Source organism: Candidatus Sulfuricurvum sp. RIFRC-1, from assembly GCF_000310245.1.
Lineage (GTDB): Bacteria > Campylobacterota > Campylobacteria > Campylobacterales > Sulfurimonadaceae > Sulfuricurvum.
Genome location: NC_020505.1, coordinates 574,306 through 804,991, shown reverse-complemented (window position 1 = coordinate 804,991; position 230,686 = coordinate 574,306). Strand labels below are relative to the sequence as shown.

210 protein-coding genes, 4 tRNA genes and 3 rRNA genes (2 of these 217 running past the window's edge) are annotated in these 230,686 nt (G+C 43.5%); 102 read left to right on the top strand and 115 right to left on the bottom strand.

The window, feature by feature from the left end; genetic code table 11:
• The 8 genes from ppa to B649_RS04135 all read left to right on the top strand — a co-directional run.
• On the top strand, positions 1-298 hold the 3' portion of the coding sequence (gene ppa, locus B649_RS04170; RefSeq protein WP_015653254.1) for an inorganic diphosphatase. The gene continues 224 nt to the left of window position 1, outside the view; the window shows 298 of its 522 coding nt (coding positions 225-522); its start codon lies off the left edge, out of view; it ends in the stop codon at positions 296-298.
• A 6-nt stretch (positions 299-304) separates the two neighbouring features.
• Entirely contained in the window at positions 305-598 is a 294-nt protein-coding gene (locus B649_RS04165) for a hypothetical protein (protein ID WP_015653253.1), read from the top strand.
• 347 nt (positions 599-945) lie between these two features.
• Entirely contained in the window at positions 946-1,419 is a 474-nt protein-coding gene (locus tag B649_RS04160) for a transglycosylase SLT domain-containing protein (RefSeq protein ID WP_015653252.1), read from the top strand.
• Between the two features lie 45 nt (positions 1,420-1,464).
• Entirely contained in the window at positions 1,465-1,659 is a 195-nt protein-coding gene (locus tag B649_RS04155) for a hypothetical protein (RefSeq protein WP_015653251.1), read from the top strand.
• An 89-nt stretch (positions 1,660-1,748) separates the two neighbouring features.
• Positions 1,749-2,696, top strand: coding sequence for a DUF523 and DUF1722 domain-containing protein (locus B649_RS04150; RefSeq protein ID WP_015653250.1), 948 nt, complete (start codon positions 1,749-1,751; stop codon positions 2,694-2,696).
• Positions 2,697-2,698: 2 nt separating this feature from the next.
• Positions 2,699-4,069 (top strand): deoxyribodipyrimidine photo-lyase, encoded by a 1,371-nt coding sequence (locus B649_RS04145; RefSeq protein ID WP_015653249.1) that lies wholly within the window; start codon positions 2,699-2,701, stop codon positions 4,067-4,069.
• Between the two features lie 63 nt (positions 4,070-4,132).
• The gene (locus B649_RS04140) at positions 4,133-6,220 is read left to right on the top strand and encodes a GGDEF and EAL domain-containing protein (protein ID WP_015653248.1); all 2,088 of its coding nucleotides are present in this window, start codon (positions 4,133-4,135) and stop codon (positions 6,218-6,220) included.
• Positions 6,221-6,288: 68 nt separating this feature from the next.
• Positions 6,289-7,893: a HAMP domain-containing methyl-accepting chemotaxis protein gene (locus B649_RS04135; RefSeq protein ID WP_015653247.1), complete on the top strand. Its 1,605-nt coding sequence runs from the start codon at positions 6,289-6,291 to the stop codon at positions 7,891-7,893.
• A gap of 47 nt (positions 7,894-7,940) precedes the next feature.
• On the opposite strand, the gene B649_RS04130 is transcribed toward B649_RS04135, so the two are convergent.
• From B649_RS04130 to B649_RS04085, 10 genes are all read right to left on the bottom strand, one after another.
• The gene (locus B649_RS04130; protein WP_015653246.1) at positions 7,941-10,208 is read right to left on the bottom strand and encodes a diguanylate cyclase; all 2,268 of its coding nucleotides are present in this window, start codon (positions 10,206-10,208) and stop codon (positions 7,941-7,943) included.
• An 84-nt stretch (positions 10,209-10,292) separates the two neighbouring features.
• Positions 10,293-11,582, bottom strand: coding sequence for a DEAD/DEAH box helicase (locus tag B649_RS04125; RefSeq protein WP_015653245.1), 1,290 nt, complete (start codon positions 11,580-11,582; stop codon positions 10,293-10,295).
• Positions 11,583-11,778: 196 nt separating this feature from the next.
• Complete coding sequence (locus B649_RS12110; protein WP_015653244.1) at positions 11,779-12,801, bottom strand: HD domain-containing phosphohydrolase; 1,023 nt, start codon at positions 12,799-12,801, stop codon at positions 11,779-11,781.
• A gap of 47 nt (positions 12,802-12,848) precedes the next feature.
• Entirely contained in the window at positions 12,849-14,660 is a 1,812-nt protein-coding gene (locus B649_RS12105) for a diguanylate cyclase (protein WP_015653243.1), read from the bottom strand.
• Positions 14,657-18,217: an EAL domain-containing protein gene (locus B649_RS12100; protein WP_291750937.1), complete on the bottom strand. Its 3,561-nt coding sequence runs from the start codon at positions 18,215-18,217 to the stop codon at positions 14,657-14,659. Before B649_RS12100 ends, B649_RS12105 begins: the two co-directional genes overlap by 4 nt.
• Before the next feature lie 131 nt (positions 18,218-18,348).
• Positions 18,349-18,645: a DUF2018 family protein gene (locus B649_RS04105; protein ID WP_015653241.1), complete on the bottom strand. Its 297-nt coding sequence runs from the start codon at positions 18,643-18,645 to the stop codon at positions 18,349-18,351.
• A 116-nt stretch (positions 18,646-18,761) separates the two neighbouring features.
• Complete coding sequence (locus B649_RS04100; protein ID WP_015653240.1) at positions 18,762-20,243, bottom strand: AarF/UbiB family protein; 1,482 nt, start codon at positions 20,241-20,243, stop codon at positions 18,762-18,764.
• Between the two features lie 47 nt (positions 20,244-20,290).
• Positions 20,291-20,545 carry a hypothetical protein gene (locus tag B649_RS04095; RefSeq protein ID WP_015653239.1) on the bottom strand — a complete coding sequence of 85 codons (255 nt, stop codon included), beginning with the start codon at positions 20,543-20,545 and terminating at the stop codon, positions 20,291-20,293.
• Positions 20,546-20,667: 122 nt separating this feature from the next.
• Positions 20,668-21,432 carry an MBL fold metallo-hydrolase gene (locus tag B649_RS04090; RefSeq protein ID WP_015653238.1) on the bottom strand — a complete coding sequence of 255 codons (765 nt, stop codon included), beginning with the start codon at positions 21,430-21,432 and terminating at the stop codon, positions 20,668-20,670.
• Complete coding sequence (locus B649_RS04085) at positions 21,429-22,940, bottom strand: response regulator (protein WP_015653237.1); 1,512 nt, start codon at positions 22,938-22,940, stop codon at positions 21,429-21,431. The genes B649_RS04090 and B649_RS04085 overlap by 4 nt, the downstream gene beginning before the upstream one ends.
• Before the next feature lie 100 nt (positions 22,941-23,040).
• Between B649_RS04085 and B649_RS04080 the strand changes: the two genes are divergently transcribed.
• From B649_RS04080 to B649_RS04070, 3 genes are read left to right on the top strand one after another with little or no spacing between them, the layout of a single operon-like run.
• On the top strand, positions 23,041-23,799 hold the full coding sequence (locus B649_RS04080; RefSeq protein ID WP_291750936.1) for a class I SAM-dependent methyltransferase: 759 nt from the start codon (positions 23,041-23,043) through the stop codon (positions 23,797-23,799).
• A 21-nt stretch (positions 23,800-23,820) separates the two neighbouring features.
• On the top strand, positions 23,821-25,290 hold the full coding sequence (locus tag B649_RS04075) for a flagellar hook-length control protein FliK (RefSeq protein WP_015653235.1): 1,470 nt from the start codon (positions 23,821-23,823) through the stop codon (positions 25,288-25,290).
• Positions 25,287-25,538, top strand: a complete 252-nt coding sequence (locus tag B649_RS04070; protein WP_015653234.1) for an EscU/YscU/HrcU family type III secretion system export apparatus switch protein — start codon at positions 25,287-25,289, stop codon at positions 25,536-25,538. Before B649_RS04075 ends, B649_RS04070 begins: the two co-directional genes overlap by 4 nt.
• Here B649_RS04070 and B649_RS04065 read toward each other — a convergent pair.
• Entirely contained in the window at positions 25,525-25,980 is a 456-nt protein-coding gene (locus B649_RS04065; protein WP_015653233.1) for a YcgN family cysteine cluster protein, read from the bottom strand. The two genes, B649_RS04070 and B649_RS04065, sit on opposite strands and share 14 nt — an antisense overlap.
• A gap of 145 nt (positions 25,981-26,125) precedes the next feature.
• Here B649_RS04065 and B649_RS04060 point away from each other — a divergent pair, with 145 nt between their 5' ends.
• The 9 genes from B649_RS04060 to B649_RS04020 all read left to right on the top strand — a co-directional run bounded on the left by B649_RS04060 (position 26,126) and on the right by B649_RS04020 (position 38,020).
• On the top strand, positions 26,126-26,623 hold the full coding sequence (locus tag B649_RS04060) for a hypothetical protein (RefSeq protein ID WP_291750935.1): 498 nt from the start codon (positions 26,126-26,128) through the stop codon (positions 26,621-26,623).
• 2 nt (positions 26,624-26,625) lie between these two features.
• Positions 26,626-28,713 (top strand): hypothetical protein, encoded by a 2,088-nt coding sequence (locus B649_RS04055; RefSeq protein ID WP_015653231.1) that lies wholly within the window; start codon positions 26,626-26,628, stop codon positions 28,711-28,713.
• Between the two features lie 41 nt (positions 28,714-28,754).
• A complete protein-coding gene (locus B649_RS04050; protein WP_015653230.1) occupies positions 28,755-29,210 on the top strand; it encodes a hypothetical protein in 456 nt (151 codons plus the stop codon).
• A gap of 81 nt (positions 29,211-29,291) precedes the next feature.
• Positions 29,292-30,572 carry a TolC family outer membrane protein gene (locus B649_RS04045; RefSeq protein WP_015653229.1) on the top strand — a complete coding sequence of 427 codons (1,281 nt, stop codon included), beginning with the start codon at positions 29,292-29,294 and terminating at the stop codon, positions 30,570-30,572.
• 22 nt (positions 30,573-30,594) lie between these two features.
• Positions 30,595-31,248 (top strand): transglutaminase-like cysteine peptidase, encoded by a 654-nt coding sequence (locus tag B649_RS04040; RefSeq protein WP_041192396.1) that lies wholly within the window; start codon positions 30,595-30,597, stop codon positions 31,246-31,248.
• Between the two features lie 14 nt (positions 31,249-31,262).
• A complete protein-coding gene (locus B649_RS04035) occupies positions 31,263-33,431 on the top strand; it encodes a type I secretion system permease/ATPase (RefSeq protein WP_015653227.1) in 2,169 nt (722 codons plus the stop codon).
• Positions 33,424-34,788 carry an HlyD family type I secretion periplasmic adaptor subunit gene (locus B649_RS04030; protein ID WP_015653226.1) on the top strand — a complete coding sequence of 455 codons (1,365 nt, stop codon included), beginning with the start codon at positions 33,424-33,426 and terminating at the stop codon, positions 34,786-34,788. Before B649_RS04035 ends, B649_RS04030 begins: the two co-directional genes overlap by 8 nt.
• A gap of 1 nt (position 34,789) precedes the next feature.
• Positions 34,790-35,407, top strand: coding sequence for a response regulator transcription factor (locus B649_RS04025; protein ID WP_015653225.1), 618 nt, complete (start codon positions 34,790-34,792; stop codon positions 35,405-35,407).
• 132 nt (positions 35,408-35,539) lie between these two features.
• Positions 35,540-38,020, top strand: a complete 2,481-nt coding sequence (locus B649_RS04020) for a cadherin-like domain-containing protein (RefSeq protein WP_015653224.1) — start codon at positions 35,540-35,542, stop codon at positions 38,018-38,020.
• Positions 38,021-38,107: 87 nt separating this feature from the next.
• Here the strand turns inward: B649_RS04020 and B649_RS04015 are convergent.
• The 3 genes from B649_RS04015 to B649_RS04005 form a co-directional block, all read right to left on the bottom strand.
• Positions 38,108-38,184 (bottom strand) — tRNA-Gly (locus B649_RS04015).
• A 48-nt stretch (positions 38,185-38,232) separates the two neighbouring features.
• On the bottom strand, positions 38,233-38,946 hold the full coding sequence (locus tag B649_RS04010; RefSeq protein ID WP_015653223.1) for a DUF3108 domain-containing protein: 714 nt from the start codon (positions 38,944-38,946) through the stop codon (positions 38,233-38,235).
• Positions 38,947-38,963: 17 nt separating this feature from the next.
• Positions 38,964-39,839: an aldo/keto reductase gene (locus B649_RS04005; RefSeq protein ID WP_015653222.1), complete on the bottom strand. Its 876-nt coding sequence runs from the start codon at positions 39,837-39,839 to the stop codon at positions 38,964-38,966.
• Positions 39,840-40,112: 273 nt separating this feature from the next.
• Between B649_RS04005 and B649_RS04000 the strand changes: the two genes are divergently transcribed.
• The 4 genes from B649_RS04000 (at position 40,113) to B649_RS03985 (ending at position 42,616) form a co-directional block, all read left to right on the top strand.
• Positions 40,113-40,685 carry an NUDIX hydrolase gene (locus B649_RS04000; RefSeq protein WP_015653221.1) on the top strand — a complete coding sequence of 191 codons (573 nt, stop codon included), beginning with the start codon at positions 40,113-40,115 and terminating at the stop codon, positions 40,683-40,685.
• Between the two features lie 50 nt (positions 40,686-40,735).
• On the top strand, positions 40,736-41,230 hold the full coding sequence (locus B649_RS03995) for a histidine phosphatase family protein (protein ID WP_015653220.1): 495 nt from the start codon (positions 40,736-40,738) through the stop codon (positions 41,228-41,230).
• Between the two features lie 70 nt (positions 41,231-41,300).
• Positions 41,301-41,909 carry a hypothetical protein gene (locus B649_RS03990; protein ID WP_015653219.1) on the top strand — a complete coding sequence of 203 codons (609 nt, stop codon included), beginning with the start codon at positions 41,301-41,303 and terminating at the stop codon, positions 41,907-41,909.
• Entirely contained in the window at positions 41,906-42,616 is a 711-nt protein-coding gene (locus B649_RS03985; RefSeq protein WP_015653218.1) for a nucleotidyl transferase AbiEii/AbiGii toxin family protein, read from the top strand. The genes B649_RS03990 and B649_RS03985 overlap by 4 nt, the downstream gene beginning before the upstream one ends.
• Positions 42,617-42,663: 47 nt before the next feature.
• Here B649_RS03985 and B649_RS03980 read toward each other — a convergent pair whose 3' ends face one another.
• The 3 genes from B649_RS03980 to B649_RS03970 form a co-directional block, all read right to left on the bottom strand.
• Positions 42,664-43,554, bottom strand: coding sequence for a hypothetical protein (locus tag B649_RS03980; RefSeq protein ID WP_015653217.1), 891 nt, complete (start codon positions 43,552-43,554; stop codon positions 42,664-42,666).
• Positions 43,555-43,885: 331 nt separating this feature from the next.
• Positions 43,886-43,961, bottom strand: a tRNA-Ile gene (locus tag B649_RS03975).
• Positions 43,962-43,996: 35 nt separating this feature from the next.
• The gene (locus B649_RS03970; protein WP_015653216.1) at positions 43,997-45,106 is read right to left on the bottom strand and encodes an FtsW/RodA/SpoVE family cell cycle protein; all 1,110 of its coding nucleotides are present in this window, start codon (positions 45,104-45,106) and stop codon (positions 43,997-43,999) included.
• A 90-nt stretch (positions 45,107-45,196) separates the two neighbouring features.
• Here B649_RS03970 and B649_RS03965 point away from each other — a divergent pair, with 90 nt between their 5' ends.
• From B649_RS03965 to B649_RS03940, 6 genes are read left to right on the top strand one after another with little or no spacing between them, the layout of a single operon-like run.
• Positions 45,197-46,174 carry an RluA family pseudouridine synthase gene (locus B649_RS03965; RefSeq protein WP_015653215.1) on the top strand — a complete coding sequence of 326 codons (978 nt, stop codon included), beginning with the start codon at positions 45,197-45,199 and terminating at the stop codon, positions 46,172-46,174.
• Positions 46,119-47,372 (top strand): fibronectin type III domain-containing protein, encoded by a 1,254-nt coding sequence (locus tag B649_RS03960; protein ID WP_015653214.1) that lies wholly within the window; start codon positions 46,119-46,121, stop codon positions 47,370-47,372. Before B649_RS03965 ends, B649_RS03960 begins: the two co-directional genes overlap by 56 nt.
• A gap of 3 nt (positions 47,373-47,375) precedes the next feature.
• Positions 47,376-48,551, top strand: a complete 1,176-nt coding sequence (gene trmB, locus B649_RS03955; protein ID WP_015653213.1) for a tRNA (guanosine(46)-N7)-methyltransferase TrmB — start codon at positions 47,376-47,378, stop codon at positions 48,549-48,551.
• The gene (locus tag B649_RS03950; RefSeq protein ID WP_015653212.1) at positions 48,544-49,215 is read left to right on the top strand and encodes an ABC transporter ATP-binding protein; all 672 of its coding nucleotides are present in this window, start codon (positions 48,544-48,546) and stop codon (positions 49,213-49,215) included. Before trmB ends, B649_RS03950 begins: the two co-directional genes overlap by 8 nt.
• On the top strand, positions 49,202-50,014 hold the full coding sequence (locus B649_RS03945; protein ID WP_015653211.1) for a hypothetical protein: 813 nt from the start codon (positions 49,202-49,204) through the stop codon (positions 50,012-50,014). The genes B649_RS03950 and B649_RS03945 overlap by 14 nt, the downstream gene beginning before the upstream one ends.
• The gene (locus tag B649_RS03940) at positions 50,015-51,229 is read left to right on the top strand and encodes a peptidoglycan DD-metalloendopeptidase family protein (RefSeq protein ID WP_015653210.1); all 1,215 of its coding nucleotides are present in this window, start codon (positions 50,015-50,017) and stop codon (positions 51,227-51,229) included. It abuts the gene before it with no gap.
• 142 nt (positions 51,230-51,371) lie between these two features.
• On the opposite strand, the gene flgH is transcribed toward B649_RS03940, so the two are convergent.
• On the bottom strand, positions 51,372-52,088 hold the full coding sequence (flgH, locus tag B649_RS03935) for a flagellar basal body L-ring protein FlgH (protein ID WP_015653209.1): 717 nt from the start codon (positions 52,086-52,088) through the stop codon (positions 51,372-51,374).
• A gap of 58 nt (positions 52,089-52,146) precedes the next feature.
• On the opposite strand from flgH, the gene B649_RS03930 reads away from it, so the two are divergent.
• A complete protein-coding gene (locus B649_RS03930; RefSeq protein ID WP_015653208.1) occupies positions 52,147-52,590 on the top strand; it encodes a GatB/YqeY domain-containing protein in 444 nt (147 codons plus the stop codon).
• Positions 52,591-52,593: 3 nt separating this feature from the next.
• A complete protein-coding gene (locus tag B649_RS03925; RefSeq protein WP_015653207.1) occupies positions 52,594-53,883 on the top strand; it encodes a sensor domain-containing diguanylate cyclase in 1,290 nt (429 codons plus the stop codon).
• Between the two features lie 2 nt (positions 53,884-53,885).
• Here B649_RS03925 and B649_RS03920 read toward each other — a convergent pair whose 3' ends face one another.
• The 11 genes from B649_RS03920 to B649_RS03870 form a co-directional block, all read right to left on the bottom strand.
• Positions 53,886-55,907 carry a diguanylate cyclase gene (locus B649_RS03920; protein WP_015653206.1) on the bottom strand — a complete coding sequence of 674 codons (2,022 nt, stop codon included), beginning with the start codon at positions 55,905-55,907 and terminating at the stop codon, positions 53,886-53,888.
• A 77-nt stretch (positions 55,908-55,984) separates the two neighbouring features.
• A complete protein-coding gene (locus B649_RS03915) occupies positions 55,985-56,914 on the bottom strand; it encodes a M14 family metallopeptidase (protein WP_015653205.1) in 930 nt (309 codons plus the stop codon).
• Positions 56,911-57,849 carry a M14 family metallopeptidase gene (locus B649_RS03910; protein ID WP_041192557.1) on the bottom strand — a complete coding sequence of 313 codons (939 nt, stop codon included), beginning with the start codon at positions 57,847-57,849 and terminating at the stop codon, positions 56,911-56,913. The genes B649_RS03915 and B649_RS03910 overlap by 4 nt, the downstream gene beginning before the upstream one ends.
• Before the next feature lie 11 nt (positions 57,850-57,860).
• The gene (locus tag B649_RS03905; RefSeq protein WP_291750934.1) at positions 57,861-58,544 is read right to left on the bottom strand and encodes an alpha-E domain-containing protein; all 684 of its coding nucleotides are present in this window, start codon (positions 58,542-58,544) and stop codon (positions 57,861-57,863) included.
• 11 nt (positions 58,545-58,555) lie between these two features.
• Complete coding sequence (locus tag B649_RS03900) at positions 58,556-59,920, bottom strand: circularly permuted type 2 ATP-grasp protein (RefSeq protein ID WP_015653202.1); 1,365 nt, start codon at positions 59,918-59,920, stop codon at positions 58,556-58,558.
• A gap of 84 nt (positions 59,921-60,004) precedes the next feature.
• The gene (gene trpC / locus B649_RS03895) at positions 60,005-60,790 is read right to left on the bottom strand and encodes an indole-3-glycerol phosphate synthase TrpC (RefSeq protein ID WP_015653201.1); all 786 of its coding nucleotides are present in this window, start codon (positions 60,788-60,790) and stop codon (positions 60,005-60,007) included.
• Positions 60,790-62,046, bottom strand: coding sequence for a hypothetical protein (locus tag B649_RS03890; protein WP_015653200.1), 1,257 nt, complete (start codon positions 62,044-62,046; stop codon positions 60,790-60,792). The genes trpC and B649_RS03890 overlap by 1 nt, the downstream gene beginning before the upstream one ends.
• Positions 62,039-62,419 carry a YkgJ family cysteine cluster protein gene (locus tag B649_RS03885; protein WP_015653199.1) on the bottom strand — a complete coding sequence of 127 codons (381 nt, stop codon included), beginning with the start codon at positions 62,417-62,419 and terminating at the stop codon, positions 62,039-62,041. The genes B649_RS03890 and B649_RS03885 overlap by 8 nt, the downstream gene beginning before the upstream one ends.
• Positions 62,404-63,102, bottom strand: a complete 699-nt coding sequence (locus B649_RS03880) for a methyltransferase (RefSeq protein WP_015653198.1) — start codon at positions 63,100-63,102, stop codon at positions 62,404-62,406. Before B649_RS03880 ends, B649_RS03885 begins: the two co-directional genes overlap by 16 nt.
• Positions 63,103-63,211: 109 nt before the next feature.
• A complete protein-coding gene (locus tag B649_RS03875; RefSeq protein ID WP_015653197.1) occupies positions 63,212-64,279 on the bottom strand; it encodes a Fic family protein in 1,068 nt (355 codons plus the stop codon).
• Positions 64,276-65,067: a hypothetical protein gene (locus B649_RS03870; protein ID WP_015653196.1), complete on the bottom strand. Its 792-nt coding sequence runs from the start codon at positions 65,065-65,067 to the stop codon at positions 64,276-64,278. Before B649_RS03870 ends, B649_RS03875 begins: the two co-directional genes overlap by 4 nt.
• Positions 65,068-65,156: 89 nt before the next feature.
• Between B649_RS03870 and kdsB the strand changes: the two genes are divergently transcribed.
• Both kdsB and B649_RS03860 read left to right on the top strand, forming a co-directional pair.
• On the top strand, positions 65,157-65,876 hold the full coding sequence (gene kdsB / locus B649_RS03865; protein WP_015653195.1) for a 3-deoxy-manno-octulosonate cytidylyltransferase: 720 nt from the start codon (positions 65,157-65,159) through the stop codon (positions 65,874-65,876).
• Positions 65,877-65,950: 74 nt separating this feature from the next.
• Entirely contained in the window at positions 65,951-66,292 is a 342-nt protein-coding gene (locus B649_RS03860; protein WP_015653194.1) for a hypothetical protein, read from the top strand.
• A 24-nt stretch (positions 66,293-66,316) separates the two neighbouring features.
• On the opposite strand, the gene B649_RS03855 is transcribed toward B649_RS03860, so the two are convergent.
• A complete protein-coding gene (locus B649_RS03855; protein WP_015653193.1) occupies positions 66,317-66,781 on the bottom strand; it encodes a hypothetical protein in 465 nt (154 codons plus the stop codon).
• Between the two features lie 190 nt (positions 66,782-66,971).
• The gene (rpsO, locus tag B649_RS03850; RefSeq protein WP_015653192.1) at positions 66,972-67,247 is read right to left on the bottom strand and encodes a 30S ribosomal protein S15; all 276 of its coding nucleotides are present in this window, start codon (positions 67,245-67,247) and stop codon (positions 66,972-66,974) included.
• A 159-nt stretch (positions 67,248-67,406) separates the two neighbouring features.
• Between rpsO and B649_RS03845 the strand changes: the two genes are divergently transcribed.
• From B649_RS03845 to B649_RS03825, 5 genes are all read left to right on the top strand, one after another.
• Positions 67,407-67,811: an Rrf2 family transcriptional regulator gene (locus B649_RS03845; protein WP_015653191.1), complete on the top strand. Its 405-nt coding sequence runs from the start codon at positions 67,407-67,409 to the stop codon at positions 67,809-67,811.
• Positions 67,812-67,904: 93 nt separating this feature from the next.
• Positions 67,905-70,010 carry a flagellar biosynthesis protein FlhA gene (gene flhA, locus B649_RS03840; protein WP_291750964.1) on the top strand — a complete coding sequence of 702 codons (2,106 nt, stop codon included), beginning with the start codon at positions 67,905-67,907 and terminating at the stop codon, positions 70,008-70,010.
• A 7-nt stretch (positions 70,011-70,017) separates the two neighbouring features.
• Positions 70,018-71,094, top strand: a complete 1,077-nt coding sequence (locus B649_RS03835; protein ID WP_015653189.1) for a hypothetical protein — start codon at positions 70,018-70,020, stop codon at positions 71,092-71,094.
• Positions 71,095-71,103: 9 nt separating this feature from the next.
• Positions 71,104-72,936 carry an ABC-F family ATP-binding cassette domain-containing protein gene (locus B649_RS03830; RefSeq protein WP_015653188.1) on the top strand — a complete coding sequence of 611 codons (1,833 nt, stop codon included), beginning with the start codon at positions 71,104-71,106 and terminating at the stop codon, positions 72,934-72,936.
• On the top strand, positions 72,914-73,639 hold the full coding sequence (locus B649_RS03825) for a 16S rRNA pseudouridine(516) synthase (RefSeq protein WP_015653187.1): 726 nt from the start codon (positions 72,914-72,916) through the stop codon (positions 73,637-73,639). The genes B649_RS03830 and B649_RS03825 overlap by 23 nt, the downstream gene beginning before the upstream one ends.
• Here B649_RS03825 and B649_RS03820 read toward each other — a convergent pair.
• From B649_RS03820 to B649_RS03795, 6 genes are read right to left on the bottom strand one after another with little or no spacing between them, the layout of a single operon-like run.
• Positions 73,605-74,075, bottom strand: coding sequence for an efflux RND transporter permease subunit (locus tag B649_RS03820; RefSeq protein WP_015653186.1), 471 nt, complete (start codon positions 74,073-74,075; stop codon positions 73,605-73,607). The genes B649_RS03825 and B649_RS03820 overlap by 35 nt on opposite strands.
• Positions 74,076-74,459, bottom strand: coding sequence for a VanZ family protein (locus B649_RS03815; RefSeq protein WP_015653185.1), 384 nt, complete (start codon positions 74,457-74,459; stop codon positions 74,076-74,078).
• A 4-nt stretch (positions 74,460-74,463) separates the two neighbouring features.
• Positions 74,464-74,826, bottom strand: coding sequence for a hypothetical protein (locus B649_RS03810; RefSeq protein WP_015653184.1), 363 nt, complete (start codon positions 74,824-74,826; stop codon positions 74,464-74,466).
• Positions 74,813-76,306, bottom strand: a complete 1,494-nt coding sequence (locus tag B649_RS03805) for a DUF4153 domain-containing protein (RefSeq protein ID WP_015653183.1) — start codon at positions 76,304-76,306, stop codon at positions 74,813-74,815. Before B649_RS03805 ends, B649_RS03810 begins: the two co-directional genes overlap by 14 nt.
• Complete coding sequence (locus tag B649_RS03800; RefSeq protein WP_015653182.1) at positions 76,299-77,627, bottom strand: AarF/ABC1/UbiB kinase family protein; 1,329 nt, start codon at positions 77,625-77,627, stop codon at positions 76,299-76,301. The genes B649_RS03805 and B649_RS03800 overlap by 8 nt, the downstream gene beginning before the upstream one ends.
• Positions 77,620-78,357, bottom strand: a complete 738-nt coding sequence (locus B649_RS03795; protein WP_015653181.1) for a TetR family transcriptional regulator — start codon at positions 78,355-78,357, stop codon at positions 77,620-77,622. The genes B649_RS03800 and B649_RS03795 overlap by 8 nt, the downstream gene beginning before the upstream one ends.
• A 170-nt stretch (positions 78,358-78,527) precedes the next feature.
• Between B649_RS03795 and B649_RS12095 the strand changes: the two genes are divergently transcribed.
• Complete coding sequence (locus B649_RS12095) at positions 78,528-79,295, top strand: hypothetical protein (RefSeq protein ID WP_015653180.1); 768 nt, start codon at positions 78,528-78,530, stop codon at positions 79,293-79,295.
• A gap of 46 nt (positions 79,296-79,341) precedes the next feature.
• On the opposite strand, the gene B649_RS03785 is transcribed toward B649_RS12095, so the two are convergent.
• Genes B649_RS03785 through B649_RS03775 form a run of 3 tightly spaced genes read right to left on the bottom strand, consistent with a single transcriptional unit; the run spans position 79,342 to position 82,210 of the window.
• The gene (locus B649_RS03785) at positions 79,342-79,599 is read right to left on the bottom strand and encodes a BrnA antitoxin family protein (protein ID WP_041192393.1); all 258 of its coding nucleotides are present in this window, start codon (positions 79,597-79,599) and stop codon (positions 79,342-79,344) included.
• Between the two features lie 42 nt (positions 79,600-79,641).
• Complete coding sequence (locus B649_RS03780) at positions 79,642-81,939, bottom strand: heavy metal translocating P-type ATPase (protein ID WP_015653178.1); 2,298 nt, start codon at positions 81,937-81,939, stop codon at positions 79,642-79,644.
• A gap of 13 nt (positions 81,940-81,952) precedes the next feature.
• Positions 81,953-82,210, bottom strand: coding sequence for a hypothetical protein (locus B649_RS03775; RefSeq protein ID WP_291750933.1), 258 nt, complete (start codon positions 82,208-82,210; stop codon positions 81,953-81,955).
• Positions 82,211-82,301: 91 nt separating this feature from the next.
• On the opposite strand from B649_RS03775, the gene B649_RS03770 reads away from it, so the two are divergent.
• Both B649_RS03770 and B649_RS03765 read left to right on the top strand, forming a co-directional pair.
• Positions 82,302-82,982 (top strand): TIGR01621 family pseudouridine synthase, encoded by a 681-nt coding sequence (locus B649_RS03770; RefSeq protein ID WP_015653176.1) that lies wholly within the window; start codon positions 82,302-82,304, stop codon positions 82,980-82,982.
• Entirely contained in the window at positions 82,967-83,905 is a 939-nt protein-coding gene (locus B649_RS03765; protein ID WP_015653175.1) for a methyltransferase domain-containing protein, read from the top strand. The genes B649_RS03770 and B649_RS03765 overlap by 16 nt, the downstream gene beginning before the upstream one ends.
• 1 nt (position 83,906) lies before the next feature.
• On the opposite strand, the gene B649_RS03760 is transcribed toward B649_RS03765, so the two are convergent.
• Complete coding sequence (locus B649_RS03760) at positions 83,907-84,227, bottom strand: hypothetical protein (RefSeq protein ID WP_015653174.1); 321 nt, start codon at positions 84,225-84,227, stop codon at positions 83,907-83,909.
• A gap of 106 nt (positions 84,228-84,333) precedes the next feature.
• Here B649_RS03760 and B649_RS03755 point away from each other — a divergent pair, with 106 nt between their 5' ends.
• The 3 genes from B649_RS03755 to B649_RS12090 all read left to right on the top strand — a co-directional run bounded on the left by B649_RS03755 (position 84,334) and on the right by B649_RS12090 (position 87,765).
• Positions 84,334-86,487 (top strand): WD40 repeat domain-containing protein, encoded by a 2,154-nt coding sequence (locus tag B649_RS03755; RefSeq protein ID WP_041192392.1) that lies wholly within the window; start codon positions 84,334-84,336, stop codon positions 86,485-86,487.
• Positions 86,488-86,798: 311 nt separating this feature from the next.
• On the top strand, positions 86,799-86,942 hold the full coding sequence (locus B649_RS12445) for a hypothetical protein (protein WP_291750932.1): 144 nt from the start codon (positions 86,799-86,801) through the stop codon (positions 86,940-86,942).
• A 136-nt stretch (positions 86,943-87,078) separates the two neighbouring features.
• A complete protein-coding gene (locus B649_RS12090) occupies positions 87,079-87,765 on the top strand; it encodes a lytic transglycosylase domain-containing protein (protein WP_015653172.1) in 687 nt (228 codons plus the stop codon).
• A gap of 56 nt (positions 87,766-87,821) precedes the next feature.
• Here B649_RS12090 and B649_RS03745 read toward each other — a convergent pair whose 3' ends face one another.
• On the bottom strand, positions 87,822-88,529 hold the full coding sequence (locus B649_RS03745; protein ID WP_015653171.1) for a YebC/PmpR family DNA-binding transcriptional regulator: 708 nt from the start codon (positions 88,527-88,529) through the stop codon (positions 87,822-87,824).
• A 157-nt stretch (positions 88,530-88,686) separates the two neighbouring features.
• Between B649_RS03745 and B649_RS03740 the strand changes: the two genes are divergently transcribed.
• Positions 88,687-91,800 carry an EAL domain-containing protein gene (locus B649_RS03740; RefSeq protein WP_015653170.1) on the top strand — a complete coding sequence of 1,038 codons (3,114 nt, stop codon included), beginning with the start codon at positions 88,687-88,689 and terminating at the stop codon, positions 91,798-91,800.
• A gap of 49 nt (positions 91,801-91,849) precedes the next feature.
• Here the strand turns inward: B649_RS03740 and B649_RS03735 are convergent, their stop codons facing one another.
• Both B649_RS03735 and B649_RS03730 read right to left on the bottom strand, forming a co-directional pair.
• The gene (locus B649_RS03735) at positions 91,850-92,572 is read right to left on the bottom strand and encodes an ATP-binding protein (protein ID WP_015653169.1); all 723 of its coding nucleotides are present in this window, start codon (positions 92,570-92,572) and stop codon (positions 91,850-91,852) included.
• A 98-nt stretch (positions 92,573-92,670) separates the two neighbouring features.
• Positions 92,671-93,198, bottom strand: coding sequence for a YaeQ family protein (locus tag B649_RS03730; protein WP_015653168.1), 528 nt, complete (start codon positions 93,196-93,198; stop codon positions 92,671-92,673).
• A gap of 81 nt (positions 93,199-93,279) precedes the next feature.
• Here B649_RS03730 and mnmH point away from each other — a divergent pair, with 81 nt between their 5' ends.
• The 5 genes from mnmH (at position 93,280) to B649_RS03700 (ending at position 97,344) form a co-directional block, all read left to right on the top strand.
• Positions 93,280-94,290: a tRNA 2-selenouridine(34) synthase MnmH gene (gene mnmH, locus B649_RS03725; protein WP_051013695.1), complete on the top strand. Its 1,011-nt coding sequence runs from the start codon at positions 93,280-93,282 to the stop codon at positions 94,288-94,290.
• Positions 94,274-95,308: a selenide, water dikinase SelD gene (gene selD, locus B649_RS03720; protein ID WP_015653166.1), complete on the top strand. Its 1,035-nt coding sequence runs from the start codon at positions 94,274-94,276 to the stop codon at positions 95,306-95,308. The genes mnmH and selD overlap by 17 nt, the downstream gene beginning before the upstream one ends.
• 85 nt (positions 95,309-95,393) lie before the next feature.
• The gene (locus tag B649_RS03715) at positions 95,394-96,485 is read left to right on the top strand and encodes a transglutaminase-like domain-containing protein (protein WP_015653165.1); all 1,092 of its coding nucleotides are present in this window, start codon (positions 95,394-95,396) and stop codon (positions 96,483-96,485) included.
• Positions 96,482-97,090: a sulfurtransferase TusA family protein gene (locus tag B649_RS12085; RefSeq protein WP_015653164.1), complete on the top strand. Its 609-nt coding sequence runs from the start codon at positions 96,482-96,484 to the stop codon at positions 97,088-97,090. The genes B649_RS03715 and B649_RS12085 overlap by 4 nt, the downstream gene beginning before the upstream one ends.
• On the top strand, positions 97,078-97,344 hold the full coding sequence (locus tag B649_RS03700) for a heavy metal-associated domain-containing protein (RefSeq protein ID WP_015653163.1): 267 nt from the start codon (positions 97,078-97,080) through the stop codon (positions 97,342-97,344). The genes B649_RS12085 and B649_RS03700 overlap by 13 nt, the downstream gene beginning before the upstream one ends.
• A gap of 90 nt (positions 97,345-97,434) precedes the next feature.
• Here the strand turns inward: B649_RS03700 and B649_RS03695 are convergent, their stop codons facing one another.
• From B649_RS03695 to B649_RS03680, 4 genes are all read right to left on the bottom strand, one after another.
• Complete coding sequence (locus B649_RS03695; protein WP_015653162.1) at positions 97,435-98,118, bottom strand: response regulator; 684 nt, start codon at positions 98,116-98,118, stop codon at positions 97,435-97,437.
• A complete protein-coding gene (locus tag B649_RS12080) occupies positions 98,115-99,431 on the bottom strand; it encodes a HAMP domain-containing sensor histidine kinase (RefSeq protein ID WP_291750931.1) in 1,317 nt (438 codons plus the stop codon). The genes B649_RS03695 and B649_RS12080 overlap by 4 nt, the downstream gene beginning before the upstream one ends.
• 59 nt (positions 99,432-99,490) lie before the next feature.
• The gene (locus tag B649_RS03685; RefSeq protein ID WP_015653160.1) at positions 99,491-99,943 is read right to left on the bottom strand and encodes a hypothetical protein; all 453 of its coding nucleotides are present in this window, start codon (positions 99,941-99,943) and stop codon (positions 99,491-99,493) included.
• A 186-nt stretch (positions 99,944-100,129) separates the two neighbouring features.
• A complete protein-coding gene (locus tag B649_RS03680; RefSeq protein ID WP_015653159.1) occupies positions 100,130-102,211 on the bottom strand; it encodes a TonB-dependent receptor in 2,082 nt (693 codons plus the stop codon).
• A 212-nt stretch (positions 102,212-102,423) separates the two neighbouring features.
• Between B649_RS03680 and B649_RS03675 the strand changes: the two genes are divergently transcribed.
• Positions 102,424-106,584, top strand: a complete 4,161-nt coding sequence (locus tag B649_RS03675) for a filamentous hemagglutinin N-terminal domain-containing protein (protein WP_015653158.1) — start codon at positions 102,424-102,426, stop codon at positions 106,582-106,584.
• Positions 106,584-108,266: a ShlB/FhaC/HecB family hemolysin secretion/activation protein gene (locus B649_RS03670; protein WP_015653157.1), complete on the top strand. Its 1,683-nt coding sequence runs from the start codon at positions 106,584-106,586 to the stop codon at positions 108,264-108,266. The genes B649_RS03675 and B649_RS03670 overlap by 1 nt, the downstream gene beginning before the upstream one ends.
• 195 nt (positions 108,267-108,461) lie before the next feature.
• Here the strand turns inward: B649_RS03670 and acs are convergent, their stop codons facing one another.
• From acs to B649_RS03630, 8 genes are all read right to left on the bottom strand, one after another.
• Positions 108,462-110,420 (bottom strand): acetate--CoA ligase, encoded by a 1,959-nt coding sequence (gene acs / locus B649_RS03665; RefSeq protein ID WP_015653156.1) that lies wholly within the window; start codon positions 110,418-110,420, stop codon positions 108,462-108,464.
• Between the two features lie 12 nt (positions 110,421-110,432).
• On the bottom strand, positions 110,433-111,047 hold the full coding sequence (locus tag B649_RS03660; protein ID WP_015653155.1) for a 3'-5' exonuclease: 615 nt from the start codon (positions 111,045-111,047) through the stop codon (positions 110,433-110,435).
• Positions 111,047-112,870 carry a putative nucleotidyltransferase substrate binding domain-containing protein gene (locus B649_RS03655; protein WP_015653154.1) on the bottom strand — a complete coding sequence of 608 codons (1,824 nt, stop codon included), beginning with the start codon at positions 112,868-112,870 and terminating at the stop codon, positions 111,047-111,049. The genes B649_RS03660 and B649_RS03655 overlap by 1 nt, the downstream gene beginning before the upstream one ends.
• 90 nt (positions 112,871-112,960) lie before the next feature.
• Positions 112,961-114,622, bottom strand: a complete 1,662-nt coding sequence (locus B649_RS03650) for a cation acetate symporter (protein WP_015653153.1) — start codon at positions 114,620-114,622, stop codon at positions 112,961-112,963.
• Positions 114,622-114,936, bottom strand: a complete 315-nt coding sequence (locus B649_RS03645) for a DUF485 domain-containing protein (RefSeq protein ID WP_015653152.1) — start codon at positions 114,934-114,936, stop codon at positions 114,622-114,624. The genes B649_RS03650 and B649_RS03645 overlap by 1 nt, the downstream gene beginning before the upstream one ends.
• 12 nt (positions 114,937-114,948) lie before the next feature.
• Positions 114,949-116,286: an OprD family outer membrane porin gene (locus tag B649_RS03640; RefSeq protein WP_015653151.1), complete on the bottom strand. Its 1,338-nt coding sequence runs from the start codon at positions 116,284-116,286 to the stop codon at positions 114,949-114,951.
• Positions 116,287-116,423: 137 nt separating this feature from the next.
• A complete protein-coding gene (locus B649_RS03635; protein WP_015653150.1) occupies positions 116,424-117,086 on the bottom strand; it encodes a response regulator transcription factor in 663 nt (220 codons plus the stop codon).
• On the bottom strand, positions 117,067-118,275 hold the full coding sequence (locus B649_RS03630) for a HAMP domain-containing sensor histidine kinase (protein WP_015653149.1): 1,209 nt from the start codon (positions 118,273-118,275) through the stop codon (positions 117,067-117,069). Before B649_RS03630 ends, B649_RS03635 begins: the two co-directional genes overlap by 20 nt.
• Positions 118,276-118,380: 105 nt before the next feature.
• Here B649_RS03630 and B649_RS03625 point away from each other — a divergent pair, with 105 nt between their 5' ends.
• The 12 genes from B649_RS03625 (at position 118,381) to B649_RS03570 (ending at position 131,498) form a co-directional block, all read left to right on the top strand.
• Positions 118,381-118,887 (top strand): peptidylprolyl isomerase, encoded by a 507-nt coding sequence (locus B649_RS03625; RefSeq protein WP_015653148.1) that lies wholly within the window; start codon positions 118,381-118,383, stop codon positions 118,885-118,887.
• A gap of 2 nt (positions 118,888-118,889) precedes the next feature.
• The gene (locus B649_RS03620) at positions 118,890-119,969 is read left to right on the top strand and encodes an epoxyqueuosine reductase QueH (protein WP_041192391.1); all 1,080 of its coding nucleotides are present in this window, start codon (positions 118,890-118,892) and stop codon (positions 119,967-119,969) included.
• Positions 119,970-120,022: 53 nt separating this feature from the next.
• Positions 120,023-121,627, top strand: coding sequence for a cation:proton antiporter (locus B649_RS03615; protein ID WP_015653146.1), 1,605 nt, complete (start codon positions 120,023-120,025; stop codon positions 121,625-121,627).
• 81 nt (positions 121,628-121,708) lie between these two features.
• Entirely contained in the window at positions 121,709-122,152 is a 444-nt protein-coding gene (gene fabZ, locus B649_RS03610; RefSeq protein WP_015653145.1) for a 3-hydroxyacyl-ACP dehydratase FabZ, read from the top strand.
• Positions 122,153-122,157: 5 nt separating this feature from the next.
• Positions 122,158-122,943: an acyl-ACP--UDP-N-acetylglucosamine O-acyltransferase gene (gene lpxA / locus B649_RS03605; RefSeq protein ID WP_015653144.1), complete on the top strand. Its 786-nt coding sequence runs from the start codon at positions 122,158-122,160 to the stop codon at positions 122,941-122,943.
• A complete protein-coding gene (gene clpX / locus B649_RS03600; RefSeq protein WP_015653143.1) occupies positions 122,940-124,172 on the top strand; it encodes an ATP-dependent Clp protease ATP-binding subunit ClpX in 1,233 nt (410 codons plus the stop codon). Before lpxA ends, clpX begins: the two co-directional genes overlap by 4 nt.
• An 8-nt stretch (positions 124,173-124,180) precedes the next feature.
• The gene (locus B649_RS03595) at positions 124,181-125,218 is read left to right on the top strand and encodes a rod shape-determining protein (RefSeq protein ID WP_015653142.1); all 1,038 of its coding nucleotides are present in this window, start codon (positions 124,181-124,183) and stop codon (positions 125,216-125,218) included.
• Positions 125,211-125,972, top strand: a complete 762-nt coding sequence (mreC, locus tag B649_RS03590) for a rod shape-determining protein MreC (protein ID WP_015653141.1) — start codon at positions 125,211-125,213, stop codon at positions 125,970-125,972. Before B649_RS03595 ends, mreC begins: the two co-directional genes overlap by 8 nt.
• A 66-nt stretch (positions 125,973-126,038) precedes the next feature.
• Positions 126,039-129,296 (top strand): carbamoyl-phosphate synthase large subunit, encoded by a 3,258-nt coding sequence (gene carB / locus B649_RS03585; RefSeq protein WP_015653140.1) that lies wholly within the window; start codon positions 126,039-126,041, stop codon positions 129,294-129,296.
• Between the two features lie 3 nt (positions 129,297-129,299).
• Positions 129,300-129,731 carry a hypothetical protein gene (locus tag B649_RS03580; RefSeq protein ID WP_015653139.1) on the top strand — a complete coding sequence of 144 codons (432 nt, stop codon included), beginning with the start codon at positions 129,300-129,302 and terminating at the stop codon, positions 129,729-129,731.
• A gap of 10 nt (positions 129,732-129,741) precedes the next feature.
• Complete coding sequence (locus tag B649_RS03575; protein ID WP_015653138.1) at positions 129,742-130,317, top strand: hypothetical protein; 576 nt, start codon at positions 129,742-129,744, stop codon at positions 130,315-130,317.
• Between the two features lie 2 nt (positions 130,318-130,319).
• Positions 130,320-131,498 carry a glutathionylspermidine synthase family protein gene (locus B649_RS03570; RefSeq protein ID WP_015653137.1) on the top strand — a complete coding sequence of 393 codons (1,179 nt, stop codon included), beginning with the start codon at positions 130,320-130,322 and terminating at the stop codon, positions 131,496-131,498.
• On the opposite strand, the gene B649_RS12075 is transcribed toward B649_RS03570, so the two are convergent.
• Positions 131,490-133,409 carry an EAL domain-containing protein gene (locus tag B649_RS12075; protein WP_015653136.1) on the bottom strand — a complete coding sequence of 640 codons (1,920 nt, stop codon included), beginning with the start codon at positions 133,407-133,409 and terminating at the stop codon, positions 131,490-131,492. The genes B649_RS03570 and B649_RS12075 overlap by 9 nt on opposite strands.
• A gap of 205 nt (positions 133,410-133,614) precedes the next feature.
• Here B649_RS12075 and B649_RS03560 point away from each other — a divergent pair, with 205 nt between their 5' ends.
• From B649_RS03560 to B649_RS03550, 3 genes are read left to right on the top strand one after another with little or no spacing between them, the layout of a single operon-like run.
• Positions 133,615-134,172, top strand: a complete 558-nt coding sequence (locus tag B649_RS03560; RefSeq protein ID WP_015653135.1) for a GNAT family N-acyltransferase — start codon at positions 133,615-133,617, stop codon at positions 134,170-134,172.
• A complete protein-coding gene (locus tag B649_RS03555; protein ID WP_015653134.1) occupies positions 134,169-136,226 on the top strand; it encodes a TonB-dependent receptor in 2,058 nt (685 codons plus the stop codon). Before B649_RS03560 ends, B649_RS03555 begins: the two co-directional genes overlap by 4 nt.
• The gene (locus tag B649_RS03550; protein WP_015653133.1) at positions 136,223-136,759 is read left to right on the top strand and encodes a hypothetical protein; all 537 of its coding nucleotides are present in this window, start codon (positions 136,223-136,225) and stop codon (positions 136,757-136,759) included. Before B649_RS03555 ends, B649_RS03550 begins: the two co-directional genes overlap by 4 nt.
• A 10-nt stretch (positions 136,760-136,769) precedes the next feature.
• Here B649_RS03550 and B649_RS03545 read toward each other — a convergent pair whose 3' ends face one another.
• From B649_RS03545 to B649_RS03500, 10 genes are all read right to left on the bottom strand, one after another.
• Positions 136,770-137,564, bottom strand: a complete 795-nt coding sequence (locus tag B649_RS03545) for an ABC transporter permease (protein WP_015653132.1) — start codon at positions 137,562-137,564, stop codon at positions 136,770-136,772.
• Entirely contained in the window at positions 137,564-139,405 is a 1,842-nt protein-coding gene (gene flgK / locus B649_RS03540) for a flagellar hook-associated protein FlgK (protein WP_015653131.1), read from the bottom strand. Before flgK ends, B649_RS03545 begins: the two co-directional genes overlap by 1 nt.
• A 1-nt stretch (position 139,406) precedes the next feature.
• Positions 139,407-139,835, bottom strand: coding sequence for a hypothetical protein (locus B649_RS03535; RefSeq protein WP_015653130.1), 429 nt, complete (start codon positions 139,833-139,835; stop codon positions 139,407-139,409).
• A 17-nt stretch (positions 139,836-139,852) separates the two neighbouring features.
• On the bottom strand, positions 139,853-140,059 hold the full coding sequence (locus B649_RS03530; protein ID WP_015653129.1) for a flagellar biosynthesis anti-sigma factor FlgM: 207 nt from the start codon (positions 140,057-140,059) through the stop codon (positions 139,853-139,855).
• Positions 140,060-140,128: 69 nt separating this feature from the next.
• Positions 140,129-140,422, bottom strand: a complete 294-nt coding sequence (locus B649_RS03525; protein WP_015653128.1) for a rod-binding protein — start codon at positions 140,420-140,422, stop codon at positions 140,129-140,131.
• Positions 140,422-141,468, bottom strand: coding sequence for a flagellar basal body P-ring protein FlgI (locus tag B649_RS03520; RefSeq protein WP_015653127.1), 1,047 nt, complete (start codon positions 141,466-141,468; stop codon positions 140,422-140,424). The genes B649_RS03525 and B649_RS03520 overlap by 1 nt, the downstream gene beginning before the upstream one ends.
• Before the next feature lie 50 nt (positions 141,469-141,518).
• On the bottom strand, positions 141,519-142,106 hold the full coding sequence (gene rsmD / locus B649_RS03515) for a 16S rRNA (guanine(966)-N(2))-methyltransferase RsmD (protein ID WP_015653126.1): 588 nt from the start codon (positions 142,104-142,106) through the stop codon (positions 141,519-141,521).
• Positions 142,096-142,479 (bottom strand): hypothetical protein, encoded by a 384-nt coding sequence (locus B649_RS03510; RefSeq protein WP_041192390.1) that lies wholly within the window; start codon positions 142,477-142,479, stop codon positions 142,096-142,098. Before B649_RS03510 ends, rsmD begins: the two co-directional genes overlap by 11 nt.
• A gap of 1 nt (position 142,480) precedes the next feature.
• Complete coding sequence (locus B649_RS03505; RefSeq protein ID WP_015653124.1) at positions 142,481-143,185, bottom strand: exonuclease domain-containing protein; 705 nt, start codon at positions 143,183-143,185, stop codon at positions 142,481-142,483.
• A complete protein-coding gene (locus B649_RS03500) occupies positions 143,185-143,619 on the bottom strand; it encodes a hypothetical protein (protein ID WP_015653123.1) in 435 nt (144 codons plus the stop codon). Before B649_RS03500 ends, B649_RS03505 begins: the two co-directional genes overlap by 1 nt.
• Positions 143,620-143,704: 85 nt before the next feature.
• Here B649_RS03500 and murA point away from each other — a divergent pair, with 85 nt between their 5' ends.
• Complete coding sequence (gene murA, locus B649_RS03495) at positions 143,705-144,967, top strand: UDP-N-acetylglucosamine 1-carboxyvinyltransferase (RefSeq protein WP_015653122.1); 1,263 nt, start codon at positions 143,705-143,707, stop codon at positions 144,965-144,967.
• A 223-nt stretch (positions 144,968-145,190) separates the two neighbouring features.
• Here the strand turns inward: murA and purL are convergent, their stop codons facing one another.
• The 3 genes from purL to B649_RS03480 form a co-directional block, all read right to left on the bottom strand.
• The gene (gene purL, locus B649_RS03490) at positions 145,191-147,350 is read right to left on the bottom strand and encodes a phosphoribosylformylglycinamidine synthase subunit PurL (RefSeq protein ID WP_291750963.1); all 2,160 of its coding nucleotides are present in this window, start codon (positions 147,348-147,350) and stop codon (positions 145,191-145,193) included.
• 126 nt (positions 147,351-147,476) lie between these two features.
• Positions 147,477-148,004, bottom strand: coding sequence for a transcription elongation factor GreA (gene greA, locus B649_RS03485; protein WP_015653120.1), 528 nt, complete (start codon positions 148,002-148,004; stop codon positions 147,477-147,479).
• Positions 148,005-148,331 (bottom strand): hypothetical protein, encoded by a 327-nt coding sequence (locus B649_RS03480; protein ID WP_015653119.1) that lies wholly within the window; start codon positions 148,329-148,331, stop codon positions 148,005-148,007. It lies immediately after the preceding gene.
• Positions 148,332-148,401: 70 nt separating this feature from the next.
• Between B649_RS03480 and B649_RS03475 the strand changes: the two genes are divergently transcribed.
• The 3 genes from B649_RS03475 (at position 148,402) to B649_RS03465 (ending at position 153,041) form a co-directional block, all read left to right on the top strand.
• The gene (locus B649_RS03475; protein ID WP_015653118.1) at positions 148,402-150,387 is read left to right on the top strand and encodes a ribonuclease R family protein; all 1,986 of its coding nucleotides are present in this window, start codon (positions 148,402-148,404) and stop codon (positions 150,385-150,387) included.
• Positions 150,380-151,345, top strand: coding sequence for a DNA polymerase III subunit delta (gene holA / locus B649_RS03470; protein WP_015653117.1), 966 nt, complete (start codon positions 150,380-150,382; stop codon positions 151,343-151,345). The genes B649_RS03475 and holA overlap by 8 nt, the downstream gene beginning before the upstream one ends.
• A 118-nt stretch (positions 151,346-151,463) precedes the next feature.
• Positions 151,464-153,041: a tetratricopeptide repeat protein gene (locus B649_RS03465; protein ID WP_015653116.1), complete on the top strand. Its 1,578-nt coding sequence runs from the start codon at positions 151,464-151,466 to the stop codon at positions 153,039-153,041.
• A gap of 12 nt (positions 153,042-153,053) precedes the next feature.
• Here the strand turns inward: B649_RS03465 and B649_RS03460 are convergent, their stop codons facing one another.
• The gene (locus B649_RS03460; RefSeq protein WP_015653115.1) at positions 153,054-153,287 is read right to left on the bottom strand and encodes a type II toxin-antitoxin system MqsA family antitoxin; all 234 of its coding nucleotides are present in this window, start codon (positions 153,285-153,287) and stop codon (positions 153,054-153,056) included.
• Positions 153,284-153,565 carry a DUF4258 domain-containing protein gene (locus tag B649_RS03455; protein WP_015653114.1) on the bottom strand — a complete coding sequence of 94 codons (282 nt, stop codon included), beginning with the start codon at positions 153,563-153,565 and terminating at the stop codon, positions 153,284-153,286. Before B649_RS03455 ends, B649_RS03460 begins: the two co-directional genes overlap by 4 nt.
• Before the next feature lie 176 nt (positions 153,566-153,741).
• Between B649_RS03455 and rpsF the strand changes: the two genes are divergently transcribed.
• From rpsF to B649_RS03430, 5 genes are all read left to right on the top strand, one after another.
• A complete protein-coding gene (rpsF, locus tag B649_RS03450; protein WP_015653113.1) occupies positions 153,742-154,125 on the top strand; it encodes a 30S ribosomal protein S6 in 384 nt (127 codons plus the stop codon).
• A 19-nt stretch (positions 154,126-154,144) separates the two neighbouring features.
• Entirely contained in the window at positions 154,145-154,651 is a 507-nt protein-coding gene (locus B649_RS03445) for a single-stranded DNA-binding protein (protein ID WP_015653112.1), read from the top strand.
• Positions 154,652-154,672: 21 nt separating this feature from the next.
• Complete coding sequence (gene rpsR, locus B649_RS03440) at positions 154,673-154,924, top strand: 30S ribosomal protein S18 (RefSeq protein WP_015653111.1); 252 nt, start codon at positions 154,673-154,675, stop codon at positions 154,922-154,924.
• A 107-nt stretch (positions 154,925-155,031) separates the two neighbouring features.
• Entirely contained in the window at positions 155,032-155,493 is a 462-nt protein-coding gene (locus B649_RS03435; protein ID WP_015653110.1) for a DUF420 domain-containing protein, read from the top strand.
• A 99-nt stretch (positions 155,494-155,592) separates the two neighbouring features.
• A complete protein-coding gene (locus tag B649_RS03430) occupies positions 155,593-156,783 on the top strand; it encodes a trypsin-like peptidase domain-containing protein (protein WP_291750930.1) in 1,191 nt (396 codons plus the stop codon).
• Here the strand turns inward: B649_RS03430 and B649_RS03425 are convergent.
• The 18 genes from B649_RS03425 to B649_RS03340 all read right to left on the bottom strand — a co-directional run bounded on the left by B649_RS03425 (position 156,780) and on the right by B649_RS03340 (position 173,005).
• Positions 156,780-157,280 (bottom strand): GNAT family N-acetyltransferase, encoded by a 501-nt coding sequence (locus tag B649_RS03425; RefSeq protein WP_041192547.1) that lies wholly within the window; start codon positions 157,278-157,280, stop codon positions 156,780-156,782. The two genes, B649_RS03430 and B649_RS03425, sit on opposite strands and share 4 nt — an antisense overlap.
• A 162-nt stretch (positions 157,281-157,442) precedes the next feature.
• A 5S ribosomal RNA gene (gene rrf / locus B649_RS03420) occupies positions 157,443-157,558 on the bottom strand.
• 143 nt (positions 157,559-157,701) lie between these two features.
• Positions 157,702-160,620 (bottom strand): 23S ribosomal RNA (locus tag B649_RS03415).
• A gap of 230 nt (positions 160,621-160,850) precedes the next feature.
• A tRNA-Ala gene (locus B649_RS03410) sits at positions 160,851-160,926 on the bottom strand.
• 97 nt (positions 160,927-161,023) lie between these two features.
• Positions 161,024-161,100: transfer RNA gene (locus B649_RS03405), tRNA-Ile, on the bottom strand.
• A 121-nt stretch (positions 161,101-161,221) separates the two neighbouring features.
• Positions 161,222-162,731, bottom strand: a 16S ribosomal RNA gene (locus B649_RS03400).
• The 16S, 23S and 5S rRNA genes sit together here with 2 tRNA genes alongside, the layout of an rRNA operon.
• A gap of 324 nt (positions 162,732-163,055) precedes the next feature.
• Complete coding sequence (locus B649_RS12070) at positions 163,056-163,691, bottom strand: hypothetical protein (RefSeq protein WP_015653106.1); 636 nt, start codon at positions 163,689-163,691, stop codon at positions 163,056-163,058.
• 117 nt (positions 163,692-163,808) lie between these two features.
• The gene (locus B649_RS03390) at positions 163,809-165,626 is read right to left on the bottom strand and encodes a citrate/2-methylcitrate synthase (protein WP_015653105.1); all 1,818 of its coding nucleotides are present in this window, start codon (positions 165,624-165,626) and stop codon (positions 163,809-163,811) included.
• 10 nt (positions 165,627-165,636) lie between these two features.
• Positions 165,637-166,953, bottom strand: coding sequence for an ATP citrate lyase citrate-binding domain-containing protein (locus B649_RS03385; RefSeq protein WP_015653104.1), 1,317 nt, complete (start codon positions 166,951-166,953; stop codon positions 165,637-165,639).
• Positions 166,954-167,042: 89 nt separating this feature from the next.
• Positions 167,043-168,227, bottom strand: coding sequence for a hypothetical protein (locus B649_RS03380; RefSeq protein WP_015653103.1), 1,185 nt, complete (start codon positions 168,225-168,227; stop codon positions 167,043-167,045).
• A complete protein-coding gene (locus B649_RS03375) occupies positions 168,224-168,793 on the bottom strand; it encodes an aminodeoxychorismate/anthranilate synthase component II (RefSeq protein ID WP_015653102.1) in 570 nt (189 codons plus the stop codon). Before B649_RS03375 ends, B649_RS03380 begins: the two co-directional genes overlap by 4 nt.
• A gap of 9 nt (positions 168,794-168,802) precedes the next feature.
• A complete protein-coding gene (gene mqnE / locus B649_RS03370) occupies positions 168,803-169,864 on the bottom strand; it encodes an aminofutalosine synthase MqnE (RefSeq protein WP_015653101.1) in 1,062 nt (353 codons plus the stop codon).
• A gap of 284 nt (positions 169,865-170,148) precedes the next feature.
• On the bottom strand, positions 170,149-170,688 hold the full coding sequence (locus tag B649_RS03365) for a DUF5625 family protein (protein WP_291750929.1): 540 nt from the start codon (positions 170,686-170,688) through the stop codon (positions 170,149-170,151).
• 26 nt (positions 170,689-170,714) lie between these two features.
• Entirely contained in the window at positions 170,715-171,026 is a 312-nt protein-coding gene (locus tag B649_RS03360; protein WP_015653099.1) for a hypothetical protein, read from the bottom strand.
• 59 nt (positions 171,027-171,085) lie between these two features.
• On the bottom strand, positions 171,086-171,400 hold the full coding sequence (locus B649_RS12065) for a hypothetical protein (RefSeq protein WP_015653098.1): 315 nt from the start codon (positions 171,398-171,400) through the stop codon (positions 171,086-171,088).
• 99 nt (positions 171,401-171,499) lie between these two features.
• Complete coding sequence (locus B649_RS03350; RefSeq protein ID WP_015653097.1) at positions 171,500-171,772, bottom strand: type II toxin-antitoxin system mRNA interferase toxin, RelE/StbE family; 273 nt, start codon at positions 171,770-171,772, stop codon at positions 171,500-171,502.
• Positions 171,773-171,976 (bottom strand): hypothetical protein, encoded by a 204-nt coding sequence (locus tag B649_RS03345; protein WP_015653096.1) that lies wholly within the window; start codon positions 171,974-171,976, stop codon positions 171,773-171,775.
• 90 nt (positions 171,977-172,066) lie between these two features.
• Positions 172,067-173,005, bottom strand: a complete 939-nt coding sequence (locus B649_RS03340) for a GGDEF domain-containing protein (RefSeq protein ID WP_015653095.1) — start codon at positions 173,003-173,005, stop codon at positions 172,067-172,069.
• A 152-nt stretch (positions 173,006-173,157) separates the two neighbouring features.
• Between B649_RS03340 and B649_RS03335 the strand changes: the two genes are divergently transcribed.
• The 3 genes from B649_RS03335 (at position 173,158) to B649_RS03325 (ending at position 179,426) form a co-directional block, all read left to right on the top strand.
• Positions 173,158-175,665 (top strand): DUF294 nucleotidyltransferase-like domain-containing protein, encoded by a 2,508-nt coding sequence (locus tag B649_RS03335; protein ID WP_041192388.1) that lies wholly within the window; start codon positions 173,158-173,160, stop codon positions 175,663-175,665.
• A gap of 3 nt (positions 175,666-175,668) precedes the next feature.
• The gene (glmS, locus tag B649_RS03330; RefSeq protein ID WP_015653093.1) at positions 175,669-177,483 is read left to right on the top strand and encodes a glutamine--fructose-6-phosphate transaminase (isomerizing); all 1,815 of its coding nucleotides are present in this window, start codon (positions 175,669-175,671) and stop codon (positions 177,481-177,483) included.
• A 107-nt stretch (positions 177,484-177,590) separates the two neighbouring features.
• On the top strand, positions 177,591-179,426 hold the full coding sequence (locus B649_RS03325; RefSeq protein ID WP_015653092.1) for a GGDEF domain-containing protein: 1,836 nt from the start codon (positions 177,591-177,593) through the stop codon (positions 179,424-179,426).
• A 182-nt stretch (positions 179,427-179,608) separates the two neighbouring features.
• Here the strand turns inward: B649_RS03325 and B649_RS03320 are convergent, their stop codons facing one another.
• The 3 genes from B649_RS03320 to thiC form a co-directional block, all read right to left on the bottom strand.
• Positions 179,609-181,405: a GGDEF domain-containing protein gene (locus tag B649_RS03320; RefSeq protein ID WP_015653091.1), complete on the bottom strand. Its 1,797-nt coding sequence runs from the start codon at positions 181,403-181,405 to the stop codon at positions 179,609-179,611.
• 104 nt (positions 181,406-181,509) lie between these two features.
• On the bottom strand, positions 181,510-182,679 hold the full coding sequence (locus B649_RS03315) for an Mrp/NBP35 family ATP-binding protein (RefSeq protein WP_015653090.1): 1,170 nt from the start codon (positions 182,677-182,679) through the stop codon (positions 181,510-181,512).
• A gap of 89 nt (positions 182,680-182,768) precedes the next feature.
• Positions 182,769-184,145 carry a phosphomethylpyrimidine synthase ThiC gene (gene thiC / locus B649_RS03310; protein WP_015653089.1) on the bottom strand — a complete coding sequence of 459 codons (1,377 nt, stop codon included), beginning with the start codon at positions 184,143-184,145 and terminating at the stop codon, positions 182,769-182,771.
• A 218-nt stretch (positions 184,146-184,363) separates the two neighbouring features.
• Between thiC and B649_RS03305 the strand changes: the two genes are divergently transcribed.
• The 9 genes from B649_RS03305 to B649_RS03265 all read left to right on the top strand — a co-directional run bounded on the left by B649_RS03305 (position 184,364) and on the right by B649_RS03265 (position 194,580).
• Complete coding sequence (locus B649_RS03305) at positions 184,364-185,485, top strand: bifunctional 2-C-methyl-D-erythritol 4-phosphate cytidylyltransferase/2-C-methyl-D-erythritol 2,4-cyclodiphosphate synthase (protein WP_015653088.1); 1,122 nt, start codon at positions 184,364-184,366, stop codon at positions 185,483-185,485.
• Positions 185,482-186,369, top strand: coding sequence for a response regulator (locus B649_RS03300; protein WP_015653087.1), 888 nt, complete (start codon positions 185,482-185,484; stop codon positions 186,367-186,369). The genes B649_RS03305 and B649_RS03300 overlap by 4 nt, the downstream gene beginning before the upstream one ends.
• Positions 186,347-187,537, top strand: a complete 1,191-nt coding sequence (locus B649_RS03295) for a hypothetical protein (protein WP_015653086.1) — start codon at positions 186,347-186,349, stop codon at positions 187,535-187,537. The genes B649_RS03300 and B649_RS03295 overlap by 23 nt, the downstream gene beginning before the upstream one ends.
• 108 nt (positions 187,538-187,645) lie before the next feature.
• Positions 187,646-188,152 (top strand): phosphatidylglycerophosphatase A, encoded by a 507-nt coding sequence (locus B649_RS03290; protein WP_015653085.1) that lies wholly within the window; start codon positions 187,646-187,648, stop codon positions 188,150-188,152.
• A 129-nt stretch (positions 188,153-188,281) separates the two neighbouring features.
• On the top strand, positions 188,282-190,102 hold the full coding sequence (locus B649_RS03285; RefSeq protein ID WP_015653084.1) for a KUP/HAK/KT family potassium transporter: 1,821 nt from the start codon (positions 188,282-188,284) through the stop codon (positions 190,100-190,102).
• A 22-nt stretch (positions 190,103-190,124) separates the two neighbouring features.
• Positions 190,125-191,114, top strand: coding sequence for a DUF4118 domain-containing protein (locus B649_RS03280; RefSeq protein ID WP_015653083.1), 990 nt, complete (start codon positions 190,125-190,127; stop codon positions 191,112-191,114).
• Entirely contained in the window at positions 191,111-191,794 is a 684-nt protein-coding gene (locus B649_RS03275; protein WP_015653082.1) for a response regulator transcription factor, read from the top strand. The genes B649_RS03280 and B649_RS03275 overlap by 4 nt, the downstream gene beginning before the upstream one ends.
• Before the next feature lie 45 nt (positions 191,795-191,839).
• Entirely contained in the window at positions 191,840-193,903 is a 2,064-nt protein-coding gene (locus B649_RS03270; RefSeq protein WP_015653081.1) for a cation:proton antiporter, read from the top strand.
• Positions 193,900-194,580, top strand: coding sequence for a response regulator transcription factor (locus B649_RS03265; RefSeq protein WP_015653080.1), 681 nt, complete (start codon positions 193,900-193,902; stop codon positions 194,578-194,580). The genes B649_RS03270 and B649_RS03265 overlap by 4 nt, the downstream gene beginning before the upstream one ends.
• A 6-nt stretch (positions 194,581-194,586) precedes the next feature.
• Here B649_RS03265 and B649_RS03260 read toward each other — a convergent pair whose 3' ends face one another.
• From B649_RS03260 to B649_RS03210, 11 genes are all read right to left on the bottom strand, one after another.
• Positions 194,587-196,395 (bottom strand): diguanylate cyclase, encoded by a 1,809-nt coding sequence (locus B649_RS03260; RefSeq protein WP_015653079.1) that lies wholly within the window; start codon positions 196,393-196,395, stop codon positions 194,587-194,589.
• A 25-nt stretch (positions 196,396-196,420) separates the two neighbouring features.
• Positions 196,421-196,915, bottom strand: coding sequence for a hypothetical protein (locus tag B649_RS03255; RefSeq protein ID WP_015653078.1), 495 nt, complete (start codon positions 196,913-196,915; stop codon positions 196,421-196,423).
• A 1-nt stretch (position 196,916) separates the two neighbouring features.
• Positions 196,917-197,354: a hypothetical protein gene (locus B649_RS03250; protein WP_015653077.1), complete on the bottom strand. Its 438-nt coding sequence runs from the start codon at positions 197,352-197,354 to the stop codon at positions 196,917-196,919.
• The gene (locus B649_RS03245; RefSeq protein WP_291750928.1) at positions 197,351-198,448 is read right to left on the bottom strand and encodes a 4Fe-4S binding protein; all 1,098 of its coding nucleotides are present in this window, start codon (positions 198,446-198,448) and stop codon (positions 197,351-197,353) included. The genes B649_RS03250 and B649_RS03245 overlap by 4 nt, the downstream gene beginning before the upstream one ends.
• Positions 198,445-199,062, bottom strand: a complete 618-nt coding sequence (locus tag B649_RS03240) for a molecular chaperone TorD family protein (protein ID WP_015653075.1) — start codon at positions 199,060-199,062, stop codon at positions 198,445-198,447. Before B649_RS03240 ends, B649_RS03245 begins: the two co-directional genes overlap by 4 nt.
• 88 nt (positions 199,063-199,150) lie before the next feature.
• Positions 199,151-202,540: a molybdopterin-dependent oxidoreductase gene (locus B649_RS03235; RefSeq protein ID WP_015653074.1), complete on the bottom strand. Its 3,390-nt coding sequence runs from the start codon at positions 202,538-202,540 to the stop codon at positions 199,151-199,153.
• A gap of 13 nt (positions 202,541-202,553) precedes the next feature.
• Positions 202,554-203,453, bottom strand: a complete 900-nt coding sequence (gene nrfD, locus B649_RS03230) for an NrfD/PsrC family molybdoenzyme membrane anchor subunit (protein ID WP_015653073.1) — start codon at positions 203,451-203,453, stop codon at positions 202,554-202,556.
• Complete coding sequence (locus tag B649_RS03225; protein ID WP_015653072.1) at positions 203,453-204,088, bottom strand: 4Fe-4S dicluster domain-containing protein; 636 nt, start codon at positions 204,086-204,088, stop codon at positions 203,453-203,455. The genes nrfD and B649_RS03225 overlap by 1 nt, the downstream gene beginning before the upstream one ends.
• Positions 204,089-204,317: 229 nt before the next feature.
• Positions 204,318-205,610: a histidinol dehydrogenase gene (gene hisD, locus B649_RS03220; RefSeq protein WP_015653071.1), complete on the bottom strand. Its 1,293-nt coding sequence runs from the start codon at positions 205,608-205,610 to the stop codon at positions 204,318-204,320.
• A gap of 12 nt (positions 205,611-205,622) precedes the next feature.
• A complete protein-coding gene (locus B649_RS03215) occupies positions 205,623-206,042 on the bottom strand; it encodes a thioredoxin family protein (RefSeq protein ID WP_015653070.1) in 420 nt (139 codons plus the stop codon).
• Position 206,043: 1 nt separating this feature from the next.
• On the bottom strand, positions 206,044-206,550 hold the full coding sequence (locus tag B649_RS03210; RefSeq protein ID WP_015653069.1) for a shikimate kinase: 507 nt from the start codon (positions 206,548-206,550) through the stop codon (positions 206,044-206,046).
• Between the two features lie 62 nt (positions 206,551-206,612).
• On the opposite strand from B649_RS03210, the gene B649_RS03205 reads away from it, so the two are divergent.
• A complete protein-coding gene (locus B649_RS03205; RefSeq protein ID WP_015653068.1) occupies positions 206,613-206,921 on the top strand; it encodes a cupin domain-containing protein in 309 nt (102 codons plus the stop codon).
• On the opposite strand, the gene B649_RS03200 is transcribed toward B649_RS03205, so the two are convergent.
• Together B649_RS03200 and B649_RS12060 are read right to left on the bottom strand one after the other, a co-directional pair.
• Positions 206,911-208,497, bottom strand: a complete 1,587-nt coding sequence (locus tag B649_RS03200; protein WP_015653067.1) for a methyl-accepting chemotaxis protein — start codon at positions 208,495-208,497, stop codon at positions 206,911-206,913. The two genes, B649_RS03205 and B649_RS03200, sit on opposite strands and share 11 nt — an antisense overlap.
• A gap of 30 nt (positions 208,498-208,527) precedes the next feature.
• Positions 208,528-209,901, bottom strand: coding sequence for a M23 family metallopeptidase (locus tag B649_RS12060; RefSeq protein WP_015653066.1), 1,374 nt, complete (start codon positions 209,899-209,901; stop codon positions 208,528-208,530).
• 79 nt (positions 209,902-209,980) lie between these two features.
• Between B649_RS12060 and fbaA the strand changes: the two genes are divergently transcribed.
• A complete protein-coding gene (gene fbaA / locus B649_RS03190; RefSeq protein WP_015653065.1) occupies positions 209,981-211,063 on the top strand; it encodes a class II fructose-bisphosphate aldolase in 1,083 nt (360 codons plus the stop codon).
• A gap of 121 nt (positions 211,064-211,184) precedes the next feature.
• Here fbaA and B649_RS03185 read toward each other — a convergent pair whose 3' ends face one another.
• The 4 genes from B649_RS03185 to B649_RS03170 form a co-directional block, all read right to left on the bottom strand.
• Positions 211,185-212,270, bottom strand: coding sequence for a hypothetical protein (locus B649_RS03185; RefSeq protein ID WP_015653064.1), 1,086 nt, complete (start codon positions 212,268-212,270; stop codon positions 211,185-211,187).
• A 336-nt stretch (positions 212,271-212,606) separates the two neighbouring features.
• Positions 212,607-213,449, bottom strand: a complete 843-nt coding sequence (locus B649_RS03180; protein ID WP_015653063.1) for a peptidylprolyl isomerase — start codon at positions 213,447-213,449, stop codon at positions 212,607-212,609.
• A gap of 91 nt (positions 213,450-213,540) precedes the next feature.
• A complete protein-coding gene (locus B649_RS03175) occupies positions 213,541-215,457 on the bottom strand; it encodes a response regulator (protein WP_015653062.1) in 1,917 nt (638 codons plus the stop codon).
• Between the two features lie 12 nt (positions 215,458-215,469).
• On the bottom strand, positions 215,470-217,431 hold the full coding sequence (locus B649_RS03170) for a response regulator (protein WP_291750927.1): 1,962 nt from the start codon (positions 217,429-217,431) through the stop codon (positions 215,470-215,472).
• A gap of 99 nt (positions 217,432-217,530) precedes the next feature.
• Here B649_RS03170 and nth point away from each other — a divergent pair, with 99 nt between their 5' ends.
• The gene (gene nth, locus B649_RS03165) at positions 217,531-218,178 is read left to right on the top strand and encodes an endonuclease III (RefSeq protein WP_015653060.1); all 648 of its coding nucleotides are present in this window, start codon (positions 217,531-217,533) and stop codon (positions 218,176-218,178) included.
• A 14-nt stretch (positions 218,179-218,192) separates the two neighbouring features.
• Entirely contained in the window at positions 218,193-218,408 is a 216-nt protein-coding gene (locus B649_RS03160; RefSeq protein WP_041192387.1) for a hypothetical protein, read from the top strand.
• 3 nt (positions 218,409-218,411) lie between these two features.
• Here B649_RS03160 and cmoA read toward each other — a convergent pair whose 3' ends face one another.
• Both cmoA and pyk read right to left on the bottom strand, forming a co-directional pair.
• Positions 218,412-219,128: a carboxy-S-adenosyl-L-methionine synthase CmoA gene (cmoA, locus tag B649_RS03155; protein ID WP_015653058.1), complete on the bottom strand. Its 717-nt coding sequence runs from the start codon at positions 219,126-219,128 to the stop codon at positions 218,412-218,414.
• A gap of 124 nt (positions 219,129-219,252) precedes the next feature.
• Complete coding sequence (gene pyk, locus B649_RS03150) at positions 219,253-220,749, bottom strand: pyruvate kinase (RefSeq protein ID WP_015653057.1); 1,497 nt, start codon at positions 220,747-220,749, stop codon at positions 219,253-219,255.
• A 134-nt stretch (positions 220,750-220,883) separates the two neighbouring features.
• Between pyk and B649_RS03145 the strand changes: the two genes are divergently transcribed.
• The 9 genes from B649_RS03145 to B649_RS03105 all read left to right on the top strand — a co-directional run bounded on the left by B649_RS03145 (position 220,884) and on the right by B649_RS03105 (position 227,786).
• Positions 220,884-221,537, top strand: a complete 654-nt coding sequence (locus tag B649_RS03145) for a hypothetical protein (protein WP_015653056.1) — start codon at positions 220,884-220,886, stop codon at positions 221,535-221,537.
• A 161-nt stretch (positions 221,538-221,698) separates the two neighbouring features.
• Positions 221,699-222,352, top strand: a complete 654-nt coding sequence (locus B649_RS03140; protein ID WP_015653055.1) for a hypothetical protein — start codon at positions 221,699-221,701, stop codon at positions 222,350-222,352.
• A gap of 372 nt (positions 222,353-222,724) precedes the next feature.
• Positions 222,725-222,970: a DNA-binding protein gene (locus B649_RS03135; protein WP_041192386.1), complete on the top strand. Its 246-nt coding sequence runs from the start codon at positions 222,725-222,727 to the stop codon at positions 222,968-222,970.
• The gene (locus tag B649_RS03130; protein WP_015653053.1) at positions 222,967-223,212 is read left to right on the top strand and encodes a hypothetical protein; all 246 of its coding nucleotides are present in this window, start codon (positions 222,967-222,969) and stop codon (positions 223,210-223,212) included. Before B649_RS03135 ends, B649_RS03130 begins: the two co-directional genes overlap by 4 nt.
• Before the next feature lie 105 nt (positions 223,213-223,317).
• A complete protein-coding gene (locus B649_RS03125; RefSeq protein ID WP_015653052.1) occupies positions 223,318-223,602 on the top strand; it encodes an HU family DNA-binding protein in 285 nt (94 codons plus the stop codon).
• Positions 223,603-223,752: 150 nt separating this feature from the next.
• On the top strand, positions 223,753-225,168 hold the full coding sequence (locus B649_RS03120) for a hypothetical protein (RefSeq protein WP_015653051.1): 1,416 nt from the start codon (positions 223,753-223,755) through the stop codon (positions 225,166-225,168).
• Positions 225,169-225,181: 13 nt separating this feature from the next.
• A complete protein-coding gene (gene msrB, locus B649_RS03115) occupies positions 225,182-225,586 on the top strand; it encodes a peptide-methionine (R)-S-oxide reductase MsrB (RefSeq protein WP_015653050.1) in 405 nt (134 codons plus the stop codon).
• Entirely contained in the window at positions 225,586-226,119 is a 534-nt protein-coding gene (locus tag B649_RS03110) for a peptidylprolyl isomerase (protein ID WP_015653049.1), read from the top strand. Before msrB ends, B649_RS03110 begins: the two co-directional genes overlap by 1 nt.
• 185 nt (positions 226,120-226,304) lie before the next feature.
• A complete protein-coding gene (locus B649_RS03105) occupies positions 226,305-227,786 on the top strand; it encodes an inorganic phosphate transporter (protein WP_015653048.1) in 1,482 nt (493 codons plus the stop codon).
• A 222-nt stretch (positions 227,787-228,008) separates the two neighbouring features.
• Here B649_RS03105 and motB read toward each other — a convergent pair whose 3' ends face one another.
• The 3 genes from motB to B649_RS03090 all read right to left on the bottom strand — a co-directional run.
• Positions 228,009-228,860, bottom strand: coding sequence for a flagellar motor protein MotB (gene motB, locus B649_RS03100; RefSeq protein WP_015653047.1), 852 nt, complete (start codon positions 228,858-228,860; stop codon positions 228,009-228,011).
• Positions 228,861-228,871: 11 nt separating this feature from the next.
• A complete protein-coding gene (gene motA / locus B649_RS03095) occupies positions 228,872-229,645 on the bottom strand; it encodes a flagellar motor stator protein MotA (RefSeq protein ID WP_015653046.1) in 774 nt (257 codons plus the stop codon).
• 103 nt (positions 229,646-229,748) lie between these two features.
• Positions 229,749-230,686, bottom strand: partial view of a cation:proton antiporter gene (locus B649_RS03090; RefSeq protein WP_015653045.1) — the 3' portion only. 214 nt of this gene lie beyond the right edge of the window; 938 of the gene's 1,152 nt are visible here — the last part of the coding sequence; the start codon falls outside the window, past its right edge; the stop codon is at positions 229,749-229,751.

The window sequence follows — 230,686 nt, the reverse complement described above, 5'->3', positions numbered from 1 at the left end:
GTATCCTATGGTTGAGGGGTGTGTGACTAATTGTCGTTTAGTCGGTGTTCTTATTATGGAAGACGAAAGCGGTATCGATGAAAAATTGCTTGCCGTTCCAACCTCAAAAATCGACCCGACATTCGAAGAGATTCAAGACCTCGGTGATATTCCAAAACACACCTTAGCTAAAATCAAAAACTTCTTTGAAACCTATAAAATGCTTGAACCGGGTAAATGGGTAAAAGTAAAAGGGTTTGAAGACAAAGCATCCGCAACTAAAATCTTAGAAGATGCTATCAAAAATTACAAAGAGTAAACAAAGATGATCGATTTCGGCTCTAGCGATTTTTTTGCCTATGCGATTTTTGGACTGATACTTAATTTTATCTTTTCGATTGCGTTTGGTCTTTATCTCAGCAACAATATCGGAGTCGAAGAGATGATGCACTCCAAAGGAGATCGCGAGCAACCATGGTGGCTCTCTCTCTCACTCGCTATCCCCTACGCTAAAATGGTCATTACCCTTTATCGGGTTGCCATTTTACAGCTCTACTTTCTCGATCAGGGAAAAAGTCACAAAGAGTATTGGATCTATTTAACCAGCGAAGAGTCGTAAACCTTTGGAAAAAAATGTTTCATTTTTACTCATGAGCTATTTTTTTAACCTTTTTTTTACAGCTTTTAGAAAACTTTTTAGCTTGAAACTTAAAGTAACAGCAATATAGTTAACATTTTAACACGCAATACAACCATATCGTTGCCTAAACTTAAACACAGCTTTCCCTCTGTACGGTAGCGTACCCCCCTTTTCTATTACTTTTTCTTAACTGATTCATTTAGAAAGGACACACCATTGTTATAATCCTCCCAGTACCCTAAAATTTCATATTCCATAATCGAGGTGCAAATTTGAGATTTCTTTCCCTAATACTACTGCTTGCTTTATCACTTTTTGGTGATTCCATGACCCCTAAACAACTCCATGTATTACAAACCGTACGCGATGTCGCAAAATCGATTCCCGATAGAAACGGCAACACGTATGAAAATACAGTCAGTGCGATTTGTTTAACGGAGAGCAGTGCCGGGAAAAATACCATAGGCGACTTCAGACATAAAAAATCATTTACCAAAGCTTCTCTGGGTCCGATGCAGATTCAAGTTGCTACCGCACGCCACGTCTCACAAAACGTTAAAAAACTCCGCTGGCTTAATAAGCTTAGCGACGTACAGTTGGCTGGACGATTGTTGGGAGATATTAAACTCTCTGCTCAAGTCGCTACCCACTATCTGGTTTTGCTCCAAAATAAACGATTGGATAATTTTTATGCCATTAGCGGCTACAACGGCGGTTTTTCAAATCGTCCCTATTACAATCGTGTCATGAAGAATATGAACCTGGTCAACCATCTCGTCTCTTCGGGTAAGCTATCATAATTTTTAAGCTATAATATCCTATCTACTGCGCAGGGGAGGATGATTATGAATGATGATAAGCTCAAAGTAATGCTCGCTATTTTAAGCGGTGTCGTTTTTAGTCTCATCTTTATCCTCCTCGCTTTCATTCTCCCTATTCATCCTGATAAGGTGCCGCAAAAAACAATGGATTCTGAGTTGCAGAAGCTCTCCAAAGAGTACCAACGAAACAAATATACCCCTCCTCCTCCTGAACACTAATTGCACCTCATTTGAAGCAATACAATTAGGCTATGCAAAAAGCAACAGTTAATTACTCTATAATATTCTACTTAGCGTGAGGAAGAGTGATGAAAATTGCCGTATCTGCTTGTTTAGTGGGGGAAAAAATCCGTTTTGACGGTGGACATAAACAAGAATATTTTATTACCGATGAGCTTAGTCAATTTGCTGAGTTTATCTCATTTTGTCCTGAACATTTGGCATTCGGTACACCCCGACCTTCTGTACGGCTGGTACGCTTACAAGGTGGAACTCATATACAAACCAACAAAGACGGAAGTGATCTCACTGAAGCGCTTCTACAAACAAGCCATACTGAACTCGCAAAAATTTCGCTTCAACCGCTATGTGGAATTATTTTCAAATCCAAATCTCCAAGCTGCGGCATGTCAAGTGCCAAAATGTATCTGGACAATGGATTTTGCGAAGGGAAAGAAGATGGAGTATTTACAGCCCTTTGCAAAAAACACTATCCTCTCCTGCCAATGGAAGAGGAAGGACGGCTTCAGGATGCATGGTTGAGAGAAAATTTTATTATGCAGATTTTTGCCTTCGATGCGTTTGAACAGTTTAAAGCCTCTGATTCTGCGATAAAAGAGTTAGTTCAATTTCACACGAAATATAAGTTTATGCTTCAGGCCAAAGACGAAAAGCTGTACCGCTTTCTTGGAAATATCGTAGCCAACCGTGATAATATCAGTTTCGAGGCCCTTTTGAAACGCTATGAAGAGGGTTTTAAAACAGCTATTTCTAAAAAAAGCTCGATTAAAAAAACACGTAATGTTTTGGAACATTTAGCCGGATTTTTCAAAAATGAACTCACGAAAGATGAAAAAGAGGCCCTTCATACTCAGATCACTGATTATGCTCAAAAAATTATCCCTCTGATCGTCCCTCTCTCTACTATCTCCCTCTATGCACAAAAATACCGTACCGAGTATCTCTTGGGACAAACTTTTCTAAATCCCTATCCTAAAACGCTAGCATTGCGGTCTCATCTCACCGCAGGAAAATAACGATGAGACGGATATTATGGTTTCGCAGAGATTTACGGACGGAAGACAACCCCCTCCTTTCACAAGAGGGAAACGTTCTTCCTCTCTTTATTTTTGATCCTAATATTCTCTCATCACTTGACGCAGATGACCGTCGTATCTCATTTATTTACCACTCCCTCATCAATCTCAAAACCTCTTTGAAAAAAATGGGGCTTGATTTAGCTATTTTTTATGGCAAACCCAGTGAAGTGTTTCAATGGCTTCTTTTACATGACCACTATGACGAAGTATGTGCTTCGGGCGACTATGATCGCTATGCTCTCGAACGTGATCGGCAGATATCCCATTTACTGCCGTTTAACTATCTGCATGACACCTATATCTTTCGCAGTGATGAAGTGGTTAAAAATGACGGAACCCCCTATCAAGTTTTCACCCCATTTTATAACCGTGCCAAAATTCTCTTCACCCCTTTTCATATGCATGAATATCTACCGGTACAACAACAACTTCACTCATTTGATTATGAATCACTCCATCAAATCACGTGTATGGAGTACGCAAAAGCACCTATAGAGCTCGAATCAATCGGATTTGCCCATAATCCAATCCCTCAGCAAGAACGCTCTCCTGAGACAAAACTCGGATTGTTTGCGTCAAAACTTGAACATTATGCAAATAATCGCGATTTTATGGTTCAAGAGACAACGTCCGATTTGAGCAGTGACGTACGTTTTGGAACCATTTCCATTCGTGCGTTGCTACGATGGATGAGCATACAAAAAAAAGAAGGAATTGATACCGAACCGTTTTTTAGACAACTCATCTTTCGAGAATTTTACGCAATGCTTTTAGTCCATTTTCCCCATCTCAGCGAACGTAATTTTCGCTATCCGTTCAAAGGGATACCAAACACAGACTACTTTGAAGCCTTTTGCACAGCCCGAACGGGTGTCCCGATTGTTGACGCAGGAATAAGAGAGCTTTTGCAGACAGGCCGCATGCATAATCGTGTACGGATGATTACCGCATCTTTTTTTACCAAAAATCTCTTGTTGCCATGGCAATGGGGTGAGCATTTTTTTGCAAAATATCTGATAGATTACGATGCAAGTTCCAATATACTATCCTGGCAATGGAGTGCGGGTACGGGGGTTGATCCTCAACCTTATTTTAGGATTTTCAATCCCTATGCCCAAGCTGCAAAATTTGACATTAAAGGGGATTATATCCGCCGATGGGTTCCGGAATTTGGTGCCATTTCTCCTCAAATTCTCCATAATGAAGAGGCATTAAGCCTGTTGGATCTCAACAACTATCCGCCCCCCATCGTTAGCCATAAAGTCAGTTCAAAAAAAGCATTGGAATATTTTTATCACCATTCAAAATAAATCCCTCAAAAATGTGCTATCATATTTACTTACGATGTTTTTTGTTGAAAGGAGCGTTGAACCTTGGACAGCAATACTCTTATTCCGGCATTTGATTGTATGAGCGACGAGCAGTTAGAAGAATTTCGACGGCTGAAATTTGCCATCAGCTCTTCCGAAGACGGCATTTGGGAATACAATATCCAAAAAAAAACAACCTATGTCTCAAAACGATGGCTTGAAATTATCGGTTACGCTGAAAATGAGTATCACAGTTCCATCGAAGCATGGAAGTCGATGCTTCATCTCGATGATGTCGAAAAGGCCGTAGGGATTCTCTTTAACTCCATTGCGAACAAAATTGAAAGCGCACACGTACGCTATCGAATTCGTCATAAAAACGGTCACTGGCTCTGGATATACGACCGCGCTAAGATTCTCTTTGATGCGAACGGAGACCCCCTTATCGTTGCGGGATTTCGAACCGATATCACCCATCAAGTCGAGCTCGAAAACCACAAAAAGGAACTCGCCACCATCGTCCAACATGCTACGATGGAGGTTTATATCGCCGATGCCGAAACTCTCAAATACCTCTATGCTAATGACGGGGCATTAAAAGCACTGGGGTATACGCTGGAAGATCTCCAGCAACTCTCTATCAGCGATATCAATCCCGAACTGACGCAGGAGCAAATCGAAACGTTTCGGCAATATCTCAACACGATCAGCCCTGTACTCAGTAACATCTCTTATCATAAACGAAAAAATGGAACCATTTACCCCGTGCAGGCAAGCGTACATAGATTAAGCTATCTCGGACGACCCGCTGTGGTTATTTTTGATACCGATATTACAGAACTCAATGAAACCCAAAACAAGCTGCTTCATCTTGCAACACACGATTCACTGACCGGGCTGCCTAACCGTATTTTATTTAATGATCGCCTCCAAATGGCCCTAAAAAAGAATCAGCGCCATCATGAAAAAATAGCGGTACTTTTTATCGATCTCGACCACTTTAAACAGATCAATGATTCATTGGGACACCCAATGGGTGACAAACTCCTGATTCAAGTAGCCCTTCGGCTTCAATCGATTTTACGGGAATGCGATACCATAGCCCGTATGGGGGGAGATGAGTTTAATATCCTTATCGATTCGCTGAATCAAATCGAAAACCTTACCGACATCGTAGAGAAATTAATCCACGCTTTCAAAGAACCCTTCTCCGTCCAAGGACATATTTTATACACAACGCTCAGCATCGGTATCGCCCTCTCTCCTGATGATGGTATCTCAACCGAACTCCTCCTTAAAAATGCCGATACCGCGATGTACCGAGCCAAAAATGAGGGGAGAAATACCTACCGATTTTATGCCAATGAGATGGGGGACAAAGCTGTTGAGCGAGTTATGATGGAAAATTCGTTACGCATAGCCCTCAAAGAGAATCAATTTGCAGTCTATTATCAACCGCAAGTTGATCTACTCAGCCATAAGTGGGTCGGTATGGAAGCTCTGGTACGATGGATTCATCCAACTTTGGGAGTGGTCTCGCCTGCTAGTTTTATCCCTTTGTGTGAAGAGATGGGCTTGATTCAAGAGCTTGATTTTATGGTTTTGGAAAATGTTGTAAAGCAACATATCCTATGGCAAAACGAAGGGATATGCGCCCCAAAAACCGCTGTCAACTTCTCCGCCAAAACACTCGCCAATCGAAACATTGCCAAAGAGGTTTGGTCCATCTTGGAATTTTACCATTGCCCGTATCAGTGTATTGCAATCGAGGTAACGGAATCCCAAATTATGCGTAATCCGCAAGAAGCGATCGAAATTTTGGGTGAGTTTAAAGCATTAGGATTAGAGATATCGGTCGATGATTTTGGAACCGGATATTCCTCCCTCTCTTATCTCAAACGACTTCCCATCGATAAACTAAAAATCGATCAGAGTTTCATACATGATATTCCTGAGGATGAAGATGATATGGCGATTACAAAAACCATCATCGGCTTAGCCCGGAATCTCAAGCTCGATGTTATTGCCGAAGGGGTTGAAACGGCTGAACAAGAGAACTTTCTCCTCCAAAATGGTTGTACACTGGCGCAAGGTTATCTCTATGACAGGCCGCTGGACACACAAACAACAACCTTGCGCTTACACGAATAAGATATTAATGAGGTTTTCATACCTATTTAATGCTATAATTTTTTATTCTTACAGCACGGAGGCTGCTTATGTTCAATCTATCCACCATCAAAGGAAAACTGGCCGCCTTAATGGCACTTAGTTTCATTACCTATGCCACATTGGGCTATCTTGCCTACTCTAATAACAAAGACGCCCAAAAAACTGCCGAAAGAATGGTTCTTCTCGGAGACATTCGTGCGTATACCAATGGTGCGATGATGGAGCTCCGTGGCTACCAACTCCTCTACAGTGAAGATTTCCTAAATCGTTACAACGAACGTAATAGCAAGTTGGCTGAAGCCGTTCAGAAACTAAAAGATATAACCCGTTCAAAAGAAAATCAAGAGCGTTTGTCAAACATCGCCTCTCATCATGCAGAGTGGGTTAAGCTCAATGAACCTCGTATCACTATCATTAGCGAAAATGAAAATGAAATACACAGTCTTGACTTCTTAGCAACACAAGAGGGGAAAAATCTTCAACGAATTACGAAAGAATCGGCTTCCAGCTATGAAGGAATTGTCAAAGAAGAGAGCGATTTGGTACAATCCATGCAGCAAAAAAATCTCGATACTCTCGATTCGAACGCAATGCTTATGGAAACCATCATCGCGATCAGTGCCTCTGTTATGATGATTATTTTTTATTTTATCATCCAAAATATTACTCATTCTATCGCGCGTCTTGAAGAGACTATCCAAGCGGTCGCCCAAAATCGTGACTTTACCCGCAGCACAAAGGTAGAAGGGAACGATGAACTTTCTCAAATGAGCCACAAAGTAAATGATCTTGTCAGTGTACTTCGCCAAGCCTTTCAAGGGATCCGTTCCGCATCAAGCGAAAATCTTTCGGTTTCGGCCGACCTCTCAGCGACTACTCTCGCTATCGGCAAAGCGGCCGAAGAAGAGTCCAAAATCGTTGCCCAAACGACCAATGAATCCGATCGTATGAAAGAGGCAATGAAAGCCTCTGCTGCAGAAGCCAAGGTGGTACAAGAAAAAGCGATCGGTGCACGCGAAAACCTTCAAGAAGCGCAATCGGCTCTTCATAACACCATCGAACAGCTCTCGCTCACGGTTCAAATGGAAGGGGAAATTAATGATCGTCTCAACTCCCTCTCTCAAGAAGCATCCCAAGTCAAACAAGTCCTTACCGTTATCGCCGATATCGCCGATCAAACGAATCTCCTTGCCCTTAATGCCGCGATCGAAGCAGCGCGTGCAGGTGAACATGGACGCGGATTTGCCGTTGTGGCGGATGAAGTGCGAAAACTGGCTGAACGTACCCAGAAAAGCCTTGTCGAAACGAATGCTACGGTTAATGTTATCGTTCAATCGATCAATGATATCACCGATCAGATGAACCACAATACTAAACGGATTGAGAGCCTCGTGGATGCATCCGCAGAAGTAAACGATCATACGGAAACTGCCGTCAGTGCTTTAGCCGATACGGTCCAAGCCATCGAAAAACTCTCAAACGACACTCAAACCAATGCCGCAACAACCGAATCGATCATCCAAAAAATCGGAAACATTAACGATCTCTCGACTTCGAATGCCCGCAGTGTCGAAGAAATCGCTGCTGCTGCTGAACATCTACACCAAATGACCGAACAGCTTACCGCACAAATTTCCGTCTTTCGAACGTAATACGTTTACAGCTTCCCTAAAATCCTAGGGAAGTTTATTGAATGAATTCAGTCTGCACTGTAAATCTTGTTTCTGCCACGCTTTTTAGCTTCATAAAGAGCTTCATCAATATAACCGATCGTTTCATGTATATTTTGATTTTTTTTGAGTTTTCCAATACCTATACTGATCGTAATCGGTTGTTCCAACTCAAAAGGGTACACTTCTACCGTATGTCGAAGGTTTTCAGCCACAACAGCAACCTCTTCTATCGAAGTGTGAGGAAGAATAACGATAAATTCTTCACCGCCCCATCGCCCAATCACATCGGTTTGACGGAGAGTCGTTTTAAAAATATGAGCGAGTAACCGTAAAATCGTATCTCCCGTTTGATGGCCGTATCGATCATTCACTGTCTTGAAATAGTCCACATCGATTATCATAATAGTGCACATATACGTTGGATATCGATCCACTTTTAGCTGCTCAATGCCCAACATTTCATCGGTTTTTTGCCGATTATACAACCCTGTCAGCTTATCTGTTATCGAAAGTTCAAGCAGTTTTGCGTTGTATTGCTTAAGGATAAAATAACGCCATGCAAACGCAAGGATTCCCAATAATACTATCCCCAGTACCTTCCAAATGAGAGAACGTTCAATCCATGCTACCTGCTCGATCGTCGATGACCAACGGTTATAAATAGTCTGCATCGTAGACTCATCGAGATGGAGAACCAATTTTTGAAAAATAGTATGGAGTATCGTTTCATCATTACGTACCGCGACATGTAATTCATCTTTTTCTTCCAATCGCGATGAAACTTTTAAGCTACCGGTATACTCTTTTTGAATATACGATGAAACAACCATCAAGTTATCAATATATCCATATATTTCGCCGTTTTCGACTTTTGTTAATCCATCACTAATCGATTCAACTTCGACAATGGTAAGTGCAGGATAATAAAATTTTAATCGATTAACAATTTCATACCCTTTGACTACTCCGATTTTTTCCCCTTTAAGAAGGGCTATACTTTCACTAAAAGGTTTCTCCATCGTTGTCACCATGACATACGGCAAAGCCAAATAGGCCGATGTGAAATCCAAATATTTCTCACGTTCAGGAGTTTTGGCTGCTAAGGATAAAATATCGCATTGACGATTTTTAGCCTTCTGCAATGATTCACTCCATGTAGATGTTTGAACCAACTCGATAGGAATACCGATTTTAGATTCGAAGGTTTTCATAATATCCGAAGCTATTCCGATATGTTTCCCCTCTCTGATTGCTTCTAACGGATACCATTCCGGGTCAACACACATCGTGATTTTTTTCTTTTCTGAAAGATAGGCTTTTTCACTGGCGGTGAGTTGAAAGGTATTTTTCGAACTGGCTACAATATCTTGAAATAAAAACTGTCCCAATTTTTGATCTTCACGGATAATACCGGCTCGAAGCAGCTGTTTAAAGAGACGTTGAGTGAGTTCGATGTTTGTTTCTCCGATACCGTACAAGTCCGTCATCATCAGTTTTTTAATCACTTTAGCTTCATAGGAAAGCGCTTCATAGGACTTTTTAACACCGTATTTTTTTTTCAGAATATCGTTCATTTCTCCGGGATGCTCGAGTGCATACTCCCAACCTCGATTGGTCGCTTCGATCAGCTTTTCGCCCCGTTTAGAATGTTCAGTTGCTTCTTCATACGAAGTAAAAAGATTTCCGGCATTCATCACAAATCCGTATTCAACCGGATCGATGATATCGTAAGGGATTTTAAGCCGATCAAGTTCATAAAGCTGGTTGGAGCGATACACACTCATTGCATCTATCTCACGGCGAATAAAAGGGTCAATGCTGAACGTTTGATCGATTAGACGGCTATTTTGAGGAGTAATGCCGAAATGGGAGAGTAAAAGGGACAAAGAGCTGTGTTTAAGCTCATTTTTTGTCCCCATGAGGGTTTTACCAATGAGATCAGCAGGGTTTTCGAGCCCTTTTTGAGCTACAAATATCAAAGGAGAATGGTGCAAATAGGTTGCCAACAAAACGATAGGGCGAACACGACCGTTTTCTACAACGATACTGCTGTTATAGATACCGTACTGGGCTTTATGGTTCAATACATCGGAAACGACATCAATGCCCCTCTGATACTCACGCAGCTCGACATCCAAGCCTGCTTCTTGATAAAAGCCTTTTTCTTTTGCCGCGACATAACCGGCATACTCAAACTGATATTTCCAATCGAGCTGGATCGATACTTTTTCCAACGCTGCACCGTTTAAAAGCGAAACCAGTGCTATACAAACAATGAAAAAACGTATCACCATGCACCAACCAATTTTCTACTCTCACAAAAGCATATTCTTTATTCTACACTTGAAAATATAAATATTTTCCTTAAATCAAAAAACTTAGCGACGTCCGTCATAATTACGTTTTTTAGGCTCATGGCGTCCACCGTCACGTTTTTGTGCCGGTTTGCCGCTGCGATCACCGCCGCTATTCCCGCCACGGTTTCCGCCTCCGCCGCCACGGCCGCGTTGAATCGGTTCGGCTTTGATAGAAGGATCAGGTTCGTACCCTTCTACGATACGGGATGGAAGCTTTTTATTGATCAATTTTTCGATGCCGCGCAGATAATCGGATTCATCGACACATACCAGTGAAAGTGCTTCTCCCTCGCATCCTGCACGCCCTGTTCGTCCAATACGGTGAACGTAATCCTCGGCGATATTAGGAAGCTCAAAATTTACCACATGCGGGAGTGCATCGATATCGATACCGCGCGCGGCGATATCGGTGGCGACCAGGACTCTAACCGAGCTAAGTTTAAAATCATTCAACGCTTTTGTACGTGCGGCTTGACTTTTATTACCGTGGATCGCGGCGGCAGTAATACCGATCTTTTGAAGATACTCGGTGAGTTTGTTGGCTCCGTGTTTGGTGCGGGTAAAGACGAGAACCTGTTCCCATTTATTTTTGCCGATGAGCTCTCCCAAAAGGGCACTTTTACGTTTGCAATCGACTAAGATTACACTTTGGGTTACAAGCTCGCTGGAGGTGTTGCGGCGTGCTACTTCGACTTCAGCCGGATTGCGCAACAAGGTATTTGCCAATGTTTTAATCTCATCCGAATAGGTCGCAGAGAACATAAGGTTTTGACGCACTTTCGGCAGTATGGTGATAACACGGCGAATATCGCGAATAAATCCCATATCGAGCATACGATCCGCTTCATCAAGGACAAAAACTTCTACCGCGCTCAAATCAACTGTCCCCTGCCCTACGTGATCGAGTAAACGTCCCGGAGTAGCGATAAGAATGTCGATTCCGTTTCTGAGCATCGTAATTTGAGGATTAATCCCCACCCCGCCGAAAATAACGGCACTTTTGAGGGGGAGATATTTACCGTAGATTTTGACACTATCCGCCACTTGTGCCGCAAGCTCACGTGTTGGCGTAAGGATAAGAGCACGGATTTTACGATGATTTTTCGGCATTTTTTGCTCACTGAGGATTTGGAGCATCGGGAGGGTAAAGCCAGCGGTTTTGCCGGTACCGGTTTGAGCCCCTGCGAGCATATCACGCCCTTCTAAGATATAAGGGATCGCTTGTGCCTGAACGGGCGTAGGGGTAGTATAGCCTTGGTCATTGATTGCTTTGAGCAACGAGTCATTTAGTTTTAAATCGGTGAAAGTCATAAAGGGATTCCTTTGGTGGTTCGGCCCAACCAAAGTCGCAACTGTGGACGGTTTTAGGCAAGGGGGAAAATTAGGTGAAAAGTGCAGTTTAACGCAAGTTCGTCAAGAGCGCCAACCGTAGGCGCAAATAATAGTGGTATTTTACCACACTCTCCTCTCAAAATTCCTATGTACGATTAACAGACGGGAAAAAAAGTTACGACGAGGCTAGAAGCCGTATAAAGGTATCACTGTAATAGACATCAAACTGATCTTCCATCTCTTGCCTCATGAGCATCAGCGCTTCGTAACTGGTGTAGCTCATACGATAAGTGCGCCGTGTGGTCAATGCATCGAAGACATCACACATACCGATAATACGTGCAAATTTAGGAATACGCTTACCACGCAATTTGCCTGGATACCCTTTCCCGTCGAGTTTTTCATGATGATAGCGAACGCCATCCAGAATTTTTTGGTTTACGATACCGTTTTTTTGCAGAATCTCCACCCCATATTCTGAATGCGCTTGAATAAGGATATACTCTTCATCATCCAAGGTCGAAGATTTATTCAGTATGCTCTTATTTATCCGTATGTTTCCGATATCGTGCAGCAATCCTACAAACGCTAAATCCAGTAAATCTTGTTGAGACAAACCGATTGATTTAGCTAGAATAATTGAAAATATTGCAACATTTGTACTGTGATGATGCGTACTGTATTCATGTGGAATTAATCGTAACACCTTCGGCATAAGATCCGTATCAATCGAATTTATGCATTGAAGCATCGATTCTATGCAAAGATTTAGGGCTTCGAGCGGTAGTGTTTCACTCATTTCCTCAAAGATGGATTCCAATAACAGTGTCGTCGTTGTATAAAGTGTCTCTAATTTTTCTTCATCATTCCTCAGCGATTCAATTTTTTCCTTGAGATCCATCACACTCAGCGCGACCTGTTGCAGATTCTTTAAAGGAAGATGATAATCTTGTGTTCCATGCATTTTTTTATAGATTTGTACTTTCTCACTATCGAGTGTCAAAATATAGATTGTCTCATTTTGTTTAACTCGATGGGCCAATTCAACCGTAATAAAAGTTCCGCTTTCAATGATGATGACGTAATCATCAAATCGTTTGATGAAGCAGTCAAAATCAATAACACTCTCTTCTACTAAAAACGTCGGTTTTATCGCAGTATATCTGTGGTTAATAACTCTTTTAACAACTTTATGCAAACTTTCATATCCTTTTTTTTATGATGCGGTCTATAACGTTTTCATCATTATGACACAACTCTATTGCGTCCATTTGCTTTCGCTTCGTATAACAACTCATCGGCACGATTCAACAAATGTTCAGCATCTTCATTCCCCTCGAGTGCGGCAACTCCAAACGAACAGGTGATCTGTCCGACACTCTCAAAATCTTCTTCATCAATCACCTTTCTAAGCATCTGTGCAATTTTAATGGCTTCACCGAGTTCAGAATCCGGTAACAGAAGAACAAATTCTTCCCCTCCCCAACGGGCTATAATATCACTTTTACGTATACGCTGTCGTACCAGTGCCGCGATCTGTTTTAACACAGCATCTCCAATGAGATGACCATAACGATCATTCACATTTTTAAAATGGTCAATGTCAAAAAAGATAATACTCAGAGGTTTTTCTCCTCTTCGTGCCATATTGATGGTATGCTGATACACCATGCTGAAATGGAGCCGATTAGGAACTCCCGTCAACGCATCCGTCATGGTTTGCATCTGCATCGTCGAAATATCGTTGAAAATCACAACATAACGGGTCTCTTCATTCACTTTCAGAACCGAAATACGGACTTCAAAAATCGTGGTAAGTCCATTGAATGTTATTTTTGCTTTATGAACTTTGAGAGGATGATCAATCATATATTCGGTCCAACGCTGGTCATCATGCATCGGCATCAGATATTCATTCGTATCTCCCTCTTCGAACAATTCACAGACACAATTATGCTCTTTTTTGAATGCTTCGATATTTGGATACTGCAAATATCCCAAAAATGAATCATTAGCGGCAATAAGATATTCTCCGTTGGTGACGATCACAGGAGAAGGAACGGAGTCGAGAATCATCTGAGCATACCGTTCCTGAAAACTCATTTTTTGCGTCACAATCGTATAAATCCGATCCACAATGACCACGCTCATCAGTATCAGGATTATCACTATAAGGGAAGATGCAACAATCATGTGTCGGACATGTGCACTGAAATCACTGACCGGACGGATAAACATAATCGCTCCGACCGGCTCCTCACGGTAATCTCCAACAGTTAACACATTCACTTCATAGCTTTGGTTAGCATGATGAATAATAGCATTTTCGAGTTTTGAACGCTCCTGAGCATATTTTTGTATCAGAGGACGAAATCCAGTGGGGATGTCTACTCCGATATAATCGCCGATAGCGATCAATTGAGTGATCCGTCCAAACATCCCCAAAGCATTTTCATTCACAAAGAAAAAAGATTCATACCCCGCAAACCGGCGAATTTTATCGGTGAAATAAGGGGCTGAAATACCAAACTCAACGGAACCGACATAGACTCCTTTATCAAATGCCGGAACAAGAATACGAAACGCCAGCCCCTGACGTCCCTCTTCAAACCCTGAAACACTTTGAGCACTTTTGTGTGCATGCGCTACCATCGAACGCTGTGCAGCAATTTTATCCCCATACACGTTCGGTTGATGAAGTCTGAGAAGGGATGTCCCGTCCGCATTATGAAACTGCATGACAACCAACCAAGGATTTTCGCGCTGCATCACTTCCCAACGGGGACGAACAAGCTCGTAAAGTTTATCATGATCTCTTGCTTTAAATGCTTTTATGATGCCCGGAGAACGGAGGTTGGCTTCGGCTCTGGAAGAATAAAAACGGATGGTATCGTGAAGCGTTTCATGATAGGTACGATGGACTTGATTGTACGCTTCACTAAGCCGCCGCTGATCTTCTTGCTTCTCATGATAGAGGTTATAAATCGTAATGATCGATGAAACGATAACGATCAGGAAACTCAAGATGAGAATGATTTTATATTTTATATTTTTCATCTTTTGATCTCCTCTTGCAAATAGTCTAAAATAGTATTGCGCTGATACTCTTCAAATGCTTCCAATGTCAATGGCCGACTAAACCAATACCCTTGATACGCGTAACACCCAAATGAAAGAAGCATATCGAGCTGTTCTTGTGTTTCAACCCCCTCAGCAATAACCGATAACCCCATACTATCGGCTAAGGCTATGGTTGATTTGCAGAGAATAGCATCATTAGGATCTGTTAAAACATCCCGTACAAAACTTTGGTCGATTTTGAGCTGATCGAGCGGAAGCCGTTTAAGATAGGAGAGCGAGGAATACCCTGTCCCGAAATCATCGAGTGAGAAACGGACCCCTTTTGCTTTTAGGTGCTCCATTTTCATGATTGTCTCTTCGACATTCTGAATCAGCAGACTTTCGGTGAGTTCGAGTTTCAAACGATCCGGGGCAGCACCGCTCTCTTCCAAAATTTTCAGAACCTGTTCCACGAAATCATTCTGATTAAACTGGCGTGCGCTCACATTCACCGCTACACTTAAAGATTTGAAGATCTCCTGAGCTGCCCAACGCGTAATTTGAGAACAAGCTGTTTTTAAAATCCACTCTCCCAGCGGTAAAATAAGCCCCGTCTCTTCTGCAATCGGAATAAATTCCGCCGGTGATACGATCCCTCGCTGCGGATGGTTCCAGCGAACCAATACTTCGACTCCGTAAGCTCTCCCGTCTTGCCGTACCTGCGGCTGATAATAGAGAAGAAACTGCTCCTCTTCGATTCCTCTGCGGATCTCCTCTTCGAGCAATGCACGCTCTTTGAGAGAACTTTCCATTTTTGGATCAAAAAAGCTCAGAGCATTTCGCCCTCCCTCTTTGGATTTATACATTGCCAAATCGGCCTGCTTCATCAGTTCATCATCGCTCACTTCATCTCCGTTAAAGAGGGTAGCTCCGATACTGGCAGTCGATTGATACGTTGTCCCCTCCAGTTCATACGGTACATTCAAAACTGTCAAGATTTTTTTACCGATCATCTCACACGATGCTGCGGCATGTTGTTCTTCCCTTCCCAAGCCTGAGAGGAGAACAACAAACTCATCACCTCCCAACCGTGCAACGCTGTCTTCATCACGGACACAGCTCATAAGCCGCTGGGCCGATTGGCGCAGCAGATTGTCCCCCGTTGCATGCCCCAACGTATCGTTCAGTGTTTTAAAGTTATCCAAATCGATAAATAAAAGAGCGTAAAATTGTTTATTTCGATCACTCAATACACGCGCCTGATTGATTCGGTCAATTAGCAATGTACGGTTAGGCAGTGCCGTCAAAGAATCAAAAAATGCCAACCTGTTAATCGCCTCCTCCGCCGTTTTACGTTCACTGATATCCTGAACCGTCCCCATAGAACGTAATGGGGTCCCCTCTTCATCAAAATCATTCATTCCAACTTCATGAACCCATTTTATCCGCCCGTCTTCCATCAAAAGACGATGTACCACCTCATATGGCTGCTTGTTTTTGAGGGAATTAAGATAGGCACTGTTGACCAACTCTTGATCTTCGGGATGGATTCGGCTCAAGAAGGTTTCATACGTTGCCCCAAAACGTTCACTATCGACTTCAAATATCCGATAAACTTCATCCGACCACACAAGGGTATTTTCTCTCAAATCAAGAGACCAACTCCCCATACGTGCAAAATGCTGTGCTTCATTAAGCATTTTCGCAGTTAAAAGGAGTTTGAGCTGCATCTCTTTTTGCGCCGTAATATCTTCATACGTCCCTAAGATTCCGATAATTTCTCCCGAACTGTTTTTAAGCGGTACTTTTGAAGTACTCAGCCAAATACTCTCTCCATCTTGTGTCGTTTGTTCTTCTTCGTAAAAAAGTTTCGATTCCCCCGACTCCATTACGGCATGATCATCCTCACGGTAAAGATCAGCTTGCGGAGCCCATCGCATTTGATAATCGTCTTTTCCGATAAGTTCCTGCGGTAATTTCAATCCTGCATCGTGGGCAAAAAGGGTATTACACCCCAAATAGCGCAATGTTTTGCTTTTCCAAAAAACACGAATCGGAATCGTATCAATAATCGTATTCAGAAGATTACGCGATTCGATAATCGCATCTTCGGCTTTTTGCCACGCCGTAATATCGGTATGATTTCCACGATATCCGACTAATCGCCCATCAGGCGAAATGATCGGGATACCGTTCGTCATGAACCAAATATTGATTCCATCTTTAGTCACCGCTCTATTTTTAACATTGCTAAAGGGCTCTTTGCGTTCAAAAACCTCAAAAGCAGCTTTCATAAATGCTTCTCGTCCGCTGATGGGATGAAAATCATAAAAATACTTTCCTATCACTTCTTCACGCGTGTAACCTAAAACTTCATATGCGACATCACTCACAAAGGTATACATACCCTCAATATCCACTTCCCAAGCAATACTTCGGCTGTGTCGCGCCAGCTGTTCCAAACGCTGCTGACTCTCATACAAATAGTGCTGTTGATTTTTTATCCCCTTATCGGTTCGGCGAAGCAGCAAATAGACAAACGTGGTGACCAATCCAATCACTACCAATCCCAGCATCGCACCAATCATCGTCTCATCGAAAAACTCGACATTTTCATTGGTGATATTCCTCATGATAAAGAGATTGCCCACCTCTTTACCGGATACATCTTTGAGATTTACCATCGAGACGCGATAGGTATTCCCCTGCGCATAAACCTCTTCATCCTCCTCTTTGAGTACCTGTCGCATCTCTAATTGTTGATTCATCATCTCTACCAAAGGAGGAGAGAGCTTCTCGAGTGATGAGTAGATAAGAACATCATTTTTGAGAAGATTCCAATTCCCTTCCCGGGAGAGTAATCGCATCCCTTGTTCCCAATCGGAATGCTTTAACCCCTTTTTATGTAAAACGACTGCGACATGATTGTAAGATTGGAAATGGAGTTGTTGAAGTACATCTTCGATCTCTTTGCCCAGTTCAATGTATCCGATCAGTTCATTATCCACGATCACAGGTTGAACCACTCTAAGGGTTAATGTCCCCATAGGACCTATCTCAAGCCCCGATGAACTTTTATGTGTCCACTCCGCTTCCAATGCGGTAAAACGGTTAATCACATCCCCTTTTTTCCCGGGGTTATGAACTCTCAGCAAACAAACACGATTTTTATCCAAAAAATAAAAATGGGTAAGGCTGTTTTCCTCTTTCATTTTTTCAAAAACATCTTGCCAGCGTATCAAAAGGGTATTACTGTCTCCTTCACGCAACGCTTTTAGGACTACGGGATCGTTTGCGATCGGTTTGATGGCGAGAGAGAGTGCTGAAGATTGTTCATTCAGCAATACTTCCATGTCGTGATTGAGTTCAGCAATATTATTATGAAATGTGTCATGCAGATAGTGGAAATGCAGTTGGTAAAGTAATAGACCTGCTCCAAATGTACACACAAAGATGAGCAGTGTCAGGGGGATCATTAAACGTCGCGTCAAAGGCTTGGGTTGAATCCACTTACAGTCATGCAATTGCCATAGAAACGTATTGTATTCTTTCAATTTTTCTGCTTTGTCTAAAAATGTTATTGTTTTAATTCGTTATAAGAATACCGCTTTGATCCTTTGGGGTTACTTATGTATGCAGAAGCAAAAGAGGGCAAAGAATAGATGTTGGGAACCTCTTTAGAGGTTCAATCTGAAAGTTTATAGATAAGACGTCCTGCGTATTCCATGTAAAGACTTTTTTTTCGGTTTTCGATGGCACTCTCATTCGAGCAAATATGCCGATCAATCACTTTATCAAGTGATTCTTCATCGTATTTTTCCATCAGCATCTGTTCCATGGCCGCCATTTTAGCGATCATCGTATCAAACTCATAACGTGCGATATCGGTGCTGACCTGTTTTACAATATCCCAATATTTCGATTCGGGAGTCCCTCCGAAAATATCGTCTTCATCTTCAAAAAGTGCGTCATACGATGCCATTGAGAGTTCCTTTGTATTTAATCATGCCATTGTAATGAAATTCTTGAAATATTCGTACCCTTTTTAGGGTTATTTGTGAGGATTAAGAGAAAAAGAACCTATCTCCTCAATCTTCTTTATCTAAACCACAGCTTCAGAATTGCTCCGCCTAAAAGTGCGTAGGCGAGTTCTTCTACTCCTCCCATCCATGCACCGAACGCTCCCAATGCGAGAATCAGTGCGCCATAGAGTGGAGCTGTCGCTTCACGCAGCTCTTTTTTCATCATTCCATACTGCAGTGCTGAGAGATGTACGTTGAGTTCCCCTTTGCTGGCACGTTCGATGACATGTCGAAACGCCGCGATATCAGTAGGAATACGCTTTATCTCATCGATTAATGTCTCGATGATCGACTCTTTCATCCCTAGCGCTCTTGGGATATTATTCTGCAAGATCGGGAGAATGTCTTTAATCCCGTTAAAATTTTCAATGTAGGTGGTTCCAAGCCCCTCGATAATCGCACTCACCCGGAGAATGTAAATCGCCTCTTGCGGAAGTTTAAAAGGGAGATTACGGGTCTGTTCCAACACTTCGAATGCCAGCTTTTGCATACTGCCGCTATCTAATGCATCATTACCGAAAATATCAAACATCCGTTCCGTAAATTCAGCCAGTTCTGCGGCAGGTGCATCGTATGCTACCGTTCCCAGCCGTTTGGCCGCACTCACATACGCATCAAAATCACGCTCATTCGCTGCTTTGATCAACTCGATGATGGCGATACGGGTCTCATTAGGAACCCGTTTTACCATTCCAAAATCAAGAAGTACCAATTTTCCCTGCGAATTGACCAAAAGATTTCCGGGATGAGGATCGGCATGAAAATACCCTTTTACCAACATTTGATCGGTATAAAAACGGACCAGTTGATTGATGAGTGATTTGATATCCAATCCGTGTGAAAGGATAGCGTCACGATCATCAAACCGCCACCCCTCCTCGAAACTCATTACCAGTGCGTCATCACAGCTAAGAGAGGGATAACAACTAGGAAAAATAATCCCTGAGCCTTTATACATCGCTGAAAATTTTTCCAGATTGCTTCGTTCATGGTTAAGACTGCACTCTTGGACGATCATCGAAGCAAATTCGGCAATAACCGATTCGATCGAGTGCGCGGTGGTATGAGAAAAGAGGGGTCTAAACAGTCCGTTAAAGAGAATGAGTATCCGTATATCGGCACGCACCTGTTTTTCGATCCCCTCTCGTCGCAGTTTCACTGCTACTTTCGTACTCTCATCGATCCATGCCGCATGCACCTGTCCGATCGATGCCGAAGCAATCGGCTGGGGATCAAAACGGATAAACGGCGAAGAGGGAAAAGCCTTTGCCATTACCCGCTCATAAGCCGCTTGATGCATCGGGGGGAGATCATCATGAAGGGTTTTGAGGGCATTTAGATATGATTCATCAAAAAAATCGTTTCGCGTTGCCAACACCTGTGCCAGCTTGATAAAACTCGCCCCCAAACGTGTGATCGTGAAAGCAAGTTTATCGGGTGAGAGAGGCGAAAAGCCTAAAAAACTCTCCCTCTTTTTAATCAGCAGATAAAAGGACAATAGAAGCCGAAAAACACTCCAAAGCCGTCGTGGCGAATAGAGAGAACTTACGATCGCAGCGATTCGATATCCTTTTTCGTCGCAATTCCAAGCTCTTCAATCACCTCTTTGATCGCAGTTTTAAGCTCCTCTTTGAGACGTTTCTCTTCGTCTTCCCCTTTGGTTTTCAGGCTCTCTAAAAAGCTTTTGGTATCGCTGGTGTTCAGTTTCCCTTTCTCTTCGAGTTTTTTTAGCTCCTCTTCAACGCGCTCTTTTAAAAGAAGCGCTCCACCCATTCCCGTATACAGTAATTCTTTTAACATGGTAATTCTCCACTGTTTAGATAATTGTAGTATAGGCTTAAATCATTAATATCAGTATCTTTTTTTTGTCACTTTATTTGAAAATCTTCAACTTAACGTGAATGAGCGGGTGATAGTCTATATCAGTTGCACCCGTAAAGCTTCTCGCACTGTTCCAAGCCACCTTCGACATTTTCAAACCATTCTAAAAAGTGTTGTGCCATTATCCCTTTGAACAAAGAGCCGTGTTGAGGAGCAATCATCTCAACCTCGTATTTTCGTACACATTGAACCCATGCTCGACAAAAACGGTTTGATGCCATGTAACGAGAGTGAAAACTCTCCAAAAACACACGGTGTTCTTCAAAATTATCAACGTTTTTATTGAGATTTTGAGGAGAGAGAACCGCTGCTCCGATATCACCGGAAAAAAGGATTTTTGAGCGGCTGTCATAGAGCGAAAAATTTCCCGGAGAGTGGAGGAAATGAGCCGGAATGAATTGTAAAAAATCGTGCTCGAATTTAATACGTGCACCATGATCTTCAAGAGCCACAAGCCGCCCCATATCCATCAAACCGTAATGCCCCATAAAACGGGTCCACAGTTGTGACATCACCAGTTTAGCCGACGTGGCAACACTCCATTCGGCAATTGCCCCGGCAACGTCAGGGTCTTGGTGAGAGAAAAAGATAAATTTAATCTTTTGCGGGTCAATATGACGGGATACAGCATCGTATAACTCCCCAAAGATCCCTCCGCTTCCCGGATCGATCAACACCGCACTGTCATTTTGAATAATCAAAAACTGATTTACCGAGAGGGAGTATTCTTGATGTTCCTCATCTTCGAGACTGAACATCACACATTTATGCTTTTCATCTTGATACAGCAGAGTTTCATTATTCATAATTGCAGTCCTTTAAATTCGCGAATTAACACCATCTGTCGTTTTGCGATGTAATCGATCAGATTTTTTTGAGCTTGAGCATGAAGTTCATAGCTGCAAACCACCTCATAATGACGTTGATTCTCCTGTATCCGATACACTTCGGCTTCTGTGTTAATAATAACCGGACGTTGTACCGATTTTATAACAATGTCCAGCACAACGAACTGTTTCAGGGCCAAACCTGCGGGAAGCGAAGGAAAAGACAACCGTACGGCATTGATTGAAATGTCTAAAATATCTACGTCGGTTTCAAATTTTCTCCCCTCGTACAAAAAGGTAATCGTCAAATTATCATCGGGAATCACCCGAATTGCGGCCCTGCGCGTCGGAGAAGTTTTCACCATTTTATAATGGCTAAAATGGACACGCTGTGCCTCAAAATCAAACCGTTTGATTCCCTCACAAAAAATTGCCGTCGGAAACAGCTCAGACGTAAGATAAAACACCTCTTCGTATTGCATCGCCTTAAGCTGTACATACGGAGTTTGAAGGATAACTTCTGCATTAGCGACCCCGGTTATTAACGCATCATTGGTGATACTGAGACCTTTATACAGATTGTGTGCCCGTATTTTTGCTCCGCTTCGCATCGCCATATCGAGTAAGCCTCGAACGATTTTTTCATCTTTGGCCAAACGTTCTTGTTCTACTGCGGAAGCATCATAGAGTTTGAGAAGCCCAAGTTCACTCACATCATTCAGCGATAACACCCCATATCCTGCTTTATCGGGAATACTTTGAAATCTAAGGATGAAATGGTGATGAACATCATCGTTTCCCTCTATTTTGACGTTAAACAGTTTCCCTGGATTTTTAGAGATTTCATTAAACCAGTCGCACTCATCATGGTTATACAAAAAAGTGTTATGAGATAACAGCATCTCTCCAAAGGAGACAAACTTGTCTCGTAATTTCTCAACACTCTGTACATCAAAAAAATCCAAAGTAGGTTGGTTTGCCATCACCACTTTTTGATCTTGCAGTAAAAGAGTCAGGCTGTTTTGGTAGTTAAAAATAGAGTGCAAATTGGCGTTAAAAATTTTACGGTGAAGTTCTTCTTTTAGGATAATGGCACATCGGGTGAGCGTTTCAACCAAATTTTCAATATGCATCGGTTTGGCAAGATATTCAAACACACCGACACGAATCGCACGATGAAGCAGATCATGATCATCATGGGCTGTGGTAACGATTAGCTTTACATCGGGATCGATATGCAAAATCGCTTCCGCCATCTCTAAGCCATCCATTTTCGGCATGATAATATCGGTGATTACGATGGCAGGATGGTGTTCTTTAAACAGGGCTAATCCCTCTTCTCCATCATACGCGCTGTACACCGTCTCAAAAATTTTTTGGAATAGAATGGTTGCTTGGTTATTTAGCCCAACATTATCTTCTACGTACAATAGAGTATAAGGCTGCAAAGCAATCCGTAACTGTTTCAGCGCATTGGGATCAACCATGTTTCCTATCCTTAGTCATCTGAAAGAGAATAGCCAAACATCTCTTAAATTTGCTCAAAACAAAAGATTTGTGTTCTCTTTTTACGTCATACTTCCAAAGATGAATTTATATTTTGAGGAACTTTTTGTGAGTACTTCCAACCATTTCGATTCTATCGCAGATAGTTTTAACCGTCTATGGTATTTTTCCGACGATTACAAAGATTTTGTGATTCAACATATTATCGATGAGCTTACCTTGTCAGGGGAGGATATTCTCGTCGATATCGGAGGGGGAACAGGAACATTTACCAGCCGACTCGAACAGGAAAGCTGTCTGAAAAAAGCGTACTGCATCGAACCCGCATCTGCGATGTGCGAGGAGGCTTCAAAACTAACCAATATCACAGCAATCTGCGGTGATGCTCATACTTTTCTAGCCACAAAAACGCCATTTACCAAAATACTTCTCAAAGAGGTTATCCACCATATCCCTGAGAGAGAAGCTTTTTGGAAAACCGTGCATACGATGTTGCCTCATAGAGGAAAACTCCTGATCATTACCCGCCCGCAACATGTCGCTTTTCCATTTTTCAAAGCGGCTAAAGAAGCCTTTGCCCGAAACCAGCCTCCGCACGAACTTTTCGAATCCCAGTTGAGAGAGTGCGGATTTGAGGTTGAAACCACTTTACGAAGCCATACCTTCACCCTCTCAAAAGAGCGCTGGTACGAGATGCTTCGGCACCGTTTTATGTCAGATCTCGGAGTCTTTAGCGACGAAGAGATTGAAGAGGGGATTCGTGAAATAGAAGAAAATTATACCCGTGAGAGCATCGACATCATCGATAACCTCATCTTTATCACGGCAACGAAAAAATGATTTTGTGTTATTATTAAACTCATGATAAATCTAAATACCGAAGCACGGCTTAACATCATCCTCCCCAACATGAACAAAGCCCTCGGTGAAGCAATACAAAACGCTACCCCTGAACAACTCGAAACCCTCAAAGAGGGAAAAGACCTCAAAGGCCTCCTTACTTCGGTGTTTCAGGATAAAATCACTGCCTCCAAATCCGATACTGTTTTACTCGATATTTTAAAAAACTCGACCGCTTTTAAAACGATGGGGAGCCTGAGCGAGAACCTCGAATCGCTCCTCAAAGATCTCAAAACCTCTCCCGATCTCTCCCCTAAAACCGCCGTGTTGGAGAAATTTCTCAAAAATATCGCTCTCATAGATACCCAAACGCTGAAAAATCAAGTGGCTAACAGCGGGGTTTTTATGGAATCCAAATTTGCCGCTGCGTTACAAAAGCTCCCTGATCTCACCCAAACCCTCGAACAGCTTAAAAATGTTCTCGCTCAGGCTCCCCAAAACGAGGCAAAAGCACTTCAGACACAAATCACCAAACTGTTAGAAAACCCCATTCTCACCGCATCCTCACAAAATCTGCAAAGCGCCGTCACCCTCACCGAAAGCTTAAAAAAACTCTCTGAAAATCTCCACACCCTCCTCTCCAAAAGCGATCCTCTTTACTCCAAAGAGGTCTCAGAACTCGCCCAAAAACTCGACCAGCTCAGCGTCGCCCAAGAGATCAGAAGTACCCTCTCGCAGCTCTATGGCTCTTTATTGTCCAGTAACGCAACACAAACCAATGATCTGCTCGACTCCATCGAAAAACTCCTCAAAAATTTGCCCGATTCCCCAACCGATGAGTTAAAAGCTTTTACCCAGCAACTCAAAAACGCGATTAAAGAGGGAGATGTCACGAAAGAGCTCTCCACCCTGATGACGAAACTAGGAGAGTTTGCGAATCCTAAAGAGCTGGTCACCGAAACCTTTTTACGTGAATCGATGAGCAATGATCTAAAATCGAATCTCCTCTCACTGCACAATGAGCTCTCCCGTTCAAGTGATCCCAATGCACCGAAACTGTTGGAGCTAACGGACAAGCTCCTCACCCAAATCGATTATCATCAGCTCACCTCCTATCTGGGTGCTTCTAACTCTATTTACATCCCCTTTTCATGGGATCAACTCGAATCGGGTTCTATGGCGTTTAAAAAAACCGCCGACAAAAAGTTCTATTGTGAAATTAATCTCCAGCTAAAAGAGTACGGTGAGCTCAACCTCTTGATGGCATTGTACGAAGGGAACCAACTCGAAATCCAAGCTCACACCCAAAAGAGCGAGCTCAAAACCCTCATCCAAGAGAATATTGGGGAGCTGAGATCACTCCTGATCAACGCCGATCTCACACCACGCTCTATACGGGTCATGGAGATGCGTGAAATTTCCTCACTGCTTAGTGAAACTTATACAGGATATCAGCACGGGTCGGATTTAGGTTTTGAGGTAAAGGTATGAAAAAAGCGGTTGCGATGCGCTACGACAGCGAAAAAGAGAACGCTCCGCGCGTCATTGCTTCAGGCAAAGGAGCTACAGCGGAAAACATCATTAAAATCGCGGAACTCCACAATCTCCCAATCCATAAGGATGAAGATTTGGTCGAACTTCTGAGCAAAGTCGAAATTGATAAAGAGATCCCCGAAAAACTCTATGTCGCCGTTGCGGAAGTCTTCAAATTTATCTATAAAATGACTAATCCTCGATAAATTCATCCACAATATAATCTTCTAACTCGATATCCTCACTCTCTAAAACAGGGTCAAGTGCGTACATACCGTAAGGACGCACTGAATGAGGGTCTTTAGTAATCAACGGATGCCATAGTGGGAGCGTTTTGCCCTCATGTCGTAAACGATACGCGCAAGTTTCAGGAAGCCACGTATACTCTGCCGCCCGTTCTGGTGTGAGTCTCATGCATCCCTCCACTCTCGTAAAACGGTTAGCATAATCACTGCATTGTCCAGCGACAATATCGTAACAATGGCATGCAACACGGGTCAGATAGATGGGTGCTTGATCGTCATCCTCATCTTGTAGCCGGTTAAGACAGCACAGTCCGCATCCGTCACACAATGCTTCCCACTCTTGGGGGTTCAATTCTTCGAGCGTTTTCGTTTCCCAAAATGGGGCAGTTTCATGTTGTTTCATAGTCGAAAAATAACATATTTGCGGTTAAAACAATCTATTTATCCAATTTAGATGAACGTACAAAAAAACTAAATAAATAGAAATTGATCACTTTTTCATCACATTTGTAGCAAAATGGTAATAAAAGTTAATGTAGAATGACGTTATGATGTACATAACTAAAATTTTATCATCTGCCATTCATTTTATGATTCTACTGCACGGTGTATTTATCCTACAACTACATGCGGCCGAGAATACGAACAAACATCAAATTGCCTTAATTCAACCCATCGAACAACATGCTATCATTTATGGAGAGGGAGAACGAAAAGTATATGTATTTGTCGACCCGAAATGTCCTCATTCGCGCGATTTTATCACTATGATTAATGAGAATACAAAAATGCGAAGTATGTATCGGTACTATATCTTTTTTTATGAATTAAAACGTTTCCATTCGCATCATCTAATAGCAGCGATATATGCGTCATCTTCGCCCCTGCAACGAACACTCGAAGTGATGGTAGGCGCTAAAGTTATATCAACAGATCTCCGAAATGAACCCAAAATTGAAGCAAAAATAGATGATATAGCCAGCGTCGCTAATGCCTTAGGTATTTCAAAACGTCCTTATCTGATTATATTGAAAGAGAACCATTAGCCATGTATTACCACACCCCTGACACATCACGATACATCCGCCTGATTCGACGGTTTCGAATACTCATCCTAACGTTCTTCCTTATCATTTCATCGTTTGCCCTTAATTTTCTCAAACCTGAATTAATATCCTCAGATACGCTCCTTTGGCTTAGTGAATCCAAACAGCTTCAAAAAAATCAGGAGCAATTGTATGCGACTACGTATGTAGGACGTCTAAGCATCGATATTCCGATGTTTAATGATGCTTCAAAAAACACCCTTAAAGCAGTTCAAACGGAACTTGAGCATATGGAGGGTGTTGAGCAAGTAGAATCTCTTTTTTCAGCGTATATGATTTTCAACGATCAAACCTCTGAAGAATCTGCTTTGGTCAAGGCCTTGCCGATCACGCAAATGTCTTCGAAAAAAATCATTACTTTTGTCAAAACGCTCCCTGAGCCTTATCGCCGATTTGTGAATGATGATTTCCGCCGATTTCATTTCATTATCCATTCCAAAACGCCTATCCAACTCGATCAATTGAACATTCCCTTTGTATACGAATATTCCGAACCGCTTGTTGAAGCCAAATTATCTCATTATCTCTGGTATATAGGGATCATTTTATTGGTTGTTATGGCAATGTCACAAATTGTTTTCAAAAACATCATTGCCGCATTCGGAGCGATCATCGTCACGATCATTACCCTGATTTGGACTTTCTCATTAATTTATCTCTTAACCGGTAATAAGCAAATTCATATTGCCATGAGCCTCATGGTCGTCAGTATTGCCATCGGGCACTACCTCTATTTTTACTATCGATGGCATGTTTCACAGTTTAAAAGTGATCCGAATCGAGCCCTCGAAAAAAGTATTAATCGAAATCTTCACCCGGCGGTTTGGACATTGCCGGTACTGTTCATCAGTTTAGGATCGCTCCTTTTTGCCGACTCTCACATTGTCACAATGATGAGCCTGAGTTTAATGATTTCCTCGATCGTAGCGTATGTGGCAAGCATTGTATTTTTACCTGCTCTGCTCAGTTATTTTTCGGTTTCACATCCCAGAATTTCTCTTGCACGACTATGCTATTGGTTTGCCAATCAAGAAGTTCACTACAATCCGAAACTGCTTCAAAAATTTATGTTTTTCACACTGCTTATCCTCATCTTCGTCGGGATTCGTCTCTACCTCTCTCCGAGCATTTTCGAACGTGATGTTGCGGATGAGACGATGACGCTCAAAGTGCCGTTTCAAGAGATCGATTTAGGGATGCTCCAAAAAATAGAGACGTTCGAAAAAGATCTGCGCAATCATACCGGCGGGGTTGTCAAAGTCGATTCCGTTATCACAGTTCTTAGGCAGCTTGATCTGGCGAATACCCCGAAAAATCCTTTGGATGAACAGCGCCTTTTGCAAGCATTATTTTTTCTCGAACTGTATGATCTTGAAAAATCCTATATGGATCAAGACTCCCTCAATATCACCATCACGTTAAAAAATGCAGATCATTCTGCCGTTATACGCTTTTTGGAATCCTATAAAGCGTTACCGATCTATTTTACCGATACCGACAGTCTTTCCCAAAGTTCAAAAATGGAAAAAATGGTCTTGTTCGTCTCATCATTGATCTCAGCACTGCTCATCATTGCTCTGGTAATGGGGATTATTTTTCGCTCTGTCGCAATCGGATGGGTCGGATTTGCAGCCAATGCTATCCCCATCATTTGGTTCGTATTATTTATGATACTGTTTAAATTTGAACTCACGATTGAGGCATTGATCGCCATGACCATATCGGTGGGGTTGACCTCTGACACTATTATCCATTTCGGATACAAATATTTCAGAAGCCGTTATTTCGGGCGTACCCGAAAACATGCTTTGGAAATTATGTTTTTCTATGCCGCCGTTCCTGCAATCATCAGTGCCACCGTCTTAATGATCGTTTTTTCATTGTTGACGTTCACTCAACTCCAATCTCTGCAACTTATCGGTGCTTACGGAGCAGTTTTGATGTTCATTTCACTCCTCAGCGATCTGTTTATTTTGCCTGTTTTACTGCTGTCAGTCGATAAAGAGGAGAAAAAGGGAACCACTCATTAGGGTAAATTTGGATATCATGAGGATAAAGAAAAGGATACTTTATGACAACCGAACAACCATTGAATGAATTATTACGTGAATGCGCAGACTCGATCGGAGGCAAAAACTTTTTTCTCACCCTCGCCGAAACGATCCGAACGACCAGAGAAGGGATTATCGTCGGTGAAAAAAAACAGATCAACTACACAAACGGCACCATGACATGGAATAAAACTCTCCATGCCGATAACTGGAGACTTTTAATCGAATCGTCAAAAGTACGAACCAAAGACGGAAATATTCTCCTCCCCTCCGAAGACAAACGGCATAAAAACATCCTCAATATGATCCGCACCCTTAAACCGCTAAGCTTTACCGTGACTCCGACCAACACAACCGATGGAGAAGGATTTACCTTTAACGCATTGGAAGTAATCGATGAAAAAACGACGCGCGTATCTCCACTCTTTAAAGCACTCTTTGTAATGCCCATCGATCTTCTGCGCAAAGCGATGTAAACAATACATCTATACTTAAGTTTAATTTAATTTTTATAGGATTAAGATAACCGTATATGATCTATAAATGAGGAGTTTAAAATGACAAAAGGTTTATCAATCGGATTAGCTTCCATCTTGATTCCATTAAGCAGTTTTGGCTTGACGTTAGAGCAAGCGGTACAGCACGTAACATCAACCAATCCAATCATTCTCCAAAGTATCGAAAACTATAAAGCCACTGAGTATGACATTGAAATGGCACAGGCAGGTTATTTACCAAGTATAGATGTAATCGGCCGTTATGGCAATGAAAAAACAACCAATTCAACCTATAACGAGCTCTCCTTAACAAGGTACGATCGAGAAATCAAGTTGACGCAAAACCTTTTTGAAGGATTCGGTACTATCGAAGATGTCCGAAAACAAGAAGCGAGACTCGCGGCCGCCAAAGCCAATATACTGGAAAAAGCCAATCAGCTAAGCCTTCAAACAACAGAAGCCTATTTAGAATTGTTAAAACAATACGACATTTTGAAATTGGCCGAAACCAATCTTAAAACCCATGAAGATATTCATAAAAAAATCAAAGAGCGTACTGAAAGCGGATTCGGATCAAAATCAGAGATCGATCAATCTTCAGGACGGGTAGCACTTGCAAATTCAAATGTAATTATCCAAAAAAGCAATTACCGAGATGCAATGGCAAAATTCAAACGTTTTTACGGTGAAGATGTCGCTGCAGAAACTCTAGTAAAACCGGTATTCGGATATAAAGTCTCTTCGTCGTTTGATGATGCTTTGGCAGAAGCAAATACCAACTATCCATCTCTTTTGGTCCAAAGCCATAATATCAAAGCGGCTGAGCACGATGTCAATCTTGCTATGAAAACGTATTATCCGCGTGTCGATCTTGAACTGCGCAGAAGCGACAACGATAACGTTTCCGGACAACCTGGGCCGGATGAAACAAAATCGGGGATGCTGATAGCTACCTATAACCTCTTTTCCGGAGGATATTATCAGGCCAACCATAGAAAACAAAAAGTCAACGTCTTAAAAGAGAAACAAAGCAGTAACGACATTAAATTACGGGTCAAAGAGAATCTTGAATATGCGTGGATCGCCCACGAAGAGCTCCAAAAGCAGCTTCCTTATCTTAAAGCGCACAGGGATTACACCGTTAATACGCTCCAATCGTATCAACAAGAATTTGCACTCGGAAGACGTACCCTTCTGGATATGCTCAATACCGAAAATGAGCGCTTCACTGCCGAAAAAGAGGTGACAACAAGCGAATATGATCTCCTATTTTCAAATTACCGTATTCTTGAAGGAACCGGAACATTAGCCAAAGAACTTGGGGGAGTCCCCACTTTATGAGTTGGGCAGATAAAAAAGCAAGATGCCTAAAAAGCTAATACGTCGAACAGTTATCGTAAGTTTTTTAGTCTTTGGGGTAAAAGCATCTCTTTGTGCCAGACAGATTCAAATGTATAACTTTCAATCGATTGCGATACAGTATGATGAGAGTGCCAAAAAGCGCTTTATCTCTTTAAAAAACCTTTTGAAGGATGCACAGGGTCTATCTGAGAATGAGCGGTTATTCCGTGTCAATGATTTTTTTAATCAGGTCCCTTATTCCAGTGATGAAAAAGTGTGGGGGGATCGTGATTATTGGGCAACTCCCACAGAGATGCTCGGGAAAGGGAGAGCCGATTGTGAGGACTACGCAATCGCAAAATTTTTCACGTTGCTCGAGATGGGTATCCCCGAAGAGAAACTGTTTTTGACCTATGTTGTCACCGATAATCTCACAACACGTCATATGGTTTTAGCGTATTACGAATACAAAGGCGCCGTTCCATTGATTCTGGATAATCGTGCATTCACGATCGTACCGGAAACTTTATCCAAGAATTATATACCGCTCTATCGATTTAATCTCAATGATTTCATCGCGTATGAAAAAGGATTGGAACATAAAAGCTCCATCGCAACCAAAAAATTGCACCAATGGGAAGATCTTACCAAACGTTTTACGAAAGTAATGAGTTAGCCTAAAGGGATATCATGCTGAAATATTCTAAAATTGACCCTCTTTTGGTCAGTTTATCGATTTTTACCAAACGCTATGGGAAATCCTACAGCATCGAAGCATTGACGGCTGATCTCCCGATAGCGCCGGGGAAAGCCACGGCCGAAATGTTTTCCATTAACAATCCCAAAGCGGTTTTCTCACGTGCGGCATCTCGAGCAGGATTCAAAGCCAGACTCGTTGAACGCGCACTAAAGAACATTTCACCTCTTGTTCTCCCTGTTGTCTTGATCCTCAAGGATCAAAGTGCGTGTATTTTGGAAAAAATCGACCTTGTCAAAGAAGAAGCCTTTATCATCATCCCCGAAGATGAGGAAGGGGTTGAACAGTGGATCAGCCTCCAAACGCTTGAAGAACAATATTTAGGGTTTGCCTATTATCTTAAAAAAAGTCGCTCTTTTAACCAATTTATCGACCCGCTGATTCATACCAATAAAGAGTCATGGTTTTGGGGATCATTAAAACATTCGCGAAAAATCTATTCGGATGTTCTACTGGCCTCTTTGGTTATCAACCTTTTTGTGCTTGCCAGTCCGCTGTTCACCATGAATGTCTACGATAGAGTAGTCCCTAATGACGCAACCGAGACCCTTTATGTCCTTGCGTTAGGGGTAATTGTTGTTTATTTACTTGATATTGTCTTGAAATTTACCCGTTCGTACTTTTTAGAAACTGCCGCGAAAAAAAGTGACATCATTATCTCTTCCATCCTTTTTCAAAAAGTGATGAATCTAAAATTCGCCAATGTTCCCGAGTCCGTCGGTTCGTTCGCCAACAACCTCAAAGAGTTTGACAGCATACGCTCCTTTTTAGCCACCTCGACGTTAGCCTTGTTGATTGATCTGCCGTTTACCATCATCTTTTTGTTGGTTATCTACATTATCGGCGGAATTATCACGTGGGTGCCGCTTGTGTTTATCTTCTTAATTATCGGATACGCATTAAGCATCAAAAATTCATTGCAGCGAAGCGTTGAGAGTACCTATCATGCCAATGCAGCAAAAAATGCCGTGCTGGTAGAGAGTCTTAACACATTAGAAACGATCAAAACACTCGGAATAAACAGCCATTCACAGTACATTTGGGAAGAAGCAACCGGAAATGTAGCTTCCAAGGGGCTGACATCGCGGATTCTATCTAACTCGCTGGGAAGTGTCACCACATTTCTCATTCAGCTCAGTAACGTCATCATTTTGATTGTCGGTGTTTATCTGATCAAAGACCATGAGATGACAATGGGAGGGCTGATCGCAGTTGTCATCCTCTCTTCACGTGCTCTCGCTCCGATGGGACAAATAGCATCCTTATCGGCCAATTACGAGCATACTAAAACGGCCTATTTGACGTTGGATAATATCATGAATCTACCCGAAGAGCGTCCGGCGGAAAAAGAGTTTCTCAATCTCCCGAAATTTATGGGGTTGATCGAATTTCGGAATGTTACGTTCACCTATCCGAATGAAATTTCACCTATATTTGAAAACTTAAGCTTTACCGTTCATCCGGGCGAGCGCGTAGCATTTATCGGAAAGATCGGTTCCGGTAAAACAACGATTTTAAAACTTATTTTAGGGCTTTATGCACCGGACAAGGGTTCAGTTCTGATCGACAATATCGATATTAACCAAATCGATCCGGCAGACCTGCGTCAAAACATCGCTTACGTCGCGCAAGAAGTGACCTTGTTCAGAGGTACCGTCAAAACGAATATTATTGCCAAAGCCCCTTACGCGGATGATGGTGCAATACTTCGAGCCGCAAAAATCGGTGGAGTGGATGAATTTGTTCAGTATCATCCCAAAGGGTTTGATATGCCGGTTCGAGAGCGTGGGGACGGAATCTCAGGGGGACAACGGCAAAGTATCGGGATCGCACGGGCATTTTTACTCGATTCACCGATTCTTTTGCTGGATGAACCCGCGAATTCGATGGATGAAAACTTCGCATTACATCTGGTTCAAAATATCAATGAGAATACGAAAGAGAAAACGCTTTTGCTCTCAACCCATGATACAAAAATGTTGAATATGGTCAATCGTATTATTGTTCTCGATCGAGGGAAAGTAGTCATGGACGGAAGCAAACAAGAAATCTTGTCAGTACTTACGAAAAATAAACCGCAAACGAGACCGACCAATGATTAAGTTCCCGTTTTTCAATCCTAAATCTTTGGATTCCGATAGAGATTACTCACCTGAAGATATCGAGTACATGTCGAGCCTGAGCGCCGCTGTTTTAGAACAGCAAACTTCTCGTTCTCACATTGTCGTTTGGATTGCCTGTATCGGTATTCTGTGGCTTGTCCTCTGGAGCAGTTTTGCTGAGATTGATGAACGTACGCGCGGTTCAGGAAAAGTTATCCCTTCTCAAAGGATCCAAACGATACAGAACCTTGAAGGGGGTATCGTTTCGGAAATGTTTGTCAAAGAGGGGGATCGGGTTAAAAAAGGTCAACCTTTGATGAAAATACAAGATATCAGTTTTACCGGTTCATTTAATGAAAAGCAGCTCAAAATCAATGAGCTAAAAGCCAAATCCTATCGTCTTAACGCCGAAGCAAGCGGACAAGGATTTTCCGTTCCGGCCACCGATCATCAAGGGATGTCACAACTCATCTCCCAAGAGGCAAATCTGCATATGTCGCAACAAAGCCAACTTTCAAATGCTGTAGCGATCATTGACGCACAGATTTCTCAAAAAGGAAAAGAGCTTTTAGAGAACAGAGCCAAAAGAGAAGAGCTCAAAAATGCCTATGACCTTATATCTCAAGAAATGGCGATCACAGAACCGCTAACCAAAAACATGGTTGTCTCCGAAGTACAGTTTTTACAGATGAAGCGTCAAGCGGCGATGATCAAAGGTGACTATCAAGCAACGGCGCATGCCATTGCAAGAATTCAAGAAAACATCGGAGAGCTTCAAAAGAGACGGATGGAAATCGTCTACGAATTCCGTAATAAAGCCAAACAGGAGCTTAACAGTGTCACCGCTGAAATTCAGCAGATCAAAGAATCCGAATCCGTTTTCGCCGATCGGGTAGACCGCACGATCGTCCGCTCGCCCGTAAACGGAACTATTAACCAAATTTTGGTTAATACCATCGGGGGGGTTGTCAAACCGGGGATGGATATGCTCGAAATTGTCCCTGAGGATGATATGCTGATGGTAGAGGTAAAAATCAGACCTTCCGATATCGCCTATATCTATCCGGGGCAAAGTGCCAATGTTAAATTTACCGCCTACGATTTTTCGATTTACGGAGGACTTAAAGGGACAGTCAAACACGTCAGTGCCAATACTATCACGGATGAGAAAGATAACAGCTACTACTTGGTCCGCATTGCAACCGATAAAAGTTTTTTGGTTAAAGACGGAAAACCGCTCGATATTATGGCGGGGATGACCGTTGATGTGGATATCCTCACCGGCAAAAAAACGGTCATGGACTTTATCCTCAAACCAATCTTGAAAGTTAAACAAAACGCTTTAGGAGAACACTGAGATGAAACCAGTTTTAACCTATACAACACGTGAATCCATTTTACAAGAGTGGAAAGAAGCGCTCAGTAGCGAATACGATATGATCCACTGCCAAAGCGAAGATGCATGTTTGGAGATGTTAAAAATACACCCTCAAAGCACCCTTTTACTCCATAACAACTCCATGAAAGATGAAATCACAAAATTTTTAAAGATTCTTCATTACCAATTTCCTCAGGCCAATATCCTCCTTTTAAGCGATGTACCGAAGTTTCAAGAAGGGGTAGCGATGCTTAGAATGGGGGTAAAAGGGTATGGAAACAGTTACCTGAACAGTTCATATCTTACCCACGCCATGGATGTCGTAAGCGATGGAAATGTCTGGCTCACTCCACAGTTTTTGGATACGCTGATCAAAGAGACCTATGTCCCCACCGGTGAAAAAAAAGAGCCCCCTCGACTCAGTCTTCTCAGTAAACGGGAAAGAGAAGTGGCAGAGTATGTAGCACAAGGACTCAATAATACTGAGATTGCTGAACGGACACAAATCACCAAGCGAACGGTCAAAGCGCATATAACCTCTATCTTTGAAAAACTTCAAATTACCGATCGTCTCTCCCTCGCTTTGATACTTCGCTAACGATATATCCCTATAAATCGTATTTTATATTGGACCAAAGTACAAGGTAAATTGTAAAATTGGACCAAGGTACAATAGTTTCCCCTTCCTCTTTGTTCTACAATAGAAGTTACAAAAAAGAAGGAGTTTATCATGGCACGTACAGTCGGGACAGTTAAATCTATCAGTGGAAAAGCTGCAGTTAAAACACTCAATGATCAGTTACATGTATTAAATGTCGGTGAAGCACTTCATGAGAATGAGATGGTATATGCTTTGGGCACCGACTCAAAAGTTACCTTAACTTTAGAAGGGGGACGTGAACTGACCCTCAATGGAAATGATGAAATTTTACTCGACAAATCGGTATTTTCAGTCCTTGATGAAGGAGAAGCTCTCGATGTCAAAGCCCTTCAACAAGCATTAGCAGAAACATTAAATCCTGAGAATTTGGAAGAAACCGCTGCCGGACAAGAGGTTGTCGGTGATGCAAATGCAGGAGCTGAATTCGCAGATCGTAATGATGCACGCGGAGATCCAAGCAGTTATTTAACAGGAACCGAGAGTTCTCCATTAGCAGTCACCTTAGAACCGGATAATCCTCAGACTCAGAATACTGCACCTGACGCTACAGACGATAGCTACGACCCTGAAGCAGAAAATGATGCGTTGAGTACACCGGAGGATAGTTCTCTTACCATTCTTCCCGCTACGTTATTGAGCAATGATAGTGATATCGACGGAAATACCTTGAGTATCATCGGTGTTCAGGATGCGACGAATGGAACGGTTGCCTTAGTGGATGGCAATATTGTCTTCACTCCAAATACAAACTACAATGGGCCTGCAAGCTTTACTTATACTATCTCTGACGGACAAGGAGGTAGCGATACAGCAACAGTCAATATCAATGTCACCCCGGTTAACGATACTCCGACGATCGAAGTTACCGCCAATGACTTTACCGAAGACAGCGGCGTTCTTGCAGGTGCTACCGCAGGTACGTATGTGACATCCGATGAAGATACAGGTGACACCCTCACGGTGACTTTCAACACACCAAGCACTCACTACATACTCGAAGACGGTGTGGTCAAACTAACCCAAGCGGGTGTGGACGTAATCAACTTGGGTGGAACACTCGATACCATTGATCTTAAAGTAACCGATACGGACGGTGCATTTGATATTGACAGTGATACTCCTGTCGTTACTCCTACCAACGATACTCCGACGATCGAAGTTACCGCCAATGACTTTACCGAAGACAGCGGCGTTCTTGCAGGTGCTACCGCAGGTACGTATGTGACATCCGATGAAGATACAGGTGACACCCTCACGGTGACTTTCAACACACCAAGCACTCACTACATACTCGAAGACGGTGTGGTCAAACTAACCCAAGCGGGTGTGGACGTAATCAACTTGGGTGGAACACTCGATACCATTGATCTTAAAGTAACCGATACGGACGGTGCATTTGATATTGACAGTGATACCCCTGTCGTTACTCCTATCAACGATGCTCCAATAGCTGTCAATGACACAGGGAATACCGACGTCATCACCTATACATCGGCATGGAATTATGATCTCAATGCGGGAAATGACTATTCCAACGATAATGTTACTATCACCGCTCTCGGCGGAGAAGGTTTTTTAGTGGATGGCAGCGGACCGACTATGGGTGTTGATGGCCTATCCAGCGATTCGGGTCAACAAATCGATCCGGGAGAGGGGCTTCAATTTGTTTTTGACCAAGATATAAAATTGCTTTTGATTGATTTAGGAAATTTTAATTCAACTCATGACACGGTTACATTGATTCTCAAAGATGGTGACACTATCATAGATTCTTCTGAGTACACAGTTACCTTTAATATTTTGCAAAATGGTCATTATGGTGATATTCTCACCATTAACTCAGATGTCGCATTCGATACAATTCAAGTTCTCAATGATGAAACGAATGACAAATCATTTTCAATTGATCAGTTGCTCGCTTCAAACAGCGGAACAACGACACTAACAGAGGGTTCTCTCCTCTATTTTTCAGAAGCAGATTTGCTCTCAAATGATACAGATCCTGATGGAGATACTCTCAATATCATTAGTGTCGATGATAGTTTAACGTTAGGCAGTGTCACAATGGATTCAAACGGAAATATTCTTTATGATCCTACAGATGCATATGATACTATTATAGCTCCTGCTATCGACACGTTCAGTTATACCATCAGTGATGGAAATGGCGGAACAAGTACTGCAGTAGTAACCGTTACATTGCTTCCATCTGCAGGAACCACCTTTCTCGGTGACGTTCTGCTCATCGATGGCGAACAGACAATCGATCTCTCTAATATCAGCGCTCTTCTTTCAGACACCAACAGCACCATCAATCAAATCGACATGAAAAATGGAGATACAACCATATTGAACGTCTCTCCTGATCACGTCGATACAATCAGTGACGGAACGCTTTATGTGAATGGAGATGCGGGTGACACTATAGATCTTTCAGGCTCATGGTCTCTTGCCACAGATCAACTCACAGGATATGATAGTTACACCAGCTCAGTGAACGGTAATGATGTATTCTTACACGTCGATGAAGAGGTTACTATCATTCCATAACAAAAACGATGGAGCTTCGGCTCTGTCGATATAACCAAGGTGTAAAATAAAAGTAAGATTTTTTGTGGATTAGTTAAAAAGAGAGAGTGGAGCGGGAAACGAGACTCGAACTCGCGACATTCAGCTTGGAAGGCTGACGCTCTAGCCAACTGAGCTATTCCCGCATCACTGGCAGAATTATACCCTCTGAAGTCTAAAAATAAGATAAGAACTTATCGAATACGCTTACCGACAATATCCCCAAACAATAAAACATCTTCCAAAATCGCTTTTTCACATAATCCGTCTTGGTCCAAATTGATGAGCAACTCCCCATTCGCACTGCTAAAAATTCTATCATTTAAGACCACTTTGACAAAAATACCCTCTTCAATTTCAAGCTCTTTTTTTAACTTCTCAATCTCTTCTCCCTTAGGGAATACGACATCGATTCTGCCATTATTTTTATTGGCTCCAATCGCATACAATACTTGGTTTTGGCGTGATTTCATATATTGTTTGACATTAAAAAAGAGGCTCAAAATATCTTCGGAAGCATAATAATCATGTGTGACTTTTTCCCATTCATAGCCATCAACATTCTCTCGCCAAACGACTTTATTAGCGTGATCGAAGGTGTAGATTTTCGTCGTTTTTTTCGAATCGGTTCGTCGGATTTTGATGTATTTTTTGGGAACCAATTCTCCATTGATAATCGATCCGTGGCTTTCATAGATTTCAACACGGTTGTTGCTGAGTACTTGGGCGATTCCGGTTGTTCTTGCTTCGATTCGAATACTATACGTATCATCATCACGGGTCTCGAACCGCGCATCGGCAATCCCCATGGTTTGAAAAATCCCGTACGATACTGCATACGTAGCACTGATCACTTTTGCATTTGCAATCTGAGACAACAGGGCTAACACAAAGATAATTGTTTTCATGACTAAATCCTTTTGTGTTAGCGTACATCCGAATCGTGAAGGATTTGCGGATCAAATAAAAGCGAACTAATAGCTGTGATTTCGTCTGCTTTTAATTCAAAGCTGAAAATATCCAAATCTTCCGTAATGTGCTTCTGCGAAGTAGAGCCGATCAACGGCACGATACCGATATGATTCAAATAACGATAAAGTATCTGAGCTTCGGTTTTATTGTACTCTTGGGTCAGGGCAAAAAACTCTCGACTCGCTAAAATATGGGGATTGGCCGTGAGGCTCCAAAAACTCTGATAGAGGATTCCGACCTCATCACACCATGCCCGAAGTTCTATGTCGTATCCGCTCTGATCGTAAAACCGGTTTTGCACCACGGAGGGTTTCACTTCGGCATCACGGTACAAACGCTTCAGAAGTTCCACATCATAGCAATTGCTAATTCCCAGTTGTCGCGTACCGCCGCTGAGATAGATTTTTTCCATCGCTGACCATACTGTCGAGAGATTCGCGTACGGGAAAAGGGGAGAGTGAAGCACCAATGAATCAACATAGTCGGTTTTCAAATTTCGCTGTGACGTCTTAAATGACTGTTCAACCTGTACCTCCAAAGCCGCATTCGGATCATACGGTATCTGCTTAGGATCTTGCCCTGAGAGGGGGGTAAATTTGGTTTGGAGAAAGAGTTCTTCACGCCCTATCCCCCCAGCGGCCAATCGAACCAATGCTTCACCGACCAGCGGCTCTTCATAGTGTTTGGGCTGACACGCCGTATCGATCCCTCGAAATCCGCTCAATATCGCCATCTCCACCAAATCTGCGGTACGCTCTTTTTTCCATGCCGTCCCATAGATGAGAGCGGGCATTGTGATATTTTGGTTGGTTGTCAGCGTCGGCATCATGTGAAAATCCTCCGTAAAAATTATTAAAACAGTATAGTCTATGCAAATTCGAATCCAACTTTGTAAAATCATTAAATTCATAATTGAGTGCTATAATTTATCCATCTATAATCCAAAGAGGATAGTATGGATTCCTATTATATTTTATTCGGTGTACTTGCTCTTTTGTACCTATTTGTTAAATTCATCAATCGTAAAAGAGACAATTATAATGATGAAGATGACTGCGATATTTAACCGATAAAATTCTATACATAAATTAATGCGAGAACCATGACAACCCAAAGAGTACCGTTTGGATGGAGTGATCATCCGAAAAGAAATGCCGTTTTTTTAGCTATCTACGTCGAATCTATTTCCCCATGGAAATATTTTAAAGACAATATGCAGCACCTAAAATGTCCCGCCATGATTATGATCGATCGATGGGATGGACGGATGGGATTCCCCGGAGGCACGGTGAATGAAAATGAAACCCTCATGGAAGCTCTTGTACGGGAGATCAAAGAGGAGATCGGCATCACGATCAAACCTTCCCAAGTCCACCCTATCGTAAGCCACGAAACCCGTATTGTCACTCACCTCTACGGGCTAAAAGTACTTGAAGCGGAGTTCTTGCATATCTACTACCATATCCTCAACAACTTCTCCCGCTCTATTCTCCTGCATGCTTACGAAGAGGGAGATGAATCGCATTTTATGTCGGAGATCACAGGGATTAAGATTGTTCCGCTCCTCAAACACGATAACAAAGGGCTCAATCTCTTTATGCAAAATGCTTTCGCGGGTTCATCCCGCCAAGACCTTGATGTTCTTTTGTCCGAGATATTGGGGATATCTTTTTAGTCTTTATAAACAACAATCCATTACTCCCTCTTAAATAGGAGCTTATTACTATGAAAACACTCTACCTCATCCGTCACGCCAAATCGGATCGGAACGATCCCTCCTTGAGCGATTATGACCGCCCCCTAAACAAACGGGGCTCCAATGACGCTCCGTTTATGGGGTCGAAGCTTTTGGAGAGCGGTATCCATCCCGACCTCATCCTATCCAGCCCTGCTCTGCGCGCCAAAACCACCGCGATAGCCATTGCCGAAGCCCTCTCGTATCCATCGGAGTCGATCCGCTACGATCACGCCCTCTACGCCTCCGATGTCGAAACCATCCTCACCCTCATACGAGACATACCTGTGAGTGTCGATACCCTTTTTGTTTTCGGACATAATCCAGAATTCACCGAATGCGCCAACCTTATCACGGACGGCGATATCGATAACATTCCCACCTGCGGGGTTGTAGCGATGCGGTTGAAAAATGATAGCTGGGAGAGTATCGGGGCAAATTCGGCTGAAATAATCGGGTTTGATTTTCCGAAGAAATATCGGTGATTATGTAAAAATTGTGTAAATTCCGATATTCGGATATAATAACTGTATAAATTTCGAGGAGGAAGAGAATATGACAACTGCTGAAATCACTAAAATGTTTCAAATTGCTGATAGTACGCTCAGCGATTGGGAATCCAATCCAAAACGTCAAAAGCTCCTTACCCTCCTTCGTACTATTAGCCTTGATGAGGCTGAAGAGTATTTACAGCTTAAAAATATACCGTCAAAATTTAGCCCTAAAACCCGTTTCGTCAAACTTCGAAAAGAGTGGTTTAGTATTGATCTCTTATGGTCACGGCAAGATCATTTGCTTATAGAGATTAATAGTCTCATTTCCATTTATCTCTCAACACCAAATCAAGAGGATACCCAAACACTGATCCGTCTATTCGGGATCGAACGCGTCCGTTCCATCTTGATGAAACTCGAACATACCATGCCAATCGAAGATTATAATGAAGCTTCAGAGCAGATTGAATTCGCCATAGACTCGGAAACCTATTTTCAGAATCATCCGTTACCATCATTAGAGGAACTTCTACGCCATCCTAAAAAACGTTATATGACGTATCTGACCAAACACTATACTGCCGATGAGCTAGTAAAAATGGCTCAAGAGAAAAAAGTACCGTTTAACACCCTCTTTCAGATTAAAAAGATGACAGGACTTAGCGCATGACCGAAGCCATCAAACAGATTCTACCGATCATCCAAGATCATGAGATTTTTAGCAAGCATGATTTTAGATTGGTGGGTGGAACCGCCCTTTCCTATCATATCAATCACCGCATTTCCGAAGATTTGGATTTTTGCCTCACGCAAGAACTCCCCTTAGAAGATATTCAATCATTTATTGAGTTTTGTGTAGAGAAATTCGGTATGAGCAATATCGATTACATCCAACCTTCTCAAGCAATCAAGGAAGATTTCTTACTCGGTGGGGACAATGTCGAATACTATCTTCAAACATGGATGGTCAACGGTATAAAGATTCAATTTTTCGACGGTGGAAGTAATACCGGCACAAAAGAATTTCTTTCCGCTGATGTCTATACAACCATCGGAAATATCAAGATAGCTTCACTGGAGACGATCTTTAAAATGAAATCTTTGATGTTCTACAAACGAACCAAATCACGTGATCTCTACGATATGCTCCGATTCTACGAACTAAATGATTATCGCTTTACGCCAGAGACAACCAAATCGCTGATAATGCAACATGAACCGCTTTATTGCACAGAAGAATATTTCCAAACGATGTGGCTAGAGAGTTTTAAAACTAGAAAATATTTGGCAGAACGTGATGAAGGATTGGCGGGACTAGTCGGAAAGCCTCAAACATTTGAGGAAATGCGTATGAAGTTGGTAAAACTTTTTCAATAAAATTTCTATTGTAAAAAAGTAGTCTGTCCCGTTTTTTCTATAATCAACTAATCTTCATTTTTTTTATGTACAATTCGTGGAATCCGAGATTGAATAGAATCTAATCTCGAAAAATCAGGAAAAAGATTTTGTACATTTTCAGGCGCATCAAGCGCAGGATTAATCTCGGCTCCTTGATTTATTAGCTCAGCAATTGTTTTTATTGCTAACTTAACTCTTTCAAATTTTTCTTGATCAGCAGAACCACCTAAATGCTTATCTATGATAGCCCTTGTTTCCATATTTATAAGTTCATCTGTTAGCTCTTTTTGTGCTTGTAATAAATCTTCTAAACTTTCATTTTTTATATTAAGGCTTCTTACATATTGCTCATGAATTTTAACTTCTTGATATTTATTTGCTATGACAGCAGAAGCCCATACTGTTCCTGAAATTACCCCTACTGCAAGTGCTGATCCAGCATATAAATTTATCCAAAATGAACCATGTTCCCAATTTTCAATTGAAATAGCTGAATTAATAGCATCATCTGTGAGTAAGATTGAGAAAGCCTGTTCAAATGATTTAATAGAATGGTATAAAGCCCTCATGTCACTAGTTTCAGGTAATTTAATACTAATGGTATTTTCAGAAAGCGGAGGATATATCTCATTCGACAAATCCAATAGCAAAGAGGCTTTATTAATAACTTTTATTGCATCAGCATAAACATTATAAGCCCTACTTGTTGTAGTAAATGTTAAAGAATCTTGCGATGTTGAATACAATTCAGCTGCTAAAATCTCTTGAATTTCTTTGTGAAAAATCGGAATATTTTGAAGAAATGGAATAGCTACTTTAAAAGCCTGAATATTACCTATAGTAGTAGTTGAAAGTGATAATCTACATTCTTCGAACTTTACTTGATTGATATAATAAGCCATTTCTCTAATTCGCATAAAAATCCTTTTTTAATTAAAAAATACATTTTAGCATAAAAAATAAATGAAGAAATTTGAAGGCAAAAATAAAAAATAAATTTCTAGCAGTCTACTTATTCCTATTCAACCATCAACTCATTCTGATTGAAAATACCCAAAATAACAATATTCTCGCCAACAATCAAATACGAGATGGGGTAACCTTTGTGGATTAGTTCACGGTTGCCGTCTTCTGTAGATCTACCTTAGTGAGGGTTATCAATTAAGCTGTCAATTACTGTTTGTAATGCGCGGTTAAATTTTTTAGCGGCAGTTCGTTTGTCTTTTAATGAGAAAGTATTTGATGTGGTGGTGGGTCAACCAGGACTTGAACCTGGGACAACCCCGTTATGAGCGGGGGGCTCTAACCACTGAACTATTGACCCGTTTTTGAAAGAGCGCAATTATAAACGCTCTATCATTAGAGAAAGCTTTTTTTACCCGTATCCCCATAAAGATATCGGAACCGATAGGCAACGAGATTTTCCATAACGGCTAAAAGTACCATAAAGTTCACAAAACTGCTCCCCCCGTAGCTAAACATCGGCAGCGGAACCCCGACAACGGGGGCAAACCCGATCGTCATAGCGATATTGACCGACATATAGATGAAAAACAGCAGCGATAGACCTCCCGCGACCACTTTTATGTAGTAGTCCTCCGTCCAAAAGGCGATAATCATCAAATGGACGATCAATGCACCGTAAAGGGCAATCAGTAAAAACGCCCCGAAAAAACCGAATCTCTCCACCACATAGGCAAAAATAAAGTCACTCGATGCGATTGGGAGAAATTTCATCTGCGCTTGGGTAGCGTCCTCTTTGTTTTTACCGAAAAAGCCCCCTGATCCGACGGCAATAATCGACTGTTCGACCTGATAACTCGGTTTTTCACCCACAAAGTCCGTCAAACGCTGCTTTTGGTAATCGTGCAGCTGAGTGTAAATAAGCGGCAATGAGATCACGAACGTCACTGCCAATCCTATCCAGATTTTCCAATGTACCCCCGCGATAAACAAAATACCGAATCCCAGCAACGCCAAAACCGTAGCCGTCCCCAAATCGGGTTCTTTAGCAATCAGCAAAAACGGCAAAATGATAAAAAAGGAAAGTTTCAGAAAATCTTTCAGCCCATACCCCTCACGCGGAGGGGGATTACGACTAATGAGATAGGCGAGCATCAGCACAAATGCCGGTTTCAAGAGTTCAGAGGGTTGCAGGGTGAAATGGACAAAAGGGATCTCAATCCACCGTTTGGCCCCCAAACGGGAATGCCCGACGAACTCTACGGCGATCAGAAGTAAAATACTTCCCCAATACGCTATCGGAATCATCCACAACATTCGACGGATCGGGAGGAGGAAAAGGGAGATAAAGACACCGATGCCCACCGCAACGTAAACGAAGTGTTTTTGCCCTAGAACAGGATGTATCTCGTAAATCAGCCAACCTGAAGTAAATATGAGCGGAATCAATAAGATAATGGTTATGAAATCAAAGTGTGCTAAAATTCGGCGATCAATATTAAGCACTACGGTCCTTCGTTAATTTTTGCTAATTGTAGCATAGCGGACTTATAACATTTTAAACCATTCAGATACGATACCCAAAGGCACATTGTTTTGACACACGAAGAATCCCATTTTACGACCGACGAAGCGATCCGCTTAGACGTTTTTTTAACGCAGTCTCTCGGACAAACCCGCAACCAGATTGCCCAGCTCATCGAACAAAACTGTGTCACAGTGGATGGAAAACCGACCTCCAAATCGGGGCTTAAACTCAAACCTTCGCAAAACGTTCATATCCGCTTCCCCGAACAAAAATCGACTCCGGCATTGGAAGTCGATTTTGAGGTTGAAGTGTTGTTCGAAGATAACGACATCCTCGTCATAAATAAACCCAGTTCTCTCACCGTCCACCCTGCCCCAAGCGTCAAAGAGGCGACCCTCGTGGATTGGCTCAAACACAAAGGGATTGCCCTCTCAACCCTCAGCGGTGAAGAGCGCCACGGGATCGTCCACCGCCTCGATAGGGGGACCAGCGGCGCAATGGTGATCGCAAAAAACAACGAAGCGCACGAGGCTCTCTCCCTCCAGCTCCAGGACAAAACCATGGGTCGCTTTTATCTCGCGGTTGTAACTCCGCCGATGAAAGATGAGATCACCATCATCGACCGCCCGATCGGACGGAGTGCCCATAATCGTCTTAAAATGGCGATTAGTGAGACGGGTAAAAATGCCAAAACCGAATTTCGAAAACTTCTCCCCAGCCATGATGAGAGCGAAGAGCTGATTGCATGCAAACTCTACACCGGACGAACCCATCAGATTCGGGTTCATTTAGAGTCCATCAGCCGCCATATCATGGGGGATCACCTCTATGGAAGCTCAGCAAAAAGCGACAAAATGGAACGTATCTTGCTTCATGCATACAACCTCTATTTCACCCATCCCACGACCAAAGAGAGAGTCAGTTTCACCGCTCCTCTGGCCCCTGTGATGGAAGATTATTTACATAAACATTTTGATTCAAAGGAATTGCATGAACTCATCGATCCGATACGCATTGAGCGTCTCTTTAGCACTGAGTCTCTTTAGCGGTTGTGCTCCCCAGCCAGCTGTGCAAAAAACTGTCACGATTGACTCGACCCTTCCTACTCCGTCTATGAACGGTTTTATCGCCGATATCACTTCGGTAGCATTTGAGTGGAAACCGGTAAGCGACCCCAGAGTAACAGGCTATTACGTCTATCGTAACACTCCGGGTACCGACGATAAAAAGCTAGAGCGCATTGCAACCATCGACAGTCGCTTCGCAACCCATTATGTTGACAGCAATCTCAAACCCGGAAGCGAATACCAATACCGCTTTGCAACCATCACCAAAGAGGGAAGCGAGTCGGTGGCCAGTGAAACAACTCTCGTAGCCACACAGCCGATGATCGCTCCGATCAGTTTTTTCCAATCGGTCGGCAATATGCCACGCAGTGCCAAACTTCTTTGGCGTCCGCATCCGAACGGAAAAATCAACGGCTACATCATCGAACGCCAAAACGCGACCGACCAAAAATGGTCTGAAATCGCTACAATTACGGGCCGTTTGAACGCTGAATTTATTGATACGGAACTCAAAGACGGGCAAGTTTATTTTTACCGTATTAAAGCGACAACCTTTGATAAACTTGCAACCGAGCCGAGTGAAACGGCTAAAGTTGTAACCAAACCGCTTCCGCCGGAAATTAAAAACATCACCTCGACCAACAATCTTCCGCGTGCCATCACTCTCACATGGGCAGCAAGTGCCATCAGTGATTTAAGCCATTACAACATTTACCGCTCATCCAACCCGAACGGTTCGTTTGCGTATCATGTCAAACTCGAAACGACCAATTTTACCGATACGATTACCGAAGACGGGAAATTCTATTTTTATAAAATCACCGCTGTCGATAAAGATGGATTGGAAAGTGCCATCTCTTCGGTAGCAACCCAAGGTTCCACCCTCTCAAAACCGCAGACACCGATTGCCTATGAAGGGAAAATCGTGAATAAAGCGGCTGAGTTCCAATGGAAAAACAGCGATCCTCGAACGGTTTCCTATACCGTTGTCAAAACGACAAAAACGAGCTGGGTCAGCCGTGAGAGCATCGATATCAACAACATTACCGCACCAAGTTTTCGCGATACCGATATCAAAGAGGGTACAGGATACCTCTACGAAATCATGAGTGTCGATAAAGACGGTATCCGTTCTCTTCCGACGTCAGCGATCGAACTTAGCTACGAGGCCAAATAAAGTATGCCGCATTTACACATCGAATCGTTTAAACCGCTCACCTTGCCGACACGCTGCGGCGATGTAGAGTTTCTCTTTCAAGCCGACTATAAAGACGACAAAGAGGGAGCACTTATTGCAACACGCTATAAGGGAAGAGAATTCTTTTTAGTTCATAAAAAAGGGGATACGAAAGAGCTTCTCAAAAGCGATAAAATCACCCGCCCTTCTCCGAACTTTATCCTCAAACACGCACTCCTCGCTTACGCGGAGTGCTCAGGATCGGTTGTACTGGATTCAAATGTCGATAATGCCCCTGAAAATACCCATCTCAAAACCCATGATGCCCTAAAAACGATCCAGTTTTTTGCCGATAATTTTCCGCGTGAGCAAGAAGTCCGAATCGAAGTCGGATTCGGTTCTGCCCGCCATCTCCTCCACCAAGCGGCGGCAAATCCTGAGGTATTGTTTATCGGGTTGGAGATTCATAAACCCTCAATCGAACAGGCACTCAAACAAATCGTTATCCAAAACCTCACCAACATCATGATCCTCGATTACGATGCGCGACTTTTTCTAGAATTTGTCCCCTCAAATATCGTCGGTAAAATCTATGTCCATTTTCCGGTGCCATGGGACAAAAAACCCCACCGTCGTGTTATTTCCGAAGACTTTTTAAGAGAATCGGAGCGGGTACTCTGTGTCGATGGAACCTTAGAACTTCGCACCGACAGCGAAAACTATTACCGTTTTGCCCTAGAGACATTCAGTTCTCCGGCTATAAGCCGTTTCGATGTCCGTAAAAATCAAGAGATAGCCATTGTAAGCAAATACGAAGACCGCTGGAAGAAAATGGAGAAAAACATCTATGATGTCACCTTCACCTGTGAAACTGAATCTCCCGAACCCGACATGAGCGGAAATTTTGCATTTTCATCGACACCGATTGGTAGCGATGCACTGGGTCGCCTCTCCAAAGAGACCTACAAACAAGAATGGGGATTCATCCATGTTGAGAGAATCTTCCGTGTCGGTGAAGATGGCGGGATGCTCCGTTTGGCGATGGGAAGTTTCGATCGCCCTGAGAGTACCTATGTACTCATTGAAAACGGTTCTGCCCGCTATTTTCCATCCCTACCGGTTCGCACCAGTGCGAATCTCAAAGCCCATATCTTATTAGACGAGTTGCTGCATGGATAAAGTCATTATTGCCGAAAACCTCTCTCTCTCATACAAAGAGTTTGAAACCATCATCTCAAAGGCCAACTTCTCAATCGATGCGGGAAGTTTCGTATTTATAACCGGAGCAAGCGGAAGCGGTAAATCGACCCTTCTCAAATCGTTCTACGGTGCAATCGAACCTCGTGCAGGCCAGCTTATGGTTGGCGGTGTTAAGATGAGCCGTATCAGTACCTCAAAACTCAACTTCCTCCGTCGCCACATTGGGATCGTTTTCCAAGATTATAAACTGATCAAAGAGTGGACCATTGAGAAGAATGTCATGCTTCCCCTCATCATCTCAGGCTATACCAAAGATGTCAGCAGTACACAGGTACAAAAACTCCTCGGACATGTCAAACTGATTCACCAAAGCGGCAAATATCCCCCTGAACTGAGCGGCGGGGAGCAACAGCGAGTCGCGATGGCACGTGCGCTCGCCCATAATCCGATTTTGATCCTCGCGGATGAACCGACGGGTAATTTAGATGAATATTCGTCCCAAGTAATCTGGAATCTGCTGGAGGGGGCAAATACACAGCTCAAAACAACGGTCGTCGTTGTGACCCATAATATTCCAAACACCATAAACATTCCATACAAACACTACCATATCGAGATGGGGAATATCCATGAAGTCTCTTAAAAATCATATCTCTCTGATTATCGCCCTTTTTACCGTTTTGTTTTCGGTTCAGATTTATGTTGCGGTTGATCGCACCATCGCAGCCTACGAAACACGTCTGAAAAATGACTATTCAATCATCGTAGTTGCCAACAAAAGCCTCACCCCTACAGAATTTAAAGCAATGGATTCAATTATTGAACGCAGTGATGTTATCGCAACCGATCAGGTCTTAAAACGTCTCGAGGGAGAAATGAGCAAAAAAAATCTTGATTTGCTCAAACTCACTCTCCCGAAGTTCTACCGCATCTATCTAAGCCGTTTCCCGACCCCCTATGAGATTGAAAAACTTCAAAAGCGGCTTCAAAAACACTCGGCGATTGAGCGGGTAGAAGGGTATGCTCAAACCCATGACACAGTTTATAAACTGATGCTCCTCTTTAAAGATGTTGTTCAGATTTTTTCAATCGCTATCGCGGCCGTTACCTCGTTACTGATCCTCAAAGAGATGCGCTTGTGGCAATTTCAACATGCCGATCGAATGTCTATCATGGCCCTTTTCGGTGCTCCGGTATGGCTTCGTTCTGCAGTTCTCTTTCGTCTGGCGATCGTGGATGCGATTATCGCAACGATCGTGTTGTGTCTAGCATTTTTCATCATTGAACAATACGGCTGGATGGATCTATTGTTGCGAACTGTAGGAATCACTATCGAGCTTTTTGATTTTGTAAACGATGCCGTGCGTTCATTGTTGATCGCGTTAGGTGTATCGATTGTATTAACCCTTACGATCGTTATCGGCAACCGTGAAGAGGAATAGATGAAATTTTCCCTTTCGCTGTTATTGGTCTCTTTGTTAGCCCTCTCACTGCAGGGCGCTAAAATCGATGAAAAGATTCAAAACACCTCAAAAAAATTAACTGAAACCAAACAGACCTATTCAACTCTTACAGCGAAGCTCGAAGCAACCGCCTCAAAAATCCTGCAGCAAAAGCAGGTTATCGGTACACAGCAACAACAAATCAGTACCCTCGTCGAAGAACTTAAATCAAAAGAGACCGTGTATCAATCCAATAAATCAACCCTTAAAGGATTGGAGACACAACAAGGGCTTTTGATTAAAACCCAAAACGATATTGAGCAGCGTCTTGTTTTTGCCATCGCCCGCAATACCTCTATCTCATTGCTCATCAATGATGACCGAGCGAAAGAGGCCGATGCCATCATCACCGAAGAAGCCCTGAAACTCCATCTGAAACAGATCAACGAAGAGATTAAACAGCTCAATACCCTCTTTGTCGAAAACAATGCACGAATCGCCGGACTCTCTACCCAGACAACCGTGTTAAAAAAATCGATTGCCATAATCGATCAGGAGAAAAACAAGGTACTTGAAACCAAAAAAGAGAATGAAAAGGCGATTGCACTCCTCGAAAAAGAGAAGAGTCTGTATAAAAAATCGTTGGACAAAATTCTTAACCAACAGCGTTCACTCCAAAACACCCTTGCCAATCTCAATATTATCAAACGTGAATCACTCAAACCTAAAAAAGCTCCTCCACCGCTTGTAGCCGCTAAACCCGGTGCTAAACCGGTCCCGGAAAACGTCAAACAAGCGATTGCGGATTATCGTCCTTCCAGTGTTGCCGGTTACGCAGGGGAACATACCATTGCCCCACTCGATGGCTATGTAGTGACCAAACGTTTCGGACCCTATACCGATCCAATATATGGGATCAAAATCTTTAATGATTCCGTATCCCTTCGACCGACCGAAGCCGATGCCAAAGTCCGATCGGTCCTAAACGGCAAGGTAATCTTGGCAAAACCTACCGCAATGCTCGAAAATGTCATTATTATCGAACATGATAACGGTCTGCATACGATCTATGCCCACTTGGATAAAATCGCCCCTACGGTAGAGGTAGGCAAACGGCTCAAGCAAGGATCAATCATCGGACGCGTAGGACGGGAACTGATGTTCCAGGTCACGCAGCGTAACGCCCATATCGACCCGCTCCAGATGATCCGCTAATAATTTAATGTTGTTACACACTTTTCGGGCAATACCCAAAGGGCACGTGAGCCCGCAAAGTGGCGGGGACAAATGTCCCCTGCATCCCTCTAAAGCTACCCGCATATTTCTGATGCGGGAGAAAAATCTCCATATTCTGTTATTAAAACGGCCAGACGGCTCCGACTATTTTGCTTGCCCATCCTTGATTCACAGAACGGTCAATATCTCCCTCATTCGCATAAAGGATTTTTGCGTCCGAGATTTTTGATGAATTGATTTGATTGTTTTGATCGATATCATACGGACGAATTACCCCACTGAGCTGCATAACCTGTTTTTGTTCATCCACCATAATCTCACGTCGTCCGGTGATGAAATAGTTCCCGTTTGCCATCACTTTCACAATCCGTGCCGATACAGTCGTCGTAAAGGTAGCGTTTTTAGTCGATGATCCCGATCCTGAGTAATCCGAGCTTGATCCGGCACTAAATCCGATATTCGCAACACCGTTGAGTTTATTCACGGCGGAATTTACCGCAGAATTTTGCCCCGTTGAACTGAACAATCCTCCGTTTAGCCCCAATGTATCGGCTTCTGTGAGCGCTTTACTCGCCTTATTTGAGCTGGTTGCCGTTTCTGAAATCACAACCGTCACGATATCATTCACGTGCATTGCTTTGTGATCCGAAAACAATGGGCTATCACCCTGACCGAATAAACTTCCCCGCGCAACAAAGCTGTTCTCTTCTTCACGTGATGGCATCTCTTCAACATATTTAGGGGGAGTAAATGCAATTTCAGGCTCTGTAAGATGCGCTGTACACCCGCTTAACAACAACGATGCGGAAAGAATCGATAAATAAAGAGGTATGCGCATAATTCCATCCAAGTCATATTTAGCTATAATAAAGCAAAAATAGTTCCAAGGGATCCCGATGAGTTTAAAAGAACAAATCAGTAATGACATTAAAACCGCTATGAAAGAAAAAAATGCCCCTTTGCGTGATGCTTTGCGTCTTCTCAGTAGTGCAATGAAGCAAATCGAAGTTGATGAGCGTAAAGAACTCAGTGATGACGATATTATCAAAATCATCCAAAAGCAGGTTAAACAGCGCAACGATGCCATGAGCCAATACCGTGATGCCGGACGTGAAGATTTATACGAAAAAGAGGCTTCAGAAGCGGCTATTTTCGAAACCTATCTGCCGAAACAACTGAGTGATGAAGAGCTTGAGAATGCAATCCGCACGATTATTGCAGAAACAGGTGCAGCCTCCATGAAAGATATCGGCCGTGTTATGGGTGCCGCTTCTAAAACTTTGGGAGCTCAAGCCGACGGAAAACGGATCAACGAGTGTGCGAAAGCACTTTTGAGCTAATTAATGCTGAAATGGAAAGTCTATTTACCGGTTATTCGCTCAACATTAGAGCGTTTTACCCAAGAAGTACAAACCAGTGAATGCTTTGCAAAGCAAGATTCCTCTTATGCGCAAACCATCAATGAACAAAAAGAGAAACTTCTGAGTGTATTTAATCTCTTTGATACTCAAGATGAAAGCGAAGCGATTGAAGATTACCTAGAATTTTGTATTCACAATGACCTTCCCTACCTTTTTGTTCACAGTGAGCTCTCCAATGTCGCCAGAGCAATATTAAGCCTTTTGGCCTCGGAAGAGAAATGTTCCTTTATTAACGATACCAATGCCCATTTTACCGATCTGGAATCTCGTATTGCAGAAGCGTACTACCGCCATTTTTTACGTAAACTAGCAACGAAACATCACGTACGTCTTTCTCATCTCTCACACTTGATTGAAAAGCATCTGATGATCCATTATCAGCACCATTTGGAATGGATGCTGGTACTTATCGCAGAATTACAAGGGACTGCACGAGAAGGGAGTCAGTGCGAGCTTGATCATACCAAGTGTTCTTTTGGTCAATGGCTCCATAACCCCTCTATCCCCTATCTCTCCACAACAAGCCACTTCGCCGATATCCAACGGCTTCACATCAACCTGCATGAGTTAGCATCCAATATTTTTGCTCAAAATAGATCCAAAATCATCGAGCATAAAAATATGATTCAACTCTTACAGTACCTTGACTACACCTCACTTGAAATCGGCAATGAAATTGCGATTATCAATGATATGCTCATTATCGGTGAATACAGCAAAGACCCTTTAACCGGTCTTCTCGGACGACGACTCTTTGAAAAAATCGTTATGGGGCAAGTCGAAATAGCCAAAGCAACTGAAAGCGATTGCTCGATGATTATGTGTGATTTGGACCATTTCAAAGAGATAAACGACCGTTTCGGGCATCTCGCGGGGGATGAAGTAATCAAAAATTTTGCCGCAAATTTACAAAAAAATCTCCGTAAATCGGACTTTATTTTTAGATTCGGCGGCGAAGAGTTTTTAATCCTCCTCCCATCAACGAATTACAATGAAGCCCATATTCTCGCCGAAAAAATCTGTCTCGCGACTGCTGAGCAAGAGCTTACGTATGAAAATTCCGATATTTCGTATACTGTAAGTATCGGCGTATGTAAAATCGATACCAATGATCTATCGTTTGTTACCAAAGATACCATTCAAAAATATATCCATACCGTCGATGCACAGCTCTATCTTGCCAAACAAAATGGCCGTAATCGGGTAGAGTAAGATTACGCCAGCAGCTCAGGACGACCGTAATGGTATCCTTGAGCGTAATCGACTCCAATCTCTCTGAGGACCTCAAGGGTCTCTTCATCTTCCACATACTCTGCAATCGTCTGTTTGCCGAATTCTTTTGCAATTTGATGAATATGCTTGACAAAAATACGATCTTTTTCATTCACCGTAATATTTTTAACGAATTCACCATCGATTTTTACATACTCCGTATCAAAATATTTGAGATAAACAAACGATGAAAATCCTGATCCGAAATCATCCAGAGCAAAGCTGATCCCGATATTTTTCATCGATTCGATAATTTCCATCAAACCGTTAACATTATGGATCGCTTCACGCTCTAAAATTTCGATGGTTACGCCGCTGTTTAATGACGGCATCGGATTACTGCTGTAATGCGCTTGAATCAAATCTACATATTCCCCACCAAAGAGGCTGTTCGTAGAGAGGTTAAAGAAAAACCGCTTATCCCACCACCCTTTTTCTTCTCGGATACGGAGACCTTTGGTCAAAATAATCTGATCGATTTTCGAGGCGAACCCTAAGCTTTCCGCGACCTCGATAAATTGCCCTGCCGCCATGTAACGTTTACCGTCACGAATACGGGCTAATACTTCATATCCGAATAATTTGCCTGTTTCGACATGGTAAATCGACTGGATAAACGGCTCAACGCGATCTTCATCAATCGCACGACGGAGAAACTCCCCTTTTTTCTGAATCTCAGCGGCCATTTCCTGATCACTTTGATCGGCACGTGCAATCGTATTTTTTCCTGCACGCTTGGCTTTATACATTGCCAAATCCGATCCCGTAAGAAGAGATTCGATGTTTTCTCCCTGCTCAGGATACTCGGCAATTCCGAAACTTGCTGTCAAAGTAATCTGATCAAACATCAATGAAATAGGGGTTGCCTCAAGACGTGAACGAAGTTTTTCAACGACTGCATACCCATTTTCATACGGCGTTTCCGGGAGAAGTACCGCAAATTCATCGCCTCCCAAACGGGCCAATATATCCGCGTTTCGAAGATTTGTACCGAAAATATTGGTCACCTCTTTGAGAACCAAATCCCCTGAAGCATGCCCGTACGTGTCATTAATGTATTTAAAATTATCCAAATCGATCATCAAAATCGTAAACTTGTGACGGTGACGCACAGAGCGTTTAATCTCATAGGTCAAAAACTCTTCAAATTTTCGACGGTTGTAAAGTCCGGTGAGATAATCGCGATCGGAGAGTTCTTGAAGCTTTTCATAATAATCTTGGATCGAATCGAGCATTTTATTAAAATAATTCTCGATATTTTTTACTTCTAAAATTTTGGTCTTGAGACTCACCCGTTTGGCCATATCGTTTTTACTGATAATCTCTTGGATCATCACGATAAATTGGTTGATAGGCTGTACCAATAGGGCATTGAGTCTAAAATACAAAATGGCGAAAATCATAATCGTAAAGACGACGAAGAAAATAATAAAGGAATTAATCATCGTCGTCAATGAGATTTTGAGATTGGCTACCGGAAAACGGACGTCAATAACACCGTTAATGTCTCCAACTTTGGCATTCGTGTGGCATGAAAGACACTCTTGATTAACAACAATCGGATAGAGATAGCGGATCTCTTCATCTCCGGTGAGGATCTCTTCCCCTTTCATCGCCCGTAAAACCATCGGATCATGTTCGCGGATCTGCTTGTCTTGCGGACGCTCTCCGAACAACTCTGAAACGATAGGACTGCGATAAGCATTTACCCGCATATTGGGTTCAACTTTGTTCAAACGAAGAATAATCGCATCCAGTTCTTCTTTACTCCACCCTTTTTCCATCGCGGAGTAAAGAGCCTCAAATGCTAATCGGCTTGTTTTTCGAGCATCAACACGAGCAAGGTCATCAATAGCTCGTTTTTTGATAAAAACACCGTACACAAAGGCAACCGCCAAACTTGCTACTAGCGAAAGTATAACCGTTTTGGCGATGAGCCTTTTATAAGTTGTGTACGACTTCATTGAAAATTCCCATCTATTCTTTCATAATATAAAATCATTATAACACGAAACTTTTAAAATCCTAACGGAAGGCTTCTTTATTCTACGGAAGCAATCCTAAAGGCAATTGAATTTTGGAAAATCAGAGGATGAGAATACTGGCACGTCAATACTCCTCCGATCGGGGCAATAATTTTCTCTAGCTTCTCACCGCTGAGAGCATCGGTAATACGTCCTAATGTATCCCCTTTTTCAACCGTGGTGCCGCAGGATACCAATGAATCAAAAATACCGGCATAGGATGCTTTAAGAACCGTAATATTTTCAGGAAAAATAATGTTGCTTTGAAAGCCGTCAAATATCGGGACATTTAACATCCCCTGCTTTGACATTAAGCGTACCAATGAGTCTTGCACTTCACGGCTGGCGGTATGATCGATTGAACCGTTTTTACCAAAAACGATGGAGAGAGCTTTTGTCCCCCAAAGCTGCCAGTTGTACTGCAACATCACGGTCTCTAGCGGACTATAAGGACGATAATGGATAAAACGCATCCCTAAAGCATAGGCCGATTCCATATCTTCATAATCACTTTTAATGAGTTTGACATAGGGCATACACATCCCCTGATCACGGCGGCCTTCCAAAATGATCCCATAATCGTATCCCTGAAGCGATTCAAACAGCTTCGCGGCAATCCGCTGAGTGGTTTCACCCTGAGCATACCCCGGAAACATCATATTGATATCGGTTTTATCGAGAGGCCAAAAGGTTTGTCCCATATTCAAAGCGTACGTATTAACCGCCGGAATAACTAAAATCTTACCGCTTATTTTCCCCTCTTCCTCTTTTTGACGCAGATAATCCACCAAACGCGACGCAACATAGAGCTGATTGATATGATCACCGCTCATCGCACCGACAATGGCAATGGAGGGGCCTTTAGCATCTTCACCGAATACGAAGCCTTCCACGTTAAGAGGAGCACGATTCGGAGATTTAAAATTGAGTATTTCGATCCGTTTCATCCATTTTCTCCGAAAATTCGACCGACAAGCGATCCCTCATAAACAATTGGATACGCTCGAAGGGTAAAGAGTATCCCTCCGATCGGAGCGATCACTTCATCGAGCGTTACCCCGCTGAGAGGATCGACGATTTGTCCCACAACGGAACCTTTCTCGATCATTTGGCAGTGTTCGATCGAGGGGACAAATAATCCAGGGCACGAAGCATTCAGATACGCGACTTCTCCTACATGCGACTGTATCGGAAGGCGTACCTTCAGCGGTTCAATCGCTAAAAATCCCTCTTCCGCCATCAGGTTTAGCAGCCCATCCAAAAGCTGATGCCCATACCCTTTGCTTAAGCGCATCCCAACACCCATTTCTACGACAAGCGTCTTTGTTCCCAATGTATTCATCGCATGAGCAAAGGTCGATTCCAAAACCGTTACCGCATCATGCACCCAGACAAAATCGATATTGAGTTTATTGGCCAACGGCACAAGCATTTGGGCTTGGGATTTTGCGATACGCACTTGAGGAATCTCCCGTAAAAAAACGTTTGAGGAGTGGATATCGATGGCGATTTCGGAACCCTTCATGGCATTAACCACCCCATCGGCGATCTGGGCGGGGAGAAAATCGTTTTTACTGCCGGGAAAAATACGGTTCAAATCGACATCGTAAAAGGGAACGGAGCGGGTAATGCTGTCAATCCCAAGGCTGTTAATCGCAGGATAGATATCAACGGTCCCTTTAATCTTATCAGGATTGGCCCGAAGCCACTCGCCGAGGAGAAAACAGACATACTGCCCCTCCAGTTCATCCCCATGGATTCCGCTGACAATCGAAATCCGCTTTTTTGTTTCTCCATTCTCAGGTGTATATCGGCACCGCTGAATCCGAAACTGCTCCCCGACCGGAAGATCGATCGAAAAAACCTCTTCAATGATACCCATACCCTCACCGCTCATGATTGTGATTGCGAAACGGCTGAAGCACAGGTATCTTTATGGATCACTCGATCAACGACACTGTTGAGAAAAAGCAGGAATTTTGAAATATCCGACGTAGTGACATTGATAGGGCGATAATTACGGTTCAGCTGTCTCGCAATACTGTTAATCACTTCAATATCAGCCGTTACCATCTCAATTTCACCGTAAAGTCGTAGAATGAGATCAAACCGCTCGATCTGCTGTCCGAACCGGATCAATTGATACGCTCTGGTACGATCCAGTTCGGTTGAAAATATCCCTAATATCAAACTGCAATTATCGATAATCTCTTCGAGATTGGTAGGGCTCACGGCACGATCCCGCCCCGCAACCAATTGATTATGAATTTTATTGAGGGTGGCGAAACCCCTCTCATCAAGCAGATGACGTGTCTCAATGGCATTTTCGCGTGCCCAGCTGATAATCTGCTCAACACTTCCGCCGTACGTTCCATACACCCCTTGTTTCAAAAAATCGAGCGCATTTTTGTACTCGATCTCTACCCCCAGTTTTGTATAGAGTTTTCGCCCATCCTCGAAATCCCGGTCAATCACGTAATCGTAACTGTTGACCAGCTCTTTGAGCATTGTCTCTGCTCTTTGAACATAGCGCCCGAACCAATAAAGTCTTTGCGCGGTATTTACCGAAATTGCCATACCGTTGATTATCATAGTTCCACCACCCATGTATCTTTAAAGCCGCCTCCTTGAGACGAATTCACCAAATAATTCCCCTCTTCCATCGCATAACGGGTTAATCCTCCCATGCTGACCGTCACTTTTTCGCCATGAATCACATAAGCGCGTAGATCGGCTTTACGAGGGACGATACCCTCTTCCATCATGCACGGTAAATCGTAAAATTCGATTACCTCTTGAGCAATCCAGCGGCGCGGTTCTGCCAAAATCATTTCGATAATTTCGGCACGTTTTTCAGGAGTCAAGCGATTCCCGAACAATACACCGTATCCTCCCGCTTCAGCAACGTCCTTGATAACAAGTTTATCGATATTCTCCAGAACGTATTTTCGATCTTTTTCATAGTAGGGCAGATAGGTCGGAGCATTCGAGAGAATCGGTTCTTCATCCAGATAGTATTTGACCATTTGAGGGACGAAATAATAGATCCCTTTATCATCCGCAACACCGTTTCCGATACTGTTCATAATGGCAACATTTCCGGCACGATACGCTCGCGTGATCCCTTTTACTCCGATCAAGCTATCAGGCTCGAACTCTTCGGGATCGAGGAAATCATCATCGAGCCGCCGATAGATCGCTCCGATACGCTGACGTTCACCGTCATATGAGCATAAAAAAACCTCATCATTTTCAACCACCAAATCATCCCCCGAAGCGAGAGTCGCTCCGGTGATTTTAGCCAAATAGCTGTGTTCATAATACGCAGAGTTGTAGCGTCCCGGAGTGAGGACGACATTGAGCCCTCCGGTATTGACATAATCCATCGCTGCTTTGAGCTCATCACCGTAATGTTTAATTTTACTGATTTTCATCGATTCAAAAAATTCCGGATACGTATGACGAAACGCTCGACGGATAGTGAGGGGATAACTTACCCCGCTGGGGACACGAAGATTATCTTCCAAAATCACCCATTTGCCGCTCACCGCATCTTTGACCAGATCGATACCGCTGATGTGTGTACGAACCCCTTTGGGAGGATTCACACCCATAAACTCCGGCAAAAATGCTTTTGCCGAATCGACGTACTCACGTGGTACAACTCCATCGTTGACGATTTTTTGATCGTTATAAATATCATTTAAAAAAGCGTTGAGAGCTTTAACGCGCTGGATAATTCCTGCTTCTAAGGCGTCAAATTCTGCTTTGGGGATGATACGGGGGATCATGTCAAAAGGGAAAGAGCGTTCTATAAATGTTCCATCTTTAAAAAGATTGAAATTTACCGCATTGGCCTCTAGAAACTCTTTAAATTCGGAAACTTTACTTTGATCTACGCCATCAAAGATATCATAAAACTTTTGTAATTCTGGACACACAGGTTCAAGCATTCTCACCCCTTGAGTATTAGGACTAAGTCAATCATATCCTAAAGTAATCTCAAGGGTTGCTTAAAAAACAGTCAAATGTACTTTTTAGCCGTTTTTTAGAGTTTTCAGTGCTGTTTCGACATCATCTTGACGCATCAGTGATTCACCGACCAAAAAGGCATCTACACCCGCTTTGTTCAAATCTTCCAACTGACCGTGTTCATAGATTCCACTCTCAGCAACGATGATTTTCCCGTTCGGGATGAGAGGTATCAAATCGTAACTCAAATTCATATTCATCTCAAACGTCTGGAGGTTACGGTGGTTAATCCCGATAATGTCCGCACCCGCATAGATTGCTTTGGTCAGTTCGGCTTTATCGTGAATCTCAACGAGAGCCTCCATCCCCAAATGGCGAGTGTAGTTCAACAACTCTTTAAGCTCATCTTTGCTCAGTGCCGCCGCAATCAGGAGGACGAAATCGGCTCCGTACACAAGCGCTTCAAGAAGCTGATATTTGGAGATGATAAAGTCTTTGCGCAGAAGCGGAATACTCACATAACGGCGAATCTCCGCGAGATAATCGAGATTACCCTGAAAAAAGTGCGGCTCGGTAAGGATTGAAATCGCATTCGCTCCGCCGCGTTCATACGCCTGAGCAATCGCTACGGGATCGAAGTCTTCACGAATTACGCCACGCGAAGGGCTTGCTTTTTTCACTTCCGAAATAATGCGGTACGGTTCTTCGGGAGTAGAGGTGAGATAAGGTCTCACATCACGAGGTGCCCGTGCATTAAATGCCAATGAACGTCCGAGCCAATCCATACTGAATTTGGCTTCGCGTTCTATCAGATCTTCTTTGGTTTTTTTGATGATGTCGTCTAATATCATTAATTATTCTCCTTGGTTTTACACTTTTCAATCGCTTTGAGATGATCTTTCACCTCTTGCTCATCCGTTCCTATCATCGATTCGACTTGTTTGATCAAACGCAGTGCTTCAACACACTCATTTTGTTTGTAATGCCCCCACGCCAATGAATCGATGTAAAACGGTGAGTCAGGCTGTTTTTCGAGGGCGCGACGGACATATCCCATCCCCTCAGGGACATTGATCTCATGATCGATCATTAAATATCCCAAATAGTTCAGATAAAGAGGGTCTTCGATATCTTGCAGCGCTTTTTTAAGCCCTTCCATCACCTGTGAGAGCAAAACGGGATCTTTTCGATTGCTCGCACCTTCGTATTTAAAAACAGCACTCTGCGCAAGATAAAGAGGATTGTCTTCTCGTTCATACAACGTTTGGGCCAAGATTGAAGCTTTATCAAATACTTTTACTTTGACGTACAAATCGAGCAAAAGAGGATCGTTCAAATGTGATTTTTCGAGCAAAACGGTCATTTTTGAAATGTCTTGCTGATACAAATAAATTTTAAGGGCTTCGTCCGCAGCAGAAAGTTCTTTAAAAGCATCGTACGTTTGTTCATAAATCAGTGCCGCATCACCCAGCTGGCCGCTATCGGCATAAAAACTCCCCAAACGCTTACCGATAATTTGGCTGTTTCCATGAGTTCCGAGATGCTCTTTTAAAAACTTGATCGCTTCGGCTTTTTCACCTAACTGCGCATATTGAATCAAAGCGATCCGCTCTGCCGTCGTTTCATCATAATTTTGGGCGTACGCTTTTTTGAGGATCCCTACACCACCCGCATAATCTCCCAGTTTGAGCCGTGATTCGGCATAAAGGAGATAATCGGATGCTTTTTGGCTTATTTCACTCAAGCTCAAAGCTTTTTGCGACGCTTCTCCGAAACTTCCCGCTTTGAGCAAAGCGATAATCTCAAATCGTTTTAATGTTTGATCTTCAGGAGATTTTACCAGTTCTTCTGCCGTTTTTTGGGTAAGCGTTTTAATGTCGTTGGATTGTTCCAACATCCGTAATGACTGGTAAAGATACTCTTTTTTGGATGTTTGCTTGTAAAGTTCAGCAAAAAAAGCTGACGCTTGATGATGCTGTTGACGCATCTGCGCATCAAGCGCATAGAGTGAAAAGGTATCTTCTAATAGATTCCCATTATTGATGGCTTTGGGTGCGGCATTTGCCATTGAAACGATCAAGAAGGCTATCGATAGTAATTTAATCATGGATTATCCCCGGACACTCCGCTTTAAGTTCATCGATGCGGTGACGAAAATAATCCCAAAACGGGAAGGTTCGACACTGCAACGGTCTTGCAGTGTAAATACTACACCCATTTAGTGAACGATCAAAAAACGCACAGTCATATGAGCCCTTTACCAGCTTCTCTTTGAGGGAAAAGCGAAAGCCCTCTTTACGCAGATACGTACGGCGAAACTCCCCCTCATCCATCTCTAACAGCTTGGCAATCGCCGCAATCTCGGTGACGGAAACGAAAATATTGCCGCTCTCTCCGGTACAGCAGTTTCCCCCGCATTTAGCGCAAGCGGAGGGATCAAACGCAAAACTGAAACCTTCTTGTGTCATATACTCGGACATTTGATACTGTGCACCTTTGCTTTATCGTAAATCGCCTGCACCGCAGGGGTATAACACTCATCCGAAAACGTGATTAACGGAGGATAAATATTTAACATTGCTTTGCTGTTTTTTTTCAGATGGAGCATCACCAGTGTACTGGGACGATCCTCTTTTGAATGGACGAATTGTACATCAACGACTCTTAATCGTGAGCGTTCGCACGCAGTGCAAAGCTGAACAAATTGACGTGCATCGTAACAGATCACCGCTTCTCCGTTGGATTTGAGAAGTTTGGATATTTTGCTCATAAACGGCTCAATCGGCAAGTGGACGTTATAGCGTGCCTGATGGAGAATCGGGTTCTCAGAACGAGACACATTTTCATGATAAAACGGAGGGTTAGAGACGATCCAATCATAGCTTCCGTGAGCACCGAGTTCTAAGAAATCCCCCTCATGCAGGGTGTATCCGATATGGTTAATCGCCGCATTTCGACGGGCAAATTCGGCATACAAAGGCTGTTTTTCAACCGCTTCGACTCTCACGGCAGGAAAATCCCGCCCGATCAAAAGCCCTACGATTCCACTCCCCGCTCCGACATCGAGCATTTTCCCCTTTGGGGCAAAGCGGGAGATAAAGCCGTAGAGCAATATCGAATCGCTGTTGTAACAATAGCCTCCGTCGGGTTGATAAAGGAGCATTAAGAGACCTTTTTGTGTAATGTGTGAATTTTGCCGTTTTTTTAACATAGGTCTAAAGCTATGTTAACTTTTTTTAGTTTTTTTAACATAGCTCTTTGGATATGTCAAATTAAATGCCTTTTCTTAACATATCAAAAAGTTCGAGATTGACAAAAAATTTACTGTTTTTGATTTGAATATTTTTTACAATTCCCACAGTTTCAAGTTCATTGAGATATTTAGATGCTGTTTGTCTTGTAATACCTAATCTATCCACCAAGAACTCTATCTTCGTATACGGATGCATAAATAGCACCTCAACCAAATCTTTACTGTAAATCTTTGGCAGTTGCGTAGATATTTTATCTTGCGTTACAATCATCAAATCATTGATGCCGTTTATAAGTTCAACCGTTTCGAGCGACGTTTGTTCCACTCCATCGAGCATATACAAAATCCACTCTTCCCAATTATCCTTGGTTCTAACCTCTTGAAGAAGTCTATAATAATCCGCCTTATGAGTGATGATATAACGGCTCAGATAAAGGATAGGAATATCGAGTAAATCTTTTAAAATCAGATACAAGATATTGATAATCCGTCCCGTTCGCCCATTACCGTCATAAAACGGATGGATAGACTCAAACTGATAATGGATAATCGCCATATTGATGAGATCATCTATGTCGTTGGGTTCGTTGATATACGTTTCGAGATTATCCAAAAGTGCTTGTATGACCTCATACTCTTGCGGCGGAGTAAAGACAACCTCCCCCGTTTGTATATTTTTCAAAATCGTACCGCTTTGACGGCGCACACCTGCATTGTTCTGTTCCAATACCTGCTGAATCTCTATAATATACTTTTTTAACAACAAACGATTATCTTGTACGAGAGAAAAACCCTGTAGCAGTGCTTCACGATAGTTTTGTACTTCTTTGGCTTCATTCGTGACACTGGAAATATCCAATCCCGCACGATAGAGTTCATCATGCGTCGTGATGATATTTTCGATCTCAGAACTGTCTTTCGCCTCTTGTAGTAGCAAAGAGTTGATGAGGATCGCACTGTTAGGGATAATCTTCGCCACACCGTTTAGACGGGCTAATGCACGGTTAGCACTGATCGATTTTTTGAGAATTTTAGTGGTTTCGATGTTTTGGGGAAGAGGTAAGGTTTGCGGGGTGAATTGGGTCATTTTATTTTCTTCAATAGCTCTTTTGCTGGAGATTTTGAATACTCTTTATAAAAATGGTTAATATTTGAATCAAAAATATCAGACTTATCTCTGAGAAATTTTTTAAAACCTTTTAATGCTTTTTTCACATGAATATTTTTTTTAGCTATCGATTTTATTTTTTTTATATCAGCACCATTATTTAAAAATGCCAAATAGATATCAAATGAATCCCGTTCTCTCTTTTGTTTTTGACAGCTTTCCATCTTTGTGAGAAACATACCTGTAAAATCAACAAGATTAAATTCTAAACCGTCCAATGAATATTTATCAAATAAATCATTATTAAATAACAAAGCAGAATTAGGCAAGACGATTGACATCATTTTTACTGTATCTTCTTCTCTGTTTAAAGGTATATCTAAATCCAAATGATCAACAAACATACCTTTAATTTCACTAGCTTCAGTCATTTTAGGATGTAATAAATCAATATTAAAAATAAATTCTTTATCTTGTATTTGTTGCTTTTTCAGTAATTGAAATGGATGTTTAGCTGATGGAATAAACCCAGCTTCCATAAAAGCTTTTATAACTTTTTCGAGAGTTTTCGATTGATAACCTTCTCTGAACAGTATATCGACATCCAAAGTTCCAGGATGAGGAATCTCTTGAGTATTTCTTAAAAATGGACACCATCCACCAATGATAATATATTCTAATCCATCAAATTTCGATAATTCTGCAATTGTTTCTTTCAATAATTTTTTTGCGCCATCATTGATAGATTGTAGTGCTACTGAATTCACTATAAATTCCTCTCCAATTTCAAATCATCCAATCTTTCACCCTTTGGGATATAATTCAACAATTATATCACTTCATATCAGGTTTAACTATGATTATCATCCCTGCCCGTCTCGCTTCCACCCGCTTTCCCGAAAAAGTTTTAGCCGATATCGGCGGTTTGCCGATGGTGATCCGTACCGCAAAACGGGTCGAGTCCATCGATCGTGTCGTCGTCGCGTGTGACGATGAAAAAATCCTCGAAATCTGTGTGGCACACGGTGTCGAAGCGCGTCTCACCTCTACGACGCACAAAAGCGGAACCGACCGTATCAATGAGTGCGCTCAGATCATCGATGTACCTGATGATGAACTCATCATCAACGTCCAAGCCGATGAGCCGTTTATCGAAACGGAAGTACTTGAGCTACTCATCGAGCGTCTCAACGCCCTCAAAGCCATGAGCGCTCCGTTTATCATGGCTAGCTGCTACAACGCGATCAACACCGAGTCGGCACAAGATCCGAACCTCGTGAAAGTCATCACCGATGTAGATCATAACGCAATCTACTTCTCCCGTTCGCCGATCCCGTTCAACCGCAGCGGCGAGGCGAACTATTTCGGACATATCGGGATTTACGGCTTCACGAAAAAGTCCTTACATGATTTCTGCGCCCTCGGCGAAGCACCGCTCGAAGACATCGAAAAACTAGAGCAGCTCCGCGCACTCTATCACGGCAAAAAAATCTCGATGGTGAAAGTGGCCAGTAGCGGATTCGGGATCGATACGGTAGAGGATTTGGAGCGGGCGAAGAAAATTTTCGGAGTTTAATATAAACGTTTTTCACTGCTATACTGTTGCTATACTTAAAGCGTAAAATTATCAAAACGAATAAAGGTGTAGAAATGTCACTCATAGAACTGTTTACCGATTATGTCCTAAACCGTAAAAACTTAAAAGAATACGTTGAGCTTCGCAAAACGATCCATGAACGGGGTGAGTTTAACGATAGCAAGCTTATCCAAGCCGAAGAGAATCTCCAACGCCTTAAATCTGAAGAACCGGAAATTTACGAGGGGATGTACGAAACACTAACTAAAATTTACGCACGAAATGCAGGGTTGTCGATCGAATATCCTATCGATTTTATTCGTCAAATCCTAAAAATGTATGAAAGCTCACTCACGCCAAAACAGGTTTATGAAGAGTACAAGCGGGTATTAGAACATTATCATCACGATGTTTGATAGGTATTCTCTGCGCAAGAAAGGTTAAAACTTTTCCGCTTTTGATTTAGCGGCTTGAGCTTTTTCTAATTCTCCCGCACCTTGATAGATGAGTGATGCCCTTAAAAGAGAGTCGGGATCTTCACTCGGTTCACTGTCCAAAATAGCGACTGCGCTGTCAAACTCTTTATTTTTAGCAAAGCACTCTGCAATCTCTATCGCGTGTGCCTGCTTCGCGTGAGCATCAAGACTGTAATAAAGCCCTCTCTCCACAATGACATTGCGAGTCTCTTTTGCACGGTTATATTCAGAAGCCGCTTCGGTACAATTTCCCTCATTCAGATATTTTTCTATGCTCTTTATCTCCGAATGATATATCTCTTGGGTCTCTTTCCCCATTTTATTTTCCACTTCCGAGTAAATAAGCACACTCATAAAAACGGCTAACGAGAAGATACTTAGAACGATTAAAGCGGTTGATTTAGATTTTTTAGATTGGTTTTCTTCCATCGTTCGTCCCACCCTTTAATGAATAAATGATTGTTTATTGTATATCTTTTTGGAGGGTGTTGCAAGTGGGAATTTTATTTGCATCAATTGTTTCAGTTACGAGATGCGATTACAAAGATTTTAAAAGAAGTTGCTATGAAAGAAAAAGGGGGAAGAGTTTCCCCGAAAGGGGAAGATATCGAAGAAAAACTTAGATATTGTCGCGGATTCCGAGATCAGTAACTAATTTGTTGTAAACCGCACGGTTTGTACGTTTCAAATAACGCATCAAACGACGACGTTGACCAACAAGTTTCAAAAGACCAAGACGTGATGAATGGTCTTTTTTGAATGTTTTCAAATGCTCAGTAAGAGCTGCAATACGAGTTGAAAGAAGTGCAATTTGTACTTCACTTGAACCGGTATCACCTTCAGTTCTTTGGTATTGTTTGATAATTTGCGTTTTGTTTGCCGTATCTAAAGCCATAATAGCCTCCTGATGGGTATAAATTTTACTTGAAAGACAATTCGTTCAAGCAGGGTCGGAATTATAGCTAAAAAATTCCCGTTTTGCGCTAAATTTCCCTGCAAGTCACCTCTAATAATTTTTAGCTATAATAACTTTCCAATTACAGGAGGATCCGCTATGTTGATGACCCGCGCCAGCGAATATGCTCTATTGTCGCTTATCGTTTTGGCCAAAGCGGGTCGTCCTCTCGATGTAGACACCCTCTCTCGTGAACTCGACATCTCTAAAAGTTTTTTAGCCAAAATTCTCCAGTCACTTGCCAGACAAGGGATTCTCAACTCTTATAAAGGGGTTAACGGAGGATTTGAGCTTACCCGACATAGCCGCGACATTACGGTTTTAGAAGTGATGGAAACGGTTGAGGGGAAAAGCCCTGCCGTATTTAGTTGCTCCCCATCACAAGAGGATTGTCCTTCCAATAAAGCAATGAGTTGCGGTTTATGGCCATTTTTAAACCGATTACAAGGGAAAGTGGACACTTTTTTAGGTACATTGACCCTCGAAGCCATTTTAGAAGAGTAATGCTTGGCAAAAGCAAAAAATAAAACACCCGATATTAAAACGGTATTATCAGCACTTTTTGCCTCACGCGATCTCAGTGTCGTTTTTTTCGTTATGGCAATTTTGGCGATTATTATCGTGCCACTCCCGAGTGCGCTGCTGGATTTACTCCTGGCAGTTGTCATCGCCTTGTCAGTTCTCATATTATTAATCTCACTTTATATCCCTAAACCGACCGATTTAACCACATTTCCGACGCTGTTACTCGTCATTACCCTCTTTCGACTGGCCCTCAACATTGCAACCACCCGTATGATCTTGAGTCACGGTCACGAAGGGCCTGAAGCGGTCAGTGATATCGTTACCAGTTTCGGGAACTTCGTCGTCGGCGGCAATATGGTCATCGGGGTTATCGTCTTTACCATCTTGGTCTTGATCAATTTCATGGTTATCACCAAAGGTTCAGGCCGCGTTGCCGAAGTTGCGGCACGTTTCACCCTCGATGCAATGCCCGGTAAACAGATGGCGATTGATGCCGATCTCAACAGCGGATTGATTGACGAGAGCGAAGCAAAACGCCGCCGTGCGGAGATCTTGCAAGATGCCAATTTCTACGGAGCAATGGACGGTTCGAGCAAATTTATCAAAGGAGACGCCGTTGCGGGGATCATCATCACCCTCATCAACATCATCGGCGGCTTTTTAATCGGAATTTTTCAATTCGATCTTGATGTCGCCAGCAGTGCGCATACCTATACGATCCTCACGATCGGGGACGGACTCGTATCCCAAATACCCGCGCTCATCATCTCAACCGCAACCGGTATTATGATCACACGCGGTTCAAGCGATACCGGTGGGAACTTCGCCGAAGGAAGCATTAACCAACTCATGGGAAATGCTCGAGTTATGATCATCGTCGGATTCATCATGATCCTTTTCGCTATGGTTCCGGGGCTACCGACCCTCTCAATGGGCTTTGTAGGACTTGTTTTCGCCGGATTGGGATATGCCCTGTATAAATATGAAAAAGGGGATCTCGTACTCACCTCTGCCCCTGCCGTTGCAAAAAAAGGTGTTCTCTCCGGCTCTGACGGAGCTTCCGGCAGTGAGGGGGGAACATCCGCCGCTCCTCGCCGCAAAACAAATGAAGAGATTGCCAAAGAGGAAGAAGCTGCCTTAGAAGATATTCTCAAAATCGAAATGCTCGAACTCACCCTCGGATATCAACTCATTCGCCTCGCGGACAATACGCAGGGGGGAGATTTGCTGGAACGTATCCGATCCATGCGGCGTAAAATCGCCTCGGATTTCGGGTTTCTCATGCCGCAGGTCCGTATCCGCGATAATCTCCACCTCAAACCGACCCAATATGAAATTCTCCTCAAAGGGGTCAATATTGGGGATGGGCTGATTCAACCCGATCGTTATCTCGCTATGGACAGCGGAATGGTAATGGGCGAAATTCAAGGGGAACCTACAAAAGAGCCTGCATTCGGACTCGATGCGCTGTGGATTGACCCTGCTCTCAAAGAAGATGCCATCATTAACGGCTATACCGTTGTCGACCCGGCAACGGTCATCTCTACCCACATGAGTGAACTGGTGAAGCGACATGCTGAAGAGCTCCTCACTCGCCAAGAGACTCAGTCGCTTATCGAGAAAATCAAAAACGATTATCCGGTTGTCGTGGATGATCTCCTCAAAGTGGCGAATATCGGTCTTATTCAACGAGTTTTCAAAGCATTGTTGCATGAACGGATACCGCTCAAAGATATGATCACAATTTTAGAAACCATGGCCGATGTGGCGGAATACACCAAAAGTGTCGATACCATCACCGAGCATGTCCGTGCAAAACTTTCCCGTATTATTACTCAGCTCTATACGGGACCAGATGGGATTATCAAACTCCTCACGTTCGATACAATGAGTGAGCAAAAAATGTTGGAAAAATCACAAGAACGAGACGGAGCGAAACAGCTTCTTCTCAATGTCGGAGAGATCAACGGACTTATCCAAGCAACAAGTCTAAAAGCAACCGAACTTCTCCAGAAAGGGATATCTCCGATCATTATTATTGTTGATCCGAAACTTCGTCGTCCGTTGGCCGAAATCTATGAACGTTTCAGCCTCGATATTGTCACCCTCTCTCATGCCGAAATTGATTCGAACGCCAAATTCGAAGTACTCGGTTCCATCACTTTAGATACCAAATAGGATATTCATGCAAAAAACGTTTTATCACCTCTCTCATATAGACCTCGATGGCTACAGCTGCCAGCTTGTAATGGCCCAAACTGAACACACCATGATTAGTTTTAATGCCAATTACGGTGCCGAAGTCATGGATCGTCTAGAAGAGATAATCGAGCGAATCAAAAAAGCCAAACAAAGTGCCACTATCCTTATCAGTGACCTTAACCTCTATCCCGATGAAGCACGATGGCTTAACAATGAGGTCAATCGCCTCAATGAGGGCGGATGGAACATTACCATTACCCTTCTCGATCACCACGGCAGTGGTAAAGATACGGCGGCACAATATCCGTGGTATTTTTTGGATACCGAGCGTTGTGCGACCAAAATCGTCTACGAATATGCAATGGAGAACTACGGACTTGAGAGCGGCGGATGGCTCGAAGCATTTGTTAAAGTCGTTAATGCAGTCGATCTCTGGCATCAAGATGAAATTGAAGATTTTGAATACGGCAAAGTGTGCATGCGTCTCATCAGTGATGCGAAAGAGCTCAGCCGCGTCATGTTCGCCGATGAAGATCGCGAATATAAACTCGCCATGCTCGAACATGCCGCCACAATGCGCAATCTTCCCAATGCCAACATCATCCTTGACGAAGCACTCCATAAAATGAAAAAAGAGTTTTTCAAAGACGGTGTGGACAATACCCTCGATAATCTCTCGACGAAACACATTGTTGCACTGCTGGGAACTAAACGCTCGACTATGACCATCTATTACAAAGGATGGAGAGGATTTTTAAGCTACGGACTGGGAAATACCTCGATCATTGGAAACGGTTTTCTCACTGAATTCCCCGATTTTGATTTTATTGTCGATGTTGGAACACGCGGCACCATGAGTCTACGCGGTCATGACAAAGTCGATGTGGCAATGATGGCGGGAGAATGGGTCGGCGGCGGCGGACATCCTAATGCCGCAGGCGGGCGGATTCAAGGATTCAAAGAGCAATTCCGCTACGACAAAGTAAAACGCCAAATGGAAGACATGCTCGCAAACAAAGAGGCCATGCCCGGAAAACTTCCTCATAAAATAGAAGAGTAACCCAACCGTATGATTCAAATCAACAACCTCACCAAAAGCTACGGAACCCGGGTTCTCTTCGAGAACTTATCCCTCAAACTGAACGCCGGGAATAAAGTCGGTTTCGTCGGACGCAACGGAAGCGGAAAATCGACCCTCTTTAAAATCATTTTGGATGAAGAGCCTCATGATTCGGGAGAAATTATTATCCCGAAAAACTACCGCATCGGAACCCTTCGTCAACATCTTCACTTCACCCACAAAACCGTCCGTGAAGAGTGTGCATCGGTTCTCACAGGGGATATGGAGCACGAAGTCTATCGGGTCGAAAAAATCCTCTTCGGTCTGGGATTTACACAAGACGATTTGGAGAAAGACCCGCTCAGTTTTTCAGGGGGGTATCAAATCCGTCTCAACCTCGTCAAACTCCTCGTCACCGAACCCAATCTGTTATTGCTCGATGAGCCGACCAACTACCTCGACATCGTCTCTCTGCGCTGGCTGGCAAGCTTTATCCGAGCTTTTGAGGGTGAAGTGATCCTCATCACCCATGATCGCGATTTTATGGACTCGGTCAGTACCCATACGATGGGATTACGTCGTAGAACTGTCTCTATAATCAAAGGCAATAGCCATAAATATTATGAAATGATGGAGAGCGAAGACGAGCTCTACGTCAAAACTAAAATCAATCACGACAAAAAACGTGAAGAACTTATCGATTTTGTTGCCCGAAACAAAGCCCGTGCTTCCACGGCGGTCATGGCACAGTCCAAACAAAAAGAGCTGGACAAGATGGGAGTTATGGAATCACTCGAAGGGGAAAAAGATCTCTCTTTTTCGTTCTCGTATAAACCTACCCCCGCCAAAATCATTATGCAGGTGAAAGATCTCTCCTTCGGATACAGTGCCGATGAGCTCCTCTTCCATAATCTCTCATTTAATATGGAGAGTAAAAAATGCCTCGCTATCATCGGGAAAAACGGTAAAGGTAAATCAACCCTCCTCAACACCCTCGCAGGGGTTTTAACGCCCAACGGTGAAATCACTTCCCACCCTTCCACCGCCATCGCCCACTTCGGTCAAACGAACATCGACCGCCTCGATAAAAACCGCACCATCACTGAAGAGATCCAAAGTGCCGACAATACGCTTCAAAATGTCCGTATTAGAGGTATCTGCGGAACCATGATGTTCAGCGGCGACGATGCCGATAAAAAAATATCTATCCTCTCAGGGGGAGAGCGCAGCCGTGTCATGCTGGGGAAAATCATCGCCACCCCTGCCAACCTCCTCTTCCTCGATGAGCCAACCAACCACCTCGATATGCAGTCCATTGACTCACTGTGTGACGCACTCAAACGGTTCGAGGGTTCCGTCGTCATTGTCACCCACTCCGAAATGCTATTGCGTGAGTTAGCCGATCAACTTATCATCTTTCGTGAGGGAAATGCAGAGTTTTTCGATGGCGGATACGATGAGTTCTTGGAGAAGATCGGATGGGATGAAGAGATATCTGATGCTCCCAAACCAGTCAAAGTGACTGCGAATGTCAATAAGAAAGAGCAAAAACAGCAGCGTGCCGAACTGATCCAAGAGCGCTCCCGATTGCTGAACCCTCTCAAAAAAGAGATCGATTACTGTGAGAATACGATTATGACTCTGGAGGAGAAGGTGAAAACGGCTCATGAACAGCTGATCGTCTACTCCAATCAAGGAGAAAGCACTAAACTCATGGAACTCTCCAAACAGGTTGCTAGTGATGAGAAGCTGATCGAAGAGCTGTTCGAGCGGCTCGAAATCGCCAGTGATGACTTTGAACGGATCACCAAAGAGACCGATGAAAAACTCGAAGCCCTCTAAAGTCCGTCTGGACAAACTCCTCGGCTCATTGGGCTATTGCGTGCGCAAAGAGGTTGCCGCTCTTCTACGTGAGGGTATCATCACCCACACCGAAAATCTTCCCCTAAAAAGTGATACCAAAGTCTCACATAACGAAATCCTCTTTGAAAACGAGCCGCTCGATCCTCCTACTGGGATGGTGATTTTGATGCACAAACCTATAGGATTCATCTGCTCCCACGATGATGGTGAGGGAAAACTCGTTTATGATCTCCTCCCGCCGCGTTGGAGAATGCGCGATCCCAAAATCTCCACCATAGGGCGACTCGACAAAGAGACGAGTGGACTACTGCTCCTTACCGACGACGGGCAACTCCTCCACCGCCTCACCTCCCCGCGCCATCACGTCCCAAAACTCTACGAAGCGACACTCGATCGACCGTTAAAAGGGGATGAAGCAGAAATTTTCGCCTCGGGAACACTGATGCTCAACGGTGAAAAAAGCCCCTGTCTTCCGGCGAAGCTCACTATCATTGACGATATACACGCTACATTGGAGATCACCGAAGGACGCTATCATCAGGTACGGCGAATGTTTGCGGCAGTGGGGAATCATGTCACTGCATTGCACCGCTCTAGCTTTGGGGATTTGAGATTGGGGGATTTAGAGGTTGGGGAGTATTATGTACTCAATCACAGCGCATTAAATTATCTTCAGCTTTAACAAAATCTCTCTTCTTAAAACTCCAATAATACCGTTGATCTTCAATTTCAATTTCCGCATGAGTGCATCCATGATCTGCCCTATCAAATAATGAAAAGTCAGTCCATTTACTCAAATTAATATGCAAACCTGTTAGACTAGTATGGTGTTTCTCTTTTGCTACATTCCAAATAAACAACGACGCTTCTATATATGCCGAAAATCCCAAAAAAATAATCCCTCCACCGATCAATGAAGCAATAGATAAACGATTAAGACGATAATATTTTTTTAACACATAGAAGCCAAAAATCATTAAAACAAAAAAAGCGATAATCGATAAATAAACTATATCCACATAAATGACACTCCAATAAAATGGATAAATGATCAATTGTGAAAAACATCCTAGAAAAAACAATACTATCAAAAAAACAACTCCGATAGCTTCTAACATCTAATGTCCCCTTCCCCACCGATAAACCACCGTCGCTGCAAAAATCCCAACCGCATCCGCCAAAAGATCAAACCAGTCAAATGAGCGACTTGGAAAATAGAGCTGACTCACCTCTTCGGCAAACGCAAAGCTCATTACAAGCAACGTCCCGATCTCTATCCTAAACCACCGTTTCCCATTTAACCCGTAATTGAGCAAATACACCATGATCCCATACAAGATGGCATGAGCAATTTTATCGCCGTAGGGGATCATCCCCACCACATGAAACGCGAAGTTATAGTTTGCCGTATCGGCTTTATAGATTATCCCCAATAGGAGAAGAAAAAACAGCCCCGGATAGAGGAGCCGTTTAAGAGGGTTCGGTTTTACTCCTGTTTCCATCGGTTTACGCACTCATTCTTTGATGATTTTTTTTCCATGCTTTGTACGATTTCTCATCTGAAAACAAAAACGCGACGTTCTCTGACTCCAAAGCTTCTATTCTCATCTTCGATACGCCATAACGCTCCCCATCAGGGATATTTTCGCTGTCAAAATCCCAGCAAATACGATCCCCTCTCTCATTTCGATAATCGAATAACCCGCTGATGTTACGATGCAATACATCTATACTGTGAATGGTTACCCCTTCTTCTCTCAAGAGTTCTACCATCTCCAGTGCATCCGAACGCTTTAGCGCATAAAACTGACCGCCGTTATGGCAACTCATATCGATTCCACACGTTTTATAAAAATCAAAAATGTCCATTGGAAGCCTCTACAGTAGGATTGATTGCAACGATAGCAGTCTTGCGTTGCGTTATATAAAATAGTTGTTTATCACTATGTTGGCGGATCAGTTCACATCTACCGTAATGATATTGCATGGCAGAGTTACAGCTCCCTTTTGAAAAATTGACGCTCAACATCACGGGAGTCTGTTTCAATGCCGGAAGAGCATCGATTGAGAGCGTTGAGAGCATCGCTATATCGAGTTTTTCAGGTTTATCTTTGAACTTCGCAACATTGTGCGATGCAATCATATAATCGACATTAAGCGAAGCGACAAGTGTAAACGCGATCAATCCCATAGCGGTGACGGTGCTCAAAATGACGTGATACGATTGGCGGATAATCATGAGGACGATCCCCACGACCAATACCGCAATCAGAAAATACTCAAACCATTCCACATAGTAGCGCAGTGTCGTCATCCCCATCAATGTCTGATACAGGTGCATCTTTTTGAGCGACGCAATCCCCATGACGACCGTTTGTGCCATAAACAGCCCCATCAGGATTTGGATACTCATCTCCCCTTTATAACGGCGCATCATCCCCAAAAAGATAACGACGACCAGACCAATGACCCATGCGAGTTGAAAGAACCCTTCGCGGGCAAACTGAGCAGGTGCGATCCCCGATTGGGTAATGTACGCTTCCCCTCCGAAGAGATAGGCAATCTGAAAAGCCAAAAAGGCGGCAAAAAGGGTATTAAGTCCCCCTAAAAAAATCCCCACTATCACTTTATCATACGCTTTTGCCTCATCATTACTAGGGCGTTGCGCACGGTTGAGATAGCTGTAGAGATAGACCCCTAAAAAGAGGAAAAAATAAAGCGGTACCGATATCATCTGATCGATTTTCGGAATCGCGAAGAGTTCGATAATTCGATTTACGGCGCTGTTGAATTTGGTATCGGCGTTCATGAATAATGCCAAAAATAATGCAATAAACGGTACGGTGACAAGCACCCCTTTGAATATCCGCTTATAGATCGAATAGTTCGGATTGAGTGCGAACAGATTAGAAAAAAACGCTCTGAAATATTTCCACGGCGAAAACGCAACCAATAGCCTCGGAATCAGTGTTTGATACAAATGATCAACTTTGTGCATGCTCGTGAGATAGACAATGAGAATCGCCGAGACGATAATCGCGGGGAGATAAGCTTGTGTCAAGGTGTTGTTATAAATAAACACATCGGCGATCCATACCGTCACAAATGGAAGTACCCAAAGCGTATAGCGGTTAATCACTTGTGCACTCAAAGCCAAATATAGCATCGGAATCATCGCAATCAGAAAAAAGAGGATATTCCCCAACCCGACCGCATTTTTCGGGACAAAAAACGATTGAAACAGCGCGAGTGCCAAACTCACCCCGATCAACGTCACACTAAACCATCCATTTGCAAAACGGTTCCCCTCTAAATCTACCGTACGAATCTCTTCTGTTAAATTAGCCATGATTTTCTCCTTGAAACGCTCTCATGAGTGTTTTAGCCGATCGAGTATCGATCTGCGCACCTAGCTGCTCAAATATCGTGTAGTATCCCAACAATGTACGATTCAAAAAGAGATACTCTTGGTTAAATTTGTGCACCGAATGGGTCTGTTTTTTCTGTACTTCCAAGATAGTCTCAAACCCTTTTTTAGAAAAACTGTAGCTTGTACCGAAATCGTAACGCTCTCCTCTAAGAACCCCAATATAGATCGAATCAAGCGGCTGGATAATCTCGCGGTAAAAATTTCGCATGGTCTCCACATCGCCAAAATCGATCATTTTTAGTTCCGCGTATTGACGGACGATCGTATCCTCCTCCACCCCATCAATCAATGAGAGGTGAAGAGCGTTGTACCGTACCAAAAAAGTCTCATCGACGTATTTGATACACCCAAAATCGATCAACCCCAGTTGAGCATTTTCCATAAAGATAAAATTACCCGGATTGGGGTCGGCATGGATCGCTTTGAGACGATACAACGAGATAAAAAATGTGTCGAACAAGATTTGAGCGTAATGGTTACGCTCCTCTTGGGTCGGATTTGATTGTAAAAATTCACCGAACGTCTGCCCCTGAACATACGAACATCCCAACAGTTTGGAAGTGGAAAGCTCAGGATAAAACTCCGGTATCACGATATTGGGATGGACGAGATTGTTTCTAAAGAACATAAGGTTTTTCGCTTCATACGTGTAATCCACTTCCTCAAAAAGGCGTTGATTAATCTCTTCGATCAAATGATCGACATTTTGCCCTTTAGCAAAACGTTGCAACATAAATTTAACCATCCCCATATCAGTAGTAATCGTCGTGGCAATACCGGGATATTGCACCTTGAGCGCTACCGTTTTGCCCCAATATTCCCCTTTATGCACCTGCCCCAAACTGGCACTCCCAAACGGTGTCGATTCAAAGCGCTCAAACACCTCTTCGGGGTAACGTTCCAGTTCTTGTTTCACGATTTTACGGATCAAAGCACGGTTAATCGGAGGAATGGCATTAAACGATTTGCTAATCTCACCCTGATAACTCTGCGGTAAAAACGGCAGTGCCAACATCACCTGCTGAGCGATTTTGACCGATACCCCTTTGAGTTCCCCCAATGCTTCGATGATAATCTTCGCCGTATCTTCGTGAGTTTGCTCGTGAATCGATTGGTGGGTATGGTTAGAGGCGAGCATTTTTCGGATTGATCCTTTCGTATGGTTCGCCCCGATTTTTATCAACGTCTTACCGATCACTTTGCCACGTGCGATAGTACTGAGCGGGATCGACTTATCCACGGAAAACCTCCCCCAGCTTGCGTTTGATTTTCCCCATACGGCTTGGCTGTGTCGACAAACGTGTCAAAGCGGAGAGAAGATGGTTTTTAAACAAAAACATCCCTAAATCCGAAGCCTTGTTTAGCAAACTCGAATTTAAAATTGCCTCGATCACCCCCATCGAGTGGTCAATAAACTGGGTAGTGTTTTCGAACGATTTACTTTCATCTTTGACCCAGTACGCCACTACCACGACAAAATAATCCCAAAACAGCTTTGGCAGATACTCTTCAAACGGAGGCTTCTCGATCTCACCCGCTTCGATGGCGATAGAAATCATCTCAGCGGCAGTATCAACGAAGAGGCGATTGGTCGCATAAAGCGAATCGAGTTTGAGTGAAGAGGAGTGAAATACCATCTCTGAGATTTGGAGAATAAATTCACGATCTTCGAGATAGAGTTCGAGTTCCGTTTCGATCAGTGTTTGAAGCTGTTCACGTAACGTATAGTTCTCAAACCCCTCGATAGTTCCCAAAATTTCGCGTGTTTGCTGATGCTTCCACTCGATATAGGCGTAGAGCATCTGCTCTTTAGTAGGGAAATAGTTATAGATCGTCGGATTACTGACTCCGGCACGCTGCGCAATTTCACGCATCGAAGCATCTTTGAATCCTTTTTCGATGATCAGTTCAACACCTGCCGCCAAAATTTTCATTTTGGTGATTTCTTTATTTTCCTGAGAGATTTTCATATCGCCTCCTCATTAATTTAACGTAGTATATATTAAATGCATTATTGTTGTCAAGTATTTTATAGTAAGTTAAGCAAAATACTTATTTTGGTTGAATTTCATACTTTAAGCACTTTAAACTATTGATCATATTAAAATAATAAAAATTAACTTTTTTAGAGAGTAGAGTAATGATGACCTATTTTATAAAACCATTTTTGACACTATTAGGCATAGTTATTATTTTCTTTTCTTCTGGCTGTTCAATACACGATCATCTTACAACGACCAATATTCATACAATTGAACTCAATGGGAAGATTATCATTGGAGAAGGGATTGGTGATGTGGGTGAAGAATTCGCTGATATTGATGAAGGAAACGATACTTTAAAAGGCTCTCCTAAAAATGATCTCTTTTTTGCTGGACGGGGTGATGATATTCTATATGGCGAAGATGGTACTGATTTTATATACGGTGAAAAAGGTGAAGATATTATTTTTGGGAATGATATCAATGGTAACGATGATAAACATGGCGATTATCTTGCTGGTGGAAGAGGATACGATGTTTTCATCAGCAATAATCAAGATTATATAAATGATTCAGATGGTAATGGAATTATTGTTTTTGAAAAAAATCTCCTTACCGGAGGAAATAAAATATATAGCAGATTTGCATATCAGCATAATTCATACAGAGGAGATGATGGAATATATACTCTTTCTAAGAATACACTGATATTTTCAAAATATACTGGCGAAACACTTACCATTAAAAATTTTATTAATGGCGCATTGGGAATCATCCTTACAGATTCTAATGCTATTCAAGAACCCCTCACTTCTCCAATAGATACCGGTCCAAATACTAAATTACCTGAAATCTTTGATGATAAGAATAGTAGTACGCATTCTACAATACTATTAGAATTTAAAAATAGTCTCGTTAAGGGTTAAAGGCACCAGATAGTTAGATTCCCGATCAGGTCGGGAATGACGTAATTTACCCATGCGCCTTTAATCCATCCGAAATCAGCATCTTGAGATACGACTGATAGGGAATGTCATTTTTATTGGCTTGAATTTTGAGTGTTTCGATCATATCGACAGGCATACGAATCGAGATCGTTTTCGCGCTTTTTTGAAGATTAGGAAGCCGTGTTTTTTTGGCTTTATCCCAGTCGATGTACTCGGTCGAGTCATGCTCGCCCCAAAACGCTGCGATCTCTTCTTCGGTTTTTAATTCAGGCATTTTTTTCATAGTATCTGTATTGTATCAAATAATGCCTCTGCCTATAAGATATTAAAGTTTTTCCCCTCTCAATCTCAACGCATTCGTAATGACCGATACCGAACTAAAGCTCATCGCGAGAGCTGCAATCATCGGTGATAGCAAAAGACCGAAGAAGGGATACAAAACCCCAGCGGCAATCGGTATCCCTGCACTGTTATAAATGAACGCGAAAAAGAGGTTTTGACGGATATTACGCATCGTCGCACGGCTGAGACGGCGTGCTCGGACGATCCCGCGAAGGTCTCCTTTGATGAGGGTGATACCCGCACTCTCCATCGCGACATCGGTTCCGCTCCCCATCGCGATCCCCACATGAGCCTGAGCCAGTGCGGGGGCATCGTTGATCCCATCCCCTGCCATAGCGACGATATGTCCCTCGCTTTGGAGCCGTTTTATCGTTTCGGCTTTTTGCTGCGGCAATACTTCGGCTTCGACCCGATCAATCCCTAGTCGGGCGGCAACCGCTTCGGCGGTGATACGGTTGTCCCCGCTTAACATCACGACATCTACCCCCTCCGCATGCAAATCACGGATCGCCTGCGCGGTGGTCGCTTTAATCGGATCGGCGACTCCGAGTATCCCGACTAGGGCTTCATCGACGGAAAGAAACATTACACTCTCTCCCCTGCGGCGCAAATCATCCGCAGCAGCCGTAAGCGCGACGGTTTCGACCCCCATCTCTTTCATAAGTGCAACATTCCCCAGCGCAATCCTGCCCCCTTCGATAATCCCCACAACCCCTTTGCCCGTTACCGATCGAAACTGATCTGCTTCACTCAGGGATAATCCTCTCTCCTGCGCGCCGTTCACTACCGCTAATGCAAGAGGATGCTCGCTCCCTCTCTCCAGCGAAGCCGCCAAAGTAACAATCCTGTTTTCATCCCACCCCTCTTGGGAAATAACGGAAACCATTTTGGGTTTTCCCTCCGTCAGCGTTCCCGTTTTATCGACGACGAGGATATCGATTTTTTCCATTATCTCCAGCGCTTCGGCATTTTTGATGAGTACTCCCGCCGTTGCCCCTTTGCCGGTACCGACCATAATCGATATGGGGGTGGCCAATCCCAGTGCGCATGGACAGGCGATAATCAGCACCGCTACGGCATTGACGAGAGCATACCCGAGCGACGGTTCAGGTCCGAATAGATACCAAACAATAAACGTTATGAGTGAAATCAAAATGACCACGGGGACAAAATAACCCGATACTCTGTCGGCACTCTTCTGAATCGGCGCACGGGAGCGCTGTGCCTGCGAGACCATCGCCACAATTTGGGAAAGGAGCGTATCGGCTCCCACTTTCTGTGCCTGCATAATGAGACTTCCCGTCGTATTAATCGTCGCACCGATCAGACGGTCTCCCTTTTTTTTGGAGACGGGAATCGGCTCTCCGGTCAGCATCGATTCGTCCACATAACTCTCCCCCAGGGTCACGTCACCGTCCACCGGAATCTTCTCTCCCGGACGGATTCGGAGTCTATCACCTGAGTGTACACCATTGAGCGGGATATCCTCTTCACTGCCATCCGAGCGGATAATACGCGCACTCTTCGGTGAAAGTCCCAGCAAAAGGCGGATGGCATCGTTGGTTCGGCTTCGGGCGCGTAGTTCCAAAACCTGCCCCAGCAAGACAAGGGCAGTGATGACCGCTGCCGCTTCGAAATAGACCGGAACTACCCCCATATGGGTCAACAGATTTTCCGGAAAAAGGTTTGAGAAAAGAACGGCGGCGGCACTGTAACTCCATGCGGTTGCAGTACCCAGTGCTATGAGGGTAAACATATTAAGACTGCGGTTACGAACCGATTCCCATGCCCGAATATAGAAAATCGATCCCCCCCACCAAACGACCGGAACGGAGAGGAACATTTCAAACCACTGGCGCGATTTGGGATCGATCATCGCGTCAAATTGTTCGGGAAAAAACTCCGAGCCCATCGCACTAATCAATACCACGACCGATAACAGCAAGCTCATCCAAAAACGGCGCTTCATCGCATCGTATTCGGTGGTATCGTCTTCGAGCTGCAATGTTTTGGGCTCAAGCGCCATACCGCATTTAGGACAGCTGCCCGGCCCTATTTGCTCCACTTCAGGATGCATGGGGCAGGTATAAATAGCGGTATCAACGGCACAGCTATGATTATGACACGATACGGAGGGAGGTTCGGAAAGGTAGTGTTCGGGATGCTCTTCAAATTTGCGCTGACAATGACCGGAGCAAAACAGATAGTGTTGAGCCTTATAATCGCTTTGATACGGCGTCGAGGGGGAAACCTCCATTCCGCAGACAATATCTTTTGCCATCGGATATCCTTTATTAATCGCTATTATCCTCGTTCACAGAACTAAGTTCTTTCAGCCGTTCTCGGTATTCTTTGGTATCAATTTCCCCTTTGGCATAACGCCGATCCAAAATATCTTTAGCGGATGAACCTCTTTTTTCATTGAAAAAATAGACAAGCATTAATAACAATCCTATAGGAATCAGCCAACCAAAAAACATCCCCCAACCGTGCATTCCGTATGCATACATCCCTGCCCCTTTTTTGAATATTTCAATCCTCATTTTTATCATTTTAGCACTATAAAGCACTATGAAATATAAACTGTATGTTAATGCAGGTACAATATGAAAATAAGATTTTAAATCAAAAAGCCGTTTAAAAATGAATCAAAAATCTATTCTTATCGTTTATGAAAACGACCGTTTTCTCCTTGCCCACAAAGGTGCAGGTGTAAATTTCCACTCCGAAACCGAAGCGGGATTTGTCGTACAGGTTTCCGAACAGCTCGGAATCCCCCTCTACCCCGTCCACCGTCTCGATAAAATGACCTCAGGACTTGTGATCCTCGCCAAAAATTCCGAAACTGCGGCACAATTCGGAAAAATGTTCGAAAATAGAGAGATTGAAAAATACTATCTCGCCGTCTCGATGCGCAAACCGAAGAAGAAAATGGGGTGGATTAAAGGAGACATGAGCAGTGCGCGACGGGGGGATTATAAACTTCTCACGACGATGGAGAATCCTGCTATCACTCAGTTTATCAGCTGTGCCTTGCGTACCCATGAGCGCTTTTTTCTCATTAAGCCTCATACGGGTAAAACCCATCAAATCCGCGTCGCCCTCAAAAGTCTCGGCTCCCCCATCGCAGGAGATGAGCGCTATGCACAGTCCGATGAAGCACGCAAGGAAGAACGGGGGTATCTGCACGCCTTCGCTCTTCGGTTTCATTTAAACGATGAAGCATTTGAGTTTGTTTCATCCCCCGATGAGGGGGAGCGGTTTGGAAGTGAGGCATGTAAAACTCAACTCATTGTATGGAATAAACCGTGGGAGATGTTTTGAAAGCCTTTACTACCGAACCCCTTACCGATATCCTCTCATGGGCGCATGAAACCCTAAAAGGGGCCGATCACCTAACCTTCGAAGCTCTCAATCCCGATATCGGTCGCGGACACTATGCAGGTGAAACCATCACGATCAATGGAAATGAGTATCTCTATCGCAGTTACAAAGCATGGAGTGATTTAGGCGAATTGCTGTTTTGTCGGATGCTGACACCGAAGATCATTTCTGAACACACCGTACAAATCACTTACGAAAAACTCGACCTCAGCGATTCGTTTCACCGTTCAGAGGAAAAAGAGGAAAAATACGGAATCGCATCCCGTTTCGCGGCGATTCATAAAAACGAAGAACCGGCATTTCTGAGCGCCTACCTGCGAGCTTTACATAGCGTCAAAGTCGGGGAGAGAAAACGGATTCTTAATCTGGGGATCAATACAGGGGACGAATTCGACCTCATCCGTCAAATCCTCTCCTCTGAAGAGTACATGAATCTCTCCCTCGTCGGGATCGATTTTTCACAAAGTGCCATCAGTGTTGCACGAGAGCGATTCAATGAGGGGAATGCTATCTTTTACGTCCACGACATCAACGATCTCGCCTCACTCGACTTAGGACGCTTTGACCTCATCATCACGATCGGAACATTGCAAAGCAGTACATTGGAGTTCAAAGCCCTCTTTGCGTCGTTAGTGCAAGAGTATTTGAGTAAAGAAGGGGCGATGATTTTAGGATTTCCAAATTGCCGTTGGATGGGAGGAGAGATGATTTACGGTGCCAAAGCTCCTAATTATCCCTATTCAGAAATGTCGATACTCATCAAAGATATCTACTACTGTAAAAAATATTTGCAGCAAAAAAAGTTTCGAGTTACCGTTACGGGTAAAGATTATCTATTTTTAACCGGGACAAAAATAGGATAAATTACTTACTTCCGTTCCAAATATCTTTAACCGGGTGTTTGATATGAATGGCTTCCACCGTCTCATCTTCTTCTTTGAGATGGTAAACTTCTTTATCCGGCGTAACACAAAAGACTTCAAACTCTAAAAGATGCGGATTTTGTTTAACGACAACTTCTTTAATATTTAAACTATTCGCATACCTTCGTATTTCCGTGACTGCTTTCATATCAGTCGTCGTAATTTTAACGATTAAATCACCTTTGTACCCTGCATACGTATTGATCTCCTTGATATCAAAATCAAGTGCAAAACGAATAATCAGCTTTCTCTCTGACTGCATGAAGTTTTCCTTCTTACTATAAAATCGATACAACTATTGTAGCCAACCATTACAAAAATTGGTATTATCTGCATGGTGTTATGCTATACTGCCCCTACAATCAATAATGCCAACTGAGAACTATAAAAATATGCCTACTAAAACCGATTTGACACAGTTTGAATCACCAATAGTTCTGATACAGCCTCTGCAATATCCTCTAATCGGTGTTGTAACTGCTAATCATGAAATTTGTCTATTTAATACTCAAACCAAGACAAATAAAAAAATCTTACGTTTGAATATTCCTGAAAATGCTCAACTTTTATGTGCTTTCGATCCAAACCATATGAACCTTCTTTTCGGAAACACACGAAGTGAAAGATTAAATATTATCGATCTTCAAGAAAAAAAAATTATCCATCGCTTTGAACTCGATCAACAAACACCTACTGCACTCATGTTTGCAAATGACGGTCTTCATTTTATCTGCGGAACAGATCAAGGTCGAGTATTGCTCTGGCGTTTTGATTCGCCTGCACTTATTTCCAGGTTGCACTCTTACCCTGAGTATACCTCTTTGTATGTCAAACCGAAAATTAACTTTGTCTCTGCCTTTGCTTTTGATGGGAATCGTCTGGCCACATCTGGATATGGCGGAAGTGTCGTTTTAACCCATTATCGATCCCAGACCAGAACAAAGCGCTATCATCCGAGCTACGTTGAAAACTCTGCTTTACTTTTCTACAAAGACAACCTAATCATCGGAAACCGAAGCGGTACTATTTTAAAAATCGATTCCAAAGGCAAACATCCAAATCAACGTCTCTCTACCTCCATAAATACCATTAGCCAGTTACTAAAGATTGGACAGGAATCTTATATTTTAGCCGTCGGTGACAAACCCTACGCTACCCTGATCAATGCAAATACGATGCAGATTATCTATGAACGTTATATTGATGTCGATCAGCCGATTACAGCACTATGCAAAGATGAATCCGATAATCTCTACGTCGGAACCGCAACCGGCGAACTTTTTCAATTCGATCTCCTTCCGTTTAATCAGCTCGAAAAGCTTATAGAATCAAAATCGTACGCACAGGCTTATCTTTACTGTGAACAAGAGCCTCTGCTCAAAGAGAGCAACACCTATAATCTTCTTGAATCCCTCTTTCAACGTTCCCTACAGCACGCTAAAGCGCTACTCGAAAAGGGAGAGACCGAACAAGCCAAAATACACCTGCAACCATTCATGCCAACCAAGTCAAAAGAAATCGGTGCTATATTAGCGGCATTTTCACAAATGAAACAACTAAGCTACCTTTTCAAACATCAAAAATTCTCCCCTTTTTACGGCCTTGTCGAACAGTTTCCCCTGTTAAACTCCACTATGTTATACGCGAAAGTGGAAGAGCAATGGGGCGAACGATTCAAAAAAGCGCAAAAATTAATGTTCGTTGACAAGAGACAAGAGGCACAAGCAGAGCTAGCCCCTTTTGCGACAGTCAATGCCAAGCGTCCATACATACTACTGCTGATTCAGCATACTGATATTTTCAGAATGTATTCCAAAGCAGTCTATGAACGAAACTATACACAACTCAACCATCTAATAATACGCTATCCACTCCTACGAAAACTTCCCTCCTACAATGATCTCATCAAGGAGGCCGGCGAGCTGATAGCTGCTATTACCGAAGCATTAAAAGAGCAAACATTTGAATATGTTCAGGTACTCATGAGTGAGTTCAGTCTGATTCCTCAGTACGAAAAAGAATTTTTAAACATTAAAACGTTTGTTTCACATGCCTTGAATCTTCACCATGCCATAACTCACAGCCACTGGCGATCAGCATACAGTTTGATTGATACCCATTCAGAATTGATGATTTTGCCATGGGCACAGGAGCTGGAAATATTATGGCTGGAAAAATTAGAACGATGTGAAAAATATGCTTCAATAGGTGATGCATCTGCGATTAAAAAAGAATTTATAAATCTAATCAATCTACCTGGGCGCCATGAGCGTATCGGTGACCTTTTACGTTCATCCTATCATGTTCAACTCAAAAAACTGCTCGACTCAAATCCGGACATTTTTTCAGTGGGAGTCGCCAACTACTGCGATTTGTTCGGAATAGATACAGAAATACGCCATCTGCTGAGAATAGCCAAACACAAACATATCACCCCTAAGATTGAACAAGCTCTTTTATGCCCGAAACAACGAGATCAGTGGATATACCATATCACTGAGCTGCGAGGTAAAATAGCCTAACGTGAAACATTTCATTCACTTTGACAATAACGGGCCTCGTCGAAACTGAAGTATGGTATTTCCGTTCCAAGGAAAGAGCTGGGAGCGACACTGGAACTGGATGATTATCCGGAACTCATGAACCATGCACGCGAATGCTGAAGCAACTATTATCAGCATTACCTTCGTACCGAAGATATCTTTATCGAGGGAGTCGAAGAGGTGATAGAGGATCTCTCGCAGCAGTATCGGATGGGGATAGTGACAACCTCACGAAGAGTTGATTTTAAATTCATCAAGAGAAAAAACTTACCCGTTTAATAAAATTTATCTTGTGCGAAGAAGATTACCAAAGAGCCAAAATGCACCTTGCCCCCTATCTCAAAGACTTACAGCTTTTCGATGCACATCTTATTAGTGAGGCGATTGTCGTTGAAGATTCTCAGAGGGGACTTATGCCGGAATCGAATGTGTAGTCGTTAAAAATGACTTTACCGCTAGCCACGATTTCAGCGCCGCACCCTATCGGATCGATTCTCTGAGAGATTTACAAGCGTTGTTGACCCATTAAATCTATTTCGCTAGGATAAGAACTTCATACAAAGGGTAATCATGCTCAAACCTCTCTTTTTATTATTTATTTTTATGGGTTCACTGACCCTGTATGCCCGAAGCGAAGTCGAAGCGATCAATCTTTCACTGCAATCACTGGGAAGCGAAGAGAGTTTAAATGACACCCAAGTTCTGGATAATACCCTCGATCGCTATCGAGGGACCATTAAACCTCTCTATCATCGTTATACCCAAACAACCACCGAGATTGAACACATCAAAGCCAAATTTACCGCAGAAGAAATCCCCGTTTTTTTCGCACTAATTCCGTATGCCGAATCAAAATTCAATCCATCGTCTCGAGGCTATGGAACAGCCGGTTTATGGCAATTCGGTAAACAAAGCGCTAAAAATTTCGGATTGAGTGTCAAAAAAGGGCATGACGAACGCTTAGATCCCGATAAATCTACGGATGCAGCGATACGCTATATAAAATACCTCAAAAAAGAGTTTGGAAGCTGGTATTTGGCTGATTTCGCCTATGCCATGGGAGAGGGAACACTAAAGAGGATCATTCAACATAATGGAAGTAAAAAAATATCCGTTTTACTCAAAGACCCTCACTTCCCCTCAGGAACGAAAGCCCATTTCGCTAAAACACTGCTGCTCGATGCAAAAATACATTACACAAAAGCAGAAGATGAGAAAGAACAAACTTCCGTCGTAGTGAGCCCACGTGCCCTATAGGGTATGTCAAACTATGAACAAACACCCTTCGACATGCTCAGGGTGAACGGCTTCATTTATCCGATATTCGTATAAACCGCTTGGACGTCATCGTCCTCTTCGAGCTTATCGATCAGTTTTTCAATATCCGCCATTTGCTCATCGCTAAACTCTACCGGAGAGTTTGCGATACGCTCTAACGCAGCGCTATCAGGTGTAATCCCCAAACTTTCAAGTTCAGCCGACAAAGCTCCAAATGCGGTGTATTCGCCGTACACACTCACTTCACCCTCTTCTTCTTCGATACTTTCCAACCCTGCATCGATGAGTGCGAATTCAAGCTCTTCGAGATCCATAGCAGGTTTTGGAAATCGAAACACCGCTTTACGACTGAACATAAATTCGAGCGAACCGTTGTTAAGAGTTTCCCCTTTGGCACGACCAAAAATCGTACGAACATTCGAAATCGTACGGGCATTGTTATCGGTAGCACACTCCACAAAAATGAGCGCACCATGAGGCGCTTTTCCCTCAATGTTCATCTCTGCCAAGGAAATAGCGTCTTTACCGCTGGCGCGTTTGATCGCCGCATCGATATTGTCTTTCGGCATATTTTGCGCTTTAGCCGTCAAAATCGCACTGCGGAGTTTCGGGTTCATATCGGGATCTTCACCACCCTCTTTAGCCGCCATTGTGATAATTTTGCCGAGTTTTGGAAATACGCGTGACATATTTCCCCAACGCTTCATTTTTGCCGCTTTGCGATATTCAAACGCTCTTCCCATACGGTACTCTCCCTCGAATTTACTTAAAAAATTGTGAAATTATAGCCGTTTTAAGGGATTTTAACAACTCCTTTATTGCTGTATAACGATGTTTATCTGGATTATGCTATCCTATAAGAGTAGACTCAATTTGTAATCCATGTGAAAAGGAAGATTCGTGTCACCCAAAAAAAAGTTTGACTCTCCTTTTGCACGAAATCTTTGGCAAACAATCGCTATTTTAATACTTTTCATTGCCATCTTCATCGCTTACGTCTATGCCGAAAAACGAATAGAACATGCTAATGAATTGCGTCTACGTTCCTTTTTACTCGCGGATGAATTACGTCAATCTTCAGACGATCTGACCCGCATGGTCCGTACCTATGTCGCAACCGGAAATATCGCCTATAAAAATCATTACCAAGAAATTCTTGATATCCGCAACGGTAAAATCCCCCGCCCCCTTCAATATCAAAACATTTATTGGGATTTGGTCGGATTGAATAACCAACGACCCCGCTCTCGCAGTAATGAGTCACTCCCCCTGATCGAAATGATGCGTCAAGCAGAGTTTACCGATGCTGAGTTTGCTAAACTCTCCGAAGCAAAACGTAACTCTGACACTCTCACCCAAACCGAATTTGCTGCAATGATACTAATCGAGTCAAAAACAGCCTCCTCCGTTGAAAAAGATATTCTGTACTATAAAGCACTTGAACTCCTCCACGATGAAACCTACCATAATGCCAAAGCCTCAATCATGCATCCTATCGATGAGTTTTATCATTTAATGAGTGTCCGAACGACGGCTGCGGTTCACTCTGCTGAAACAGCCGCTTTTATTTTACGGAATATTTTAATTCTGATCGGATTATTCTTACTCTTTATGCTTTGGCGTCTGAACAAAACACTGCGAATAACGCTAGGAAGCTCAGTCGATGACGTGCATGAGTACATTACACACATCGGCAGCGGAGATTTTTCACACACAATAAAGATAAAAGATACCAATAAAGAAAGTATCTTGGGGTGGTTAGGGGAAACCCAAGAAAAGCTCAAAGAGCTTATTGCAAATAATGAACGGCTTAAAAAACTTTATGCAGCTCTCAGCCAATGCAATCAGGCAATCGTACGCTCTACCAGTATTGAAGAGCTATTTCCGATTATCTGCCGTGATGCGGTCGATTTCGGCGGGATGAAAATGGCATGGATTGGACTAGTCGATGAATCCTCTCAAATGCTCAAAGCGGTCAATTTTTACGGAGACGGCACCGATTATCTCGAAGGGCTTGCTATATCAAACGATCCGAAAGACCCAAGCAGCCAAGGTCCTACCGGCCGTACATTACATGAAAATCGCCCATTTTGGTGTCAAGATTTTCAAAATAATCCGACAACCAAAAGGTGGCATGAACAAGGTAAACAATACGGTTGGGGTTCATCTGCCGCCCTTCCTCTAAAGTATAATGGGAAAGTCATAGGTGTTTTTTCCCTTTATGCTGAATCGCTAAATGCTTTTGATGAAGCGGCACAAAAATTACTCATAGAAATGGCAATGGATATCAGCTACGCATTGGAGAGCTTTAAACGTGACGCTGCTCGAAAAGAGGCTGAAGAGGCTTTGAAAAAAAGTCAAACCCATCTCAAGACGATTATTGACAATGAACCCGAATGTGTCAAACTCGTAGATTCACGCGGAGTACTTTTGGAAATGAATCCTGCCGGACTGGAAATGTTGGAAGCTGAGACACTCGAAGAAGTCCAAAAACACAGCCTGGTTGATTACATTCTCCCTCAGTGGCGTGCCCCGTTTATCGCCCTGCACAAAAGTGTGATGAACGGAGAAAGCGGTATTTTAGAATTTGAGATTCAAGGTCTCAAAGGGACAAAACGGTGGCTCGAAACGCATGCAACCCCCTTACGTGACAGTGCTAGGAATGTCACGATGCTGTTGGGAATTACACGAGACACCACCGAACGCAAACAAAATGAAGAGAGAATCCGTTATCTGGCAAATTTCGACAACCTTACAGGCCTGCCTAATCGAACACAGCTGGATAGCCAAATCAAAGATTTGCTCTCTTTAGCGAAACGAAACAACACCAATGTCACCGTCATGTTCCTCGATCTTGACCATTTCAAAGATATCAACGATTCGCTAGGCCACAGTACCGGTGATAGACTTTTGATCGAAACAGCCATACGGCTCAAATCACTTTTGAGAGAGGAAGATACCATATCTCGTATGGGGGGCGATGAATTTATCATTCTGCTGCCAAATATTCTTTTCAATGGAGCATCGCAAGTGGCTCAAAAACTCTTGGATGCGTTCAATAAACCTTTTCAAATTGGAGAGCATGAACTCAGTATCAGTGCTTCGATCGGTATTGCCCTCTATCCCCACGACGGAGGCGATTTCGAAACATTGTATAAAAATGCTGATACGGCAATGTATCGGGCAAAACAAGAGGGACGAAACGGTTTTTGTTTTTTTACCGAAGAGATGCAGCTCCATTCCCTCCGAAACCTTGAAATCAGCAATGCCCTGCGTCATGCTCTCGAGCGTAATCAGCTGTATCTGTGCTATCAACCTCAATTTTCAACTCAAGAGAAAAAAATCATCGGGGCAGAGGCGCTGTTACGGTGGAATCATCCTGAACTTGGGAATATTTCTCCTGCCGAATTTATACCGATCGCTGAAGAAAATGGTACGATTTTATCCATCGGCGAATGGGTACTTCGCACCGCGATAAGAATAGCAAAAGAGTGGATAGATCAAGGATCTTCCCCTCTCATTATGGCCGTTAACCTCTCAGCCGTACAATTTCGCTCACCAAACTTGCCAATTCAAGTTGCTACTATTCTCGAAGAAGTAGGATTGCCACCAGAGTATTTGGAACTCGAGCTGACCGAAAGCGTTGCAATGTACGATCCGCAAAGGGCAATTAATGTAATGAATGAACTACATGAGCGTGGTGTTCGTATGTCAATCGATGATTTCGGAACCGGTTATTCGTCTTTGAACTATCTCAAAAAATTCAATGTCTATAAACTCAAAATCGATCAATCCTTTGTCCGAGACATCAATGTTGACCCCGAAGATAAAGCAATCGTAGCGGCCATCATCAGTATGGCTAAAAGCTTAGGGTTACAAACCATTGCGGAAGGGGTAGAGACGGTTGGTCAGCTGAACTATCTTCATGAACAAGGGTGCGATGAGATTCAGGGATACTATTTTTCCAAACCTCTCCCCAAAGAGGCATTTGAAGTCTTTCGAGATCAACACTAAAACAAAACGTTTAGAGTTGCTCCACTAAACTGCAAACACACGGATAAGCTTATTTGTCGATAAAGACGATATCGCTTTGGATATTGTTAAAGAGAAGGGAACGATTATCGACGCGATGCTGATACAAGAAGGTATTCGGTTCCATCGAGCGAAGAACTGTCGTATTGTAATAAAAAGCATTCGTACAACGACCGACAAAGAGGAATGAAAACAGAAGTTTAATACGCGGGTTCTCAAACATCTCATGCGGCTGTGCCAAAAAGGTGAGGCCGAATTTTTTCAGGTTAACAAGATCGAAGATATAGAAAATAAAGTCTTCGAATTTGGTATAAAACCCTTCTAGGCTGGCGATTTCCTGCATAATGTAGTAATAATTTTCCAAAAGTTCACGCTTTTGCATCATTTGAGAAAGCTTGCTTTTGATATCCCGTTTACTTGCAAAAAATGCAGGGCTGACTGCCATATAGATATTTTTACGTTCCGCGATTGCGGTGTCCAATGCAGCATCAAACTCATCACTTTCATTAAAATGCATATAGTAAAAATCGCTGCTGATTTTGAATTTTTCTTCAACTTGATCCGGGGTAGGATCGGAAAAATCGAGATAAAGGGTAGGAATACCGCTCTCAATTACAAATTCTCGAATTTTATTTGCAAGGTGTGTTTTTCCTGAACCCGGTTCCGCCAGAATAAGGGTATTTTCGCGCAATACGCGGTCTTGAAGTTCGAGAGTCGCGATAGAACTTTTAAATTTTCCGATTTTTCGTTTCATGCGTTTATCCGTAAAGTGAGATAATAGTGGGGATAAGTATAGCTAAAGGTAACAGATTTAGAGATAAAGGAGAAACAGGTGTAGCGATTAGTGACGTATTATTGCCACGGTTCTTGTAGTATCGTAACATCTCCCCGTTCACTGTGAAAACTGAGCTCTCCGTCACAGATATTGCATTGCAGACGCATAGAGCGTGCACACAGCTTCTCTATTTCCTCCGCATCTAAATGGATTACACGGAGATTTTTAAACCGCGCAAACGTCGTACCGTATTGTCTCCACCATGCGGTGGCACTTTTGAGGTTATAGGTATAAACGATGACCTGTTCAGAGCGTCCGCACGCCTTTCGGAGCCGTTTCTCATCCATCTGTCCCAAATCGATCCACAGCACCACTTCGCCGCCGTAGTTTTTCTCCCACAGTTCGGGTTCGTCATCCCCTCCGATCCCTTTTGTGATAACCATCTGGTCGGACGCATTAAGAGCAAATGCTGCAAGACGGATCATTAAACGCTGATCCGTCTCGGAGGGGTGCTGTGCGATTGTGATCTCGTGAGTCTCGTAGTAGTTGCGATCCATATCGGCTATGCTCAGCTGTGCTTTGTAAATCGTCGAACCTGCCGCCATGAGAACTCCCTTGTATGTGTGGGATTATGGCATAAAGGGGCTTATAATGGAGCTATTAGCGGATAAATGGTAAAATTCGAAATGATACAAACCATACCGATTGAAACCTTTTTAGAATCCCAAAATACTTATGACCTTATCATCGATGCGCGAAGTCCGCACGAGTACGGTGAATCCCACGTCCCCTCTGCGCAAAATTTTTACGCGCTAAGTGACGAAGAACATCACGAAATCGGGACGATATACAAACAGATATCCCCATTTGAAGCACGTGTAAAGGGAGCTTCGTATGTCTGTCTCAACGCGGCTCGCCACATTCACGATATCTATCCGACATTTACCCCAAACTCCAGAATAGCGATCTATTGCGCACGCGGCGGTATGCGTTCTTCCTCACTCGGAACGATCTTGTCCGATATAGGATACCGGATCGACCGTGTTATCGGAGGATACAAATCGTACCGAACGTTTGTGACCGACTATTTGGAGAATCTCCCGCCACTGCACTTTATAACCCTTGCCGGAAATACGGGGTGTGGCAAAAGCGACCTCCTGAGTGAACTGGACAATGTGATCGATCTTGAAAAAATGGCCAATCACTACGGTTCGGTCTTCGGCGATGTCAACGGCGCACAACCCACCCAAAAAGAGTTCCAAAATCGGTTGACCCATGCCCTTCTCGCTCTTAATCCAGCCCAAAGTGCTTTTGTCGAAGCCGAGAGCAAACGGATCGGAAAAATCATGCTCCCCGCTGCACTTTACAAGCAGATGGAATCGGGATTTCGCGTTGAGATCACGGCACCTCTGGAACAGAGAGTGGAGCGGATCATGCGAATGTACGATGCGATGGATGAGCGCTTTTTTATGGCGCGGATGGAACGAATTTCTCCCTACATCAGCCGTGACGATAAAGATTCCAGTATCACCGCATTTCTTAACGGTGATTTGTCCAGAGTTTCTGAGATCTTATTGACGCAGTATTACGACAAAGTTTACAAAGTGACCATCAAGCCTGATGTAAGTATCTGCAATGATGACCTCACAAAAACACTCGAAATTCTCAGAGGAATTCAAGATGAACAACGACGCTAAGCTCACAAAATTTGTCCGGGCCTCGGGATGCGCTGCCAAACTCTCCCCCGGCTCGCTCGAAAACGTCACTTGTCATCTGAAATCGTTTCACAAAGATTTACTCGTCGGATTTGAGGGGAATGAGGATGCGGGCGTGTACCGCATCAGCAGTGATCTTGCGATGGTACAGACGGTTGATTTTATCACCCCCGTGGTCGATGATCCCTTCATCTACGGTCAAATTGCGGCGGCTAATTCTCTAAGCGACGTCTTCGCCATGGGGGGCGATGCCAAGACGGCACTCAATCTCGTCGGATTTGACGGAAAAAACCTCCCCACCGAAGTGCTCACCGAGATTCTACGCGGCGGGCAAAGCAAAGCGCAAGAGTGCGGTGCGGTAATCGTCGGCGGACATACGATCGAAACCCCTGAGATGCTTTATGGTCTCTCATGCACCGGATTTGTCCACCCCGATAAAATACTCCGTAACAATACAGTAAGCGAAGGGGATTTGATCGTCCTCACCAAACCTCTGGGACTGGGAATCCTGATCACCGCAATCAAAGCAGACCTGCTGGATGAGCCTACCGTGATGAAGGTCGCTGAAACGATGCGTACCCTCAACTATAAAGCCTCCCTCATCGCACGGGAGTTTGACGCCCATGCGTGTACCGATGTGACGGGATTCGGATTTTTAGGTCATTTGGCGGAGATGAGCGGAGGCACTAAAACGATAGAAGTAGAGTGCTCCGCCGTCCCGTTTTTCGCCGAAGCGTTACCGATGGCATCGATGGGGATTATCCCTGCTGGAAGCTATGCCAACAAAGAGTATCTCGAATCCAAAGTACACTTCAAACGTAACGTCGGAGCCGATCTGGAGATGATCCTTTTCGATGCCCAAACATCGGGGGGACTTATGATTGCGGCGACCCCTAAAAATGCCGAAAAGATGGTAGAACGGTGTCTGAACGAGGGGATACCTGCTGTGATTGTTGCTCAAGTTCTCGCTAAAACAAATAGTGACATTGTAATACTATGAGTGCCGTTCGTGGTGAGCTTGTCGAACCATGAACTTACCCTTCGACAAGCTCAGGGCGAACGGGAATTTATAAAAAAGGATGTTTATGCATAGACGCGAATTCATTAAAAAAACAGCTATTACGGGGGCGATTTGCCTCACCCCCTCTTTTCTTAACGCCTCTTCAACACCGACGATCAAAGAAGGTCTTGCAGTGTATGAACTCCGCTGGAGCTTTGATCTCTCCCACCATAGCACCAAAGAGTGTTCCCTATGGGTTCCCCTCCCCTCCGATATCAACGGATTTCAGCGCATTATCGAGCTTGGAAACACAACCAATGCAGAGAGCCATTTCGAGAGCGATCACAACCTCTGCGGCGCCCGTACTTTTTATGTCCATTGGGAAAAAAGTGCCGTGAGCAAAACACTCGAAATAACGATGAGTATTGCGCTGAGAGATCGCCAATGCGATTTCCGCCCCAAACGAATCTGCCCCGAAACACTCGAAAAAGCGAGAGAGTTTTTAGCCCCCTCAGCCCATATCCCCACCAACGGAGCCGTTGCCAAAGTTGCCAAAAGTATCGTCGGAGGAGAAAAAAATCCCCTCAAAAAAGCCCGCAAAATCTACGACTGGATTGTGGCGAACAGCTACCGTGATGAGAGCGTACAAGGATGCGGCGTAGGCAGCCCGAATGCGATGTTAGCAACGTTGGAAAAAGAGGGTCGCATGGGAGGCAAGTGCCTCGATATGTCGGCACTCTGCGTTGCGCTGATGCGCGCCAGCGCTATCCCCGCACGTGAGGTGATGGGGATTCGGCTCGGAGCTTCACGTCTCTCTCCTGCCTTTGGAGCGGGCGAAGATAATACCAAAGCACAGCATTGTAAGGTGGAATTTTTTATCCCGAATATGGGATGGATACCGTGCGACCCTGCCGACATCACGAAACTGGTACTCAAAGAAGGAATCGATAAAAACTCCCCCCGCGCCCGTGAACTCGCCAACAAATTCTTCGGCTTTTGGGAGAACAACTGGATGGCACTCAACCACGCCCGCGATTTCAATCTCTCCCCCGCCAATACCCAAGGTACCCTCGACTCGTTCGGCTACCCGTACGGCGAAGTGGACGGCGAATACCTCGACCCCTTTGATCCGAGAAACTATCGCTATACGTTCCACTCCCTCAGAGGTGTTCTATGATCCTAGACTGCCGTGATATGGATTGCCCGGCTCCCGTACTGGAGACAAAAAAGGCTCTCGATGCCCTCCCAGAAGATGCCGTCCTTATCGTAGAGGTCAACACTCTATCAGGACGGGAAAACTGTAAGCGCTTTGCCCTCTCACAGCACTGCACCTTTAGTGAAGAGGAACTTGCCCATGGGGCTACCCGTCTCATCATCGTAAAAGGGAGAGGATACGTTGAGAACGACGAAGAGAACCCCGTCGATGTCATGATGCAGCAGGAGCGGCGCAGTGCGGTACTCATACTGTTCGGTGCACTCATCACGGCGCTTCTCTCTGCCTCATGTTGTTTGGTTCCGACCCTTTTTATGGTGTTCGGCATCTCCTTCGCAGGGGTTATCAATGTTCCCGAACTCAACAGTTATCGGTGGCTATTTACCGCCTTTGCCGTTTTGATGCTGAGCATCGGATTTTACCAAATGGTGATCAAAAAACAGATCGAATGCGATTGTGTCCCAAGCCTCACTTCTAAAATCTTATTGATCCTTTTTTGGGGACTCTTTCTCTTTAGCCTTGCCGCCCTCTTCTATCCCTATTATGAGGTATTGATATGGGGAGAATAGCCATCAGCTTGCTTCTATTGGTCTCTCTCGCGTACGCCAAAGAGTGGAAGCTCCATATCAACGGAATGCACTGCATCGCCTGCACACTGGCGGTTAAAAAAGCGTTGATGGGTGTCTCAGGAGTTCAAGAGGCGAAAGTCAATTTTAAAAATGAGAGTGCGCTCGTTATAACAGATGAGAAGATTACGCTTCGGATGATGCAGGATTCCGTGGCACAGACTGGGTATAGCGCCATAGCGCAGGTACAAAAATAAAAGTACGTTGATTTTTTTAAGGGATAATAGCCGCCGAAGAGAGAAAATAGAGGATATCTCACAAATTGCTTAAGCGTGATTCGTAAAATGCTACTCTTGACAATAAGCGATGTATCCTACATCTTTGATGTTTTTGATATTAAGATCGGGGCATTTTTTACGAAGTTTGACCATTATATTACGTAGGGATGCTTCATTATTCGTTTCGGTATTACCCTCTTCATCGTAAAAAAAAGTCTCATATCCCACGGAGTATCCAATGTTTTTAATAAGAAGACCTAAAACCCTCCGCTCGTTTTTTGAAAGTTCCAGAAGAGTTTTATTCTTAAGAATCAGCCCTTCTTTATCAATGGTATATTCAAGCCTATTTTTAGCCGATTTATTAGGGGTAGATATCAACTCCGTAGCCACTTTATCAAGAGCTTGTTTAAGATCAATCGGAGATATCGGCTTGATGAGATATTTGCTCATATCAATCTCAGTCGCTTGCAATAACAACTCTTTTTCGGAGTGAGCCGTTAACATAATGATCCGTGTTCCTGCATCCTCTTTTCGAATTCTTCGCGCTACTTCCAAGCCATTTATTTTTGGCATATTGATGTCAAGTATGACCACATCAGGCATATAGCGGTTATATAATTCCAGCGCCTCTTGACCATCGGATGCAGAGTAAACGGCTTTAAAGTAGGATTCAAAATACTCATTCATTTTTGCTTGCACGTTGTTCTCGTCTTCCGCATAGAGAAGAGTATATTCACTCAAATTTTCTCTCACAATATCCCCTTTTTTAACGTAATAGTAAATTGTGCACCGCTGTGCGTATTTTGAACGGCTATCAAACCATCCATATGTTCTTCGATAATCATTTTGCAGATATAAAGTCCCAGTCCACTGCCGCCGCAGTGATGTTTCGTAGAGTAATAGGGTTCAAAAATACGGTGGATATGCTCATCGGCGATCCCTCCGCCGTTATCTTCAATGATGATAGTAATCTCCTCAGGATACTCCGCTACGGAGAGAAAAATCTTTTTATTTGGGATATTACGCTGTTCTAAAATATCTACGGCATTGGTCAGTATGCTGATAATAACTTGAATTAGTTCATTTTTATAGAGAGACAGGGTGATCTCATCGGCTTTCTCAAAACAGACGATTATATTCTTAGTAACACTACTGAGAAGGTTCAATGAATAGGTGAGAATATCGTTGATATTTACCGTTTCCGTTTCGTTGTCTTTGCGAAAGAAACTTCTAAAGTCTTCGATGGTTTGAGACATATGACCCGTTAGATCGGTCGCCTCTTTAATCGTCTTTTCCAGATACTTTTCATCCAGTTTCCCCAGTTCATAAGCTCGGTCGATAGTCAGTAAAATCGCATTAATGTTCATAAGGGGTTGACGCCACTGATGGGCGATATTATCGATCATCTCCCCCATCGATTCGAGGCGACTTTTATGGGAAAGCTCTTTTTCGGATTGCATCCGTTTTTTTAGCTCTTCTTCCACTTTTTTGAGCATTTCGATGGTTGCATTATTGATGACTGCAACTTCATTTTTCCCCTCCATAGGGGCGATCTCCATTTTTACCCCAGGCATATAAGAACTCAGCGTTTTCGTAAGATTTTTTAGCGGCTTGATTGAAAAATGGATCAGTAACATCAAAATAATCATCAGTCCGATAAACAAATATAACATATGGATCAAAAATGAGTTATACGCATCAATCGTCGTGTACAAAAATTTGGAATGGGTGTAATGAATGGTGATAAAACCTGAAGACGTCCCTAATAAACTGTCATGCATTTCGATCTTCAACTCTCTTGATGACTCATCAGTATCGATATGTCTCTGTTGCGACGCTTCATAAAACGGTTTCATTGCTGTATCGCTCAATGTTACCTTAATGATTTCAGAATTGGTATCAAAAAGCTGTTTGATGGCATTTTTATAGCCGCTTTCGAGTCCTAAAGCATAGTTGATACTGATAGCAGGCTCAACAGTTTTCGCAATCGAAGCAAACTTTTCATCTTCCAATAGAGTGAGTTGTCTATGGACGGTCTGATAATTTTGATAGCTAAAAACAGCCATAAATATCATCATGACTAAACTGATGCTAAAAATTATTTTGAAAAAAAGCGACATATTTTTCATTTTATTTTCGCTATCTTGTAGATTATATTATCTAAGACTATATCGCTTTGTTTCAGGGCTTCCATACTTATGTAGAGGGAGACTTTATCACTTACATACAAGCTCATCAACGTTCCGTAATCGAGATAGTTACTCTCATACGCAAAGGTGATACGGGAGTTTTTTTGTGCCGTTTTATTGACGTTGATAATATTTTTTTTATCTCCGTAAAGTTCATAGTAGGCAGTAGTATCTTCTGAGGGATCAAAATCTCTGTACTCTTTTAGTACAACCTGAAGAGGGTGCTCTTTTAGAAAAGGATAAAAGCGAATCATCTGCGTCTTAAGTTTGTTGGCAACATTGATATCTTCATCAGAGTAAAGAACGATTATCTTGACACTCCCGTTGACTAATTTATTTTCGATTTTGGTATCACTGAGGAGTATTTTAGGAAAAATTTTAGCATGCATATCGATCCTACTGCTATTATATGGCTCAGCAAAAGCGCCTAAAAACAGAGATAGGAACAGTATTATAAGTCTCATGCACAAATGCATTTGGGGAGATTTGAAAGAGAATTTAGGTTTTTAATTGATTTCATTGCAACAAAATTGTAACCTAATTTAGAGATGAAGAGCAACTACAACTATAAAATTTTAAAAATCATATTGTAAATTGGCATAGACAACTCTTCCTTCTCGCTGCATCGGTGAGACATTTATCCCGGAAGAGGGATAATAATAGGTCGTATCGAATACATTTTTAACGATAAACGCTGCGGTTAAATCTTTTGAAAACCGATACTGCAGTGTTGAGTCCACAAGTAAAATATCATCGATCTCTCCGTTGTATTTAGCCAACTCTTTTTTACCGTAGTATCGTGCAACATTACTCCAGTTCAGAGAGGACATTACCGGATAAATATAGGCCGCATGAGCCATAACTTGTGAAATATTCGGGTTGTCGATTTCAATATTTGTTCCGAGATTGACATTTGTATATTTATATTGCGTATAACTACCATTGAGCATAAGTTTCGAGCGATTTTCAAACTCTTGGGTATATTCCAATTCAAGGCCATGGCTATAACGATGTTGTGCGTTGTTGTGATAAATAAACTGATTATCAAAAGTGGCATCAATCGCATTTTTATAAATGGAATAGTATATGTTGGCTCTCAGTGTCTGATTGGGCTTGGTGTATACATACGCCGCCTCGTAAGTATCGACACTTTCAGGTTTAAGTGCAGGGTTTCCGACATAGATTCCCAAATGATTGGTCAAATACGCCTCCGTGTACGATGGTGCACGATACGCTCTGGAAGCTATAAGCTTATAGATGTTTACATCATCTTCTGAATAGACCAATGCCCCGCGCCAACTGAGCATGGAGTTAAAATGCTCATAATCATCAAGCCGAACATTGAGTGAAATATCTAGTACATCACTGGCATGATACAGCTCTTGAAAATAATACGAGAGCAATCTTTGCTTCTCGCTGGGTAGCGTATAAAAGCTTCTATCACCGCTGAGTGTCGTAAGCTGTGTTTGATTAGCCCAATACACTCCAGGAAAAAACGGATCGGGAACACCGATTTGGCTAATAACATCAACATTGGTCGCATAGTGATTTTTACTCAAGTCTACATATCCGGCATAAACACCGATTTTAAACTTGTGATTGTCAAACTGCTCATTTTCAAGGGCAACCTCCGAATAGGTCGTTTGCATCGTATGCTGCATATTAAAATGAGGATTCGTCAAACCGACCATATTGGGCTCGATCTGATAATAGTAGGTATTTACCTCATAGTGATCCTGCAAAACTCCAACATCCGCTTTAAGGGCAAAATCATCGGAGAGCTTAGACTCGTAGGTGAGCTGTGCGGTTGCCGTGCGGTATTGTGTGTACCCATTATCATCAAAATCCAACACACCAAAAAAACCGTAGTAATTTTGAGAGTGTTTTTGAAAATAACGAGAGGTAAATGTCCACTCATCATTATGGGCAATAAGCCCGAAGCCGCCCTCTTTTAACCCCTCGCGTGATATTTTTTCACCGCTAAAAGTACCGTTAACCCCATACATCGCAGGCAATGGAGCGGATAATAGTGCCACCGGTGCATTAGGAGCATCTACCGTCCGCTCATGCTTTTTATAATAGGTATCAAAGCCTATGTCCCAACCGCCGACTTGCGTATGTAAGAGAGCTGATCCTTTACGATAATTAAAACTTCCGGATTCCACATTAACGCTGTTATTGGCACTTTTGATAGCCGATTTCGTGATGACATTAACCGCGCCTAGAAAGGCACCTTGTCCGTAGATGGCAGATGCTCCACCACGCAAGACTTCTATTCGATCAATGAGTTCAATAGGAAAATCTCCATAGTAGTTATAACTGAGGTCTACACCGTCAATAAAATATTTCATTTTGATGGAGACAAAATTATTGGGCTCACTCGCCCCTCTCGTGATTACTTTATTATTTCCGGAGGATGACATCGACGTTTCGATTCCGGGGACAAACTCAAAAGCTTCATTGAGGGTTCTAACGCCCATTGCTTGCAAGTCATCACTGTAAAGCACTGTGAGAACAGAGGGTTGATGATCGATGTTGATGTTGGTCTGAGTCGTGAAATTGCTCACTTCTTTAAAAAGTGACTCAAAATCACTTTTTTCTTGCGCAAAAAGAGAAACCGATGTTAATAAACAGCAAACAATTTTTTTATACATCATTTTTTCTCTTTCTGGTTATTTCAAACACACTTAAGTCAGAACAGACTCGTTTTATAATAAAAAATAACAGTTCATTTAATGCAGGAATAATAGTTAATATTTACTTAAAATAAGCATTTATTATAAATAAATAAAAAATTCTTTTTATTTGATGATACTCCGATGATACTTGGCCTGTATGATTCATCCCGAAATTTACACCGGAGAGTACAATGAGACCATCCAATAACTATCGCAATGCATTTCGCATTCTAAAAGGGGGGAAAATTTCCCTCGTTGTTTCTGCACTGGTAGCCGGAAGCACCATGACGTTCGCTTCACCCAGCGGCGGAGTAGTGCAGACAGGTACGGCAACCATCAGCCAAAGCGGTTCGATAACCAACATCGACCAAAGCACCCAGCGGGCGTCCATCAACTGGCAAAGCTTCAGTATCAGTTCTAGCGAAACGGTCAATTTCAATCAACCCAACAGCTCAGCCATTACCCTCAACCGTGTTGTCGGAAATGAAAACTCGGTAATTAACGGTGCATTGAATGCAAACGGGCAAGTATGGATTCTAAACTCCAATGGTATCCTCTTCGGTAACGGTGCTTCGATCAACACAGCTGGCCTTGTTGCCAGCACGATGAACATGAGCGATCAAAATTTCATGAACGGCAATTTCACTTTTGAATCTACCGGAAGTACCGCAAGCGTTATCAACATGGGAACCATCCATGTTACCGATGGTGCCTATGTCGCTTTGCTCGGTAAAGAGGTAGTCAATCAAGGACTTATTCAAGCGACTATGGGGACAGTAGCCCTTACAGCGGGAGATAAAATCAGCCTCAACTTCAACGGCGATTCACTGGTAGGTATCGCGATCGATCAAGGGACACTCAATGCCCTTGTGGAAAATAAAGGGGCGATCATCGCCGATGGCGGTAGTATCTTCCTCACCACCAAAGCGGCCAATGAGCTGATCAACGGTGTGGTCAACAACACCGGACTCCTTCAGGCGCAAACCCTCGATGACGTGACCGGACATATCGAAGTGTATGCCCACGGCGGAACGGCGAATATCGGCGGAGAGATCAAAGCGGGGGGCGGTTTCGTAGAGACATCAGCTGATGTGTTGAGCGTAGCCGAGGGGACAACGATCCACGCCGGAGAATGGCTAATCGATCCGCTGAACGTCACGATCGACGCCGCAATGGCAGCGACACTGGAAGGGCAATTGGCCTCCGGCGATGCCACCGTCACCACCAGCGTTACCGGAACAGATGCAGGTGATATCAATGTTAATTCGGCGATCAGCTGGAATGCAAATACCCTAAACCTCATTGCGGATCATGATATCAATGTCAACGCCGCTATGAGTGCCACCGGAACGGCGAGACTTGCGATGAGTGGAAATGTGAAAGTGGGCTTGAGCGACACCGGATTCACCGGAAAAGTGGATATGGCAACCGGCACGTCATTGAGTATCAACGCTAACGAATACACCATTATCAATACCCTTGCAGACCTTCAGGGGATCGGGAACTATAACAGTGGAAAGTATGTATTGGGGAGCAATATCGATGCCTCCGCAACAAGCACGTGGAACGGCGGTGCCGGTTTTCAATCGCTCTACCAATTCAACGGCAAGTTTGACGGTCTCGGGCACACGATCACCGGCTTGACGATCAATAATGGCGGCGGTTATTATGTCGGTCTGTTCGGAACTACCTATAGCGCCGATATCCGCAATATCGGAATGATCGATGAAAGCGTTACGGGTTATTATGCGGTCGGGGGACTGGTCGGATACGGCAACTCTAACACCCTCACCAACAGCTATGTCACCGGAGCGATAAACGGAGCAGGCGTCGTTGGCGGACTGGTCGGATACGGCAACTCTAACACCATCACCAACAGCTATACCGCCGGAACAGTAACCGGTACCAACACTGTCGGCGGATTGGTTGGGAATAGTGATAATAGCACGATCTCCGACAGCTTTATCAAAGAGAGTGTGATTATCGGGAGCAATAATGTCGGTGCGTTAATCGGAAATGGCTATAACAATACGGTCACCAACAGTTTTTACAATATCGACGGAACAACCGTCAACGGTGTCCATACTCTGGGTGCTTACGGTATTTACGACGCTCAGTTTAATGACTGGATGGCAGGCTCACGACTCTCTCTTTCGGCAGCGACCTATCTGGGTGCGGCGGATGCCAACGGCTACTATTCGATCGACTCATTGAGCGATCTGAACAACATGCTGGCATTTGCCTATACTGCTGGGCTGAAATTCAAACTCATGAACAATCTCACCCTTGCCGCAGGGTGGTATCTCCCTGAACTGCACGGGATATTCGACGGTAACGGCAAGACGATTTCGGGGCTTAATCTCCAGCTCTCTAGTGATAATGTCGGTTTTGTCGGCAGCCTTGTAAACGGCGAAATCGACAATCTTACGATTGCCGACGCGGCAGTCTCAGGGAATTACAATGTCGGCGGATTGGTCGGATACAGCATCGGCGGTACCATCAAAGGGAGTAGCGTCAGCGGAACCGTCAGCGGTATGGGCAGTGTCGGCGGATTGGTCGGATACAGCGATGAGGGGAGCGTTATCAGCAACAGCAGCGCGAGCGCTACCGTAACCGGCACCGACTGGGATGTCGGCGGATTGATCGGGTACAGCTATAATAACACGATAACCGGAAGCCACGCTAGCGGAACGGTCACCGGAGTTGGCGAAGTTGGCGGATTGATCGGATACAGCGATGGCACCACCATCAGCGACAGCTACGCTACCGGAGCGGTAAACGGTGAACGTTATCTCGGCGGATTGGTCGGATACGCGTACGGCTATATCGATCAAAACTATGCCTTGGAAGTCAGTGTGGATGGTTTGACACCGCAGCAGGTTACGGATGCTCTTGCGGCGTATCAAGCGCGAAGCGATGTCCAAGCCCTCCTCGCTCAGGGGTATTCACTCCATACGTACAGTAACGGATCATACTATGAGGCCTATGTGTACAAAAATGTTAAGTTTGGGGAAATCTCCAACTCCTATGCGACCGGAGACGTCACCGGCACCCGTTATGATATCGGCGGTTTGGTCGGATACAGCGATGGCGCCACCATCAGCGGCAGCTACGCTACCGGAGCGGTAAGCGGTGATAGCTATGTCGGCGGATTAATCGGAGAAGCGTACGGCTATAGTGATCAACTTTCAGCCTTGGAAGTTACTGTGGATGGTTTGACACCGCAGCAGATTGCGGAGGGCCTTATGGCGTATCAAGCGCGAAGCGATGTCCAAGCCCTCCTCTCTCAGGGGTATTCACTCTACACGCAAGAGGGTAATACCTACTATAGCGCCAATGTGTACAAAAATACTCAGGTAGGGACTGTCTCCAACTCCTACGAGACAGATGCTGTTAATGGATCAAGCGATGTCGGCGGATTGGTCGGATATAGTTATGGCTCAGACATCAGCGGCAACTATGCCAGCGGAGCCGTCACCGGTACCAATAATGTCGGCGGATTAGTCGGAACGATGAGTGGTTATAGCGATAATACTAATACGTTGTATGTCTATAATGGTGGTTTGACGTCACAGCAGGCTACAGACGCAGTTGCGGCGTATCAAGCACGCAGCGATGTTCAGGATTTCCTCGCTCAGGGGTATACCCTCTATACTTATAACGGAGGATCATGGTATCAGGCGTACGTAACTCAGCATACTCTCGTGGGGAGTCTCTCCGATTCGTATGCGACCGGGCCCGTTAACGGAGTATCCGGCGATGCGATCGGGGGAATTGTCGGTGCGATAGACGGTGCCATAATCACCAATACTTACGCAGCGGGGACGATCACGGCAACCGATGCGACGAATGTCGGCGGAGTGATCGGAACGATAGACAATTCTACGATTACCGACAGTTTCTATGATAAAACCCTCAATCCAACATTAATAGAAGACGCAATGAATGTCGGTAAAACTACAGCTGAACTGCAAACGCAAAGTACATTTAGCAATTGGGATTTAAATACGGTCTGGGGACTGGACGGAGCCAAAAACAACGGATATCCTTATCTTCAATGGCAGTCTCCTGCGACAGAAACGACAAATCAAGATCTCGAAAGCGTGATTACGTCAATCATCAATGAAAATGAAATTAACACTGAATCTCCAAAAACAATTATAGCAATGGGGACCCCGATCACCGAAACATTTGAGGGGAGAGATTCTCTTATTCAACTGACTGAGGGAGGAGTCAATCTCCCTGAAGGTATTGCGCAGGAGTATTTTGCAATGAATGAATCTAATGGGCAAAACAATGATATGCATACCGATACGGTATTCAACAAAAAGTCAAAAAAAGGGGCTAAATAATGCATAAACTGATCACTCTATCACTGGCAACTACTTCTATATTACTTGCAGCAGCGCCTATTGTTCCGAATATCAGCGACGTAGTACGCGAAACAACTCTGCCAAAAGGGATTGAACCCAAAAGCGAACCGCTCATCGAAATCGGAGGAACCGAGAAATATACTCCGGCCATGAAAGATGACAAAAGCGGTAAAACCGTACGGGTAAAAGCTTTTAAAATTACCGGTGCTGTCCATATGGATGTGAATAAACTCCAATCACTGATTGCCTCCTATACAGGAAAAGAACTTACTTTCGTACAGCTTCAAGAAGTAGCATCGATTATTACTAAAGCATACCGTGATGAAGGATATTTTGTCGCCAGAGCCTATATCCCGGTCCAAAATATGCAAGAAGGGATGATCGAAATCGCAATTATTGAGGGAAACTACGGTGAGGTTAAACTCGACAACACCTCTCTCGTCAAAGATTCAGTTGTTCAAGAAATGCTCGATAATGTTAAAGATGATAAAATCGTCAACACTGACACAGTAGAGCGTGCGTTGCTCATCATCAACGAGACTCCGGGTGTCAAAGTAACCCAAGCGAATGTCATGCCCGGTTCAAAAGTCGGGACCAGTGATTTCGTCATAAAAACTGAACCAACTGCTCGCTATGACGGATATATCCTCGGAGATAATTATGGAAGCCGCTATACCGACTATAACCGCCTGATGGCAGGGCTTAACCTAAACTCTCTCGCCAACATCGGAGATCGGCTCAGTATGAGTGGATTAGTCAGTAACGGTTCAGACTTAAAATACGGTAAACTTGCCTACAGTGCGCCTCTAATGCCAAACGGTCTTCGCGGAGAGCTCAGCTATTCTGCAACCGACTATAACCTCAAAGAAGAGTATACCTATCTGGATGCTGAGGGTAAAGCACGGATTATGGAAGCCTCACTTTCTTATCCGATCATCCGAACACGTGCCGAAACACTGAAACTCACTAGCAATATTGCACAAAAAGATCTGAGCGACTATCAAAGCGGAAGCCTTGTCAACGATAAAGACATTACCGTTTTTACAATCGGACTGGCGCATACGAAAAAACAAACTCTTTTGGGGATGAGCACGCAAACCAGTACAGGGGCAACGCTGACATCGGGTAATTTGAAATTTATGGACGAAACGTCAAAAGCCACAGACGCTGCAGGAGCAAACACACAGGGTCGATATACCAAGATTGAAGGCTATGTAGGAAATACGTTGGCATTCGATCAAGAATTGTCACTCGATTCAACCCTAAAATTCCAAAAAGCGCTAGGAAATAAAAATCTCGATGGAAGCGAAGATTTTAGTCTCGGGGGAACAAGCGGGATCAAAAGTTATCCTACTTCCGAACTCAATGCTGAAAATGGAATTATGGTCAATATGGAACTCTTTAAAATGCTCCCCGCTTTTAACAACGTCACTCATAAAGCGGGGCTCTTCTACGATATTGGAAAAGCATCGATGAGTGATAGTAGTAAAGATACTACGTTTCAAAGCCATACCCTTCAAGATATCGGTATAGGCTATTATGCCTCGTATGAAGGGTTTTTTGCTAAAGTAGAGCTTGCCCACATCATCGGCGGCGGAACGGTCACCAGTGAACCTAGCTACACTAATAAACTTCTCGTTCAGCTAGGCTGGAGCTTTTAGGCTCCAGTCCCCCTTCTCAATCTATCCTTAATCCTTTAATGCATTTCAAAAATTTGTATCCGCACAACTGAATATTTCTAAAAGTAAAACAAAAAGTCTAGTACTAGATGATTGTAGAAGAAAGTAAAAAATAAAGAGCGAAATAGCAGTACTTTTCCCGCCGAAGCGAGAAGGGAAAAAAAGAACGGGTAAAACTTACCCTTTAACTTTCGCTTCGATCGTCGCAACAATACTTGGATCTTCAAGCGTTGAGATATCTTGCGTGATTGCTTCGCCTTTCGCGATAGAGCGAAGGATGCGGCGCATAATTTTACCCGAACGTGTTTTCGGCAAGCCCGGTACGAAAACGATATCATCACAAATTGCAATGTTACCGATCTCTTTCATGATCACTTTGTTGATCTCTTTGACCATCTCCATCTCTTCACCGACGGTGTCATCACTTTTGAGGACGATGTAGGCAAAGATACCCTCACCTTTGATATCGTGCGGTTTACCGACAACGGCGACTTCCGCGACGTTCGGATGTTTTTTACATGCCGCTTCTACTTCAGCGGTTCCCATACGGTGACCGGAAACGTTGATAACATCGTCCGTACGTCCTGTGATGGTGATGTATCCGTCTTCGTCATAGATTGCACCGTCACCCGTGAAGTATACCGGTTGTCCCTCTTTTTTAACATCCCCGAAATACGATTTCACGAAACGCTCAGGATCACCCCAGATGCCGCGAATCATTGACGGCCAAGGACGGGTTACACACATATACCCCGGCTCGCCCGCTGCGACTTTGATACCCGTTTGAGGATCAAGGATCTCAGCGATAATACCCGGAAGCGGGAACGTTGCACATGCAGGTTTGATCGGAGTCGCACCCGGCAATGGAGAGACGATATGTCCCCCTGTTTCCGTTTGCCAGTAGGTATCAACGATCGCACATTTGCCGCCTCCTACTGCCTCATAGTACCATTTCCATGCCGGAGGATCGATCGGCTCACCGACGGTTCCGAGGACTTTAAGAGAGCTGAGATCGTATTTTGCCGGCTCATCTTCACCCATTTTGTGCAACACGCGGATTGCGGTCGGAGCGGTGTAGAATTGGTTGATTTTATACTCTTCGACCATTTTCCACGGACGTCCCGCATCCGGATAGGTCGGTACACCCTCGAACATCACCGTTGTCGCACCCATCGCCAATGGTCCGTACACGATGTAGGTGTGTCCAGTAATCCAGCCGACATCTGCCGTACACCAGTAGGTATCGTTCTCTTTGACATCGAATACCCATTCCATCGTCATTTGCGCCCAAAGGATATATCCCGCACTGTTGTGTTGAACCCCTTTTGGTTTTCCGGTAGAGCCTGAGGTGTAGAGGAGGAACAACGGATCTTCGGCATCCATCATTTCCGCTTCACAGATGCTTGATTGATTTTTGATGAGTTCGTTGTACGAGTAATCGCGTCCTGCTACCCACGTAATATCTTCATTATTTCTCTCAACAACGAGTACTTTTTGTACCGGAGATTTTTCATCGATTGCTTGATCCACAACCGGTTTGAGCATGTACGGTTTGTCTTTACGGAATGCTCCATCGGCGGTGATAACCACTTTTGCCTCGGCATCTTCGATACGGTCTTTTAACGCTTCAGACGAGAATCCGCCAAATACGATCGAATGAATCGCACCGATACGGGCACACGCGAGCATCGCATACGCCGCTTCAGGGATCATCGGCATATAGATAACAACACGGTCACCTTTTTTGACATGAAACTCATTTTTAAGAAGGTTTGCAAATTTATTGACGTTGTAATAAAGCTCAAGATAGGTAATAATTTGTTTGTCACCACGGTCACCTTCGAAAATGATCGCCGCTTTATTTTTGCGTGAGCTGAGATGACGGTCGATACATTGGTGAGCAACATTAAGTTTTCCGTTCACGAACCATTGGTAAAACGGTGCATTGCTCTCATCGAGAACTTGGGTATACGGTGAAAACCAATCGATTTTCTCAGACGCAAAATGTCCCCAGAACCCCTCATAATCCTCTTGTGCCCATGTTTGCAAATCATGGTATTCACACATATTTTTAATTCGGGCATTTTTAGCGAACTCGCGGTTCGGCTGAAAAGTTGGTTTTACGATATCACTCATAGTTAAGGCTCCTTAGTGTAGTTTAAGTGTATTTTTTAATTTAATGTAGACCATTGCGGTCATTATCGCGTCATTCAATGCGTTATGCTGTCCCATCCTCGGGATTTTCAAATCACGGAGGATTGTATCAAAGCGCAAATCAATATTTCCTTGAGGGATCAGGGCAATTTTTTTATCAAAATAAAGTCCGGAAACCTCGATCTGTTTATGGGGAAGTTCACACCCCAACCACGGCTTAATCAGACGATTCATCATCGCCATATCAAACTCTAAATAATACCCAACCAAAGGGCGATTTCCGATAAAATCGAGAAACTTTTTTGCCCCTTCCAAGGGTTCATGTGCGTGTTCCAAATCACAGGGACGAATGTGGTGGATTTTGATGCTTTCAACACTGATTTCTTTGTCAGGTTTCAAGAATATTTCAAAACTCTCGGAGGTCAAAATACGATCCCCTTTTACCTTTACCGCACCGATGCTGAGTACCGCATCTTTTTTGGTATTGAGTCCCGTCGTTTCGGTATCGAAAACGACTACTTCATCACCGTAGTAAGGCTCAAACATCCACGCATAGTTTTCGTCCTTCAATCCTCGGGCGTTCCATGCACGTATGAGTCGCTCGAACATCAGACCACCATACCCAAATGAAAATGGTAGGTGAGAAACTTTTTAAAGGTATTCACGATTTTAAATGCGTCTTTCAACAAATCCCTCTCTGCCTTACTCAGCAATTTCGGGTTTACATAATTTTGCTCTTCGCTCCCCTGCTTTTGTCCGAGAATAAATCGTAAACGGATGCTGAGCAACGTGTCATACGCTTCGATCAACTCGCTCGCGTACGCTTTGTCGAATAATCCTAGATTATTGAGTTCTTTGATCCGCTCGGTAGTATTGGTTTGAGTGATTTTATGCTCCAAAGAGAGGATGCGGATTCCGTGAACGATCGCAAAAATCCCCCCTTTTTTAATATCAAATTCACTTCCATGCTCGGCACGTCCCAAAACAAACCCTGAGAATAGACTCAAAGGAGTTTCAAAAGCCAAAGCAGCTTTGGCCAAATGGGCCATTACGTCGCTTCGACCCTCAAAATGCTCATTCAGGTAATTTTGACACTCACCCAAGAGTGTTTCATCCCCCGCAACGCAGTGAGCATCGAGAAAAATCGACAGCCCCATCAATGCCTCTTCGCTCAATGTATCGACCCAGTCGCTTATGAGATTTTTATATCCACCGACACTGCGTCGCCAGTACGGATTGGAAACCATCACATTACCGCTGCATTTTGGGAATCCCAATTGCAAAAGGTAGCCGTTTAACTGCATCATATACGGCTCAAATACCGCTTCATCTTCACCATCGCGAATAATCAAAGCATTATCCTGATCGGTTCGCAATATCTGCTCTCCGCGTCCTTCGCTCCCCATTACGATCAAAGCGCATTTATCTTGGAGTTCTGAGGGAACGACCATCTCGAAAACTTTGCGATACACTTTAGCGTTTAGTTCGCTCACGAGTTTGGAAACATACCGAACCCGCACCCCTTTGGTCGTTAGGGAACGGACAAGATGGGTCAATGAACGCTGTGCATTTTGGAGCTCATCGATACTCACCGCACGATCAATCGACGCAGCAATGAGATGGGTGTGGTTGGCAAAATGGCTGAGCAAATCTAGCTGCTCTAATATTCCGACAATTTCCTCATTTTCAACAACAACCAGCCGTTTAACTCCGTGTTTGGTAAAAAGAAGTAATGCATTAAAGAGAAAATCGCTCCGCTCGATACTAATCAAACCGAACGTCGCGATCTCGCCGATCGGATCACGACTGCTTTTATCCGCTAAAAGTACTTTTTCTCGTAAATTAGTGTCGGTAACGATTCCGACTCTCCCCCCATCACGAACCAAAATCACCTGCCCATTCTGATCCGCCATTTTTTGCAATGCTTCGCGGATCGAAGTCTCTGCATCAACGAAACACGGAGTATGAAGATAGATTTCATCAACACGGGAAACCATAAACGGTGTTAACTCATTTTGATGCTGACGCTCTTTTAGGTTTTGGTGTTTGGTAATGAAATCTTGCATGAAGTAGTTTTGAAACGGTTCGACGTCTTGGAGGAGATTGAGGAATGATTCTTTAGGGAGTTCATAACAGATGAGATCTTCGGCGACACTGAAGGTGCTTTGGGTATTTCCGTATATGAGGGAGTTGGCGTCAAAGCTGTCGCGCTCCCCATACACGTTTTGGAGTTCACCCTCGATGGTTTCGTTGACAATACCTTTGATAATGATATACAGGGATTCCGCCCTCACCCTCGGAGCGATCAGTACCGTTTCCTTGGGATAGTAGGCTATATCCATCTGGGTCATCAGCTGCTCAATCATCCTCTCGCCCAGCAGGTCGAAAGGATGGATCGACATCAAAAGTGCTTTTTGATCAAAAAGACTCAAGTGTGCTCCTATAATATTTTCCCGTCATTGCGGATCGAGTCCGCACTCTAATAAATTAGATCCTGAATCAAGTTCAGGATGACGAATTCGTTAATGCTCTACAGCACCTTCTGCACCGATACCCGTTTGACTTCGGATATATTGTGCTTCGTACGCTTCTTTCTCTTTTTCTGAGTTTTCACTAGAATCGGTGATCGAGAAGAACCAAATTCCGATAAACGCTGCACTCACAGAGAAAAGAGCCGGATATTTGTAAGGGAAAATCGCTTCCGCATTTTTCAATACGTCCACCCAGACGGTTGGCCCAAGTACCACAAGAACTGCCGCTGTCAATAAACCTAATGATCCACCGAGCAATGCACCGCGAGTGGTGAGTTTTGACCAATACATAGAGAGGAACAAAATAGGGAAGTTAGCGGATGCTGCAATAGCGAACGCCAATCCAACCATGAACGCAATATTTTGATCTTCGAATGCAATACCGAGATAGATTGCTACGATACCCAAAATAACGGTAGAGATTTTAGAAACTTTCATCTCCATCATTCCATCTGCTTTACCTTTACGGATAACACTCGCATACAAGTCATGTGAAATCGCTGATGCACCCGCCAATGTAAGCCCTGAAACAACCGCAAGGATTGTTGCAAACGCTACCGCAGAGATAAATCCGAGGAAGAAGTCACCACCAACTGCATGGGAAAGGTGAATTGCCGCCATGTTATCGCCGCCAAGGATCGGAGAACCGCCGTCAACTGCTTGTTTCGCAAGGTCAAGATATTGCGGGTTTTGGAATACCATAACGATCGCACCGAAACCGATGATAAACGTCAAGATATAGAAATACCCGATGAAACCTGTCGCATAGAAAACCGATTTGCGTGCTTCTTTTGCATCGCTAACGGTGAAAAAGCGCATAAGGATATGCGGAAGACCCGCAGTACCGAACATCAACGCTACACCGAGTGAAATAGCTGAAATCGGATCCGATACCAATCCGCCCGGAGCCATAATTGCATTCGTTTCTTTCATTTGTACCGCAGTCGCAAACAAAGTTTCGAAGTTAAAGTCATAGTGAGCCATAACCGCAATCGCCATAAATGTCGCACCAGAGAGGAGCAAGAACGCTTTGATGATTTGAACCCAAGTTGTTGCCAACATCCCACCGAACGTTACGTAGAGGATCATCAATACACCGACGAGGATAACCGCGATCTCATAGTCCAAACCGAAAAGAAGTTGGATCAATTTTCCAGCCCCTACCATTTGAGCGATCAAATACAATACAACCGTCAAGATTGAACCAAATGCCGCCAATGTACGGATAGGCGTTTGACGTAAACGGTACGATGCAACGTCTGCAAACGTATATTTACCGAGGTTACGGAGCTGTTCAGCCACCATAAACAAGATAATCGGCCAACCGACCAAGAATCCGATTGAGTAGATGAGTCCATCATACCCTTTCGCGTAAACGAGGGCTGAAATCCCCAAAAATGATGCCGCTGACATATAATCCCCGGCAATCGCCATACCGTTTTGGAATCCTGTGATCCCTCCGCCGGCAGTATAGAAATCTTTTGCCGTTTTGGTACGTTTTGCCGCCCAATAGGTGATCCCCAAAGTTGCCCCTACGAAAATCAAGAACATGATAATCGCTGACATGTTTAACGGTTGTTTTTCTACCGCGCCGCTGAGTGCCTCACCGGCAAATGCAGCAACCGAGAAAAGAGCTAATAATAACGCTTTCATCACTCTCCCTTTGCTTTAGCTTTGATTCTTGCAGTGAGTTCATCAAACTCAGTATTTGCACGTCGAACATAAATACCTGTAAGGATAAATGCGCTGATGATAACAGCGACACCCACCGGGATTCCAACGGTTGTAACCGAGCCTTCCGATAGCGGAGTCCCCAAAATTGACGGATCAAATGCAATCACCAATACGAATCCGAAATAGATCACCAACATAACGATCGTCAGTGTCCAAGCAAACTTGCTGCGCACACGGGTGAGCTGTAAAAAATCGGGATCGTTTTTAATACGATCAACCATCTCTTGTTTCATAATAAACCTCCTTTAAAAGTTATAGTTTGCGATAACGCGGTATTCATCCCAACTTGTGTCTTCAGCCGCATTTTTGAACTTATCCGGGAAATTCCCGCGTAAACGAAGTTGAAGATTTTTTACCGCTTCCGGATTCCAAATAATATCAAATCCCGGTTCTGTTGTTTTACCTGTAGTATATCCACCTTTACTACCAACATCAAAACTAGCGTAATATGCGCTTGCAGTAACGTTAGCACCCATATCTTTAAAGTTATAACCGCCACTAACTTTCCAAGCATCCGTTCCACTCATAAACTGATGACGTGTAACCATACCTTGCGTAAATGCCGGCATACCGCCCCATGGAGTGATAGTTCCACCTTTGATGGTAGCTGTATCACTTTCATCGTTTTGTGAATACGCTACTGCCGCATTAACATTACCGTATTTAGCGGCAAGCTGAACACCCCAATACAAGCTATCAACTTCTCCCGCCAAATTATCACCAACATCACTTTCTTGGATCAATTGTGCAGAACCGGTCATCTTGATATCAGAATTCAAAGGGCATCCCCATGTTACATCCGCTTGAGCATAAAGTGCATTGAGAATATCATGCGCATAATAATCCCATAATTGTAATGTCGTATTCGGAAGCCCTTTGTAGATAGCGGCTACCGCAGTTACTCCATTGGTGTCTGTTCCTTCACCTAATGCTGCAACTCCCATCTCCAAGAAATGCCCGCTGCGGTAAGTTCCTGAAGTAGCTGTTCCGATCAAGCCATACCCTGATGTCAACGCTAACTCTCCACCTGAATACGCATTGGCAAAGGTGCCATAATTAATCTTTGTTACGTGTGCACCGATCAATGTCAAATCTTTAACATCGCTATTACTGAGGACTAAAGCTTCGAATGTATTTGGCAACATACGTGCATCATCACCACCTGCGAGTGGAGTATTGAGTTCTTGGCGACCGAATTTGATCGCAGTATTGCCGATTTTATACTGCAAATAAGCCTGACCAAGCGTTGAATACCCGTTGCTTGTTGTGCTGTCAACCAAGGTAGCATCATTTTCTTTCGCCACATCACTTTTACTGTCAAGTTTATTGGTCGTATAGAACATCGCTCCCATGCTAAAACCGGATAGACTTCCTGTTTCATATCCGAGTTTACCACCAATAGCGGCTGCATCGCGAGAATAATCTGCGGTAGCACCGCTATAATCGATAGAACGGTCAATGTAAAAAGCACGGACTTGCCCACTGGCTTTCCCCTCTTTAAACATTCCTGCTAAATCATCGGCGGCTGAAGCACTCAGAACCATTACTGAGGCTAAAAGCGAAAGACGTACTGTATGTCTCATTCTCACTCCTTGATAAGTTTTTTACACTGCCATTATGAAAACAAAGCGTAGCATTAACGTAGCAATCGTTAAATTAGAAAAATTTATTGTTAGAAATGGAGAAGAGGGAAAGAGTAATGTGTAAAAAAGTAACTTTATTAACTTTTAGGAATATCGATCATATAACCTAACGCGCGGATATTTTGGATGAAATCTTCCTTCAAAGACTTTTTAAGACGACTCACTTCAGCACGTATTGTTGCATTATCCACGTACTCTTCGTCCCATACGTAGTTGCGAAACTGATCAAAATCGACCACACGCCCGCGATTACGCGCTAAAAGATCGATCATCTGGAGCTGCCGTTTAGTGAGGGGGTGTGTTACGTTATCACACATCAATGTAGCGGTTGAAGCATCGTACGCGTAACTCTTTGAAAGACGCAAATGATTTTGAGGAATCGTACAACTTTGCATCACTTTATCAATACGCAGCGAGAGTTCTTTAAGATGAAACGGTTTTTTCAGATAATCATAACACCCTAAATCATACGCTCGACTAATTCCCTCGATATCAACCAAAGCACTGATATAGATAGCGGGAGGACGTATTTTAAGTGTATGAAGCTGTTCAAGAAGATCAAGCCCATCGATCCCCGGAACATTAATATCGAGTATCAACAAATCGAACGTCTCTTTTTTAAGTGCTTCAAGAGCATCACTCCCATCATAAAATGAAGTGACCCGGTGGCCCGAAGAGAGCAGGTATTCATTAATCGCTTCACTGAGCATCTGCTCGTCTTCAAGAAGGAGAATTTTCAATGACGCCCTTTTTAAAAGAATATTCGAAGCGGGTCAATTTGCTGTCTGAAGAAATTTTAATCTCAACCCCGTCTTCATCGCAAATGGATTTGACTAAACTAAGCCCCAATCCAAATCCATCGGTTTTTTTCCGTTCCCGATAGTATGCCTCAAATATTTTGTCTACATCTTGAATTTTAGCCGATTTGCTCTCAACCCAAAAACGGCATTCTTGGGTATCACACCCTACTCCGACCCGAATCTCCTCCCCGTTTTTGGTGTATTTAATCGCATTGGTCAGGTTATTATCGATCACCCGTTGAAGTTTGGTCTCATTAAATTGTATCCATGATTGAAACTCCGGCTCATGATAATTAAACGTAAGGTTTGAGAAATGGGCAACCTCATCGAAAAACTCCAGACGTTTTTTGACATATTCTCCCAAATCAATCGCTTTTTTGGGATATTCGATCTGATCTTTTTTGACCAGATAACTTAAATCATCGTAAATACTAAAAATATTTTTGACCGCCGCTTCGATTTTGGCGAGATAACGATTACGCCCTTCATTCATCGAAAACAGCTCGATATTTGCCATAATAACCGATAAGGGTGTATGCGTTTCGTGGATAGCATAACGGATAAATTGCTTGTGAGAATCAAGAAGCCCCTGAGAAAACTTTTGTTCTTCTTCAAGTGCATCATTTTTTTGCTGTAATGCCTGTGTTTTAAACTTAACTCTCTCTTCCAATCCGGCATTCAACTGTTGCAAGGAATCTTTTTGTTCTTGCAATGTCATTGCCATCTCATTCGCAAATCCTGCCATCCGTTTGAATTCAGAAAAATAGAGTTCATCGTGTTCAATCAGCTCTGTTTTCTCACGGGCTGACTCAAAAAAATTCAAAAACCGTTCCATATCCCGAGCAATCATACTGTTTACGATCTTCGAAATACCGATAATAAAACCGAACAAAATCAATGCCAGTGTCGCAATTTCAACAATGATTTTAATCAACCGCCCTTTAAGGGCATGAGGATCACCATGTATCCCTACAAGTGTGTCACCCGCAGCCATCGCAAATTGACGATATTCATCATAAATCAGCAAAGAGGAAAAAATAACGGTAAAAAAGAGGATAAATACAATAGTATAGAAGTTAAGATCGCGTAAAGAAATATTGTTCAACCAGCGCTGTAACCAAGATTCCACAGTTCACCATCACCAAATTAATTTCGACCATTATAACCCATTCCCTTTTGATAGTTAAGATTGTTCTACTATAATTTCAAAAAATTCCTCCAAGGATCACATAAAATGTTCGGACGTAAAGAACTTAAGAATTACAATGCTACCGCTGAGGAGCTCGCATCTTACCAATGGGCGAAAATGACCACCGCAAAAGGGGTTATGTGGATCAAACTCTACAACGATGAAACCCCCAACACGGTTGCTAACTTCGCGGCACTCGTAAACGACGGCTACTACAACGGTCTTAACTTCCACCGTGTAATCCCTGGTTTCATGGCTCAAGGCGGATGTCCTCACGGCACCGGGACCGGCGGACCGGGTTGGGCAATCCCATGTGAAACGGCTCTGAATAAACACAAACATATCAAAGGCTCTCTCTCTATGGCACACGCAGGACCAAACACCGGAGGAAGCCAGTTTTTCATCTGTTTCGTAAGTACTCCGCATCTTGACGGTGTTCACACGGTATTCGGCGGAATCGAAAGTGATGATGCGGAATCTATGGCGGTTCTTGACAGCATCCAAATGCGCGACACCATCGAAAAAGTCGAGATTTTGGCTGCACGCGACTAATTATGCTAGTTCACATCTGCTGCAGTGTCGATTCCCATTTCTTTATGGAGAAGCTACAGCAGGAATACCCCGACGAAAAACTCGTCGGGTTCTTCTATGATCCCAATATCCACCCTTACAGCGAATACCAACTCCGACTCCTTGATGTAGAACGTAGCTGTCAAAAACTGGGGATTGAGCTGATAGAAGGCCCCTATGATTATGAAAACTGGATGGATGCCGTCCGAGGATTGGAAAAAGAGCCGGAAAAGGGGGCACGCTGTGAAGTGTGCTTTGATCGTCGTTTTGAAGTAAGTGCGCATAAAGCGCTCGAACTTGGTGAGCAGACGATGACCACCACACTCCTCGTCAGCCCAAAAAAATCCCAAGATCAGCTCAAAAAATCGGGTGATGCATTTCACGCCTCTCACGGTGTCGAATTTATCGCCTTTGATTACCGTAAAAACGGCGGAACCAATGACCAAAGCCGTGTCAGCAAAGAAGAACAGCTTTACCGACAGGACTACTGCGGCTGTATTTACGGCCTCACCATGCAGCGGGATCAACAGCATCGATTGATGGATGAGATGTTCTCTCCCCTCACCCGCCAAATCCTTCCCGCTTCCATCGAAGAGCGTTTGGAACTCTACACAAAACGGATGAATCTCGAAGATCAAGGTATCAACTATCGCATCATCAAAGAGCGCTTTTTAAACTACCGCCTGCTGTGTGCATCGGTAAAAGTGGGTGATTGTGTTATCCCCTCTTACCCCCTCTTCTACTCCACCATCAACCGCACCTCCACCGAGGGAAAAATTGATTTTGAGATAGAGGGGCAGTTTTTTCTCAGCCGCGAAGAGGTACGCTTTATCACTTTAGAGACTTTCAATACCCTCACCGCATCGTCGTATCAAAATACCCAAGAGTTGATGTTTAATGCACCGTCCGTCGAAACTGAAATGGCATTACGTTCTACTCTTAGCGGCAACCCTTACAACACCTCGGCGATCATTGTCGTGGATGAGATTCCGACCGCTAAAATCACCCTTCTATTAGAGACAAAAACGTATGAAGATACGAGAGAAAAACTCCTGATTCTGTAACATCGCCCACTTTTTAATCACCCCTAGCACACACCTTGCACTATAATGTCTCTATGGAAACTTTACTCTTATCAATCTTTTTAACCGTAGCCATCGCGACAGTTCTCAACATCATCCTAAAGCGATTCGGTATCTCTCATATTATCGGCTATATCACGACAGGGACGATCGTGAGTACCCTTTTTGGCTTCAATGGCTCGGCGAACGATTCACTCGATTTTATCGGGGAGTTCGGGATCGTCTTTTTGATGTTTACGATCGGGCTGGAATTGAGTTTAGAGAAGATCAAAAAGATGAAAGAGATTCTTCTCACCAACGGCCTGCTGCAGGTCGTGTTCAGCGTTGTCGTGATCTTTTTGCTCTCCCATTATCTATTTCGTCTCGATTTCAATACGTCACTGATCATCTCTTTGGCATTTTCCCTCTCATCAACCGCCATCGTCCTCACCTATCTGAAAGAGTCCAAAGATATCCACACCCCTTACGGGCAAAAATCGATGGGGATATTGATTTTTCAAGACCTCGCGGTCATCCCGATTTTGCTCCTCATCACCTTTTTATCGAATGACACCCTCTCGTTGGGCGAAGTATTGTGGAAAACGATCCTCTCCGCCATTTTCGTCGTCGTTTTTATGTTTACCCTCGGAGATAAAATCGTTAATGCTCTTTTGCAGTTTTCAGCCAAAACAGAGCTAGAAGAGCTTTTTTTAGGCTCCGTTTTCTCCATCCTCATCGGTGCGGCACTTCTCGCACACAGTATGGGATTCACCTACTCGCTGGGGGCGTTTATCGCAGGAATGATCATCGCCGATACCCGATTTAGCGTCAAAGTAGAGTCCGATATCGCCACCTATAAAGACCTCCTTTTAGGGGCTTTTTTCTTCGGCGTCGGAACCAAGATTGACATGTTCTACTTTGCCGAAAACATCCACATTATTACGTTTGTTTTCATTTTTGCCATGCTTTTTAAAGCGGTCGTTATCTATGCGATCATTCGACGCAACTCAGACAAAAACACCTCCGCCAAAACCGCCCTTTCGCTCGCCCAAATCGGAGAGTTCTCTTTTGCTATTTTTGCTTTGGCGGGGGCACAAAAACTGATTAGTGAAGAGATGGCAAGCTTTTTAATCTTGGTCAGCGTCATTTCAATGATCCTCACCCCCTTTATCATCGGGAATATTTACAAACTCTCCTCCTATTTTGAAAAAGAGTTTTATGAGTCGGATGTCATTACCCCTATCGAACGCCAAGATCACATTATCGTCGCAGGTTTTGCGACATTGGGTAAAATTGTCGCTGCTTCGTTACAATCTAAAGGGGCGAACTTCATCATCATTTCCGACAACCTAAAACACGTTTTGCACGCCAGAAAACTGGGTTATATGGCCTATTTCGGTCACTTGAACAAACTCCCCGTTTTGGAATCGTTGATGGTCAAAGAAGCTCAGGCGATCATCATCACGATGAGCGGTGAGCAAAACCGGCGACTCATCAGTGAAGCGGTTCTGCATTATGATAAAAAGGCCCATGTTATTATTAAAATCGACAGTGTTGAAGAACGTAAAAATTTGAGAGATTTGAGCGAACTTGAATTTGTTGATGCCAGCTTTGAAATTGCTGATTTATTGGTAAAACGGGCATTTAAAAGCTGTTCTTAAAGTAAGTTGGAACCTCATTATCATTTATTAACAGTTTTTGCGGTAAAATTGGGCGATTTTTTACCCAAGGTGTTTACAAATATGATAGATGTCGTTCAAATTCAAAAAATTTTACCCCACCGTTTTCCTTTTCTCCTTGTTGATCGCGTTACTGCTATTACTCCCAATGAGTCATTAATCGGTTACAAAAACGTCACTATCGGTGAACAGATTTTTGAAGGCCATTTTCCGGGTCATCCAATTTATCCTGGTGTTATGATTTTAGAGGGAATGGCGCAAGCCGGCGGAATCCTCGCTTTCCAAAGTATGGACATGACCGAAGAAGAAGCAGCCCGTAAAGTAGTTTACTTTATGAGTATCGACGGTGCGAAATTTCGTGCCCCAGTCCGTCCGGGAGATCGCTTGGAATACCGAATGACCGTCGTAAAACACAAAGGATCGATTTGGGTGCTAGAGGGGAAAGCTTACGTTGACGATGCACTTGTCAGTGAAGCTGAACTCAAAGCTATGATCGTAGACAAGTAGGTCGTATGAGTTTGATTTCACCACACGCCATTATCGAAGAGGGTGCCCTCATAGGCGAAGATGTCGAAATAGGGGCATTTTGTTTTATCTCCGGCAAGAGTAAAATCGGCAAAGGGACAAAAATCGCTCAGGGGACGTGTATTTACGGAAACACAACCATCGGCGAATACAACGAGATTTTTTCACACGCCGTACTCGGTTCCGTTCCGCAGGATTTAAAATACGCCGGTGAAGAGGTTGAACTCATTATTGGTGATCACAACAAAATCCGCGAATTTACCCTCTTTAATCCGGGTACTGCGGGGGGCGGAGGTAAAACCGTTGTCGGGAACCATAATCTTTTTATGGGATACGTCCATTTGGGTCACGACGTTATCATCGGGGATTATTGTATCCTTGCCAATGCCGCGACATTGGCAGGACATGTTGAGATGGGGAACTACGCCGTTATCGGCGGGATGACACCTATTCATCAGTTTGTTAAAATCGGCGATTATGCCATGATCGCGGGAGCATCTGCCCTTTCTCAAGATGTTCCTCCCTATTGTTTGGCTGAGGGAAATCGTGCAGTGTTGCGCGGATTGAATCTCAACGGATTACGCCGTCATGTCGAACGCACTGATATCGACGCTCTTCGCATCGCTTACCGCGAACTGTTTGAGTCAGGAAAACCTCTCCAAGAGCAAGCGATCGCTTTGCTTGAGAGCGCAACAAGCGAATTTGTTAAAAATTTGTGTAATTTTATCGTTAACACCAAACGTGGTATCCCCTATGAAAGGAATCAATCATGATTCACCGCCATTGCAGTTTCTGTGACGCTCAAGAGAGCGATCACAACCCGCTCATCGCCGGAAATAATGTCTATATTTGTAAGAACTGTGTCTTTTCCGCGTATAAAATCATGTTCGGAGACTCCGAAGGTGAAAGTGCAACCGCGCATGAGCACAAAGCAACTGAGCTTTTAACCCCTAAAGAACTCAATACCTTTTTGGGACAATATATTATCGGTCAACAGAGGGCACGAAAACTCTTATCGGTGGCCGTTTACAACCACTACAAACGTATTTTTAAACATACGCAGATTGAAGATGAAACGGAAATTGCCAAATCCAATGTCCTTCTCATCGGACCGACGGGAAGCGGTAAAACACTGATGGCGCAAACCATCGCCCGTGTCCTTAATGTCCCTATCGCTATCGCGGATGCAACCAGCCTCACCGAAGCGGGATACGTCGGTGAAGATGTTGAAAACATCCTTACCAAACTCCTCCAAGCGGCGGATGGCGATGTTGAACGAGCACAGCAGGGGATTGTTTTTATCGACGAAATCGATAAAATTTCCCGTATGTCTGAGAACCGTTCCATCACCCGTGACGTATCGGGTGAAGGGGTACAACAAGCACTCCTTAAAATCATCGAAGGTGCCGTGGTCAACATCCCACCTAAGGGTGGGCGCAAACACCCGAATCAAGACTTTATCCAAATTGATACATCCGGTATCCTCTTTATCTGCGGCGGAGCGTTTGATGGCCTCGGACAGATTCTAGAACGTAAAAAAGGGAAAAATGTCATGGGCTTCGGACATGACAAACGGAGCACTACCGATATCGATGACAGCTTTGAAAACGTAGAGCCCGATGATTTGGTCAGTTACGGCCTTATCCCTGAGTTGATCGGTCGTCTGCCGATCATCGCATCACTTAACAAAATTACCGAAGAAGAGATGGTTCGTATCCTCACCGAACCGAAAAACTCTCTGGTAAAACAATACACCAAACTGTTTGCCATCGACGATGTCGAGCTCACCTTTGACAATGAGGCGCTCAATGCGATCGCGGCCAAAGCATTGGCACGCAAAACAGGTGCACGCGGACTTCGTGCCATCATGGAAGAGACAATGGGAGATACAATGTATGAACTCCCGGAATACAATGGTTATGAAGTATTAATTACCAAAGAAGTCGTCGAAGAGAATGTATCTCCGGTATACATTAAAAAATCAACTCAAAAAAGCGCATAGGAGAGTCAATGCTATTTAATAAACTAATCGGAATGTTCTCAAACGATCTCTCTATCGATTTAGGAACGGCAAATACCATCGTAATTGCCAAAGGAAAAGGGATCATCATCAATGAGCCCTCTGTTGTTGCCGTAAAAATGGAAAAATACGGTCAACAACGGGTCCTTGCCGTAGGTCGTGAAGCCAAAGAGATGGTCGGTAAAACTCCGGGCAATATCAAAGCAATCCGCCCTATGAGAGACGGTGTCATCGCTGATTTTGATATGACGGAAAAAATGATCCGTAAATTTATCGAAAAAGCTCACGGACGCAGCAGTCTCATCAGCCCGCGTATCATCATCTGTATCCCTTACGGCTTGACCCAAGTAGAGCGAAAAGCGGTACGTGAATCGGCTATGAGTGCCGGAGCTCGTGAAGTTTATTTGATCGATGAGCCTATGGCAGCGGCAATCGGTGCGGGGATCGATATCCGTGAACCGAAAGGGAATATTGTCGTCGATATCGGTGGAGGGACTACCGAAATCGGTGTTATCTCACTCGGCGGTCTCGTTCTTTGCCGTTCTATCCGTGTTGCGGGAGATAAAATCGACCGTGCTATCATGGATTACGTCAAACGCAAGTACAATCTTCTTATCGGTGAGCGTATTGCCGAAGATATCAAAATCAATATCGGTACTGCAATGCCGCTCGCGCAAGAGCTTAAAATGATTATCAACGGACGTGACCAAGTTGAAGGGTTATTGACATCGATTGAACTCTCCAGCGAAGATGCCCGTGAAGCGATGCGTGATCCGCTCAAAGAGATTCTCGAAGCGATTCGTGATGTCTTAGAAAATATGCCTCCTGATTTGGCAGGCGATATCGTCAACAACGGTGTTATCCTCACCGGAGGCGGAGCACTGATCCGTCAGCTTGATAAATATATTTCTGAAATCATCAAAATTCCGGTTTACGTAGCCGATGAGCCACTCTTGTGTGTTGCTCGCGGAACCGGCCGTGCACTCGAAGAGATCGATCAACTCCACGAACTTTTCGATAATGAATAAACAAACCTTAAGTGCTGCGGCACTGCTCGCCATTTTGGTGGGTGGAGCACTCTATTTTACCAATTTACTCCAATCTCCTATTATCCATCTTAATCTTGCACTCAAAACCACTTATCATAACGCGGCAGAATCGATTCAACATGCCATTGATGAACATTTCAACCAACAATCAACCATCATTGATTTACGCCAAAAAAATCGCTTTTACGAGCAAGAGTTACTCAATCTTCATCAAATCGCCGATGAATACCAAAAATTGCTTCAAGAGCATAACAGCAATTTCAAAACGACACCTCAAACCGCACTAGTCCGTACCCTCTCCTATGTCCGTTTCGGCGATCCCCACCGCGTATGGATAGAAATGGATAAATTTGATCCCAAACGTGTTTATGGCCTTCTGTATCGCGGTTATACGGCAGGAATCGTTGTTGCGAATAACAAGCGCCCCATAGCACTGCTAAACGGCGATGTAAAAAGTTCATATGCCGTGAATGTCGGAACTTCCATGGCACCCGGAATTGTACGCGGAAACAACGGACGGCATTTGATCGTAGAATTTATCCCTACATGGATTCCGATATCTGTCGGAGACGAAGTACTCACCTCTGGATTGGACCGTATCTTTATGTCCGGTTTAAAAGTAGGGAAAGTGCTCTCCATTACTAAAGCCAGCGGCTATCAAAGCGCTGTTATCGAACCCTATTTCTACGGCAAAAATCCCGCCTATTTTCATGTCATAACGCAAGTAAGATAGCGCTTGTAATCCGATTTTAAGTGCTTCTCGTCTATAATAATAAAATTTTTATGACGAGGGGTCTCAATGCCAAAACGCGACGACATCAAAACGATATTACTCATCGGATCAGGCCCGATCGTCATCGGTCAAGCCTGCGAATTTGACTACTCCGGGACACAAGCGGTCAAAACGCTCAAAGAACTCGGTTACCGCGTAGTTTTGATCAACTCGAATCCGGCAACGATTATGACCGACCCCGAATTTGCCGATCGTACCTACATCGAACCTATCAAACCCGAAATTATCGCCGAAATCATCAAAAAAGAGAACGTTGATGCTATTTTGCCTACCATGGGAGGGCAAACGGCACTTAACGCCGCTATGAAAATGCATGAACTCGGGATGCTTGAGGGGATCGAATTTCTCGGTGCCAACCCAAGCGCCATCAAAAAAGGGGAAGACCGACAAGCGTTCAAAGAGTGCATGGTAAAAATCGGAATGGACTTGCCGATTTCCCGTTATGCCTACAATATGGAAGAGGCGATGGCTGCTGCCGAAGCGATCGGATTTCCGATCATAATCCGAGCGTCGTATACCTTAGCCGGTGGAGGAAGCGGTGTTGCGTACAACATCGATGAGTTCAAGATGCTCGCTCAACGCGGACTCGACGAATCTCCGATCACCGAAATCTTGATCGAAGAGTCACTCCTGGGATGGAAAGAATACGAGATGGAAGTTATCCGTGACCGCAACGATAACTGTATCATCGTCTGCTCCATCGAAAACTTCGACCCGATGGGTGTCCATACAGGTGACTCCATCACCATTGCCCCTGCCCTCACATTGACCGATAAAGAGTATCAGCGTATGCGTGACGCATCGTTCGCTATTCTTAGAGAAATCGGTGTCGATACCGGTGGCTCAAACGTACAATTTTCCGTCAATCCTGAAACCGGACGTATGATCGTTATCGAAATGAATCCGCGTGTATCACGTTCATCGGCACTGGCTTCGAAAGCGACCGGATATCCGATCGCCAAAGTTGCAACCCTCCTCGCCGTCGGATTTACCCTCGATGAGATCACCAACGACATCACAGGAACCCCTGCGGCATTTGAACCGGTCATCGACTACATCGTCACCAAAGTTCCACGCTTTACGTTTGAAAAATTCCCGGAAGCGGAATCAACCCTTACTACGAGTATGAAATCGGTCGGTGAAGCAATGGCAATCGGCCGTACGTTCAAAGAATCGGTTCAAAAAGCCCTCTGCTCACTAGAGACAGGTCTTAGTGGATTCGATCCGATTGATGGTGATCTTGAGTTTGTTAAACATGAAATCCGTCGCCCGAATGCGGAACGTATTCTCTACGTCGGACAAGGGTTCCGTATGGGACTTTCAAAAGAAGAGGTATTTGAACTCTCTAAAATCGATCCGTGGTTCCTAACCCAAATTGAAGAAATTATCGCTCAAGAAAAAATGATCACAACAGCAACGCTTAGCGATGAAGCACAGCTTCGCCGTCTCAAAACCGAAGGGTTTTCGGATAAAAATATTGCCCGTCTAATCACTTTAAATGGCGGAAGTGCAAAAGAAAATGATGTATACGACGCACGTAAAGCTCTCGGAATCGCATTCGAATACAATGAAGTCGATACCTGTGCGGCAGAGTTCGGTTCATTAACCCCATATCTCTATTCAACGACCAATATCACCCGTCTAGGACTTCAAGCACCGCGTCAAAGCGACAAGAAAAAAGTAATGATCTTAGGCGGCGGACCAAACCGTATCGGTCAGGGGATCGAATTCGACTACTGCTGTGTTCACGCATCATTCGCCCTTAAAGAGATGGGGATCGAGACCATCATGGTCAACTGTAACCCTGAAACCGTCTCTACCGATTACGATACTTCAGACGTCCTCTATTTCGAGCCGATTGATTTTGAACACGTCCGCTCCATCGTCGAAGCGGAACAACCCGATGGTATCATCGTTCACTTCGGAGGACAAACACCGCTTAAACTTGCGAACGGCCTCCATGAAATCGGTGCTAAAATCGCCGGAACATCGGCTGAAGTGATCGACTTGGCAGAAAACCGTGAAAAATTTTCGGCTTTTGTTGTCGAGCAGGGGTTGAAACAGCCGGAAAACGGTATTGCAATGACCAAAGAGCAGGCATTTAAGGTAGCGGAAGAACTCGGTTATCCGGTTCTTGTACGTCCTTCATACGTTTTGGGCGGACGTGCAATGCGTATCGTCTATAACGAAGATGAACTCCGTACCTACATGGATGTCGCCGTATCGGTCAGTAACGACTCTCCGGTACTCGTCGATAAATTCCTTGATCAAGCGGTAGAACTGGATGTCGATGCTATCAGTGACGGCACGGATGTCTACATCGGCTCCGTTATGCAGCACATCGAAGAGGCAGGGATTCACTCTGGAGACAGTGCATGTTCACTCCCTCCGGTAAGTCTCAGTGCTGAACTTCAAGCGCAAGTCGAACAACAAACCAAAAAAATTGCTTTGGGGCTCGGTGTCATTGGAATGCTAAACATCCAATACGCGATCTACCAAAACGAGGTTTACCTCATCGAAGTAAACCCTCGTGCTTCTCGTACTGTGCCGTTTGTTTCCAAAGCGACCGGAATGCCGTTGGCCAAAGTTGCAACCCGTGTAATGGTGGGTGATACACTCCGTAATGCATTGAAATTCTACGATAACTACAATATCGTTATGGAAGCAGACGGTTTACTCAAACCACGCCTCAAAGGGCATGTTGCGATCAAAGAAGCGGTATTCCCGTTCAATAAACTCTACGGTGCCGATTTGGTCCTCTCTCCTGAGATGAAATCAACCGGTGAAGTTATGGGTATCAGTGAAAATTTTGGTGTCAGCTTCGCGAAAAGCCAGTTGGCCGCCGGAAACAAAATTCCTACCTCAGGAACGTGTTTCCTCTCATTCATCGAGATGGATAAAATTCACGCTCCTGAAATCGCACGCGGATTACACAAACAAGGGTTTAACCTTGTCGCAACGCGCGGAACTCAAAAAGTGATTGAGGAAGCAGGTATCCCGTGTGAAGCAGTTCTTAAAATCTCTGAAGGGCGTCCTAATATCGAAGATGTGATGAAAAACGGAGAAATTTCTCTTGCCATCAATACTTCCGATAACAAAACATCCAAAAAAGATGCTGAGCAGATTCGCCAAATCGTATTGCGTATGGGAACACCGTATTTTACGACCCTAAGTGCCGCACGCGCCGCTATTGAAGCGATGGGACATATGCAAGATGATAGCTGGATGGAACCTCACGCACTCCAAGATTATCTTCTCTCTTAAGCAATGAACAAAATCATCCTCGCCCAAACCGACACTACCGTCGGTTTTCTCTCTCAAAATGCTAAACGTTTAGAAGAGATTAAAGGGCGTGCAGGAAATAAACCCTTTTTAAAAGTCTACGCAGATCTCAAAGTTTTGTGTCACGATATCCGTATTCCACCACTCCACAAGCACCGTGTTCGTCATAGTACCAAAACGACATTTATTGTCAAAAACCAAGCATTCCGCTATGTCAAAGACCCGGATCACGCACGTCTCATTCAGCCTTATGGGTGGCTCTATTCCACCTCTGCCAATGAGGGCGGGAAAAACTTCGATAATACTTTTTGCCGCGCTGTTAGTGATATTATTGTTGAAGATTATCGCGGTCTTCATGAACAAAGTGCCTCAAAAATTTTTGTCCTCAACACCACCCACTTAAAACAATTACGATAGGAGATTAACCATGAAACATTTCACCTCTGCAAAACATATCATGATGGGTACAATGGGACTCGTCGTCCTCAGCGCCCTCAGTGGGTGCCAAAGCGCTCCTGAAGAACAAGCGGAAGCACAAAACAAATTCCTCGTTGTCGAACAACTGAGCAGCGGAAAATACGTTATCGTTGAAGAGATGCCGACAGAGGGACCAAGCCGAGCGATTATCAAAGAGACCGATGAAAACGGTACCGTTACCGAACGGGTTATGAGCGAAGCGGAGATGAAAGAACTCGCTGACCAAGAGTATAAAAAGATGGAAGCAGGTCAATCAGAACTTAACGCCGAACCGCACAGTGAGGGGATGGGGCTTGGTGGAACTATCCTTGCCGCTGCGGGGGGAGCATTGCTCGGAAATATGATCGGAAACATGTTGATGAACAACAAAAATGTTCAAAGACATCAAGATATGTCCAACCGTTCAGCCTATCATCGCTCCTCTGCCGGAGGAAAAAGCTCAGCGACTTCAAACACCCAGAAAAAAAGTTTCTTCGGCAATTCCGCTTCCAAAAGCACCTCTTCCAGCAGCAGTTTCGGAGGATGAGTATGGTAGCCCTCCAAAACATCAAAGCGATCGATGATCGTACATTAGAAGAATTCGGATTCGGATGGCATACCGATAACGATGAGAGCAAGTACATTGCCAATGAACTCGTTGTTGTCACCGATGCCGAAGCCGAAGCGTATTATGAAGCGGTCAATGAACTCTACGATATGTATGCCGCTGCAGCTCAGCACGTAATCGATAATAACCTCTTTTTTGATCTCGGTATCCCCTTTAACCTCATTGAGGCGATCAAAAAAAGCTGGGAAAACGATGTCCATTGGCATCTCTATGGACGATTCGATCTCTCAGGCGGGATCAACGGAACGCCGATCAAACTGATCGAGTTTAATGCCGATACCCCCACCTCACTCTTTGAGACTGCAATACTTCAATGGGCACTGCTCAAACACAACGGTATGGACGAAGAGCGTCAATTTAACAATATTTATGAAGCATTCAGCGATAATTTCCGTCGCCTCGTCACCCTTTTCGATGATCCAAGCGACTTTGAAAAACATTACGATGGCTGGAAAATCCTCTTTAGCTCTATCAGCGGAAATATCGAAGAAGAACAAACGGTACGTCTGCTGCAACAAATGGCCATTGATGCAGGATTCGAAACCTCCTTTGAACCTCTTGGCGGCGTAAAGTTTGATGACGAAGGGATTTACGACCGTGCCGAAGAGCCATACGAGTATTGGTTTAAACTTTATCCGTGGGAAGATATTGCGATCGAAGAACCGGAACTGGCGACACAGCTCACTACCATTATGACCAACCAAAAAGCGATTATCCTCAATCCGGCCTATACCCTCCTCTTCCAGTCCAAAGGGATGATGAAAATTCTGTGCGATCTCTTCCCGGATTCTCCCTATTTGCTTAAAACCTCGTTCGAGCCTCTCAAAGGGGTAGCGCATGTGGAGAAACGGATGTTCGGGCGTGAAGGTGCCAATGTGCGCATTATGGATGCCTCAGGCGCTGTGATCGAAGCGAACGACGGGCCGTACGGTAATTTCAAACCGATCTACCAAGAGTACGTCGAGTTTCCAAAAGATTCTCAAGGCAACTGCTATCAAGCGGGGGTCTTTTTCGCCTACGAAGCGTGCGGTTTAGGATTCCGACGCGGCGGGAAAATTCTAGGTAATATGTCAAAATTTGTGGGGCATGTTTTACGATAGTGATGTCGGTTTACCGGTAAAGTATCCTTGTGAATAATCAACATCTAATTGTTTGAGCGTATCGTAAATCTCTTCATTTGAAACAAACTCCGCAATCGTCTTTGCACCGATTTTATGTGCAAATTCGATAATGGTTTCAACGATAATATGGTGACGACGATTACCGCTAATTTCTCGTATGAGCGAACCGTCTATTTTGATATAGTCGACATTCAATTTGAGAATATTTTCAAAATTAGAGTACCCCGTTCCAAAATCATCAATTGCTATTTTCGCACCCAGCGCCTTAACCTGTGTAATAAACTGTGTTACTTCAGCATAGCTCTCGATTCCCTCGGATTCCAAAATCTCAAATACGACCCGATTTGCAGTACCCGTTTGGGTAATAGTTCGAATGATTTCATTAACGGTATGCGGGTTACGGATATCACTATCGGATAAATTGATAGAAAATTCCTCGCTGCGTAAAGCAAAAAGCTTGCACGCTTGATAAACCACTTCAAGCGTGATTTGTGGATAAAGCTTGGTTTGCTTTGCAATTGGCAAAAACTCCATTGGTGGGACAATATTTCCTCCATCATCAATCATTCGGACCAATGTTTCATATTTTTTGATTTCACCTGTTCTAAAATCTACAATCGGCTGGTAATGACAAACAATACGATGTTCAAAAAGAGCTCTGCGCACATCGGATGCCATTGTCAAATTTGAACGATAAAGTTCCTCTACCCGTTCTTCTTGATCGTAAAAAGCAATCGGTTTTTTATTCTGTTTGGCGTAATGTAAAGCGATATCGGCACGTGTCAACACTGTTTCGCTACCTAAAGCAACGCCGATAGTCACCCTGATATTCAGACTCTCTTCGTTGACCATAAAAGTCTTTTCATCCAAAAGAGTGATCAAGGTAATCAAACGATGTTCCAATTCATCCTGATTCATCAAGTTTGTAAATGTTAATGCGAACTCATCACTTCCCAAACGATAACATGAACCCGATAATACATTCAGCCAAGCACCGATTTGTTTCAGTATTTCATCACCGATATCAATTCCGAAAAAATCATTTACCTCTTTAAAATCATCCACATTTACAATCGCCAGAGCGGTGATTTCTCCTTGGAGCAATTTCTCTTGCAGTCTAAATCGGTTAGGTAAACCGGTCAATAGATCACTGTAATATTGATTCTCCAATTCAAGCGTTTTTTCCCTCACAGCACCTTCAAGAGAGCTATTCATCGCTTCCATTTGAGTCAGATAAAGGTGTGTTGTATCTTGCATTGCATTAAATGCGGTAACAATCTGTTCTATTTCAGCACTACCGTTTTCTTCTAATACCAACTGATCACCGGGACGATAATGACGTACTTTTTGAGAAATCTGATTCAAAGGAGAGAGAAGATAGCGTACCCACCATACTGCCAAGAAAAATATCAGCGCAGCACTCAACCCCACACCGTAAAAAACTTTATGCATGGATTGACGCGTCTCATCATATGCCAAATCACTGTAATACAATGTAACTGTTCCCATGGATTGCCCCAATGTAGGTTCCTTGAGCTGATGCGTTAGTGAAATCACTTTATCTCGGGAAAGTGCCTTTTGTGTGTTGTTACGATAAACATATAACTCTTTGCCATTGTGATCCCTAATGGATAGTTCTATGACATCGGGAACCGAAACCACCGAGGAAACTTTTTCTTCGATTTGATCATAAAATTTTAAATAGAGTGTCATTTGCAGCGATTTATCAATCGTTTGCAACAACAAATCGGCTTTTTGTTTTTCGGAAACCCGTTTTGTATTTTCAAATGTCGTACTAATTGCCCATCCAAACGTAACAAAAATCACTACAAAAACGAGAATTAATGAACCAACAACTTTATAAGACAAACGACTTTTAGAGCGATACATAACTAACCTTTGTACATAAAAAAACATTCTGAATAAGTGTAGTGTGCTTCTATAGAAAATAATACAAAAAATAAATCAGCATTTTAACCTGTGTAATATACTATCTAATTTATTTATCCAATCTTTACCAAACCTTATTATTTCAGCTATGCTTAACGGTTTGTATACTATCTTATCTCCTTAGAACGTACAAAGGGTGAAATCATTGAACTGCCACCTCTCATCTTCAGTAGCGGAACAGAACGCTATTTTGCGGCAACGCTATGATGTTTTTGTCGAAGAGTTCAATTTTTTTACCCCCAGAGAGGATGGGCAACGGATCGAATATGATACCTATGATGATCATGCCCTTTTATTCGGTGTCTGGGAACAAGATCTTCTGATCGCGTCCTGCCGCCTCATTCTTCCGAATACTCCCCTTGGTTTACCGACACTCAACACCATGGTCATTGATTCGGAAAAACTGCAGGATATTCAGCAAACTGCCGAAATTTCACGGATTACCGTCGCGTCCGACCAAAGAGCTTTCAGAAAAACGATAAAGGTCCTTCAAACGATGCAAAAGGAAATTAATCGCGTTTCGGCCAATTATGAAATCAACCAATGGATCGGAGCCGTTGGGCCCCGTTTTCTACGCCTCCTGAATCAATCTCGTTTGCTCTATCGCCCCATCGGTCCGCTTCAATTTCACGTCGGTACTGAACGCTATCCTATACTTTTGCGGCTCCAAGACTATACCGCATCCCTGAAAGAGAACCGATGAGAACTCATTTTTCTCTGGCGTTGCTACTCATTCCTTTTACCCTTTTTGCGGCTGAGACAGATTCAAACCTTTTCAATAATCTTACAAGCGACATCAATACCATTGCCCAAACCGCAAAAAACCAGCGGGCCAATATTGATTATCTCCCCTATATTATGACCGTCTTTGAGGGCGAAGAACTTTCCCGAGCCGGTGCATCCTCACTCAAAGAGGCACTTGCACTTACTGCCGGAGTCAACATTGCCAGCGATAATCTCTCTTTATTTAATCCGGTCATTCGAGGATCCAATCCCGTTGCTTACGGTCAAAGCAAACTCATTATTGACGGTATCGAAGTTAACGATCTTTTTTTTGATGGCTATACTGCGTATCTAACCATGCCGATCGATATGATCAAACGGATCGAAATTGTCCGTGGTCCCGGCAGTTACAGCGATGGGCACTGGGGCTATGCCGGTTCCATTGTAGTAACAACGTATAAAAAAGAACCGGATAGTGAAAAAAATGGGCGCTGGTTTATGTCAGCCGGTACTCATAATACCTATAAAGCCGGTGCTACCTATGCAATGAAGGATAACGATTTCACTTTGGCGGCAGATATCTACACCGTACACGATAATCTCTCCCTCTCTTATGATCAAGACGGTCTTTCCAATAATCTTCTCGGCAATGCGAATGCGCACCTCTCTCGCTCCGGCAATGCTCCTTCCTCAACGGATGCCACCATGTTTTCACTCTCCCTCTCCAAAGGAGATTTTTTTGCCGATGGACGCATCTCCTCTTACCGTCACGGATCAGAGGGGGGGATTAACTATGCTCTTGCAGCTGATGGGGATCACTACAATATCGATCAATGGCAAATTCGTGCCGGAGCGCACTACAATCTAGATAACTTCAGGGGAATATTTCAAGCAGGAATGGTACAAGACAGCTTTATCAGCCATTCTCTTTTAGCCCCATCGGGACTCATCCTCCCTTCGCTCACACCACCTACTGTCATTGTTAACTATCCAAATGGGTTTTACGGTAATCATGAAGCAATTATCCAAACCTATCAAGTCAATAATTCCCTCTCCGGCACTATACTCGCAGGCGAAGCAACGTTCGGAGTGGGTAAATCATGGAGCAGTGTTACTTCAGAAAAAACCGTAACGACCAATCGTGACACTGGAACGGGGATGAGTGACTATTCTGAGATTCTCCCTTTTTTCAGCCCAACCGGCTCCATCAGCAATATCACAACCTATCTGACCTATGAGAGAGTGATCTCCTCTTCATTAAGCGGCTATGCCTCATTGACCATAGACAAACGTAATAACTTGTCAGCCCAAGTAGATCCGCGCGTCGCACTCTTATATACTATTGATCCGGAAAATCTCATCAAATTTTCAATCTCCCGCGCCCATAGAAATCCCTCATGGCAAGAGATGTTTACCCTCAACAACAAAGCAAGATGGGGTAATCCAGACCTCGTTCCAGAAACCGTTGTGGCCTATGAAACCCAATTCATTCATCGCTTTGAGACCGATCACACCCTCTCTATCAACTTTTTTCATCTCAGCAATGAGAATCAAATTTATCCCCAATACAATAACACACTATCACGCTACGAATACATAAACGGATCAGAGAGCAAGATTAGAGGATTCGAGGCCGAATGGCGTAAACGTTACGATAGCACCTCTTTTTATGCCGCATTCACTCGTATTTGGGCAGAAGATGACAGTGGTACAACGCTCCCCAATGCTCCGAGCAATACCGCACGCGGATTTATCACGCATACTCTCGATGCAAACTGGTATGGCTCACTGTCCGGACGCTGGCAAAGTGCAACCCCAAGAACATCAGCTGATACGCGCGGTGCTATGAAAGCCATCGGTATAGTTGACACTTCCATAGGATATAAACTTCCGAAAATTCAAAGTGAAATTCAACTCACAGCTAAAAATATTTTCGATAAAAATGAATTTTACCCAAGTCAAAACAATACCTATGATGGAGATTATCCCTCAACCGGGCGTACATTTTTATTTACTTTCAGGGGAACATTTTGAAACGTCTTCTGATAAGTATTTTACTTTGCACTGCCGGATGGAGTGCCTCTTATGATCCATTTTTACTCGAGACTCAGCTCTCTTTACTGCCAAAAATTGCCGTATTAGAAAGAAATTTTCTTTCATCTAATACGAAATCTCCCATCAAAATTTTGATTGCTTACGACCACGGAGATGATGATACAGCCGCATTGTGTATCAAAATATTAATGTCTAAATTCAATGGTCGTCTTAACGGTCGTCCGATCAACGCAACAGCGCTTCCGTTCGATAAACTTGACGGATCAACATCCTATCACTTTATTTATGCCCTCAAAGCGAGCTTGTCGCAGCTTAATAAAGTTCATAACGCTGTGGGAGCATCGGGTGCGATTACAGCGCTTTACGATGCAGACAAATTGGGTGAAGACGGCCTATTGCTCTCAATTCGGATGGAGAGGACCCCCATCATCCTCATCAATGCGAAAGCGCTTCGGAACAACCATTTTTCATTCCCCGATAGCCTACTCGAAATTTCGAGAATCATTCAATAATGTTTCACCACTATCGTACCTCTTTTTGATTCATTCGCGCTTGAAGCGCATTGGAGATATTCATCAATGAAAACGTAACGATAAAGATCATTAATCCGGGGAAAAAGCTTACCCACCACGCGATATCGATCACCTCTTTACCGCCGCTGAGGATGCTTCCCCAGCTCATCTGCGGAGCAACAATCCCTAGACCCAAAAAGGAGAGCCCTGATTCGGCTAAAATCGCCCCCCCTACCCCGAAAGTAAAGCTGACCAATACGATTGGAGCCAACAGGGGCGCATAATATTTGAGCATGATTGTAAGCGGATGAATATGCGCGATGTGCAAAATACGGATATAGGGTTTGGAGGCTATTGCAAAGCTCTCTGAGCGTATCAAGCGTGCTGTCCCCATCCACCCAGTCATTGAAATAATAAGCACCAGTACCCAAATCGATGCATTGACATAACTGACCAGCGTTAACAGTAAAAACAATGTCGGAAAAGTTAAAAAGAGGTCCACAATGATGATAAAGACTCTATCATAACCGCCGCGCAGCAATGCCGCACTCACCCCATAAAGCAAACCGATTAGTGTAGAGATAAGAGCGCTTGCAAATCCAATCAACAGTGACACTTGTCCACCTTCCATCAAACGCACTAGCAAATCACGCCCCAATCGGTCTGTACCGAACCAATGTTCCATCGATGGAGCAAGCAAAATGGCGCGAGAGTCTAAATAAAGGGGATCAGCCGTATAAAAATACGGTCCGATGAAGGAAAAAAAGATTACCGCGAACAAAACGGCAATACTCAAAAAAGGCATTACTGCTTTATGCCGAGCAAGGTGGTCATCATCTGATCTATCGTCGTAATGATTTTTGCCGCAGCACCGTATGAGGTTTGATAACGGATGAGATTTGCCAACTCTTCATCGATACTCACTTTGGATACCGAATCGTACTCTTGTTTGACCGCATTGTATTGCGCCGTGATCGATTCATTACTGAGGATCGCCGAATTTGTTTTCGTCCCAATTTTGGTCACCAAAGAGTCAAAATATCCGTACACTGTATCTGATGAAGTATCGGTTCCATTTTTAAACATAATCGATGAAAATTGAAGCTCTACCATATCCAACGCGGTCTGATTATCACCTTCAGCAGGTGATTTATGCCCTTTAATGAGTGTCGGATCATTTTTTAAATTCGTATTCAAATCCATAGTTTTAGCATCATAACCGTCAAAAAATCGGTTTACCCCTGTAACACCGGCAAAGTTTGTCCCCTGATCTTCAATCGCAAACGTATACCCTTGTGATGCATAAGAAGAGTTCAAATTAATCTGAAAAACATTCGATGCAAACCCAGGAGTCAAGATATCATCAATATCATTTAGCGCGTTATTATCACTGTTATCATCAACGGATGCCCGCATTTGTCCAATAATACTATTAGCAGTAAGCGGACTGTCTTCCATGACTGTTGTGTCGTTTATCGTTATCGAGCGTCTTCCCACTTCATTGCCGTCGATATCATATACAACAACATCGAAGGTTCCAGTATTAAAATTTTCATCCGTATTCATCAACGCATCCGTTGAGCTGAAACTCAATGTATTCGTACGCATCGAAGAAGTCGCACTCTGTGCGTAGAGATTGTTGGTACTCTCAATCATACCGCGAGCAAACGTATCAAGATTATTAAGTGTCTCTTGTAAAAACCCGTCTTCAAACTCACCGTTATCACCTATGATAGAACCGCGAAGCTCTAGCAACGCCCCAACTTTTCCTCCGGTAATATTACTGGCAAACGGAATTTTGACACCGTCTTGGCGCTCATAATACAAATCATTATAGCCGTTTTGATTCCCTAAGTTATCAACACCGATAGGATGAAAACTATGCCCGTCAACGAGATTGAACCCTCCGACTTGAATCGTATAGCTCCCATCTTCTATAGCAATATTGCTATCAATATCGTTTCGGCTCTCTATTTGACCGACCAAAACTTTTGAACCGATGAGCTTAGAAAGTGTCATCTCTAATTTATTGCGCTGATCTCGTAAATCATTGGCGTTATTCAGCCCGCCGGCTTCTTCTTCATTAATCGATTTGTTCAATCCGGCAATCTGCTCTGCAATACGGTTTACTTCATCAATATTTACTTTAACCTGCTCGTTGAGAGAGCTTTGTAATCCCGCAATTTGTGAACGGGTTTCAGTAATGTGCTGGGAGAGAGTTTGCGCCTGCTGCGCTAAGGCTACTTTTAAAGAACTGTTGCTTGGATTATTTGCCAACGACTGCCACATATCAAAATAGTTTTGCATGTCATTTTTAATACCGACATCATCTATCTCAGGAAAGTAGGTTGAAAGCTCTTCAAGATTCTTTTTCAAACTATCTGAATATTCTTTGTTTTGCGCCGACGTAGTGTAACGGTTAAAGACAAATTTATCGAAAACACGGGTGATTTCAGTAATTTGCGTCCCATTTCCACGTTGGCCCGGATCGATGCTGATCGGATATGCCGCTGCTGTAACGACACGCTGGCGGTTATACCCTTCTGTCTCTGCATTGGATATATTGTGCCCTGTCGTATCAATAGCAATTTGCGCCGCATTTAATGCACTGTATCCAATGTGCAAGGCGTTAAAGATAGATGCCATTTTATGCTCTCACTTCCAAAAATGAGGATTCTGCAGAGGCGACTTTTTGATACCCCTCCATTTGTGTCGGAACAACCCGTTCTAAAAGGGTATTGTAAAACGAGCCGACACTTAAAACCATTTTTGCGTATTGTTGATTCACTTCTCGAAGCAGTGATAAATGTACTTTAAGTGAATCGAGTTGCTGATGTTGTTCATTATCTAAAAGCTCGGAAAGAGGACGAGAAGGATGTTGTGTCATCAATTTTGAAATCTCGCGATCAATCATCGCTTTTTTATGTTCAAAATTTTTAATTTTCTCTTCTTTAATCGCTAAACGATCAAATTGCGGATTATGATTTGCCTCTTTGATATCATCGATGTCTTCTCTGGATAATGAGATAAGTGCCTCGAGATCTTTGATAGCGCTTTGTAATTGATAAGACAACATCATAAACTCCTTCTGCTTTAGGTCAGCTCTTGCGCAATGCGCTTGGCCAAAGATTCGATATCGACACGGTATTCACCTTTTTCAATCGAAGCTTTTAACTCTTCGATACGGCTTGTGTCACCTTGTTTCGTAATAGATTGCACGGATTTCTCCTGCTCTTTGGTTTTTTGTGATGGTTCTTGGTATGCTCCTCGAATGAGTGAGCCGTTCACACTTGAGATCATGGTGAATCCTTATTTTATCCGTTTATGATGTGTACATACCATATCGGCCAAAACCACAAAAAATTTAGTCTATTTCTCTATTTTCGCACCCTTTTGACTAAGGTGTTCGTATAGCATTTGAGAAAATCCGAATCCACCGGCACTGGCATTCGATAATTCTTCACGATACATCGATTTAAAAATTTTATCACCGGGATCATTGACACTGCTAAAGAGGTTTTTTTCCTCTTTCATCGCTTCATCAAGCATCATTTTCACAATAATCGCTTCAAACTGATCGGTTTTCTCCCGCAGAGCTTTATCCCCCTCTTTGGTTCCGATGGTTGGGACAGCTTTGTTATACGATACACTAGAGATATCCATTAGATAACCTCCAAATCAACCGTGATGGCTCCGGCACTTTTCATCGCCTGAAAAATCGAGATCATTTGCTTTGGATTAGCTCCAAGTTTTTGAAGAGATCGTGCGATATTGGCAACCGTCGTTGTCCCTTTCTCCGTGTAAACTTCATTTTCATTCAACCCGATTACAAGACTTTTATCCATCGTGACACTGCCTGCGGGTTTTGCGACCGAATTTTGAGCGAGGATTTTCACGGTAATATCCCCTTGGGTAATAACAACCGGTTTGACCTCTACATCCACACCCGCAACGATGGTTCCCGTACGTTCATTAATGATGATTTTTTGCTCTTGCGCGTACTCGATATCGAGATTTTGTACTTCCGCTAAAAATTCAACCATTGATCGATTTTGCGGTAATTGTAGTTGAATCGTTCTTGGATCAACGGCTGTGGCAACATTCGAACGGTATTTGGCATTAATAGCATTTTGAATCGCTACCGAGTTGGCAAAATTGGATGATTTAAGAGAAAGTGTCGCGTTCTGTTGATGGTAAAGATCTTGGTTGATTTCACGTTCCACTAAACCGCCGCCGTATACCATTCCGACCGTCGGATGCGATTCAGCACCGGAACCTTTTTCATTTTTACCGCCGATGCTGATAGAACCTTGAGCTAATGCGTAAATTTTACCATCCACCCCTTTGAGAGGTGTCATAAGCAGTGTTCCGCCTTCGAGCGATTTTGCATCACCGATAGAGGATACGACGACATCAAATGCATCCCCTTGACGGGCAAACGGAGCAAATTTAGCCGTAACAACGACAGCGGCAACGTTTTTGGATTTGATATCGACCGGATTCATATCGATGTTCATCGCTTTGAGCATATTGGCGATCGATTGAAGGGTGAATTTAGAGGTAGTACCGTCACCCGTTTTTTTCAAACCGACGACAAGCGAGTAACCGATAATCTGATTATCCCGTACCCCGACGATATTCGCGACTTCGCTGATGCGGGCTGCTTGAGAGAGGCTTAGTAAGCAAAAAAGTAGTATAAAAATTCTCATGCCAATCCTTTATTATCAAAGGATAAAGCAAAGTTTATTCCATAATGGATTTATGTATAATAGGTAAGAGACGTTTTTCCGAATTTTTTGAATTTTAGTCGATTAAAGTGACCGATAGCATCGGGGAGTTCGAGGGTACTCATGTGTTCGATGATAATCAAAGTCGCCATTTCCAGAGGAAGTGAGGCGATCATATCGATGGTTTTATCGTATATCTCCTCCATCCCCTCACGGATTGAAAAAGGGGGATCAACGTAGATAAAAGCACTCTCACCGAGTGCTGCGAGACGCTTTTTTACCTGAGTGATGTTACTGAAACTGTCCCCTTCGAGAATTTCACATGCCCTCGGGTCGGTTTGGGCAATATTTTCACGCAATGTTTTGATCGCATCACGATCTTTTTCCATAAAAATGATCTTTTTAGCTCCTCGGCTCAATGCTTCGAGGCCGATAGAACCGCTTCCCGAGAAAACTTCAACCAATACCGCATCGATAATATCAAACTGAAGTGTGTTAAAAAAAGATTCCAGCACAATCCCTTTCGAACTTCGGGTCGTCTCTTTGGAGGGAAGTTTCAGGGTTTTCCCCTTATATTTTCCGGCAATGATTTTTTTCGTAATGGTGGGGTTATTTTTCATAAAATGCTCGTACTGCTTTGAGGATATTTGCTTGATATTCGAGGGTTAGCTTCTCGATGTGACGTTCTAGGATTTCAAAACTCACCTTTTCCTCTTCATCTGAGACCATAACCTCATCTTCGACAATAGCAGGGCTATTTTTTTGAGAATCAAATTTTTGATTGAGGGCATGGAGCAATTGGGCTTTGGAAAACGGCTTGATCAACTCGGAGCCCTCATCCACACCAATAACAAATGTAGGGTGCTGCTCATCACGAATATCTTTATCCCGAATCAAAATATCGCACTGGCGTAGCGAGCTCAAATGCCCATCGAGAAAAAGCTCCAATGAGCGCTGCAACAATGGCGAATCACACTGTATAGCTACCTTCAAATCACTTTCCTCTCAAATAATAATCGATACTATAACGCAAATCCTCGTCCATGTCCATCAAACTCTCCACCATCCACTTCAGATATCCCGGATCTTTGAGTGCAATCTCTTCGATCCTTTTTTTAGCGTATTTTCCAAACGGTAAACGGACTAAGAGCACATGACTTTTCGAAATCTCTATAAGACGATCTATCTCTGCCAAATCAAGTAAATATTCCAAAATCATACGAGTGTGCAACGCATCACTGAGGGGATGATGAGGAGTAATACTGATTCCTGCTTCCTCGAATACTCTCATTTCATCACGGTATAGCCGTAGCTCATAACGCAAAAACTGCAAACTGTATCCTTCCAAATCATCCATCAAAGACTTAGAACATTTCAGCGTATCGATAACGCTTCCCTGCCATGTCAACCCCTCTTTTTCGAGCATCGAGAGTTCAAAGGGGGCATTATGGGATACGAGTATATTTTCCGGTGTATTGAGAGATTTGAGTTTTTCAGCGCTTATGGATTGGGAAAAAGAGGGAGACTCTTGCAGCATTTCATTCGTAATATGATGGATCGCCGAAGCGTGAGGAGGGATTTTTTTACCCGGATTAATCAGTTCAAAATGGCTCACATCATCAGCGATCATACCTAATGCACAAATACGGTCTTTCATCTCTAAACCCGTTGTTTCCGTATCGAGAAAAATCAGCATCATTACCCAGAAACAGATGTTTTTAAAGAAGCCATTAGATTATGATAATGTTCTAACGTACGAAAACTTTTCTCAAAACGCCATCCCAATACAAAAGAGACGATCTCTCTCTTTTGTTCCGAACTCAGTTTTTCAGCACGTCCGTAATATCCTAAAGAGCTATTTTTATTTTTAACTTTTGCATTTTTATCATAAATTATGGCAATAATTTGAGCGTATTTACCCTCTTTTACCGCGCCTAAATCTTCATCGGATAGAGATAAGCCTGAGAGATTGATCGCTTTATACTCAAATAAATCTTCAAACCGTTTGACTTTCGCATCGATACCCAATTTAAGGTAAAGTTCTTCGAGTGTTTTAAGATTGCTTTTTCGCTCTAACTCATAGCTGGAGATTTGTGCTGTCAGGTTTTTCAGTCGATCCAGTGCCGAACTCACATTTTCTCCTTCAAATATCTCTCTATTTTGATAATTTTAACCACAACTAGCTTATAATACGTAACTTTTATTATTTGGGATATAAATGAACTATTTACGTATTCAAGGCCCTACCAAACTAAGCGGAACCGTCACCATTTCGGGCGCCAAAAATGCGGCATTGCCACTAATCACTTTAACGCTGTTGGGGCACAACCCTATCACCATGAGCAATACCCCTGAAGTCGCTGATATTAAAACTCTGCTAAAACTCCTCGGCAACCTTGGTGCGAGTTATACATTAGAAGATCATGTTCTCAAAATCGACACCTCAACCGTAAACCATACGATGGCAAACTACGACATCGTTAAAACCATGCGCGCTTCCATTCTCGTTCTCGGACCGCTCCTTGCCCGTTTCGGGCATTGTGAAGTTTCCCTTCCGGGTGGATGCGCTATCGGTCAACGTCCGATCGATTTACATCTCAAAGCAATGGAACAAATGGGTGCTACCATCACCATTCACGCGGGATACGTCCATGCGATTGCACCGGAGGGTCTTAAGGGAGCCCACATCATCTTCGATAAAATCACCGTTACCGGAACGGCAAACGTTGTCATGGCGGCGGCATTAGCACACGGTAAAAGTGTCCTCGTAAACTGTGCAAAAGAGCCTGAAGTCGTTCAACTGTGTGAAATCCTCCGAGACAGCGGTATTGATATTACCGGTATCGGAAGCTCAGAACTAACCATCATCGGTACCGGTGGAAAAACCATTGATATGGTCGATTTCGAAGTTATTCCTGATCGTATCGAAGCAGGTACTTATATGTGTGCCGCAGCGATTACCGATTCGGTTGTTACACTCGATCGTGTACGTCCCGATCATTTGGATGCTGTTACTGCGAAATTAGAGCAAATGGGATGCCGTATTGAATGCACTGAGAGTACGATGACCGTTTATCCCGCATCTGAACTCAAACACGTCGATATTGTAACCCAAGAATATCCGGCATTCCCAACCGACATGCAAGCGCAATTTTTAGCCCTTGCTACGATTGCAAAAGGAGCCAGCACGATTGAAGAGCGATTGTTTGAAAACCGCTTTATGCATGTGAGTGAGTTGCAACGTCTAGGTGCCGAGATCAAACTCAGCGGCCACACTGCAACCGTAATCGGGCCGTGTGATCTTGCCGGTGCTGATGTCATGGCAACGGATTTACGGGCATCCAGTGCACTCGTCCTTGCGGCCATGGCAGCTGAGGGAACCACCAATGTCCACCGTATCTATCACCTCGATCGCGGATATGAGAATCTTGAGCTTAAACTTCGCGCACTCGGTGCAAATATTGAGCGTCTGCAAGAGTAGTTTCACCCTCATTCCCGTGCAAACGGGGATTCATCTTCCCGTTCTTCTTATTCCCCGCAACGATAGCTAAGATTGGTAATGTAATATTCGCAATAGTTTTTTGGACGGATCCGAAAGATTTTTCTGAGTAATTTTTTCATACACAGCTGTATGCAAAAAGTGTTCCAAAACATGTGTAGAGGGGGTTAAAACGGCTCTCCCCGCAGGAAGAAAAAAAGATAGATTAAAGGTCGCCTTCGATCACTTTTTTGAACGTATTGTAGTAAATATTTTGCATCTCAGGAAGTCTCATCGACACATCATTGAGGGTAAACGTATCCCCGCCGACGGTTCCGATTTTCACGCATCCCAAAGAACCGACCATCGCTTCAAACGCCTTACAGTTTTCAGGGACTACTTCGATAATTGCGCGAGACATACTCTCCGCAAATATATCACGAGAGTCGGTTACAGAGATTGTAGCATTTACCCCTTTATCACTGACGCAAGCCATTTTAGCGAGTGCCATCGCCACACCGCCCGAACTACAGTCTTTTGCCGCAGCCAGCAACCCTTTTTTGTTTGCTTCGATAACGAGGTTCCAAAGAGCACGCTCTTTATCGTAATCGATAGCAGGGATCGTTCCCGCAACAACATTGTAAAGCTCTTTCATATAAAGAGATCCGCCAAATTCCGAACGGCTTTCACCGACAAGGTACAATGCATTACCTTCGCACTGGAACGCAGACATCAATACTTTGTTTTGATCTTCATTGACACCGACCATTGCGATTGATGGAGTCGGGAATACCGATTTACCGTTGGTTTCATTGTAAAGCGATACGTTTCCGCCGATAACCGGAGTGTTCAGCTCGGCACACGCTTCTTTAATCCCAAGACACCCTTGGCCAAACTGCCACATCACTTCAGGATTTTCAGGATTACCGTAGTTGAGACAGTCGGTAATCGCTTTCGGAGTCGCACCGCTCATCGCGACGTTACGTCCACTCTCGATTACCGCTGCTGCCGCTCCCGCTTTCGGATCGATGAAACAGTAACGGACGTTACAATCGGCACTCATTGCCAACGCTACGCCATTTTCTTTGATACGGATAACGGAAGCGTCGAGTTCGCCCCCTTTTTTGATCGTATTGGTTTGTACCATTGAATCGTATTGCTCATAAATCCAATGCTTATCGACCACTTCCATCGAAGCGATCAATTTCTCGAATGCACTCTGATTCTCTACCGCTTCAAAATCGCTCAATTTCACATTAGCAATCTCATCGAGGTATGCAGGGCGACTCATTGGACGATCCAAGATCGGAGCCTCTTCACTCACCGGATCAACCGGAACCTCAGCACATTTCTCTCCGTGCCAGAAAAGCTCCATATTGCCCGTCGCCGTTACTTCACCGATCACGGCACAATCGAGATCCCATTTTTCGAAAATATCGATGATCGCCTGCTCAGTCCCTTTACGCGCACAGATAAGCATACGCTCTTGCGATTCGGAGAGCATAAACTCGTATGGCATCATCCCCTCTTCACGGGCAGGAACCTTGTCAAGATGCATAATCATCCCACTGCCTGAGCGTCCCGCCATCTCGAATGAACTAGACGTTAGTCCCGCCGCACCCATATCCTGAATCCCGACAACGTAATCGGTTTTGAAAAGTTCCAAACACGCTTCAAGAAGCAATTTTTCGGTAAACGGGTCACCCACCTGTACCGTAGGACGAAGCCCTTTGGATGCTTCGGTAAAGCTGTCCGAACTCATCACCGCACCGCCGAGACCGTCGCGTCCCGTTTTAGACCCGACGTAGATAACCGGATTGCCGATCCCCTCCGCTTTTCCGTAGAAAATCTCATCGCTTTTCGCGAGTCCGAGAGTAAATGCATTGACAAGAATGTTCCCGTTGTAACACTCATCGAAACTTGTTTCGCCGCCGATGGTCGGAACCCCCATACAGTTACCGTATCCGCCGATACCCGATACAACACCGCGTACCAAATAACGCTGATGGGCACTGATATCATCTTTATTCAGCACATTTCCGAAACGGAGCGCATTGAGGTTGGCGATAGGACGAGCACCCATCGTAAAGACGTCACGCATGATCCCGCCGACACCGGTTGCAGCCCCTTGGTAGGGTTCGATAAAACTCGGATGGTTATGGCTCTCCATTTTGAAAACTGCCGCATATCCGCCGCCGATATCGATAACACCCGCATTTTCACCCGGTCCTTGGATAACCCACGGCGCTTTAGTCGGGAAACCGTTCAAATGTTTTTTAGATGATTTGTAACTGCAGTGCTCACTCCACATAGCCGAAAAAATTCCGATCTCAACGAGATTTGGCTCGCGCTCTAGAATTTTTTTGATATGGGCATAATCGTCCATTGACAATTTATGCTGTTTTAGAACTTTTTCGATCTCTGGGAGGGGAGTGCTCACGGCAAATTCCTTAAAATAGTAATAGTAACGCGATTATATCAAAGGGGAATATTCATCCATCTTAAAGCAGTGTTATTTAAATCCGAAATCTTTTTCACTGCGCAGATTTTTCTTCAGTGAAAAGATATCGATATAGGTAATTGCACTCACCTCATAACTCTTTTTTCCGTTGGGGAGATAAACGCTAAATTCGTCCCCCTCCTCTTTACCTAACATTGCACGTGCGAGTGGTGAGTGAACCGAGATTAGTCCGTTTTCCGGCTCGCTCTCCAACGTTCCGCAAACAGTATAGGAAAACTCCTCTTCCGTGTTCACATCCATAATCGTAATAGTTGCACCAAAATGGGCGCGGGAGTGATCGAGAATGGAAGGGTCAATCATTTGGGCTTTTTGGATCATCGAATTGAGATAAAAAAGACGTTTATCGATATGTCGCAATTTTTCTTTAGCCGCATGATACTCCGCATTTTCACTTCGATCTCCCAGCTCTGCCGCCCGTTGTTTTTCAACATTGACACGGGGTTTTTCGACATCTTTGAGGAATTTAAACTCTCGCAAGAGTTCATCATACCCCCTGGGTGTCATCGGTTCATTGCTCATTTACGCCGCAAATCCAACAATATAATAGGTCGGTTTCCCATCCACTTTTTGGAGACTCACTTTGTACTTATCCGCGAAATGGTTAATTTTCTCCATTGCATCCGCCGCACTGATCTCACCCGTCGCATCGATCTTGATTTTAAAATAGTCGTTGCTGTTTGACAATGCCACATACGATTCATCGGTTTTAAGTGCTTCGTGCAAATCCAAAATATGTTTGATAATTTTTTCATACCCTTGTGTATTATCTTCAATGCGGCTGAGTTGGAGACTAAGTGCCTCGTTAGGGGTATATCCGAGTTGGTTGAGAATCGCTTCGTGTGTCATGTATAGGGTTCCTTTGTGAAATTAAAGAGGTTATTCTAACATAGAAGTATTTATTGATTATAATATTGAGATGAAATCACTCCTAATCCGTCTTACCCACGGTCTTTATGACCAAGATATCGCACCCGAAGAACGTGAGCCTATTAATGAATGGCTTACACGGAAACTTCTGACGCATGAAGATAACAAATATCAGCTCGCGTCTCAATACCGCGCCGGTATCGTCTCTCTCGCCTCTGAAAGTGGTGCCTATCTTCAGACATTAGGGGAGAGTATCCGTGACCACTTTATCGAAACCAATAACCTCATGGGGGCAAAAAGCGGCGATTTAGTCATTGCCCAACGGCTCTTAGGAAAACGCGGTGGTCCTCAAGCCAAAGTCGTCGTGATCGCCGGACGGAGTGAAACCTTCAGCATCGCCGTCGTCACCATGAAAAACGGTTATTTGAGCCTCCAAGACATCCGCACCGATCACCCCGCAGGTTTTGCTCTGAGCGATTTACCCGAAACCGCCGAGGGATCACTCTATCAGATCAACAACCAAAGCGGAACCATAGCCGCCTATTTAGGCAACCTTTCTGATCCAAAAGTCGATGAAAAAATTGTCCTCGCCCTCTACAACAAACACGATGCATTCGAAGATGACGTGTTAGCCATGGCACGCGAATTTCCCAAAGAGGTCGATGCGTCGCTCTATCCAAACCGCCGTGACCTGCGCCATTTGCCGTTTTGCACCATCGATCCCGTCACCGCCAAAGATTTTGATGACGCCATCTGTTACATCCCCGAAACCTCCACCCTCTACGTCGCCATTGCCGATGTGAGCGAATACGTCCACCCCTTCGGTGCGATTGATGCCGAGGCGATTTACCGCAGTTTCTCCATCTACCTCCCCCACCGCTCCATCCCGATGTTGCCGCGTGAGCTCAGCGAAACCCTCTGTTCGCTTCAACCTCTCGTGGATCGTCTCGCTTACACGTTTGAGATGCACATCGATCCCGTAACCTACGAGATGGATTCCCATACCCTGTATGAGTCGATCATTCACTCTCACCGACGCTTCAGCTACGAAGAGATCGATGCTTTTTTCGAAGGAAACTTAGAGGCAAAAACCGAAAAAGAGGCAAAAGTATTAACCTATATCCCTCTGCTCAACGATCTCACCTATAAACTGCGCGAAGAGCGGATGAAAAAAGGGTACAACTTCCGCTCCAGCGAACTGGAAATGCGAATCGACGAGGAGCAAAATATCGTCTCCACTGAATTTGCCGTCGAAACACCCTCCCATGCCCTGATCGAGGATTGTATGCTCCTCGCCAACAAAGCCGCCGCTTCCCTGTACGAGCGGGGAGTGTTCCGTATCCACGAATCCCCATCCCCGATGAAACTCCAAAGCCTCTACACCGAGTTAGCGAGTATCGGTATTTTCGTCGAGTCCCAAGGCTCTATCAAAGAGACGATCATGGCGATCCAAGCCGAAGCCGAGAGACGCGATCTTATCAGCGAAGTCGATACCCTCATCATCCGCGCGCAGATGCAAGCACGCTATGCCCCCTACAACATGGGACACTTCGGATTAGGGTTTGATCGCTACACCCACTTCACCTCTCCGATCCGCCGCTACAGCGATCTGATCGTCCACCGCCTCCTCAAAGCGATTGCGGCAGGAGATACCGAAGAGGGATCGTATGTATTACGCAACATCGAGTCCCTTTGTACCTCCATCAGCGAAAAAGAGCGTGAGGCGAGCGACATCGAAATCCGCTTCCAAGAGCGTAAATTCGCCCGCTGGGCGGCCACCGTGATTGGGCGAGAGTTTAAAGCGCGTATCATGCGAGCCGAAGAGCCGTTCATTGCCGAAATTCACGACACCATTACAGGGGCAAAAGTACAGATTTCCTCACAATTTGGTCTGATGCTCTTTGATGATATTATCGTTAAAATCGAAACCGCTAACCTCGCTACCGCGAAAATCACCGCCTCCTTTGTAAGCCGCATTGAAAAAGAGGATGAAATACACGCAAACGTGCTTGACGCTGGAAAATTATATGAATAGACAAGAGCTTGACCGTCATCTGCAAAACAACAGTGTTCCGCGTGCAATGGCACTCTTCGGTGAGAGCCATTTCCTCATCAACCGCTATGCACACGGACTTTCCCAGATCGAGGGTGCATCGGTACTGAGTCTCTACCACGACGAGTACGATTTCAACACCGCCAAAGCCCATCTATCGCAGGGCTCGCTCTTCGGAGATCAAAATCTCCTCATAATTAAACATGAGAAAAAGCTCCCCAAAGCGGAACTCGACACCCTCGTCGAACTGGTCGGGAAAAACACCGATAACACCTTCATCTACTGCTACTACGGCGAAGATGTCAAAGGAGCCGACACCGCGTTCAAAGGTGCTCATACGGGTTCAGTCCGTTTCTTTCACCCCTTTGCCGCCGAAGCACGCGCCATCGTCATGCAAGAGGCACAAATATTAGGAGTTCAGCTTGATAATCAGGCGGCATTTCATCTCCTCGATATCCATAACAACGATCTCTCCCTCGCCTGCAACGAGCTCTCCAAACTCTCCATTTTGGGAAAACCAATCACGATGAAAGAGATTGATGAGCATGTTTTCGGTCTGAGCGAAATCAAACTCGACCATTTTATCGCCCGTGTCATTGAGAAAAAAGAGTTCCTCCCCTCCCTGCACCATCTCCTCGAATCGGGAGAAAACGAGATCCAGCTCCTCACCGCCATCAGCGGATTTTTGACCCAGCTCTATCTTTTCAACAGCGCCATCAAAATTCACGGAGTCGCCGATTCAGCCCTCGTGTTGGGATATAAACTTCCGGGATTTGTCGAAAAAGAGCGTGCCGCCCTCTCAATCAAAATCTCCCCTGAGGGGTATAAACGAGGTATTAATCTCCTCCTCGATACCGAGTTGAAGATGAAATCGACAGGCTCACCGGATCAGGAATCACTGCTTCTTTCCGCATTGCTGAAACTACAAAGTATTCTATAGTCACACCTTCTAATTTCGTCATTCCCGACTTGATCGGGAATCCATCACACCGCTACACTCTAAATCTAATATTTTTTGTTTATAATGACGTTGAAAAGATTTTGATTATGGATTATATATGAGAATAAAGCTATTTTTATTAGGTTGTTTAGTCGCTATTTCTACATCATCATGGGCAACAGATGAGGGAGAGTTTCGAGGAGAGACAAAAGCGAAAATTGAAATTTTGCAGAAGCAAAATGATGAATTAAAAACGACAATCGATGAAATTGAAAAAAATAATATCAGCATAGAAGTTTTGAAAAATAGTATTTTTGATCAAGATAAGCGAATACAGGATTTAAGTTTATATGTTTCTATTACTGCAACTATTATTGCAATTTTAACGCTCATCGCAGGGGTTGGCGGAGTAGCTTTCCCGTATGTGATGTACAAGCAAAATACAAAAGCTCAAGAAAATGCTAAAAAAGATATTGAGGCATGGAAAGAGAAAACAAAATTAGAATTTGATAAAGAGTTAAATAGCTTTAAAGATCATGCACAAGGCGCAAAAAGTGAAATCACTACTAGTGTTGAAGAAGCAAAAAAAGTTGAATTTGAAATCAAAAATATCCAAAATGGATTACAAAATGGACAGTTAATTCCTCAAAATGAGCCAAATAATGATAGTTCATTATCTAGAGTAGCAATTAAAGTGCGTGAAAAACCACAAAGCGAGTATACCTTTGAAGACTGGAATAAGTTAGCTTTTGACGCTTATAAAAAAGATAAAAAAGAAGATGCCTTATTCTATTGGCGTAAAGCAATAGAAATTTCAGAACCTATATCAAAACAAAAAAGTCAAATACTTTTTAATATTGCAGTGACACTTGGACAACTTAAACGGACTGAAGAAGAACTATCAGTGTATGATAAAATTATCCAAGAATTTCAAGGAATAGAAGAAGGAATTCATGAAGTAATAAGAGCAAAAGCACAAGTCAACAAGGCGACTATACTTGTGCAAGTCGAGCAAAATGAAAAAGCAATGAATATTTATGATGAACTCATTGATACCTTATCAGGAACACAAAACGAAGCACTTCAAGAACAAAGAGCTAGAGCGCTAGTCAACAAAGGAGCTACACTTGGAAAACTCAACAGACTTGAAGAAGCCTTATTAATTTTTGAAAAAGTTATTAATGAATTGGAAGATTCTCAAGCTAAAGGGTTACAAATACAAAGAGCGAAAGCATTAGTCAATAAAGGAGTTGCCCTCGGGCATTTAAACCGAGCTGAAGATTCATTAATAGTATTTAATAAAATTATTAACGAATTGAAAACAACTCAAGACAAAGAGCTTCAAGAGCAAAGAGCGCAAGCATATATTAATAGTTTAGAAATGCAATTAATCATTGGAAAAAATTCTGAAAATAAAATCGACGAAAACATCAGGCAATATCTCAATGATAATAAACAAGAGAAATTGCAATTCTCTATGCTCATGACTCTAAAAGAGGCATTGGAATCTGATCAAGCCATTCGATTTAAAGAGCTAAAAAATGAATTTAAATATATAGACTTTGGAGAATGGAGGTGGAAAGAATTGGATGATTGGGCGAATAGTCTCGAAGATACTGATGTACGTGAACGCGTTATTGCAACAATCGAACAATTTAAAAACTGGGATATGGATTCCCGATCAAGTCGGGAATGACGAGTTGGAAATTTACGCTACCGCTTCACTCCATCGCGCTACTTCCACCGTCACATGTTTTTGACGGGCGGATTCAACAATATTTTCCAATTTCATAGCCGTATTGTCGGATAACCATTCCTCACCACATTGAGAACAAACCGTAGCGGGGACATCACGCACAACCACAACGCCGAAACCGAGATCAACCGTAAAGGTACTCACACCATTGACAATAGAGCCTTTGCATAACGGGCAGGTTTTCATCGTTTTATCCTTGTAGTAAAGCTATTCTCAAATTCCTCAGGGCTTGGTCTGTATGCAGTGATAATATAACACTCTTCTCCATCCATCGCCATAACGATATGAAGAGGCGTCAGGTCTGAATACAAAACCAAAAAGCTGGGAAACGGGAAATCTTCGGGATATGATTCAATAATCTCACCCTTATATGCACAGTCCATAACTTCGTTACGGCTAATTGAGCGTTCCAACATCCGTTCAAGCGCATGTTTTCGCCAAATAAACTGTGTGATTACGCGCATAAATTCTCACGATCATAATTGAGCTTTAAGATATTATACTACAACAATTATGAATCTATATGAAACTTAAATTAAGCAGATTTTTAGTATAATCCGCGCGTTCCTTGCTCTTTGCAACACGACTGTCGTGCTGTATAACAACCATAAGGGGCGAACACCATAAGGAGACATACGCTATGAGACATTACGAAAACTTAGTAATCGTAAAACCTACTCTTACAGAAGAAGAGATTAAAAACACCATCGCTCTCGTTGAAGAAGTGATCACTGCTAACGGCGGTGAGATCGTTGCTCGCGACGCAATGGGAATGAAAAAATTAGCTTACCCGATCGAGAAAAATGCTCGCGGTTATTTCTACGTTATGTATTACACTGTTGCACCTGCTGCAATTGCTGAAATTGAACGTCGTTTTCGTATCAACGAAGAGATTTTACGTTTCGTAACCATGAAATACGATTCAAAACGTGAGATTGCTGCTTGGAACGGTATGGTTGAAAAAACTAAAAAAACTGCTCCAACTGCTGTTGTTGCTGAGAAAAAAGAAGAAGTAGCTTCTTAAGCCCTTTTAAGGAAAACCTATGTTTAATAAAATTATTTTGGTTGGAAATCTCACCCGTGATATTGAACTCAAGTATGCACAAGGTGGATCGGCAATTGCCAATACTGCTATTGCTACGAGTCGCAAATTTACAGTGAACGGCGAGAAAAAAGAGGAAACATGTTTTGTCGACATCACTTTTTTCGGCCGTTCAGGTGAGGTAGCCAACCAATACCTCCGCAAGGGTTCTAAAATCCTCGTCGAAGGACGATTGAAATTTGACCAATGGGTTGACCAAACAAACGGCCAAAAGCGCTCTAAACACTCCGTTATCGTCGAAACGATGCAAATGCTCGATTCACGCGGCGAAAGTGGTTCTCAGGGCGGTTATAACGAATACAGCGATGCGGGTAACAGCGGCTATGATGCACCAGCACCAAAAGCGGCTTACACGCCTCCACCGTCGTATTCTAAACCCGCACCGGCAAAAATGCCGGAAAACAATCTCCCAGAGATTGATATAAACGAAGACGAAATTCCGTTTTAGAATAAGCACAAGGATAGTACCATGTCAGAAAAAAGAAAATACAAAAAACGTTATTGCAAATACTGCGAGCAAAAAGTTGATTTCATTGACTACAAAGATGTAGCTTCATTGAAATATTCACTCTCTGAGCGTTTCAAAATCATGCCTCGTCGTCTTACAGGTAACTGTAAACGTCACCAAGATATGGTTACAATCGCGATCAAACAATCACGCGCTGCAGCGTTGATTCCATACACCGTATCACGTAAAGTGATTGCTGGTTCATTCGAATAAGCTTCGTGTCGGCATTCTTTGCCGACAGATCTTCTTTTCTTCCCCTTTTTTTCTCATAATATTCTAACCTCTCGCTATAATATCGCATTTATTGGATGAGGATTATTATGTTTTTTGAACCGGGTTTCTTAGGAACCAAAGCATTAATGTATATGGATATTGTTACCCTTTATTTTGCCTTCCTCCCCTTTTTATTGGCTTTTTCAATCTATCAAGCGATCCGTGGCAATATTAAACTCCATTACCAAAGCCAGTTTAGTATTTTAGCCGTTACAATCATAATGGTACTTATTTTTGAAATCGGAGTACGACTTACCGGAGGATTTGCCGAATATACAAAACAAAGTCCCCTCTCGTATGATTTTCTCCTCTTGTTCCTCGTTATTCATATCCTTATTGCTCTGATGGCGGTTGCTGGATGGATTTATCTCATTATTTCCACCTACAAATCACATCAAAACGGTCTATTGGAGAACAGTGACAAACATCGTAAAATGGGTAAATGGATATTTGCTGCATTAACGGTAACCTCAATTATGGGGTGCTCGATTTATCTCTTTTTGTTTTAAAGAATGTACATGAAAATACCTTTCCTTATTTTGATGCTCCTCTCCTGCCTCTCTGTTGCCTCTGAGCCGTTTATCGGCGTATCCGAGAAGGTCAAATCCGTGCTCCCCTCTATCGTCAAAATAAAAGTACAAAAAAGTGAGCCAATCGGCGATGATAGTGAACTTACCGCAAGTGATTCAGGAGGTTCCGGATTTATTTTCGATAATGAGCATCATATTGTGACCAATGCTCATGTAATCGGAGAAGCCAAGAAAATTGCTATTATCGATCAAGAAAACAATGAATATTCTGCTGTACTCGTGGCCAAAGATGATAAAACCGATATAGCTGTCTTAAAATCTACTGCCTTTAACGCACCGGTTCTCTTAGAAAATAATGGATCAGCTGCATCGGGCGATGGAATTTTTGCCATCGGCTCCCCTTTTTCTTTAGGACATAGCGTATCATTTGGAATTATCGGTGCAATTAACCGTTTTCTTCCAAACTATCCTTATCTTCACTTCATACAAATTGATGCAGCAATCAATCCGGGAAATTCAGGTGGACCTCTTTTTAACCAGCAGGGAGAATTGATCGGCATGGTCTCAACCTATTTCTCAAAACAAGGAAGTTATACCAATATCGCATTTGCACTCTCCATAACAGATGTTCATCGTATTGCGTCACGTCTTATAGAAGAAAAAAAGATTATACGTGGATATCTAGGAGCAGAGATGCTCATATCTGAACGGCTTTCACGTAAACTTGGATACAAATCATCCGTTTTGATTAGCCGTATTGAGCCAAATTCTCCTGCCAAAATAAGCGGTTTAAAAAGTGGTGATATCATCATAGGCTTTAATGATTCTTTACTCAATGATGGAGGAGAATTTCACCGTTTTCTAGAACGATCTCATCCCGATGAAACAATACTCTTAACCATTGTTCGAGATAAACAGCGAAAGACTGTTAACGTAAAACTGGGATCAACCCCAATAGAAAAAAAAGAAAAAACGAATGTCGGAACAGCTGATATAAGTGAAAAATTAGGATTAATATTACGTGAAGAAAATTCCGAAATTGAAGTCATATTAAGCTACGGGATGGCGAAAACCGTTGGGATTGATCCAAAAGATAAAATAGTAGAAATAAATGATATAGAAGTTAAAACAATACAAGAGTTCAATATTCAACTGAATAAACTCAAAGAGGCTGAAATAGCCTTCGTTACAATCAAACGCGATGCAGGCATCCTACTATTGCCACTCGGAAACAAAGCAGCACTCAAAGCTTATGTAAGTCGAAATTAATCCATCCAACGTCTAGGATCATATCCGTCACTAGGACGCTTAATTTCAGCACGCTCCAATCGTTTTACCATCGTGACAACATCCGAACCATCTACCGGACTTTTCTCGTTTTGTCCATTATTATTACGAACAAATCCATGTCGTTCATAAAAATGAGATGCCGATGATTCACGTATAACGCTTACACTGATATTCTCATGTAATGCTCCTGCTTCGATGAACAACTGTTCCAGCATCATAGACCCGATGCCCTGCCCTCGAAAGTCTGGAATAACAGCGATGTTCAAGATAGGCGTTCTATCATCGATGTAGCCATTTGAACCATGATCAGCATTAAGACGTCGTATCCAAGCAGCACCGGCAATCTGATTGTCTACAAGTGCATATAAACCCAAATCTTTACTAGTAAAGCCATAAAACTCTTCATAGATAGAAAGCTTGGGGATATCACACAATTGTTTATTAACTTCATTTAACCGCATAGCGTAGTACAACATATCAGTGACAATTTTTTGTTCGGAAGATCGTAGGAAATAAAGTGTTGGTTTCATAAATAAAAGTATACAGCAGCAATGCTAAGAGGTTGATTTTGAACATTTACAAAAAGGATTTTTATGATGATTGTTTAAGAAGAAGTTGGAAAAGAGGATAAATCTGAGGCCAGGCGGCGACCTACGTTTCCACACCTGAAAGATGCAGTATTATGAGCGATGAGGGTCTTAGCTTCCGGGTTCGGAATGGGACCGGGCGTTTCCCCCTCTCTATAGCCACCTGAACACTCAGAAGAGGATCTACCGAGATAGACTCTATTCTGAGAGTTTTGTTAGATGTATTTTTATTGTTAAGTCGTCAACAACTCGTAACTGCATTCGCATTTCACCTTTATGCTTAATAAGGCGGTGAGAGCACAAATCATATGTAAAAAAGACGAACGTTCTATTAGTACTAGTCAGCTGAAAGAATTACTTCTCTTACACACCTAGCCTATTAACCTTGTAGTCTTCAAGGGAACTTCAGGGAGAGTTCATCTTGGAGTTGGCTTCCCGCTTAGATGCTTTCAGCGGTTATCACATCCGTACGTAGCTACCCAGCGATGCTCTTGGCAGAACAACTGGTACACCAGTGGTACGTCCAACCCGGTCCTCTCGTACTAGGGTCAGCTCTCCTCAACTCTCCTGCGCCCACGGAAGATAGGGACCGAACTGTCTCACGACGTTCTGAACCCAGCTCGCGTACCGCTTTAAATGGCGAACAGCCATACCCTTGGGACCTGCTCCAGCCCCAGGATGCGATGAGCCGACATCGAGGTGCCAAACCTCCCCGTCGATGTGAGCTCTTGGGGGAGATCAGCCTGTTATCCCCGGCGTACCTTTTATCCTTTGAGCGATGGCCCTTCCACACAGAACCACCGGATCACTATGACCGTCTTTCGACTCTGCTCGACTTGTCTGTCTTACAGTCAGTCCGGCTTATGCCATTATACTCTACGAAGGATTTCCAACCCTTCTGAGCCGAACTTTGTAAGCCTCCGTTACTTTTTAGGAGGCGACCGCCCCAGTCAAACTACCCACCAGACAGTGTCCTCCATGCGGATAACGCATGCGAGTTAGCTATCAGAATACTCAAGGGTGGTATCTCAAGATTGCCTCCACTGCAACTAGCGTCACAGCATCAACAGCTCCCACCTATCCTGCACAAAAGTATCCCAATAGCAATGTCAAGCTATAGTAAAGGTGCACGGGGTCTTTCCGTCTTTCCGCGGGTAGGAGGAATTTTCACCTCCACTACAATTTCACTGGATCCCTGGTTGAGACAGCTCCCATCTCGTTACGCCATTCATGCAGGTCGGTATTTAACCGACAAGGAATTTCGCTACCTTAGGACCGTTATAGTTACGGCCGCCGTTTACTCGTGCTTCAATTCAATGCTTCGCTTGCGCTGACACATCCTTTTAACATTCGAGCACCGGGCAGGCGTCACACCCTATACATCCTCTTACGAGTTAGCAGAGTGCTGTGTTTTTGGTAAACAGTCGGGAGGGACACTTTGCTGCGACCCGGTTCTGCTCCAGAGGCTAGCTCCTTCACATACTTAGGGCACACCTTATACCGAAGATACGGTGCTAGTTTGCAGAGTTCCTTAACCAGGGTTCTTCCACGCGCCTTAGAATACTCATCTCACCCACCTGTGTCGGTTTACGGTACGGGCGACAATTGTTCTCGTTTAGAGGCTTTTCTTGGCACGACGGCATCATCGATTCCAAGCGCAATCCGAAGATTTTGCTCGGCCTGTAAGATCTCGGCCTAATGAAACACGGATTTGCCTATGTTTCAGCCTACGTCCTTCGACCCACTATTCCATCAGTGAGCTCGATTAGCCCTATGCGTCCCCCCATCACTCAAACGAACAATTGTCGGTGTTGGAATATTAACCAACTTGCCATCGTCTACCCCTTTCGGACTCGACTTAGGTCCCGACTAACCCTACGATGACGAGCATCGCGTAGGAAACCTTGGGTTTACGGCGAAGCAGATTCTCACTGCTTTTATCGCTACTCATGCCTGCATGCTCACTTCCAAACGCTCCAGCACTCCTCACCGGTATACCTTCAACGCTGTTTGGAACGCTCTCCTACCACTCGTATAAATACGAATCTAAAGCTTCGGTGCGTATCTTAGCCCCGTTATATTTTCAGCGCAGAATCGCTAGATCAGTGAGCTGTTACGCTTTCTTTAAAGGATGGCTGCTTCTAAGCCAACTTCCTGATTGTCTCAGCAACTCCACATCTTTTTCCACTCAGATACGACTTTGGGACCTTAGCTGTTAGTCTGGGTTGTTCCCCTCTTGACGATTGATTTTATCACCCACCGCCTGACTCCCGAGATTACGCATGAAGTATTCGGAGTTTGAAAGGGTTTGGTACCGCGGTAAGCAGCCCTAGCCCTGTCAGTGCTCTACCCCTTCATGTTACGACTCGAGGCTATACCTAAATATATTTCGGAGAGAACCAGCTATCACTAAGTTTGATTGGCCTTTCACCCCTATCCACAAGTCATCCGAGGGTTTTTCAACACCCACCGGTTCGGTCCTCCACTGGCTCTTACACCAGCTTCAACCTGCTCATGGATAGATCACTTAGTTTCGGGTCTGCAGCATCTGACTAATTCGCCCTATTAAGACTCGCTTTCGCTACGGCTTCCCGTGAGGTTAACCTTGCCAGACACCACAACTCGCAGGCTCATTATGCAAAAGGCAGTCCGTCACCCTTCATAAAGAATAGGGCTCCGAATGATTGTAAGCCATAGGTTTCAGGTTCTATTTCACTCTGCTCACCGCAGTTCTTTTCACCTTTCCCTTACGGTACTAGTTCGCTATCGGTCTGGTAGTAGTATTTAGGATTGGAGGGTGGTCCCCCCGGCTTCAGTCAAGATAACACGTGTCCCGACCTACTCTGGATCCTGCTAGCTGTCTGTCAATTTCAAGTACGGGACTATCACCCTCTATGGTCGAGCTTTCCAACTCATTCTTCTATCGACTCGCAATGCCGTATGCAGTCCGCAACCCCGATTGCAAGCAATCGGTTTGTCCTAATCCCATTTCGCTCGCCGCTACTTTGGGAATCTCGTTTGATTTATATTCCTTCAGGTACTGAGATGTTTCACTTCCCTGAGTTCGCCCCCCGTAGGGTAACATACCTCTCGATATGTTGGGTTGCCCCATTCGGAAATCCCCGGATCAAAGCTCTTTGGCAGCTCCCCGAGGCTTATCGCAGCCTAATACGTCCTTCATCGCCTCTACCAGCCAAGGCATCCACCTATGGCCCTTAATATCTTTTTCTAATTTGCGCTCACCGCCTTATTAAGAATAAGACGGTGAAATGTGTTTGTAGTTACGTAATACAAATCTCTTTGTATTATGTTAAATTTGTTTCTCATAGATTTCTCTATGTCAAACATATTTAGTTGACGACTTAACAATAATAATTCAAATAACATTAGACTTTTAAAGTCTAATTCAAATACTCTAAATTAAGTACTTGAATCAGACTTTGTATTCTGATCTAGATCTGGTGGAGAATAGCGGGATCGAACCGCTGACCTCCTGCGTGCAAAGCAGGCGCTCTCCCAGCTGAGCTAATTCCCCAGATAAGTGATCGTGATTTTGAGAAAGAAGTATAAAGGTGAGGCAAAGCGTACTCTAGTACGTGAAGCCGAAAGCTTTATGCTTATGTCTTAAAATCTGGTGGGTTTGAATGGACTCGAACCATCGACCTCACCCTTATCAGGGGTGTGCTCTAACCAGCTGAGCTACAAACCCATATGTATTATGTCAAATAACATGGATCACTGAAAACTAAGTAGGTAAACGGTCAAGACAATACTTCTGTGAGATTTTTTAAGATGACGCAATCCAATGAAGGATTCGTCGTTACTCTTAGAAAGGAGGTGATCCAACCGCAGGTTCTCCTACGGTTACCTTGTTACGACTTCACCCCAGTCGCTAATTCCACCGTAAGCGGTAGCCAGTTTGGCATCCCGATTTCGGGTGAAATCAACTCCCATGGTGTGACGGGCGGTGAGTACAAGACCCGGGAACGTATTCACCGTAGCATAGCTGATCTACGATTACTAGTGATTCCAGCTTCATGTTCTCGAGTTGCAGAGAACAATCCGAACTGAGAGACGCTTTAAGAGATTGGCTCCACCTCGCGGTATTGCAGCTCTTTGTACGCCCCATTGTAGCACGTGTGTAGCCCTGGCCGTAAGGGCCATGATGACTTGACGTCGTCCTCACCTTCCTCCTCCTTACGAAGGCAGTCTCGTTAGAGTGCTCAGCCGAACTGTTAGCAACTAACGACGAGGGTTGCGCTCGTTGCGGGACTTAACCCAACATCTCACGACACGAGCTGACGACAGCCGTGCAGCACCTGTGTGTAGGTTCTAGCAAGCTAGCACCCCCTAATCTCTTAAGGGTTCCTACCATGTCAAGGCCAGGTAAGGTTCTTCGTGTATCTTCGAATTAAACCACATGCTCCACCACTTGTGCGGGTCCCCGTCTATTCCTTTGAGTTTTAATCTTGCGACCGTACTCCCCAGGCGGAATGCTTAATCTGTTAAGTGCATCACCGAAGAGACGAGCTCCCCGACGACTAGCATTCATCGTTTAGGGCGTGGACTACCAGGGTATCTAATCCTGTTTGCTCCCCACGCTTTCGTGCCTCAGCGTCAGTATCATCCCAGCAGATCGCCTTCGCTTTTGATATTCCTAGTGATATCTACGGATTTTACCCCTACACCACTAATTCCATCTGCCCCTTCTGAACTCTAGGCTCCCAGTTTCAAATGCAGTTCAATGGTTAAGCCATTGGATTTCACATCTGACTTAGAAGCCAGCCTACGCACCCTTTACGCCCAGTGATTCCGAGTAACGCTTGCACCCTCCGTATTACCGCGGCTGCTGGCACGGAGTTAGCCGGTGCTTATTCAAGAGGTACCGTCATTATCTTCCCTCTTAAAAGGAGTTTACACACCGAAATGCGTCATCCTCCACGCGGCGTTGCTGCATCAGAGTTTCCTCCATTGTGCAATATTCCTCACTGCTGCCTCCCGTAGGAGTCTGGACCGTGTCTCAGTTCCAGTGTGTCTGATCATCCTCTCAAACCAGATACCCGTCATAGCCTTGGTGAGCCATTACCTCACCAACTAGCTGATAGGACATAGACTGATCTCTTAGCGAAAAAACTTTCCCGACTTACCTTAAAGTAAGAAGGAGTATCCGGTATTAATCACCGTTTCCAGTGGCTATCCCGAACTAAGAGGTACATTATCTATGGTATACTCACCCGTGCGCCACTAATCAGGAGAGCAAGCTCTCCATCATCGTTCGACTTGCATGTGTTAGGCACGCCGCCAGCGTTCACTCTGAGCCAGGATCAAACTCTCCATAATTGGTTTGTCCAATCCTATGACCCAAGATGTTAAAATCATTGGCTTCATAAATTGTTATCTATTTTACTTTTTGGTGATTGGTTAACCCAATCAAAGTAAATAGACGGTTGTTGTATTGTGTTGACATAAGGTCAACGTCTCGAAGACACCGTCTCGAACCGTTTGACCTACTTAGTTTTCAATGATCTCAAACTCAAACTTGACTCTTCTTTTCGAAGCGTCTCATCGTTTGTGGACGGGAATTATAGGGGAAAAAGGGAAAGAAGTCAAGAGCTTCTGGGAAGAAATTTTAGAGAATTTCGAAAAAGTGAAAAAAATCACTTTTTAGTTGTAGCTTATAGATACATAACCGGTTTCTGGTGCAACAGTAATTGTCGCATTACCATCTGGATGTCTTAGTACGATATTACAATTAGCTTGTAATAAAAAATCGTATAGTCCAGCAGTATTATTGCCTATTCCATTATAGGGTCTACCTAAATGGTCAAAAGACAAAGCACCTAAACTTGTCGTATACAATGAAGAGTCTGGAGTATCACATGATACATTCACATCGGTAATACTATATTGCGTTGAAAGAATCATACTGTTATTGGCTCGCGAAGCTAAATAATAAAGCGGTTGTTTTGTTAAAGGATCCATTGCTGGCTCATCACATGTAGTTGCATTACAATTGATGTTGCGGTTCTTATTTTTATCAGAATAAACAGCATAATATAAATCATTATTGTTTTCTCTAAAACGTATTTGCCATTTCTTCATAAACCATGTCGGATCTGTTGGATCAAACTGATCATCCACCATCGCAAGGTGTTGCGTATAACGTATGTGACCGGCGACTTGTTCCGCTGCCCTTTGTAATGGATTAGAAGTAAAACTAGGCATTGCAAGTACAGCCAAAATACCTATAACAATAATGACGAAGACCAATTCAAGCATTGTAAAAGCAAAACGTTTCATTATAAATACCTTCAAAATAAATTGAGATTAAAAACGATTATAACAAAAAATGAGAAAAGAAGAAGTTGAATTCAGATTGAAGAAGGTTTTCCCGCATACGCGGGAAAATAAAGAAAATTAAATCTCGTCTGCAAGTTCGACGTTGTAAAGAATATCATCGGTCGGATGACGATACATCGGCATTCCGAGACGTTTTTCATCCAAGATGTGTCCGATGAACCCGATAGAGCGACCGACAACGAAGAATGCGTTTAATGCACCCGCTTCAATAAAGCCGTCGATCTCCTCTTCGGAATATCCAAGCGCACGCCACATATCAACCATCAAGATACCGATAGTACCGTCAACGTTCAAAATAAGGTTATCTTTTTTAGAGGTTGTCAATTTTTCGACTTCAAGCGCAAAATCAAGTAACGGAGTAGCCGGGAAATGCTCAGCCGCATATTTTTTCAATCCTGATACACGAAGATCCGGATTACGAACCGATTTGATACGGTGACCGATACCGGAGATGGTTTTACCCTCTTTTTTCATGTAATCAATGAATTCAGCCGGAGACATACCACGATCGTTTGCGTATTTGAAATAACGTGCCGCATCATCGATCGCTCCGCCGAAACGTGGTCCAATGGTCAAAAGACCTGTTACAAGTGAACTGATAACGTCTTTACCCGCACGTGCAGTTACTTTTGCATTGTGTGCACCTGAAACAGCTGGACCGTGATCGGCAACCGTTTTGATAACGGTTTCAAGATAATCGGTTGCCCATTTCGGATAACGTTTTTTGAACCAAAGCAATGAAATAACATCACCGATACCGAAACCGGTTTCAGGTGTTGCAACCGAACTGATCGGATAACCTGCATAGGTTGCTTCATCACCACGGTCATCAGAGATCGTACAAATGAACTCTTTCTTACGACGTACTTTTGGTACGGCACGTAATTCCGGTTCAACAATTTCACCGATAGTGCCCTCACTGCGAAGTTTTCCGTAAACTTCTGCGATTGTGTGCGGAAGATCATTGAAGCTCGCAGGTACATAGATACCGGCTGCTGCCATTGCTTCATTTTTCGATGCTGCTGTTTCTGCGTCCGCATTTGCTGAAGCACCTGCGTGACCGAATTGAACCCCTGAGCTAAAATGTTTCGCAATCGTACCGATACACCAAGCGATGATCGGTTTTTTGATTTTGCCGGCTTTTACCGCTTCGATCACTTTGTACTCCTCAGTCCCCCCTACTTCACCGAGAAGAACCATGTATTTAACTTCAGGGTTGCTCTCCATGCGAAGAAGGTTGTCGATGAATACCGATCCTACGAAACGGTCTCCACCGATCGCAACACCCTCAGCAATACCGTCAGCATTGATACTGATGATGTTTGAGAGTTCATTGAACAAACCGCCTGAACGCGTAACCAGTCCGCATGAACCAGCACGGTGCAGTTTCGAGTTGATGATATTTTCAATCGTTCCACCAACGTTAGCGATTTTAAATCCGCCCGGAGCGATACCGCCGACAGTAGCCGGTCCGATAACAACCACACCTGCATCACGAGCCGCTTGGTTCATTTTACGTGCAAGACGCTCAGGAATCCCCTCAGCTGTAACCATAACGGTTTTGAATTGCCCTTTGAGTGTGATCGCTTCCATCGTAACATCATACGCGGTACGGAAAGAACCGAAGTTTAAAAGAACGTCTGCATTAGGAAATGCTGCTGCCGCTTCAGTAGTGTTACGGAAAACCGGAACCATGATCTCATCGGGACCATAGAAAAATTTCTCGAATTTGTTTCCGGACGTTGGAGCAACGATTGCCGCAACCGAAGGTTTAGCACGGTTGATGACATAGTCATAATCCAACATACGCTGAATAGCGCTCGCGTTGTTGTTCCAAAAAATTGCTTGTGTATCTTTGGTAAATAAAGCACCCATCATTCTCTCCTTATTTCTCTAAAGCCATACGTACGATATCCGTTACGTGTGTTTCTGGCCCATAAACTTCGATATAGAGACCCAAACGGTCTGCCGCATCTTTAATATCTTTGAGACCTTTTTCATAGTTCGGTCCGCCACGGCGTACATAAATACGGGTATTATGTTCTTTCATACGATCCGCATAGGTTTCGAACGACTGAATAATACCGGTAAAGGTTTTTGCAACATCGGTAAAGTTCGCAATCGCACCGCCGATAATAAGGATTTTATCGCGTCCCTTAGGATCTTTGTGACGTGTCATCAAATCCAAAACCGTATCCGCGTAGAATTTAGTCTCACCTGTAGTCGGTCCGCCTGAATACTCACCGTAGTTGGCAAGATCGGAAACGTTACCGGAGAGGTCTGCGATGGTATCGGCATAAACAACCGATGCTCCACCACCTGCTACCATCGTCCAGATACGTCCCATTGGATTAAGGATGGTCAATTTCAATGAAGCACCCGATTTAGAGTCTGCTTCTGCAATCGCTTTTTCTTCCGGAGTTTGATCTTCCATACCAAACGCCGTCGGGAACTCAGCACCGCACCATGATTCGCCCATCATGAACCCTGCCGTGTCATCCAGACGCGCAACAAGGTCAAGAATGTGCATATCATTACCGATCATAACGATCGGATTGATTTCAAGATAAGCGAAATTCTGATCTCGGTAGAATTTGTAAAATTGTTCTGCGAAAGCGATAAAACGCTCTTTGTTCTCGGCAGGAATTCCCGCAGGAACATTGGCACGGATCAAGTGAGCAATGTTTGCATCATCCATAGTGATAGGAATGGTTACTTCGTTAACTTTCTCTTCCCAACCCTCTTCAACTTCCATACCGCCCTCAGCCGATAGATAAAGAACATCGTCTTCACCGACTGTGGTTGCAGAAATATAATACTCTTGATCTTGAGAGTGTGGAGTAAACGGCTCAATAATAAAATGAGTTAATGTTCCGTGTTGTCCGGAGAGAAGTGTCGTTTCGTGAGCGATTTTTTCGTCGATCCATTTAGCGGCTTCTTCAAGCGTGACGTCACCCGGTTTAGTAGTTTTAAACAATACAAGATCATTTTTACCGCGTTTACCGAAGAGCATATCCGGTTTGGCAACAAGAGCTTCTTGTTTCAACCATTCAAAACCGTGTTTTTGTGCACAAGCACGTAATTCATCACCATTAGTTACCAATACTGATTTGAAACCGTAATGAAAACCACTGAAGTATTTTTCCCAATGTTTAGAGAAAATTGCTTTACCGTCGTATTCACGAATCGCTCTTTGAGCCATTGCAACTCCTTCGAAAATCTATTTAAGAAATTATATCATTTATAAGGATTTTGAACGGTATCTCGAAAGTTTTAGAGCGAAGAAGATTGTTATTTGTTTACTTTCGTAACATGTGTCTCATATACTGGGATATTTATGTAACTTATTGTAACTTTATTCCCCTTTGAGCTTGCTCCATTTTCTAAACGGTAATCCTCACAGTGGGTGATTCCGTAAAAACGAAGTCTCATTTGAAGCTTTTTATCCCCGGCATCGATACATCGGATATTATCCTCATGCAATACACCGGAAAGCTCTTTTGCAATGTGCATAGGATAGGAAAAATGGCGTTTTGGATCATCCAAAAAGCGATAAAAATAGTGGTTAAAGAAAACAGCTAATACATTTACTATTAGAAGGATAAAAGCACTGTAAAAGAGTATTTGATAGCGTCTTCGAAATTCACGCAGCCGGATACGGTAAGTATGGAGAAAAGTTTGTGCCGCAAGAGGCAATGCGATCAATAAAAATGGGGCAAAGGTTTGTATTTCCACTTTTTGACGAAATGAGAGCAATAAAGAGATGATAAAGGCGCTCATAGCAATCATCCAAATCAAATCCCACTCTTTGGCCATCATTCGACGGTAAAGAACGTAAAAAAGATAGAGGAAAACGATCGGTGAAAATATCGCGGAATATACCCCCAAAGCGTCTAAAAAACGGCTTTCCGGTGATCCGCCGATATGAATACCATACATCCATAACGATAGTACTAAAAAAATAGACCCGGAGAGGGTGTAAATATACTCTTTTCGATAGGTTCCATAAAGGGCAAGTGCAAAAAACAGATAAGCAAAGGACGGATCAAGAATTACCAGTAAAGGAAGTAAAATCAAAGCGTAACGCCCATAGTTCAAATACATATAAAGAAAAAGAAAAAGAGAAGTAATAATCAAGCCGGCATTATCAACAACCAATCCTGCACTGGTGACCCCGGGAAGAAGAATGTAAATCAATACTATCCATAAACGATCATTGGCACGCGAAACATAATGTTTTGATATGCCATACAGCAAAAATACCGAAAGAAGATGTAGGACAATCATCGGGATTCGTAAAGCGTAATCATTCTGACCAAAAATATGAAGTGAGGAAGTAATAAATAGTTGTAAAACAGAGAAGTCACCATAAAGAATTTTTGCTTCATGGTAGCCGATAGAGAGCCCTTTGATTTGCAAAACAAGAATTAAAAAATTAATCCCTAAGAGTGCTAAAAAAAAGACTCTTTCTCTCATAGTTTTAGAAAATTGTTGAGAATCTCATGCCCGAATTCGCTCATAATCGATTCAGGATGAAACTGAACGCCGTAAATCGGTTTGTCTTTAATCTCTAACGCCATAATCTCATGATCATCTTCACTATACGCTGTCGGGATAATGACATCCGGAAGATTTTCCTGTTCGACGATCAAGGAATGATAGCGGGTCGCTGTAAACATCTCAGGAAGTTTATCAAAAATAGGGGTATTTCCCTGACGCAACATTCTTGAGGTTTTACCGTGCATCATTCGATTTGCTCGTACTACGTTTCCTCCAAAAGCCTGTGCAATGCTTTGATGCCCCAAACATATCCCTAGAATAGGTACTTTATCGGCAAAATGACGAATGACTTCGAGAGTAACCCCTGCATCATCGGGAGTTGCAGGTCCCGGAGAGATAATGATTTTCTCAGGATGAAGCGCTTCAATCTCTTCTACCGTGAGTTCATCATTACGAATAATTTTGAGATCCGCCCCAAGTTCTAAACAATACTGAACAATGTTATAGGTAAAACTGTCATAATTATCAATCATTAAAATCATTGTTCTTCCTTACCACGCTTTGATGGTATTATACAAGCTATCACGCTCAATTGGTTCAAATCCGCTGTTCTTAATGAGTGCAACGAACTCTTCCAAATTAACACCATGAGCACTTGCCGCTCCAGCGGCAGAGTTAATCGACTCTTTTTCGATCGTACCATCAAGGTCATTCGCTCCGAATTCTTGGGCAACAAGGGCTAAATTTACCGTTGAGGTAACCCAATACGCTTTTAAATTCGGAACATTATCCAGTACGATACGGCTGATCGCCATCGTTTTTAAAATTTCGTGCGCGGTGATAGACTCTTTGACATTCAAAAAGTTGTTCTCCGTCTGATAAACAAGGGGGATAAAGCAGTTAAATCCCCCTGTAACATCCTGCAAGTCTCGAATCCGCATCATGTGATCAATACGATGATGTCGCTCTTCGACATGACCGAAGAGCATCGTGACGTTGGACTTCATCCCTCGCTCATGCCATTTACGGTGGATTTCGAGCCACTGCGTGGAATTTACTTTTCCTTTGCAGATATAATCACGTACTTTTTCATCGAAAATCTCCGCACCGCCGCCGGGCATCGAATCAACGCCGTTCGCCACCATCAAATCCAAAATCTCATCATAGCTTTTGCCATATTCTTCGGCTAAGAAATGAACTTCCGCTGCTGTCAGGGCTTTGATGTGTAGATTCGGGTGACGTGCTTTGATCTTACTGAAGACTTCGAGATACCACTCCAACCCCGTGTCAGGATTGTGGGCTGAAACGATATGTACTTCCGAAATTCCCCGTGCAACGATATCGTCAGTAATCGCCAAAATTTCCTCATGGCTCATCGTATAGGGATTGGGATTTTTACGGCTCGCACTGTAGGCGCAGAATTTACAGATATCTTTACAGATATTGGTGGGATTGATGTGGCGGTTAATATTAAAATAGGTACGTTTGCCGTGTAACGCTTTGCGACGTTCATCAGCCAGTTCGCCGAGGGTAAAGAGGTCTAAATCATAGAGGGCTGTTGCTTCTTCTATGGATAACCGTTCATGCCGTTTTACTTTTGCTATCAAATCCATTATATAAATCTTTATTGCTTATTTTTATGCGCATTATAGCAAATGTTTTTTAGGTCTGTCTCGTTCTTTTAGTGTAGAGACCAAACTGTATTGTGCCGCAATTTCAATCTACCAGTACTCTTAATTTTATTAGGCAATTAAGGTTCCTAGAAAGTGAAGATTGAATATCTGACCCCTATTTTGCATGTGCCCGAATGCCGATGGGTGGCTAACACCATCCTTTGTATAGGTAGTTCCGCCTGCTGCTATTTTTACTGTTAATGTGTACATAATTTTTTCCTTTTTTAAATTTTACGCATGCCGTGAATGGCAAAGTACATTTCAATCTCTTTGAGTTCAGGGAATGCTTTGAGATTTTCCAGTCGAATACGATATTTACCTTTAGGTAATCTCATCTCCTTAACCCACCGCATATCATGAGCCATTTTTCGACCGTCTAAAAGATAAAAACCTCTAGCATCCCTACCGCCCGCTTCAATCGTAGCCTCATAAAACAGTGTTGGCTCTTTATCTTTTTCAAGACGATAGATCGTCAGTTTGACGGGGGTTATCGTACCTTTTATCTCACTTCCATCTATGTTCCTTGTTCCGCCACCTATAAATTCATCAAGCCAAGGTGTCGAATCTTTAATCTCTTCTCTATATTTTCCTGATGGATACCGCACAAAAACAAGCCAAAAATCTCTGTATTTTTCACTATCATCACTACGTATCACGAAATCAGCCACAATCCCTGCTTTGCTCATATCGATCGGTACTTCTATCGGGGGTTTAGGAGTATCATCAAATAAATCCCCAAACCACCCCGCATGTAAACAACTCATTAGTGCCATTATGATTACTCCTATTTTTAGCATGGTGTTTCCTCGCTTATGTTGTTGATTGATACGACTTTGCCGTGTTGAAACTCGACTTGAAAGGTTTGTAGTCCTTTGTCAGGATACTGAGTAGTGTTTTGGAAGGTCATCCAAATTTGGGAGTTGTCGGGTTGTGTTGCTTGGGTTTTTATGATGATAGTGGGGTCTGTGTCTCTGTCCCATACATCTTCATCTGCTATGACTCGGTAAAAGTATGCTCCACCTGCTAAACTCGCTTCGCGGGTGTTCATCCCTAGAATGACTTGTTTAGCGGATATTACCTGCACTGGAGATATCTGTTTCATTTAAACTGCCTTTTTTTGGATTTGATTTTGATTCATGTTAATCCTTCGTTTTAATGGTTTCATCTCACACTCAACCCTTCATCGAGATATTTGATCATCGGATAGATAAAGAACTCAATCACTCTACGTTTTCCGACTTTGAGCTCTGCCGTAACACTCATCCCCGGATGGATGGAAAGGGTTTTCCCCGCCCCTTTGAGTCTCAGGCTAGATGGTGCTATGGCTAACTCATAGACGGGTTCTTGGTTGAGTACGGTTGCTTTTATCAGCAGCGGCGCATCTTTGGGGACGATAGTGATGAGTTTTTCGGCCGGAGTAACGATCCAAAAAAAAAAAGCTGGCTTCCCACTTTCGCGGGAAAGACGGCAAATCATTTGGCTTTTTCAAAAATCACCATCTATTTTTATTTGTTAAATGATAATAATGTTTTATAGCTTTATAGGGGATAAAAGGGAAATGGCGGATGTCAACTTTTAGTAAACCTCATCATGACTGCCGATGTCCATCAAAATAATTTGTTCATCTGTTATAACAATCGTAACAACAATACGGTATTCATACGTGAGTCGGCAGGAGTAATATTTGGAAAGTTCCCCTTTAAGCTTGTGCATTTTAAGGGTAGGAGAAAAAGGATCGGATTGAAGTAACGCAATGACTTCCCCAAATCGGGGAAGTAAGTCACGATGTTTTTTAAAGAATTTTTGAGCCGTCCGTTCAAATGCTTCCGTTTGATCGATGGTATACATTTAACTAACGTTTTTTGTTAAATTTTCCAGATCAAACGGTTTGATTTTCCCTTCATTGACCTCTTTTTCTGAGATACACAAGCGTTCTAAAAATTCTAATCGCTCGTTGTTTATAATCGCGACTTCATCTTTTTTAAAATGGGATAACAACCACATAAACTTTTCACTGACACTCTCTTGCACTTCTAAAGTTATCGTTTGCATAATGGTTCCTCATTGGAGGTATTTGAGATAATTATAGCACATTTGAGAACAGGGCCAAAAGGGTTAAATCTGAGCATAATAAGAAAGTTTTTACCAATCAAATAAGACAGTACAATTTTTATTGGACTTTTTCGCACAATACAGTGCCTTATCGGCACGTCCTATCAGAGTTTCCAAGGTATCTCCCTGCTGATGAATAGTCACTCCGACACTGATAGTAACATGAACATTTTTACCGGCATAGAGGAGATTGCTTTGCTCGATTTTTGAGCGTATCTTATCCGCCATTGTCTCAGCCTGCGTCACGTCACAGCGATTTAGAACAACCGCGAATTCTTCTCCTCCATAGCGATAAACATTATCTGCGGTTCGAATCATCCCTTTAATCGTCTGTGCGATAAAATAAAGCACTTTATCCCCCGCTACATAACCGTATTCATCATTAAGGAATTTGAAATTATCCACATCGATCATCATGAGCACCAAGGAGAGTTTTTTGTTCGCACCCGCTTCAATCGCGGGTTCAATCTCTTCACTAAATCCTTGACGGTTTCCAACCTTGGTCAACAGATCGATTGTGAGCGCTGAACGAGCGTCCTGAAGTTCGTCGGTGAGTGAATCAATCTTGGATTGTGCTTTATCAAGCTCATCCGACATATTTCGGTTAAGTGAGGTTAATTCCTCGATAAAAGTGACAAACTTTTCGATCGAATCCGAGGGAGCGTTATCAAGACATTGACGTTGTTCTTCAGCAACCGATGCGATACCGGAGTGCGATTCGATAAACGAGGCAACCGAATTTTCAACCATATCGAGATATTTACTTACATCTTCTTTGGAATCACTCAATACTTTTTGATCGACATTTTCCTGATCTTTACGAAGCGCCTCATCCGCTGCTTCCCTAAAAAGTTGGTCAAAAATCTTTTTGTATTGTGAAGGATAAGCCGGAATCTTCATGGAACGCAATAGCCCCATCGTATGATCATGAATTTCTAAAACTTTCTGATAGATAGGAATAGGGTCCATTTTCACTCCTTTTGCTATACGTTAAAACAATTGTATCATCTTCATGTGAACTTTCATATTTTCTCATTCTAATCCTATTTTTGCTTTTTTTTAATCTCTTACTGTTCTCAAAAAAAATGATTATGCGCTACAATAAAATAAAAAGTAGCCCTATGAGTATCAACGAACAAATTGAAGACCTCATCGAAAAGAAAGCCAGTGATTTTGAGATATCTAAGATCTTCAAATCCTATATATCTGATTATAAAAATTCACTTCCTGAAGTTTTTGAACGCAATCAAGGTAAAGACTTTCTCGTCACCCATACAAAAACACTTGATTCGATTATCTCCCTGATGTACAAAACCGTATTGCGCCGCCTATTCGGCAACTACCTGCCGATGCGCAGTTCTATCCCTATCACATTTATAGCATTGGGAAGCTATGGACGTGAGCAGTTGTGTGTTCACAGTGACATCGATCTTATGATTGTATATGAAAAAAATGAGGGATATAATACCGCCGCCATTATCGAAAAGTTCCTCTATCTCGCTTGGGATGCAGGGCTCAAGCTCGGTCATCGTGTCCACGAAGTGGATGACTTGCTGGGAGCTTCCCGCGAAGATATAACGATTAAAACCGCTATGATGGAATCACGCCTCATTATCGGTTCGCCGTTTGCGTGGAGCGCTACTCAAAATAAACTCACCGCCATCCGTTATGATAATCCCAAAGCCTTTATTATGGCAAAAATTGAAGAAGCGGATGTGAGACGACAAAAATTCCCTTTTTCTATGCAACCAAACATTAAAGAGGGCGTAGGTGGGCTACGCGATTCGCAGCTATTGTACTGGATTGCAAAAACACTTTACGGAGTCAACAGTCTCAAAGAACTCAGCGGCAAACTCTTTAGCGAAGAGCAGTATCGTGAATACCGTATTGCCTTAGAACTCCTCTTTCGTATCCGAAGTGCTCTGCATTTGCTCACGGGAAAACAGCAAGATCAGCTCGCCCTTGATTATATGCCGCGCATAGCTCAAATGCTCGGTTTTAATGATGAAAAACGGCTGGTTACACGTTTACTTGAAGCACAATGGAGAATTAACAACTTCACTCAAATCTACGTTAAAAAAATGGCGCGTATCTACATGCACGATGCCAAAAATACCTTGTACTTACGACAGGGAAGAGTCAGTAAAGGATTCTATGCGATTGATGGCGTATTGTACGCTTCATTCAACCATACCCCTCCTCCGATCGATTCGCTTCTCGAAATGCTCGTCAATTTAGAAGATAAAGAGTGGGTGTTTGATTCAAGCGTTCTGTTCCATTTCACCTATTCGCACATAAAACATCCTCTGCGTGCCAAAACATACGCACTCATGCGAAAACTCTTCGAACGCGACCATCTTTACGTTATTCTCAAACTTTTTTACGATGCTGGGATCCTTCACCACCTCATCGGAGCCTTTAAAAAAGTACTACACCTGCCGCAGTTCGACGGATACCACCAATATCCTGTCGATTTACACTCAATTAAGTGCATAGAAGCCCTCGAAAATATTCAAGACCCTTACGTTGACACTCTCTATAGACCACTGGGGATTGTCGATAAAACGCTATTAAAAGCGGTGATTTTACTCCATGACACCGGTAAAGGGCGTAAACAAGATCACAGTGAAATTGGGCCGAAGCTCATTCTCCCTTTCATTAAAAATCTCAAACTCTCCGCAACGCTCCATGAGCGTGCCGCATTGTTGGTTCGCCATCACGTCTTAATGACTCACGTAGCGTACCGTGAAAATCTCTATCACGAAAAAACCCTTTATCAATTCATGTCCAAAATCAAAACACCTGAAAATCTCAAGCTCCTCTATATCCTAACCTATGCAGACGTTAACGGTGTCGGGCCGGGAACCTATACAGGATTTGGGGCGAATCTGCTTCATGAACTCTACGAAGCCTCACTCGAAATTGCATCCCAAAATGATCGTATTACCGACGCTATTAAACGACAAAATAAAGAAAAACGGCTCGCCCATGATCCTGAATTTATCGAACTCTCTAAAATTGAACAGAAAAAAGTCCTCTCTATCGAATCAAACCTCTTTTTCTTTAAACATACACCCAGCGAAATTATCAATATCTCCAAAGAAGCCTTTCACTGTCAGAACTTTACCTATCAGCTCAATATTGACGGCGGTCTGGTTATCCATATTTTCCGTCGTATTCCTCTCAACTTAGGCTATTTGTTAGGTAAGCTCAGTTATCTAGACGTTGCTTCAATGGATATTTTCACCCTCTTTGATGGGATTAAATACTTTAAAATTGAGTTTCTGCAACGCCCTCGCGAAGGGACAATGGAGCAAATTGAAATTATTGTCGAAGAGGCATTTGATATGTCTAAAAAGCTCAATCTCCCCAAACCGATTATCAAACCCAGTGAAATCACCCTCGATTGCGATCACTCCATTCACTATGCTCAGCTTAACCTCCATACGACGAATCAGCGGGGATTATTGGCCTATTTCGTTCAGTGTTTTGACGAAGCACAGATCAATATCGCTACCGCAAAAATCCATACCAACAAAAATATGGCACGAGACCACTTCTTAATTGAAAAACAAAACAGAATGTGCGATAATGCGCGCGAAATAATTGCTAAATTGGTAGGAGAATAACATATGTGCGGTATCGTCGGATATATCGGAGTTAAACCGGTTAAAAAGATATTGATCGACGGACTTCGAGAGCTCGAATATCGCGGCTACGACTCTGCGGGAATCGCCGTACTGCAGGAAGGAAGCTTTTCCCTATTTAAAGCGGTTGGAAAACTCATCAACCTTGAAGAAAAAGCTCAAAATTTTGAAAGTACCGGATTCTCTGTCGGTATCGGACACACCCGCTGGGCAACGCACGGTAAACCGACGGAACTTAATGCCCACCCGCATCTGGGACAAAATTCTTACGTCGTTCATAACGGTATTATCGAAAACTATCAAGAACTCAAAACAATGCTTACCGCTCATGGGGTTCAGTTTTTAAGTCAAACCGATACCGAAGTGATCGTCCATCTTTTCGAGCATCAACTCAAAACCGCAGTTTCTCCTTTTGAAGCATTTCAACAAACTCTCGCTCAACTTCGCGGTGCATACGCAATCTTGCTCGTCAATGCAGATGCAGAGAGAACAATTTTCTTCGCAAAACACGGTTCTCCTATGATCATCGGACGCAATCACGAGGGTGAAACGCTTTTCGGTTCATCGGACGCGGCCTTGATTGGTAAATGTCACGAAGTCATCTATCTCGAAGACGGCCATTATGGCTATGCATCCGCCGATACAGTGGCTTTATATGATGAGAACAATAACCCCGTTATTTTGCGATTTACCCCTCTCTCCGAAAACAAACTCTCCGCTCAAAAAGAGGGATTCCGATTTTTTATGGAAAAAGAGATTTATGAGCAAAGTACGGTTTTGGCCGATACCTTATTGGGGCGATTACGTGATGAAAATGTCTATTTTGAAGAATTAGAAAACACTCTGTTTGAGGGGATAAATGAAATCAAATTTTGTGCTTGCGGGACCAGCTATCATGCTGCATTGGTCGCAAGTTATCTCTTTGAACGCCACGCAAAAATCAAAACTTCTGTCGAATTCGCCAGTGAATTTCGCTACCGCGAACCTTTCCTCACCCCTGACACCCTTTTCGTCGTTATCAGCCAAAGCGGTGAGACTGCCGATACGTTAGAGAGCCTTAAAATGGCTAAAAAGTTCGGTCTCAAAACCATGGTTATCTGTAATGTCGACAACTCCTCGATGGTACGCCTTGCCGATGCGTCCATCCTTACCCGTGCAGGAATTGAAAAAGGGGTGGCCTCGACTAAAGCATTCGCTACCCAAGTATGTGTATTGTGGATGCTCAGTCTCTATCTCGCAAGCAATCGTAAAACACTCGAAAGCTCTGAAATTCAGCGTCAAATCGGCTTACTCCGCACACTCCCTGTAACAGTTGCCGTTGATAACGCACTGCACGAACAATTGCGCCGCCTCAGTAAACGCTATCTCCATGGGCACGGTTTCTTCTTTATTGGACGAGATGTCTTTTTCCCTCTTGCTCTGGAGGGTGCTTTAAAACTCAAAGAGATCAGCTATCTGCACGCTGAAGGATACCCAAGTGGAGAGATGAAACATGGTCCGATTGCCCTCGCTGACCCGGAACTCTTTACCATAGCCCTACTCCCGGAACATAAGCTTTATGATAAAACCAAAAGTAATATCGAAGAGCTAAGCGCACGCGACTCAACGATTTGTTCTATCAGTCCTCTCGATTTTGACAAAGCGGATGACCATATTCGTACAAAACATACCGGGGATTATATGCTCGAGTTTTTCGAAATGATGGTTGTTTTACAACTCCTCTCGATGGAAATCGCTATCCGTTTGGGCAATGACGTTGATATGCCTCGCAACCTTGCAAAAAGTGTTACGGTCGAATAAACCGTACCGCCTAACTCTACTTTCATCTAACTTTAAAAATTATTTAGATATTGTCAGTAGTTTATAAATATTCTATTCCGTCAATTCAACGTATAAGGCAATGAAATATGAATGCTAATCGGAAAATATTATTTATCGTCGCTTTGATGCTTATCGGGCTCGCTGTTGCTACGATTACTAATGTTGCTCTCAATTTTCGTGATTACGGCTATAACAACGCGATTGAAAAATCCAAAATGACCGCTGAAATTGTTCGTGATGGTTTAACAGCACACATGGTTAACGGCATTATGGATAAACGGGAGTTTTTTCTCGGCAATATCGCCAATATCAAAGATGTTCAATCTCTTTGGATTGTACGTTCTCAAAGTGTTATCAATCAATATGGCGAGGGGATGCAAAATGAAAAACCACGTGATGCTATGGACCGCAGAGTTCTTAAAGAGGGGGTCACCGTTCGAGAAATTCGGGAAGATTCCAACAACGCGGTTTTGCGTGTAACCATTCCCTACACTGCAACAGCATATGGGACGCCAAACTGTCTTACCTGTCATAATGTTAAAGAGGGAGAAGTTTTGGGTGCCATCAGCATGGAGTTCAATATCAATGAAATCCGCCAAACCGGTGCTATGACGATTGCTAAGATTTTTGCCATCAATGTCGTATTTATTATTATAGCGCTGTGGGTTACCAATTACTACTTCAAACCGTATATGAAACTGTTTGAAAATCTCCAAAATGGAATTAAGCGGGCACGTACCGGAGATTTTAGCTTCCGTTTCACGACAACCCTCAAAGATGCCGGAAGTGAAGTTGCAGAGCAGATGAATACCCTGTTTCAAAAAATGGAAGAGACCTTTGGCGGGATTAAACACAATCTTAATACCTTTGCATCCCGTTCAAACATCTCCTGCAGTGATCCGCTCAGTACCGCTGGAATCATTATTCAAGAGCTCTCCGATGTCTATAAATTCAAAAAAACCATCGAACTTGACAGTACCAAAGATGCTATTTATGAACGCTTTGTTTACGTCCTAAAAGAGAAATTTAATTTTGCCCATTTTGCCCTCTATGAAGTGGATAAAAATACTAAAGAGCGTAAACTGATCCATATTACTGATAACAAAAGTTTTTGCCTTCCGGTTGCCGATAAAGATGCGATGGAGTGCCGTGCTTACCGCACTGCAAGTGACGTTTATTCAACCGATTTCCCCAATATTTGTGCCAACTGTGCCGACGATAAAGAGTATTCGTGTATTCCGTTCAATATCAATGACGATTTATCGTTGATTCTCTCTTTTTCAGCTAAAGACCATACAACCATTGAAGCGATGAATCTCTCCTTGCCAAGCATCAAAAACTATTTCGAAGCGGCAAAAGCGGTCATAGAGAGCCGAACACTTATGGATAAATTACGAGATTCTTCACTTCGAGACGGTGCCACACGCCTCTATAACCGCCGCTTTTTAGAAGAATTTATTGACAAAAGTTCAGAGCAGGCGCTCCGTTCACATATCACGTACGCTATTTTAATGATTGATATCGACTATTTTAAAATGATCAATGATACTTACGGGCATGATGCAGGAGATATTGTTATTAAGACCCTTGCCGAAATCCTTCAAGATAGTATCCGAAAAGCCGATCTCGCTATCCGTTACGGAGGAGAAGAATTCTTAATCCTTCTGTACAATACAACGCCGGAAGGTGCAACGCAAGTCGCTGAAAAAATCCGTATGCGTTTTAATGAGAAAAAGTTCCAATTCGGCAACGATACGGTGGAAAAAACACTCAGTATCGGAATTGCTCATTTTCCATCACAGGCTGATTCAATCTGGAAAGTCATCAAATATGCCGACTTGGCCCTCTATGAAGGAAAACATACCGGACGTAACCGCGTTATCGAATTTGAAGCGAGCATGCACAGTGGAGAGCAGTATTAACCTATAGACTTCTTATTTACCTACCACTTCGTTCGTGGTGGCTTCACGTGCCCTCTGGGCATGTCGAACCATGAACTTGCGCACTCTTACGACAAAACAAGAGTACCGCTCACGAAGCGATGTTTCTTTGAGTTCAGGGCGAACGATCTCCCACTCTTACTTCGAGGTTCTTCAAGAAGTAACTAAATCAACATTGTCTTAGCATCATAAATGAGGGAACAATTTCCCCCTTTATGTTTTGCTTCCAATAACGCTCGTTTCGCAAACTCAATCCCCTCTATCATATCTTTCGTCTGCGCAGGAAATAGCGTAATTCCGATACTAACCGTTTTCAAAATAGCATAGGTATTGACACGAATTTTCTTTTTAAATGAAATATGAATTGCCTCAGCTACTTCAGTAACCTTATCACCCTCATAATCGTACAATACAACCGCAAATATATCGCCGCCGTAACGGATAAGAATATCTCCTTGCTGGAGCGTCTCTTGGATATTACGGGCCATTGCTTTGATCACCTCATCACCCACTTGCGCATCATACGAGTGATTGATTCCATCGAAATGGTCCATATCGACCATTAAAATACCATAGGGAATCATCGTACGAATGGACTGAGCGTTAATCAGTTTACTAAGCTCTTCGAGATAGGCACGGTTATAAAGCTGGGTAAGGGGATCAATACGAACCGTATTCTGTAACTTTTTATTGATAATTTGAAGGCGTGAAGCGTTAATATAATTCCCCAATTGTTCAAGCGCCAAGCGAAATTTTGCAATATCGCGAACATCATAACTCACCAATGAAATGACGATATCAAGCTCATCAACAATAGGATAACTTCGACAGATATAATGAGCACTCGGATCGATCATCTTAGGACATGCTACTTCGCATTGGGTTGAATCCACAATATCTGTCGTACGATCGGCACGACATCCGCTAGCAGCGTCACATAGAAGTGTCTTTTCGGAATGGACGACATGCGTCGACTTATCCTGTGGATTGACCTCTAAAATATTAAAATCGCTCAAATTCCAACGGGTACGAAGCAAGGCAATAATCCGTCCGTATACCTCTTCGATATTCTGATCTTTCTCGATCGCTTTTCGGAAACGTTCCACCTCGTAGAGTTGATGAATTCCCATTTGCAGAGTGTAGAGAGGATCGGTATTGGGCTTATCCAACTGGATTAATGATCCCATCTTCTCACTCCCCTCAATGAGAGTGGTTTCCAGCTTTTCCATTAATGAATTGGTCCACATCGCGGCATGGTATCCATCGGCATTCTCTGTCTGTTCAACACGATAGGTATAATTGCCCCCCTCGGCACTCTCCATCGTTACCGCAATATCATCCAGAGTCTCTTTATACGATCCAATGAAACGGCGAACGGTTTTTAGAAGGTATACACTCAAAGCGATTAACACGATAATAGCCATGATGGCCGCGACCAAACCGGTCACTTTCAGGTCATTAATCTCCATCTCAATCGATACGACCCCTAAGACATCCCCTACTTTGGCATCATGGCAACTTAAACAGTCGATTTTACCCTGTTCTGAGGTCGCAATATAAGGGATAGAAAGGCGATACAGAGTATCGGAGAATAAAGTTCCCGAAACATTATTGACCGGTTTCCCCTCTCTTAATACGGCATGATCAATATCATCACGTGCTTCTTGATGATGGATTCCTTGCCCGTATTGACGAGTGAGAGATTCAGAACGTACTACCCATGCACTTTTCATCCCCTCCAAAGCATCGATTTGTGTTAGAAGCTTCTCTTGATAATCGGTACTTCCGCTAATCATATGGGAGGTCAATGACTCGCGAACAATCGCTCCGGCTAACGCTGCTCTGCTCTGGGCCGACTGCAATCCCATATAGCGAAAAGTTGCTACCAAGATCACAATAAATAGAATCATTATGGAGACGATAGAGAGGGAGAGGGTAAAAAATGTACTCTTTTTTTTCATTATTCCTGACTTCGTTGCGTAAATAGATCGATTATACAGAAAAAAAGATTAGAGTTATAAAAAAGAGAAGTTTTCCCCTCATTCAAGAGGGAAATTGAAAGTAGTTAGTGACAGCCGCAACCGGTGCCGCAGCTTCCTGCACTCGCAGGAGCCTCTTGTTTTGGTGCAGCAGTAGAACATGCCGATACACCCGGAGGGGTATTAGGTTGAATTGCTTGATTATCGACACCGCCATCGGCATTGATTTGTTCAATCGTTGCCCAAAGATCTTCGGCCGCCTTCATATAACGTTTTGCCGTTTCCGAAGTCGGTGCATAGTAAGTGACCGGTTTTCCTTCATCTCCGCCCGTTCGGATAGCCGGCTCGATTGGAATTTCGGCAAGGATACAGGTATCAAACTGATCCGCCATCGCTTTGGATGTCCCTTTTCCAAAAATATCGTACTCAACACCCGTATCAGGAGCGATAAATCCGCTCATATTTTCGATAACACCCGCGATCGGGATATGAAGTTTTTTAAACATATCGAGACTTCGGCGTGAATCATCCAAAGAGACCATTTGAGGAGTGGTAACCGTTACACCGACAGTCACCGGAACACTTTGAGCCAACGTGAGTTGTGCGTCCCCTGTACCCGGAGGCATATCGATAACGAGACAATCCAAATCTGACCACATAATATCGCGTAAGAACTGCTCAATCGCTTTCATGATCATTGCTCCGCGCCAAATAAGCGATTGTCCTTCTTCCATGAGTGAGCCCATGGACATCACTTCGACACCGTATGCTTTTAATGGGAGAACTTTATTACCCACTACTTCAGGCTTTTGACCATCAAGTCCCATCATACGCGGGATATTCGGTCCATAGATATCGGCATCCAAAAGACCTACTTTTTTCCCTTGCATCGCGAGAGCTACGGCGAGGTTTACGGATGTAGTCGATTTACCGACTCCCCCTTTACCCGAACTTACCATGATAAAGTTTTTCACTTGAGGGGCAATATTTTTCCCCTTTGATGAACTCTCTCTAGGCATTTTCGGTGCCGTAATGTTCACTACGATCTCTGCTGCACCGACACGTTTAAGCTCATCGGTTGCTTCCACAGTGATCTGATGCGCTACTTCCGGTGCACTTGAAGTGATATCAACGCTAATGCTGACATTTGCACCTTCAATTTTAATCTCTTTAACGAATCCGAAGGTTACGATGTCTTTTGTGAACCCCGGATAGGTAACTTTGGATAACGCTGATTTTACAATTTCTTCTGTCATATTATTTCCTTTTTATTTATTTTTCCGTTCGTGGTGAGCTTGTCGAACCATGAATTTCTCACCCTTCGACAAGCTCAGGGCGAACGGTATTAACTCGCACTCTGTGCTTTTGCTTCTTCAGCAATCCATGCCAACGATTCAGGATTGTCCATAATCTGCTGGGTAATTTTATACGAACAAAATTTCGGTCCGCACATGGAACAAAATTCCGCTTCTTTAAATACATCCTGCGGCAATGTTTCATCGTGATACTCACGCGCCCGTTCAGGGTCGAGTGCCAGTTCAAACTGACGGTTCCAGTCAAACGCATAGCGCGCATCACTCATCGCATCATCGATGTCACGGGCACCTTTGCGTCCACGGGCGATATCGGCCGCGTGTGCCGCGATTTTGTAGGCAATAATCCCTGCGCGGACATCTTCAGCATTCGGAAGACCTAAGTGCTCTTTCGGAGTAACGTAACAGAGCATTGATGCCCCATGCCATCCGCCAACTGCCGCACCGATAGCAGAACTGATATGATCATACCCTGCCGCAATATCGGTAACGAGCGGTCCAAGGATATAGAACGGTGCCTCATGGCAATATTCGCGCTGAATTTTCATGTTACGCTCGATTTGATTAAGAGGGACGTGTCCCGGCCCTTCGATCATAACCTGAACGTTTTTCTCCCACGCACGAAGCGTCAATTCACCGAGCACTTTCAGCTCACCCAGCTGCGCTTCATCGGAGGCATCCGCCAAACATCCCGGACGGAGTGAATCTCCGAGGGAAAGAGAGACATCGTAACGAGCGCAAATATCCAAAATCTCATCATACGCCGTGTAAAACGGATTTTCGCGATGGTAGTGCATCATCCATGCCGCCATCAACGATCCGCCTCGGCTGACGATTCCCATTTTACGTTTCGCCACTTTCGGCATCGTCTCCAACAAAAAGCCCGCATGGATGGTAAAATAACTCACACCTTGCTGTGCTTGACGCTCTAATACCTCGAGCATAACTTCAATACTTAAATCTTCGATTTTATTGTTTACATCATGTAAAATCTGATAAATAGGAACCGTTCCGATCGGGATTTTCGAGTTGGCGATAACGGCTCGGCGAATCTCATCCAAATCTCCTCCCGTAGAAAGGTCCATCGCCGTATCGGCTTTATAGTGCTGAGAAACCTGAATTTTTTCAATCTCCCCTTGAACATCACTCGCAATTGCGGATGAACCGATATTGGCATTAATCTTACAGCGTGCAGCGATCCCAATCGCCATCGGCTCTAAATTTTGATGGTTAACATTCGCAGGGATGATCAGACGTCCCCGCGCTACTTCTGAACGAACCAACTCAGGATCGAGTTCTTCTACTTTGGCGACATACGCCATCTCTTCGGTAATAATGCCTTGCTTGGCATAATACATCTGAGTTCGGACGGTGTCGTTTTCTCTTTTGGCGACCCATGCGGTTCTCATACTTTCTCCTTAGATCTTTATCAAAAGCTTAATTGGACTTATAAATAAGACCCCCTAAAAGGGTCGTATCTCTTTTAATGTAAATTAAAAACTTCAAGAGGATTTAGGAAAAGCCACCCTCTTCTCCCCCTGATATATTCTATAATTTATCGCAAACAAGATAAAAAAAAGCTTTTTAAGTGTATAATTTCGTAACAGTTTTCAAAATAGGATACATTTTGTCTGATTTTACCCTTGTTTTGCTTGCCGCTGGTAACTCAGAGCGTTTTAAAGTACCCGTAAAAAAACAATGGCTCCGTATAGGGCATGATCCGCTATGGCTTTATGTTACTAACCGTATCAAAGAATCTCTCCCCAATGTACCCGTTATTTTATCGGCTCATAGCTCTGAAATCCCGTTTATCTCCCCTTTATGTGACTTTACTGTAGTAGCAGGGGGAAATACCCGTCAGCAATCACTCAAAAACGCCCTTAAAGAAGTGAAAACTACCTATGTCATGGTAAGTGATATTGCCCGTGCATGCATTGATCCCGATCTTATTTCCCGTCTCATTGCAGCCAAAGGCTTAGCCGATACTATTGTACCGGCTCTCGATGTTCATGACACCGTTGTCTACGATAACACGACAATCGAACGAAATCTCGTAAAAAGAATACAAACGCCTCAGCTTTCCCGTACCGAAATACTACGCCGTGCATTTGAAACCGGTATTGAATATACCGATGAGAGCAGTGCCATAGCAGCGATTGGCGGAACACGCCATTTTATCCCCGGGGATGAACGTGCCGCTAAAATCACCCATGCCGGAGATACGTCAGCACTCGAGTGTCTCGCTCCACCTGCCAATTTTGTCTTTACGGGGAACGGATTTGATGTTCACCCTTTTGAAGAGGGAAAACCAATGGTGCTCTGCGGCATAGAGATAGACAGCCCTTTTGGCTTTAAAGCGCATAGCGATGGAGACGTGGCGATCCATGCTCTCATCGATGCACTGCTGGGAGCGGCGTGCTTGGGAGATATCGGGATGCTTTTTCCCGATACGGACACTGCCTACAAAAACATTGATTCCAAACAGCTTTTGATACGATGTGTCGAAAAGCTCCACCATTTCGGCTTTGTTATACTCCATGCCGACATTACCATTATCGCTCAAACACCGAAAATCGGACCCTATAAAGATTTCATGCGCTCTACCTTGGCCCCTTTACTCCAAATTCCCATTGCACGGATCAATGTCAAAGCGACAACGACAGAGCATCTCGGATTTATCGGGCGTAAGGAAGGGGTCGGCGTCATAGCAACCGCATCAGTACATTATTTTGATTGGAAAAACGGATGAATATACTCATTATCGAAAATGAAATTTACTTAGCGCAAAGTATTGCTTCAAAACTCAGCGACCTAAGTCACAACTGCGACATCTCCAGTTCTACCAAAGAGGGGCTGAGAGGAATCCCTTACGATGTCGTTCTCCTCTCCACCAATATCAGCGGACAAGACATCTATCCCGTCATCGAAGCGTATAAAAATGCCGTCGTCATTTTAATGGTAAGCTATGTGAGCAATGATACCGTCTCAAAACCTCTGGCAGCCGGTGCGAAAGATTACATCCTAAAACCGTTTATGATCGAAGAACTCATCCGTAAAATCCAACACTTCCAGAATCATGAACGTCTTCGCCGTCAGAACCAAACCTATGAGCGCTATCTCTCTCATACCTTTAATTCAATCAATGTCGATGAAGATTTGGATAAAACCGAGCTTCCCCTCTTCATTTGCAGCGGGTATCAAAAATATGCCGATGCCTTTGCTTTTCGCTATGCGGCACATCATGATAAAACACTCCAGTTTATCTCTCTCTCTTCGGCCAAAGCATTTAGTGATATTGCTACATTGAATGATGATTCGATCCTTTTTATCACTGATTTTCAGAATCTCAAAAAAAGTGAACATAAAGCATTTTACGAATTGATCACCGGAAAAAAATGTATTGTCGCCAGTACCGATCCCATCGATAATCCCCCGTTCAAACTGATCGAAATCGAAAGTGAAAGCCACCTTTTCGATCAAGGAGAAATTCTACCGATCGAAGAGTATGTCAAATATATCATGGTCCATTTCCAAAACCGGTTCCCGGATACGGAACTCTCTAAAAAACTTGGTATTTCACGTAAAAGCTTATGGGAAAAGAGAAAGAAATATGGCATCGTCAAGAAAAAATAGAGCCCTCTATATCGATCAAGAAGCGGTTTCTGCTCTCACATTACTCAAAGCAGGAATGCTCAGTCCGGTAACGGCTCTGATGAATGAAGCTCAAAGTAAAGAGGTCCTCAGCAGTGGAATGTTTTTGGGGAAAACCTTCCCCTTTCCGCTTATCCTTTCACCTAGCGGTAAGGTCAACGAAACGATTCTCACTACGGCCTATACGGGGGAGGTACTTGACCTTATTTGCGATAATGCAATCGTTGGAGAGCTTTGTGTCGATGAAGTCTACCCCATCGATCCGCGTGAACGGCTCCGTCAAATTTACGGCACCGAAGATCTCTCTCATCCGGGTGTCAACGCAACCCATAAACGATTGGGAAAATACGCTATTTGCGGTGACTACTCTATCGATCTAAGCAGTGTCCAAGCAATTCAGAACATGATTCAAGAGGCCAAAGAGCAAATCGGTGCGCAGCACGCAACGGCTCTTTTTATGGCGGCAAACCCTCTACATCGAGCGCATGAACGTCTGATTCGCCAAAGTTTAGAGCGTACCGATCTGATTGTCATTTTCTTACTTAAGCCTTACAATAATGCTAATTTAAAATATGATCTCCGATACCAAACATTAGAATTTTTTGTGGAGAACTACCTTCCCCGCAACCGAGTTGTCATCGTTCCCTTAGAGAGCAGCTATATTTTCGCCGGAAGCAATGAAGTGATTTTAGATGCGATCGTTGCCAAAAATTATGGGTGTGATCGTTTGATGATCGGACAAAACCATGCCGGTATCGGAATGTATTACGATCATAATGCCAATAAATCGATTATTGACCGCCTCATCGGTATTGATATCGAAGTGGGTATTGCAAGCGAATACGTCTACTGTAATCAGTGTAAAACACTTGTAAGTGTCCAAACCTGTCCGCATGGACACCATCACCACATCTCGTATCATGCTGAGTCGATCTTAGAACTAATGCAGCAGGGACTTCTCCCGCCGGCAGTATTGGTGCGTAAAGAGATATCATCGATGATTGTTGCGTCGCTTTATCCGAACCGTTTTAAAAATCTGGCTAAACTCTATTATGACATTATGCCTGTCAACGGTTTGCTTGAAGAACACAGTGAAAAAGATTTCTATGTTGCACTTATGCGTCTTTATCAGACGACTTCTTTAACTTAACGGCATACCGGCAAAGCCGGTATTTGCCTGCGCTAACGCTGAGTTTTCCTCAGCGGAATGCTCACGTGCAGATAAACCGCACTTGAAAACTATTCTAAAAGGAAAAAAATGAATTGGTTTTTTCTGACCGTCGGTTACAGCGGCCTCTCTCCAAAAGCACCGGGAACAATGGGGACGCTTGCATCATTGCCATTAGGAGTGGCTATCCTTTTGTATTTAGGGCCGCAAACCCTATTTTTAGCCGCATTACTCATCACACTTATAGCCATTAAGAGTATCAATACGTACGAAGCTCAATCAGGAAATCATGATGATCAAAGAATCGTTATTGATGAACTCGTCGGATTATGGTTTGCCCTCTCCATCGCACCGGGGATTGGATTTGATATCGCGACACTCATGCAATGGAATAACGGCATTGCCCTTCAAATAATCATGAGTTTTATCTTTTTTCGACTTTATGATATTAAAAAGCCCTCGATCATCGGTCGAATTGACCGTGAAGCAAAAGGTGGGTTAGGGGTTATGGGAGATGATATTGTCGCAGGATTTGCCGCAGGGATCACTTCGGCGATTATTTGGCAAGTTATTGTAAAAAGTACTCTTATCAGCTAAACCACTCGCCCTCTTCCCTTTGGGGCGATCTTCTTTATACTTTCTTTATACCAAATGACCCTATCCTGAGACCTCACTGACATTATAACCCTTATAATATACCTCTAAATCCTATTCTAAAGAGACGTTATGACGTTACAAGAACGAATTAAAAGTGAGATGATGGTTATCAAATCACTGGGTGTGGTGTATGGGGATATCGGAACCAGTCCGATCTATACTTTTGCCGTTATATTATTGTTGGTTCAGCCGACAACCGAGACAATCTTTCAAATCTTATCGATGGTATTTTGGACGATGTTGATGCTGGTCACTGTCCAATACGCATGGTTGGCGACAAGCCTTTCCAAACGGGGTGAAGGGGGAACGGTAGTGCTGGTTCAGCTGTTATTACCGTATCTCAAAGGGGCTAAAATAACCGCATTAGTAGGGGCATTAGGCTTTATCGGCATATCTTTGATGATCGGGGATGGGGTTATCACTCCCGCCATCAGTATCCTCAGTTCTGTTGAGGGGATTGCATTAATCCCCGGGTATGAAGATACCCCAAAACTGACCTTGCTTATTATCGCATCGGGAATCGCATTTGCCCTCTTTGCCGTTCAAAAAAAAGGGATCGAAAAGGTCGCCAGTGCATTTGGTCCTATCATGGTGATTTGGTTTTTTGCCCTTGCATTGGGGGGCGGGTATTATCTCCTCCAATCGCCGGACGTCCTATATGCTATCTCACCACTCTACGCGATTGAGTTTATCTATCAACACCCTTATATCGCTTTTGTCGTTTTAGCCGATGTATTGCTTTGTGCGACAGGTGGTGAAGCGTTATACGCTGATATGGGGCATCTTGGACGTCTTCCGATTCTCAAAGGGTGGCTGTTTGCTTCAGTAGCATTGCTCATCTCGTATTACGGGCAAGGGGCATTTTTGCTCTCCCATCCCGAAGCGGCAAAAAGTCCATTTTTTGAGCTTTATCACACCCTCGTCCCTGATTTATATGTTCCGATGTTGCTATTGACCGTCGTTGCTACTATTATCGCTTCTCAGGCGATGATCAGCGGGATTTTCTCCGTCCTTTATCAGGCAATGACGACCCGTATTTTTCCCCATTTCAATGTCAACTACACCTCCAACGAACTGCGCAGTCAAATTTATGTCGGATCGATCAACTGGTTTTTGTTTATCTGTGTCGTTGCGATGCTCTTTATCTTCACAGAATCGGGGAAACTGGCGGCGGCGTACGGTCTCTCGGTTGCGGGGGCGATGAGTATCACGGGTGTACTGATGAGTATGATTTTCATGTATAAACGCCAATACCTTAAAATGAGCGTTTCCATTATTGCAGGGCTGACGAGTTTAGTCTTCTTCGTCTCCTGCTGGCTCAAAATTCCGCACGGCGGGTATTGGTCTCTCATCATCGCCTCCGTTCCGCTCTTTATTGTAATCCTCTATACCCAAGGGCAAAAACGGCTCTATGCGTCGTTCGTACCGATTGATAAAGATCTCTTTTTGAGTGAATATCTCAAACGCTATGCTCAAGGATTCCACGTCGAGGGGACGGCTCTTTTCTTTGCCCGTAATGCCGATGCAATCCCTGCTTATATCTCCAAAACCATGTTCCAAAACGGGATCATCTATGAGCGCAATATCATCGTGACCGTCCACCCCTCGTATGAACCGCATGGAGTTACGAGTGAACTCTCACCCGTTGGTGAGGGGCTTGATCTCCTCAGTATCCGACCGGGATATATGGAGACACTCAACGTTGAAACGATTTTACGTGAACGAAACATCGATGAGCGTACGATCTTTTACGGGGATGAGGAGATTGTATCCGATAGCTTACTATGGAAAATTTTTGCTTTGATCAAAGATATCTCCCCAAATTTTGTCAGCTTTTACCATTTCCCTCACGAGAAACTGATTGGGGTTGCCCGTCGGGCGAAGATTTAGTGATGAATGGTATAATTTAGCCATGTACCCAATTATCCCCCCATTTTTGCTCTTGATCGCTCTTGCACTGATCTCTAAACTCTTTAGCGAGGAGCTTCAGCTGGTTAATATCGGGATGATCCATCTTCTTCCGATACTTTATGCCGCGATGCGCTTAGGACGTAGAGATACGTTGATTGTCTCGGTTGCTTCCGTGCTCACATTCAATTTCTTTTTTATCCCGCCAACCTTTACATTCACCGTACATGACCTCCGATATATATTTAGTTTTGTAATTATGATTGTGGTGGGACAGATTGTTTCATGGTTAAGTGCACAGGCCGCTATTGCCAAAGAGTTGGAGACGTCAGAACGACTCCAAGAAACTCTCTTAGGCTCTTTGTCACATGAACTACGTACCCCTCTTGCGGCAATTATGGGTGCATCCTCAGGCTTACTCACCGAAGAACTCGATTTAAACTCTGAAGACAAAAAAGAGCTTTATTACACGATTGATCAGGGTGCCCATCGGATGCGGCGACTGATCGATAATCTCCTTGATACCGCTCGCCTTCAAAGCGGTATGTTCAAACTCAAAATCCAAGAGTGCGACATTCGTGAACTTTTAGGAAGTGCATTATCGAAAACAGAACACACTTTCCCTGCAAAATTAACGATAAATGAGGAGATTACATCTATCCAAGGGGACGCTGTTTTGATCGAGCAGGCACTCTTTAACCTGCTAGAAAATGCTTTTAAGTACGGTGATACGGTCAATGTATCGGCAGAGCAAAATCCTGTTGGGATATTGATCCGTATTTGTAATACAGGGTCCATCCCCCCTAAGAATGAAGCCTCGATGGCATGGAAGCCGTTTTCGAGGTTGAGCAATGTTCGAGGCGAAGAGGGAATCGGATTAGGGCTGTATGTGGCATATCGAATTGCTAAAATGCACGCTGGGAGTGTGGAGACGATGAGCGATGGCGTACAATTTTGCGCGACACTGCAACTTCCGTATAGAGGTGAGGGATGAAAGAGGCGATTTTAATTATCGATGATGACAGTGCTATTCGCAAACTGCTCGAAGTAGCACTGAGTGCGGCTGGGTATCATCCAATAGCGATTGCGTCGGGGAAAGAGGGGTTGAACCGTGCCGCGATCGAAGCCCCAGCACTGGTATTGCTCGATTTAGGATTGCCCGATATGGACGGTAAAGAGTTCCTGATACGCTTTCGCGAATGGAGTCAATCCCCCGTCATCGTCCTCTCTGCCCGCTCCGGTGAGGCTGAAAAAATAGCGGCATTGGAGGGTGGATGTGATGACTATCTCACCAAACCCTTTGGCACGGGAGAGCTTCTCGCACGTATCAAAGCGGCACTTCGTCGTAGTGGCAGTAATAGTGGAGATTCTTATTCCAGTTTGATAAGCGGCAATCTCTCGCTGGACATCGCTTCTCATACGGTGATGTTGGAGAATGAAGAGTTAAAACTCACCCCAAAAGAGTTTGATCTCCTCAAAATCCTGATGCAAAACAGTGGAAAAGTCCTCACTCATGCATGGCTTCTCAAAGAGATATGGGGAATCGGGTATCAAAATGAAACCCACTATCTGCGAGTTTTTATCAATCAACTCCGACAAAAGATCGAAACCGATTCCAGCCGTCCAAAACGGATTGTTACCGAAACAGGAATTGGGTATCGGTTTGTTGGGTAAGTATTCTTGATACTTTCCTGAGACGATCTACGCTACACTTTCCGGATGAAAAAGACACTTTTAATCTATGTGGCATTGATCCTTTTCTTCGGGATCGCCATTGCGGGAATCCTCCATTACGGAACGCTTTTAGAGAGCCATCTATTCTCTGGAATTATAGCCCCTGCGGCATCGATACCCTCCACGATCAGCGATACATTTCTAAAACAGCTCCACCATCCCCTCCCACTGTTACTGATCCAGTTTATCGTTATTATGATTGTTACACGGCTCTTTGGCTATTTGGTCTCCTTTGTCGCTCAACCTACCGTCGTGGGTGAGATTGTTGCGGGAATTATCCTTGGCCCCTCACTCATGGGCGCACTGTTTCCGGATATGTTTATCGCTTTGTTTCCAAAAGAATCACTCGGCAATCTCCATCTCATCAGTCAGCTCGGGTTGATCTTTTTTATGTTTGTCGTGGGAATGGAACTCGATTTTGATAAAATCAAAAAACAATCGAGTGCTTCGGTATTTATCAGTCATGTGAGCATCATTTTCCCTTTTTTCTTGGGGGTGGCATTAGCCTATTGGCTCTATCCGATCTTCGCTCCCAAAAATATCTCCTTTATCCCTTTTGCCCTTTTTATCGGTATCGCGATGAGTATCACCGCATTTCCCGTACTGGCTCGGATTATCAAAGAGAAAAATATCGGTGACACCCGCTATGGCTCCATGGCAATCACCTGCGCCGCCGCCGATGACATTACGGCGTGGTATATTTTAGCCCTCATCATTGCCATTTCTGTTTCAGGATCACTCAGTTCCTCTTTCGTGTTATTGTTCCTTATCGCCTTGTATGTCGTTATCATGTTTTACGTCATACGCCCCCTTTTCGCTAAAATTGGGCACTCTCAGAGTGAACGGCTCAGTATGAACGGGATGTCGTTTATCATCGTCTTACTCCTCCTCTCTTCTCTTGCGACCGAAGCGATCGGGGTACATGCTCTGTTCGGTGCATTTATGGCAGGGGCGATGATGCCCTCATCGGCACTATCGAGACTCAAAGAGCTTATCGCTCCCCGATTGGAATACGTCAGTCTTTTGGTATTATTACCCCTCTTTTTCGCCCTAACGGGATTACGCAGTGAAATCGGTTTGCTCAACAGTGTAGACGCATGGCTGATCTGCGGCGGAATCATCGTCCTTGCAGTATTCGGTAAACTCTTCGGTAGCGCCCTTGCCTCCAAATACATGGGATTCAGCTGGCGAGACTCGTTTGCTCTGGGAATACTTATGAACACCCGTGGACTCATGGAATTGGTCGTTCTTAATATCGGGTATGAAATGGGGATACTCTCCACAGAATTGTTCACGATGTTTGTCGTCATGGCACTGGTAACAACCATTATGACCGGACCGTTTCTGAATCTCATTACCCGTGGATTCAAAGAGAATAAAGTCGTTGAAACGATGCAAAAGAGTTTGATCGATCTCCTCTCTCACGAACTGCGAACCCCGCTCACCCTGATACGGGGAGCTGCCAGCAATCTCTCCAATCCACAATTCACCCTAGCCGACAAGGATAAAGAGGAGATGGTACAAACCATCGTCGAGGGGTCACGACGCATGGAAAAAGTGATCGATAACCTACTGGTGAACGCGCGGTTTCGAGAGGGAAAAACACCGTTGAATAAAACGATGCTTCGGATAGATGATGTGGTCTCTTCTGCACTAGCCATAGCTGAAAATGACTGGGGCCGACAGGCAAAACTCTCATTTTCACCCGATATTCCACCCCTTAATGCTGATATTGCCTTACTCCAGCTCGCCATAGGGAATCTGCTCGATAATGCGTTTAAATACGGGGATGACGTCAGTATTGAGATCACCTCAGCATTTAATGAGACCACTTTACTTATCTCTAACAACGGCGATCTCCCCTCAGCCGAGACGATAGCGTCCCTTGCTGCTTCCCCTATTCGGCTCGATAATGCGATAGGAAAACCGGGTTCAGGGATCGGATTGCGGATTTCGCAAACGATCATAGAAGCGCACGGCGGAATCTTATCGATTTATTTAGAAAACGACCGATTTTGCGTTCATGTAACGCTTCGGAGTGAGGGATGACACCGCGCATTTTGATCGTGGATGATGATGCCTCTATCCGTCGGCTCTTGGCAATGACCCTAGCGTTTGCAGGCTTTATGACGGAGGGTGCTTCTACGGCAAAAGAAGGGCTGAAAAAAGGGGCAGATGAACATTTCCATTTGATTTTGCTCGATTTGGGGTTGCCGGACATGAGCGGAGTGAAATTTTTGGAGCGTTATAGAGAAGATGAACAAACCCCCGTTATCGTCGTCTCGGCGATCCATGATGAAGCGGATAAAATAGCCGCTCTCAATGCCGGAGCGGATGATTATGTCACCAAACCGTTTAACACCGATGAGCTGATTGCCCGCATCAATGCCAACCTGCGCCGCGTCCCTCCCGCACCAGAAACTTCACCGATTTTAATCGTGAAAGAGATGCGTATGGATATTAGCAATCGGATTGTGAGTATAGAGGATGAATTGATTAAATTGACACCCAAAGAGTTTAAACTACTTCGTGTGTTTATGGAAAATCAGGGGAAAGCCCTCACGCATGCATGGCTCCTTAAAGCGATCTGGGGAGTTGGCTATCAGCATGAGACCCACTATCTGCGGGTTTTTATCAACCAACTGCGTCAAAAGATCGAAACCGATCCTGCACGCCCAAAATGGATCATGACCGAAACGGGGATCGGATATCGGTTTATCGGCTAATAAATTTTAACTAATAATCTTATTCCGTCCAGTCTCTTTTGCGTAATAAAGTTTTTCATCAACACGCTTTAAAAGCTGATCCGGATTTTCCCCCTCATTCCATCGTACAATTCCGATTGAACAGGTAATTTTTTTAACCAACTTAAAATCGTATTCAGCAATCCTTAAACGGAGTATTTCAGCCAGTTTTGTTGCCGATGAGAGTTCACTGTCCGGAAGCAAAATGACAAATTCTTCACCTCCCCACCGTGCAATCACATCACTTTTACGAACTCCGTCTCTCAAAATTTGTGCTAATATTTTTAGGACTTCATCTCCCACCAAATGGCCATAGTTATCATTTATCTCTTTAAAATGATCAATATCAATCAACATCATGGACAAAGCACGACCGTAACGTTGCGATAATGTAATCGAATGTTCTAAGACTTTATCAAACTGAAACCGATTAGCAACCTTAGTTAAAACATCTAGCGTTGCCAATTCATTCAATTTTGTAATATCGGTAAAAACGACTACATAACGTATCTGATTCTCATATTCCATCTTCTGCAAGTGAACGGTGAAAATTGAAACCTTCTCACCCACCCTCATTTTTACTTTGTGTTCTTTAGTATTGTATTGAATCAAATAGTCGGTCCAAAGTATCCCATCCATTTGCGGTTGTAAATATTCATTGGATTCACCTGCTTCAAAAAAATCACAAATGCACGCGTGTTCAAGACGAAATTTTTCGATGGATAGATACCCAAAATAATCAGAAAATGCCTGATTAGCATAAATAATCTGTTCACCGTCTGTTACAAGAACAATATTTTTTTGCGAATCCAAAATGGTTTTGATGTACCGTTCTTGAAGATTTAATTTCCCTATGAGCGCACCAAATGTATATTCAATTAATCCCCAAAACAATGCCATTAAAAGCACCGTCAGGATAATACTTCCTAAAATTGTCTCCAAAAGGTTTTGGTAACTGCCCGTCACATCATTAATGGAGAGGATGACACCAACTTTTCGCCCTTCTGAATTGTGTAAATAGAGAGGATTGATCTCATAATCTTTCTCATCAATACGAATATTTTTAGGGTTCATCAATGGATTTTTATCCATAAAGGCACTCAGATATGGCTTCTGTTCTTCAGAGATACTAATGTAACGATACTCTCCGATCCCCTTTTGATATAGAGATCCATCAGCAGCACCCAATACATCCTTATGGATCATCAAAATATTTTCAGATCCTGTCATTTGTTTGATTTTATCGATAAAATAAGAGGTGTCGATTCCAAATTCCAAAGCGCCGACGTAGATATCGTTATCAAATACCGGCATCACCACACGAAATGCCATTCCGGCAATTCCCCCTTCAAATCCGGTGAGCATTTTATGATTTTTATGAACACTGCGAATCATCGGCCTGCGTGCGGCGATATTGTCTCCAAAGTGTTCTTTGAGGTGCATCCGTAGAATAGAGGTTCCATCAGCAGCATGAAATTGCATGATGGAGAGAGAGGGGTTTTCTTCACAGAGCGTTTTATACCTTGGGAGAGTTAAACGATAGAGTGTCTCGGTATCGTGTTTTTTGATTGCTTCGAGTACCCCTTCGGAGCGTATATTGGCATAAGCTCGAAAAATGTAAAAATGTTCTGTATCACGTACCATCGAGTCAAACGCCATTCTGACATTTCCTGAAGAGCGTTGTGCCCGCTCTTGTGCGTAACGGCTCTCATTAGAGATATGAAAAAAAGTAAATACAGAAGAGACCGCAAGAACAATCAAGGCTATAATGATTTGTGCACGGAGCTTAAAATTCATCCCAATCCTTCGTCTTCAGATACACCTAAATCATCATCGGCTCATCCGTCGGTTCAATCTCTTCAAAATCTTCTGTAATCTGATCAAGCATCTTTTGTGTCTTTTTGATTTTAGCAATATTCTCATCAAAGAGTACTTTAGATGCCGGAAATGCGGTTGAAAGCTCTTGATAAATCAAAATACGTCCCCCAAAATGACGGTTGAATTCATCGAATGCTGAACGCAAATACTCTTTTGAGGTCGTATGACGAAAGAGCGCTTTAATCATTTTTTTACGCTCTTTAATCGGAATCGATTCATCGATTGCTTCGGCTACCCGTTTGATGTCCAGACGCGAGAAATAAACCCCGCTGTGATAAGGGGCTAAAAGTTTATCGGAAAGCTCATCGACAAAACTCGGAACCGGTTCATTATCGGGATCATTCTCCTCGGTACCGCTCTCGCAGCTTCCAGTGTCACATTTTCCCCGCACAAATTCATCAAATTCAGCCTTTAAATCGCTAAAATCGTTTGCTTTCATTTTATTCTCCTGTAGTTAAATCGTAAAAATAGTGACACTGTGAGCGCATTGCAATCTCATCAGGAAAATCGTCCCGATCGGCATAGCGTTCCAATGCACGCGTCATAATCAAATCGCCGATCAATCTTCCCTCACGTATCATGATGCAATCGCAATAGCCATTTTCTTGTGCCGTAGCGGATGCTTCATCAACCAAACCAAGTGCCTCTTCTTGATATTCACTGGCGATGACTGCCCCGTTAAGCTTTGAGCTTCGCATTTGCGAAATCGTAAAGGCGACATCATCGGGGCGTATATTCATCGGAATCATCATCGCATCACACCCACTCTCTTTATAGAGTTTATTGAGGGTGACCGAAAAACGGCTACTATGCGCATTTTCGGCAATATATCCGTAAAGCTTCGTAGCCACAGTAATAGTATTATCATTATTCATCATGTATTCAATCCCCACAATTCAAGAGCTTCCTCTTCTTCGAGCTGACAGCGGCGGCAGATTTTTTCCCCCCCGACGGAGCTGAAAAGAGCGTCACATTCATCACAGCGGCGTACCAAATAGGTGATAAGATTTTGCACCTTTGGCTCAAACCACTCTTTGAGGTTATACGATGTCGATACACTGATCGCATCACTTTCACACACATCATGGCATAGATGGCATTTGACGCACAAAAACGGATCAAAATCGATCTTAGAATTACGCATATCCGAAGTGAGTGCCGCAGTAGGGCAAACACGATAGCACATCTGACAGGCAGTGCATTTGGTCTCATCCATCATTTTTTGAGAGGTAAAAGAGATCATTTGGGCATCCACAACATGAAACTGTGATGACTTTTCGACCCGCTTCAGTGCCGTAAAAAAGAGTTTTCGCCGATCGGTAATTTTTTTGGCACGCAGCTCTTGCGTATGAGAGCTGTCAATCACCGATTCGATAAATTCATCGGTTGTACTTTGAACCTCTTTTTCAAAATCATGTTTGACTTTTGCAATCCCCCTCAAATGAAAGGTTTTAAAAAAATCTCTCCGATCCTTAGGTTCCTCACCCTCACCATTGCTGTAACCGATCTCTTCGAAAATAATATTTCCCTCTGACTCAATGGCCTCTAAGAGATAATTTGCACTCTCTACCCTCTCGCCCATCACTTGCAGTACTTTGGCTCCAATGTCACAGCTGTTACAATGCCCAGTATCCAGCACCAGACCTTTTTTCAAGCTGCACAATGAGATCAAATGCTCCGAGGAGAGAGCCGCAATACAAGGAATGTTTTTTTGGCATGAAAGGAGATTCTCTTCATCGGCAGTAAAACTAAAGAACAATTCTGTCGGATTGAAATCATCCAATTTTAATGCTTCACTCGGACATACCGCCACACACCCCGCACAACCGACGCAAAGCGATTGGTTGATAGAGGGGAGCCGTCCTGAGAGGTCAATAGCACTCGTAGGACAAACATCAGCGCAATGAGAGCAGAGTGAATTAACACTGAGCGCTCTAACGCATTGTGCAGGAGAAAGCTCTAAAAGACTCACGCGCTTACCAAAGCACTCAATGTTTCGTTATCAGAGAGGATAAATTCTAACGTCATCTCCGCCGTGTCGTAATAAAGCGGAGTACGAGACTCGTATTTCATATTGATCAAATACATCGGTGCCCATTTGAGCAAATGGGAATTTAAAAAGTTGTGTTGAACATTAATCAACTCTTGTACCGCTTCATGATCGCCCTCTTCGAGTGCTTTAAGCTGTGCTTCGCACAAATGATGCATAAATTCCATCTCAATACCGATATGATCGGACGATACGACACGAGCTACTTCATAATCAACGAGAAAGTCGTAAGAACTGTAAATATCGGTCACTGGATTGGCACCCCCGGTCTCGATCATCTGGTCAGGTCGTGTGTAAAATGTCTCATACGGCACCAAATGAAGGAGTGATAGGTTGGTAAAATCAGGATTCAAATACTCTTCCAAAAGCTTTTGCGATTCGATCTCTTTGCGCGGCTCCCAATCTCGCCAGTGGGGCATAAATTCTAAAACCGTTTCATCGTTTCGCAGAATCTCCAAACGTTCCACATCTAACTCTTGAAGCAATATTCGTGATAACAACGCATATAAATTACTGCGTGCGATAATTTCATCCATAAAAATGACCTTTAATAAAGTAACGTGATTGTAGCTTACAAGGCTGAAAAGTGCCTAATGAGAGTGTGTTATACGAAGGTATCAAGCCTTAGGACTTGATACTCACTTCATAGACCGATGGATCGAGATTGACCCAAGGGCGTTTAATATGGCGAGGACGGCGAAGGGTTGAATTTGAATCCAAACCACGCGTCAATTTGTCTCTCCATGCTTGGTAGACTTTAAAATTATTATCGTAGTTTACGAAAATATCCCCGATTTTATCTCCCGCTTGTGCCGGTTCCAAAAGAACCTTATGGTGCCAGCAGTGCATACCCGAAACAGGGTCAGGATGAGGAGCCGCAACGGCATTTTGCCATGAACCGCTCAAACCATCCCACCAAATATTACCGGAGTCACGGTTGTAGTCAGCGAAACGCTCTGTGTGGAAAGGTTTAATCCCCTCGACGTATTTGAGTTTGCCTACTTTTCCGTCCATTTGGATCTCAGCTACCGGAACCCCGAAGCTGTTAAGCCCGGTTGTCCCTTCGTAATCATCGATAATGCTTTGTCCACCTGCTTTACCGACATTCGCCGGAGATTCGGAGAGGAACTCTTTATTATTCAAATCACGCGGTGCCACGCCCGGCGCTACTTTTCCATCACTTACACCGTTTGGAATCGTAACCGCATTGGTGAGCTTCCAGCGTCCGCCATGGTGTGAACAGGCAAGTGTTCCCGGAAGAACACCCTCTGTCGGAACCGCCATCGCAACGAAATGACCCCCTTCTAAACCAGAAACCGTATCCACAATACGAACACGGATCGCATCACCGCGTTTAAAGCCGAGACGAGCTGCATCTTTCGTCGAAATCCAGATCGGATCATGATTCTGTGAGATCTCCATCAAATGTTTCGAGTTCGCTGAACGGGTATGAATGTTATACGGCAAACGGAATACCGTATTGAGTGCAAATGAATTCTCTTCCGTCATGTATTTATGGTTAACATGAGATACAAGATGGATGTATTCATTTTTCTCATCCTCGTTACGAGGATAGAACGGCATTGCATACTCTCTCCAATGCCAATCGGTAGCCCATTGGGTATAGAATTCGAGTTTTTTCGTCAGGGTTGCAAACCCTTCCATTTTTTTACCGTCAATCTCGATACCGATTTTTTTCTCTTTACCGTGATGATCTTGCGCTGAGATCACTCCACCCGCTCCAACACTCATTGTTCCCGCAGCGAACTTGTGGCCGTGTGAAATAACTTCACCGTCTTCAAATTTGAGTTCACGCTCTTGTGCATTGAAGATTTTATCCTCTTCCATCCATACACCGTAATCACGAAGATACGAATAAACCGGGAACTCTTCGTTCATATAACGTGGATCATTGGTAGCCGTCTCTTTGAGTTTCGGCAAGTTGTCCCCGAACGCCGCATCGTACCACTCTGCGATGGTGACCGTTTTACCCGGATTACGTTTGGATTCCCACATTTTTTTGATTCCGAGAGACCCGTCCGGATCGATATAATCGGTACATAGTTGGAACCAGAACTCATTCTCTTCCCACACTTCACCCAGACCCGCTTTAATATGTGCTTCGAGGGTTGCACGGGCAGGATTTTTAGCTTTCCAGCCCGATTTTTCCAACGCTACACGCAATACCGGCTGACGGAAGCTTGTCCAGCGTGCCGGCATCGTTGCTTCAGAGTGTTGGTCATGGCGTTCACCCGCAAGACCTACAGGGAGAACATAGTCCATATACCAGTTGGTTTCTGACCATACCGGAGAGAGGTTCATGGTAAGCTCCATGATCTCTTCATTTTTCAACACTTCGATCCAACGGAAACCGTCCGGATTAATCCATACCGGATTGTACATACGTGGAATATAAACCGCCAATTTGCTTGGGACGGTCAATCCGCGATCTGTCCATTTTTTCTGCCACGCCGTATCGCTCAAAAGGTGTGGAAGAAGATATGAGAGCTCATACGTTGATAACGGCCATTCAGGAGGCCATGTCAACTCATTCCATGCTTGTACTTTCGGTACATCGGCACCTGAGATCCCTTGACCTACGGTAGCGCTCCCCCCTTTACCGGAGACAGAGATAACGTGCCAGTGGTGGAAGAAGGTTCCCCCCTCGGTTCCGATAGCTCCACGAAGTCCGATACAGAAATAGGCTGAACGTCCGCCCATCCACGCACCACGGTTACCCGCAGCCGCTGCACGCCAGATATAGGTAGAGATCGCATCACCTGCCCAGATAAACATCTCATAGAGTTTTTCGAGTTTATAGGCAGGAACATGGGTCTCTTTCACTGCATACTCAAGGGTATACGGAGCGTACATATCTTTCAAAAGCTCCATGTAGCTCTCAAAGCTGCGGTCTGCCGGAAGTTTAGTAATTTGACCTTTTTCAACCATAAAGTTAAGATGCTCGGAATCGTTCATCAAGGTTTCCCAGTTGAACCATTTTTTCACAAACTTCTTATCCGTCATATTTTCGCTGAGGATACGATTCGCTAAATAGAGATAAATAGCTGCTTCCGTCCCCGGCCATGCCGCGATCCATAAATCCGACATCCCCGCAGAGTTCGACATACGTGGGTCCATAACGACGAGTTTAGCCCCTTTTTTACGCGCATCGGCGATAAAGCTTGCTGATTGCTGAAAATAGTGCCCCGCATCCGCTGCATGAGAGGAGTTTAGGAAAATAAGTTTTGCATTTGCCCAGTCCGGACTGGTGCGGTCATCGTTCGCTGTCCAGATCGTCGGAGTACGACCGTTGGATGAACAGATATTCGTATGAGAGTTATACGAATCCAATCCCAATGTTTCCCAAATTTGAGGAACAAAGCCGTTTTCATTTGGACGACCGACATGGTACATGACCGATTTTTTAGAGAGAAGATCCCCTTTACGAATCGTATCGGCCATTTTTTTACCGATGGTAGACATCGCTTCATCCCACGTCGTACGGATCCACTTACCTTCTCCGCGTTTTGAACCCGGCGCACGTTTAAGCGGGAAAGGGATACGGTCAGGATCGTACATCTGCGATTGAACCGCGTACCCTTTTGCACAGTTGCGTCCGCGTGAAGCGGGGTGAAGAGGATTTCCCATGTATTTTTTAACGGTAAACGTCTTTTTATCGATCCATGCAGTAAGTCCGCATGATGCTTCACAGTTCGAACACGCTGTCGGAACGATCATGAAATCATTTACATAAATCCCATCAGGATTGTTTTCACTCTGTACACCGTGACGATCAATACCGCCACGTTTCCAATCTACACCGCTAAGTTCTTGGAAATGGTTCCATTGATCTTGAGGAGGATAGAATGAGAGGCTATCAGGAGTGTTGGTGAATTTGCTCTCTTTTACCGATTCAGCGGCTGCATCAACGGTAAAAACTCCTTTAGCGATTGCGGCACCCGCTACAGTGAGCGCGGTCCCTTTTAAAAATGTTCTTCTACTTTCTAAATACATCATAATCTACCTCTTAGCTCATATTTAACAATTGAGGAATAACCAACCACACGTGTTTCGTTACCCACAAACCGACCAGTGCAACCACTGCGGCAATTTTTAACAAATAGTACGATTGGTTTTTCAAGCTCAAACATACCAATGCCATCGGTACCAAGAATGCCATTACTTGTCCAATCCAGAACATTACGGTATATTCGCCGCCTTTAATAAACTCGAGAGTTGCCCCGACTTCTTCCGCTTTCATCGATCCGAAAATAAGTTCAGCCATGTAGAGGATAAATGCTGCTGCTGCCGCAAGTCCCAAAACAACTGCCAAATCTTTTTTAACCGCATCGGAGAATTTATTACCGCCGAGAAGAATCATCGTGGCCGTTCCTGCAAGGAGAGCCGCCAAGATCATTTGCGCCGATTCCGTCGGCATTTGCCATAACTCACGCGCCGTTGACTGCGCCATCAATCCTGCTGTATACAACGTTACAGGAACAGCAAGAAGTACGGTCCATCCGAGGAGCTTGTCATACAAAACTTCATCTTTTTTCAGGTAGATTGCGTATGCCATACCAAACAACAATCCTACGAAACCGGTTGCCATCCACGCACCGATCGTAATCGCCGATGTCAAATGAGGATAGAAGAAAATATGCCAGAAACGGAACATTTGGTGCAAATCGATGACCGTAAAAAACAAGAAAATATGGATAAATACAATCGAAATCGCAACTATCGGAAAACGGATAAAGGCTGTTTGCTCAGGATGTTTCTTAAGCAAATAAAACCCAAGGAAAATAATCCCCGTCCCAATACTTTTTGCCCACATATTCATCGTAATAATCCAACCCCAAACGATACCCGGAAGAGCAACGTCAAGAACTACAACCGCGTTTGTTGCCGCTATTGTTTCGTGTACCATTAGTGCCCTCCTATAGGGAGATGTTTAAGATTATTGAAAAGGTTGTGACCTTCACCACGGAACGATGCCAACGGGTTGAGTGTTACATTGCCGCCACCGACGTAATAGTGGTGAGGGAATGTCCCTTTTTCCGGTTTACGTACTTGGACGTTTCCTTGGTGTGATTGGATGTATTTACTGATGTTCGACATCGGATCATCCAAATCACCGAAGATATTGGCCTCAACCGGACAAGCGACAACACACGATGGCATCATCGAACTCGCGACACGGTGCGCACAGTAGGTACATTTATCGGCTGTTTGTGTTTGAGGATCAATGTAGATCGCACCGTACGGACAGGCCATAACACAGCCCGCACATCCGATGCAGCGCTCTTTATCGATATTAACAATACCGTTTTCAAGATAGTGCAATGCACTCACGGGACAAATACGTTCACACGGTGCATTGGCACAATGATTACAGCGAAGCGGTGTAAATGTCCGCTTCGTCTCCGGGAATGTTCCTACATCAACATATTTGACACGTAGACGCCATGTACTAAGCGGAACTTCGTTCTCCACTTTACATGCGATCTCACAGCCCTTACACCCCATACATAGGCGAAGGTCTACTAAGAAACCTAATTGCATATATTCTCCTTATTCCTGATTCACGTGAATGCCATTCATGTCATAAGCAACATGAATAATCTTTATTTGATGCCGTGATTACAGGCATTTAACGGCATTTCTGCTGGGTTGATAGTAGCCAAAATAGGTTTAACCGAAACTAAAAGGCGACCCGTTTTTGCTATAACTTTTTGATATGTAACCGTTTGGAAATGTTTCCCGCAAAGGGGAAAAGAAGGATAAAAAAGATTTATTTGTCGAGGCGGCAGCGAACCGATGCTTCGTGTGCACCCAGCCCTTCGGTATGAGCGATAAGGGCACACGCCTCACCGATTTCATTGATCGCTTGACGTGAAAATGAGATGATGGAGGATTTTTTCATAAAATTCTCAACCCCAAGCGGTGAGTAGAATTTCGCTGTCCCACCGGTAGGGAGAGTATGATTCGGCCCTGCAACGTAATCTCCGATCGCTTCAGGGGTATAATGGCCTAAAAAGATCGCCCCTGCATGTTTGATGGACGGCAATAAAGCAAAAGGGTTGTCCGTCGCTACTTCGAGATGTTCAGGTGCTATCTCGTTCATCAAACGCACCGCTTCTTTCATCGAATCGGTTACAATAATAGCGGCGCGCTCTTCGATCGATTTACGGGCAATCTCTTCACGAGGAAGTTTTTTGAGCCAATTTTCAATCTCGAGGGCACAGGCATCCGCAAATTTTTGTGACGGGGTAATCAAAATTGAGCTCGCCATCTCATCATGCTCTGCCTGAGAAAGCAGATCGATCGCGATGTGTACAGGATTCGCCGAATCATCCGCCAGTACACCGATTTCGCTCGGACCTGCGATCATATCAATGTTTACTTCGCCAAAGACCATTTTTTTTGCCGTTGCAACAAAAATATTACCGGGACCCGTAATCACATCTACTTTTGGAATCGTTGCCGTTCCATACGCCATTGCCGCAATCGCGCTAGCGCCACCCACTTTGAACACTTCGCTCACACCGCACAGATGGCACGCCGCCAAAAGAAGCTCATTCGGTTCATTATCAGGAGTCGGTGTTGTTACGACGATGTGCTCAACCCCTGCCACCTGAGCAGGAATAACGTTCATCAATAATGAACTCGGATAGGCCGCTTTTCCTCCGGGGATATAAAGCCCGGCACGATCAACCGGAGTTACTTTCTGTCCTAAAATCGTCCCGTTAGCTTCGGTATCGAACCAGCTTTTTGGAAGCTGTTTTTCATGATAAACACGGATACGATCATACGCCAAGTGCAAAGACGCTTTCAGTGCCGGGTCCAGTGCCTCATACGCACGCTTCATATCATTGGTATCGATACGTAACTCCGTACCAGAAGAAGGGCTCCATCGATCGAATTTTGAGATGTGTCGGATCAAAGCATCATCGCCATCGGAACGTATCTCATCGATAAGCCCTTTAACGATTGTAGAGACATGCTCCATATCCATCTTTCCACGCCCTAGTAGTTCGTTAAAGACTGTCTCAAAATTGGATTCATTCGTATGGATTAGTGTCATTTAATATCCTTTTTACTTGCTCGCCGCACTTTTTTTGTATTCTTGTTTGACCATATCCAGTGCATTGAGAAACTGCTCACTCTCAACAGCCCCCATCACAGGTTGATACATCGGTTCGCCATCCGATTTCAAAAACCATGTCCCCGGTGTTCCCGGAACATTTAACTGACGTGGAAAAAGTGGATTCTCATCTATATATACGATCGCACTGATAAAATCCGCATTGAGTTTTTGCACTACTTTTGGATTTTTCAGCGTTGTAGTTTCAAACTGAACACAAAAACGGCAATGATGATTTGAAACAATAAACATCAACGGCTTTTGGGCCGCTTTTGATTTAGCGATCGCCGCTGAGTATTCTTTTTCCCACTTGATCTCAACAGCGAAGATTACTGTGACGCACATCAATAGCATTAAAAATATTTTTTTCATCTCATTTAACCTTTTTAAGAATCTCTTTTGCGATGTCCGGTATATCTTTATTACTCACATCGATCACAATATCGGCTACTTTCTTATAAAGAGCGGAGCGTTCATCATAAAGCTTTATTGCTTTATCGATATCTTGAAATAAAGGGCGTTTGCGTAATTTCTTTTGGGCATCAGGATGTTCGAGAATGCGATTGTGTATCGTCTCAAACGGTGCGGACAAATAGACGACTGTCCCGATTTTTTTCAAATTCGGTACTTTGAAAAATCCGCCTCCGGTAGAAATTAACGTCCCTTTGACCTCTTTTTGGAGCCACTGAGCCACTTTACGCTCCAATGTACGAAAATATTCTTCACCCTCTTCGGCAAAGATTTTTTTGATACGGCGGTTTTCCATACTTTCGATTATATCATCCGTATCGAGTGCAATCAGATTGGATTGTTTGACAATCTCTCGTGCCACGGAACCTTTGCCGACCCCCATAAAACCGATTAAGACAATGTTTTTCATAAATTCTCTGCTGTTGGTTTATAATAGTGACATCATATCACGCGTTAACTTAGGAGATATTCTTGATCATAGTAAATAACCTTTATCACAACGACAAACCCGCTGAAAACAGTGAAATATTTTCAACTCTTTTTCAAAATCATTCGATCAAAATTGAATCAATTCGATCATGGCTTAAAACCCCCGGAGAACGCTATGAGCAAGAACAAGATGAATGGGTATTGCTTTTAACCGGGAGGGCTTGCCTCCAAGTCAATGATCAGGCACTAAACCTGGTAGCAGGAGATTATTGTTTTATTCCTCATCACACCAAGCATCAGGTTTTATCAACCTCTAACGATGCTCTTTGGCTTGGAATTTTTAGCTCTTAAACTCATTAATACGAGCAGAGAGCGAATTGGCGACTTCAAGTAACTGTTTCGAATCATTTTCAATCTGCTCAACACTGTGGCGATTCGATTCCGAAACATCATTAATCTGTGAAATTTTATCAATGATCCATTCGATATGACCGACAACCTCGACTGAATCATTATAAGAACGTTCCGCTACTGAGACAGAGCGTTCCATCTCTGAAGAGGTAGCCGAAATTTTTTCTTCTACTTCATTCGATATGACCGTTAAATCGTTCATATTTCGGGCATTTTCACCCATTTTATCGCTGACATCATTAATCGCTTGGACAATCGTTCCTACACTGATTTCGATTTCGGTCAAGCTTTTTTGGGTACGTTCCGCAAGTTTTCGTACCTCATCGGCAACAACGGCAAACCCGCGTCCATGTTCTCCCGCACGCGCCGCTTCGATCGCAGCATTCAGTGCCAAAAGGTTGGTTTGATCGGCAATATCTTTGATAACCCCGAGTACACTCTTCACTTGATCTGCATCCTGACGCAAAGACAACAACTGAGAAGACATCTCTTGCTCATTTTCAATGTATCCTTCTACCTCTCCGACAAGACGGGACAAGGCATCTTTGGCGGTGACCAATTCACCGTTTGCGTTGGCAACATTGCGTTGTGTTTGCTCTGATATGGCAATCGCTCCCGATAAAATCTCTTTAATGGAATGGCTTTTCTGGGTCGTTGCTTCGACAATTTGACGCTCTTGTTCTACCCCTCTTGATATAACCTGCGTCGCATCGGTGATCGTCGTCGCAATGGTTGAATTTTGACGGCCAAGCTCTTTAACCTCATTGACCGTCTCTTGTACCATCGAAACAAAACGGTTTACAGCCGTAGCAGCTTGCGAGAACTCATCTTTTTTCGTCACTTCAAGCCGTTTGGTTAAATCTTTATCTCCGCTGACCAACGCTCCAATGCGGTTGCGTAAACCCTCAAGTGGCGTCAATACTTCTTTTCCAAAGAAGATATTGAGGACTGAGACGAAAACGATAACGACAACGCTAAGCGCGATCAACAAAATGGTTTCGGTTTTACTGATTTCTTCATCATTTTTCTCTAAAGAAATGACCAAATCCATTACCCCTAAAACTTCTCCCGTCTGGATATTTGTATGACATGCCAAACATCGATCTTCCGCGATAAGGGGCTGAAGTAGACGAATAGTATGAGCACCGTTGGTATTTTCGATCACTTGAGACTTTTTGTTTTTAAAAACTTCACGAATAAGAGGCTCTTCGGTAAATTTTGATTCAGGAGCGAGCAAGTCAATAACCGCTTGTGATTTTTCAACCTTTAGCGCTTCAATACCCTCAATCTTTTGGGCATTAGCAATGGCTTCTGCGACAACTGCCGGGTCACCGGCAAGCATACTGCCGGTGAGGGTTTGAAAAATCGACTGGCTGAGCATATTAAGCGATCGCTTCGCCGTCTCATTCGAAAAATCATGAAACGTTGTCGTTAAGTACCAATAGATTGTCCCTAATCCTAAAAAACTAAAAAGCAATGTTGTAAAAATAATTTTTGATTTGACAGTATCGAACATGTGAAAACCCCGTTGTTATAATCTGTGGAATTATTGTACCGTATATTGATCGCCTTTACGCGGTAAAGTGACAATTCCTTGCAATGTTTGCATTTTAATCGGCAAATTCATCGGTCTGCGCATCGAAACCGGATCTACTTTACTGACACTAAAATGCAAATGCGGCCCGCTGCTGTAACCCGTATTTCCCGAATATCCGATCAAATCGCCTTTAGCAACCTTTTGTCCGATCACCGCGACAGCACCGCCTTGTTTCAAATGGTAATAATTTCCCATTGTCCCATCGCTGTGCTCAATAATGACATAATTGGCAAATTTACGATATTCGGGACTGCCCCCACCAAGGTTGTTGCTCCCTTCTGAGCCCACCACGGTCCCTTCGCGCGCGGCATAAATCGGCGTCCCGACCGGAACCGGAAAATCAACCGCATACGCCGATAGTCCTTTGTGCGATGTCTCCCCATGATATCCTTGCGAAATATGAACATCAGCCCCTTTTAAAAAAGGGAGTTTATAAACGTACTCATCTTTATGGATTGCAAAAGCCGATCCCCTCACCCATCCGTACGATGAGCGATAATCAACTCCTAACGCGGAAGAAATTCGTGAGAGTTCCAAAACTCTTTTTTTACTGCGTCCGGGTACTTCTATGAACAATGGAAGGTTTCCAGAGGCTTTTAAATTCGTAAGAGCCTCAAAATCAATACTCATCGTTACGGTATAGGGATTCAAATTTTCCGCTTCGAATTCAAATCCCCCTACCCCATTGGACTCTGCACTGAGAATAACACTGTTACGCGAACCGATTTGCGCAGTTTTTTTAACACCGGAGACTTCAGAGCGCTTTAAAATCCTCAAATGTTCTTCATACGCCTGTTCTTGTTCAATAGCAACCTGAATACTTTTTTGCTCCAGTGCCTGCTCATCGCACAATGCTTCAATGGACTTAATCGCGTGATACGGATAATTTTTTTGGTAAAATGCAATCACTTCAGAACGGATACGAGGATGATGGAGAGGATCAAGCGGTGCTGAAATCAAATCTTCAAAACTTTTCTTATCACTTTTGTCCATAGCTATGTGTAACGATTTACGATACAGATCATCGATGGATTCTTTCGTACGCGACAATTCTCGTAACTCTCTCAGATACGAATTCAAAATTTCTTTGTCAACCTCTTTGGATCCGGAGAGTTCTCTTCCCACGCTCAATGTCGCATCAACATTGCTCAAAAAGTTTCGTAATATTACTTTATTCGGCTCCATAACCGGTTTTTGGCTCAGTTTGTCAATCGAAACAGTACTTTTCTGGAGAGGGTCAGCCAAGGTATCAAATACTAATGGAGCTGAGGCCGCGTAAAGAACACTGCACCCGATCAAAAGCGAAAAACCGAAACGGACCAAAATCAACTCCCTTTTCTTTTAATTCTAACATTATTGCTCTAAGAGTATAATATCGTCAATTTTAACTGTGGGGTAAAGAATGTCCAAACGTATTTTAGAAGTGATGAAACCGGGAGTGCTTTTCGGTGATGATGTTCAAAAACTATTTGAAATTGCAAAAGAAGAAGGGTATGCTCTTCCGGCGGTCAATGTTGTGGGAACCGATTCAATCAATGCAGTTTTAGAAGCGGCAAAAGTAGTCAACTCTCCTGTTATTATCCAATTTTCAAATGGAGGAGCCAGTTACTACGCCGGTAAAGGGCTTAGCAACGAAGAAGAAAAAGCGGCCATCGTCGGTGCTATCAGCGGAGCGATCCATACCCATATGATGGCTGAAGCCTATGGCATTCCCGTCATACTCCATACCGACCATGCGGCGCGCCACCTTCTCCCGTGGATTGATGCACTTCTCGATGCCGGTGAAAAACACTTCGCTCAATACGGCAAACCACTCTTCACTTCTCATATGCTCGACCTCTCCGAAGAATCACTCGAAGAGAACGTCGCAACCTGTGTTGAATATATGAAGCGTATGGACAAGATCGGTATGACGCTCGAAATCGAACTCGGTGTGACCGGAGGAGAAGAAGACGGAGTAGACAACACCAATATCGACAACGCCCTCCTCTACACGCAACCCGAAGATGTCGCCTACGCCTATGAAAAACTCAGCGCAGTAAGCAACCGATTCACGATCGCCGCATCATTCGGAAACGTTCACGGCGTTTATAAACCGGGTAACGTCGTCCTCACTCCGATCATCCTAGACAACTCCCAAAAATACATCCAAGAAAAATTTGCCACCGCATCGGACAAACCGGTCAATTTCGTATTCCACGGCGGTTCAGGATCAACTCACGCAGAAATCCGCGAAGCGATCAGCTACGGGGTTATCAAAATGAATATCGATACCGATACCCAATGGGCAACATGGGAAGGGGTGAAAGATTATTACGAAAAGTATAAAGATTACCTCCAAGGGCAAATCGGAAACCCAGAGGGTGAAGATAAACCGAACAAAAAATATTATGACCCTCGTAAATGGCTTCGCGACGGGCAAAAAACATTGGTTAATCGTGTGAAAGCAGCGTTTGAAGATTTGAACGCAATAGACAGAAATTAATTCGGTTCCCATCTCGTCATCCCGTACTTGATACGGGATCCATCTTTTGTATTTAATCAGTGCAACCTAAAAAGTGAAGATTGAATACCTGACCCCCATTTACTCCTTTTTTTTACTCACTCTATTTCATCGCACACATTCCATATTCCACATCTACCACATACTCCTCCATCCCCCAGTCGTTATGGGTGACGATTTTGATCTCCTCATCTCCTTTTGATGCTTTGTGGATAAAAAGCGGCGGTGGCCAACCATTGCCTGAATATTCTGTGTAGATTTTCTCTACCTCATAACCTCTTTCTGTAAAGCTATCGACTAGCTTTTGGCAATCTTCATCATCGGTAAATTCATATCTTTTTGAGTGGTCAAATTTTTTATTGATAAAAAGGGTATTAAGATGGCTGACCAACTCATCGCCATAAGCAAAAAATCTCTCCTTATCCTCTTTATCCATCAAATTAAAATGTTCTCTAGTCAAAATCGTAAATCCACCACTCCAAAATCCTACACCACTAATAAAAAAACACTCCTCATTTTCTCTAAACGCTATGGGTTCATCTTTTTTTGCATGATAGACTTCTACCCAATTTGGGCTATGTAGCCTTGAAATCTCCCCATTTTCCCTTATTGTGTCAGTCTCTTTAGTCGTATAAATATATTTATCATCAAAACTTGAGCTTAGGACTAGATTTTCCTTATCAAGTGATTTGGAGATAAAGACTCCACTTAACTCATTAGAAGTGATACTTAAACCAACTCGCACTCCATCGCTATCAGGCTCAAAGCTTAATCTATAATTTTTGAGTTTGCCATCTTTAGTATGGGCTGATATGGTGATCTCTTGACACTGTGCATCTGGCTCGTAGTGATAGAGTAGATTATAACTTGTATCGTGGATATAGGCTATCTCATCTAGTAGTGCATGAGGCTCTTTTGTGTAGATAGTTTCAGTGCTATCATAAATCAAATCCTGTGCATCAAATATCGTTTGCGGAAGTTCCACATCTGCAAATCTAAAAGAACACTCCCTAATCGTCAAATCCGAGTTTGGATATGAACAAGTTGTGAGTGTGAGATATTGGGTAGTGCCATTTTTGAGATATTTTATCTCTGTATAACCAGCTAGAGTCGATATAATTAGCACTTTTGATGTTGTGAGGCGATTTAGTAATTCGCTATAAAGCCCTTTGCTTATTAGTTTATCCATGGCTTTTTAAAGCTCCATTATCGTTTTTTTCAGGCATTTTGAAATCAGGTAAAGCATTTAAATCTCTAATAATTTGTTCCCGCTCTCCTGAGAAGGAGCACTTCTTCTGTCACTCTATCCGTACGAGTACTTGTATGCGTTCCCACTCGGAGAGTGGGAACGAGGGATAATTATTTTGTATTTTTTAACATGATATAAGGATTATAGCAAGATGAGGTTTGATTTACAAATCTTTTGTTATCTGCCGTGATTAGTATTTTAGCAGTGGGTAAAAGGTGAATAGGAAGATGGATTCCGTGTCAAGCACGGAATGACGGGAAAATAGAAATATGAAGATTATTTTGTGTAGGTGATTTTCGCTTTTTCGCGAAGTGAAGACATTTTTTTCTCCATCGTCGCTTTAAACTTATCCATTTTCAAACGCTGCTCAATGAAGTTTTTCACATCATCAAACCCGAGTTTTTTCGCCGCTTTTTTATCTTCGACATAAATAACATGATAGCCAAACTGACTTTGTACCGGAGTAGAAGAGATTGTCCCCTCTTTCATCGCGAAAGCTGCATCGTTAAATGACGGTACCATTTGCCCGCGTGGGAAGTAACCGAGGTCACCCCCTTTTGCCGCACTCGGTCCGGTTGATTTGGATTTTGCTTGAGTGATGAACTCAGTTTTGAGTTTCTCCCCACTGAGGGCTTTCATACTTTTGATAATCGATTGTGCTTCCGCTTCGCTTTTCACCAAAATATGACGAGCACGGATTTTTTCTTTGTCCACAAATTCTTCCGGGTTTGCATCAAAATAGGCTTTTACCTCTTTGGCATCCACTTTAATTGCTTCAAACTGCTGTTGTTCCCATACTTTTGCTGCGAGCTGAATTTTTAGACGATCAACCAGTTTTTCCAATTCTTGTTTGTACTCTTTCGAATCCAATACTCCGGTTCGTTTTGCATCATCGTAGACAAGTTCTTGTGCAATCATTCCTTCGATAATTCGTTGGCGCAATTCATTTTGTTTATCGGCAGGCAAAGAATCAAAACGACCCTGAGTCCCCTCCATCAATACTTTATTCACTTCTTCAGAGGTAATTTCATCTCCGTTAACGGTTGCTAAAACAGCGGCTGATACACTCGTCGCGCTCAACAATAAACCCAAAATCCAAGCGGCATAATATCGCTTCATTGCTATCCTTGTGTTTTCCCTATTTTTCAAAGGGATTTGATTTCGGCATTATAATACATTTGCAAGTATAGTACGCAAAAAATAATCAATATTAAACGATGTTGCTTTGTCGTTTTTGTTGAGCAATTTTTAAATAACGGTCTATGGTCTGTAAAAGAAAATGTTTATCGATCGGTTTGGCTAAGTGGGCATCCAATCCTGCCGCAACAATCCGTTCACGATCACCGAACAATGCATGGGCGGTTAAGGCGATAACCGGCACAAACCCTCGGGAATCTCGTTTATCAATCTCTTTGATAAGACGGTTTGCCATCAACCCGTCCATAACCGGCATATCGATATCCATCAATACCAGATCAAAATGTTCTTTGAGATAACTATCAACCGCTTTCTGTCCATTATCTACCGCAACCACACGGAAATGTTCTTGAAGCAAAATAGTTTCAAGCAATTTAAGGTTGATAAGATTATCCTCTGCCACTAAGATTTTAATATTTTCGGCTTTCGGGACACTTTGCGCCTCAGGCGAGCGGGAAATATACTCTTTTGGCATCCGGTTCCAGATAACGGCTAACGTTTTATGCAACGAACTCGGAAGTATCGGTAAGGTGACGATGGAAGAGACCGAATCGATTAATGTATCCGCATGCTCTCCGTAATCAAGTTTCATGATCGGCACAACCCCTAACGTCGGATAGGTTGCATTGATCGCATCGATTTGCGATTTCGAAATATGCGAAACATCCATAAAGAGGACATCACTCTCATTCAAGGTTGTGGTAATAAGATCGTGGATCACTTTGGTCCGAACATCGAACAATTCAAGATATTTCAGTAACAATGCACCTTGCGTAGAGACTTGGAGGCCTTCAGTATAGATACACGCACGTGTTCCTGTCACAAAATCGAATGTCCCCTCTTCGTTGAGCTGATGGGTTACCCGAAATGAGAATCGTGAACCCTTGCCGCTTTGCGATGCGAGCATCAAATGCGAATCCATCATATCCACGTATTTATGACTCAAGCTCAAACCGATCCCAAGTCCGTCTTTACCGCGACGCTGATTATCCCAAGCCGAAGCAAACGGGCGAAGAAGCGTTTTCATTTTCTCTTGTTCAATACCGCACCCCGTATCACTTACCGCGTATTCAACTTCAACGAAATTCCCTTCCTCTTTAACAATGAGGATTTCAACAAGGACACGTCCCCCATCAGCGGTAAATTTAATACCGTTTTGGATGAGATTACGCATAATGGAGAGGATCTTATCCTGATCCCCGATCATTGTTTTTGGCAAATGGGGATCAATCAAGAACATCAATCCGATCTCTTTGGATAAGGCAAGATCGCAAAATTGTTGTGAAAAGCTCTCGTACACTTCAAGAGGGTTGAATAATGCCAGATTGGTATGAACGCTTCCACTCTCTACTTGCATCATCTCCAAAAGATTTTCAATATTGCGCATCATCGATTGAGCACTTCGGCTTGTCATGTCCACATACTCTTGCTGCCATGAGCTTAAGGGAGAGTTTTTCAAAAGATCGCTAAAGCCGATAATAGCATTCATCGGGGTACGAAATTCATGTGAGATATTGGTCAAAAATTTCTTTTTGAACTGTTCAAAATAACGCTCAGCCGCACGAGCCCGTTCAATAATCGATATATCTCGAAAAACCACTCCGACAATCGAAATATTTTCCAGTAAAAGCACCTCTGATTTTACCGAAACATCATAACTGATGTCACCGACACCAATTTTTCCTCGATAATCTCCCGATTTTGAGAGAAGATAGGAGAGGTCCACCCCCTGAGGATCAAACCATGTTGATATAGGGGCAATATCTTCCAATGCTTTGACATTAAGCAGTTCTATCAATAACTCATTGGAACCGAGCAGACTCCCAGAGAGATCGGTATAAACCATCGGATCAGAATGTAAATGGGAACATGACGTGAGCAACCCTATCAGATGGGCATTTTCTTGTTCAAAACCTTGGATATAGACCATAGTATCTGCTCCTTATACTTTAACGTGCAAATATTTGTGAAGAACATATTCGAGTTTTTCTCGGGTAAGAGGTTTAGAAAGATAATCATCCAATCCTCGTCCTAAAATATACTCTCGATCCCCTTCCATCGCCAATGCCGTCAACGCAATAATCGGCATACGTCCAACCCGTGCAGGGCCCTCTTCGGCTTTAATCTCTTGGGTTGCCAAGATACCGTCTTTAATCGGCATATCAATATCCATAAAGACAATATCGAATGTATGCTCGCGACATGTTTCAACCGCTTCATCTCCATTGGAAACGGCAATAACGTTAATACCGTACTCTTTGAGCAACAATTTTATCAAACGTTGATTAATCAGATTGTCTTCAACAACCAAAGCACTAACCCCTCGTTGAATCTGCGGAGCCATTACCGGTGCTTCTTTCGTAATACCAAAAACGTTAATCAAATGATCCAACAAAGAGGTAGGCAGAAGCGGTTTGGAGAGCGGGATATCGATAACATGGAGCATTTTTGCCTGAAACCGTTCATGCTCATCTAAAAGAAGAACGGTTTTACACTCCCGCTTCATTCTTGATAGACTCATTGTCCAATCACTTTTTTCCTGAGACGCAATCAAATAGACAACTTCCGCATTTTCAAAAATCGTTTCATCGATCATTTGCGTTTTCGTAACACTTACGCCGAAACTGCGTAAATAGTTCGTGAGATGGTTGGCGTCATCAAGCCGCTTTTCATCGATCAATGCAACCTTAACACTGTGGGCATTGATCATCTGCATTGCATGATCGGATGAGCCTTCCAACGTCAGAGCAAAGCTAAACGAAGAACCTTTCCCCTCATCACTGGTAATTTTAAGTTCTCCCCCCATCAAGGATATCAATCCATGGGAAAGACTTAACCCAACCCCTAAACGGTTGTCGGCATGATCCCCCGATACAAAGGGGCGAGTAATATTGTTCATCTCTGCTTTACTGATCCCCTTACCGGTGTCTTTGACACTAAATCCGATATTACAGGTCCCTGTCGTATTACGTTTGAGCAATTTTACCTCAACCGTAATACGTCCGCCGATTTGGGTGAATTTCAATGCATTATTAAAGAGATTATTGATAACTTGTTTGATTTTACGGATGTCACCGGTAACGTAGGTAGGTAGTTTAGGATCAATAAAACATAAAATTCCGACCCCTTTGTCGCCTCCCATTGAAACGGCTCCGCGAGCGAGTTCTTCCATCTCAGCCACAATGTTAAATTCAGATTTACTCACATTTAATCGGCCGTTTTGCATTTGGGCCAAATCGAGAAGATTTTCGATATTGGACATCAGATTACGCGCCGATCCTTGAACCGAATGGATGTATTCGAGCTGAGTATCGCTAGGAGACGTTTTTGAAAGGAGTTCGACAAAACCTAAAATACCGTTCATCGGGGTCCGAAATTCATGTCCGATATTGGCGAGAAATTTACTTTTAAGCTGTTCAACCTTAACCACTTCGGCTTTTAGGTCTACAAGATTGCTTTGATCTTCCAACCGAAGCAGATAGAGATCGGTTCCCCCCTCTTGTATCAAAGTCGAGGTTGCCGACATCGCATGCATTTTTCCTGCCGTATCGACAATCCCCAACCCGTATCCTTTCGGGAAATGGGTACGCAGATAATCCAACCAGCTTTTATCGTATTCGGTAAAAACTTCTTCATCTTCATGGTCGAAAAGCTCGCGGATACTCTCATGATTATGCCGCAATTCCTCGATATTATGAACCGGTACTAAATCAAAAAAAGCTTTATTTGCTCCGATCCACCCGCTCTCTTTCGTAAAAAAAAGCAATGGATCCGTATCCGTATCCAGTACTTTGTAAAAAAGCTCTTTGTTAATATTTTGCTCTGCGTCTTGGGCAAAGCGGTTCTCATCTTTACTAAAAAGTTTTTGAATCATACTGAACAATCCCAAAATCATCTCCTGCATTAATTTTGATTGAAATCGTTTATTGTAACACAAAAACTTCACACTCCTGTTTTTTTTTCACCTCATGTTACAATACGCTCAAAAAATGGACTGAACGGGATGAAGAAAGCGACCAAAAAAGAGATTGAAGCGATTAAAGAGGCTTTTTTAGAACGTTATTCTGATGCCGTCACGGAACTCAGTTACTCCAATGTGTATGAATTGGTCATTGCGGTTGCCCTCTCCGCTCAATGCACCGATAAACGGGTTAATCTCATTACTCCCGCTTTATTTGAAACCTACCCGACACCTGAGGCACTTGCTAATGCCGATGTTGAGAATGTAAAACGTATCATTCAAAGCTGCTCATTTTTTAACAACAAGGCAATCAATCTCATCGCAATGGCCAAAAGAGTCGTCGACGTGTACGGAGGGGAAATTCCACTGGATGAAAAAGAGCTGGTAACTCTCGCCGGTGTGGGACAAAAAACGGCGCACGTTGTCCTCATCGAGTATACACAAGCCAACCTTATGGCAGTCGATACTCATGTTTTTCGTGTCAGCCACCGGTTGGGATTAAGCGATGATCTAAGTGCCATCGCTACGGAAGAGACCTTGGTAAAAAAGTTTAAAACCAATCTCCATCAACTTCATCAAGGGCTGGTACTCTTTGGCCGTTACATCTGTACCGCCAAAAACCCCAAATGTGAAAGTGAGTGTTTTTTGTCAGAGTTTTGCAAAAGCAAGGATGGATTTAAACCCCGATGAGATACAATAACCCCATGAAAAAACACTATGTATTGCTTTTATTGCCGATGATGTTCGCAGGATGTTTTAATGATCGCGGTATCAGTCTGCGCTATTACAACGACTGCGAAGAGTATTATGATGCCCAAGGGTACTATCATAAACAATGCGATAAAAATCTCGTCGATTATAAAGAGGTCCAAGAGGCACTTCAACCGGCGCAAAAGCCAACCGGCGGTAGCGTAAGATAGAAGTTATTTAATCGCGATAAACGTTGCGAAATTTGCCCATCTGAAAAGAACTTCACAGGTTTTAAAACCGTTATTCTTCGCCATCTGAATATTTTCATTCATCGTATAAGGGATGAGAACGTTTTCGAGCGCTTCACGCTTTTGTACAATCTCATACTCACTGTATCCTTGCACTTTTTTAAAATCATAATAGCAATCGATCAGCTCTTTGTTTAATTTCGGATCTTCACTCACTACTTTTTCACTGAAAATAAAAACACCGCCCTCGTTCAATGTATCACTGATGGTACGCACCAATGAGTCTCGAACCATCGGCCGGATAAACTGCAATGTGTAATTGCTGATGATAACTTGGGCTTTTTCATAAGGAAATTGGAGAATATCGCCCTCATAAAGTTCGACTGACGAACCGTATACTTCGATTTTTTTACGGGCATGGGTAATCATCGCAGCAGAATTATCAATTCCGACAAGGCGAATATCTTCCCTTTTCCCGATAGAGCGTTCAATCTCCAGTAACAAGGATGCAGTGGAACACCCCAAATCATAGACAATCCCCCCTGAAGCAAGAGCATTCATGGCAAAATGACGGGTTAGTGCCTGTGACTCTTTATAAAAAGGGACAGATCGAAGAAGCATATCATCAAATACGGCTGCCACTTCAGCATCAAATTCAAACTGTTTTGAGATGGGTTTGGTAAATACGGTATCGGTTTTCATAAAGGGTATTGTAGCGTAAAGGGGGAGTGTTTTGAGGGGCAACTGGTGTGACGAAACAAACGCTTAGGCCCCTCATACGATAAAAAGCAATTTTTAGTCCATTATTTTCGTATGAACCTAAAAACTAAAACAAGGTAGAGATTCTACTCTCCTCACTTTTTTTGCTTTTGATCGGGTGCGACTTCGTCTCTCCAAAAAAAGTAATCTCGTTTTCACGTAAAATTCGGATAATATTGGTTGTCCCCGGCGTTCCTATCGGATATCCTGCCGTAAAAATATAGGTTTGGCTTTTATCGATGATACTCCGGTTCAAACCGCTTTGAATAATATCGCTCAACATCTCTTCAATACGCCCTTTTTTGATGAGATACGCAGGCACGACACCCCATACAATCGTCAGTAAACGGGCAACTCTCTCTTCATGTGTTGCAGCATAAATCGTCATTCGAGGACGGTAGCGGGAGAGTTTTTTCGCCGATGAACCCGATGTTGTCATCGCAATGATCCCCTCTGCGCTCAGCGAATCACCCAAGCGCACCGCCGATTCATTGACCACATCCATCGAATCATCATACCCAAAGTCAAATTTTCCGAACGGATAAATCTCCTCAATCGCTTGAATCGTATTGACCATCGTTTCGACGACCAAAACCGGATTATGTCCGATTGCACTCTCCTCAGAGAGCATCACGGCATCCGTTCCATCGAGCACCGCATTGGCGACATCACTGATCTCTGCCCGTGTCGCTATATCTTTTTCGGTCATCGATAACAACATCTGTGTTGCGGTAATAACCGGTTTAGAGTGTTCATTCGCTTTATCGATCAGCATTTTTTGAATGGTAGGGACACGGTAATAGGGAACCTCAATCCCCAAATCTCCCCGCGCGACCATTATTCCATCCGCCTGACGCAAAATTTCATCGATATTTTCAACCGCATCGAATTTTTCGATTTTTGCAAAAAGCTGAACCTCTCCGCCGCAAGAGCGGACAACTTCACGCGCCTTGATCATATCTTCGGCATTTTGAACAAACGAAATGGCCATAAAATCGACGTTATTAGCCACCCCCCATGCTATATCCGCTTTGTCTTTTTCAGTCAAAATTTCGATACCGAGTCGTGTATTGGGAAAATTAAGCCCTTTGTTGGAAGAAAGTTTCCCTTTGTTTTCGATTTTAGTCTGAACGCATTCGCCGTTTATCCCGACGATACGGGCACGAATGTTCCCATCGTGCAAATATACGGCATCATCCACATTGAGCATACGGAGAATATCGCTTTTGTTAATGGAAAGGCGGTAATGATGTGCTCCAACTTTCATCCCCGTACAAGGTTCATACTGAAAATCGAGCCGATCGCCGCTCTCAAAATAAAAATCTTCATTGAGCATACCGACACGGATCTTCGGCCCGCTGATATCTTGCAGCACCCCGACAAGCAAACCGGTTTCACGCATTGCGGTGCGGATATTGCTGAGTACTTTTGAATGATATTCATGGGTTCCATGCGAAAAATTGAGACGAAAAACGTTCACACCCGCTTTAATTAAAGCGGTGAGAGTTTCAACACTATCCGAAGCCGGTCCGACTGTTGCTAAAATTTTGGTCCGTTTTTGCATGAAAATCGCCTCATTTTATTTTCGGCAATCTTAACACATTTTCAAACCATTCTAACAACTCAAAGGGTGATGTTTTGAGCAATCTTTAGGAAATTTAGACTACAATGAGATTATCTAAGCACGATGGATTAACTATGAATAAAAGAGCGATCGATACCGATATTGTCCTTATCGATATTATTGATTTCTCTCGCCTCTCGATGGATGAGCAGCTCGAAATCATCTCCTATCTCTCTCTTACCTATAAAAAGATGATTGAAAAAATGGTCAAAATCTCCGGTATCCCTATGGAGAAGATGCTACAAGGGATCATCCCCACCGGAGACGGTTTTTACTGCATTCTACACCCGAGGCTCAAAGGATTCGGTCCGATTTTAGGACTCTCTTTTATCCATTTTTCCGATTTTATCGCGAAAGAGTACCCGTATTTCAAAGGGATTCGTGTGGCGGTTCACACCGGTAAAGTACACCGTTTTGAAGACATTTTAGGGCATGAAAATTTTGTGGGGGATGGGTTGAATGAGTGTTCCCGCTACATTGAAATTAAAAATCTGATCATCAGTACCGTCATCATCTCCGATCGCGCTTATGAAATATTGCAAGAGTTTTTGCATCTTCATAATGATTTTCGCAAACTTTTGGAAACATGCGAATTTCGCCACAGTTCGCTCCATACCTTTCAAGACAAACACAATATTACCCGCAACGGCTATCTGATTTGGATGCGTAAAGGGGCAATCATACCGCCGCCTCAAATCAACTTGGCTCCTCCTGCGAAAAAACGGTAATCCTCTGCAATGATTTTTTTGGTAAGATAATACAATCAATAAAGGACTAATCTCCCGCATCGCGAACGATGCAGGTAGCTTTAGGGGGTTGTAGGGACATTTGACCCTGCCACTTTGCGGGCTTTGCTCGGAAAGTGCTTAACATCAAAAAAGGAATATGTGTGCGTTTTACGATTGATGAATATGCCAAGACATTCAAAATGTCCAAAGAGATGATCCAAAATAAACTCCGAACCAAACGGCTCAACTATATCATTGAGGGAGGAGTGACCTACATCATCGTCCCCCGAAGTTCACTGGATGAGGAGAAGCGTCAAGAAATCGCCCAAAGTACAAAGCCATCACCGGCACCGGCTCCCCAAAAAACAACGGTGGGGATGATTATCGCCCTCTATCAAAAAGAGAATCAACAGCTCAAACTCAAAATTAAAGAGCTTGAAGCCAAAGTTGACCGTTTAGTGAATGATAAAGAGCAAATGCTGATCGCTGAGCGTGAACGGATTGAAGAGATCTATACGGCAAAAGATGAACAACTGAAAAACCTTTTGGAAGTGATCAACACCAAACTGCTCCTTTCCCACAGCAATGCCGTCCATGATGTTGACATCAGTACCCCCTCACCTGCATCCCCGACACTTCCCAACGGGCTAATCGAACTCAAACGCTACCTCAAATTTATCGGTATGGGCTCGGAAGAGCGCAAAGCAGTCAAACGCCGATTTGAACTTGCTTTCGGCTCAGACATACGCATTATTCAAAAAGAGGGAGAATTTTACGTCGATCTCTCCAAATACGATTACACCGATTTCCTTTAATCCGGATGTTATACGCTTTCTGGGCATAGCCCATACAATGGCAGGGACAAATCTCCCTAAAGCCACCCACATCTTCCGGATGTGGGAGAATTCAATACCCTACACGCACTTTTTCTCCCGATCAACCTTTTTTTAAATACTTGCTCATGCTCGTATCCCATTTGTTCACATCCATTTTTCATTATTTTAGACCAATACTTATACAGTTTTTCGTATATATAATACGTTTTTATAGATTTTAAAAGTGGAATACTAAATGCTATGTAAGTTTATATGTTACTTATATACATATTAACTAATCTTTAGTAATTTTTAACGAATACCATATACGGTTTAATGTTTATTTTAAGAAAAGAATACTACAATGGAGTGATGGAAATGAGCGACCTCTTTAATCTTCTGCACAATGCCATTGAGGCGCAACACAACGGTAAGAAGATTTCCCAAAAAGAGATGGCTTCAACGCTCGGTATTTCCATGCGGACCTATCAGGACTGGAGATTGGGTAATGCCAAACCCCAAGCGGCCAAAGCCGTCTTGAACATGCTAGGAATGCTCGAGGATGATGAGATCATCCGAGTGGTTCGAAAAATAAATAAGTTAGGGGATAAATCATGAGCAGTTTGAGTGAACAAGAACGTATCGGGTTGGAAGATGTCTTTTTATCCATCTCTTCTTCCCAAAATATTATGCAAAGATGGTCCATTTGGGGCAAAAATCTCTCGATCCAATTCGATGCAAAAAAGCTTGCTTCCCCTCTGCTCTTTACCCAAAATCCGAAAACTTGGATAAAAAACGGCCTAAAAAACCACAAAATCACTAAACTATTCAACAAAATACAAAAAAGAAGAAAAATTTAAGCTAAGAGATATTAAAGTATTCGCGGCTAAAACACTTATCCCACACATACCTCGTGTGTATGGGAGGTTTGAGTGTTATTCGCATATCTAAATCAAGGGCAATAAATGAATAAAGCGCAATTCGTAGAGTTGGTTCAAAAAAGCGGTGGTTACAAAACAAAAGTTGAAGCTGAAACAGCTATTAAAGCTTTCACAGAAGCGGTAACTGCAGCTCTTGTTGCGAAAGACGAAGTTTCATTGGTAGGATTCGGAAGTTTCGCATCTTCTCTTCAAAAAGGGAAAAGCGGTAAAGTTCCAGGAACTAGCAAAACTTACAGCACTGCTGATAAAATGGTTCCTAAATTCAAACCAGGCAAAAGTCTTAAAGACAGCGTAGCAGCAGGAAAATAATTCCCTCTCTCGTTTTCGAGGGATTTTTCCCTCACACTTCTCTTCCCCCTCCTCTATCTCATTTACATTGTATCATTGAAAATTCGTTATAATCGTTAGGATAAAAAAACTCTAATAACGATCTTCAGATTATACGAAAAGGTATCCTAAGTGTTCTTCTCTTTTTTAACACGCATTTTTTCGTCAAAACCTAAAGAGCCTATTCTCAATGATCCTGAAGATAATATTCCCCTAAAAATTTTTGTTATTAAAGAAGGGGGGAAATTCTTTCATGACTTTCAACTTTTTCATCAAAATAGCATCACCTCGATCGATACTCTTATTTTTCTCCCCCATTATGGTATCTTTTTTGGCAAAACACTTGAATGGAAGGCCTCTGAACTTGAAAATGCAACCGTAGAGCGCTCTTCAAAGCAGAGCAAACGCACTACCGCAACAAATTTAGAAGGGGTAGAGGCGAAAATACGCTCAAAGCTCGAAGATGTCCTCTCGTTTAATTTTACCCCGGTAGAGCGTTTCATTTGGATGAAACATCTTTCTGAAATAGAATTTGATGCACTGGACCCCTCTTTTCATGAATTGTTACCCAAAGAGCGCATTTTCTTCACGAATGAAACAGTCGAGTCGATTAGAACCAAACTCGATTCCATAGGTGAATATCATTCATCCCCCCTCTCAAGTGTTCAAATTATCGGTGCTTTAGCAACCCATACCTTTATTTTGCCAACCCCTGATTACCCTGCCGGTTCCATTCTATCTCCTCAGCAAAACCATTTTTTGATTTTGCCGCTTCAGGGGACGACAACATTGTACGGAGATTATGGAAGCGGAAAAAGCCTCCTCCTTATCCGTAAAGCGATCCTCATGCTCTTAACCAATCCCGAAGAGAAAATTGTCCTTCTGGCCCCGACGCTTTTGGCATCTGAATTATTGCGTGATGGATTCGTATCTTTGATGTACTACGGTGCGTTAAATATCGATTTGAATCGGATTATTTTTTCTCATCTCCCTGAAGAGTTTGATAACCTAAAAATGTACCAAGATGCCACTGCCATTTTTTGTGATGACAGCTATTTGATGGATGGCCGATTTATCAATGCTCTGAAACAAAAAATGGTTAATAAGATACTCCTCTTTTCATCCATAGCCGAAAATCCAGATTCCCAAACCAATATTCACTTGACCTATGGCTATCGCAACAAACCTTCTCACACAACCCTTGCTTGTACCGAGAAAGGGGTTCTTCCGGCCCTCTTATCTGAACTGCGCAAATATAGGGCGAATAAAGGAAAAGGGGTTATTCTCATACTTTCCGATGCTGCCTTTATCCCGCTTTATAAAGAACCGATTGATGAATATTTAGGGATTAATTCTCGTAGTTTAACCGTAAACTTTAGTCTTCAGTACCAAGATATGGAGGGTCTCATCATTACAACGGCCGACTGTCTGAGCGGGGTATCCGGTTCACATGTACTCCTTCTAACTTCGGAAGTTTCTGAAGATTACACCTATCCGCTAAGCCGTGCATCAGAAACAGCGACTATAATCACTTATTCAAATTCCTAACGGAGAATTTTCGATGTCAAAGATTATTAAAAGTGACGAAGAGTGGCGTGCCCTCCTCTCAAACGAAGCCTATCAAGTTGCACGGCAGCATGGAACAGAACGAGCTTTTAGCGGAGAGTATGCTGCGTTCAAAGGTGATGGTATCTATACCTGTGTGTGCTGCGGCACACCTTTATTTGATTCTACCGCTAAATTTGACTCAGGTACAGGATGGCCGAGTTATGATCGTCCTATTACCCCTAATGCCCTCGAAGAAAAACGTGACTCCAACCATGGTATGGTCCGTGTCGAAGTGCTATGCGCAACATGCGATGCTCATTTGGGACACGTTTTCCCTGACGGTCCAAGCACTACGGGCTTACGCTATTGTATCAATTCCGTTTGTCTCAACTTTATCCCACGTTCACAGGAGTCTTAATGCGATTACTACTTACCTTATTGTTGGCAGCAACTCTCTCTTTTGCCGCTTCCCACCCGAAAGTTCTACTTCAAACCACACAAGGTGATCTCACCTTGGAACTTTATGAAGATGTAGCCCCAATGGCGGTTGAGAACTTTACAACGCACGTTAAAAACGGCTATTACAACGGTCTTATCTTTCACCGTATCATCAAAAATTTTATGGTTCAAGGGGGTGATCCGACCGGTACCGGTATGGGTGGCGAGTCTGTTTGGAAAAAACCCTTTAAAGATGAATTTAAATCGGGTGTCGTATTTGATAACGCCGGTATTTTAGCGATGGCAAATTCCGGTCCACGCACCAATGGAAGTCAGTTTTTTATCACGACTGCCCCGACACCATGGCTCAACGGATACCACACCATCTTCGGACGTGTCGTATCCGGAATGGATACGCTAGGAAAACTCAATAACGTTCAGACCAACGGTCAACGCAGCGGTGACAAACCGCTCCAACCTCAAAAAATCATTAAAGCTACTTTGCTCCCGTAAAAAACACGCTTCTCACTAAATCTCCAACTTGGCCTCTTTTGAGGCAAAGTCAACCTTCTTAGCAATACATAAAGTGTTCTCAAAGAGATAAATAGGCATAATTTGTAATCATTTCGTAATCTTTTGGTAACGGTTTTGTAATAAAATTCCGCCCTTGATTTACAATTTTAATGAATGGAGTATTCATGTTCTCTCGTGACAACCTCTTTTTCGGCGGTATTTTTGTCATTATGACCGCTGTTTTTATGGTTTGGGGATTTAATTATCTCGAAAACAACCATACCCTTTTCATCCTTGCTACCCTTTTTGGGATTTTTATGGCATTTAACATTGGCGGAAATGACGTTGCCAACTCGTTTGGTACCAGCGTCGGGGCTAAAACGCTCACCGTCAAACAAGCGTTGATGATTGCAGCCATCTTCGAACTCGGCGGAGCAATGCTCGCCGGTGCCGAAGTTACCAATACGATCCGAAAAGGGATCGTGGATATCTCAGTAATGGATTTCGATCCGATGCTACTCGTTTTTGTCATGATGGGTTCACTCCTCTCAGCGGGAACATGGCTTCTTTACGCAACGTTTAAAGGCTATCCGGTCTCTACAACTCATGCAATTATCGGAGGGATTCTAGGGGGCTCTATCGCTCTTGGATACGTGACGATGGAAGTGGGAGAATCGGTTTTCGGTCTCGTTCACTGGGATCAAGTCACCAAAATTGCTATCAGCTGGGTCGTTTCTCCGATTCTTGGAGGGATAGCTTCGTACGGGATCTATTGGTATCTGAAAAAAAATATCCTTGATTACAATGATAATGTTCAAGCTCATATCGATGATATTAAAGGACAAATTAGCGCATTGAATGCCTCTCACAATGAAGCAACCGCTACTCCGGAAGAGAAAGCGCGTTATGAAGAACAGGTGCATGAGCTGAATCGTCTTAAGAAAAAACAAAACGCATTTTATGCCCTTCGTACCCATGCTCCGATTGTTGCCGCATTCGGTACGGCGATGATTGCGGGAATGCTTCTCTTTAAAGGACTCAAAAATGCCAATTTGGGTCTCAATGATGCCCAAATCTATATGTTATTGGCAGTTCTTTCAACTCTCATGTACGGTGTTGTTTATGCTATCATCAAAGTAATGCACAAAGACACACCGCACAAAGCGACCATGCGTGTTTTCAGCATGCTCCAAGTTCTCACCGCATCCTCGTTTGCCTTCAGTCACGGGGCAAATGATATCGCAAATGCAATCGGGCCGTTTGCCGCAATCATCGATATATTAGCCACAGGTCAAATTAATGCCGAATCACCGGTCCCTTTTATTGCCATGGCAACCTTCGGTGTTGCATTAGTAGCAGGACTCTGGTTTATCGGTAAAGAGGTTATCGACACCGTCGGAAGCCGAATTACCGAAATCTTTCCGGTCACCGGCTTTGCCGCAGAGCTAGGAGCAACGTTGGTTATCTTATTTGCAACCGTTTTAGGAATTCCAGTCTCTTCAACCCATATTCTCGTTGGAGCGGTCATCGGTATCGGTATGCTCAATCGTGATGCTAACTGGAAATTAATGAAACCGATCGCAATGGCGTGGGTTATTACACTCCCTGTTGCCGGTATTTTAGCTGCACTCTTTTTCTTTATCCTCAAAGTGGTATTTGGCTACTAAGCCAAATACTTCTCACTTAACTCTTCTCTACTTCGTCTCTTACTTTACATACATTCCACTGATGTTGAATGACAAGTGCAAAGTAAATCAAGAGACTTTTCCATCATCCAACAGCTGATTCATTCTTTACAAACCATCATGTTGCACACGGTTCAGCATCATAAATTGTATCTTAGATCCCGTATCAAGTACGGGATGACGGAGAAAGAAATCTAGAATAAATTATTTTTGAAGTTTGCTCAGCGCATCGAGGATATTATTTTGTTTCGTTTTATCAAGCGGTGTTTCATTGGAAACAAACATGTAAAACTCTACTCGTCTATTTTTCGCACGATTTTTTTCATTGGTATTCTCAGCAAGAGGTTTGGCTGAGCCAAAACCTGCTGTCGAGAGGCGTTCAGCACTTACACCGTTACGGATCAGTTCACGCATCACCGTCTCAGCTCTCTTGCTGGAGAGTTCAATATTGTCTCGATAAGGAGAACCTTGCGGGAGAGGCTGATTATCAGTATACCCTCGCACCGAAATATCGACACTTTCTGGAAGGGTATCGATGATTAATGCAACCCGTCGAATAAACAAATGCATCTCTTCATCATCGATTGTGGCATTGGCTCCGCTAAAAGGGATAGAAGCAGGAAGTTTTAACAACACACCGTCCATCATCTGATCAAGTGGCCCTTCTCCACCGCCCATTGATATATTCTTCAACTCTTGCTGGATTTTGCTGACAGAATCCAAAACCTCTTCTTGCTTGCTCTCCTCTCCCATCAAGACAGCCCCGCCCTGCTCCGTCAGCGCCTTACCGCTCGGGTTTCCACTCGCATCAGGATCAGGGTTTTTACTATCAGGAACCATCTCTTGGACAGGATTGATACGCTCAGCGACCGGTGCATAATCGTAAATTTTAACGAACTCTTCTTTGACCGCTTTGAGTTTCTCTTTATTAACCGACGCGATAGCGTACAAGGCGATGAAAAGTGCGAGGAGAAGACTGAAAAAGTCGGCGGTGGGAACCGCCCACTTTTCACATGCTTCACACGTTGGACACTTTTTAGCTTTCTTTTTTGACATTTAAGCGTCCATCAGTTAAATTGGCTGTGCTTTTCTTCAGCAGGAGAAAGGTAGTTTAGTAATTTAGCTTCAAGAGTACGAGGGTTATCACCGTGAATGATTCCGACAATTCCTTCTAACATCAATTTTTGCTCTTTTACTATATGGTGCGATTTCGCGATCATTTTTCTCCCCCATGGTCCTAACATTACATAGGAAGAGAAAATACCCGTAACCGTTGCCGTAAATGCCCCGGCGATACCTTTTGCCATTTCTGCGGGGTTATCGAGTTTTTGAAGCGCAAGAATAAGTCCTAAAACCGCCCCGATAAGTCCCATAACGGGAGATGTTTCCCCTGCAAGAATCCAATAATGTCCGCAACTGTGATAGTAATGTTCTGTCTCTTCGATCACCAATTCTAACGTTTCTACGATGGTATCGACCTCATTACCGTCAACCGCCATACTAAGACCCTGCTTCAGAAACTCATTGTCGATCTGAGCTACTTTTTGCTCCAAAGATAAAAGACCGTCTCGACGTGCAAGTGTTGATAATTCGATAATCTCTTTTATTCTCGCGTGTAAATCAACCGAACTATTTTTGAATACGATAGGACCAAGATTTTTAAAAGCCCCTTTAACATGTTCAACATCCGTAGAAACTGCTGCCGCTGCCATTGCCGTAGGGAAAATAACGATCAATGAAGCTAAGTGGATAATATGAAGCGGATTTCCTCCATCAATAATATCCCCCGTCGAAATCGACGCAACAGCTATAAACATACCTAAAACAACCGTTAAATCCACGTGACTCCTTCTCGTTTAGGGTAATTATCATGCATCCTTGCAATTACCGTAATTGTTATCATCGATTGTACCTTGTTTTCACTAAAATTCAATCTTGAAAGCTCTATTTTTTGTTAAATAAAGTATACAATATTTTAATCAGTAGCATCAAGAATATTCCGCTTCCCATACTCGCTACGATAAACGCATAATATTCATCATGCGTAATCGCATTAGCCTGATACCCTAATGTTGCAATGGCAACCGTAAATGTTAACGGCATCGAATCGCTCAATGAGAACAAAATAGTATTTTTCAATCCCAAATATCCACCATAGGCAATCAATGAACTGATGAGACGAATACCGATGATCGCACTGGCGATAAAAAGTGCCAATTCTAAAATTTGGACATCCGTGAATGCATCCAATGCAAGCGTTGAGCCGACGTGGATAAAGAATATTGGAACCAAAAATCCAAATCCGAACGAGGAAAGTTTTTCGGGCAGTTCGGTTTTGTGTTTGAAATAGGTAGCGATAAGCATCCCCGCCAAAAATGCTCCTAATACAACATCAATTTTAAGATACAGCATCACTGCCACCATGATAAACATGAGCGCCATAGAGAAACGGATATCCTGATCTTTTCCGTCTTCATGAGGCATTATGAGCGTTTTTAAACTCGGATACCACCAAAATAAGATTCGAACCCCCCGAAAAAAGAGGACAAATCCGATCAAGAATAAAAAGAGACCTCCGAGGGTAAAGGCGAATTCGCGGTTATACCCATGCTCTAACCCGCCGCTGAGAATCGTCAAAGCCATGATACTGACCAATTCACCGATAATCCCGATATTCAAGGCCAAGGCAAGCCATGGCTGATTTTTGCCGTACTCTTTTACCAAAGCCATCAGCATTCCGAGTGAAAAAATAGGAAATGCCACAAGATAAACGGCACTCAAATCAAGATATAAGAAGAGTCCGAGCGAGCACCCGTACAGCAGGGTAAAATAGATAATAGTACGGCGCAGGAGTGAGGATTTTGCAAAACCGAACTCTTTGA

Excerpts from the sequence above, each read along its gene's own strand:
- B649_RS04165 (WP_015653253.1), top strand. The coding sequence starts at position 305 with ATGATCGATTTCGGCTCTAGCGATTTTTTTGCCTATGCGATTTTTGGA.
- B649_RS04160 (WP_015653252.1), top strand. The coding sequence starts at position 946 with ATGACCCCTAAACAACTCCATGTATTACAAACCGTACGCGATGTCGCA.
- B649_RS04155 (WP_015653251.1), top strand. The coding sequence starts at position 1,465 with ATGAATGATGATAAGCTCAAAGTAATGCTCGCTATTTTAAGCGGTGTC.
- B649_RS04150 (WP_015653250.1), top strand. The coding sequence starts at position 1,749 with ATGAAAATTGCCGTATCTGCTTGTTTAGTGGGGGAAAAAATCCGTTTT.
- B649_RS04145 (WP_015653249.1), top strand. The coding sequence starts at position 2,699 with ATGAGACGGATATTATGGTTTCGCAGAGATTTACGGACGGAAGACAAC.
- B649_RS04135 (WP_015653247.1), top strand. The coding sequence starts at position 6,289 with ATGTTCAATCTATCCACCATCAAAGGAAAACTGGCCGCCTTAATGGCA.
- B649_RS04130 (WP_015653246.1), bottom strand. The coding sequence starts at position 10,208 with ATGGTGATACGTTTTTTCATTGTTTGTATAGCACTGGTTTCGCTTTTA.
- B649_RS04125 (WP_015653245.1), bottom strand. The coding sequence starts at position 11,582 with ATGACTTTCACCGATTTAAAACTAAATGACTCGTTGCTCAAAGCAATC.
- B649_RS12105 (WP_015653243.1), bottom strand. The coding sequence starts at position 14,660 with ATGAAAAATATAAAATATAAAATCATTCTCATCTTGAGTTTCCTGATC.
- B649_RS04105 (WP_015653241.1), bottom strand. The coding sequence starts at position 18,645 with ATGGCATCGTATGACGCACTTTTTGAAGATGAAGACGATATTTTCGGA.
- B649_RS04095 (WP_015653239.1), bottom strand. The coding sequence starts at position 20,545 with ATGTTAAAAGAATTACTGTATACGGGAATGGGTGGAGCGCTTCTTTTA.
- B649_RS04090 (WP_015653238.1), bottom strand. The coding sequence starts at position 21,432 with ATGAATAATGAAACTCTGCTGTATCAAGATGAAAAGCATAAATGTGTG.
- B649_RS04085 (WP_015653237.1), bottom strand. The coding sequence starts at position 22,940 with ATGGTTGATCCCAATGCGCTGAAACAGTTACGGATTGCTTTGCAGCCT.
- B649_RS04080 (WP_291750936.1), top strand. The coding sequence starts at position 23,041 with ATGAATTTATATTTTGAGGAACTTTTTGTGAGTACTTCCAACCATTTC.
- B649_RS04075 (WP_015653235.1), top strand. The coding sequence starts at position 23,821 with ATGATAAATCTAAATACCGAAGCACGGCTTAACATCATCCTCCCCAAC.
- B649_RS04070 (WP_015653234.1), top strand. The coding sequence starts at position 25,287 with ATGAAAAAAGCGGTTGCGATGCGCTACGACAGCGAAAAAGAGAACGCT.
- B649_RS04065 (WP_015653233.1), bottom strand. The coding sequence starts at position 25,980 with ATGAAACAACATGAAACTGCCCCATTTTGGGAAACGAAAACGCTCGAA.
- B649_RS04060 (WP_291750935.1), top strand. The coding sequence starts at position 26,126 with ATGATGTACATAACTAAAATTTTATCATCTGCCATTCATTTTATGATT.
- B649_RS04055 (WP_015653231.1), top strand. The coding sequence starts at position 26,626 with ATGTATTACCACACCCCTGACACATCACGATACATCCGCCTGATTCGA.
- B649_RS04050 (WP_015653230.1), top strand. The coding sequence starts at position 28,755 with ATGACAACCGAACAACCATTGAATGAATTATTACGTGAATGCGCAGAC.
- B649_RS04045 (WP_015653229.1), top strand. The coding sequence starts at position 29,292 with ATGACAAAAGGTTTATCAATCGGATTAGCTTCCATCTTGATTCCATTA.
- B649_RS04040 (WP_041192396.1), top strand. The coding sequence starts at position 30,595 with ATGCCTAAAAAGCTAATACGTCGAACAGTTATCGTAAGTTTTTTAGTC.
- B649_RS04035 (WP_015653227.1), top strand. The coding sequence starts at position 31,263 with ATGCTGAAATATTCTAAAATTGACCCTCTTTTGGTCAGTTTATCGATT.
- B649_RS04030 (WP_015653226.1), top strand. The coding sequence starts at position 33,424 with ATGATTAAGTTCCCGTTTTTCAATCCTAAATCTTTGGATTCCGATAGA.
- B649_RS04025 (WP_015653225.1), top strand. The coding sequence starts at position 34,790 with ATGAAACCAGTTTTAACCTATACAACACGTGAATCCATTTTACAAGAG.
- B649_RS04020 (WP_015653224.1), top strand. The coding sequence starts at position 35,540 with ATGGCACGTACAGTCGGGACAGTTAAATCTATCAGTGGAAAAGCTGCA.
- B649_RS04010 (WP_015653223.1), bottom strand. The coding sequence starts at position 38,946 with ATGAAAACAATTATCTTTGTGTTAGCCCTGTTGTCTCAGATTGCAAAT.
- B649_RS04005 (WP_015653222.1), bottom strand. The coding sequence starts at position 39,839 with ATGATGCCGACGCTGACAACCAACCAAAATATCACAATGCCCGCTCTC.
- B649_RS04000 (WP_015653221.1), top strand. The coding sequence starts at position 40,113 with ATGACAACCCAAAGAGTACCGTTTGGATGGAGTGATCATCCGAAAAGA.
- B649_RS03995 (WP_015653220.1), top strand. The coding sequence starts at position 40,736 with ATGAAAACACTCTACCTCATCCGTCACGCCAAATCGGATCGGAACGAT.
- B649_RS03990 (WP_015653219.1), top strand. The coding sequence starts at position 41,301 with ATGACAACTGCTGAAATCACTAAAATGTTTCAAATTGCTGATAGTACG.
- B649_RS03985 (WP_015653218.1), top strand. The coding sequence starts at position 41,906 with ATGACCGAAGCCATCAAACAGATTCTACCGATCATCCAAGATCATGAG.
- B649_RS03980 (WP_015653217.1), bottom strand. The coding sequence starts at position 43,554 with ATGCGAATTAGAGAAATGGCTTATTATATCAATCAAGTAAAGTTCGAA.
- B649_RS03960 (WP_015653214.1), top strand. The coding sequence starts at position 46,119 with ATGAACTCATCGATCCGATACGCATTGAGCGTCTCTTTAGCACTGAGT.
- trmB (WP_015653213.1), top strand. The coding sequence starts at position 47,376 with ATGCCGCATTTACACATCGAATCGTTTAAACCGCTCACCTTGCCGACA.
- B649_RS03950 (WP_015653212.1), top strand. The coding sequence starts at position 48,544 with ATGGATAAAGTCATTATTGCCGAAAACCTCTCTCTCTCATACAAAGAG.
- B649_RS03945 (WP_015653211.1), top strand. The coding sequence starts at position 49,202 with ATGAAGTCTCTTAAAAATCATATCTCTCTGATTATCGCCCTTTTTACC.
- B649_RS03940 (WP_015653210.1), top strand. The coding sequence starts at position 50,015 with ATGAAATTTTCCCTTTCGCTGTTATTGGTCTCTTTGTTAGCCCTCTCA.
- flgH (WP_015653209.1), bottom strand. The coding sequence starts at position 52,088 with ATGCGCATACCTCTTTATTTATCGATTCTTTCCGCATCGTTGTTGTTA.
- B649_RS03930 (WP_015653208.1), top strand. The coding sequence starts at position 52,147 with ATGAGTTTAAAAGAACAAATCAGTAATGACATTAAAACCGCTATGAAA.
- B649_RS03925 (WP_015653207.1), top strand. The coding sequence starts at position 52,594 with ATGCTGAAATGGAAAGTCTATTTACCGGTTATTCGCTCAACATTAGAG.
- B649_RS03920 (WP_015653206.1), bottom strand. The coding sequence starts at position 55,907 with ATGAAGTCGTACACAACTTATAAAAGGCTCATCGCCAAAACGGTTATA.
- B649_RS03915 (WP_015653205.1), bottom strand. The coding sequence starts at position 56,914 with ATGAAACGGATCGAAATACTCAATTTTAAATCTCCGAATCGTGCTCCT.
- B649_RS03910 (WP_041192557.1), bottom strand. The coding sequence starts at position 57,849 with ATGGGTATCATTGAAGAGGTTTTTTCGATCGATCTTCCGGTCGGGGAG.
- B649_RS03905 (WP_291750934.1), bottom strand. The coding sequence starts at position 58,544 with ATGGCAATTTCGGTAAATACCGCGCAAAGACTTTATTGGTTCGGGCGC.
- B649_RS03900 (WP_015653202.1), bottom strand. The coding sequence starts at position 59,920 with ATGCTTGAACCTGTGTGTCCAGAATTACAAAAGTTTTATGATATCTTT.
- trpC (WP_015653201.1), bottom strand. The coding sequence starts at position 60,790 with ATGATATTAGACGACATCATCAAAAAAACCAAAGAAGATCTGATAGAA.
- B649_RS03890 (WP_015653200.1), bottom strand. The coding sequence starts at position 62,046 with ATGATTAAATTACTATCGATAGCCTTCTTGATCGTTTCAATGGCAAAT.
- B649_RS03885 (WP_015653199.1), bottom strand. The coding sequence starts at position 62,419 with ATGTCCGAGTATATGACACAAGAAGGTTTCAGTTTTGCGTTTGATCCC.
- B649_RS03880 (WP_015653198.1), bottom strand. The coding sequence starts at position 63,102 with ATGCTCCTTTATCAACCCGACGGAGGCTATTGTTACAACAGCGATTCG.
- B649_RS03875 (WP_015653197.1), bottom strand. The coding sequence starts at position 64,279 with ATGACCCAATTCACCCCGCAAACCTTACCTCTTCCCCAAAACATCGAA.
- kdsB (WP_015653195.1), top strand. The coding sequence starts at position 65,157 with ATGATTATCATCCCTGCCCGTCTCGCTTCCACCCGCTTTCCCGAAAAA.
- B649_RS03860 (WP_015653194.1), top strand. The coding sequence starts at position 65,951 with ATGTCACTCATAGAACTGTTTACCGATTATGTCCTAAACCGTAAAAAC.
- B649_RS03855 (WP_015653193.1), bottom strand. The coding sequence starts at position 66,781 with ATGGAAGAAAACCAATCTAAAAAATCTAAATCAACCGCTTTAATCGTT.
- rpsO (WP_015653192.1), bottom strand. The coding sequence starts at position 67,247 with ATGGCTTTAGATACGGCAAACAAAACGCAAATTATCAAACAATACCAA.
- B649_RS03845 (WP_015653191.1), top strand. The coding sequence starts at position 67,407 with ATGTTGATGACCCGCGCCAGCGAATATGCTCTATTGTCGCTTATCGTT.
- flhA (WP_291750964.1), top strand. The coding sequence starts at position 67,905 with ATGGCAATTTTGGCGATTATTATCGTGCCACTCCCGAGTGCGCTGCTG.
- B649_RS03835 (WP_015653189.1), top strand. The coding sequence starts at position 70,018 with ATGCAAAAAACGTTTTATCACCTCTCTCATATAGACCTCGATGGCTAC.
- B649_RS03830 (WP_015653188.1), top strand. The coding sequence starts at position 71,104 with ATGATTCAAATCAACAACCTCACCAAAAGCTACGGAACCCGGGTTCTC.
- B649_RS03825 (WP_015653187.1), top strand. The coding sequence starts at position 72,914 with ATGAAAAACTCGAAGCCCTCTAAAGTCCGTCTGGACAAACTCCTCGGC.
- B649_RS03820 (WP_015653186.1), bottom strand. The coding sequence starts at position 74,075 with ATGTTAGAAGCTATCGGAGTTGTTTTTTTGATAGTATTGTTTTTTCTA.
- B649_RS03815 (WP_015653185.1), bottom strand. The coding sequence starts at position 74,459 with ATGGAAACAGGAGTAAAACCGAACCCTCTTAAACGGCTCCTCTATCCG.
- B649_RS03810 (WP_015653184.1), bottom strand. The coding sequence starts at position 74,826 with ATGGACATTTTTGATTTTTATAAAACGTGTGGAATCGATATGAGTTGC.
- B649_RS03805 (WP_015653183.1), bottom strand. The coding sequence starts at position 76,306 with ATGGCTAATTTAACAGAAGAGATTCGTACGGTAGATTTAGAGGGGAAC.
- B649_RS03795 (WP_015653181.1), bottom strand. The coding sequence starts at position 78,357 with ATGAAAATCTCTCAGGAAAATAAAGAAATCACCAAAATGAAAATTTTG.
- B649_RS12095 (WP_015653180.1), top strand. The coding sequence starts at position 78,528 with ATGATGACCTATTTTATAAAACCATTTTTGACACTATTAGGCATAGTT.
- B649_RS03785 (WP_041192393.1), bottom strand. The coding sequence starts at position 79,599 with ATGAAAAAAATGCCTGAATTAAAAACCGAAGAAGAGATCGCAGCGTTT.
- B649_RS03780 (WP_015653178.1), bottom strand. The coding sequence starts at position 81,939 with ATGGCAAAAGATATTGTCTGCGGAATGGAGGTTTCCCCCTCGACGCCG.
- B649_RS03775 (WP_291750933.1), bottom strand. The coding sequence starts at position 82,210 with ATGATAAAAATGAGGATTGAAATATTCAAAAAAGGGGCAGGGATGTAT.
- B649_RS03770 (WP_015653176.1), top strand. The coding sequence starts at position 82,302 with ATGAATCAAAAATCTATTCTTATCGTTTATGAAAACGACCGTTTTCTC.
- B649_RS03760 (WP_015653174.1), bottom strand. The coding sequence starts at position 84,227 with ATGCAGTCAGAGAGAAAGCTGATTATTCGTTTTGCACTTGATTTTGAT.
- B649_RS03755 (WP_041192392.1), top strand. The coding sequence starts at position 84,334 with ATGCCAACTGAGAACTATAAAAATATGCCTACTAAAACCGATTTGACA.
- B649_RS12090 (WP_015653172.1), top strand. The coding sequence starts at position 87,079 with ATGCTCAAACCTCTCTTTTTATTATTTATTTTTATGGGTTCACTGACC.
- B649_RS03745 (WP_015653171.1), bottom strand. The coding sequence starts at position 88,529 with ATGGGAAGAGCGTTTGAATATCGCAAAGCGGCAAAAATGAAGCGTTGG.
- B649_RS03735 (WP_015653169.1), bottom strand. The coding sequence starts at position 92,572 with ATGAAACGAAAAATCGGAAAATTTAAAAGTTCTATCGCGACTCTCGAA.
- B649_RS03730 (WP_015653168.1), bottom strand. The coding sequence starts at position 93,198 with ATGGCGGCAGGTTCGACGATTTACAAAGCACAGCTGAGCATAGCCGAT.
- mnmH (WP_051013695.1), top strand. The coding sequence starts at position 93,280 with ATGATACAAACCATACCGATTGAAACCTTTTTAGAATCCCAAAATACT.
- selD (WP_015653166.1), top strand. The coding sequence starts at position 94,274 with ATGAACAACGACGCTAAGCTCACAAAATTTGTCCGGGCCTCGGGATGC.
- B649_RS03715 (WP_015653165.1), top strand. The coding sequence starts at position 95,394 with ATGCATAGACGCGAATTCATTAAAAAAACAGCTATTACGGGGGCGATT.
- B649_RS12085 (WP_015653164.1), top strand. The coding sequence starts at position 96,482 with ATGATCCTAGACTGCCGTGATATGGATTGCCCGGCTCCCGTACTGGAG.
- B649_RS03700 (WP_015653163.1), top strand. The coding sequence starts at position 97,078 with ATGGGGAGAATAGCCATCAGCTTGCTTCTATTGGTCTCTCTCGCGTAC.
- B649_RS12080 (WP_291750931.1), bottom strand. The coding sequence starts at position 99,431 with ATGGCTGTTTTTAGCTATCAAAATTATCAGACCGTCCATAGACAACTC.
- B649_RS03685 (WP_015653160.1), bottom strand. The coding sequence starts at position 99,943 with ATGCATGCTAAAATTTTTCCTAAAATACTCCTCAGTGATACCAAAATC.
- B649_RS03680 (WP_015653159.1), bottom strand. The coding sequence starts at position 102,211 with ATGATGTATAAAAAAATTGTTTGCTGTTTATTAACATCGGTTTCTCTT.
- B649_RS03675 (WP_015653158.1), top strand. The coding sequence starts at position 102,424 with ATGAGACCATCCAATAACTATCGCAATGCATTTCGCATTCTAAAAGGG.
- B649_RS03670 (WP_015653157.1), top strand. The coding sequence starts at position 106,584 with ATGCATAAACTGATCACTCTATCACTGGCAACTACTTCTATATTACTT.
- acs (WP_015653156.1), bottom strand. The coding sequence starts at position 110,420 with ATGAGTGATATCGTAAAACCAACTTTTCAGCCGAACCGCGAGTTCGCT.
- B649_RS03660 (WP_015653155.1), bottom strand. The coding sequence starts at position 111,047 with ATGTTCGAGCGACTCATACGTGCATGGAACGCCCGAGGATTGAAGGAC.
- B649_RS03650 (WP_015653153.1), bottom strand. The coding sequence starts at position 114,622 with ATGAAAGCGTTATTATTAGCTCTTTTCTCGGTTGCTGCATTTGCCGGT.
- B649_RS03645 (WP_015653152.1), bottom strand. The coding sequence starts at position 114,936 with ATGAAACAAGAGATGGTTGATCGTATTAAAAACGATCCCGATTTTTTA.
- B649_RS03640 (WP_015653151.1), bottom strand. The coding sequence starts at position 116,286 with ATGAGACATACAGTACGTCTTTCGCTTTTAGCCTCAGTAATGGTTCTG.
- B649_RS03625 (WP_015653148.1), top strand. The coding sequence starts at position 118,381 with ATGTTCGGACGTAAAGAACTTAAGAATTACAATGCTACCGCTGAGGAG.
- B649_RS03620 (WP_041192391.1), top strand. The coding sequence starts at position 118,890 with ATGCTAGTTCACATCTGCTGCAGTGTCGATTCCCATTTCTTTATGGAG.
- B649_RS03615 (WP_015653146.1), top strand. The coding sequence starts at position 120,023 with ATGGAAACTTTACTCTTATCAATCTTTTTAACCGTAGCCATCGCGACA.
- fabZ (WP_015653145.1), top strand. The coding sequence starts at position 121,709 with ATGATAGATGTCGTTCAAATTCAAAAAATTTTACCCCACCGTTTTCCT.
- lpxA (WP_015653144.1), top strand. The coding sequence starts at position 122,158 with ATGAGTTTGATTTCACCACACGCCATTATCGAAGAGGGTGCCCTCATA.
- clpX (WP_015653143.1), top strand. The coding sequence starts at position 122,940 with ATGATTCACCGCCATTGCAGTTTCTGTGACGCTCAAGAGAGCGATCAC.
- B649_RS03595 (WP_015653142.1), top strand. The coding sequence starts at position 124,181 with ATGCTATTTAATAAACTAATCGGAATGTTCTCAAACGATCTCTCTATC.
- mreC (WP_015653141.1), top strand. The coding sequence starts at position 125,211 with ATGAATAAACAAACCTTAAGTGCTGCGGCACTGCTCGCCATTTTGGTG.
- carB (WP_015653140.1), top strand. The coding sequence starts at position 126,039 with ATGCCAAAACGCGACGACATCAAAACGATATTACTCATCGGATCAGGC.
- B649_RS03580 (WP_015653139.1), top strand. The coding sequence starts at position 129,300 with ATGAACAAAATCATCCTCGCCCAAACCGACACTACCGTCGGTTTTCTC.
- B649_RS03575 (WP_015653138.1), top strand. The coding sequence starts at position 129,742 with ATGAAACATTTCACCTCTGCAAAACATATCATGATGGGTACAATGGGA.
- B649_RS03570 (WP_015653137.1), top strand. The coding sequence starts at position 130,320 with ATGGTAGCCCTCCAAAACATCAAAGCGATCGATGATCGTACATTAGAA.
- B649_RS12075 (WP_015653136.1), bottom strand. The coding sequence starts at position 133,409 with ATGTATCGCTCTAAAAGTCGTTTGTCTTATAAAGTTGTTGGTTCATTA.
- B649_RS03555 (WP_015653134.1), top strand. The coding sequence starts at position 134,169 with ATGAGAACTCATTTTTCTCTGGCGTTGCTACTCATTCCTTTTACCCTT.
- B649_RS03545 (WP_015653132.1), bottom strand. The coding sequence starts at position 137,564 with ATGCCTTTTTTGAGTATTGCCGTTTTGTTCGCGGTAATCTTTTTTTCC.
- flgK (WP_015653131.1), bottom strand. The coding sequence starts at position 139,405 with ATGGCATCTATCTTTAACGCCTTGCACATTGGATACAGTGCATTAAAT.
- B649_RS03535 (WP_015653130.1), bottom strand. The coding sequence starts at position 139,835 with ATGTTGTCTTATCAATTACAAAGCGCTATCAAAGATCTCGAGGCACTT.
- B649_RS03530 (WP_015653129.1), bottom strand. The coding sequence starts at position 140,059 with ATGATCTCAAGTGTGAACGGCTCACTCATTCGAGGAGCATACCAAGAA.
- B649_RS03525 (WP_015653128.1), bottom strand. The coding sequence starts at position 140,422 with ATGGATATCTCTAGTGTATCGTATAACAAAGCTGTCCCAACCATCGGA.
- B649_RS03520 (WP_015653127.1), bottom strand. The coding sequence starts at position 141,468 with ATGAGAATTTTTATACTACTTTTTTGCTTACTAAGCCTCTCTCAAGCA.
- rsmD (WP_015653126.1), bottom strand. The coding sequence starts at position 142,106 with ATGAAAAATAACCCCACCATTACGAAAAAAATCATTGCCGGAAAATAT.
- B649_RS03505 (WP_015653124.1), bottom strand. The coding sequence starts at position 143,185 with ATGATGCTGATTTTTCTCGATACGGAAACAACGGGTTTAGAGATGAAA.
- murA (WP_015653122.1), top strand. The coding sequence starts at position 143,705 with ATGAACTATTTACGTATTCAAGGCCCTACCAAACTAAGCGGAACCGTC.
- purL (WP_291750963.1), bottom strand. The coding sequence starts at position 147,350 with ATGGACGATTATGCCCATATCAAAAAAATTCTAGAGCGCGAGCCAAAT.
- greA (WP_015653120.1), bottom strand. The coding sequence starts at position 148,004 with ATGAGCAATGAACCGATGACACCCAGGGGGTATGATGAACTCTTGCGA.
- B649_RS03480 (WP_015653119.1), bottom strand. The coding sequence starts at position 148,331 with ATGACACACGAAGCGATTCTCAACCAACTCGGATATACCCCTAACGAG.
- B649_RS03475 (WP_015653118.1), top strand. The coding sequence starts at position 148,402 with ATGAAATCACTCCTAATCCGTCTTACCCACGGTCTTTATGACCAAGAT.
- holA (WP_015653117.1), top strand. The coding sequence starts at position 150,380 with ATGAATAGACAAGAGCTTGACCGTCATCTGCAAAACAACAGTGTTCCG.
- B649_RS03465 (WP_015653116.1), top strand. The coding sequence starts at position 151,464 with ATGAGAATAAAGCTATTTTTATTAGGTTGTTTAGTCGCTATTTCTACA.
- B649_RS03460 (WP_015653115.1), bottom strand. The coding sequence starts at position 153,287 with ATGAAAACCTGCCCGTTATGCAAAGGCTCTATTGTCAATGGTGTGAGT.
- B649_RS03455 (WP_015653114.1), bottom strand. The coding sequence starts at position 153,565 with ATGCGCGTAATCACACAGTTTATTTGGCGAAAACATGCGCTTGAACGG.
- rpsF (WP_015653113.1), top strand. The coding sequence starts at position 153,742 with ATGAGACATTACGAAAACTTAGTAATCGTAAAACCTACTCTTACAGAA.
- B649_RS03445 (WP_015653112.1), top strand. The coding sequence starts at position 154,145 with ATGTTTAATAAAATTATTTTGGTTGGAAATCTCACCCGTGATATTGAA.
- rpsR (WP_015653111.1), top strand. The coding sequence starts at position 154,673 with ATGTCAGAAAAAAGAAAATACAAAAAACGTTATTGCAAATACTGCGAG.
- B649_RS03435 (WP_015653110.1), top strand. The coding sequence starts at position 155,032 with ATGTTTTTTGAACCGGGTTTCTTAGGAACCAAAGCATTAATGTATATG.
- B649_RS03425 (WP_041192547.1), bottom strand. The coding sequence starts at position 157,280 with ATGTTGTACTACGCTATGCGGTTAAATGAAGTTAATAAACAATTGTGT.
- B649_RS12070 (WP_015653106.1), bottom strand. The coding sequence starts at position 163,691 with ATGAAACGTTTTGCTTTTACAATGCTTGAATTGGTCTTCGTCATTATT.
- B649_RS03390 (WP_015653105.1), bottom strand. The coding sequence starts at position 165,626 with ATGGGTGCTTTATTTACCAAAGATACACAAGCAATTTTTTGGAACAAC.
- B649_RS03385 (WP_015653104.1), bottom strand. The coding sequence starts at position 166,953 with ATGGCTCAAAGAGCGATTCGTGAATACGACGGTAAAGCAATTTTCTCT.
- B649_RS03380 (WP_015653103.1), bottom strand. The coding sequence starts at position 168,227 with ATGAGAGAAAGAGTCTTTTTTTTAGCACTCTTAGGGATTAATTTTTTA.
- B649_RS03375 (WP_015653102.1), bottom strand. The coding sequence starts at position 168,793 with ATGATTTTAATGATTGATAATTATGACAGTTTTACCTATAACATTGTT.
- mqnE (WP_015653101.1), bottom strand. The coding sequence starts at position 169,864 with ATGGATTTGATAGCAAAAGTAAAACGGCATGAACGGTTATCCATAGAA.
- B649_RS03365 (WP_291750929.1), bottom strand. The coding sequence starts at position 170,688 with ATGAGTTGTTTACATGCGGGGTGGTTTGGGGATTTATTTGATGATACT.
- B649_RS03360 (WP_015653099.1), bottom strand. The coding sequence starts at position 171,026 with ATGAAACAGATATCTCCAGTGCAGGTAATATCCGCTAAACAAGTCATT.
- B649_RS12065 (WP_015653098.1), bottom strand. The coding sequence starts at position 171,400 with ATGATTTGCCGTCTTTCCCGCGAAAGTGGGAAGCCAGCTTTTTTTTTT.
- B649_RS03350 (WP_015653097.1), bottom strand. The coding sequence starts at position 171,772 with ATGTATACCATCGATCAAACGGAAGCATTTGAACGGACGGCTCAAAAA.
- B649_RS03345 (WP_015653096.1), bottom strand. The coding sequence starts at position 171,976 with ATGCAAACGATAACTTTAGAAGTGCAAGAGAGTGTCAGTGAAAAGTTT.
- B649_RS03340 (WP_015653095.1), bottom strand. The coding sequence starts at position 173,005 with ATGGACCCTATTCCTATCTATCAGAAAGTTTTAGAAATTCATGATCAT.
- B649_RS03335 (WP_041192388.1), top strand. The coding sequence starts at position 173,158 with ATGAGTATCAACGAACAAATTGAAGACCTCATCGAAAAGAAAGCCAGT.
- glmS (WP_015653093.1), top strand. The coding sequence starts at position 175,669 with ATGTGCGGTATCGTCGGATATATCGGAGTTAAACCGGTTAAAAAGATA.
- B649_RS03325 (WP_015653092.1), top strand. The coding sequence starts at position 177,591 with ATGAATGCTAATCGGAAAATATTATTTATCGTCGCTTTGATGCTTATC.
- B649_RS03320 (WP_015653091.1), bottom strand. The coding sequence starts at position 181,405 with ATGAAAAAAAAGAGTACATTTTTTACCCTCTCCCTCTCTATCGTCTCC.
- B649_RS03315 (WP_015653090.1), bottom strand. The coding sequence starts at position 182,679 with ATGACAGAAGAAATTGTAAAATCAGCGTTATCCAAAGTTACCTATCCG.
- thiC (WP_015653089.1), bottom strand. The coding sequence starts at position 184,145 with ATGAGAACCGCATGGGTCGCCAAAAGAGAAAACGACACCGTCCGAACT.
- B649_RS03300 (WP_015653087.1), top strand. The coding sequence starts at position 185,482 with ATGAATATACTCATTATCGAAAATGAAATTTACTTAGCGCAAAGTATT.
- B649_RS03295 (WP_015653086.1), top strand. The coding sequence starts at position 186,347 with ATGGCATCGTCAAGAAAAAATAGAGCCCTCTATATCGATCAAGAAGCG.
- B649_RS03290 (WP_015653085.1), top strand. The coding sequence starts at position 187,646 with ATGAATTGGTTTTTTCTGACCGTCGGTTACAGCGGCCTCTCTCCAAAA.
- B649_RS03285 (WP_015653084.1), top strand. The coding sequence starts at position 188,282 with ATGACGTTACAAGAACGAATTAAAAGTGAGATGATGGTTATCAAATCA.
- B649_RS03280 (WP_015653083.1), top strand. The coding sequence starts at position 190,125 with ATGTACCCAATTATCCCCCCATTTTTGCTCTTGATCGCTCTTGCACTG.
- B649_RS03275 (WP_015653082.1), top strand. The coding sequence starts at position 191,111 with ATGAAAGAGGCGATTTTAATTATCGATGATGACAGTGCTATTCGCAAA.
- B649_RS03270 (WP_015653081.1), top strand. The coding sequence starts at position 191,840 with ATGAAAAAGACACTTTTAATCTATGTGGCATTGATCCTTTTCTTCGGG.
- B649_RS03265 (WP_015653080.1), top strand. The coding sequence starts at position 193,900 with ATGACACCGCGCATTTTGATCGTGGATGATGATGCCTCTATCCGTCGG.
- B649_RS03260 (WP_015653079.1), bottom strand. The coding sequence starts at position 196,395 with ATGAATTTTAAGCTCCGTGCACAAATCATTATAGCCTTGATTGTTCTT.
- B649_RS03255 (WP_015653078.1), bottom strand. The coding sequence starts at position 196,915 with ATGAAAGCAAACGATTTTAGCGATTTAAAGGCTGAATTTGATGAATTT.
- B649_RS03250 (WP_015653077.1), bottom strand. The coding sequence starts at position 197,354 with ATGATGAATAATGATAATACTATTACTGTGGCTACGAAGCTTTACGGA.
- B649_RS03240 (WP_015653075.1), bottom strand. The coding sequence starts at position 199,062 with ATGGATGAAATTATCGCACGCAGTAATTTATATGCGTTGTTATCACGA.
- B649_RS03235 (WP_015653074.1), bottom strand. The coding sequence starts at position 202,540 with ATGTATTTAGAAAGTAGAAGAACATTTTTAAAAGGGACCGCGCTCACT.
- nrfD (WP_015653073.1), bottom strand. The coding sequence starts at position 203,453 with ATGGTACACGAAACAATAGCGGCAACAAACGCGGTTGTAGTTCTTGAC.
- B649_RS03225 (WP_015653072.1), bottom strand. The coding sequence starts at position 204,088 with ATGCAATTAGGTTTCTTAGTAGACCTTCGCCTATGTATGGGGTGTAAG.
- hisD (WP_015653071.1), bottom strand. The coding sequence starts at position 205,610 with ATGACACTAATCCATACGAATGAATCCAATTTTGAGACAGTCTTTAAC.
- B649_RS03215 (WP_015653070.1), bottom strand. The coding sequence starts at position 206,042 with ATGAAAAAAATATTTTTAATGCTATTGATGTGCGTCACAGTAATCTTC.
- B649_RS03210 (WP_015653069.1), bottom strand. The coding sequence starts at position 206,550 with ATGAAAAACATTGTCTTAATCGGTTTTATGGGGGTCGGCAAAGGTTCC.
- B649_RS03200 (WP_015653067.1), bottom strand. The coding sequence starts at position 208,497 with ATGTTCGATACTGTCAAATCAAAAATTATTTTTACAACATTGCTTTTT.
- fbaA (WP_015653065.1), top strand. The coding sequence starts at position 209,981 with ATGTCCAAACGTATTTTAGAAGTGATGAAACCGGGAGTGCTTTTCGGT.
- B649_RS03185 (WP_015653064.1), bottom strand. The coding sequence starts at position 212,270 with ATGGATAAACTAATAAGCAAAGGGCTTTATAGCGAATTACTAAATCGC.
- B649_RS03180 (WP_015653063.1), bottom strand. The coding sequence starts at position 213,449 with ATGAAGCGATATTATGCCGCTTGGATTTTGGGTTTATTGTTGAGCGCG.
- B649_RS03175 (WP_015653062.1), bottom strand. The coding sequence starts at position 215,457 with ATGGTCTATATCCAAGGTTTTGAACAAGAAAATGCCCATCTGATAGGG.
- B649_RS03170 (WP_291750927.1), bottom strand. The coding sequence starts at position 217,431 with ATGCAGGAGATGATTTTGGGATTGTTCAGTATGATTCAAAAACTTTTT.
- nth (WP_015653060.1), top strand. The coding sequence starts at position 217,531 with ATGAAGAAAGCGACCAAAAAAGAGATTGAAGCGATTAAAGAGGCTTTT.
- B649_RS03160 (WP_041192387.1), top strand. The coding sequence starts at position 218,193 with ATGAAAAAACACTATGTATTGCTTTTATTGCCGATGATGTTCGCAGGA.
- cmoA (WP_015653058.1), bottom strand. The coding sequence starts at position 219,128 with ATGAAAACCGATACCGTATTTACCAAACCCATCTCAAAACAGTTTGAA.
- pyk (WP_015653057.1), bottom strand. The coding sequence starts at position 220,749 with ATGCAAAAACGGACCAAAATTTTAGCAACAGTCGGACCGGCTTCGGAT.
- B649_RS03145 (WP_015653056.1), top strand. The coding sequence starts at position 220,884 with ATGAATAAAAGAGCGATCGATACCGATATTGTCCTTATCGATATTATT.
- B649_RS03135 (WP_041192386.1), top strand. The coding sequence starts at position 222,725 with ATGGAAATGAGCGACCTCTTTAATCTTCTGCACAATGCCATTGAGGCG.
- B649_RS03130 (WP_015653053.1), top strand. The coding sequence starts at position 222,967 with ATGAGCAGTTTGAGTGAACAAGAACGTATCGGGTTGGAAGATGTCTTT.
- B649_RS03125 (WP_015653052.1), top strand. The coding sequence starts at position 223,318 with ATGAATAAAGCGCAATTCGTAGAGTTGGTTCAAAAAAGCGGTGGTTAC.
- msrB (WP_015653050.1), top strand. The coding sequence starts at position 225,182 with ATGTCAAAGATTATTAAAAGTGACGAAGAGTGGCGTGCCCTCCTCTCA.
- B649_RS03110 (WP_015653049.1), top strand. The coding sequence starts at position 225,586 with ATGCGATTACTACTTACCTTATTGTTGGCAGCAACTCTCTCTTTTGCC.
- B649_RS03105 (WP_015653048.1), top strand. The coding sequence starts at position 226,305 with ATGTTCTCTCGTGACAACCTCTTTTTCGGCGGTATTTTTGTCATTATG.
- motB (WP_015653047.1), bottom strand. The coding sequence starts at position 228,860 with ATGTCAAAAAAGAAAGCTAAAAAGTGTCCAACGTGTGAAGCATGTGAA.